The sequence below is a fragment of the Mesorhizobium sp. P2_D6 genome (assembly GCF_056404315.1).
The window spans coordinates 284,241-511,936 of record NZ_JBFUEG010000001.1 but is presented as its reverse complement, the minus strand read 5'-3'; the positions used below and the strand labels follow the sequence as shown (position 1 = coordinate 511,936).

Sequence of the window (227,696 nt, the reverse complement as noted above, 5' to 3'; positions counted from 1 at the left end):
GCCGAAAAAGAGCAGCTGAATAAGCTCGCATGGCGAATGGGGAGATACTCGGGTGGGTAAGTCATCGCTTTTGCATGCTCGGGCCGGTTGACGGGCCGCCGATCATGTCATTACCAAAATTCGTCATCGGAATGGTTTTCGCCCTCGCGATCGTGGTCGCGTGGTCGTACTTCGACGGCGCGTCGCTCTCCACAACGGTGCTTCGCGTCATTGGCTGTGCTGTCCTCATCCAGATCGGTTATTTCCTGCTGGTCTATGTGATGATCGCCAGGAGCGCGCCGACATCGGCTGACAGGGCTCGCGACGCCGAACGAAGCCTCGGCGCGGAAAAGGCGTCCGAAGGCGAGAAACTCTCGGCTAGGCGCAGCGTGCATTGAACACAGGCCGAGGTCGTACGCGACCTCGGCCACATTGCAATCGGACTCAGCCTGCTTCGGCCGGCTCGGGTTTTGATTGCTCGCCGGAAAGCATCCTCGACAGGCGGCTGCCGGCCTTCGCCTTCAACCTCTGATATTGCCCGACTTCGACGATCCGGCCGGTTTCGATCGCAACCACCCAGTCGGCGAAGGCGATCATCGAAGGCCTGTGCGCGATGGTCAGGATCGTCATCGATCCGCGCAGGCCGTCGATCGATTTGGCGATCAGAGACTGGTTCTGCCAGTCGAGCGCGCTGGTCGCCTCGTCGAGAATGAGCAGCAAGGGCTTGCGCAGCAACGCGCGCGCCAGTGCAATGCGCTGGCGTTCGCCGCCTGAGAGCCGCACGCCACGGTCGCCGACCACCGTGTCGAGCCGCAGTTCCAGCTTTTCGACAAAGTCAGCGCCGTGCGCCGCGCGAAGTGCAGTCCACAACTCCGCGTCACTGGCTTGTGGCGCGGCAAGACGCAGATTGGCGGCGATCGTGTCGTGGAGCAGGAACACATCCTGCGGTACATACGCCACCCGATCGCGCCAATGCCGGCGGTTCGTCGAATTGATCTCGACGCCATCGGCTAGGATCTTGCCTTCGCTCGGCTCCAGCAGGCCGAGCAGCATGTCGGCAAGCGTGCTCTTGCCCGAGCCTGACGGGCCGATCAGTGCCGTTACCTTGCCGGCGGGAAGACCGAAGGTGATGTCGCTCACCACCGGCTTGCCGCCGGCCTCATAGGCAAAGGAAACATTGCGGATGTTGAGCCCGATATCCAGCGACATCTTGGCATCGGATTCGAGGTTCGCAGGCTCGCGCTCGGCGTCGAAACGCGCCTGCATGTCACGCATCGAGGCATAGGCGGGCAGATTGATCAGCACTTGCTGCGCCTGCATCTGCATATCCATGAAGCGCGGCGCAATGCGCATGAACACCAGTAGCAGCACAACGATCTCGGCCAGCGAGAGGTTGAAGCGAACCAGGGCGACGTAGATGAACAGGCTAAGCCCGATGACACTGGCGACCTGGAACAAAGCGGTGCCGATGGTGCTGTTGCGCACATAGTTGATGTTGTCGGCCTTCATCTTCTCCAGTGTCGCGCGAAGCTGCGCGTAATAGGTCTCCTCGACATTCAGGCTCTTGGCCACCTTGATCCCGCCGAGGAATTCCGAGACCGTGCGGTACTGCTCCTGACGATTGGTGGTCAAAACCCGGCCGAAAGCGCTGGCTCGCGCACGAAACGGCTGCAGAGCCAGGAACGTGACGATGCCGACGACGATGGCGAAGGCCGTCATGACAGGCGAAATGAACAGCGAAACCACGAGATAACCTGCCAGAAGCACAGCGATCTGCACCAGCATCAGCAGCGAGAAGGCGGCTGACTGAACGCGGTCGATGTCGCCGGTCAGCGCATGGTCGAGGTCGGAACTGCGCATGCGCGCAAAAATGCCCCACCGCGCTTTGCCGATGCTCTCGAACAGGTTCATGCGCAGGCGGTTGATGAAGTCGAGCAGCAGCCGCGCCATGTAGACGGATTTGTAGCGATTGAACGCTGCTTGCAGCGCGACAAGCCCGACCAGCAGGCAAAGCACTGTCGTCAATTGCAGCGTCCCGTCCGGCGCCAGCCAGCGCACGAAGTCGTTGTTCGGCAGCTTGACCGCAAAATTCTGCTCGGGCCGCCCGACCAGATGCAGCAGCGGCACCAGAAGCAGGATCGAGATGCCTTCCGTCAGGCTCCCCAGGATCAGGAACAGCAGCGCCGTCAGCGTCCTGCGCCCGCCAATCCGGGCCATGGCGGCGCCGAACCCGGCGACATCTCGGTAAAACGACAGTTGCAAGATCTTGGATCCCGACATGTTGCTCACCGCGGCCCGTTGTCGGCGGCCAGATCGTTTTCGATCAGGGCGACGGCCTCGCCGATACGGTCGAGCCCGGTCGGCACTTCGAGGCGGCAGACGCCGATCTGGCTGGCGAGGGCTGCACATTGGCGGAGGTGCGTCGTGGCAAAATCGCCGACGAGGGCCGGGCGACCGAACCGCGTCACATAGGAGAATTTGATGATAGCCGGCAGGGCGCCCATGTTCGGCAGCGGCGTGATCGCTGCCTTTTCGCCGCGCTCCAGGATGTAGATCCGCGTTGCCGGCACCATCTCGCTTGAAAATCCGCCACGCAGGCGATGCTGCATCTTGTCGATCGCCGCATGCACCTGCGGGCGTATCTCTGCTTGCCGGATGGGAAACGCGGCGGCGGCATCGGCGGCGAGCTTCAACTGCGGAAAGCCCGGAACGATCATCGGCTGTTCGGTGAGATCGAGCGCTACGACATCGTCGGTCAGCAAGCGATGTCCGGCGCCGATCATAGCGCTTGCCGTCGTCGATTTGCCGGCGCCTTTGTCGCCCATGAAAACAGCGCTCTTGCCGCCGACAGCAATGGCGCTGGCATGCAGGATGAGCAGGCCGCGCTGGTGCAGGAGCAGCGCCATGACCGGGCCGAGCAGCGGAAACGCCAGCAGCGCATCGTCGACATCAGGCGCCGGCTCGACCTCGATGCGGCAGGCATCGGTGATCAGGAAGGCGCCGACCGTCTGCCAGGCCAGATATTGCCGGTCTGGCTCGAAACAGAAGTCGGTCGCTGCTTCAGCCGAGGGTTTTGGTATGTTGATCGGGCCGACGCTGATCAGCACATCGGCCACCGCCGCCGCTGCCGGTTCCAGTTCGGGCAGCATTACCTCGGAAGCAATGGTCAAACCATAGGCCCGGTAGAAGCGGCGTTCTCGCGCAGCCCCGCGATGCGCACGACGTGCATCAAGTGGTGCGTTAGAGGACATCACGCAGGGTTCCCACCGTGCTGGACCTGCCGCAGCCAGAGTGACAGCGAGGCCGAGCGCCAGACAAACTGGATGTCCAGCGCCGCCGCCCGATCGGGCTGGCGCTGCAGCCGCGCGTAGGCCGCACTCACCTCGGGCAGATTGACGTAGGGCGCGATGCGGCTCGCATCCGAAACCAGCAGCTGTTCCAAGAGGTCGCGGTGGTTGCGCAGCATGCCGTTGACGAGATTGGACGTGAAATTGATCTTGTCGCGCCGCCACTGGACCGCCGCGGGCAGGACCCCTTCCATGGCGCGACGCAGCACATAGCGGCCAAATCCGTGGTTCAGTTTCTCTTCGCCCGGCAGTGCCAGGCAGAATTCGACCAGCGGCTTGTCCCAGAAAGGATAGCGCGGCTCCACGCCGAAATTGGACGCGGCCTTGTCGAGAACCTCGAAAGCATGCGGCACATAGCCATTGGAAAGGATCCAGCGATGGCTCAACGCGTCGCTGGCCTGGACCCCTGGTGGCATGGTTCCGGCGCGGTGAAAGCGGTCGACAAGCTCGGTGCGCCTGACCAGGTCCGGATTGATCAAGTTGCGCCAGCTTCGGCCGCGGAACGCCTGCGCTGGCTTGCGTATCTTGTTCAGCAGACGGTTCGCCATGTGTCTCAGTTTGGCGATGCGCCAGGCCGGCCCGTAGACGGTCAGGAACCGGACATAGAGGCCAAGCCTGCTGTCGCCATAGGTGTTGGAGGCGCTGTGGATCTCTCGCCACAGATCCATCCACCTGCCGCCACTGGCCAGCTCATGCAGATGGCCATGGCCTTGTGAAACGACCTCATCGCCGCCATGGCCGTCGAGCAGCACCTTGATGCCCTTAGCGCCCGCCGTCCGGTAGATGCCACGGGTGAGCGTCAGGCCCGGCGCCAGGAAAGGTCCTTCCTGCTCTTCCAGCACACGTTCAAATTCAGCGAACGGCGCATAGTTGCCGACCGGGATCAGTGTCGCGTCAAACCTCTGCTGGTCAAGAACAGCGTCGATGAACGGACGCTCGTCCATCGACGATCCCTTGTCGAACACCAGCGAGAAGGTGGGCAGCTTGGGCTTGCGCTCAGCGGCATTCTGCAAAGCAGCGACACAAGCGATCGATGAGGAATCGAGGCCGCCGCTCAGCATCGCGCCGACCGATGAACTCCCCCGCATGCGGTTGTGCACCGATTGCGAGAACAGATGGGCGAATTCTTCCGCTGCATCTGACCGCAGGGGTCGTTGCGATGGTTCGATTTGCCAGTAGCGCCGCAGCACCACCTGTTGCGCGGTGACTGTCAGGCTGTGCCGCGCCGGCAGAGCGAAGATATCGCTGTACGGTGTGGATTGCGGGTCGTCGGGAAGCCCGGCGAGAAAGCCGGAGATTTGGTGCTCGCTGACGCCGGCGTCGACGCCGTCGACGCCCAGGACCGGGCCGATCTCGGAGGCAAACACAAAACGCCGGTCCGCCGCGTGGTAGTAGAACGGCTTGACCCCGAAATGATCGCGCGCGCAAAACAACAGCTGCCGCTCGGCATCCCAGATGGCGAAGGCGAAGTCGCCCTGCAGATGCACCGGGCAGGCTTCGCCCCAGCGCAGATAGGCCCGCATCACCACTGTCGCATCGGCGACCGACCTGTCGCGGATGCCGAGCCTGGCCAGCAGTTCGTCGCGGTTGTCCAGCCGGCAGTCCGCCGTGATGGCGAGCTTGCCGCCGGCCATCGTCAGCGGGCCGGGCCCGGCTTCGTCTGTCGTGTTGAGCCAGGCATGACCAAGAGCGATGCCGGCGTCCAGCCACCAGGAGCTTCCGTCAGGACCGCGATGGCGCATGCGCGCCAGCATCTGCTGGACGTCAACCGCCGCCACCGCCGAGGCATGTCCTTTTCGCAGCAGGATTCCGGCCACGCCGCTCATCCGTTGCCGTCGTCGACCAGATGGGTGAAGCCGTCAATCGATCCGCCAAGCACGATGTGGCTGTCGCTGACCAACCAGGCATGTGCCTTCAAGTGTTCGCCGGTGCCGCGCTCAATGCCAATGCGTATTGTCGAGGCATTGCCTTGGCGCGCGAGAATATACTGACCCGAAAGTGCCTGGGTAAGGCAGCTGGCGTGCGGCACAAGCCGGGCAGCCGCGGCAACCCCCCAAGCGACCCGTTGCAATTGGCCCATACTGGCGCACTGACGCGCGTCGATCCGCGTCACCAGGCTGCGAGCACGGTTGTAGGACAGCAGCGACAGTCCAAGCCGGACCGTAACGATCACCAGCAGACAGTGGCTGAGAAAAATGACATCCGAGCCGCTGAGGGAAAGAACCCTGGCCAGGCCGCGTCGCCCGGGCAAACGCTTAGCTTCACCTTTTTCTGCCGCACGTCTTTGCTGCAAAACCATGGCTCGCGGAACTTGCTTAGACAAATTCCTCGTCATGCAGCCTCGCAAGCCCATTCTCAGCCAAGCCCGTCAGCAAAGCATCGACATCCGCCTTGCAGCGCTCTGGGTCGACATTGTACCGCGCAAGCACGGCGCTGCGAATGTCCGCGATTGGCCTCGGTTCCTGAATGAGGTTCCAGATGAAAGCACCCACACCATTCAGGCTGTAATAGACATTGGATTTGAGATTGAGTAACGCCAAGCCATTACCGAACTCGCAAGCCACGGCGTCCTTGGTCGCAGTCACTAAATTGTCGTCAGTCAAATGGCGGGCGGATAGCTTCCAGTTCATCCCAAAACCTCGCTTACACTACGCTTCGCAGTTCCAGGCAATGAAGTGAAATCGGAGGCTTTTGGCCCCCGACTCTCTTATGTTTTGAGACCCAGAGCCCCAACGTCGTCACTCTGGAAAGACTGCGATAGAGTCAGGAAAAGGTAATATCGCCGAAAGGCGTTCCTGCCGGGAATGCAGCGTCCGTTACTGCACCTGATGAGCCGCCCTGCGTGATGGTCTCGATCGAGCCGTGGACCGTCAGGCTTGGGGTTTCGTACTCATGCTTTTCAACATTCTGTTCCATTTTACTCTCCAATTCTGGACTGGAAGCGGCCTGTCGATTGCCGGCAGCGATCTATTGCTGCACCGCAATAGCTGCATGGCAGCATTTATGAGTCAAGCCTGATTTACCCGCCGTTAATCAATTCTCGGTTGCGGCCGCCTTCAATGGTGATCAAAACGCTTGCATCTGCACTCTAGCCGCGCATCCCAAGTGAATTCAACAATCTATCCGTGGCGATTAATTAAGCATCTGATTTAATTACACTAAATTTTCTACTTGGAATGCCCGCCTTTTAGGCTCGAGCAAAGCCGCACGGAAATTGCTGCAGGCGTGCTGTCGGCCGATCCGATTCCGGCGACGCCCGTGCTGCGTTGCGCAACTGTGTCGCTAAACGCTATGGTTGTGGTGAGGTCGGCCCCGAAGGAAAAACTGGACGCGGCAGCTTAATTTGGCGATGCTTTGCTTCGCACTTGCAATATAACGCGCCTCACAAAATTTTTTGCGGAGATGCTGGAGCATATGGCCTTGCAGGAAGGGACCTTCGAGAGGTTGTGCGCCGCCGGCTGCGCCGACGAAGTGGCCTATGTGCAGGCGTGCCTGCGGCTATTCTTCAACCGGGAGGCGAGCGCCAGCACTGCGCCTGCACCGGCCATCTCCGTTGCCGATGTCTGCGACATCGCGCGGCTGAACAAGGTCGCGACCTTTGTGCTGAAGGCGCTGTCGCGCCCACCCGTGGGCGAGACCCCGCCTGGGCTGCTCGAGTGGCTCGACACCTACCGCCGGCGCGCGATCGCGATGAACTCGTCCGGCATCATGGACTCGATGGCCATCGACGAGGCGCTGCGCGCCAGCAAGATCGATTTTGTCTTCCTGAAGGGACCGTTCCAACAGCAACTGCTCTATGGCGACCATTTCATGAAGCCGTCCGGCGATGTCGACATATTGGTGTCGCCAGCCGGCTTCTTCAAAGCCCGCGATGCGCTGCGCTCGATCGGCTACGAGGTCGCCGGCAAGTCCCGCTCCGTCTGGTGGGTGCGGTTTTTGGGCGAACAGCATATGGTTCGCAGCCAGGGTCCGAAATTGTCCACCGTCGATCTCCACTACCGGCTGCAGCAGCCGGGATCGCCAAGCCCACGCGACACGGACGGCTTTCTGCGCCGCAAGCGCGCGCTTGCGATCGCCGGCTCCAGCGTACCTTTCATCTCGGCTTCCGACACCTTGCTCTTGTCCTGCATCAGTGTCGCCAAGGCGCTGTTCAACCGCGAGCCATGCGCGGGTTATGTCTGCGACATCAGGGCCGCGGCCAGCCGCCTGAGCGAGGCCGAGGAGCGGAATGTGCTCGACTACGCGGCCGAGCAGGGGCTGGCCGACACGCTGCTGCTGGGCTTGCGCGCCGCCGACGTGCTGCTTGGCGGCGCCGGCACGCTGCTCTCGGATCGGGCCGCCAGGATCCTGTCACGCATCGGCAATGAAGACCTGTTCCACATGGTTATCGCGCCGTGGCTGTCGTCGCTGAGATGGCCGCAACGGCGCACCGTTTTGTGGGAACTATGCGGCCGCGAACCTGTCCGCTACCTGACCGAAGCAGGCTGGGCCGCGTCCGCCGACCTCAGCCGGCGGATCTTTGAGCGACCGGAAGGCCGGTGATGACGAGGGGCGTCAGACAGCAGGCAGAGAAAGTTCCGTCCCGATTCGCTGGCGATGGATCACGGGAGGATGGATCGGGATCCGGCGCCGCGCGCCGGAAGGGCGAGGGGCCTCGCAACAATTTATGCAATCGAAAGGCCACCCTATGTCCATGACAGAATCCCAGGTCTGCGTGATCATCGCGGCCCGCAACGCGGCCCGCACTATTCCCGCGGCCATCGCCTCGGCGCTGCGCGAGCCGGAGGTGGCGGAAGTCGTCGTCGTCGACGATGCCTCCACCGACGACACCGCAAAAGTCGCCACTGCTGCCGACGATGGCAGCGGCCGGCTGTCGGTTATCCGCCTCGACGTCAATCGCGGCCCTTCTTTCGCCCGCAACGCCGCCATTGCCGGCTCCAAATCGCCCTTCATCAGCATTCTCGACGCCGACGATTTCTTTCTCGAGGGCCGGTTCCGCCAGCTGTTTGCCAGCACCGACTGGGATTTTGCCGCCGACAACATCATGCTGATCCGCGACGATACGGCGACCGATGTTTCCAAAATCGTCGCCCCGGCCTTTTCGGCGGATCCGGAGTTCCTCGACTTCGAGCGTTTCATCGAAGGCAACATTTCCAGGAGGCGCGTCCAGCGCGGCGAGCTCGGCTTTCTCAAGCCGGTCATTTCAAGGGCTTTCCTCGACAGGCATGAGCTGCGCTACGACGAAAACCTGCGTCTGGGCGAAGATTACGAACTCTATGCCCGTGCCTTTGCCCTCGGCGCGCGGTTCAAGGTCATCCGGTCCTGCGGCTACGGCGCGATCGTGCGCGCCGATTCGCTGAGTGGCCGACACAAGACGCAGGATCTGAAGCGCCTGGCCGATGCCGATCTGGCGCTTCTCAAGATCGACAGCCTGCCGGAAGGCTCCAAGGCCGTTCTGCGCAAGCACGAGCGGCACGTGCGCGACAAATACCGGCTGCGCAATTTCCTCGATGTGAAGGCCGAGCGCGGCATGGCTTCTGCCGCCGCCTATGCGCTGGCCAGCCAATCGAACCTCATTCCCATCGTTTGCGGTGTGGCCTCGGACAAGCTCGATGCGTTGTTTCGTCACGTAGGTTTGTCACCGAGACAGCAGCCAGTGCCGCCCTTGCGGTACTTGATGGCGGGGACCAGCACGTCCCCGAACAAGTAGGCCTCTCCAGTCCGCTGCAACGAGCACGGAAGCTGAAAAAATTGCCTTTCTGAAACTCGGAGGTTGCCTCCGCGTCCCGACGATGGCACTGTATGTTGCGGTGCAGCAATTTTGGAAGGCCAACCGGATGGCTTCAATTTTCGGCTTCAGGTCCAGGGACCCGGCCCGGGACAAGCAGACCGATCTGGCGCGTTTCGACCGTCTGGCAAGGTTGCTGGATCAGATCACGGCCGAGATCGCGGCTGAGAAAACCGGGCTGGAGAATCGCTATCGGTCGAAGTCCACCAACGCGGCCTTCCTGGTCGAGTCGATGGAGAATGGCTCGGCGTCGGCAAGCAGGATGTCTGAGATCGGTGAGTTGACGAAATCGATCCTGAACTGCGAACAGCGCATCGCCGAATTGGTGCGCCAGACCAGCCGGATGAAGGAACTGCGTCATTCACTCGACGCGATTGTCGACGAGAATGCCTTGGGTCCTGATTCTCAGGCCGAATACGTCAAATCCGCAGGCCGCTCTGGCTGAAGCCGGTCATACGAGGCACAAACGAGAAAGTTCGAGGGGACGGAGGATCGGGATCGGCCCGTTGGGATGTGGGCCAGTCGGTGACTTTGGGTTGGGGCGGAACAGCACAAAGGTGAATTGATAATATGAACGAAGATCCCAAGACGACCCCCATCATGGCAGTCGATGCCATGATTTCGGCGCAGCCAAACCGGCCGTTGCGTCTTCTGTCCATTGGTGCGCTTCTGCTGGCGGCAGCCGCAGCTCTGTTCGGCGCCGCGCAGCCCTCCCGTGCCCAGGACGCCTCGCCGGAGATGAAAAGCGCACCGTCCTTCGTCGACGATTTCAAGAGTTTCGATCGATCGCGCTGGTTTGTCTCCGACGGCTGGTCGAACGGCAACCACCAGAACTGCACCTGGTCGAAAAGCCTGGTCAAACTTTCCGACAACATGCTGACGCTCGGCTTCGAAAAGCGCAAATTGAAGGATCGCGAGTTCGCCTGCGCCGAGATCCAGACCAAGCAGCGTTTTGGCTACGGAACCTATGAAGCGCGGATGAAGACGGACACCGGTTCTGGCCTCAACGCCGCTTTCTTCACCTATATCGGCCCCGCCGACAAACAGCCCTGGTACGAGATCGACTTCGAGGTCCTGACCAAGGACACATCCAAGGTGCAGGTCAACAGCTACATCGCCGGCAAACCGAAGAACGAGAAGCTGGCCGAAGTCGAAGGTGGCACCGACAAGGGCTTCAACGACTATGCCTTCATCTGGGAAAAGGACCGGCTGCGCTGGTACGTCAACGGCAGGCTGGTCCAGGAAGTGACCAATCCCGAGCAATTGCCGACCCATTCGCAGAAGATATTCTTCAGCCTCTGGGGCAGCGACACGCTGACCAACTGGATGGGCGCTTTTTCGGATCCCGGCCGCCAGGTATCGATGCAGGTGCAACGCGTTGCCTTCACCGCGCTCGGCCAGCCGTGCCAGTTTCCGGAATCGCTGGCATGTAGTGTAAGCAGCATAAAGTAGATCTGAACCGGCTCGGCCATATCAGGCCACAGGGCGTGAACAGGAATTAACCCGAATGAATTTGACGGTCTTTGGAATTGGCTATGTCGGTCTCGTGCAGGCCGCGGTGTTGGCGGAAGTCGGGCACCAGGTGGTGTGCGTCGATGTCGACGAAAAGAAAGTCGAGCGGCTCAACCAGGGCTTCGTGCCGATTTTCGAGCCGGGCCTGGAGGCTCTGGTCAAGGAGAACCACGCTGCCGGCCGCATCAAATTCACCACCGATGCCGCCGCCGCCGTTAAGCATGGCGAAATCCAGATGATCGCGGTCGGCACGCCACCCGGGGAGGACGGCTCGGCCGACCTCAAATATGTACTGGCGGTGGCCGAGACCATCGGCCGTGAGATGGACAGCCCCAAGATCGTGGTCGGCAAGTCGACAGTGCCGGTCGGCACCTGTGAAAAGGTCAAGGCCAAAATCGCCGAGACGCTGAAGGCGCGCGGCCGCCAGGATCTGGCTTTCGACGTCGCCTCCAATCCGGAATTCCTCAAGGAAGGCTCCGCCGTCTCCGACTGCATGAAGCCCGACCGTATCATCGTCGGTACCAACAGCGAGGACACCGAGGCGGTGATGCGCGAGCTCTATGCGCCATTCAACCGCAACCACGAGAAGATGATCGTGATGGACGTGCGCAGCGCCGAATTCACGAAATACGCCGCCAATTGCATGCTGGCGACCAAGATCTCTTTCATGAACGAGATGGCCAATCTGGCCGAGCAGCTCGGCGCCGACATCGAGGAGGTGCGCAAGGGCATCGGTTCGGATCCGCGCATTGGCTACCACTTCATCTATCCCGGCCTCGGCTATGGCGGCTCGTGCTTCCCCAAGGATGTCCGCGCGCTGATCAAGACCGCCGAAGGCGTCAAGTTCGATGCCAAGCTGCTGCGCGCCGTCGAGGAGCGCAACAACGAGCAGAAATCCGTTCTGTTCGACAAGGTGCACCGCTATTTCAAGGGTAGCCTCAAAGGCAAGACCTTCGCGCTCTGGGGCCTCGCCTTCAAGCCCAACACCGACGACATGCGCGAGGCGCCGGCGCGCGTCCTGATGGAAGCGCTGTGGAAGGCCGGCGCCAAGGTGCAGGCCTATGATCCCGAGGCGATGCAGGAATGCCAGGCCATCTACGGCCTGCGCGACGATCTGCTTTTGTGCGGCACCAAGGAGGCAGCACTGCGCGGCGCCGACGCGTTGCTGATCGCCACCGAGTGGAAGAGTTTCCGCGCCCCGTCCTTCGACGCGGTCAAGGATGCGCTGACCACGCCGGTCATCTTCGACGGCCGCAACCTCTACGATCCCAAGGTCATCGCCCGCCACGGCATCGAGTATTTCTCGATCGGCAGGATGGCGGCATAGGGCAAGGCGGCACAACGAGGAGCCAGGTTCATGAAAGTTCTGTTTGCAGGCGGCACCGGCTACACGCCGCAATTCAGCGGCGGCGTTCAGTCGAGCACCCACCACCTGGTCCAACAATTGCGCGAGAACGGTCACGAGGCTTCCGTTCTGGCAGCATTGTTCGGCGACGGCATGTTCGGCTTCAAGGCGCGCGCCAAGATGAAACTCCTTCGTCAGCGCGCGGTCATCGACAATTTCCCGGGCTATCCGGTGGTTCGGGCGTGGTTTCCCTGGGAAGCAGCCGGCTTCGCCGTCGAAAAGTTGAGGCCGGATGTCGCGGTCGTGCAGTGCCACAATTCGGTGCCGATCGGCAGAGAGTTGCAGACGCTTGGCGTGCCGCTGGCAGTCTATCTGAGGAATGTCGAATTCGACGAATTGGCCGGCGATCTGCGTGAGCTCCATTCGGCAGTCTATATCGCCAATTCCGAGTTCACCGCGCGCGCTTACAAGGCAAAATTCGATATCGATTCAACGGTTATTCCGCCGACCATCAATCCCGCGTTCTACAGCACGCCGACGACCGGTGAGTTTGTCACGATGATCAATCCTTACGAGGAGAAGGGCTTCGATCTTGCGGTGCGCATTGCCGCCGCCTGTCCCGAGATCCCGTTCCTGTTCGTCGAAAGTTGGAAGCTCGACGACGATCATCGGGCCCGGATCGAGCAAACTATCGCACCATTCCCGAACGTCAAGCTGGAAGGCCGCACCAGTGATATGAAGACGGTCTATGGACGCACGAAGATCCTGCTTGCGCCCAGCAAATGGGAAGAGGCCTGGGGCCGGGTGGCGTCGGAAGCGCATTGCAGCGGAATTCCAGTGGTCGGCTCGCGGCGCGGCGGGCTGCCGGAAGCGGTTGGCTCCGGCGGCGTGGTGCTGGACTACGACGCCCCGCTCGCCGACTGGGTCGCAGCGGTCAGACGGCTGTGGAGCGATGAGGCCGAGTACAAGCGGCTGTCAGCGGCAGCACGTCAGTTTTCGGAGCGGCCGCAAATGAACCCGGACCTTCAGTTTGCCGCGTTCATGGGCGTGCTCGACAGCGCAAGGCGTCTCGGCCTGGAGCGCGCAGCCTAAGCGAATCGCGTTGGAATTCATCTGACACGCTGCGGCACCGGGCGATGGCAGTTGCGCAAGGCTCCATGACCCAGTTCCAGGCGTCGCGTGCCGATCCTTCCTGATCACTTTTGATTGCTGCAGTGCAATATTTTTGTGGCACCGCAACAATCAACGTGTATTCTGCCTGTCTACATTAGGGCTTGTGCGATATGGACCGCTTGGGGGTCCGGGCAGCCCCAACCTTATGGGGCGGGTCATGCGCGTGGGCTTTGTCGTCGGCGAATTCCCCCTCCTTTCGGAAACCTTCGTCGCAGACCAGATGGCTGGGCTGCTGGCGCGGGGCTGAACCTGCCAGGCATGTCGGCGTTGCCGAGGGCTGGGCGGATCCTTCGTCTGCCGGCTGACACCGCCCTTGAGCGATTGATCGGCAGAGACGCCAAATCGAGGGAATCTTGCTACGCTGCACCAAAAATGTTGCAGTGCAGCAAGACCTGTACTAACGTCTGCGCGGGTGGGCCAAACAGCGGTCGAATTTCATGCTGCATGTCTTGTGCCTCGCGCACGATGTTTTCCGCCCGGCTGTCGTCAGGGGCACACCAGCTCCCCGCACGGGCGGATCCTGCCGATGAAGATTTGCTTCGTAGTCGACAAGTTTCCCTCATTGTCCGAGACTTTCGTTCTCGACCAGATAGCCGGGTGCCTTGAGCGCGGCATGGAAGTCGGTGTGGTTTGTAACGAGACATCCTTCGGCAAGGACCGCAATATCGACGATCCGCGCTGGCAGGCGCTGCCAGGAAAGGTCGTATGCTGGTGGGGCGGTCTGGGTCGCTATCGCCCGCTGCTCAGGAAGTGGTCCGGCAGGTTCTGGGACAAGCTCTCGACGGCCATCGACATTGCTCACGCGCGAAAATTGCAGGGCGCCGACGTCATCGTCGCCCACTTTGGCAACAACGGCATGCGCGTGGCGCGCGCCATCAAGCGCGGCAGGATTTCCGCTCCCCTGGTGACGATATTTCACGGCCGCGATGTCGGCGAGCCGCTGCATGACAATACGCTCGCGCGCTACAAAATCGTGTTCGAAAAGGGCGTTCTTCAACTGCCGGTAAACGCATTTTTCCGCGACGCATTGATTGAGGTCGGTGCATCGCCCGAGCAGGTTGTGGTTCACCATATGGGGGTGCGGCCAAATGAGATCGACTACCAGTGGCGCTCGTGGGAGCAGGCCACGCTCTCTTTCATCTCGGTCTGCCGCCTGACCGAAAAGAAGGGCATCGAATATGCGCTTCGTGCGCTTGCCGGCCTGCCGCGCCGCGACTGGGTCTATTCGGTGATCGGCGGCGGCGAACTTCTTGAGGAGTTGAAGGCGATCGCTACAAATCTCGGCATCGCCGACAGGGTGAGTTTTCTTGGGTCCCGGCCGCACAGCGAAGTCAAGCAGCGTCTGCGCGATGCGCATGTGTTCCTGCTGCCCAGCGTCGGCGCGCGCGATGGCGATCTGGAAGGCATTCCGGTTTCGCTGATGGAAGCGATGGCCGCCGGGCTGACAGTGGTCAGCACATATCATTCCGGGATTCCCGAACTGATCGATGATCACAAGACAGGCTTTCTCGTGCCTGAGCGGGACGTTGCGGCGCTGACCGGGAAACTTGCCTGGATCGCTGAGAACCCGAAGCGGTGTGAAGAGATCGCCCTCGCTGCGCGCAAGAAGATCGAGGCGGAGTTCAACTCCGATCTGCTGAACCAACATTTCGTGGAAATCGCCATGCAGCTTGGCGAAACGAGGTCGCTTGCATGAACGCCAATCCGCCCCCCCAGTTCGGTCGTGTCGCCCTGCGCGGCGGGCTGGTTACCATCGGCGCCCAGGGCTTCAAGATGGCGATCCAGTTTCTCTCCGTCATCGTGCTCGCCCGTCTGCTCGTTCCCGAGGATTTCGGTCTGGTGGCTTCCGTCGGGCCGATCGTGGCCTTTGTCGGACTGCTTCAGAATCTGGGCCTGCAGCAGGCTGTGGTTCAGCGCAAGGACATCACCAACCAGCAGCTCAACCAGGTGTTCTGGATCAGCGCGCTGGTCGGGCTGGGCAGTGCCGTGGTGGTGGCCGGCCTGTCGCCTGCCGTCGCCGCGTTCTACGGCGATCAACGCATGTCCGGCATCACCCTTGGCTCCGCCCTGCCGCTACTTCTCGGCAGTCTGGCCGCGGTGCCGCTGGCATTGATGAATCGCCACCTGCAGTTCGGCCAGCTCGCACTGAACGACGTGATAAGCGCCGCTGCCGGACTTCTGACCGCCGCGATCGCGGCCTATGCGGGGCTCGGCTACTGGTCGCTGGTCATCGGCCCGGCGGTTTCGGCTGTTGTCGCCCTGGCTGCCGCCTGGCGGGTGGCGCGATGGACGCCGTTGCGGCCGGACCTGAAAGTCGACGCCGACATATTGTCGTTCGGCGCCAACCTGACCGGCTTCAACCTTGCCAACTTCTTCTCGCGCAATCTCGACAACATTCTCATCGGAAAATATTCCGGTGCGATCGAGCTCGGCTATTACGACCGCGCCTACAAGCTCCTGCTGTTCCCGCTGCAGAACATCAACCAGCCGCTGACGCGGGTTATGGTGCCGCTGCTCAGCCGCATCCACGACGACAAGGCCCGCTTTCGCGATATCTATGTACGCACCAACTGGATGCTGGCAGCCGTTACCATGCCGGGCATCGCCGCGCTGACGCTGACCTCCGATCAGATCGTCGGACTTCTCTTCGGCGCGGGCTGGGCGCCGGTCGCGCCGATATTTGCCTGGCTGGGCATCGCCAGCCTCGTCCAGTCCGTTTCAAGCACGACGGGGTGGATATTCATCTGTCAGGGCAAGACGAAGACGATGTTCCACTGGGGCATCTATTCGTCGCTGACGACCGTCGCTGCGTTCGTCGTCGGCCTGCACTGGGGCGCCGTCGGCGTTGCCGCGGCCTATGCCATCAGCGGTTACGTGCTGCGCGTTCCCGTGCTTGCGGTACTGGTTCATCGCGTCGGTCCGGTGACCGCCACCGACTTCCTGCTTATGCAGGGGCTTTTCATTGCCTCGTCCCTGCTTGCCTGGTTCTTGTACCTGTGGTTGCCGGCGTCGCTGACCGGCCAGTCAGACCTGCTCGCGGTCTTTCTGGCGCTTGCCCTCAACTACGGCATCGGTCTCGTTTTCATGCTTGCCGTCCCGCAATCGCGACGCGCTTTGTTCACCACCCTGTCCAACGCCGCGCGCAACATCCGCTGAGCGACTACCGATCAGCGACGCCAGCAGGTTTGTGGCCGACATTGCCGAAGCGTGTTCCTCAAGCACGGCCTGAAGGCTTGTCTTGCGATAGCGGTCGAGATTTCCCGCAAACCGGCCGAGCTTTTCGCGCGCCTCTGCGGGCGTCACGGTGTCGATGTCGAGCAGCACATCGTCGACACCTATGCGCTTGGCCACTTCCTTGGTCTTGAACTCATAGGCGATCGGCAGCACCGGCGTGCCGACGCAAAGCGACATGATCATCATGTGCATGCGCGTCGCGACGACGAAGTCGAAGCCCTTCACCAGCGCCATCAACTGGTCCGGCGTGTGGAACGCTGCGTCGACGGTCACATGCCTGGCGATCTCAGGATCGAGCTCCGCGACGATCGCCCGCGCGGTCTTGGAATCGTCATGGGCATATTCCGGCACACCCTGACACGTGGAGACAAAGGTCACCTCCTTGCCAAGGTCCCTGACAAGAATTGTGGCGATCTCGCGGATCGAATCGAGATAGCGGCGCATGCCGCCTTCACCGTCGCTGACGTAGTTCCAGTGGCGTACGGAAATGGCGACGCGGCCAGTGGGCGCCGGCGGCTGGCTGGAAGCGAGTGACTTGCCGATCCTATCGGTATCGGCCAGGGCGAATACGGCATCGGCCACCACGTGGCACTTGCCGAGATCCTTCACCAGATCCTGGATATGGGTCCGCGACCGTTCATCGCGCAGCAGGATGAGCGGGCTGCGGTCAAAGATCGGGCCAAGCTCCTGGCGGTTGTAACTTTTGTTGAACGGGCCAAGGGATTGCGTGAAGAAGACCGGATCCTTGCCAAATATGGCATCAAGCCGGAACTGATTGAGGCGTCGTTCGAGATTGTAGTTCTCGACGAGATAGGTTCCCCCTGTCGTGACCACCATGTCCGCGTCGGCGTAAATGTCGAGACCGCGCCGGTCGCCCTGGCTGAAAAAAGTGCCAAGCGCGCTGCTGTTGCCAAACCAGCGCAGGGCCTGGAGAACGAGCCGATTGTAGATCGGCTTGAACCGGTCCTTCAGCCCGCTGCCATTCTTGTATCGGAACAGGGATTCCGACAGCAGCTTGTGAAATTCGAGGTCCGGATAATCCTTCTTCGGATAGAGCCTTTCTGCAACCTCGGGCTGGCTGTCGAACACAGCGAACCGCAAATTGCCCGGCACGATCGTCTTGAGAATGTGGCGGATCGCCAGCAGAATCGCCGCATCCCCGGTATTCAGGCAGACTGTGTTTTCGACGACGATCTTCATGGAATTACCTCATTTCGTCAGCAAATCCCGCGGCCAGGCCAGCGGTGCTCAAGACGGGCGTAGTGACCGAAAATGCTGCACGCCAGGACAATCCCGATGCGGTCCGCGTCACGATTTAGGGCGTTGCACCGGGCTGATGGCCAACGCACGGCTCGAGCGGCACTCAAGCAAGCCCGAGATTAGCGGATCAATTTTGCACTGCAACAAAAAACGTGCACTCATTGCTACGCCGCACCGAAAATGTTGCAATGCAGCATCAAGTCGCACCGGCACGACCAACTGCTCGATATTCGACATAAGCAGCTTTCGCTGCCGGTTTCTTGCCCTCATGGGGCGATATCGCTTCGCCTGTAACCGTGAAGTGTCATGACCAATCTGTCCGAAGCAGCCATTGGCTCCCATTTGCCGGCCCAGCGTGTGTCCATGACAGCGCCTGCCGCAACCCAAAGGTCGAAATATGGCTTCATGGGATGGTTCGGAAAGGCGCCGCCGTTGGTGTCAGCCGGCGTAACCACAGCAGCTTCCTTCCCGTCGATGAAGAAGGCAACGCGTTTCCCGGCCTCATACTCTATGCCAAGGCGGTATCGCTTGCCCGACAGATCCCCAAGCAGGATCCATTTTACCCAAACGCTCTTGTGCTGGTTGTCGACGTCCGCCCAGACGGTGAGCTGCAACCCTTTCGTGCCGACGATCTCAAAATCGATTTCCTCATGGGCTTTGTCGTTGAATGTCCAAAGCGGCGCTGCGATCAACCCAGGCTTCATCGTCGGGAGCGTTACGTCCACTTCCCACCTTGCCGATGAAAAATCGGACTTGCCGCCGGATATCACCTCCGCGGACGCTTTCTCGCTGACGCTAAGCTGGAGTGCGCCGTCGACGATTTTGACGTTCGCGGCCTTCCAGTCATAGCCTCCGAGCTTGGGCTCGCTCCATTGCGACGGCACGAAGGGATTGGTGTATTTCCAGAGCTGGAGCTTGACCGCCGACCAGTCGGGAAGCTTGTCGAGGGCAGCGTCCCCGGCTCCTGCCACAATGCTCTCCGCCAGCGCCTGTCCAGCAACCGACTGCACTGCCGTGGAGGCAGCCAGAAGCACCAGGAGTTTTCTGCGTGTGCAATTCATGCATGGCCTCCGTTGGCGCCTTTAACCTTTAGGCGGCGACTTCAAGCCGGCCGTTTGATGCGGCTCTTCGACGTGAAGCAGCTTACGTGCCACCTTGATGATTGAGCCGTGCACCAAGGATATGGCAATTTTTCGCCGCACTGCACCAAAAATGTTGCAAAGCAGCAAATTCGCTCTCCTTTGCCGCGCCGTCCGGGAATAAACCGCCCCCTTCCGATCGGTGGGCCAATGCGCAACAGCAAAGCAACCGGGGTCGCTACTTTCGGAGCGGTGCCCGGGTGCTCAAGCCGCGGAGGCGGTCGGGATAGGGTGGGGTTGCTCCCGTGTATTTTCATTAGGCACAAACGGCGATGATACGGACGGCAAGGATTCAGCCGGCAAGGATTGCGGAGAGGAAACGTCAAGAGCCGGATCGAGTTGCGCCGGATCCGTCGCGCGCTCTAGCGCAACACGATCGTAAAGCGCATCGAGAAATGCGCCTGCGGGTTCGGCCGCAAACATGGTTTCCGCCGTCCTGCGGGCTTGGCGCCGTAGCGGCGCCATCAGTTCGGGGTGGCCGATATAGGTCTTCAACCGGTCAATGGCCAAGCAGGCAAGGCGCTCGACTTCATCGCGGAAATATTGGGCAAAATTCGCGTCGCCGCGGAAGTCGTATCCCGGGTTCCACCAATCACCGACCTCGTTCAGCTTCACTGGCAATGAAATCCCGTTGACGCCGTCCTCGAGGAATTCCGGCAGAGCGCAGACCCCCGTCCCAAGAACCGGAGTGTGCTCGGACATCGATTCCAGTGCAGAGTACCCAAACGTATCGCCGAACGTGGCGAGGATGCCGAAATGCGAATTGCGCAGCAATTTTCGCACCGCCTGGTTTGGCAGCACCCCGTGATGTTGGACATTCTTCAGTCCGAGCAGTTTGAGATAGGGGTCGAAGAACCCTGGAGCTGTCGGGTCTGTCCATATGGGACCGCCAACCTGGAGACTGGAAACGATGTTCACCCGGATTGGCAAATTCTGCTCCAACGCCTTTTCCGCGATTTTGACCGCAACACATCCGCCCTTGCGGCCGAAATGGGCACCGACGAATGTCAGCACCAGTTCCGCTGCAGTGTCTTGGGACATCGCATCCTCAACCGCGGGCACGATGATATTCGGGTGACGAACCATCAGCTTTGCGGTCAGGAGGTCTAGCTGCGGATTTCCGGCATGCTGGGCCAGAAAACATCTGCGGGCAAAATGCGATAAGGCGATAATGCGGCGGCAGCCGGGGTCCGTGATCCGCGAGACCAGGTATCGCGCCATAAGCCCGCGTTTGCGAAGCGCGAACTGTCGCGGCAAATGGGATTCGAATGACATGATGTACTTCGAGGAATTGACAGGTATCCGGTTGAACGCATGCACCATGTCAACGGACAGAGCAGGTTCGATCAGCGTCACACCTTCCAGCTTCGACGAGACCAGGTTGAACGGCAGAAATCGCTGTCGCAGGATCGTATGTCGGGACGCTCGCGGCGTAACGAAACTGGTCGGATACTTGTCGTCATAGACGGCAATACGAAGAGACTTGCCCATACAGCACCCACCCGTATTTAAACAGTTGGCATCAGGGGTCTTCGCAAGCTATTCCAAAAGTGCAGCTGAGCTGCGATGCACTCATCATCCCGCACTGCAGCGGAATGCAGCGCGGATCCCCTAGCCAATTCAAAACCCCAACTTCCCTAGGGTGAATTCAACATCATTTTTTGTTGCGGTGCAACACAATATTAGCAATTGGTTTACCACGATCACCGACATCGGAGTTTTGGTGGTGGGCGTGATCGGATCGCGATTTTGCCGCGCACGGGGCAAAATTGCCCGAAACTGCCGGCTCCGCAGGTCGTACCATTTTCTGCGGCTCACCTGGGTAGCCACTTTTTGCGCGCTACCGACTTCCGGCGATATATTTGTGCGGCGCGGTAGAGGTGGCTAATTTTGCTACGGTGCACCAAAAATGTTGCGATGCAGCAAAAGCTGCGTTAGCATTCCTATGGGTGGGCCAACAGCGGTCGAGTTTTCATGCTGCATGTCTTGTACCTTGTGCACGACGTTTCCGACCCGGCCGTGCGCCGGCGGATCATAATGCTCAGGGCAGGCGGCGCGCGGGTCACATTGGCCGGCTTCCGTCGGACCACAAATGCTGTTCCCGACGTTGAGGGGCTGCAGCCGATCGACCTTGGCGCGACGCGTGACGGCCGATTCGGCCAGCGCATGGCGGCGGTCGCCAAGGCGGCGCTGTCGATAGGCTCGAAGTTTGGGGCGATGCCGAAGCCCGATCTCATCATCGCGCGCAATCTGGAAATGCTGGCGCTGGCCAGACGTGCCAAGGCAGCCTTTCGCGGCGGCGTGCCGATTGTCTACGAATGCCTCGACATCCACCGCCTGGTGCTGCGCAACGACATGCTGGGCCGGGCGCTGCGCACCGCGGAGCGATATCTCGCCCGCGACGTGAAGCTTCTGGTGACCAGCTCGCCGGCCTTCATCGCCAACTATTTCAAGCCGTTCGGGCAAGTCGCGGCGCCGGTGGAGCTGGTCGAAAACAAATATTTCGAAATCGCGCCGATCTCCACGGACGATCGCCTGAAGGCCGAAAACCCTGTCGCGCCGCCATGGCGCATTGGCTGGTTCGGCGCGCTGCGCTGCCGCCGCTCGCTCGAGCTGCTGGCCGATTTCACCCGCCGCCAAGGCGGGCGCTTCGAGGTCGTCCTGCGGGGCCGTCCGGCACTGTCGGAATTCCCGGATTTCCACGCTTTTGTCGAAGCCGAGCCCTATCTCTCTTTCCGCGGCCCCTACCGCAACCCGGAGGACATGGCGGCGATCTACGGCGAAGTGCATTTCTCCTGGGCCATCGACTTCTTCGAGGAAGGGCAGAATTCGGAATGGCTGCTGCCCAACCGTCTCTATGAGGGCTGCCGCTTCGGCGCCGTGCCGATCTCGATGGGCAACACCGAGACCGGGCGCTTCCTCAACCAGCAGGACATTGGCGTCCTGCTGTCCGACGCCACGCCGCAGACGCTGGAAACCGCGCTCGGCCGCATGGACCAGGAGCGTTTCGGCAAGGCCAAGGCGCGAGTTCTGGCCCGCAATCCGAGGACATGGAGCTACGACCGCAGCGACTGCCGCGCTTTTGTCGACCGGCTGCGCGGCCTGGTGGTTTCACCCGGCTCCTTCGTCACCGAGGCACTGGCTTAGGGATGATTGGCGATGACAAAAATACAGGGCGCGGGAAGGCACCGATGACGCAAACGAAAGCGCTTCCGCCAAGCCTGATCGTTATCCCGTGCCTGAACGAGGCGACGCATATCGGTGCATTGCTCGAGCAGTTGCAGCCAGCCGCCGCAAGGCTCGGCGCCCGCATCGTCGTTGCCGATGGCGGCAGCACCGACGGCACTTTGGCCATCGTAGAGGCGGTTGCGGCCAAGGACGCTCAGGTCATCCTCCTGCACAACCCAGAGCGCATCCAGAGCGCCGCGATCAACCTCGCCGTCGCCAGCTACGGCGCCGGCGCCGAATATCTGATCCGCATCGACGCCCATGGCGGCTATCCCGCCGATTATTGCGACCGGCTGGTCGAGGAGGCGCTGGCCACATCAGCCGATTCGGTCGTCGTCTCGATGCTGACCAGCGGCAGCGGCGTGGTGCAGAAAGCGGTCGCGGCGGCGCAGAATTCCAAATTGGGCACCGGCGGCTCCAAGCACAGGCACCTCTCGGCCGGCGAATGGGTCGATCACGGCCATCACGCGCTGATCCGGATTTCAGCCTTCACCGCGGTCGGTGGCTATGACGAGACCTTCAGCCACAATGAGGATGCCGAGCTCGACTACCGGCTGCGCCAGGCCGGTTATCGCATCTGGATGAGCGGCAAGACGCAGATGGTCTACTATCCACGTTCCTCGCTGAAGAGCCTGTATTTCCAATATCTCGGCTATGGCCGCGGCCGCGCCAAGAATGTGCTCAAGCATCGCATGATCCCGAAGGTACGGCAGATGATCCCGCTGCTGGTGGCGCCGGTCGTTCTTCTCGCGGCATTTTCCTTCATCCACTGGCTGGCGGCGGTGCCGCTGCTGGTCTGGGCCTCGGTGTGTCTCGGCTATGGCGTGTGGACCGCGATTGCCCAGCGCAACCCCAACAATGTGCTGACCGGCATTTCGGCGATGGTCATGCATTTCGGCTGGTCGGTCGGGTTTTGGCTGCAACTGCTCGGGGCGGGATCGCAGCGCAAGGTGGCGTCATGAGCATGGCCTCGAGGGATCGCCGCATCGATATTTGCGTCTGCACGTTTCGCCGGCCGGAACTGGCCGACACGCTGCGCTCGCTTGCTGCCATGAACATGCCTGCCGGCTTCGGCATCGGCGTCATCGTTGCCGACAATGACGACGAGCCGACCGCCGAGTCGCTGGTGACCGAGCTGGCGCGGGAATTGAAGCTGCTAGTCCGCTACCGGCACGCCCCGGCACGCAACATCTCGGTCGCCCGCAACGCCTGTCTCGACACCAGCACGGCGGATTTTGTCGCCTTCATCGACGATGACGAAACCGCCTCCGCGCAATGGCTTGCCGAGCTGGTCGCCACCGCCGAGACGAGCGGCGCCGAGGCCGTGCTCGGTCCGGTGCGGGCGCTCTACCGCGCGGACGCGCCGGGCTGGATGCGCAAGGGCGATTTCCATTCGACCTTCCCGGTCTGGGTGCAGGGCGAAATCCGCACCGGCTACACCTGCAACGTGCTGCTCAGAATGGGCGCCGACAGCCTGCGCGACCGGCGTTTTAGCCTGGCGCGCGGCCAAAGCGGCGGCGAGGACACCGAATTCTTCGATCGAATGGTCAGGGACGGTGGCCGCATCGCCTTCGCGCCGGAAGCCTGGGTCGAGGAAGTAGTGCCTTCCGCCCGTGCGGCGTTCGACTGGCTGCGCCGCCGCCGCTTCCGCTTCGGCCAGACACATGGCCACCTCATCGGGCAAAATGCCGGTGCTGCCAGACGCGTGAAGGACGTCGGCCTTGCCTCGGCCAAGGCCGCCTACTGTTTCGGCATGGCGGCACTGACGGCGATCAGCCCGGTCCGACGCAACCGCAGCGTGCTGCGCGGCATCATGCATGTCGGCGTCGTCAGCGGCCTGGTCGGTATTAGCGAGATCCGCCAATACGGCCTGCCATCCCCGCAGCAGGGAGGCAAGCGTGCAGCCTGACGTCTCCTTTGTCATCGCCGCCTACAATGCCGCGGCCACGCTTGACCGGGCGATCGTCAGCGCCATGGCCCAGCGCGATGTGAGCGTCGAAATCATCGTCGTCGACGACCAGTCGCGCGACAACACGCTCGACGTCGCAAGAGCCTACCCGCAGGACACCGTCCGCGTCGTCGCATTGCCCGCAAACCGCGGTCCGGGCGGCGCCAGGAATGCCGGGCTCGAACTGGCTTCCGGCCGCTGGGTCGCGGTGCTCGATTCCGACGATGCCGTCCTTCCCGGGCGGCTTTCCGCCATGATCGCGCGGGCGGAAAAGGCAGGCGCTGTGATCGCCGTCGACAACCTCCAGGTGGTGCGCGAGGACGGCGTTGCCGAAGCGACGATGTTTCCCGCCGAATATCTGGAAGGCCTGCGTGAGATCACGCTCGCCGACTACATCGCCGGCAACATCGTTTTCGAATCCACGTTCAATCTTGGCTACCTCAAGCCTATCTTCCAGCGCCGCTTCCTGACCGAAAACGGGCTCCGCTATGATGAAAATCTGAGCATCGGCGAGGATTACATCCTGCTCGCCAACGCGCTGGCCAAGGGCGGCAAATGCGTGGTCGAGCCGACGACCGGCTATATCTACCACATCCGCACAGGCTCGATCTCGCGTGTGCTCGAACTTCACCATGTCGAGGCGATGCGCAAGGCCGATGCGGTCTTCGCGGAGACCAATTCCATGGACGCGGCTGCCGCGGCCGCCTTCGCCAGGCGCGCCTGCAGCCTGCGCAAGGCGGCATCATTCCTGTCGCTGGTCCAGCACATCAAGGCGCGCTCGCCGTTGAAGGCGATACGCACCGCGCTAAGTGATCCGGCAGCTGTCAGGCATATGTCGATGCCGATCGCTGTCCGGCTGCGGAGGGTTGCGGCACAGTTTGCCGTGGGGACGGGGAGATGAAGCATGCGGGCCAGAGCATGATCCCGAAAAGTGGGAACCGGTTTTCTCGGACAAAACGGTTCCCGTTTTGTCCGGAGATCATGCTCCAACTATGAATCGGCCGGCGATAGGTAGAAATCTTTTCTCTCAGAAGGAATACCAGATGCAGAAAGTCAGGAAGGCAGTCATCCCGGTGGCGGGGCTCGGAACACGGTTCCTGCCGGCGACCAAATCGATGCCCAAGGAAATGCTGCCCGTGGTCGACCGGCCCGTCGTCCAATATGCCGTGGACGAGGCTTTCGAAGCCGGCATCGAGCACATCGTGTTCGTCACCGGCCGCAACAAGGCTGTCATCGAGGACTATTTCGACCTGCATCCTGAACTGATCGGAACGCTTGAGCAGACCGGCAAGAAGACCCAGCTGGAGGCGCTCGAAAGCATGCTGCCGGTGGCCGGCGCGACCAGCTTCATCCGCCAGCAGTCGCCGCAGGGCCTCGGCCATGCGGTGTGGTGCGCGCGCGAAGTCATCGGCGACGAGCCGTTTGCGCTCCTGCTTCCCGACATGGTGTCGTTCGGCAGCCGCGGCTGCCTGGCCGAAACCGTCGATCTCTATCAGCAGACCGGCGGCAACGTCATCGCCGTTGAACGCTGCGACCCGTCTGAGACCAGCAAATACGGCATTGTCGGCCGGGGCGCTGAGGCCGGCGGCGGCTTCGAGGTGACGGCGATGGTGGAAAAGCCGGCGCCGGCCAACGCGCCGTCGAATTACTACATCAACGGCCGCTACATCCTGCAGCCCGAGATATTCTCACTGCTCGGCAACCAGCAGCGCGGCGCCGGCAACGAAATCCAGCTTACCGACGCCATGGTCCGCCTGTCGAAAAGCCAGTCTTTCTACGCCCAGCCCTTCAACGGCCGCATGTTCGACTGCGGCTCCAAGGAAGGCTTCATAGAGGCCACTATCGCCTTCGCGCTGGCGCGCGACGACATGAAGGGGCCGGTGCTGGAAATGCTGCAGGCGTTCGTGCGGTCGCATGAGCGTCAGGAAGTGGCCGCATAATGCCCATCTTTCGAGGGCATATGCGTTTGGATGATGGCGCAGCCCATGCTTGCGCGCCTGGCCCTTCAGGCCCGGCGCCAGATGGCACGAAGCTTGCGTTGCATATCTCGCCCCCGATCTCCGCAGCTTCGGGCGAGAAGCCCGTCTCGCTCCGGCGCCTGTAACCTAGAATTGGACCGAAGATGAATTATGCCAGCTTTCCTCTCGACAAGAGGATGCCATTGCCCAACACCGATCAGGAAAAGGGTGAAGATTTCATCGACGTCGAGCGCCTGCTTGGCATGGCGGCGCGGCAGGTCAAGGTGGTGGCGGTCTGCGCCATCATCGGCCTGTTCATGGGCGTGCTTTATCTGCAGACCACGCCCAAGCAATACATGTCGGTCGCCAGCGTGCTGATCGACGAAGGCCTGAACAAGGTGGTCGACGACATCTCGGCTACATCCGTCACCATGCAGACCGACGCCGCCCTTCTCAGCCAGATCGAAATCATCAACTCGGCGCGGCTGGCCTCAGTGGTGGTCGACAAGCTGAAGCTTGACCAGAACGCAGAATTCATGAACCCGCCGCAATCAGCCCTTGCCAAGGGCATCGGCTTCGTGCGCGGCGTGGTCGGCTATTTCCGCTCAAGTTCCGCCGACCAGATTCCCGGCATGGAAAATGTCGATGAAGCGACGCGCCAGGCGATGATGCAGACGGCGCGCCATGACTATGCCGTGCTGAAGCTGCAGAGCGAGGTGCTGGCACAGCGCACCGGCCGCAGCTATGTGATTGCCATCGGTTACCAATCGACAAATCCGGCGCTGGCCACCGCCATCACCAAGGCCTATGCCGACGCCTATCTCGCCGACCAGCTCAACGCCAGCTTCGACGCCACCGAGCGCGCGGCGGTTTGGCTGCAGGGCCGGCTGACCGAACTTCGGCAAAACTCGCAGGCAGCGTCGCTCGCGGTCGAGAAGTTCAGGTCCGAGCACGGCCTAGCCGCCAACAGTGACGGCCAGCTGATCAGCGACAAGCAGATCGCCGACCTCACCGCCCAACTGATCGTCGCGCAGGCCGATACGGCGCGCGCCGGCGCCCGCTACCAGCAATACAAGGCCATCGTCGAAAGCGGTTCCGACAACGCCTTCAACGATTCCGCCATATCGAGCGACCAGCCGGCGAGCTCGGTCATTGCAACGCTCAAGACCCGCTATCTCACGGTCGCCAAGCGGCTGCAGGACGTGACGGCCAATTTCGGCGCCGAGCATCCGCAAGCCGTGGCGCTGGCCAAGGAGAAGGCCGATCTGTCGACACAGATTTTCGGCGAATTGAAGCAGCTGACCGAAAGCTATCGCAACGAATATGAAGTGGCTCTGTCGCGCGAGACGGCGTTGAGGCAGAAGATCGCCGACGCCGCCGGCAAGAGCTCCGTCGACAACCAGAGCCAAGTCAAGCTGCGCGAACTCGACCAGCAGGCGCAGGCGCTGACCACGCTCTACCAGACTTTCCTCGGCCGCTATGAGGAAGCCTCGCAGCAGCAGTCCTTCCCGGTCGGCAAGGTCCGCATCATCTCGGATGCGTCAGCACCGCTTTCCGCCTCGAGCCCGCGCACCTCCAGGGTGTTGGCGCTTGCGCTGGTGCTTGGCGTGCTGCTCGGCGCCGGCTTTGGCGGCCTGAACGAGTTCAACGAGCGGTTCTTCAGGACCGGCGAGGACGTTCGCGATCGCGTCGGCCTCAAATTCCTGGGTTATCTGCCGACGATCGGCGGCAGGCTGAGCAAGGATGCCGATGAGGGTGCGGCGGATGCCAAAGGCACCAACACCTTGTCGGCGGCCGAGAAACGGGCGCGCATGCGGGTCAGCGTTGATGCGCCGGCCTCGATGTTTTCCGAAACGCTGCGCAACGCCAAGATCGCCTTCGACGTCGTCATGGAAGGGCAAGGCAGCCGGGTCATCGGCGTGATCTCGATCCTGCCTGGCGAGGGCAAGTCGACGGTCGCCGCCAATCTGGCCGGATTGCTTGCCGCCAACGGCTCGAAAACCCTTTTGATCGACGCCGATCTGCGCAATCCGGGGCTCAGCCGCAACCTCGGCATGGAGGCCGAACAAGGACTGATGGAAGCCGTGGTCAACGGCCAGACCTGGCAGTCGGTCGGAAAGGTCGACCGCCAGACCAAACTGGCGATCATCCCGGCCGTGCTGCGCGGCCAGTTCTCGCACACCAGCGAGCTGCTTTCGTCGGCCGGCATGCGGCGCTTCGTCGACAACGCCAAGGAAACGTTCGAGTACATCGTCGTCGACCTGCCGCCGCTCGGCCCCGTGGTCGACGCCAAGGCCTTCGCGCCGCTGGTCGACGGTTTCGTGCTGGTCGCCGAATGGGGCCGCACACCGCGCGCCATGGTGCGCTCGCTGCTGGAACAGGAGCCCTATGTTGCCAACAAGATTGTCGGCGCCGTGCTCAACAAGGTCGACCTGAAGAAGCTGGCGAAATACGGTTCGCTCGGTGGCTCGGAGAAATTCTTCGACCGCTATTCGACCTACTATCTGGAGAAATCGGACCTGCGGTCGAAGACGGCCGCCTAGAGCAATTCCAGGAAAGTGTGAGCGGTTTTCCCGGAGAAAGCGCGTAGCGCTTTCCCGAAGGGAATTGCGTGAAAACAAAGAGATAGAGCAATTCGCCGTTTCCGTGAAACGGTCAAATGCTCTGGCTGTGAGTTTCGCGCACCTGAGACGAGGATCGATGCGCGATAAGCGAGACAATAGTCTCACGGATCCAGCGTTGGCCGCTGTGCCCGTGACTGCGCTCATGCCACACCATTCCCACCGCAAAGCCTTCAACGGGAAATGGACAGTCTATCACTTCAAGCTGGTCGGCTGAGCCGCGTACCAGCCGTTCCGGGACCAGCGCCACGAAGTCGGAGTGAGACACGATCTCGGGGACAAGCAGGAACGAAGCCGCAGAGAGCACCACGTTACGCCTGTGTCCGAGAGCTGCCAAAGCACTGTCCACCGGCGTCACGAAGCCGCCGCCGTCCAAGGATACGATCACTTGCTCCAGCTTAGCAAATTCAGCGACTGTGATTCCATCCCGCAGCTGCGGATGCTTCCGACGGCCGATGAGCACATAGCGCTCATCGAACAGATGCCGAGTGCGAAGACCTGACGGGGCCGCTTGCGGCGTCATGAGTGCCAAATCCACATCACCGCGTGCCATCTGCGCTTCCATCTGCGGCACGTCCAGATTGCGTATCGCGACGCGAACACCGGGCGCTCGCGTACGGAGTTCCATAACGAGCGGCTTGACCACTGCCGCTTGCAGATAATCCGTACAAGCGATTGCGAAGGTCAGCTTGGCCTTCTTCGGATCGAAGTTCCTGTGCGAGGCGACCGTGGCGCGAACTTGATCAAGGGCTTGGCGCAACGGATCGAGCAACTCCATTGCTTTGACCGTCGGCGTCATCCCCCGCTGGGCAGGGATTAGCAGTAGGTCATCGAACTCATGCCTGAGACGGTTTAGCTGGGCGCTTACCGCTGGCTGGCTCAGGTGCAGTCGGGCAGCCGCCTTCGTGACGTTCCGCTCGACCAGCAGCGTCTCCAGGGTAACCAACAGATTGAGGTCCAAGCGCTTGGTATCCATGGAATGGATAGTAGCCTAACATTTATACGATTTCAAATATAGCTCGGAGCAGCCGAAACTTCGTGGTCTAGGACAGACCTCGTCGCGCTGACTGCTTTAGCGGGCTCTGATGGGGAACGATCGGAAACAGTCTACGCCCTCAAGACTAGGAGAAATAGCATGACCCAAGCCGATAAGCCCTTGATCACTATTGTCGGTGCCTCGAGTAAGCAAGGCCGCAGTGTCGCCGATGCCCTGCTCGATAGTGGGCGCTACCGGGTACGCGCCCTGACTCGGCGCCTCGATAGCCAGCCCGCGCAAGCCTTGGCGCGAAAGGGTGCCGAAGTCGTGGTGGCCCCCCTTGAAATCGGCAGGCAGGCCGAGCTAACCGAGGCTCTGAAAGGCTCGGCCGGTGCGTACTTGATGACGCCGAACATTGTCACGGTGGAGCCAGAGGAACCCGAGTTTGCCCTCGGCAAGGAGTTGGCCGATGCGGCGGTGGCCGCTGGCGTCGAACATGTGGTTTTCAGCTCGCTCGAAAACGTCAGAGCGCGCACTGGCGGCACCAAGTGGGCGCCGCACTTCACGGACAAGGCGAGGGTAGAGGACTATATTCGCTCCTTGCCCGTTCGCAGCTCGTTCGTGTACCTGGCGTTTTTCTACACCAACTTCCTGGAATACTACGTACCTCAACGCGGGAAGGACGGCACAACGTTCGCCATATACTTGCCGCCGGACGCCCCCATGCCGTTCTGTGATCCGCTCACCGCGGCCGGACCAGCGGTGCGCGAGATGTTCGATCACCCGGCGCAATACGCTGGCAAAGCCCTGCCGGTTATCGGCGAGCTTATCTCGCCGCAGGAAATGGTGAACACGTTTGTGCGCGTCACCGGACAGCCGGCGCGCTACGCCTCCGCGTACTCGCGCGAAGACTTGTTGCGCCACTTTCCGATGTTTGCTGCCAACGAGCCTTTCGTGCGCGAGTTGGTGGGCATGAACGAGTACGCCGTCGAATATGGCTATTTCGCTCCCGAGCGCGACTTGACTTGGAGCCGTAAAATCGATCCGCATGCATTGACATGGGAGAAGTTCCTAAAGCGCAGCAACTGGCAAGGCGACCTGCTGTCCTATGGCACCACCCCTGAGGCCGAGCTTGCGCCGACCTGAGAGCAGCGAAACCGTGCTCGCGCTATGACGGCGGTGCGGGGCAGGCTGTGCGAAAACCCTACCCGGATGTGTCGCCACAGCCACTACCCGCTAAGCCGACCTTCTGAAATTCGGTTTGGGGGGAACTTGCCGCAAGGCCGATCCGCCTCGCGCGCCTTCCTGCGGGAGGTGCTCGCAGCCGCTCTTGACGCGAACCGTCGGGCGGAGCCAACACCGGACGCTCGGGCGGGAGCCTTGCTTATCCTGGCAAAAGACCCGCCGAACGATAGCTCTCGATCAGCGAGTCAAAGAGCGAGATATTCGAGCGACTCCGCGCGACGATTTGAGCACCTGCGACAGCCGCGTAAATCGCACGAGCTCTTGCCTCACTCTCCTCGGGCTTGACCACCTTTGCAGCCGTCAGCTCCTTGCTCAGCCAAGCGACATTAACGTCAGCAAAAGCCTGAACCTCCTTCAGCACCGCTTCGGGAAGTTCGTCATATTCGGTCGCCATGAAACTGCTGAGGCAGATCCGGTTGTCGCGCTCAAGCGACGCTCGGAAAATGTCCGGATAACTCCGTAAGGCGGCAATCGGGCTTTGAGCCGCAACCGAAATCGCGTCCAGGTCGCGGGCGATATCTTCCCAATAACGCTTCGCAACCGCCTCGCCGAGCGCGGCCTTGTTGGCGAAATAGTAGTTTATGCTGGCGGCCTTGATGCCCACGGTCTGCGCCAGATCGCGGAAATTTATGCCGCCATAGCCGTAGGCCATCGCTGCTTCCCGCGCGGCCATCAGGATTGCTTCCTTTGCATTCTCTTTCATCGTTCTCGCCATATTCGAATGTTACCTACCATATGACAGATAGGGGTTGACGGGGCAAGTTTTGAGTCGTAAATGTCTACCTGTCATCTGGCAGGCAGGTGACTTGCCAGCACAAAGCGAGATGCGCCATGACCGACAAGCTCAAGCTCTTCACCTCTCCCTCGGCCTTTCCCAACCCGCAGCGTTTGCGCATTTTCATGCACGAGAAAGGCATCGCCGATCGGTTCAATGAAACGATCTACGACATGTCGCCGGTCGGCGAGCAGCGCGGCTGGAAACACCTCAAGATGAACCAATGGGGCGAGACCCCGACCTTGGCGCTCGCGGACGGTTCCTTCCTGAGCGAGACCTCCGCCATCGCGCGCTATCTCGATGACACCTTCGAGGGCCGCAAGATCATGGGCTCGACGCCCCATGAGCGCGGCCTCGACCAAATGTGGGACAACCGCGTTTGGGTGCATATCCTGTATCCCATCGTCACGGCCTTCCATGTGCTGCACCAGGGGCTCGGGCCAAAGCTGGAACTGACCAGCAATCCGGCGTGGGGCGAGCATTCCCGCAAGGTGGCGCTGGCTCACGCCGCGCTTGTCGATCGCCATCTGGCCGATGGCCGCGAGTGGTTGCTGGGCGGGGAACAACCGACCTTCTCGGATATTACGATGGCGACCGCGATCGCCTTCTCGAAATTTCCGGTGAACGCCACCCCGCTCGATGAGCGCTTCGAGCACATCGATGCCTTGTGGCAGCGCTGGCAGCGCCGGCCGGCCTTTCTGGCCGCCTATGCCGACCGGAACAGTGGCGTGCCCGAGATCGATAACCAGTCCTGAACACTTACTCCCTCGACCGAAGCTTAATCCGAAACCCAACCTGAAGGAGGCCACAATGCCGTTCGCACGCATCGATCTGATCCAAGGTAAAACCCCCGAGTACCGCGCCGCCGTGGCCGATATCGTCTACAGGGGCATCATCGATATCCTCAAGGCGCCCGACGGTGACCGCTTCGTCGTCGTCGGGGAGCACACATCTGACAATCTGATCTACGATCCCAAATTCCTCGGATTCAGTCGGTCCCCTGACTTCATGCTGATCCAGGTAACCAGCACCGTCGGAAACGAGAGAGACACTAAGTTCGCCTTCTACCGGTTCATCGCCGACGAGCTGAAAACCAAGCTGGCCGTCCGTGCAGACGACATCATGATCAACATGGTCTTCGTCGACAAAGAGGACTGGTCGTTTGGCGACGGCCAGCCCTGGTGAACGGCTGAATCTGAACTGTAACGGACAGGCGGAGGCAAAGCCTCCGTCACTCCAACAGGCGGCTCGCGTTCACACGCCTTGGTGCATCCGGGCCGCCGGGTGGGCAAAGCCTCCCCAGAGACTTCCTAGCAGCAGGTTCCGGGGAGGGTTCTCTTGGCCGATTAGGGTCCCGAACCGCGCTATCTCTTTGTTTTTACGCAATTCCCTTCGGGAAAACGCTACGAGCCTTCTCCGGGAAGACCGCTCACACTTTCCCGGAATTGCTCTGGCTAAGGCACTTGCCCTTGATTCCCTGACGACAGCAGCCGGCCGTACTTGCCGGCGATCCTGACGGCGGTCAGCCGGCCAGTGTGAAAGGCGCCGGTGTCGATGTCGAGCCGTCGTCCGTCGAGCCGGGGGATGTCGACCGGCGTGTGCCCGTGCACAACAAAGCGGTCGAGCAGATGGGCGGCGTCGAAGAACTCGTCGCGGATGTTGAGCAGATCCTGCTCGTCTTGCGCCACAAGGTCGATGCCCGGCCTGATGCCGGCATGGACGAACACGAATTTCTCCGAACAGAGCAACACCGGCAGGCTACGCAGGAAGTCGATATGATCGACGGGGATGACCTCCCTTATGCGCCTGTCGACCTCGTCGCTGGATGCATAGAGGCTGCTGAGTCGCTCCGGGTCGACGCCGTAGGAAAACATCGTCTCGCGGCCGCCGACCGCCAGCCAGCTGTCCCGCGACAGATAGCCGTCGAGATAGTTCAGCATCGCCACTTCATGGTTTCCCGCCAGGCAGACGCGCAAAAACCCTTTCGGCGACGGCGCCAGCAGATGATCTAGCACGCGCGCCGATTGCGGCCCGCGATCGATGTAGTCGCCAAGCATGACGATGATCTTGCGCCCGCGAAATTGCAGCCCGTCGAGCGCGATCTTCTCCTCCAGCGACAGCAATTCCTTGTAGCAGCCATGCACGTCGCCGATCGCGTAGACGACGGTATCCTCCATATCCATTTCCAGGCGCTCGCGCGGCGCCGGCCGAGGGGGTCTGGATCGCTGAAACAAGGCCACTGGGCTCGATGCCTGCCAAAAATCGGGTTTCGTTTCCACTGGCGCGCCTTTGTGACGCGCCGCAAACCCGTGGATACATGGCAGGCGTTGGAAATTCCATAACGGCGGCTGCTTTCGCCGCGGGCCTCAAGGCCTGGCGATCAGACCGCCTTGTGGTCGAGCAGCAGCCGGATCCGTGGCTCAGCCGATCGCCACCACGCCTCTGTGCCGGCTCGGCCCCCGCAGTGCGAGTGGTCAGATCCCGATGCCTCGGGCCTTGAGCGCCACGGTGATCTCGTCGAGGATGACGGGATCGTCGATGGTCGCCGGCATCGTCCATTCTTCCTTGTCGGCGATCTTCTGCATGGTGCCGCGCAGGATCTTGCCGGAGCGCGTCTTGGGCAGCCGCTTGATCGTCACCACCGTCTTGAAAGCGGCGACCGGACCGATCCGTTCGCGCACCAGCCCCACCACCTCGCTTTCGATGGCAGCGGCATCGCGGGCGACGCCGGCATTGAGCACGACGAAGCCGAGCGGCACTTGGCCTTTCATGGCGTCGGCGATGCCGATGACAGCGCATTCGGCGACATCGGGATGCGCTGAAAGCACCTCTTCCATGGCGCCGGTCGACAGCCGGTGGCCGGCGACATTGATGATGTCGTCGGTGCGCGCCATGACATAAAGATAGCCGTCCTCGTCGATCATGCCGGCGTCGGCGGTCTTGTAGTAGCCGGGGAACTCCTCAAGATAGGCCTGCCGGAAGCGGGCGTCGGCGTTCCACAGCGTCGGCAGGCAGCCGGCCGGCAGCGGCAGTTTCACCACCACATTCCCGAGCGTCCCGCGCGGCACTTCATGGCCGGCATCGTCGAGCACCCGGATGTCGTAGCCCGGCATCGGCACGCCGGGCGAGCCGTATTTCACCGGCAGCAGGCCGAGGCCCGCCGGATTGATGGTCATTGGCGATCCCGTCTCGGTCTGCCACCAATGGTCGACCACCGGCACATTGAGTTTCTGTTCCGCCCATTTGATGGTTTCGGGGTCGGCGCGCTCGCCGGCGAGGAACAGCGTGCGGAACTTCGACAAATCGTATTTCGCAACGAACTCGCCCTTGGGGTCCTGCCCCTTGATGGCGCGGAAGGCGGTCGGCGCGGTGAACAGCGCGACGACCCCATGCTCGGCAATTACTCGCCAATAAGTGCCGGCGTCGGGTGTGCCGATCGGCTTGCCCTCGAACAGCACGCTTGTCGCGCCATGCAGCAGCGGCCCGTAGACGATGTAGGAATGGCCGACCACCCAGCCGACATCGGAGGCCGCCCAGAACACTTCGCCCGGTTTGACGCCGAACTCGTTTTCCATCGTCCATTTCAGCGCGACCATGTGGCCGCCATTGTCGCGCACGATACCCTTTGGCTGGCCGGTCGTACCGGAAGTGTAAATGATGTAGAGCGGGTCGGTGGCGAGCACCGGAACGCAGTCGACATTGGCGCCTGCGGCGCGCTCGCGCGCAACCGCGTCGGCTAAATCCATGTCGTAATGGTCTTTTAGCTCGCAGCGCAGCTGGTCGCGCTGCAGGATCAGGCAGGCGTCCGGCTTGTGCCGCGACATCTCGATCGCCTTGTCGAGCAGCGGCTTGTAGGCGACGACGCGTCCGGGCTCCAGGCCGCACGACGCCGAAATGATCAGCTTCGGCTTGGCGTCGTCGATGCGGGTGGCAAGCTCGTGCGAGGCAAAGCCCCCGAACACCACCGAATGCACCGCTCCGATGCGGGCGCAGGCGAGCATGGCGATCGCCGCTTCGGCCACCATCGGCATGTAGATGATGACGCGGTCGCCCTTGACGATGCCGCGGTTCTTCAGCACCGACGTCAGCGCCACCACTTCGCGCTTCAACTCGGCATAGGTGAATTTCTTGACCGTGCCGGTGATGGCGCTGTCATGGATCAGCGCGATCTGGTCGGCGCGGCCGCCGGCAACATGGCGGTCGATGGCGTTGTAGCAGGTGTTGCAGGTGGCGCCGTTGAACCAGCGCCCGTAAACGCCCGCACTGGCATCGAACACGCTGGTCCACGGCGAATACCAGTCGATCGCCTCGGCGGCATCGGCCCAGAATTTTTCGGGGTCGCGTTTCCAGCCGTCATAGACCTCGTGGTAGCGTGACGCCATCCATTCCTCCCCAGGCAAGTTTGCCGTCTTGCAATAGCCTATGCCGGCTTTCCCGGCCATGCCCCCCAGTTTGCTGTATAACCGATCTCGCCATGGTCACAAATTGCAGGCACCATAAATCGAGTTGAAATCGGGGCAGGGCGCAATGACGTCGCGATACGGGCTTGGATCTGCCAGCCTGGCAGTGCTGTTGTTGATGACTGTTTCCGCCGCCCAGGCCGGCGATGCCGCGGCCCGGCGCATCATCGGCTTCTCGCCCGACGGCAATTATTTTGCCTTCGAACAATATGGCACGCTCGACGCCGGAGCGTCCGATTCAGGTTACTCGGAGATCGAGATCATCGACACTCGCACCGACGAATTCGTCGATGGCAAGCCGATTCTTATCGTCGATCTATCGGAACAGGCGACGATGACGTTGGACCAGGCACGGGCGCAGGCGGCAAAGCAGGCCGCGCCCATCCTGGCCCAACATGCCATCGCCGCGCGCGGTAAGCGCACGGCTTTTGACAGGTTCACCTTCCCGGACGACACGGTCGAGTACAACGACATCGTCCGCCTCGAGCAAGCCGGACAGAAATGGCTGTCGCCGTTCTACGATGAAACAGGGATTTCGACCATTCAGCTCGATGAGATACTGGCCGACAGCAAGACGGATTGCTCGGCAAGCTTCGACGATGCAAAGCCGGACGACCAGCACGGCGACAAGGCACTTCAAGGTGACAAGGCGCTTCAAGGTGACAAGACGGGCAAGGCGCTCGGCTTCCGCCTGTCGCTGCAGGGGCAGGACGGCAAGCCGTTCAAGGTGCTGCACGAGGACAAGACTGTGCCCGGCTCGCGCAACTGCCCGACCTCCTACAGCCTGTCGGAATCCTACAAATACACGCCGCCCGGCAAACCGGCCGTGCTGGCTGTGCTGGTGCAGCGTTTCAGCCAGGGTTTTGAGGGACGCGACCGCCGCTTCATCGCCGTGACGGGGTACGTACGATGAGCCGCGGCCTGCCTTGCGGCAGGCAGCAACGGCTTATGCGCCCCGTGAGGCTGGTGTCGGACATCAGCTCTTAAAGCGGCAAGGCCGCCAGCATGAGGCCGACGCCACCTGCAATCAATATAGCGGCTGCCAGTGCTTTCCGATGGCGTTCGAACGCCGTCGGAGCCCGCTCCCAATTGTAACGCATACTCGTAAGTCTCCCAAAACCCGGCGACTCCATAGCTTACTTAAGGTAAGAAAAGCAACACCTTGACCCTGTCCGACAGCCGGCTTGACGGTTTGCACTGGGGCGGAGTCCTGCTCTCAGCCCTGCGACGGCGTGGAACTTACCACAACCCAGGATTGGATGTCTCCACCGTGTTTTGGTAGCGTGTGTCGTAGAGGTGTTGCCGTTGCCGGATTGCCACAGATCGTTTCGACCGGCCTGTTCTCCGTCCCGTCCGCGTAATGGACATCGCCGCATCGCCGCGCTATCTCCTCTTCAGGAAAATGGTCTGGAGGGGCGCCATGGCCCAAATCGCTTCTGAAATGGTTCTGCGGCTGGCCGACGACGCCTCGGTCCAGCATGTCGGCGATGGCGCCGTCGTGCTGCTCGCACGCAGCGGCCAGCTTTACACCTGCAACGGAACCACCGAAGCCTTTCTCGACAAGGTCGACGGCGCCCGCAGCCTCGACCAGATCGTCGTGCTGCTTTCCGACGAGTTCGAGGTCGACAAGGATACGCTCGACCAGGACATGGCGGCGCTGGCCGCCGAACTGGTGGGCGAAGGCATTCTCGCCGACCCGGCTGTGTGATGGCGGACGGTGTTCTCCTGCGCACCCTGTTTCGCGTCCATCTGTGGACAAGCGCGCGGCTGATGCCGGTCCTGATCGGCCGCCGCAGCTTCGAATCGGTGTTGAAATGGGCGCCGCTCAGCGCGCCTACCCCCTATCGCGGCCTGTCGTCCGCCTACATCGTGGCTGCCGTCAACCGCACCGTCCGGCACCCCTGGCTGATGCGCGATCGAAGATGCCTCAGGGAAGGCCTGCTCGCCCACCGCTTCCTGCGCTTTGCCGGCTTCGATCCGGATCTGCGCTTCGGCGTCGACCCAAAGTCGATGCAGGCGCCGCGCATGTCCGCCCATTGCTGGGTTTGCCTCGACGGCCGGCCGGTGGTCAGCGACAGCCTCCCCGGCATGGTGCAGATCTATCGCCATCACGCCGATGCCGGAAAGGCGCACGCTGCTTGACCGGTTCGGCGGCCACTTTCTGCTATGACCTCAAGGGCCAGGTCATCAGCATATCGGCCTCGCGGGCCGATCTCTGGCCGAGTTTCGACCTCATGCTCGGCACTTTGCGTGTGGCCGAACCCGTCGAGCCCGCTTTCCGCGTCAACATCGTCGAGACGTCGGCGCTGCAGGAATCACCTGCCGGCAACCTCGCTTTCGACGGCGAGGTGCCGGAGGAAGGCCATTGCCGGATGATCGACGGCGACGGCATCGTTCACCTGATCTTTCCCGGCCTGCAGACCGCCTCGATCAACGCCGATAAGGGCTGGGCCGAAATCCGTGTTCATCCCGACGCCAAGGTCAAATGGACGTTGCTGATGATGGTGCTGGATGCCGCCCTCGATGCCGGCGGCCAGCATATGCTCCATACCGCCGGCCTGACATTGCCCGGCCGCGAGGCGCTCGTGCTGGTCCATGCGCCGAGCGGCACCGGCAAGTCGACGACCTCGCTGGCGCTGGCATCGCAAGGCTTCGGCCTGTGCTCGGACGACGTCATGATCCTCAAGCTTGCGTCCGACGGCGGTATCACGGCCTGGGGCTTGCCGCGCAAGGTGAAGGTCCACCGCAACACGGCGGCGATGCTGCCTTTCGTGGCTCCCTGCCTTGGCGACAAATGGGATACCAATGGCGAGCAGGCCGTCTCGCTGGAACGTCTCGCCGAGATCATCCGCATCGAGGAGACAGTCGACCGGCCGGTCGTAGCATTGCTTCATCTCGCCCGCTCGGCGGACGCGCAAACCCGGCTGGTGCCGATGGCCAGGACCGACGCCATGGTGGCGCTCGCCGCCGACAATGTCAGGACCGGCATGACCGGCCTTTTGCCGGCGCAGAGGCGCCGCATGGCAACGATCGCGATGCTGGTCAAAGCCCTCCCGACATTTACGCTGGAAGTCGGTGCGAACCCGGCCGAGGCGGCCCCGCTGATCCGCTCGGCGCTGGCGGCGCGGGACTAAGCACCATTCAGGCGAAATGCGGCTTTGGCCTGGCAAGCCGCTGGACCCAGCGGAAGGCGTCGCGGCGCAGACGCGAATGCATCTTGTCCCTGGAATTGACGCCGAGCAGCGTATCGCCGGTGATGAGCCATTTGGCCAGACGTATCGGGAGATCGGGTTCGATGCGGTCGGCCAGTTCGACCGCGCGCGGTGCATTAAACAGCCGCCCCGTCACATTGAGAACCGTCGCCAGTTCGAGCTCGATGCCGCTCATGCGCGCCGCCTCGAACAGCCGGTCCTCGTCCGCATGCGAGCGCAGCGCGCGCACACCCTGCAACACGTCCACGCAAAGCTGCAGCCGGTGGAACTTGTGCCCGCCCGCGGCATGCACGATGGCGATGGTCAGCAGCGCCGCCGGTGTGTCGGCCTCGCCACTGTCGATGATCTGCAATTCGCGAAAGCCTAGTGACAGCCGCCGCCGCATGCCGGAATCATGCACCAGATTGCCGTGCAGTTCGATCAGCAGGCTGGTATTCTCCTTCTCCAGCCATTTGAACTCCTGCAAATCCTGCGACTGCGCCTCGCCGCTCCAGAGCTCGAAGCCGCATCCGGCAATCACGGCATTGGCCTCGACGATGCTGGCCGGCTCGACCAGAATGTCGATGTCGGTGAAAGGCCGGTCGGCGGCGTGGCGGTAAAGTTTGCGCGCGAAGACCGGCCCTTTGACGATGCGGGCCGGAACGCCTTTCGCCGCCAATGCCTTCATGATGCGATCGCCATGATACTGCAACAGCATCGACTGGCCGGTCGCCAGCGTCGACTGGTCGCGCAGTTCCGACAATTTTTGCTGCAAGGCGGCGTCTGCCGGCAGTCGCGCGTCGCCGATTTCCCGAAGCTTGCGCAGCATGATCGGCAGCACGCCGTGGAACTCGGCATTGGCGAGCAGTGCCAGCAAGGTTTTGGCAGCAACGTCACTGCCAACAGCAGCCGACGCCTCCGGATCGGCGAAGGTCAGCAGCAGTTTTTCATCGGTAGGCGCGAGAGATGGCAGCATTAACCTGGATGACGTTAGCCCACTGGAGCGATTCCAGGAAAAGTGTGAAGCGGTTTTCCGTCCGGAATTGCGTCAAAACAAGAAGCCAGAGCAGTTCGTCGTTTCGGTGAACTGCTCTGGGAGGGCGTATGTTGCAGAAAAGCATGCATGAAGCCAGCGCATGGTGGCAGAACCGGCTCATGAATTGACTTTCCGAGGTTTCCGTCCATTCTTTTGCATTGGAATCTGGAGGATATTGGAATGACCAAGAAAAAGTATGAGGCGCCTGTGCTGCGCAAGGCGGGAAAATTATCCAGTCTGGTGGCCGGCGGGGCGTCAAAGGCGCTTTAAGACTTCTGAGACTTCGGCTTGGCTAAGGCCAGATGCCGGTGTCCTTGTCGGGGCCACCACTGGACTTGCCGACAAAGGGGGAAATGATATGACCAAGAAGCAATACGAGGCGCCGGTGCTGCGCAAGGCGGGCGAGCTGTCCAGCGTGACCGCGGGTAACGGTGCGTCCGGCCCGAACGGTCCGGCGGGCTAAGCGGCAAGTTCATAACGCCGCCTGATTGGAGTATCAGGCAAAGCCTCTCCGTCACATTCCCCAACGCAGCGCCGCCGTATGCACCGGCGCGTCCCACAAGCCCGTCGTTTCGCCGTCCAGCATGGAAAGCGTGATCGAGCAGCCAGCCATGTCGAGCGACGTCACATAGGACCCAACCAGCGAGCGGGTCACTGTCACGCCGCTGTTTTCGAAGATTTTGCGGGCGCTGTTGTACATCAGATAAAGCTCCATCAGCGGCGTACCGCCAAAGCCGTTGATGAACAGCAGGGCGGGGCCATTCGCCTTGTCGCCGAGATCGCCCAGGATCGCGGCGCAAATCTCCCCAGCGATCGCATCGGCGCTCTTCAACGTGTCGCGACGCCGGCCGGGCTCACCATGGATGCCGACGCCGAATTCCATCTCGCCATCGCCAATGTCGAAGGTCGGCTTGCCCGCCGCCGGCACGGTGCAGCTGGTCAGCGCCACGCCCATTGAACGCGTCGCACCGTTGACGCGGTCGCCGAGCGCCTTGAGATCCGCCAGCGCCATGCCTTGCTCGGCGGCGGCGCCGATGATCTTTTCGACCACCAGCGTGCCGGCAACGCCGCGCCGGCCGGTCGTATAGGACGAGTTTTCGACCGCGACGTCGTCATTCGTCACCACCTGCAGGACGCCGTCGGCCATCTCGGCGGCCATGTCGAAATTCATCACGTCGCCTTCATAGTTCTTGACGATGAACAGGCAGCCAGCACCGGTGTCGACGGCCGCGGCGGCCGCCAGCATCTGGTCCGGCGTCGGCGAGGTGAACACCTGGCCGGGGCAGGCGGCGTCCAGCATGCCGTGGCCGACAAAGCCGGCGTGCAGCGGCTCGTGGCCGGAGCCGCCGCCCGAGATCAGTGCTACTTTCCCCGGCTTCAGCACCTTGCGGTGGATGAATTTGTGCTCGTCACCCAGCACCAGGATGTCGGCATGGGCAGCAACCAAGCCGTCGAGGCTTTCGGTCAGCACCGTGTCGACTGAATTCAGAAATTTCTTCATGTGTCCTCCCGAACACCAGGAAACGCTCAGCCCCCGCTTTTACCGGTGATGCTAGTGATCTTCTGGATGAAATCATTGACCGCCCTGTCGAGCGCCGCATTCTGCCTGTCGTCGCCGAAATCCGGCACGATCAGCGAGACATGCCGCGTCTTGCGCATGCCTGCGGCGATCGACATCTTGCCGGGATGCGCCAGATGATAGGCGGCGAGAAAATGATCGCGCTCGGCCGGGCTGAAATGGCAGACAGAAAAAATAGCCGGCAAATGTTTCGATGGGATCGGGATCGAATAGGCTGGGCTGGAGATTTGCGTCACGAAGCTGCGGTGCTTGCCCAGCGCATCGGCAAGGCGCTGGCGCATGCCCGACGGGCGCTGGTCGATGACCTGCGACAGGATCGTCTTATAGGCGCGGATCGCCTCGTCGGAGCCGGGTTCTGGTGTCTTGTCGACCATCTCAGCCACGCCTAGATCGCAACATCTGCTATAGTCGCCTTGGCCATGGCAAGTTGTGCAGGAGCGACGGAAAGATCGCGCAGCCCGGCCTCAATCAGGGCCGGTATCGCTGCGGGGTCGCCGCCGGCATCGCCGCACAGGCTGACCGGGATCTTTGCGCGCAAGCCGAAAGCGGCGACTTCAGCAATCAGCCGCAATACGGCCGGATGGCGGACCGAATTGAGGTGTGCCACCGCAGCGTTGTCGCGGGCTGCCGCCATCACATACTGGGTCAGATCGTTGGAGCCGATCGAGAAGAAGGCGACATCGGCAAACGCCTCCGGCGCGATCGCCACCGACGGCACCTCGACCATGATGCCGAGCGGCGGCATTTTTTGCGCGACGCCGCGCGTGACGAGCCCAGCCTGCTCTTCCGCGAACAGAGCGGCGGCACGTTGGTATTCTTCTCTAACGGCAATCATTGGAAACATCACCTTCAGACTGCCGTGCACGGCGGCGCGCAGCAACGCCCGGATTTGCACACGAAACACGTCCGGCCTTGCCAGTGACAGCCTGATGCCGCGCAGGCCGAGGAACGGGTTGCCCTCCACGATGGTGAAGCCCGGCACCGGTTTGTCGCCGCCGGCGTCGACGGTGCGGATGGTCACCGGCTTGTCGCCGGCCCATTCCAGCACTTTGCGATAGCAGCTGTATTGCGTCTCCTCGTCCGGCGGCGCCTTGCCGAACAGGAATTCGGTGCGCATCAGCCCGATGCCGTCGCAGGTTGCGATGTCGATGCTGTCGACCTCTGAGGGATCGGCGATGTTGACCTGCACGCGCACTGTCGTGCCGGCTTTGGTCACCGCCGGCCTCGCCAGATAGGCTTCGGCCTTGCCGCGGCGTGCCGCAAACGAAGACGACGAACGGCGAAAGGTTTCGATCTCGGCCCTTGAGGGCGCCAATACAATGCCGCCATGTTCGGCATCGAGCAGGGCCAGGCCATCGGGATTAGCCGGCGAAGAGCCAAGCGCCACCACCATCGGCACACCGCGTGAGCGCGCGAGCATCGCAACATGACTGGCGGTGCTGCCAGCTCGCAGCGCGATGCCGCCACCGGCGCTCCAGTCGGTCTCGAGAAAGCGCGTCGGCGCAATGTCCTCGCCATAGAGAATGGCGCCCGCTGGCGCAGCGCTCTCCTGCTCCTCGGTCAGCGCGCGCAGCACGCGGTCGCGGATATCGCGCATGTCGGCAGCGCGCGCCCGGAAATAGTCCTGGTCTGACGTTTCATAGCCGGCGATCTCAGCGTCCAACGCCTGCCGCCAGGCTAGGTCAGCCGGCATGCCAGACGGGATCGCGGCGAAGGCCGGCCCGGTCAGCGCCTCGTCCTCCAGCATGGCAAGCTGAAACTCGAGAATGCCGGCGGCCTCTTCATCGGCGGTTTCGATCAGGGTCGCAAGCCGGTCCGTCGCGCTGGCGAGTGCTGCTTCCAGTGCAGCTTTCTCCTCGCCGGCTGTCGCCTTGCCCGTGTAGCGCGCAGGGCCCCGGTCGAGATTGAACAGCGGCCCTTCGGCATAGCCGGCCGAAGCCGAAATACCTTGCAGCCTAAGCGGTTCGGGCATGGCCCGCGCCCTCGTCGAAATCGCGCCGCACCAGTTCAGCCAACGCGCTGACCGCCTCAGCAGCGGCCTCGCCGCTGGCCCTGATGTGCAGCATGGTGCCTTTCGGCGCCCTGGTTGCCATCACCTTGACGATGCTCTTGGCGTCGAACCACGGACCGTTGGCGGCGAGTGCTATTTCCACCTCGGCGGCAAAGCTCTTGGCGAGCTTGGTGAACTTCACCGAAGGGCGCGCATGCAGACCCACCTCGTGGGTGATCAGGACGGTTGCCTCGGCAAATGCGGACATGCGCTCAAAATTCCCGTTCACTCACGACGGCGACAATTCATGCGCCGTCGCCACCACTTCCTTCAGCGAGGCGCCGCCGGACGCCTCGGTCGCCGCCATCACCGCACCTTCGACGATCGGCGCGTTGCAGACGACAATCTTCTGCGCCCGCGGCTCGCCGATCATTTCCACCGCCATCTCCGAGTTGGTCTCGGCGCCGCCGAGATCGACGAGGATGGCGACGCCGGCCTCCGACCACGCCTTTTCGATGGCGCCCATGATTGCCTCGACACTGGTGCCGAGCCCGCCATGACCGTTTCCGCCGCACCATGCAAGCGGCACTTCGTCGCCCACCATCTGGCGCACCATGTCAGCGGTGCCTTCGGCGACCAGCGGCGAATGCGAGACGATGACGATGCCGACATTGCTCATGGCTGACCTTCCAGCGCTTCGCCGATCGCCCGCACCAGCAACGCGACCGAGCGTCCGCCGGCATCCATGTGACCGATAGAACGGTCGCCAAGGAACGAGGCGCGGCCGCGCAGGGCCTTCATCGGAATGGTCGCGTCGGCCGCCCGATCAGCGATATCGGCGATCTCCGCCGCCGTCTTTCCACCCGCAAGCGCGTCATGCACCGGCTGCAGCACGTCGAGCATCGTCTTCTGGCCGACCTGCGACTTGCCTCTGGCGGCCACCGCTTCGATCGCCTTGCCGAAGGCAGCCGTCAGGTTGGCGCGATCCGGCTGTGCCGAAATCTCCTTGCCGAGCGCCAGGAACAGCGTGCCGAACAGCGGCCCGGACGCGCCGCCCACCGTCATCACCAGCTTGGTGCCGATCGCTTTCAGGGCCTCGGGCACCGGTTTGGCCGAAAACGCCTCTGCCTCGGCCCGCACGGCTTCAAAGCCGCGCTTCATGTTCAGCCCGTGGTCGCCGTCGCCGATCGCCTGGTCGAGCGCGGTCAACTCCTCGGCGTGGGCGGCAATCGTTTCCGCAGCGGCCGTGATCAGCCTGGCAAGATCAAAGACCGCCATATCCAAATTCCCGGTTTCGGTCCTGCCGGCAGTATCGAAAGAATTTTCATTCGACAACTGAAGCATGCCGTCAGGCCGCTGCATACAGGGCGGCGGCGGCCGCGAACACTTCGGCAACCGCATGCGCGCCGGGGTCGACCACGCCCTGCAATTTGGTGCCGACATAGGCGGAGCGCCCGGCTTTCGCCTTCTCCATGGCGGCAGTGGCGTCGGCGCCATGTCGGGCCGCTGTCGCCGCAGTGTCCAGGTCCCTGGCGTCGAGCGCTTTCAGCGCCGGTTCCAGCGCATCGACCATGGTGCGGTCGCCGATCTTGGCGCCGCCGTAGAAGGTCATCCGGTCAAGGCCGGCAAGCAGCGCCTTGGACAGGGTCGCACCCGTATTCGTAGCGTGCGCTGCCGCCGTGAAGAAGATCGAGAGCAGCACGCCCGAGGAACCGCCCATGGCGACACCCAGGAGATCGCCCACCGCCGCCAGCGTGGCGGCCGGATCGGCCAGCGGCAGCGCATCGAGCTTTTCCAGCACACTGCGCGCCCCGGTCGCTACGGTCGAACCGGTGTCACCGTCGCCTGCCTTGGCATCCAGCCCGTTCAATGTCTCTTCGAGCCCGATAAGCCGCTCGCAGACCGTGACGACAAGCCGCCTTGTCCGCGCATCCTCGCTCGTCTTGCGCGTCGTGCTTTGTCCGGCCGCTTTCGCCATAGGCACGATGGCCGGCGCGACTACAGATTTGGCCGGCATCCAGGCGTGGGGACCCACGGGCGCCAGCAAGGCCGCCTCGCGCGCGGCATCGAGCTTGATCAGCGACAGCGAGAAGCCGTTCATGTTGAGCGCCGTCATTAGCGGTCCGGGGCCGATGGCAAGCTTCACGGTCCTGGCCAGCGGCGAGGCCAGCACCGCATTGGCGACCAGCGACATTTCGAGCGGCGGCACAGAACCGAGATTGTTGATCAGCAGCGCGTGGTTGGCCTTCGGGTCGAGCCTTGCCGCGAGCCGCTCCGCCATGATTGCCACAAGCTTGTCGGCGCTTTGCACCGCGATGCGCTCGACGCCTGGCTCGCCATGGATGCCGAGGCCGAGTTCGCCATCATTTTCGCCAAACCGCTCTTCATGCGGCAGGCCGGGGATCGAGCAGGATGACAGCGACATGCCGAGCGAGATGATATCCTTCGCCACCGTGCGCGCCGCCGTTGCGATCGCTGTCAGATCGCTTCCCGTCTCCGACAGATGGCCGGCTATCTTGTGCACGAACAGGGTGCCGGCAACGCCGCGCGGCTGGTTGATATCTGGCAAGGCGATGTCGTCGGCGACGATCGCCATCTCGACGCGAAACCCTTCGGCGCGTGCCTTCTCGGCCGCCAGGCCGAAATTGAGCCGGTCGCCGGTGTAGTTCTTGACGATCAGCAGGCAGCCGGCCGGTCCTGTCACTGCGCGGATCGCCGCAAGCACTGCCTCGACGCTGGGCGAGGCAAAGATCTCGCCCGAGACCGCCGCCGTCAGCATGCCCTTGCCGACAAAGCCGGCATGCGAAGGCTCGTGCCCGGCGCCGCCACCGGAGACAACGGCGACCCTGGTCTTGTCCCAGTCGGCGCGCAACACGACCTTGATTTCGGGATAGCCGTCGAGACGCGCGAGATCGCCCGAACCGATGGTCCGCAACAGACCGTCCAGCGCCTCGGTGACGATCGTTTCCCTGCGGTTGAAAAAGTGCTTCATCGAATTCGTCCCGTATTCGCAATCGTCAATCAGAAGCCAGCGTGTAAACCGCCGAAAACCTCACATCAGTCTCTGCCCATCAGCGCCGAAATAGAGCGGCGAGCGGTAGCGGATCACCACTTTGTCGCCTTGCGCCAGATCCGTGTCGGGGTCGGTCAGCGTCACCAGCTTCTTGGCCCCCACCGTCACATGCAGATGGTTCTGGTCGCCGAGATGCTCGACCCAATCGACGACGCCGTCGGCGTGGCCGTTCGCGGCCTTCTCGATCGACAGATGTTCGGTGCGTGCGCCGATCGTCCTGGTGCCGGTCGGAGCGCCGCCATCGGGCAGCAGTCCGGCAGGCAGAAGATTGATCGCCGGCTGGCCGAGCCGTGCCGCGACATGAAGATTTGCCGGCTCGGAATAGATCGTGCGCGGCGTGCCGATCTGCACCAGCACGCCATCGGCGAGGATGCCGATGCGGTCGGCCATGGTCATCGCCTCGATCTGGTCATGCGTGACATAGAGCATGGTAGCGCCGAGCTCGGCCTGGATGCGTTTTAGCTCGAGCCTGAGATCGGCGCGGAGCTTGGCGTCCAGCGACGACAGCGGTTCGTCCATCAGATAGATCGAGGGCTTGCGCACCAGCGCGCGGCCGATGGCGACGCGCTGCATTTCACCGCCGGACAGCTTGGTCGAGCGGTTGTTCAGCTTGTGGTGGATACGCACCATCCTGGCCACCTCTTCGACGCGGCGGCGGATCTGGTCCTCCGGCATTTTCCGCGCCGGCGAGCGCAGCGGGAAGGCGAGGTTGTCGTAGACCGACAGATGCGGATAGAGCGAATACTGCTGGAACACGAAGGCCGTGTCGCGCTCGGCCGGCGACAGCGCCGTCGCATTGTGCCCGCCAATATGGATCGTGCCGGCGTCCGGCTGCTCCAGCCCGGCGATCAGGCGCAGCGTGGTCGTTTTGCCGGCGCCTGTGGGACCAAGCAGCACGACGAACTCGCCGTCCTTGATCTGGAGGTCGAGATTGCTGACGGCGGCGTGGTCGCCAAAAGTCTTGGTCACGCCTTTGATGTGCACGTCAGCCATGCTGCGCTCTCCCTTGAGAGGCCGTGTCGTGGATCGCGGTGCGCACCGCGCGGCCCGATCCCTTGTCGAACAGCGACAGCCGCGCGCTGTTCAAGGTCAGGCCGACATGATCACCGGCAGCGAGCCGGATTTCGGCCGGCACCCGCGCCTTGATGATGCCGTCGGCAGTTTCGACCGCCACGATCTGCGTGGTGCCGAGATATTCGGTGCCGTAGATCGCGCCGCGCAGTTTCGACGCATCGTCGAAGCGGATGTGTTCGGGGCGGATGCCAAGCGCCATGTCTGCGGGCGCGATGTCCTCGCGCACCTCTGGCACCGCGACCTTCGCGCCCTGAACGACAATTTCCTTCGCCCCCTTGGCCAGTCCGCCGCCAAACCCCAAAAAGTTCATCGGCGGCGAGCCGATGAAGTCGGCAACGAACATGGTTGCCGGGCGGTCGTAGATTTCGCGTGGGCTGCCGAACTGTTCGATGACGCCATGGTTCATGACAGCGATCTTGTCGGCCATCGACATCGCTTCCATCTGGTCGTGGGTGACATAGACGGTGGTGGCGTGGATGCGGTTGTGCAGCTCGCGAAGCTCATGGACCATCAGGTCACGGAACTCTGTGTCGAGCGTGCCGAGCGGCTCGTCCATCAAAAAGCATTTTGGCCGCCGCACGATGGCGCGGCCGAGCGCGACGCGCTGGCGGTCGCCGCCGGCAAGCCCTGAGACCGATTTGTTCAGCAGATGGTCGATGCGCAGCAGCTTTGCGGTCTCTTCGACGCGTTGACGGATTTCGGCCGACGGCATGCCTTGGGCCAAAAGCGGGAAGCCGATGTTCTTGCGCACATTCATGTGCGGGTAGAGCGCGAACAGCTGGAAGACGAAAGCGATGTCGCGCTCCCGCGCCCGGCGCATGGTGACATCCTCGCCGCCGAGCAGGATCTGGCCGCCGGTCGGCAATTCGAGGCCTGCGATCATGCGCAATGTCGTCGTCTTGCCGCAGCCCGACGGCCCGAGCATGACGAAGAACTCACCATCCTCGACGACGAAGCTGGAATCCTGCACGGCGACGAAATCGCCGAAGGCCTTTCTCAGGTGTTGGACGCGGATTTCGGCCATGACTATTCCGGAAATTTCGAGACGATGATGAACATCACCGTGCCGGCGAGCATGGTGATGAAGGAGTAGGTGTAGAGCGCCAGCGCGAAGGGCTGGAACAGCATCAGGAAGCCGATGGCGATGATCGCGGTCGCGATGTTTTCCAGCAAGCCGCGCCGAGCCCAGCGCGGCCACCGCGATTTGCGTTTGGTGGGTTGGGTCAGGCTCATTTGCGCACCGCGCCGAAGGTGATGCCGCGCAGCAATTGCTTGCGGAGCAGAATGGTGAAGACCAGGATCGGTACCAGGAAGATCGTCGTGCCCGCCGCCACCGCCGGCCAGTCCTGGCCGCCTTCGCCGATGATGGTCGGGATAAAGGGCGGCGCGGTCTGCGCCGTGCCCGAGGTCAAAAGAGCGGCGAAGGCATACTCGTTCCAGGCGAAGATCAGGCAGAAGATGGCGGTCGCGGCAATGCCGGTGGTGGCCTGCGGCAGCACGGTGCGCCAGAAGGCCTGCAACCTGGTGTAGCCGTCGATCATCGCCGCTTCCTCATACTCGCGCGGGATCTCGTCGATGAAGCCCTTGAGCAGCCACACCGCCAGCGAGACATTGACCGCCGTGTAGAGCAGGATCATGCCGAGCGCGGTGTCGGAGAGGCCGAGCTCTCGGTACATCAGGTAGATGGGAATGGCGACGGCGATCGGCGGCATGAAGCGCGTCGACAGGATGAAGAACAGAAGGTCATCCGCCAGCGGCACCTTGAAGCGCGAGAAGCCGTAGGCCGACAGCGTGCCGAGGAAGACGGCGCAGAAGGTCGAACCGAAGGCGATGATCAGCGAGTTGACGAAGCGCGGCAGGAAGTTGGACGGGCCGGCAATCACCATGTTGCGCTTGCGCACCGTCTCGTCGCAGAAGCCGGTCGCCGGCCCCAGCGAGTTGATGTATTCCGGCGTCTGCCGGGTGCGGGTCGTGAACAAGTTGCAATAGCCCTCGATGCTCGGCTGGAAAACGATCTTCGGCGGATAGGCGATCGAATCCGGCGGCGTCTTGAAGCTGGTGGCAAAAATCCACAACAGCGGCACGATCGAGATCAGCGCGTAGGCGACGATGATCGTGCCGGCGATGCCTTTTGCCGTTCCCGACGGGGCGACGACGGAGTGGGCGGTGGTCAGGCTCATCTCTGCTTCACCTTGTTGAGCGCCTTGACGTAGATGTTTGCGAGGCCAAACACCGCGACGAACAGGATGATGGCGAAGGCCGAGGAATAGCCGGTGCGCCAGCTCTCGAACGCCTGCCGCTTCAGCGTGATCGAGGCGACCTCGGTGGTCGAGCCGGGACCTCCGCCGGTCAACAGATTGACCATGTCGAACATCTTGAAGTTCTCGATGCCGCGGAAGAGCACCGCCAGCATGATGAAGGGCAGCGCCATCGGCAGTGTGATCGACCAGAACTGCCGCCAGTTGGAGGCGCGGTCGACCTCGGCCGCCTCATAGATGTATTCGGGGATGGAGCGCAGGCCCGCGAGGCAGATCAGCATCACGTAGGGCGTCCACATCCAGGTGTCGACGATGATGATCGACCAAGGCGCCAGCTCGACGTTGGACAACATCTGGATGTTCGTCGGCGGAATGCCTGACACAAACGAGATGGCGTAGGCGAACAGGCCGATCTGCGGCTCGTAGAGGAAGCGCCAGAAATTGCCGACAACCGCCGGCGACAGCATCATCGGCACCAGGATGATGGTCGTCCAGAAGGCGTGGCCGCGGAATTTGCGGTCGATCAGCCAGGCCAGCGTGAAGCCGATCAGCGTCTGCAAAAGAATGGTCCAGAACACGAAATGTGCCGTCGTCTGCATGGCGATCCAGATGTCCTGGTCGCCAAGGATGCGCTGGTAATTGGCAAAGCCGAGGTTCTTCACTACCTCGTTCGGCCGGTTGGCCCGGAAGTTGGTGAAGGACAGATAGATCGCCCAGAACAGCGGGAAGATATTGATGGCGAGCAGCAACAGGATCGTCGGCGAGATGAACAGCCAGGCGAGGCCCTTGTCGCTGATGCCCCGGACCTTGCGGGCCAACGGCTCCGGGGTCGCCCGGGCAACGTTCTCCGCAGTCCGATTGAGCATGGTGAGTCCTGCTTCGGTCACATCAAGTCTCGACAACTGGAATTTATCTGAACTGCGTCCCGTGCCAAGGGTGGCACGGGACGCGTCGGTCAGGCTCGGGAGGAGCCGTTGGTCCGGTTACATCTTGCCGTCGTCCTGGAAGACCTGTGTCCAGTCCTTGACCAGGCCGTCGAGCGCATCCTTGGCCGAACCCTGGCCAGCGACGACATAATCGTGGAAGCGCTTCTGCGACGCCTGCAGCAGCGGTGCGTAGCTCGGCTCGGCCCAGAAGTCCTTCACGATCGCCATCGAGTCGAGGAAGGTCTGCGCATAGGGCTGGCTGGACGGGAAGGCCGGGTCTTTCACCACCGCGTTCAGGCAGGAGTAGCCGCCGAGCGACCACCACTTGGCCTGCACGTCCTTGTTGGCGAACCACTTGATGTATTTCAGCGCCGATTCCTGCTTGTCGGAATAGGACACAACCGAAATGCCCTGGCCGCCGAGCTGGGCGAACTGGTCGCCGTCCGGACCCTTCGGGTTGACGAAGTAGCCGATCTTGTCGCCGCCGACATTCTCGTCCTTCTGCAGGCCGGGCCAGGTGAAGGCGAAGTTCATGTGCATCGCAACCTGGCCGGATTTGAAGGCGTCGACGCCTTCGCCCATGTAGCTGTTCGACGCGCCGGGCGGCGTGCAGCAATCATAGAGCGCCTTGTAGAATTCCAGCCCCTTCACCGATTTCTCGGAGTTGACGAAGCCTTCCATTTCGTAGGGCTTCTTCGGGTTTTCGTACTGGAAACCGAAGCTGTAAAGCACGTCCATGGCGCCCATGGTGATGCCTTCCGAGCCACGCTCGGTGTAGATCGAGGCGCCATAGACGGTCTTGCCGTCGATCTCGCGCTTCTGGAAGAATTCGGCGATCTGCTTCAACTGGTCGAAGGTGGTCGGCGGGCCGAGGTCCCAGCCGTACTTTTCCTTGAACTCCTTCTGCAGTTCCGGCTTGGAGAACCAATCCTTGCGATAGGTCCAGCCGACAACGTCGCCCATGGCCGGCAGCGCCCAGTAGTTCGGCGTGTTCTTCGGCCATTCGGAATAGCCGACAACGGTTGCCGGCACGAAATCGTCCATGCTGATCTTCTCCTTGTCGAAGAAGTCGTTCAGCTTGACGTAGTGGCCGTTCTCGGCCGAGCCACCGATCCACTGGCTGTCGCCGATGATCAGGTCGCAGAGCTTGCCGTGCGAGTTGAGCTCGTTGAGGAAACGGTCGGCATAGTTGGTCCACGGCACGAACTCGAATTTCATGCCGATGCCGGTTTCCTTGGTAAAGTCCTTGGACAGTTCGACAAGTGCGTTGGCCGGGTCCCAGGCGGCCCAGCACAGCGTCAGGTCTTCAGCGTGCGCAACGTTCGAGACGGCTGTCGACGCGGTAATCGCCGAGGCCAGTCCCAACGCCAGTTTCAAGCTCGATTTCATGCCTTCCTCCCATTTGCGAAACGCGCCCGGATGGCGGTTTCAAGAGCCCCTCAACCCTCGCTCCTCCGAGGGCCCAAACATGGCGGCGCGGTGCGTCGCAGATGTTTAGTAATTTGTTTAGTGATGCAATTTTTACTAAACAAGGCAAGCGAATTCGTTGCTGCGCCGCAGCATTTCGAAACGAGGATTGAAATCGTTGGGAAATGATTGCCGGAGGGTTCGCCTGGAGGTTGCTTAGCCGGCGTCGCGTACAATTTTCGTCTGTGGCGTGACCGGGCGGACAGGTGGCGCGGGGGGCAGCAGTGCGCGAATATCGGCAAAGGGAAATGTCGGCTCGAAGCGGAAGGCCTCGGCCAGTGAACCGGCGACGCCGTTGCACTGCCCGGCACGAAACTCATTCTGGACGCGCGCCCTCTCAACATATTGCTCCGGCCTTTGCGATCGGTGCGCGCGGATCGCCTGTGCTTTGACATCCCGGTAGGCGGAAATGTCGACATAGTGCGTCGGCGAAAATCCGGTGCCACCCATCGTATCGGCATGCAGCACCGGCACGGCGAACGAGGCCGCGATGCGCACCCCGTCCGACAGCACGCGGTGGTCGGCATGATAATCGTTGGGCGCATGCGTGATCACCAGATCCGCTGCTGTCTCACGTATCAGCGTTTTCAGCGTTCCGATCAGCGCCGCATCGGCCACCAGTCCGCCGTCGGGAAAGTCGAGGAAGCGCGGGGTCGCGCCGAGCAAAGCCGCAGCGGCAGCCGCTTCCTCGCGCCGGACACGAGCCAAAACGCTTGGGTCGCCCTTGCCGCCCTTGGCGCCATCGGTGGCTATGGCAAAAGTGAGTTCTGCGCCTTGCGCCGCATAGGCGGCCAGCGTACCGAACATGAATATCTCGATGTCGTCCGGATGCGCGCCGAGCGCCAATACCTTCACCGCACTCTCCCCGGAAATGGAAAAACGTGACGAACGGAATCCTGCTCGCCCTCATCGCCTATGCAAGCTATTCGTGCAGCGATGCCGTCATCAAGAGCCTTGGCGGACAGTTCACCGTCTTCGAGATCGCCTTCTTCGTGACGCTGTTTGCCGGCTGCTTCCTGTTTTTCAGCCGGCCGGCCGATGAGCGCTGGCGTGGTTTCTGGCGCACGAAGCGGCCATGGGCGGTGCACGCCCGCGCCTGGGCCGGCATGGCATCGGGCCTGCTCAGCGTCTATGCCTTCACAACCATTCCGCTGGCTGAGGTCTATGCACTGGTCTTCCTGGCGCCGCTCTGCGTCACCATTCTCTCGACGCTGGTGCTCAAGGAAAAGGTCGGCCCATGGCGTTGGCTGGCGGTGGTCGCGGGCTTTGCCGGCGTCATGCTGGTGGTGCGGCCGGGTTTTCGCGAATTGCATCTCGGCCACCTTGCCGCCTTCGCTGTCGCCTTCCTGGCCGCTTCCAACATCATCCTGACCCGCTCGCTGGCGCAGCAGGAAAAGCGCACCACCATGCTGGGCGTGCTGGTTGGCTATGGCCTGGTGTTCAACGGCATAGGCGTCGCCGTCACATCGTTTACCCTTCCCAACGCGATGCAGCTGCTGTGGCTGGTGATGGCGGGCGCGTTCGCCGCTTGCGGACAGTTGCTGCAGCTGCTGGCCGCCAGATACGCGCCCGCCAACCGCATCGCGCCGACACATTATTCGCAGATCGTCTGGGCAGTGATCCTCGGCGCGCTGTTCTTCCAGGAATATCCCGACTGGCTGTCCCTGGTAGGCCTCGCCGTCGTTGGCGCTTCCGGCCTGCTGACCATGGTGCGCGAGGAAGTGCGGTTGGGTACGGTGCGCTGGAACCCGCTTTCGCGGACAAGACTGTGAGCGAGCGCCGGTTGCACGGCTATAGTGACCGCTGATATGCGGACGCGATGACGACAAGACCCTTGCCGGAGCTTCCGGTGTCCGCCGTACTGCCGGCGCTGAGCGAGGCGCTCGGCGCTGGCAACAGCGCCGTGCTGGTGGCGCCGCCCGGCGCCGGCAAGACGACGCTGGTGCCGCTGGTGCTGCTCGATGCGCCTTGGCTCGGCGCCGGCAAGATCATCCTGTTAGAACCGCGCCGGCTCGCCGCCCGCGCAGCCGCCCGCCGCATGGCCGAGGTGCTGGGCGAGGAACCCGGCGCCACAGTCGGCTATGCCATGCGCATGGAAAACCGCACCTCGGCCCGGACAAAAATACTGGTCGTCACCGAAGGCGTGCTGGCGCGCATGATCCTCGACGATCCGGAGTTGCCCGGCGTCTCGGCGGTGATTTTCGACGAGTTCCATGAGCGTTCGCTCGACGGCGATTTCGGCCTGGCGCTGGCGCTCGATGTGCAGGGCGCGTTGCAGCCCGACCTGCGGTTGCTGGTTATGTCGGCGACGCTCGACGGCGCGCGCGTGGCAAAACTCCTATCCGGCGCGCCGGTGATCGAAAGCGCGGGTCGCGCCTTTCCCGTCGACATCCGTTACGACGAGCGGCCGGCGAGCGTTCCCGTCGAAGATGCCATGGCCAAGGCAATCCGTTCGGCGCTTGCCGAGGAGAGCGGCAGCGTCCTCGCCTTCCTGCCCGGGCAGCGCGAGATCGAGCGCACCGCCGAGCGACTGCAGGACCGCCTCGGCGCCGACACCGACATCGTGCCGCTCTACGGCCAGCTCGACAACAGGGCGCAGGACGCCGCCATCAAGCCGCCGCCGCCCGGCCGCCGCAAGGTGGTGCTGGCGACGTCGATCGCCGAGACCTCGATCACCATCGACGGCGTGCGCGTCGTCATCGATTCCGGCCTGTCGCGGCTGCCGCGCTACGAGCCGGCAAGCGGCCTGACCCGGCTGGAGACGGTGCGGGTTTCCAGGGCATCGGCCGACCAGCGCGCCGGCCGCGCCGGGCGCACGCAGCCCGGTATCGCCATCCGCCTGTGGCGGGCCGAACAGACGGCGGCACTTCCTGCCTTCACGCCGCCCGAGATCCTCGAAGCCGATCTGTCCGGCCTGCTGCTCGACTGCGCCGCCTTTGGCGTCGCCGATCCGGTGAGCCTGTCCTTCCTCGATCCGCCCCCTACGCCGGCGCTCAACGAGGCGCGGACACTGCTCGGCGCGCTGCACGCCATTGATGACGCCGGCCGGCTGACGGAGCAGGGTGGCGCGATGCGCAAGCTGGCGCTGCCGGTACGGTTGGCGCACATGGTCGCCGAAGCTGCTGGAACCGGCCATGCGACGGAGGCTGCGATGCTGGCCGTGCTGCTGACCGAGCGTGGTCTCGGCGGCGACGGCGCCGACCTCGAGCGTCGATTGATGCGCTTTCGCGCCGAGAAATCGCCGCGCGCCATTGCGGCAAGACAGCTTGCCGAGCGGCTGGCGAAGCAGGCCTCTTCACCCTCCCCTTTGTGGGGGTCCGAAGGACGGGCGAGACCCGCGGCTCGCCCAGGCACGTCGATCCGCAAAGCGGAGCGGGGTGGGGGTAGGTCGAGCGCGGCACCCCCACCCCGTCTCCCTCGCCTTGCTGCGCAAGGCGCGCTCGCCGACCCTCCCCACAAGGGGGAGGGTAGCAGCGCCGGCGCTTTGCTCATCCACGCCTGGCCGGACCGGGTCGCCAAGGCGCGCGGCGAGCGCGGACGCTTTGTGCTCGCCAATGGCTCCGGCGCCATGCTCGACGCCGCCGACCCGCTGGCGGGCGAAAGCTGGCTGGTCGTCGCCGATTTGCAAGGCAAGGCGCAGAATGCCCGAATCACCGCAGCGGCCGCCGTCGACGAGGCCGACATCCGCGCAGCACTCTCAGACCGGATCGAGACCCGCCGCGACGTGAGCTTCGACCGCGAGAGGCGCGCGGTGCGCGTGCGCGAGACCGCCCGGCTCGGCGCCATCACTTTGTCCGAGCGCATGCTGCCGGCGCCTTCGGGCACTGACGCCGACCGCGCCATCCTGGATGCCTTGCGCGAACACGGGCTCTCTCTGCTGGAGTGGGGCAAGGAGGGGGAGACGCTGCGCCAGCGCCTTGGCTGGCTGCACCGCGGCCTCGGTGCGCCCTGGCCCGATGTTTCGGACGCGGCCCTCATCGAACGCCTCGACGACTGGCTGCTGCCGTTCCTCACAGGCAAGGCGTCCTTCGCCGCGATCGATCCGGGCACGCTGTCTTCGGGCCTGATGGCCCTGGTGCCGCACGATTTGCAGCGCAAGATCAGCACACTGGCGCCGACCCATTTCGATGCGCCGTCCGGCAGCCATGTGCCGATCCGCTATGACGGCGAATGGCCGGTGCTGGCGATCCGCGTGCAGGAGCTGTTCGGCCTTGACCGCCATCCCGCTATCGCCAACGGCACCGTGCCGCTGACGCTCGAACTTCTGTCGCCGGCGCACCGGCCGATCCAGACGACGCGCGACCTGCCCGGCTTCTGGCGCGGCTCCTGGGCCGATGTGCGCACCGACATGCGCGGGCGCTACCCCCGCCATGTCTGGCCGGAAAATCCGCTGCTCGCCGCTGCCACAGCGCGGGCAAAACCGCGCGGCACCTAGCGTTTCTGCTTTCCCGGCTATAATCCTTGGCCATGATCAAAATCCTGCATGCGCCCGACTTCCAGCAAAGCCAGCGGCTGCGCCTCAACACGCTGATCCGGCTGCGCTGGCTGGCCATTGTCGGCCAGAGCCTGACCGTCCTGGTCGTCGCCTATGGGCTGAAATTCCCGCTGCCGGTCAGCCTCTGCTTCGCGCTGATCGCCTGTTCGGCCTGGCTGAACCTGGTTCTGACCTTCCGCTACCCGGCGGCGCACCGGCTGACTCCGTTCCCAGCCTTTTTCATCCTGACCTTCGACAGCCTGCAGCTTGCCGGCCTGCTCTATATGACCGGCGGCCTCACCAATCCGTTCTCGCTGCTGATGACTGTGCCTGTCGTCGTCTCGGCGACATCGTTGCCACTGCGGCTGACCGCCATTCTCGGCGGGCTGGTGATAGTGGGGGCAAGCTTGCTGGTGTTCTTCCATCTGCCGCTGCCCTGGTACGAGGGCGCGCCGCTGCCAATGCCATTCATCTATGTCGCCGGCATCTGGATGGCGGTGTTCTCGTCGATCGCCTTCACCGCCATCTATGCCTTCCGCGTCGCCGAGGAAGCTCGCCTGCTTGCCAATGCGCTTGCCGCCACCGAACTGGTGCTGCAGCGCGAGCAGCATCTGTCGGCGCTGGATGGCCTCGCCGCCGCGGCCGCGCACGAGCTCGGCACGCCGCTTGCCACCATCGCCCTTGTCTCCAAGGAGATGGAAAAGGCGCTTGGCGACGACCCGAAATACGGTGAGGACGTCAAACTTCTGCGGTCGCAGAGCGAGCGCTGCCGCGAGATCTTGAAACGGCTGACCAGCCTGTCCTCCGAAGGCGAGGCGCATCTGTCGCGTCTGCCGCTCACCTCGCTGGTCGAGGAGGTGACGGCGCCGCACCGCGATTTCGGCATCTCGATCAAGCTTCGGCCGGGCGAGCGCATCGGCCCCGAACCCGTGGGACGGCGCAATCCCGGCGTCATCTATGGCCTCGGCAATCTGGTCGAGAACGCCGTCGACTTCGCCCGCAACACCGTCACCGTACGCTGGAGCTGGGACGAGCTCGACGTCACCTTCTCGATCATTGACGACGGGCCGGGCTTTCCGCCCGAAATCATCGACCGCATCGGCGAGCCCTATATGTCGACGCGCCAGGGCAACGAAGCCGGCGGTGGCCTGGGTCTCGGGCTGTTCATCGCCAAGACCTTGCTCGAACGCTCCGGCGCCACGCTCGACTTCCGCAATTCGAGCGGACTGGGCGAGGGCGCCATCGTCCAGATATCGTGGCCGCGAACCGTCTTCCTCAACCCGGAATCGGTGGGAACCTCGATGTTCGACACCGCCTGAGGCATTTCGATTTGGCGCATGATCCTTTCCGAAAATCGATGACGATTTTCAGGGTCATGCACTGGCTGAGACCGGCAAAATTGGACAATGGCGTTCAGGAACTATATCTGCGTAAAATTAAGGCAGCAGGATTTTTTGAAGACGATGACTGGCGAAGAAACAATTGGCGCAATGGTTGAAGGCGAGGACACCTCGCTGCTGATCGTCGACGACGACAAGCCGTTCCTGACGCGGCTGGCGCGGGCCATGGAAACCAGGGGTTTCGTGGTCGAGACGGCCGAGAGCGTCGAGGAAGCGGTGGCCAAGGCGCGCGCCCATCCGCCGGCCTATGCGGTGGTCGACATGCGGCTTGGCGACGGCAATGGCCTCGACGTCGTCGCCGCCATCCGCGAGAAGCGCGACGACGCCCGCACGGTCATCCTCACCGGCTACGGCAACATCGCCACCGCGGTGACGGCGGTGAAGCTCGGCGCCATCGACTATCTGTCGAAGCCCGCCGATGCCGACGATGTGTTTGCAGCACTGACCCGCACCGCCGGCGAACGCGCCGCTCCGCCCGAAAACCCGATGTCGGCCGACCGCGTGCGCTGGGAACACATCCAGCGCGTCTACGAAATGTGCGACCGCAACGTCTCCGAAACCGCGCGGAGGCTGAACATGCACCGCCGCACGCTGCAGCGGATACTGGCCAAGCGCGCACCGCGCTGAGGTTCACGCGGCGCAGGCCGCCAATTGCCGAACCTCAGCGCTGCACCTCACCTGCCTGCCGGCATCCTCTCCCCGTATAGAGACGGGGAGAGGGGCGCCCTCATCGCTGGTTTCGCCAATCGCCGGCGTTGCAGGAAACGACGGCTAGGCTGAAGCTGCCCCTTTCTCCCCGTCGCTATACGGGGAGTTGAGGAATGGTCCGCGAAGCGGACGAAAAGCCAACTGCTTGGCTTTTCGAATGACGAACGTCCGGCAGGACAATGAGGGGCGGCGCCAACGCTGGAAAGAGTTGCGCTTGCCCTGCCATCGACCTTTGCGCATCATCGCTAACGCCACCGGGAAACCCGGCAACGGAGGAAACATGCGCGACGAGCGGCCGAAATCCATCCTTCGCGAATTCCTCGATGGCGAGGCAGCGGGCGGCATCATCCTGATGGTGGCGGCCGCCCTGGCCCTGATCGTCGCCAATTCGCCGCTGGCCGAAACCTATTTCGCCGCACTCCACGCCTATCTCGGTCCGCTCAGCCTCTCGCACTGGATCAATGACGGGCTGATGGCGGTGTTCTTCCTGCTGGTCGGGCTGGAGATCAAGCGCGAGATGCTGGATGGCCAGCTCTCGACCTGGCCGCGCCGCGTGCTGCCGGGCGTTGCCGCGGCCGGCGGTATGCTGGTGCCGGCGCTGGTCTATGTGGCGATCAACCGAAACAACGCCGCCGCGCTCTCCGGCTGGGCTATCCCGACGGCCACCGACATCGCCTTTGCGCTCGGCGTGCTGTCGCTGCTCGGCAATCGCGTGCCGGCGTCGCTGAAGATCTTCCTCACCGCGCTCGCCATCATCGACGATCTCGGCGCTGTCATCATCATCGCCATCTTTTACACAAGCGGGCTGTCGCTCGCCTATCTCGGCGCCGCCTTCGCCGTCATCGCCGTGCTCGTCGTGCTCAACCGCATGCGGGTGACGGCGCTGGCGCCCTATCTCGTGCTCGGCGCCATCTTGTGGGTGCTGGTGCTGAAATCGGGCGTGCACGCGACGCTGGCCGGCGTCGCGCTGGCGCTCACCATCCCGCTCAAGGTGTCTCCCGGCAGCGGCCACGATCTCGACCATTCGCCGCTGCACCGGCTCGAACACGGTCTGCACAAGATCGTGCCTTTCATCGTCATCCCGATCTTCGGTTTTGCCAATGCCGGCGTGTCGTTGGCCGGCCTCAGCGCCGCTGCCCTGGTCGAGCCGTTGACGCTCGGCGTTGCCGCCGGCCTCGTGCTGGGCAAACTGGTCGGCGTCTTTGGCTCGTCGGCGCTGGCGATCCGGCTCGGCTTCGCCGATTTGCCGGTCAACGCCGGCTGGCTGCACATGATCGGCATTTCGCTTTTGTGCGGCATCGGCTTCACCATGAGCCTGTTCATCGGCTTGCTCGCCTTCGCCAACGACGTGGCGCTGCAGGACGCGGTCAAGGTCGGCATCCTTGCGGGCTCGTTCATCGCCGCACTGCTCGGCGCCGCCGTGCTGCTGATGGCGCCGGCCGTGGGGGAGATTGACGAAGACTAGATTGGCGGCAGGCCGAAAGCCGCGAACAGTTCGGGTCCGAGCGGCGGCACATAGATCGTCAGCGAGGCGATTTTGCCGTCCGCAGCTTCGATGACATGCAGCGAATGCGGGCGCCATAATAGATCCTGATGGCTGCGTGCGTAGACGCCGACCGCCGGTTGGGCGTTGGCTCCGATGGCCACCGTGCGGTAGCTCGAAAAATTGCCCCAGATGGTCTCGAAGAAAGCATGGATCGCCTGGCGTCCCCGGTACCATTCCCGCCATGGTGGCATGTGATAGGTGGCGTCCTCCTTCAAGAGTTCGATGAGGCTATCGAGCTTGGCCGCCTGCCAGGCCTGCATGTAGCGCTCGAGCAGCAGCGCCTCTTGCCGGTTGGGCCGTGACCGCTGCTGCGGACGCCCCTGAGGATATCGCTCGCCCAGCGTTGCGCGGGCCCGCTGCAAGGCGCTGTTGATCGAAGCGGTCGAGCCGCCCAGCAATTGCGCCGTCTCGACAGCCGACCATCCCAGCACATCGCACAGAAGCAGAATGGCCCGCTGCCTGGGCGGCAGAAGCTGGATCGCCGCCACGAAGGCGAGCTGCACCGCTTCACGGGCTTCGTAGCGCGCTTCCGGACCGGGCTCGTCGTCAACGAGGTCCGGAAGCTCTGTGTCCGGATAGGGCTCCAGCCAGGTGAACTCGGCGGCGGGCCCGCCGGTGGCCCGCCCGTCGGTCTCAGGTCGTCCGGGCTGCTGGAGAATGCGATGCGCCGTCGACCTCGCCTTGATGGCGTTGAGGCAGCTGTGGGTCGCGATCGTATAGAGCCAGCCGCGCACCGAGCCCCGGCCGTCGAATTGCGACCTGCCGCGCCATGCCCTCAGGAAAGTGTCCTGGACAAGGTCGTCTGCCTCATGCAGCGAGCCCATCATCCGATAGCAATGGAGTTTGAGCTCGCGGCGGTGGGCCGCCGTCAAACGCTCGAAGGCCGGTCGATCGAGGATCGGCCGGCCCAGGGGCTCAACGGGGCCAGGAGCGTCTGTCATGGAGGAGCCTGCGGTGCTGAACCTTCCTGGCATCGTGCGCGCCTCACGCCGCTGCCGCAAGTCCGCTGCCGCTGACGGCGAAGGAGCTGCCTTCCGATTTGCCGGTGGCGAGCGCGACCACCGCGCGGCCGACATCGGCCGGCGTCTGCATGTCGGTCATGCTCGCGAGGACGTCTGCAGGCCGGATGCCCAAATAGGCCGCAAAGCCATCGAGCCCGGCATCGCCTATGCCGGTCCCTGGCATGATGCGAGCCGGTGCGAGCGCCATAAACCGCAGGTCCAGTCCAAGCCGATCCGATTCCTTTTGGCAATGACCGGACAGGAACATCTGCATCCGTTTTGCGCCTGCATACCCGCCGGCGAACGGCGGTCCGCCGGTCAAGGCTGCGCCACTGGAGATCAGCACAACCCGGCTGCCTGGCTTCAGCCGGCCCTGGAGCGCGGCCTTGCAGAACAGGAACGACGCCTTGACGTCCACTTCCCAGTTCACCGAGAAGTCCTCCCAGCTCTGATCCTGGACGGGCGCGGACGGAGCAAGGGCGCCGGCGCAGATCACCAGCACGTCCGGCGCGAGCGCGGCGAAAACCGCATCGGGTGCGGTCTCGTCGGTGGCGTCGACCGCAAGCGTCTTCACACCTGATGTCTCCCAGGAGAGTTCCTTCAGCGCCGCTGCGCCACGGGCAACGGCAAGCACTGTCGCGCCCTCGCCAAGCGCAGCCTCCACGATTGAGCGGCCGACACCTCGGCTGCCTCCGACGACGACGACATTCTGACCTTGTAACGATCGCATGGATCACCTCTCTTTCCGGCCGCCGGACCATCCAGCGCCTATTGATCAGGACAATCGAGGTGATCGGAAATCATCGGTGCAGGTCAAAAATTGTCTCGATGGATCGGCGGGCTCGCGCGAAGCCATGGTCGGACACAAGCGGGACGCGCCACCGTCGGCCCGGCGCACTGTTATTCGCTCTCCCCCTCCAGCGCCGGCACCGCCACGCCCGCAAGCTCCGCCGCCAGCAGGCGCGCTGCACCCGCCCGCGCAATGCGCAGCATCAGCGCCTTGCGCGTTGCCGCCGCCATGCGGTGCTCCGGCGCATCGCGCAGGACCTCGGCGCCGTAGCCGTCGGAAAGGATGAAGCCGCATTCCTCCGGGAAGATCTCCGCCGGCACGCCGGGATGGGTGGCGAAGAAGAAGCGGTCGGAATGCAGCCGGTAATCCGGCCATTTGCGGTCGACGCGAAAATCCTCGATCGAGGATTTGATCTCGATGATCCAGATGTCGCCTTGCCGGGTCAGCGCCACCAGATCGGCGCGCCGGCCTGTGGCCAGCGACAGTTCAGGCAGCACATGCATGCCCATCTGCATCAACAGCCGCTGCACGCCACGCCGCACCAGCATGGCGCGTTCCGACTGGCGGCCGTCGATCAGGGGATTGAGGGGAATCGGCGAAATGATCGGCATGGCAGCCACCATGCCAGATTTTGTTCACGGTTTGAACCTGTTTTTGGAAGGTGATTATCCGGTTGACAAACCCAAAGTGAATAGGAACGTCGTCCTCGACGGGCCGATAATCATTCGGAGCTTTCTCTATTAGTTAGCGAGGACTAATATGCTGACTTCTCCGGGTGGGGAGGGCCGCGTGCATGTCGGATCGAGATGCTTCAGCTCCCGCTACAATCGTGCCAACCACGATGCCGACCCCCATTTGCCTTGGCGTCATGCCTGAAGGGCTTTGGGTGGAAGCATTCCAAACCGATGAGGATGTCCGCCAGTATTGGCGAGGTTATGCCATTGGGGGCGCGGTGTGCGCCTTTCTGCTGATCATCGAGCTTCTGGCAATTCACCTGCTGCTCTGAGCTAGCCCGCCCTTCCATAAGGCGGGCCGCTCGCGTTAGGATTGCAGTTCCTGCTTGGGGAAGGGGGGACTATGTATTCGCGAGGTGTCACGGTTGATCTAATTTTCACCGCTGCAGCGGGCGTCGCTACTGTCGTATGCGTGCTCTTGACTCAAAGGTACAAGGTCAAGCGGTCACTTCTAATCCGCTTGTTTTTCCTGATTATGATTGGGACAATTTTGCTGGAAATGAAGGTGGCAGTCGCTTTCGGATTTTGATCCAGCAACAGCGCTTCGTTGGTTGGCAAACCTGGATTGACGGCTTGATCCGGGCGCCTTCCGCGATCGCACCATATTTGGTCTGGGTGCAGTCTGGTATTAACCTGGGGCGGCCCTATGTCGCGCCAATCAACTTCCGCTCTTAACTATAAGACGGCAGGACTAAAGTCTTGCGCCGTAAACGCAAAGGTCTGATGTAACCGCTTTGGTTCCGTTCTTGTCCATTGGACGTTCCGTATTTTAGTCAAACGAGATATCAGACCTACGGAAGTCAGCTTTCGTGCGCCACCCCAGCCATGGCGGCCCGAACCGGCCCGTTCCAGACCACAGTGGCACCCTAATCAACCCCTGGGAGCATGCCTTCAGGCCACCTCGACCGTCACCGGCACGCCCCGCCGCAGCGAGTTGCTGATCGCGGAAATCTCACCGGCTTTGTCGATGACCTTCCGGGGATCTGAGCCGTCCAGTGTTTCGCAGGAAACGGTCATCGTGGCTGAGGTCGCCAGCAACGGCTTGCCGTCGAGGTTCACGGTCACGCTGACGGCGATCTTTCCCAGACCAACGCCCATCTCCTCGGCGACATAGCGCAGGTCGTTGCAGAAGCAGCCGCCGATCGCCAGCGCCAGCATCTGGGCGCCGTTGAAGCCCAGCCCCATGCCGCCGGCCTTGCCTTCGGGCCGGTCGACGACCACCGTATGTCCGCCGGCCCAGCCCATCGCGGCCTGCGTGCCCTCGACAGTGCGCAGTTCAACGGTTGCCGACATCATCGCTGGATCGCCCTCCCTGCGAAGCGCCGAAAGCGTCCGGCGCCCGGTCCTTCAAGCCGTGGCCGAAGACGGCCTGTCTCCGGCCGGCGCCGATCCCGCAATGTCGTCCAGGATCGGGCAGTCCGGCCGGTCGTCGCCATGGCAGGCGTGGATCAGCTTCTGCAAGGTCGCGCGCATCGACTGCAGCTCGCGCACCTTCTCCTCGATCGCACTGACATGGGCGGCGGCGATCTCGCGCACATCGTGGCTGGCGCGGCTGCGATCGCGGTAGAGCGCCATCAACTGGCGGCAATCGTCGATTGAAAAGCCGAGGTTGCGGGCGCGGCGCAGGAAAGCCAGCCGGTGGACGTCGTCGCTGGAATAATCGCGATAGCCATTGCCGGCGCGCGCCGGCGCGATCAGGCCGATCTCTTCATAGTAGCGGATGGTCTTGGCCGGCAGGCCGGACCGCGCCGCGGCATCGCCAACATTCATAGTGGTTCCTCGATGTGGTTCCCTGAATCTGGGCCATCCGACAGGACCGCCCATTGTTTTTCCTTCACAATCCCGTGACCCCTGTTGCCGAAATGCCATAGTTGACGGCTTACCAGCGGGTAAGGTCTCGCATATAGGCATCGCGCGCTTGGCAAGCAAAGCAAATGCCAGCATGAATGATTTCAGGAAAAGCGGCCGCAACGTGCCGCTCGATTCTGGGCGGGGCATCGGACCATTTCATGCGCATGAAGTCATTTGCAATCGTCGCTGCACTTGCGTTGTCGACCGCGATCTCGGGTTGCAGCACGATCGGCTCGCAGCTCTTCTCCAACAACTACGGTGCGGTGAACGATGCAGGCTATCAGCTGCCGCGCATCCCGATCGAGAAGGTGCCGTTGAAGTACCACCGGCAGGAGGTGAATTACGACACCTCGGAAAAGCCGGGCACCATTGTCGTCGATACGCAGAACAAGTTTCTCTACTTCGTCGAAGGCGACGGCCGGGCGATCCGCTACGGCATCGGCGTCGGCCGCGAAGGTTTTGAATGGCACGGCACCGCCCACATCGCGCTGAAGCGCGAATGGCCAACCTGGACCCCGCCGCGGCAGATGATCCAGCGCCAGCCGGAACTGGCCAAGTTTGCCGGCGGCATGGAGCCGGGCTTGAAGAACCCGCTCGGCGCGCGCGCCATGTACCTGTTCAACAAGGGCGGCGACATGGGCTACCGCCTGCATGGCAGCCCGGAGTGGAATTCGATCGGCAAGGCGATGTCGTCGGGCTGCATCCGGCTGATGAACCAGGACATTATTGACCTCTACGACCGCACGTCGGTCGGCGCCAAGGTCATTGTGATGTGATTACAGTTCGTGCGCGGACCGTCTAGGCAACAACGGACGTCCCAAACAGAAAACCGGGCAATTTGGCCCGGTTTTTTGTTTTTGGAAGTATCGGTGTGAAGTGGTTAGGAAACCTGTTCGACCTGCTGCACTTCCGGAACAAAGTGGCGGAGCAGGTTCTGGATGCCGTGCTTCAGCGTCGCCGTCGAAGACGGGCAGCCGGCGCAGGCACCCTTCATGTGCAGGAACACGGTGCCGTTCTCGAAGCCGCGGAAGGTGATGTCGCCGCCATCCTGGGCAACCGCCGGGCGCACCCTTGTGTCGAGCAGTTCCTTGATGGTGATGACCAGTTCCTCGTCGGCCTTGTCGTAGAATTCGCCGGTCTGGCTGGTCTCGGCGGCGGGGCCGGCGTTGACCATGACGGGCGCGCCCGACATGAAATGCTCCATGATGGCGCCGAGGATGGCCGGCTTCAGATGCTGCCAGTCGGGACCGTCCTTGGTCACGGTGATGAAGTCATAGCCGAAGAAGACGCCGGTAACGCCGGGAATCTCGAACAGGCGGCCGGCCAGCGGCGAGGCGCTCGCTGCACTGTCGGCATCGCGGAAATCGGCGGTGCCTTCAACAAGCACTTCCTTGCCGGGCAGGAATTTCAGCGTTGCCGGGTTCGGCGTCGATTCGGTCTGGATGAACATGGCCGTCTCCGTGCCCCATTCGGGCAGCTAGTTTGGAATAATTCTAAATAGGCTCAATTGGCTGGACATTCAAGCGAAACGCATCGCTCAAACGGCTGGCTGGCGGAATGTTTTTGCTGGCCCTTACCGCAAACCGAGGTGCGTTGAGATTCAGGTCAGGCCGCGCTGAAAATGGTGGCTTTCGAGAACCGGAGCGGAGCGTACTTGAAGTACGTGAGCACCGGAAGCGCAGAAAGCTGCTATTTGCAGGCCGGCCTCACCTGAATATCAGCTCACCTCAGGCGAGGCTGTCGATCTCCTCATCGGACAAATTCTGCGGCACCACTGTGACCGGAATAGGGAAGGCAGCGCCCTTGCCGGCGACAGCACCGACCAGCGGTCCAGGCCCTTCCTTGCCGGCGCCTGCCGCCAGCACAAGGATGGCGATGTCCTGGTCTTCCTCGATCAGTTTGTGGATCTCCTCGGTCGGCTTGCCTTCGCGCACCACCATTTCGGGCTCTATGCCAAGCTTCTGGCGCACCTTGTTGGCATAGCCGTCGAGCGCCGCGCGCGCTGTGGCGTTGGCTTCCTCGCGCATGATCTTCTCAACACCCAGCCAGTGCTGAAAGTCGTCCGGCGTGATGATGTAGAGCAGCACCAGCGTGCCACTGGTGCTCTGCGCCCGCTTCGAGGCGTAGGCGACGGCGCGCTCGCACTCGGGCGTGTCATCGATGATCGTCAGGAATTTCCTGCGATGGCCGGCTTCGCGACTGAGGCGTTTGGAGACCATGTCTATCTACCTAGTGTCGTGATTTCGAAGTTCGCCTGATTTCGACATCGCGCTGTGAGCGAACTTCGAAATCACGACACCAGAAATCAATAGGTTACGAGTGTGTTTCCGGCCGCAATCTGCCACCGCGGCAGACCGGCGGCAAGCCGCCGGCCTTGTGCCAGTGTGGTGCAGTGCACTGTGACGGCCGGGCTCAGCCCTGCAGCAGGCCGATAATGTCGCGCACCGTCTTCATGGTGGTCTCGGCCAGCACGCCGGCGCGTTCGCCGCCGTCCTTCAGCACCGCATCGACATAGGCGCGGTCCCCCTCGATGCGGCGCATCTCGCCTGCGATCGGCGCCAGTTTTTCCACGGCAAGGTCGGCCAGCGCCGGCTTGAACACCGAAAACTGCTGGCCGCCGAATTCCTTCAGCACGTCGGCCTTCGACATTTCGGCCAGCCCGGCATAGATGCCGACCAGGTTTTCCGCCTCGGGTCGGCTTTCCAGTCCGTCGACCTCACTCGGCAAGGCCTCCGGGTCGGTCTTGGCCTTGCGGATCTTCTTCGAGATGGTGTCGGCATCGTCGGTCAAATTGATGCGCGACAGGTCGGACGGATCCGATTTCGACATTTTCTTGGAGCCGTCGCGCAGGCTCATGATGCGCGCTGCTGGGCCGCCGATGACCGGTTCGGTGATCGGGAAAAAGCCGTTCACGGTCTCTTCGCCGACCTGCATCTCGACGCCGACGCCAAGGCTGGCGATGCGGCTCGAAAAGTCGTTGTTGAACTTTTGCGCGATGTCGCGGGTCAGCTCCAGATGCTGCTTCTGGTCCTCGCCCACCGGCACATGGGTGGCGCGATAGAGCAGGATGTCGGCCGCCATCAGCGAGGGATAGGCGAGCAGGCCCAGCGAGGCATTCTCGCGGTCCTTGCCGGCCTTGTCCTTGAACTGCGTCATCTTGTTCATCCAGCCGATGCGCGCCACGCAGTTGAAGATCCAGGCCAGCTCGGCATGTTGCATCACCCGCGATTGGTTGAAGACGATGTGCTTCTTCGGGTCGATGCCGGAGGCAAGGAAGGCAGCGGTGATCGAGCGGGTCTGGTCGGCAAGGTCGTTATAAACGAGCTGTGCGGTCAGCGAGTGCAGGTCGACGACGCAATAGATGCAGTCGGACGTGTCCTGCAGGGCGACGAATTTCTTGATGGCGCCGAGATAGTTGCCGAGATGCAGATTGCCGGTCGGCTGGACGCCGGAAAAGACGAGCTGTTTGAAGGCGGTCATGATGTCCTCATGGCTTGTGGAGGGCCGTTTCGCACGCGGCGAAAGTCTTGCGACGGCGCGCTTATGGACGAAGACGCAACCGCGATCAAGACGGCGCCATTGCTGGAACGAAGCTCTATTCGTCCAGATCGGCCTTTGGCGCTGGCGCCGCTGCCTTGCCCGATCCGCGCTTCACATTGCGACGGATCATGCCGAAATCGGCGCCGCCGGTGGCAAAGGCGGTGACGAAATAGAGCAGCGCGCCGCCGGCCACCAGCGCCAGCAATGTCGTTGCCTTGATCACCAAGGGCGAGCCGGGGCCGAGCCTGACAGCCAGCCAGTGTTCGGCGAAATAGAGCGCCACCGCCATCACCGCCGCCGACAGCACCAGGCGCGGGATGCGCTTGAGCAGTGGCACGTCGCGCCCCCAATGGCCGCGCCGGATCAACACCGCAAGCAGCATCATAGCGTTGACCCAGCCGGCGACGGCCGATGCCACGGCAATGCCGGGCGCGCCCATCCTGGGAAACAGCGTCAGCGCTGTCGCGACGTTCACGCCCACCGAAATGGCGGCGAACATCATCGGCGTGCGCGTATCCTCGCGCGCGAAATAGCCGGGGGTGAAGGCCTTGATCAGCACGAAGGCCGGCAGTCCGAGGCCGAAGATCGCCAGGATCGCGGCAACCGTCGGCGTCGAGCCGTTGGCGGCGAAGGCGCCGCGCTCATAGACCAGCCGCACGATCGGCTCGGACATGACCCAGAGGGCTGCCGCCGCTGGCAAGGTCATGAACAAAGTGAACTCCACCGAGCGGTTCTGCAGATTGGCCGCCTCGACCAGATTGCCCGATTTCAGCGCCCGCGACAGTTCCGGCAACAGCACGATTGCCACCGCGACGCCGACGACACCGAGCGGCAGCTGGTAGATGCGGTCGGCGTAGGCCAGCGAGGACACGGCGCTGTCCTGCGCCGAGGCGATCGCCGTGCCGATCAACTGGTTGATCTGGGTGATGCCGCCGGTGATCGCCGCCGGCAGCGCCAGGATCAGCAGCCGCTTGACGTTGGGCGTCATCTTCGGCCGGCGAAAACCGATGGCGATACCGGCATTGCGCACCGCCACCCAGACGATGGCGAGCTGCACCAGGCCGGCCGCCAGCACGCCCCAGGACAGGCTGAAGCCGACATCATGCGCATCCATGCCGTGGTACCAGGCATAACCGAGAACGCTGATCAGGATGATGTTGAGGAAGGCGGGCGCAACGGCCGCCGCGAAGTAGCGGCGCAGCGAATTCAGCATGCCGGCCATCATGGCGGCCAGCGACATGCAGATGAGATAGGGGAACATGATCGTCGCAAGCAGGACGGTCGTCTCGAACTTGCCCGGCGTGTCGGCAAAGCCCGGCGCCACCAGATAGCGCACGATCAGCGGCATCGCCAGTTCCATGACGATGGTCAGCGCCAGCAGCGCCGAGAACAGCACGCCGAACACTTCCTCCGAAAAGCGCTTGGCGCCGTCGGTGCCGTGGGTCTCGATCTCCTTGGCAAACAGCGGCACGAAGGCGGCGTTGAACGCGCCCTCGGCAAACAGCCGGCGGAACGTGTTGGGAAACTGGAACGCGGCGTTGAAGGCGTCCGCCACCGGCCCGGTGCCGAGTGCGGCCGCCATCAGCATTTCGCGACCAAAGCCGAGCGCGCGGCTCATCAGCGTGCCGGATGCAACTGTGGCGAATTTCTTGACGAGGCTCATGCGCGCGGAGATTGCCTGGATGATTGGGAAAAAGGGGGTGATTGGGACAAAGTGATGGTCACTCGGCCGCCGCCTTGGCCTTGCCGCCGCGTTCGGGGGCCACGCCCTCGAGCGCTGTGATAAGCCTGGTGTGGATGGCGGCGGTGCGCGCCGGGCTGTCGATCTTCTGTCCCGTCAGGTCGGTGACATAGAAAGTGTCGATGACCTTCTCGCCGAAGGTGGTGATGTGGGCCGAGGCGATGTCGAGCGACAGGTCCGACAGCGCGCTGGTGATCTCCGACAACAGGCCCGGCCGGTCCAGCCCCTCGACCTCGATCACCGAAAACCGGTTCGACAGCGTGTTGCGGATCTCGGCGCGCGGCGGAATCTTGAACACCTTGGCGCCGCGCCGCGGCTTGGTGCGCTTCTCGATCATCTCCGGCAGCCAGCTCTTGCCCGACAGCACGTCCTCGATCAGCCTGCCGACGCGTTCGGCGCGGCGGCGCTCGTCCTCGTCGCGGTCGAACTCCCTGGAGATCAGGATGATGTCCAGCGCGCGGCCGTCGGATGTGGTGAAGATCTGCGCGTCGACGATGTTGCCGCCGGCCCCCGCACAGGCGCCGGCAATGACCGAAAGCAGGCGCGGATGGTCCTGCGCCAGGACGGTGATCTCGGTCACCGCTTCGAACTGGTGTGTCCTGACCACGGTGGCCAGCTTCTTGCCCGCCGCGTCCGCCTCGCGGATGAATTCGGCATGGCGCAGCTGATCGGCAAGATCGACGGTCAAGAGGTAATTCTCATAGTGCAGGCCGACATAGCGCTTGCGCGCCCTGTCCGGCCAGTCGGCAAGCGCCTCGGCCAGCCGTTCGCGTGATGCCGCCGTGCGCTTGGCGCGCGACACTTCCGAAAAACCGCCGGTCAACAAGAGTTCGGTCTCGTAGTAGAGCGTGCGCAGGAGCTGGCCTTTCCAGCCGTTCCAGACACCCGGTCCGACGCCTCTGATGTCGCAGACGGTGAGGATCAGCAGCATTTTCAGCCGTTCGACCGACTGCACGATTGCGGCAAAATCCTCGATCGTCTTGCGGTCGTTGAGGTCGCGCGTCTGCGCCGTCATCGACATGACGAGATGGTTCTCGACCAGCCAGGCGACGGTCTCGGTGTCGGCGGCCGACAGCCCCATATGCGGGCAGATGCGCCGCGCGATCCTTGCGCCGGCCTCGGAGTGATCCTCCGGCCGCCCCTTGGCGATATCATGCAAGAGCACGGCGACATAAAGCGCCTCGCGGCTCTTCTTCAGCCCCGGCATCAGCGTGTGCGACAGCGGATGCACCTTTTCGCCGTCGCCACGCTCGATCTCGGCCAGCACGCCGATGCAACGGATCAGGTGCTCGTCCACCGTATAGTGGTGGTACATCGAGAACTGCATCATGGCGACGATCTTGCCGAAGTCGGGGATCAGCTTGCCGAGCAGGCCGGCCTCGTTCATGCGCCGCAGATTGAGCTCGGCATTGCGGTCCGAGGTCAGGATGTCGAGAAACAGCCGGTTGGCCTCCTCGTCGCGCCGTAGCGACTTGTTGACGAGACCGAGCGAACGCGTGAGCAGCTTCAGCGCATCGGGATGGAATTCCAGCCCGTGCTTGTCGGCGAACCAGAACAGCCTGAGCAGATTGACCGGGTCGCGCTCGAACACCGTGTCGTCGGCGACGTTGATGCGATGGTTGTCGACGATGAAATCGGACGTGCCGGCCAGCTTGCGCTTGCGGCGCTGGAAGGTGAGGAAGATGCGGTTGAAGCCCGGCACGTGCTTGGCCTGCTCTTCCTCGAGCGCGGCGCAGAAGATGCGGGTCAGGTCGCCGACATCCTTGGCGACGAGAAAATAGTGCTTCATGAAGCGCTCGACCGCCGACAGGCCGGGATGGGTGGTGTAACCGAGACGCTCGGCGATTTCGCGCTGGATGTCGAAATGCAGCCGTTCCTCGGGCTTGCCGGTGAGGAAATGCATGTGGCAGCGCACCGCCCACAGAAAGTCCTCGGCCTTGAGGAACTCCCTGTATTCGGCCTCGGTGAAAACGGCCTTGTCGACCAACTCCTCGCCGGTGCGCACGCGATAGAAGTATTTCGCTATCCAGAACAGCGTCTGCAGATCGCGCAGGCCGCCCTTGCCGTCCTTGACGTTGGGCTCGACCAGATAGCGGCTTTCGCCGGCCTTGGCATGGCGCTCGTCGCGTTCGGCGAGCTTGGCCTGCACATATTCGGGTCCGGTGGTGCGTACCACTTCATGGTCGAAGCGGGTCAGCAATTCGTCAAAGAGCTTCTGCTCTCCCCATAGGAACCGGGCCTCCAGGATCGAGGTGCGGATGGTGATGTCGCTGCGCGACAGCCTCAGGCACTCATCGATGTTGCGGGTGGCGTGGCCGACCTTCAGCCCGAGGTCCCACAGCATATAGAGCATGTATTCGACGATCTGTTCGCCCCACGGCGTCTGCTTGTAGGGCAGCAGGAACAAGAGGTCGATGTCGGAACCCGGCGCCAGCGTGCCGCGGCCATAGCCGCCGACGGCAACGACGGCCATGCGTTCGGCGGTCGAGGGGTTTTTCACCCGATAGACATGGGTCGCGGCGAACTCGTAGAGGGCGCGGATGATCTCGTCCATGAGATGCGACAGCCGGGCAGCACAGGCCGCGCCGCTGCCATCGTCCATCAGCATGCGCTCGGCGACCTTGCGACCCTCGGTCAGGCGTCCCTTCAACAGCTTGAGCGCACCGACGCGCGCGCCGGACTCGGCGCCGTTGCCGGCCGAGGTCAGCGCCGTCATCTCGCGGCGTAGGGCGTCGCCGTCGATCAGCTCGTCGAGTTTGAGGGAGATTTTTGCCATAAGTTACCGGTTGGCCTCGCCTTTCGGCGGCGTCTATAGCGCGTTTTCACGGCGCTGTGTATGGGGCCGCCGGACGCGCCGGCCGCGATACTCGAACGGAATGACCTTCTCCTGCCGGAGCCGGAAGAGATCGGCGATTTGCCTCGCCAGTCGCCTTATCTCGATGCCTACCTTGGCTGCAATCGGCTTGTGGCGCCTTTTGCCCATCCCGCTTGCCACCCGTTCCTCCGCGCGCTCCTGCTTGAGCAGGCTCGGCAATTGCACTGGTCCTTCGCCAAGGTACTGAGCCTGCAGGCACAAAGCCGGCACAAGCTGATAAATGATCTTGTCGGACGAGGTCGCAAAACGCGGATTGAAGACGAGATGATCAACGGGAATGGCGATCTCATTCGCCGCGTCGATGAGGTCTCGGGCAGCCTGTCTCGACAGGATGTACCCGGCCGCGCCGATATGGACGGCGTGCAGCCTGCTCGCGGAAAAACCGTGGCCACAGGCAACCCCCTTGCGTGAAATCACTGTTCGATTGAAGAACGTTTCCAGCTTGACGATGTCCGCATCGGCGGGAATCCAGTCCGCACCGGCAAGCAGTGGGCCAGCCTTGTCGGCGAAGACGACATCGTCCTCGAAGATGGCGCCATAGGCGTCATCGCCCGCCGCGATCATCGACCAGCACTGTTTGTGACTGAGCAGGCAAGCGATCTCGGTGTCGGCCATACGCAAACGCTTTTTTCTTTGCGGCATTTCGGCCAGATCCGGCCGATCGCGCGCGTCGACGGCGACGACCCGTTCAAAGGCGACGCCGACGCGGGCGAACTCGGCCGACACATGGGCGAGGCGGTCGCGGGACCGATCGAGATTGATAACCAGGCATTTCATGTGGGTGGGTTCGATGCAGCGGATGCAGGTGGTCGCGTCCATAACATAGGAAAGAAATTGCGTAAGCGATTTTTCCCTCGATGCCGTCCGATGGCGGCCATGATCGAAAAGTGGAAATCGCCTCTTGACCTTCCAGTTACTGGAAGCACTACCTCCGCACCCAGACAGACATGAAGGCATTTATTCGATGGCGCATTCCGAGCATCACCACCACGCGCACACGGCCGATGGCGGCTGCTGTGCGGCAAAGGCGGCTGCGCCGACCGCCGAGGCCGTGGTGCGCGATCCCGTCTGCGGCATGAGCGTCGATCCGGCAGCGGGCAAGCCGTCGGTCGAGCATGGCGGTCGCCTCTTTCACTTCTGCAGCGAGAACTGCCGCACGAAATTCGTCGCTGAGCCTGAAAAATACCTGACCGCCACGGACCCGGTCTGCGGCATGAGCGTGGATCGTGCCACAGCCAGGCATTTCTTCCGCCACGAAGGCCAGGGTTTCTATTTCTGCTCGGCCGGATGCCAGGCGAAGTTTGAGGCCGAGCCGCAAAAATATCTCGGCGACAGGCTGGCACTGCTGCCAATGCCGAAAGGCACGCAATACACCTGCCCGATGCATCCCGAGATCATTCGCGACAAGCCCGGCTCGTGCCCGATCTGCGGCATGGCGCTGGAGCCGATGGGCGTTCCCACCGGCGATGAGGGCCCGAACCCTGAACTGGTCGACTTCACCAGGCGGTTCTGGGTCAGTACGGTGCTGTCCGTGCCGCTGCTGATCGTCGCCATGGCGCCGATGCTCGGCCTGACTTTCCAGGCCTTTGTCGACGAGCGCACGATGGTTTGGCTCGAACTGGCGCTGGCGAGCCCCGTCGTGCTGTGGGCGGCCTTCCCGTTCTTCCATCGCGGCTGGGATTCACTGGTCAATCGCAGCCCCAACATGTGGACGCTGATTTCGCTCGGTGTGGGTGCCGCCTATCTCTACAGCGTCGTGGCCACGCTGTTTCCGGACATCTTTCCGCATCAGTTCCGCGGGCATGGCGGCACCGTGCCGGTCTATTTCGAGGCCGCCGCCGTCATCGTCGCGCTGGTGTTCCTCGGCCAGGTCCTCGAACTGCGGGCCCGCGAAAAGACCGGCTCGGCCATTCGCGCGCTGCTCGACCTGGCGCCGAAGACGGCGCGGCTGCTGGGCGTGGATGGTTCCGAGACCGACGTGCCGCTCGACGCCGTCAAGGTCGGCGACAGGCTGCGCATCCGTCCAGGCGATGCCGTGCCGGTCGACGGCATCGTGCTTGAGGGTCGCTCCTCGGTCGACGAATCGATGATCTCGGGCGAGCCGCTGCCGGTCGAAAAGACCGAAGGCGATGCCCTGACCGGCGGCACGCTCAACAAAAACGGTTCGCTGATCATGCGCGCCGAAAAGGTCGGCGCCGAGACCACGCTTTCGCGCATCGTCGAGCTGGTGGCCAAGGCGCAGCGTTCGCGCGCGCCGATTCAAGGGTTGGCCGACCGCGTCTCCTTCTACTTCGTCCCCGCCGTCGTGCTGGTCGCGCTTGCTGCCTTTGCCGCATGGGCGGTCTTCGGCCCCGAGCCCAGCCTGATCTTCGCCATCGTCTCGGCGGTCTCGGTGCTGATCATCGCCTGTCCCTGTGCACTCGGCCTGGCGACGCCGATGTCGATCATGACCGCCACCGGCCGCGGGGCACATGCCGGCGTGCTGATCAAGGAAGCGGCCGCGCTCGAACGCTTTGCCTCGGTCGACACGCTGATTGTCGACAAGACCGGCACCTTGACCGAAGGCAAGCCTCGGCTGACCGATGTCGTCGCTGCCGAAGGCTCTTCGGAGAACGAATTGCTGGCGCTCGCCGCTGGCCTCGAAAAAGGCTCGGAGCATCCTTTGGCCGAAGCAATCGTCGGCGGCGCCGGTGAGCGTGGCCTGACAATCGAAGAGGCCAGTGGCTTCGAAGCCGTCACCGGCAAGGGCGTCTCCGGCACTGTGTCAACCCGCGAGGTCGCGCTCGGCAATGCCGCCATGATGGCCGATCTTGGTATCGATACCGCGTCCCTGTCGGCCAGGGCCGAGGCGCTGCAGGCCGAAGGCAACACCGTCATGTTCGTTGCCGTCGACAAAAAACTGGCCGGCATCGTCGCCGTCGCCGACCCGATCAAGGCAACGACGGCCGAGGCGATCCGGGCACTGCACGACAGGGGACTGAAGATCATCATGGCGACCGGCGACAATGAGCGCACGGCGCGCGCCATCGCCAAAAGCCTCGGCATCGACGAGGTGCGCGCCGGGCTGCTGCCGGAACAGAAGGCGGCATTGGTCGAGGAACTGCGCGCCAAGGGCGCTGGCATCGCCATGGCCGGCGACGGCGTCAACGATGCGCCGGCCTTGGCCGCCGCCGACGTCGGCATCGCCATGGGCACCGGCGCCGATGTCGCGGTCGAAAGCGCCGGCATTACGCTGGTCAAGGGCGATCTCAACGGCATCGTCAGGGCGCGAACGCTGGCCCAGGCGACGATCCGCAATATCCGCCAGAACCTGTTCTTCGCCTTCCTCTACAATGTGCTCGGCGTGCCGGTCGCCGCCGGCGTGCTCTATCCGCTCACCGGGACGTTGTTGTCGCCGATGCTGGCGGCGGCGGCGATGAGCCTGTCTTCGGTTTCGGTCATCGCCAACGCATTGCGGCTGAGGACATTGAAACTCTGAACTCAACCCCCAAATACGAAATCCAATCAACAGGAGATCATGGATGACCTTGGCTAAAAAGATCGTGCTTTTGCTGATGGCGGCGGGAATGCTGCTGGCCGTTTTCCTCGAAAGCGTTCCGGCGCAATCCGAGGAAATGAAACACGATATGGGCGCGATGGCGACAGACGCGACCGGTCCGTCGACCGAAGGCTACAAGGCGGCGATGGACAAGATGCATGCCGACATGATGGCCTCGCAATATACCGGCAATGCCGATGTCGATTTCGTGCGCGGCATGATCCCGCATCATCAGGGCGCGATCGACATGGCCAAGGTGGAACTCGCCAACGGCAAGGATCCTGAAATCCGCAAGCTGGCCGAAGGCGTCATCGCCGCGCAGGAAGCCGAGATCAAGCAAATGCAGGCCTGGCTCGCCGCCCATCCGGTCAAGTAGGGTATCGGCGGCCGCAGCGGAATATCCTTTCTGGATGTCTCCCGCTCGCTATAGTGCCGGCGTTAGGACTCAGGCATGTCGTCAAGACGGTCGAGGCGTCGAAGAAATGTGGCAAGAGGGCCAGAATCATGGATAGCGCCAGGCAGTTGCCATCTTGCCCGTGATCCTGGCCTTTAAGCTTGCCACTGCGCCGGTTCTTATCCTTTGCCTTACGCTGCTGAGTCGCAAATACGGCCCCGCTGTAGGCGGAATGCTTATGGGCGTTCCGCTGATAACCGGACCGATCTCGGTCTTTACGGCGCTGGAGCATGGCGCTTCGTTTGCGCAGCACGCAGCGGTGGCAAATTTCGTCGGCCAGGTTTCGACGTGCATCTTCTGTTTTACCTATGCGCTGCTGGCAAAGCGGCTCAATGTGGCCATGACCGTTCTGTGCAGCGCAGGCGCGTTTTTTGCAGCGACATTGATCTGGAATGAATTCGAATGGACTGTCGCATCCGGATTGGGGTTGCTTCTGGCAGCGATCCTGCTTTTCATGGCCATATTGAAGCCTGTGAACATTGACGCCGCTGCAAAGGTCACGATCCGTTTTGATCTCACTCTGCGGATGCTGGTATCAGCTGCCTTCGTGCTTCTGATCACTTTCTTGACAGGGCATGTCGGCGCAAAGCTAAGCGGCCTGCTTGCGCCATTTCCGGTTTTCGTTCTGATCCTGAGCGTTTTTACCCACCATCAGATGGGAGCGGGTGCCGCATCAAATCTTGTTCGAGGGGTGATCACTGGCTCGTTTTCGTTTGCCGCGTTCTTCGCCGTGGTGGCAGTCTGGCTGGACAACCTTGGCATTGCTGTCACCTATTCAGCGGCGGCACTCGCGAGTGCGATGGTAAGTGGATTGGTCCATCTGATCCTCCACCGTTCAACCGCATCTGCCGCATAGGAGGCTTTGTCGAACAATCGCCTGGACGAAGATGAGGAGCTTCAGTCTGGATTTCCCACGGCGGCTATGCCGCGATCTGACTTCACACGGAGGTGGCCATGTCATCTAAAATCAGAACCACCACGCTGCCTTCGGGCGAGGCTGTCCAGGTGCTGGGACAAGGTACGTGGAAGACGGGCGAGGATTCCCGCCGCCGTGCCGGCGAGGTCAACGCCCTGAAGCTCGGGCTGGACCTCGGCATGACGCTGATCGACACCGCCGAAATGTATGCCAGCGGCGGTGCCGAGGAAGTGGTGGCCGAGGCCATTGCCGGACGGCGCGACGAGCTGTTTCTCGTCTCCAAGGTGCTGCCGTCCAATGCTTCGCGCGCAGGCGTGACGCGGGCCTGCGAAGACAGCCTGAAGCGCCTGGGCACCGACCGCATCGATCTCTATCTCCTGCATTGGCCGGGCAGCGTGCCTCTGTCTGAAACGGTCGGCGCTTTCGAGGCGTTGAAAAAAGCCGGCAAGATCCGCCATTGGGGCGTCAGCAATTTCGACACCGACGACATGGAGGAGCTGACCGAGCTGTCGTCCGGAGATCATGTCCAGACCAATCAGGTGCTCTACAATCTGTCGCGGCGCGGCCCCGAATTCGACCTTGCGCCATGGAGCCGGCGGCGTGGCATTCCGCTGATGGCCTATTCGCCGGTCGAGCAGGGCGCGCTGGCGCGCAATGCCAGGCTGGAAACCATTGCCGCACGCCACAACGCCACCGCAGCGCAGATCGCGCTGGCCTGGGTGATTGCACAACCAGGCGTCATCGCCATTCCGAAAGCCAGCAGCCAGGACCATGTTCGCCTCAATGTCGCCGCGCTCGACATCAAGCTGACAGCTGAGGATTTCACCGAGCTCGACCGCGCCTTTCCGCCGCCGACGCGCAAGCGCGGGCTGGAGATGATCTAGATTGGAACGGATTTCGGCCGGCCATCTTCATACGGCGTATAGAGTCGGAGCAATGACGGTCACGTCACTGCGCGACGGCTATGTCGACATGCCGGTAAGGCGACTGCGCCAGCCGGGAGACATTGCATTCGGCAATGACCTGCCGTCGCAGGTATCACTCGTCGACGGTGCGCTCAGGCTATCGGTCAACGCGTTTGCCATCGATGACGGCAACGACATCACGCTCATCGACACGGGCTCCTCGAACGCCTGGCACTCGACAATGGGGCATCTGCCCGAGGCGCTGCGCGAGGCGAAGATCGCCACTGGGCGGATACGGACCGTTGCTTTCACCCATACCCATCTCGACCATATCCACGGGCTGATCCTTGCCGATGGTGGCGACGGCTTCCCGCAACTCTCTCGTCTGCTTGTCCCGCGAGCTGAACTCGACATGTTCCGGGAAGTGGCGAGGCTGGAACGCTTCCACGACCGAGCACAGCCCTTCGACGCCGGACAGCGTCTGGGCGCGAACATCGAGACCATCGCCGCCGCCGGCCATGAAGCGGGGCACACGTGCTTTCGCGTGACGAGCGCCGGCGAAACACTGTTGATTTGGGGCGACACCGTGCATGTGCCGTCGCTTCAGTTCGATCGCCCGGAGATCGCCTGGGAATTCGACGCCGACCGGGAGCAGGCGCGCGCAAGCCGATTGCGACTGTTGGCCCTTGCCGCCGACAACGCCTGCTTCGTTGCGGGAGCGCATCTCGATTCACCGGGAGTCGGCCGGGTTTTTCGAACCGAGACAGGCTTCCGCTTCGAACCTGTCTAGATATCGTCGCCTGCTGTCAGCCCCAACCGCATGCGCGTCCTACGCAGCGCGCGCGAAAACATGCCGGCATCGTCGACGGCGCGGGCAAGCGTGAGCGCGCCCTGGATGGCGGCGACGGCTTCTTCGGCAAGCTCGGCCGCCTCGGTCGTTCCGTGCCCATCTCGCGCCAGCGCATCGGCGAGGTGCCCGACCCAGCGGCCGAAATAGTTCCTGATCTGGCTGGCGAAGAGATCGCGCGATTCCTCCAGCGCGAAGGCGCCGATAAGGCACACCCGGCGCCCCGAGCGGAAATAGCTGTCGGTCGCCTCGAACATATGCTCGATCCCGGCTCGTGGATCGGTGCCGTCGCGCAAGGGTGCGAAGACATTGTCCTCGAACCAGCCGTCGATATGGGCGATGACGGCCCCTGCCATCTCTTCCTTGCCGCTGGGGAAGAAGTGGTAAAGGCTTCCCTTGCCCAGCCCCGTCGCCGCGCCGATCAGCGCGATGCTCGCGCCCTTATAGCCGTGTTCGCGAAAGACCTCAGCCACCATCGCCAGCAGCTGGTCGCGGTTGGGTGCGATGCGCCGCATTAGCGACTTTACAGCCCGAGTTCGGTCAGGCCCGGATGGTCGTCGGGCCGGCGGCCGAGCGGCCAGTGATATTTGCGATCGGCCTCAGTGATCGGCAGGTCATTGATGCTGGCGACGCGGCGGCGCATCAGCCCGGCTTCGTCGAATTCCCAGTTCTCATTGCCGTAGGAGCGGAACCAGTGGCCGCTGTCGTCGCGCCATTCACAGGCAAAGCGCACCGCGATGCGGTTGTCGTTCCAGGTCCACACTTCCTTGATCAGACGGTAGTCGAGCTCACGCGCCCATTTGCGCTTGAGGAAGCCGACGATCTCGCTTCTGCCGGAAACAAACTCGGCGCGGTTGCGCCAGGTGCTGTCCTCGGTATAGGCGAGCGAAACCCGCTCGGGGTCGCGGCTGTTCCAGGCGTCCTCCGCAAGGCGCGCCTTCTGCGCTGCCGTTTCGGCCGTGAATGGCGGCAAGGGCGGACGGCTCATGGAAATCTCCTGTCGGTTTCGATCCTCGATAGCCGACATTGTACCGATCGGTACAATCAGTCAACACAGCTGTGCCCTTTGCGACGGCCTCAGGTGGCTGGACTTATCGAACCTCGGCTTTCAGCGTTTCAAAGGCATCCCGGACATATCCGGTCAGCGGCTGCCTGGCGTTTTGCTGCTGAAATGTTTCGATGGCCAGGCGAAACGCGGCGACTGCCACCAGGGAGACCAGTCGCAGACTGTTGCGTGCCTGGTCCGGCCGCAACTCGCATAACCCATCGAAAATGGCTTGCTCGAACTGCAGGTAGCCCGTGTGCCTGCGCGAGCGCAGCGTCTTGCTTTCCCGCATGACCTTGGCCGTCGCCATCATTTCTGCACCCTGGAAGCTGCCGACAAGATTGAGCAATGCGTCACGGGCGATGTCGATTGCCATTCCGGTTGGTGGCTCGGCAAGGACCGACGCTTTGACCACGCTTGCGTAGTGGCTCAAAGACGCAAACAGAACCTCATCCTTGCTCTTGAAATAGTGGAAGAACGTCCGGCGCGAGATGCCGGCGGCTGCAGCTATCTCGTCAAGCGTGGTCGCGTCGTAGCCATTGGCCAGGAAAGCGTCAAGGCCGGCTTCGGCGATGCGGTGGGACGTTTCTCGCCGCTTCCGCTCGCGCAGGCCTTCTGATTTTGGCGCGTCGTTCATGGAGCGCTCCTGCCATGATCGTTCCTCAAATGCGACAAGAAATTTGGTGCACATTCAAGCCCCGTCATCACACCTCGCCATAATGGCGCCATCAATTTATTGCACTGAGTGCAATTATTGCCGCTCCCCACACACGCCCCGCCGGGCGCACCCATGCAGAGGCATCCATGGCAGCTTGCTTGCGTTCCTGTCGCGAGGCTCACATCAGTCGTGGTTCGGGCGATCCGCGCGCATGCCGCGCGGACCACCGCATAATATGGCCGTTTGTGCTGACCTTGAGCCTGCTCGCAGTAGGCTGCGCGTCTGCGCCCCTGGATCAGGTAGGCTCACTGCAATCCTATGACGAGTTGAAACCGTCGGATGGCTTGTTAGTCCGCTCACTAATGCGGGTTAGCAAGGACGACGTGCTTGCGGGAAAAACCGTTCGGATCATTCCGACGGGCTTTTCGCAACCCGCCGCCGGGAAATCGACATTGTCCCAAGCGCAGCGCAGCCTTGTCGCCAACGCTGTGGACAGGACGCTCTGCTTGGGCTTGAGCCAGCGCTTCCGGGTGGTCGATCTGACCGAGCCCGCTGACCTGACGGTCCACGCCACGGTGACGCACGTGACGCCGACGAACGCTTTGGCGGTCGGCGTTTCGAAAGTTGCCTCGACGGCGGTTTCCGTCGCACTGCCTGATATGCGGGTTCCGCTTCCTCGTCTGCCGATCGGATTGGGCAGCCTGTCACTCGAAGCCGAAGCGATTGGTGACAACGGCAAACAGGCGGCGGCCATGATCTGGGGGCGCGGCGCGAACGCCTTGTTGGATTCCGGCCGGGTCGCCCGCGAGGGCGACGCCTACAACCTGGCGGCGAAGTTCGGCGACGATTTCAGCAAGCTCCTGGTCACCGGCAAGACGCCGCTGAACAAGCTGCCCTCGCTGCCGACCAGGGCGGAGTTGCGCGCCATGTTCGGCGGCGGGCCGAAATATCCGGCCTGCAAGGCATTCGGCAAATCGCCCGGACTGGTCGGCTTCCTCGGCGATCGGATGGGATTGCCGCCAGCCTGGACCGACAAGGGAGCCGCGGTGCGTGACGACTGAGGCGGTGACGCAAATGCAGAGGAAGTCCCCGATGCCGGTTCCCCCAACGGCTTTTCAACAAGGCAGAAGGATGCGCTTCCTTTGGCTGGTTGCTCCCGTTGTCCTGGCGCCGGCCCTGCTTGCGGAGAGTGGGTGGCCGCAAGGCAGCACCTCTCGCGAAATGCTGGAATTTGTAGGTACCGTGCTGGTCCTCATCTGTATCGGCGGCCGCTGTTGGGCATCGCTGTATGTTGGCGGACGCAAGAACCGTGAACTCGTCACAACCGGCCCCTATGCCTATACGCGCAACCCCCTCTATTTCTTCTCGGCCCTTGGACTGGCTGGCGTTGGGCTGACATTCGGATCGCTGATCCTTTCGGCGTTTCTCTTTGCCTTCACCTGGCTGGTCTTTTCCTATGTCGCGGCGCGCGAAGTGGTCGCGCTGGATGCGATCTTTGGCGAGGCCTATCGGCGCTATCGTCGAAGCGTGCCGGCCTTCTTTCCCCGGCTGCGGCGCGATTACGACGGCGTCTTGGATCCGTCTCCCATCACGTTCGACTCGGTGGTGCTGAAGCGGACCGCTATCGACAGCTCTTACTTCCTTGTGGCGATACTGGCGGTCGAATTGCTCGGCTGGCTCCATTCGGCAAGGCTGGTGACGCCGATCTTCCGATTGCTTTGATTACCGGCCCGCCAGCCCCTTCAGCCGGTAGAGCGCCTCCAGAGCCTCGCGCGGCGTCATCTCGTCGGGGTTGATCTCGCCGATTGCAGCGCCCAGAGCATCGCTCTTCGCCGGCTTGGGCGCTTCCCGCCTCGCCGCCACCGAAAACAGCGGCAGATCGTCTACAAGCCGGTTGGCCTTGCCCGAAACCTCGCCTTCTTCCAACTGGTGCAGCACCTCTTTGGCGCGACCGACGACTGCCTCGGGCAGTCCGGCCAAGCGGGCCACTTGCACGCCGTAGGAACGGTCGGCGGCACCCTTGCCGACCTCGTGCAGGAAGACCACGTCGCCTTCCCATTCCTTGACCCGCATGGTGACATTGGAGAGGCGCGGCAGTTTGCCGGATAGCGCCGTCATCTCATGGAAATGGGTGGCAAAGATCGCCCGGCAGCGGTTCTTTTCGTGCAGGTACTCGACCGCCGCCCAGGCAATCGACAGGCCATCGAACGTCGCGGTGCCGCGGCCGATTTCATCCAGGATCACCAGCGCTCGTTCGCCGGCCTGGTTGAGGATCGCCGCCGTCTCGACCATCTCGACCATGAAGGTCGAGCGACCGCGCGCCAGATCGTCCGAGGCACCGACGCGCGAGAACAGCCGGTCGACAACGCCGATATGGGCTGACGTTGCCGGCACGAAGGAGCCGGTCTGAGCGAGGATTGCGATCAGCGCATTTTGCCGCAGGAAGGTCGACTTGCCGCCCATGTTCGGGCCGGTCAAGAGCCAGATGGCGCCGGCTTTGGCGCCGCCTTGCGGCGACAGATCGCAATCATTGGCGACGAACGGCCCTTCGCCTGAACGCCGCAGCGCCTGTTCCACCACTGGATGGCGTCCGCCCGAGATGTCGAAGGCAAGGCTGGAGTCGACCAGCGGCCGGCACCAGGCTTCGCTCTCCGACAACAGCGCAAGGGCTGCCGACACGTCGAGCACGGCGAGCGCATCGGCGCCGGCGCGGATCTTTTGCGCCTCGCCGACCGCCTCGGTCGTCAGTGTGTCGAAGGCGGCAAGCTCGATGCTCAGGGCCCGGTCGGCGGCATTGGCGATCTTGGTCTCGAGCTCTGCAAGCTCGGTCGTCGTGAAGCGCATGGCGTTGGCCATGGTCTGGCGATGGATGAAGCGCGCCTTGGCGCCGTCGCTGCCGGTCATGATCGAGTGGTGGTTGGCGGTCACCTCGATGTAATAGCCCAGCACATTGTTGTGCCGGATTTTAAGTGAGCGGATGCCGGTCTCCTCGATCAGCGAGCGCTCCAGCCCTGCTATGACCTTGCGTGATTCGTCGCGCAGGGCCCGCATTTCGTCGAGTTCGGCATGGTAGCCGCCGCGCACGAAGCCGCCGTCGCGTCGGAGCAGCGGCAGTTCCTCGCCGAGCGCCTGGGTCAAATGCTGGGCCAGCGATCCAGGCAACGCTTGAATAGCAGCAAGGGCTTCCGCCAATTCATGTGGCAAAGTGGTGGTCGCGAAGATTTCGGCGATCGCGCCCGCCGCCTCGAAACCGGCGCGCAGCGCGTCGAGGTCGCGCGGCCCGCCGCGGTTGAGCGCCAGCCGCGACAGCGCGCGCGGCATATCGGCGACGCCCTTGAGGCTTGACCGTACCGCCTGGCAAACCTGAGTCTCCGCACGGAAGAACGACACCGAATCGAGCCTGGCCGCAATCGCCGCCGGATCGGTCAGCGGCGCCATCAGCCGGTCGGCCAGCAGTCTGGCGCCGCCGCCGGTCACCGTGCGGTCGATCGCCTTGAACAGCGAGCCGTCGCGGCTGCCGGACAGCGTGCGCAACAGTTCCAGATTGCCGCGCGTCGCCGGATCTATGAACAGCGTCGAGCCCTGCTCCTCGCGTTCGGGGCGTGAAAGCGGCGGCCGCTCGGCCTTCTGCGTCTTTTCGACATAGGCGATCGCTCCGGAGATCGCCGACAGTTCGGCGCGCGAGAAGGCGCCGAAACTGTCCGGCGTCGCCACCTCGAAGAAACGCGCGATGCGCCCCGCGGCGGAAGCCGAATCGAACAGCGAAGGCGGCTGCGGACTGGCAACACGGCCGATGACGTCGAACACCGCCTTCAGCTCGGGATCGTAAAACACTGGCTCGGCGACAATCAGCTCGCGCGGATCGACGCGGAAAATATCGGCCAGCAGGCGGTCGGCCGTGGTCTCGGCAACGCGAAAAACGCCGGTCGAGATATCGATCCAGGCCAGCGCAAAGGCGTGTTCGCTGCTGCCGCCCTTCACCCGTCCCAGCGCCATCAGGAAGCTTGATTCCGATGGCGCCAGCAGTTTGTCCTCGGTGATGGTGCCGGGCGTGACCAGCCGCACCACGTCGCGGCGCACCACCGACTTGCCGCCGCGCTTTCTCGCTTCCGCCGGGTCCTCGATCTGCTCGCAGACGGCAACGCGAAAACCTTGGCCGATCAGCTTCTGCAGATAGTCGTCGGCCGCATGCACCGGCACACCGCACATAGGAATGTCATGGCCCTGGTGCTTGCCGCGCTTGGTCAAAACGATGCCCAGCGCCCGGCTCGCCTTCTCGGCATCGTCGAAGAACAGCTCGTAGAAATCGCCCATGCGGTAGAACAGCAGCGAATCCGGGTTCGCCGCCTTGATCTCGATATACTGCTCCATCATCGGCGTGACGCTGCCGGAGGCGGGCGCCGACGGTGTCACCTCGGGGGCGTCGGTTTCTGCTGAAGTGTGCATGTTCATGCCGGCACGCTAGCAGATGTGGCCGAGCGGTTTAATGCCGGCGGCACGAAAAGCAGGGGACGACCGGGCCTCTCTCGCCATTGACAGGCAGCGCCGCCGGCATTGCAAGACGCTGGTGGTCGGCATAATCATCCATCGGGGTTGGTGAGGCGGATTATGGACGGGGTTGGCCGGAAATCGTTTGAGGAAACGTTCGGGGCGACCGGCTCGCCGACCGATCGCATGAGGCAGCATGCCGGCCGGGCGCTTGACCGCCTCAAGCGTTCGGCACGCAAGCGCTTGCCTTTTCTGCTTCCGCGAAGCGGCCCTCTGTCCGATCTCGATGGTGACATGCAGGTGGCCATTCATCTGGTCAGCCACGATCCACTGATCATCTACACACCGATCGGCGGACAGCGGCCGCTCGCAACCATCGCCGCCATCGGCCGGCGGCTGGCCTCGCGGCGGGCCGCATTCCTCATGATGCCGAGTTGGACACTCGAACGACCGCATATCGTTGAACAAATAGGCGGAGATCTCGCTTGGTATCGCCAGCGCTTCCCGCTGCATGAGCTGATTTTTCTGTGCAACACCGAGGAGGAACGCCGACGTGTCATCGCGGTCGGAGGCACGGCGATCTTTTCCAATCACAATCTGATGGTCTCGGAGGACATTTTCCGACCTTTGCCTGAGGTTCCGGTCGAATTCGACGCCGTCTACAATGCCCGCATCTCGTACACCAAGCGTCATTATCTCGCCTTCGACGTCGAAAGATTGCTCCATATCACTGTATCGATCGGCGAATTGCCCGCCTCCGGCGATCGCGCCTTCATTCGACGCCTGCAGGCTCAGTCGCCTCTGCATCATATTGCCAACCCGATCGTCGATGGCCTCACCGACCGGCTGACGCCGCAGCAGGTCAATCGCGCCTACAACCAGGCCGCGGTTGGGCTGTGCCTGTCGGCGGCGGAAGGGGCGATGTGTTCCAGCATGGAGTATATGATGGCCGGACTGCCGGTGGTGAGCACGCCAAGCCTTGGCGGCCGCGATGTCTATTTCGACCCAGACTATTGCATCATCGCCGAGCCTGAGCCGGCGGCGATCCGGCGCGCGGTCGAAGAATTGCGTGACCGCGCCATTCCGCGCGAAGAGATCCGTGCACGCACAATGGCGAAGGTGTGGCCTCAGCGGGGGGAACTCATGGCTTTCCTGTCGGCGTTGCGCGAACGCATGGGAAGCACGGAGCCGCCGCTTTCCGAATGGCCCTTCCCCGGGACCAGAACGCTGCGTCGGTGGGCGACGGTGCGCCAGCATGCCCGGGAGATCGCAGCGCTGTAGAAACGCGGCATCGGCATCGAGCGATCTGGTGCGCGTTGAAGCAGCTTCGCCGCGCTTGGCGGTTTACAGCGGTGGCGTGTAGCCTTAATCCGGAAGTTCAAAAACACGCACCCGTCTCAAGGGTCCGGCACCGGCGAGGAAATCAAAAGCATCATGGCCAAGAAAACCGAAAACAGCGGCCCGTCCGTCAGCGCCCAGGAGGCGCTGGAATTCCACGCCATGGGCCGCCCCGGCAAGCTGGAGGTCGTCGCCACCAAGCCGATGGCCACGCAGCGCGATTTGAGCCTCGCCTATTCGCCTGGCGTCGCGGTTCCGGTCCTGGCCATCGCCGAGGACCCCAGCCGCGCCTTCGATTACACGACGCGCGGCAACATGGTCGCCGTCATCTCCAACGGCACCGCCATTCTCGGCCTCGGCAATCTCGGCGCATTGGCCTCCAAGCCGGTCATGGAGGGCAAGGCGGTGCTGTTCAAGCGCTTCGCCGATGTCGATTCCATCGATCTCGAGGTCGACACCGAGGATGCCGACGAATTCATCAATTGCGTGCGTTTCCTCGGACCGTCCTTCGGCGGCATCAACCTCGAGGACATCAAGGCGCCGGAATGCTTCATCATCGAGCAGCGGCTGCGCGAACTGATGGACATCCCGGTCTTCCACGACGACCAGCACGGCACCGCCATCATCTCCGCCGCCGGACTGATCAACGCGCTGGAGATCACCGGCCGCGACATGAAGACCACGAAAATGGTCTGCAACGGCGCCGGTGCCGCCGGCATCGCCTGCATCGAGCTGATGAAGGCGATGGGCTTTGCGCCGGAAAACATCATTCTGTGCGACACCAAAGGCGTGGTCTTCCAGGGCCGCACCGAGGGCATGAACCAGTGGAAGTCGGCGCATGCGGTGAAGACCGAGGCGCGCAGCCTGGCCGAAGCACTTGATGGCGCCGATGTCTTCCTCGGCCTGTCGGCCAAGGGCGCGTTGACCACCAAGATGGTGCAGTCGATGGCCAAGAACCCGATCATCTTCGCCATGGCCAATCCCGATCCGGAGATCACGCCGGAGGAAGTAGCCGAGATCCGCACCGACGCCATCATGGCCACCGGGCGTTCCGACTATCCGAACCAGGTCAACAATGTGCTGGGCTTCCCCTACATCTTCCGCGGCGCGCTGGATGTCAGGGCCACCACCATCAATGACGACATGAAGATCGCCGCAGCCCGGGCGCTAGCCGAGCTGGCGCGCAAGGACGTGCCGGACGACGTCGCCGCCGCCTATCAGGGCAATCGGCCGAAATTCGGCCCCAACTACATCATTCCGGTGCCATTCGATCCGCGCCTGATCTCGGCCATTCCGCTGGCGGTGGCCAAAGCGGCGATGGAGTCCGGCGTCGCCCGCAAGCCGATCCTCGATCTCGACCGCTATGCGCAGGAACTGTCCGCCCGCCGCGACCCGATCGCCTCGACCTTGCAGCGCATCTACGACCGCGTCCGCCGCCAGCCCAAGCGCATCGTCTTTGCCGAGGGCGAGGAAGAGCAGGTAATGCGCGCCGCCGTGTCCTATGTGAACCAGAAGCTTGGCACCGCCATCCTGCTCGGCCGCGACGACATCATCAAGGAAAACGCCAGGCACGCCGGCATCGACCTCAACAAGCAGGGCATCGAGATCATCAATGCCCGCCTGTCGCGCCGCAACGGCATCTACACCGACTTTCTCTATGAGCGCATGCAGCGCAAAGGCTTCCTGTTTCGCGACTGCCAGCGGCTGATCAACAATGATCGCAACCATTTTGCCGCCTGCATGGTAGCGCTGGGCGATGCCGACGGCATCGTCACCGGTGTCACCCGCAATTACTCGACCGCGCTCGACGACATCCGCCGCATCATCGACGCCAAGCCCGGTCACCGCGTCATCGGCGTGTCGATCGTGCTGGCGCGCGGCAAGACCGTGCTGGTCGCCGACACCGCCGTGCACGACATGCCCAATGCCGAGCAGATCGCCGACATCGCCGAAGAGGCGGCAGGCTTCGCACGCCGCATGGGTTACGAACCGCGGCTCGCCATGCTGGCCTATTCGACCTTCGGCCACCCGCAGGGCGAACGCTCCGAGCGGGTGCAGGAAGCGGTGCGCATCCTCGACAAGCGCCGCGTCGATTTCGAATATGATGGCGAGATGGCCGCCGACGTCGCGCTCAACGCCCGCGCCATGGCGCAATATCCGTTCATCCGGCTGACCGGCCCGGCCAACGTGCTGATCATGCCGGCGTTCCACTCGGCCTCGATCTCGACCAAGATGCTGCAGGAGCTCGGCGGCTCCACCGTCATCGGCCCGCTACTGGTCGGCTTGAACAAACCGGTGCAGATCGTCTCGCTGAACGCCAAGGATTCGGACATCGTCAACATGGCGGCGATTGCCGCGTATACGGCGGGGACTTGACGAGCGGTCCGCACCGCGGACTGTCTTTTTCTTGCTTGGGCAGAGTCGCTGGCGTTGGCAGCGGCTCGTGTCGCCGAACGCTTGCACCGATGGCTTATTCGCGCCGCACCATAAGAGATTGATAATATTCAGCTGATATAAAACCCCTCTCGCCGACTTGCCGCCACGGCATCTACGGCGCGCTCAGACCGCTAACGGGGGTGCGGCCATGAAGCATGACGGGGTTTCTGCATCCGCGGTTGGCCAGGGGGTCTACCACGACGAGCGGCTGGACGCGCTGCTCAGCATCACCGGCCGCATGGACGGCTATCTCTACCGTTGCCGCAACGATGCGTCCTACACCATGCTCTATATCAGCGACGGCATCTTCACCGTCAGCGGTTATCGGCCGAGCGATTTCATCCACAACGCGGTGCGCGACTACGTCTCGGCCATCCATCCGGATGATCTTGCCGCCGTCTATGCCACCGTCGACACCGCGCTCGAGGCGCGCTGCAACTGGAACGTCGACTACCGCATCGTGCCGCAGGTCGGCGAGCCGCTCTGGGTCCGCGAGATCGGCGGCGGCGTCTGGGACGAGGCCGGCGAACTCGAATTCCTGGAAGGCTTCGTCGTCGACATTAGCGACCGCAAGGTCGTCGAGGATCTCAACGCCGAGCTGCTTTTGGAGCTGAAGGCCGCCAATGAGGAGCTCTCCGCGCAAAAGCGCGAGATCGAGCTCGCGAAGCAGCAGAGCGACCATTCGGCCAACCACGACGCGTTGACCGACCTGCCCAACCGGCGCGCCTTCCACAACGAGCTGAAATCGGTGATCGACCGTTGCGCCGGCTCCGGCGACGCGGCGGGCCTTCTGTTCATCGACCTCGACCGGTTCAAGGAGGTCAACGACACGCTCGGCCACGAGGCCGGTGATGCGTTGCTGCAGCGCGTGTCGGACAAGCTTCGCGCCACCCTGCGCAGCGCCGATTTCGTGGCGCGCCTCGGTGGCGACGAGTTCGCGTTCCTGTTCTCGGGCGAGACGGAGCTGGCCCGGCAAAAGGCGGTGCGGGTCGCCGAGCGCATCCTGGAACGGCTGCGTATCAAGGTGCCGACGCCGGACGGCGCAATCCAGGTCGGCTGCACCGTTGGCGTTGCCATCTATCCGACCGAGGCCGCCGATGCGGACGCGCTGGTCGCGCTCGCCGACCGGCTCATGTACATCGGCAAGAAAAGCGGTCGTGACCGGCTGGTCACCACCGACGCTTTGGGGTCCGAAGCCGGCGAGCTTCGCCAGTCCGCCTGAGCGAAGCGCTCATAGCGACGACACAGCAACGCCCGGTGCTTGGATGAAAAAGGCCCGCAGCGTGCGCTGCGGGCCCTTTTTTGTCGAGATAGATCGATCAGAACGAGCGCTGGAAGCGGACGATACCGCCGACGCTGTTCTTCTTGTCGGCCTTCGTCCAGTTGAAGTCGTCGGCGTCGCCGAACTTGCCATCATGGACATAGTCAACTTCGGTCGTGACCGTGAAGCCGGGAACGACCGTATAGGCGATGTTTGCCGCAATGGCGAAGTTCTTGTCGTCGTCAGCCGAAACCTGAGTGTTGAACGAGGCCTTGTCGGTGAACTTATAGGTGCCGCCGCCCCAGACAGCCCAGTTGCCGCCCCAAGGCTTGTAAAAGCCCCGACCGCGACCCGGGATGGCGTAGGACGGATCCGACAGGTTGTCGTCGGTGCCATAGCCGCCCATGATGAACAGCGACAGCTCCTTGCTGACATTGACGTCCAGGCGAACCTTGCCGGCCACTTCCTCGTAGTTGCTGTCATAGGCGACGACACCGGTGATCGCACCCCATTCACCCTTGTATTTCAAGCCGCCGACGACATGCGGGACATAGCTGTCGATTGTGCCGTGAATGGCCGTAGAGCCAGTCGAATCGGAACCCTCTTCGAGCGAGATAACGCCGGTGAAGCCGCTGCCAGCGTCGAAATAGTAGCTGACAACATTGGTGTCCTTCTGGCCGTAATGGATCAGCGTGTCCTGGATGACATTGCCGGCATAGCCGATGAACGCGTCATAAGGCGTTTCATCCTTACCGACACGCAGTCCGCCGAGCTGGATCCAGGCGAAGCTCATCGACACGCTCGTAGGGCCGCCATTCGGATAGTTGAACTTGGTCTCGGTATAGGTTTTCAACGTTCCGAGTTCGGTTTCCTGGCCGGTCCACGTCTTCAGGTTGAAGCGGGCGTTCTTCTTCCATGTGTCTTGCGAGTCGCCGTCCTCGACGTCGGTGGCCGTGCGGCCGTCGAAGGAGCCGACATCACCAACGCCGGCGTCATAGCGGATGTAGCCGCCGATGCGCAGGCAGGTTTCGGTGCCGGGGATGTAGAAATAGCCAGCGCCGTAGACATCGCAGATCTTGACGTATTCGGCCGGTTCCGGCTCGGCGACGACGACCGCGTCAGCGGCGCGCGCGCCCGAGACCGCGACCAGGGCCGCGGCGGAGCCGAGAAGAAGGCTCTTGATGTTCATTTTCTTGAATCTCCAGTCAAAGGTTCAAATTCAGGTCGGACACGGCGCTTGGGCCTGCCGCTTCACCCCATATTGAGAGCCGCGCATCGCGCCGTGCTCTCGCCTTCGACATGGCCCATGCAGCGGCGGCGATCAACAGAGATTGTGTCCCAAAAGCGGCTTTCTGACTCTTCAAAAAGTATTGTTGCGCAATTATCACGTCATATATTTGACAAAATGGCACAAATGGCACAAACGGTACATAAGAGACGGAGATGTATGGAGATATATGGCAAAGAATGCCGTACAAACCAGATTATGACTGTTTTGTGAAATCTATTTACCTGGCTTAGCAGTGCCAAAGGCGCGAACAGCCGACCGTTCTCGATCGAGATGGAAACTCAGGTCGTCGGAAATCCGCGCGCGGCCTGCACGACGTCCTGCACCATGTCCTGCTTGAGCATCTCGATCGGGATGCGGCCGCCAAGTTCCGGCGAGACGTGGGTCAGCCAGAACCAGGCAAGCCTCGGATTGACCATCTCCGACAGCACTTCTCTGATACCTGCCGCCGGCCTGCCATCGACGAACTGGGCCAGCGGGAAGACATGCTTGCGACCGCCCTTGCGCAGCGCAATGACCTCGCTGCGCCGCTGCCAGCGATGCAATGTCGAGCGCGGGATGCGAAATTTCTCCTCCAGATAGGTCGACCCGGCGACTTCGCCCGCCCAGTCCTCGATCAGCATCGACTGAAGCATGCGCTCGCCCGGCGGGTAGGGTGCTGCCTTGCCGGGTTCGGCCGCCGTCGTCGGCTCGTCAATCGCGACGATTGCCGTGTCGCGGCGGCGCGTCGCCTTTTCCGCCATCGACCGGACGAATTCGGTGGCGAGCGCAGTCCATTCGCCTCTGAAGGTCTCGACGGCGAGCCGCTGTGTCTGCGAAAGGAAAGTCAGGGCAGCCGCAACGCTGCCCGCAATAGCGCCGGCTGAAGCCAGCGCCTGGGTGTCCGGGGCGATGCCGTGCTGGACCAGCGCCTGCTGAACCGCCTCGGCGACCAGGCTTGCCAGCGCTTCTTGCGAGATCCCGTCCGTCGGGTTGTGAAATCTGGTCATGCATCTGTCTTGCTGGCCACGCGCTCTCCTCCCAGGCTGCGGCCGGTTGTTGAATGGCTACAACGGAAAGCGGAAAGCGCGGTAACGACAGGCGCAGCGACGTGACCGGTTGCTGTCTTGCATTTGGACACCCCAACTGTCTGCGGGCGTCCCGAATGTCAGTCGCGAGACGCCTCACTGTGCATGTAGGAGGCCTCTGTGACGGGCGCACGACAGAGACGTCGTTTAACGCCTCGCCAGAGGTGACGCAGCGGGATTACAGCAGCCCGGCCAGTTGGGCCGCGCTGCGCAGATTCTGCCGCGGCCGCGGCCCGAGCTGCTGGATCACCAGCCCGGCGGCGAGCGAGCCGAGATCGCCGCAATCCTTCAGGCTGCGCCCGGCCGTGTAGCCGTAGAGGAAGCCGGCGGCGTAGAGGTCGCCGGCGCCGGTGGTGTCGACCAGTTCGCGGATCGTCGTCGCCTGGATGGTGACGGTCTCCTCGCCGCGCACGATCACCGAGCCTTTTTCAGAGCGGGTGACGGCGGCAATCTTGCAGTCCTTGCGGATGGCCGCCAGCGCCTCGTCGAAGGATTTGGTCTGGTAGAGCGACTTGATCTCGTGGCTGTTGGCAAAGACGATGTCGACGGTGCCCGAGCGCATCAGCTCGAGGAACTCGTCCCGGTAGCGGTCGACGCAGAACGAATCCGACAGTGTCATCGACACTTCGCGTCCGGCCTCGTGTGCGAGCCTCGCCGTCTGCCGGATCGCCTCCTTGGCGCGCGGCGGATCCCACAGATAGCCCTCGAAATAGGTCACCTTGGCGCCGGATGCCTTGTCGGCCTCGACGTCTTCCGGCCCGAGTTCGACGCAGGCGCCGAGATAGGTGTTCATCGAACGCTCGCCGTCGGGGGTGACAAAGATCATCGAGCGCGCCGTCGGCGGCTGACCTTCGAGCGGCTTGGTGTCGAAGGCAACGCCCTGGGCATGGATGTCATGGGCATAGATCTCGCCGAGCGGATCGTTCGACACCTTGCCGAAGAAGGCGGCGCGGCCGCCGAAACTGGCGACGCCCGCCGCCGTGTTGCCGGCGCTGCCGCCGGAGGCCTCGATCGCCGGGCCCATGCGGCTGTAGAGCAGCTCGGCGCGCCTGGTGTCGATGAGGTTCATCGCACCCTTGATGATGCCGTTGGTTTCGAGAAAAGCGTCGTCGCACTGGGCGATGATGTCGACAATGGCATTGCCGATGCAAAGCACGTCATAATCCGGCATCAATGTCTCCGCCTTGGAATCTGCCGGCTTTCTGCCACGCCGGCCGGGCGCGGGTCTAGACCATGATCCGGAAAAGTGAAACCCGGTTTTCGGACAAGATCATGGTCAAACAAAAATAGAGCCCCGTCCCGATGTAATCGGGACGGATCAGGCTCTCGATTTGGAAGGGTTTTGCCTAGCCGTCAAATCGAACTGGACCATGCGCACTGCCGTGATGTGCGGCTACAGTTGTGTCGTCATCGAAGCATTTCCTCCCCTCAGCGGACTAGAGGGACTTCGATCACAGCAGCTGAAGGCGCTCACAGACATGCAAGCAAAGACCGACATGACCACCGAACTGGCGCTGCTTGGCGCGCTGGCCGCTCTGTGGGGCGCGTCCTATACGTTCATCAAGATCGGTGTCGAGACGATCCCGCCGATCACCTTCATAGCGGCCAGAACCTTGATCGCCGGCGGCATCCTGCTCGCGCTGATCCGCTGGCGCGGCCTCGCCATGCCGAAGGACGGTGCGACCTGGTGGCGTTTCATGGTCCAGGCCTGCCTCAACAGCGTCGTGCCGTTCACGCTGATCGCCGCCGCCGAGCGCTCCATTGATGCCGGCCTTGCCACCATTCTCAACGCGACGTCGCCGATCTTCACCTTCCTGCTGACCGCGCTCATCACCCGCCACGAGCAGGTCACCGCACGCAAGCTGTTCGGCGTCGGCGCCGGCATTGCCGGCATTTGCCTGATCGTCGGCACCCAGGCGCTTGGCGGGCTCGGCCATCAGTTGTGGGCTCAGCTTGCGGTTGTCGCGGCGACCGTCTGCTATGCCGGTGCCGCCATTTTCGGCCGCGGCTTTAGGGGACTCGACCCGATGCTGCCGGCCGCCGGTTCGATGCTGTGCGGCGCGGTCATCCTGGTACCCTTGAGCCTGGTGGTTGACCGCCCGTGGACGCTGTCGCCGTCGACGGCGTCGATCCTGGCCTTGTTGGCCTTGTCGGTTTTTTCGACGGCGCTGGCCTTCTGCATCTTCTTCCGCCTCATCCACACGCTGGGTTCGGTCGGCACCACGTCACAGGCCTATCTGCGCGTGCCAATCGGCGTCGGCATCGGCGTCGTGTTCCTCGGCGAAAGCCTTGGGCCGACGGCGTTCTGGGGCATGGGCTGCGTCGTCGCCGGCGTTGCGGCGATGACCATCCCCGCCCGTTCGCCGGCGCTGGCGCGCTAGTTTCTGGTCGGAATTGCGTCCGCTCCAGCAGACTTGCGGCTGACCGGGTCTCCGCCTATGTCGGAGATATCAGTTTGTTCCCGGGGGGTGGAAACGCCGTGATCTCCAACGCTGCCCGCGCCGCCTTCAGCCGCCTGTTCTTTCCCGAATTCCGCGCGGTTTTCCTGAAGACGCTGGGCTTGACCGTGCTGGCGCTCGTGGCCGTGTGGTTTGCTCTCACCGGGCTTGTCGATTGGCTGGCCCTGCCGTGGGTTCACTCCCTATTGCCCGGCCTGCCGTCCTGGGCCGGATGGCTGAGCGGCATCATCGCGGCCATCGCGCTTGCCTTCGGGATGGCGCTGCTGATCGCGCCGGTGACGGCAATCGTAGCCGGCCTGTTTCTCGACGACATCGCCGAAGTGGTCGAGCGCACCGACTTTCCTGGCGACCCGGCCGGCAGGGCCATGCCGGCGCTGCGCTCGCTGGTGCTGTCGGTGAAGTTCCTCGGCGTCGTCATCCTGGGCAACATCGTCGCCCTGCTGCTTCTGCTGGTGCCGGGCATCAACATCGCCGCCTTCTTCATCGTCAACGGCTACCTGCTAGGCCGCGAATTCTTCGAATTCGCCGCCATGCGCTTTCGCCCGGAAGACGAGGCGAGGGTGTTGCGCAGGAAATATGCCGGCACGGTGTTTCTGGCCGGCCTCCTCATCGCCGCCTTCCTCGCCGTGCCGCTGCTCAATCTGCTGACGCCGCTCTTCGCCGCCGCTATGATGGTGCACCTGCACAAGGCGATCGGCGCGAAGGAAGCGGCCCGCATCGTGCGGAGCTAAGCGCCTTCAGCGCAATAAGAAGCCGCGCCCGAGGTCATCATCCGGCTCGACGGTGAATTCTGCCCAGCCCGAATAATAGGCGCGGCCGCCGACACGGGCGATGATGGCCTCATGCGGCCCGGCCTTGGTTGTGCGCGCCACGGCGCCGGAGAAGCGCGAGCCGGCGATGCTTTCGAAGGTCCGCTCCCGGCCAATCTCGATATCGCCCCTGGCGCACATCGCCGCCAGCCGCGCGGTGACGCCGGAGCCGGTCGGCGAACGGTCGACCTCGGCATCGGCAAAGACGCAGACATTTTTCGTCGCCTCGCCGGAAAACGCATCGCCCCCGTCGGTCAGGATGGTGCCGTAAAGGAAAGCGAGATCGGGATGATCGGGATGCGATAGAGGGAACTCCGTCTTCAGCCGCTCCGTCAGCGCGGTCGCCGCATCGACGAAATCGCGCACCCGGCTGCGGCCGAATTCCAGCCCGAATTGATGGCAATCGGCCAGCGCATAGAAGGCGCCGCCATAGGCGATGTCGAAGATAATCTTGCCGTATCCTGCCAAGTCGATTTGTTGGTCGCGGGCAAACAGGAAGGCCGGCACGCTCTCAAACGACACGGCGCCGGCCTTGCCGTCCCTGACTTCCACCGAAGCCACGACCAGGCCGCATGGCGCCTCGATGTTGACGGTCGTGATTGGCTCCTGTTTCGCCACCAGGCCTTGGTCGACAGCATAGCGGCCGAGCGCGATGATGGCGTGGCCGCACATTGTCGAATAGCCCTCATTGTGCATGAACAGCACGGCGAGGTCGGCGCCGGGCAGGTCGGGCTCCACCAGCAGCGCGCCATACATGTCGTAGTGGCCGCGCGGCTCGAAGATCAGCAGCTTGCGCAAATGGTCGAGATGGTCGCGCACATAGGCGCGCTTCTCCAGGATCGTGCCCTTGGGGATATCGGGATAGCCGCTGGTGATGATCCTGAGCGGCTCGCCGCCGGTGTGCATGTCGACGACGGTGAGCGTCATGCCCTTCTTAGCCTGAGGACTCGGCAAACAGCGCCTGCAGCTTGCTGAACGGCATGGCGGCGCGGGTGAAGCCGAACGTGCCGTCCTGCTGAATCTCGCGCGCCGCTGTTTCCAGCATGCCGAAGGCAAAATTGGTCAGCCACGGCCCAAGCGAGATGCGCTTGACCCCGGCCATGGCGAGGTCGGCGATGGTGAAACCAGGCAGTGCCATGACGTTGACCGGCCGGCTCACCGCCGAGCAGACTTTCCGGATCGTTTCGACATCACTGAGGCCAGGCGCATAGAGCACATCGGCGCCGGCCTTCTCGAAGGCCTGCAACCGCTTGATCGTGTCGTCGAGGTCCGGCTTGTCCCACAGGAAATTCTCGGCCCGGGCGGTGAAGACGAAATCGTGCTTGAGCGCGCGCGCCGCCTCCGCTGCCGCTGAGACGCGCTCGACGGCGTGCGAAAACTCATAGATCGGCTTGTCCGGATCGCCCGTATGGTCCTCGATCGAGCAGCCGGCGAGGCCGGCGGCCTCAGCGGCGAAAATGGTCTCGGCGGCACTGGTTGCGCTGTCGCCCTTGCCTTTCTCGAGATCGGCCGAGACAGGCAGGCTGGTTGCCGCCGTCAGCTCGCGGCAATGGTGGATCATCGCCTCGAATGTCACCGCGCCGTCGGGCAGGCCACGCGAAAAGGCAAAGCCGGCGCTGGTCGTCGCCAGCGCCTTGAAGCCGAAGGACGCCAGAAGCTTGGTCGTGCCGACGTCCCAGGGATTGGGCATCACGAAGGTCGAGGCGTGCAGGTCGCGAAAGATCTTGCCCTTGTCCATGGTGCTTCCCTTCAGATGCGGAGATGTCGGCTAGATTCTATCGTGCCGATTTGCGCCGGGCAAACGAATGCGGTTGGCTCAGAAGCGTTTGGCGTTGTCTCCTGCCAATTTGTCCAGCGCGTCGGAATCCTTAACGTAGTGCGACGTCTTCTTGTCCCAGTGATAGGTGACGGAAATCGCGTGAGATTCAGGCTCGGGCGACTGGTCGTCGCAGCTTTCACCGTTCGGCACGGTGGCGTCGGTGACCATCACCTTGATCGCGGCATACGGCTGCCCGTCAGCGATCGTCTGGAAAGCAACGTCCTGCTTGCGGCTGTAGGCGCATAGGTTCTCATCAAATGTGTAGATCATGTCGATCAGTTCGAACTTGTCGTCCTGCACCATGATCAGCGGCGTGATCACATAGCCCTGGCTCGAATTGAAATGCGTGCTCATGGTGGTGAGGACGTCGTCGTTTGCATCGACGGAAAGCTTGCCCGGATCGCGAAAGTAGGTGCTGCGGTCGACGGCGACATTGACCGCGTCGAGCAGTTTCGGCTTTCCGGTGACGTCGTAGAGCGCCAGCACGGCATAGCCTTCGGTGCTGTCGGGAGAGTCGCCGAGGTCATAGAGCATCACCAGCCGGTCCTTGCCGCCGGCTTTGACCGCAAGCACGCCGGCGTTGGAGAGGCCTGACGTCTCGGGTGGCGAGCCGCCGCTATCCGGGCCCTCGATGTGGCGCATGTCGATCGGCAATCCGCCCCGGTGAAAGCCGTTGCTGTCCGCCGCGAGGTCGGGGATGACCATCCTGGCGAGATCAAGATAGGTCACATCCGTATGGCCGGGGACGGCGCTGCGGAACTCCGGGAAGCTTACGGCCTGCGCGCCCGCTGCCGTCCACAGCCATGGCAGCAACACTAGGGCGAGGATGAAGCGAAGCAGGTTGGTTGGCATGGGCGCCTCAGGGTGTCGGGCGCGCGGACCGTAGCACAGCCTCCCAAAGCGTCCAGCCTGGCAAACTGCCCGCATCAGTGGATCGGCACCAGCCCCGCCAGTGCGCGCATGTCATCGAACAGGACGCCGCCGGCGTCGGCCAGGCCATCGCGGTCGGAATAGGGATCGCCATGATAGGAATAGACGCGCATGCCGGCGGCAATGCCTGCCTGGGTCCCGGCGACGCTGTCCTCGATGACGATGCAGTCGGCCGGCGCAAAACCCATTGTCTTTGCCGCATGCAGGAACAGGTCCGGGAACGGCTTGCCGCGGCTGACCATGGTCGAAGAAAACATCGCATGCTCGAACAGCGGCAGCAGTCCGGTCTGGCCGAGCGTGATGTGCATCTTCGAGATGCGTGCCGACGTGGCGACGCAGTAGGCGATGCCGGCCGTGCGCACCACTTCGATGAAGTCGCTGATATAAGGGATCGCCTCGACGCCGTGGGAGAACAGATCCGGCAGACCGGCGTTCCAGCGATCGACGAAATCGGCGCCAAGCCTGACTTCGGTCGTCTCTTCGATTTCCTTCTGGACCGAAGCCATGCTGCGGCCGGAAAAATATTTGCGGCAATATTCGAATGTGGTGGTGAAGCCGGCCTCGCTCAGCCACTCGGCAAGCCGCCGGTTCGCAAGGTTCTCGGTGTCGACGAGTATCCCGTCGCAGTCGAAGATGACCAGTTTTGGTATGCTCATTCAGGCGGTGCCGGTCGATCCGAATCCGCCCGCGCCGCGCGCTGTGCCGCCGGCCAGGCTGCGCTCCTCGACCGTCGCCTGCGTTACCGTGGCAAACACGATCTGGGCAATGCGCATGCCGCGCGTGACCGCGAAATCCTCGTCGCCAAGGTTGACCAGCAGCACCTTGACCTCGCCGCGATAATCGCTGTCGACCGTGCCCGGTGAATTGAGGACGGTCAGCCCGTGCTTGAAGGCAAGGCCGGAACGCGGCCGCACCTGGCCTTCCATCCCCTCGGGTATCTCCAGGATCAGCCCGGTTGGCACCAAGGCGCGCTTGCCCGGCAGGATCAGCAGCGGCCGGTCATCCGGCACTGCGGCGCGCAAATCCATGCCGGCGGCACCGGTGCTTTCATAGGCGGGGAGGGGAAGTCCTTCACCATGCGGCAACCGAACGAAGCCGACAGTGGGACCAATGACGGAGGAGGTGTGGAGGGCTGCGCGCATAAAATCGATCCTATCGGCGCGAACCGCGATTCGGTCAACTCGCCCGCCACGCTATCAACGGCTTTCTTTGCGGCGTCACGATGACCTAGCGCAGTTCCACGGCCACGACCGTCGTTTCCTTGATCTCTTCCATCACGAAGGAGGCGGAGACGTCTGAAAGCGCCACCTTGGCGATCAGCCGCTGGTAGAGCCGGTCATAGGCCTTCACATCGGCGACGCGGGCGCGCAGCACATAGTCGAGATCGCCGGACATACGGTAGACCCCGGTGATTTCGGGAAAGCCGGTCACCGCCGCCCGGAATTTCTGCAGCCAGTCCGGATCGTGGTTGGAGGTGCGGATCAGGATGAACACCGAAAGCCCGAGCCCGAGCTTGTCGGCATCGACCAACGCCACCCGGCCGGTGATGACGCCGTCCTCTTCCATCCGCTTGACCCGCCGCCAGCAGGCGTTGCGCGACAGCGATACTTTTTCCGAGAGCTGGTCGACCGACAGCGTGCCGTCGCGTTGCAGCTCAGCCAGCAATCTTCGGTCTATTTCATCGAATTCAAGCGCCATGTTGGGATGAATGTCCCGAACTACAGCGTTAGGCAAGGACAAATTGAGACCGATGAACCTTTCCCCTGTGGCAAGATACCCAGCATCGGGGCTTATCCCGGCTGGAGGGATCACCATGACGACGCTGTTTTCGAAGCTTTTCACCTCGCACCCGGCCAAGGTCGGCGAAACCTATTTCAGCCACATGGCTTTTGCCGCCTGGTTCTCCTCGCGCCTCCTGATGGCTGCCGGAGCCGCGCTTGTTCACGCTTTCTTGCCATTTCTCTTCGAGACTACGGCAAGCCGAATCGTTCGCGAACTCTATGAGCGGACGCACAACAGAGGCTCACACGCGGTCAAAGAGCCCCAGGCTCTCTTGGATCGCGCCTAAGGAACGGTCAAAGCGATGTGCCGTTGGGCGGCCTATCTTGGTGAAGCAGTCTTTCTCGAAGACATCGTCACCGCGCCCTGTCATTCGCTGATTGCCCAGAGCCATTGCGCCCAAGAAGCCAAGTCGCCGACCAATGGCGACGGCTTCGGTCTTGCCTGGTATGGCGAGCGGCCCGAGCCCGGCCTTTACCGCGACATCCTGCCGGCCTGGTCGGACCCCAATCTGAAAAGCCTGTGCCGGCAGATCAAATCCGGCCTGTTCCTCGCCCATGTCAGGGCATCGACCGGCAGCGCCACCAGCCGCATGAACTGCCATCCCTTCATCTCCGGCAACTGGTCGTTCATGCACAACGGCCAGATCGGCGGCTTCGAGAAAATCCGCCGCGCGCTGGAAAATTCGCTTTCCGATGCCGTCTTCGACCAGCGCGAAGGCACCACCGATTCCGAACTGTTTTTCCTGCTGATGATCGACGAGGATCTCACCAGTGACCCGCAAGGTGCCGTGTCGCGCGCAACCGCCCGCGTCATTGAGGCTTCACGCCGCGCGGGTCTGGAGCTGGCCTTGAAGCTCACCGCCGCCTTTGCGGATGGGCATACGCTTTATGCCGTGCGCTACGCCAGCGACGCCCACGCACCGACGCTCTACACTTCGGTTCGCAATGGCGGCCGTTGCATCGTGTCCGAACCCTTCGACCGCGAAGGCGGCGACTGGCAGGCCATTCCGCCGGCGAGTTTCGTCACCATTACAGGTGATGGCATGGCGATTCGGCCGTTTGTTCCGACGTCGGCAAGGTTAGCGCTGGTCGTCTAAGCCAATCTAGGCCGCATTCCTTCGCGCCCCCCTCGGCCGAACCGGCAAGCGCAATTTCGATCAAGCGCCACCTGTCCTCGAATGCTGAACTCCACTTGAAGCTGCGCCGCCGTCCGCCATCTCAGTGACCGGAGCAGCCAAGCCGGAGCATTCGTCATGGACCTCGTCTTCTCCTCGACCATCGACCTTGCCGCCGCAATCGCTGCGCGAAAAATATCCGCCGTCGAAGCGTTTGACGCGCATTTGGCGCAGATCGACCGGCACAACGAAGCTGTCAACGCCGTCATAAATCTCGACCGTGAAGGGGCTCGTGAGCGCGCAAAAGAGGCCGACGCGGCATTGGCACGCGACGACGCGCTCGGCCCGCTGCATGGCGTGCCTTTCACTTTGAAGGACATGCACGAGACGGCAGGAATGACGACAACAGTCGGCTTCCCAGCCTTTGCCGACTATGTGGCAAAAGCGGACAGCCCGGTCGTTGCCCGATTGAAGGCTGCCGGCGGCATTCTCACGGCCAAGACCAATGTCGCAACCATGCTGGGCGACTGGCAGTCGGGCAATCCGCTGTTCGGCCGCACCAACAATCCGTGGAATCTCGCGCGCACATCTGGCGGCTCCAGTGGCGGCGCCGCGGCAGCGGTGGCCACGGGCATGACACCGTTCGACGTCGGCACGGACATGCAGGCTTCGATTCGCCTGCCTGCTGCCTTCTGCGGCGTCTATGGGCTGAAGCCGACCGAGCACCGTGTGTCGCTGGCCGGCGCCTTCCCCGACCCTGGCGGCACACCACGCAGCGTGCGGCTGATGTCCTGCCTCGGCCCGCTGGCCCGCTCGGTGGACGATCTGGCGCTGATCTACAAGATCATCGCCGGCCCCGATGGAGCCGACACCGACCTCGCGCCGGTGCCGGTCGAGGCCATGCTGGAGGTCAATCTCAAGTCGCTCCGCATCGCCGTCGCGCCATCCTTTGCCGGCTTTCCGGTGGCCGGCGAGATCAGTGTTTCCGTCGACATTCTGGCTAAGCAGCTTGAGGCGGCAGGTTCGACTGTCGAGCAGGCAAAACTGCCGAAGCTCGACCTGCATGACGATCTCGAGCAAGGCGGAAACCTGATCGGCAAGATGCTGGAGGCTGCGCAGCCAGAACCGCCTGAACAGCCGACGCCGGTCTCCAGCTGGTTCGAGGCGCTCGCCCGCCGTGACAGGTCCATCCTCGCCTGGGACAGGTTCTTCGAAAATTGCGATGCCTTGCTGTGCCCGGTCGCCATGACCACGGCCTTTCCGCATTGCGAACCCGGCAAATCGATCACGGTCGATGGCAAGGAGCAAAGCTACTGGATGCTGCCGGCCTATGGCGCGGTCTTCAATTACTCAGGCCATCCGGCCCTTTCGCTGCCTTGCGGGCAGGACCGCGACGGCCTGCCCATTGGCCTGCAGCTGGTCGGCGCGCGCTGGTCGGAAGCGCGGCTGCTCGGTATCGCCAGAGCAATCGAACCGCTCACCGGTGGCTTTCGCCGGCCGCCGGGCTATTGAGCGAAACGCTCCAGCCCGTAGGGGGCCAGCAGCGGGTCGCGCTCGCCATCGAGGATTTCGCGTGTGGCGAAAAGTCCAACCGCCGGCGCCAGCGTGATGCCCGAATGCATGACCGCGACGTAAAGGCCATCCATGCCCTCGGCGCGGCTGATGATCGGAAAGCCATCGGTCGGCGTCGGCCGGTAACCGACCGTGTGGAAATCAAGCTCCAGCCCGTCGGCGCCGCGCAACGCCGCCTTCGCCGCCGCAAACAGGTCGCGCGCCGTGGCGTCAGGGTTGTCGCCAGGATCGCCGCCCGCGAAATCCGAGCCGGCGATGATGCGACCCTCGGCGGTCTGGCGCATATGCAGCTTTTCGGCATGCACCAGCCCGTTGAGCAGCTTTTTGTATGGCCGCGAGTGGACAATCAGGCCAGGCGGCGTTTCGATCGGCAGGTTGACGCCGGCGGTAGCGGCAATAGCCGGGGCGCCGGTGCCGGCGGCGATCACCACCTCGTCGGCGGCAATCCGCCGGCCGGAAATCTCCACGCCGGAGACCTTGCCATTGGAATGCACCAAGGCCGTGACAGCTCCGGTGATGATTTTCGCTCCCTGCCGTTCCGCATCGGCCAGCAGCGCCTTGGCCGCCGCAACCGGTTCGGCCACACCTTCCTCAGCGACATAGACAGCGAATTCCGGAGGCTCGACGAGGTTGGGCTCGATTTGCGTCGCCCGCTTAGCGTCAACGCGCTCGATGCCGTAGCCCCATGAAGAGTGCTCGGCCGCGTAGGCTTCGAGCCTGTCGGCCGGCAGATCCCAGCACAGCCCGCCGCACCAGGCGAGCGGCAGGCCGGGCAACTCGTTTGCCAGCCGTTTCCACTCGGCCATGGCGCGGGTTCGCAGCCGGAAATATACCTCGGGGTTGCCCCAGCTGGCGTTGATCCAGGCAAAGGAATTGGGCGTCGCGACGCCACCGGCGCCGCTCTCGGAAACGATGGTTACTCGTGCGCCGGCCTTTGTCAGATGCCAGGCGATCGAGGCGCCGATAATGCCCGCGCCGATGACGACGACTTGCTTCGCCACGCTATTCTCCATCCTGTTGCCGATGAGTGCCATTTTGTGGTGGCTTCTGCCAATGCAAACTTGCGTGCTTGACATAAATACGTACGTACGTATTATTTCGCCATGGCTAGACAATCACTCCGCGAAAAACTCCTCCATGCTGGTTTCCAGACCATCTGGAATTCCGGTTACGCCGCCGCCGGCGTGCGTGACATCGTTGCAGCCGCCGATGCCCGCCCGGGCTCCTTCACCAACCATTTTGGTTCCAAGGAGGAGTTCGCCGGCGAGGTGCTCGACCGTTACTTCGCCTATGTCGGCGGGTTGGTGGAAGCAGCCCTGGCACAGGACGGCACGCCACCCATCGGCAGGCTACGCCGCTACCTCGACCTCATCACCTCGAAGCTCGAAGCGCATGATTGGGCCCGTGGCTGCATGATCGGCAATCTCAGCCTGGAGACTGCGGTGCACAGCGAGCCGCTGCGCCTCCAGCTCGTCTCTATCTTCGAGCGCTGGCGCCAGCCCTTCGCTGCCTGCATCGCCGAGGGTCAGGCAACCGGCGACATCACCAACGCATTCGATCCTGAGGACCTCGCCGATTTCCTGCTGTCGTCCTGGCAGGGCGCCATGCTGCGCATGAAGGTCGAGCGCAGCCCCGCACCGCTCGACCGGTTCAAGAAAATCATCTTCAACACAGTGTTCGCAAAGGAGACGACCCCATGAGTTCGAAAACCGACCTGCCTCAAGCTGGCGTCGCCGCAGCGCGACGTTCGCAGATCGCGGTGCTCGATTCGACCATGTCCTATGTCGAGGCCGGCGCACCCGGTCCTACCGTTCTGTTCCTGCACGGCAACCCGACCTCATCCCATATCTGGCGCAACATTATCCCGCATATCGCGCCGTTTGGCCGTTGCATCGCGCCCGACCTGATCGGCTACGGTCAGTCCGGCAAGCCCGATATCGACTATCGCTTCTTCGATCACGTCCGCTATCTCGACGCCTTCCTTGAGGCGCTCGACATCAGGGATGTGGTGGTTGTCGCGCAGGACTGGGGCACGGCACTGGCCTTCCATCTCGCGGCACGGCGGCCGCAGCGCATTCTGGGCCTCGCTTTCATGGAGTTCATCCGGCCTTTCGAGCGCTGGGAGGATTTTCACCAGCGCCCGCAGGCCCGCGAGCTGTTCAAGGCGCTGCGCACGCCCGGTGTCGGCGAAAAACTGGTCCTGGACGACAATGTCTTCGTCGAAAAAGTGCTGCCGGCCTCGGTGTTGCGCACAATGAGCGACGAGGAGATGGCCGGCTACCGAGCGCCGTTCCCGACGCCGCAGTCGCGCAAACCCGTGCTGCGTTTACCCAGGGAATTGCCGATCGAGGGCCAGCCCGCCGACGTTGCCGCCATCAACGAGCACGACCATCGCGCGTTGCGGCTGTCCACTTACCCGAAACTCCTGTTTGCTGGCGATCCCGGCGCGCTGATTGCGCCGCAGGCTGCACGCGAATTCGCGGCCAGTTTGAAGAACTGCCGGTTCATCAATCTCGGGCCTGGCGCGCACTATTTGCAGGAAGACCATGCCGACGCGATAGGCGCCGCCATTGCCGGCTGGCTTCCCGAGGTCGTTCGGGCGAGCCGCATGAGCGAGCTGGCCTGAAGCAATGCGGCGGCGTCCGCGCCGCCGCACCGGTCGACAGCCCGACACTGCGCTGCTAGAAGCCCGGCCTGTCACACGGAAATCCCAGAGAATGCCTGAAGCAATACACGAGGAAGTGGCGCGCCGCCGCACTTTCGCGATCATCGCCCACCCCGACGCCGGCAAGACGACGCTCACCGAAAAGCTTCTGCTGTTCGGCGGCGCCATTCAGCTTGCCGGCGAAGTCAAGGCCAAGAAGGATCGCATCCAGACCCGGTCCGACTGGATGAAGATCGAGCGCGAGCGCGGCATTTCGGTCGTCACCTCGGTGATGACCTTCGAGTATGAAGACAATGTCTTCAACCTGCTCGACACGCCCGGCCACGAGGATTTCGCCGACGATACCTATCGCACGCTCTCGGCGGTGGACTCGGCGGTCATGGTCATCGACGCCGCCAAGGGCATCGAGCCGCGCACGCTGAAACTGTTCGAGGTCTGCCGGCTGCGTGACATCCCGATTATCACCTTCATCAACAAGATGGACCGCGAAAGCCGCGACCCGTTCGAGATTCTAGACGAGATCGAGCAGAAGCTGGCGCTGGACACGGCCCCCATTACCTGGCCGATCGGCCGCGGCAAGACGTTTGCCGGCACCTATCACCTGGCGCTGAACGCTGTGCGCAAGGGCGATGCGGAGAAAGAGCGCACGCCGGTCAACGGTCCCGATTCCAACCGCGTCGCCGGCCTTTTGCCGGAAAACGAGCGCGAAGCCTTCATCGAGGAACTGGAGCTGGCGCGGGAGGCTTGCCGACCTCTTGATATTGACGCGTTCCGCGAAGGCCATCTGACGCCGGTCTATTTCGGCTCGGCGCTGCGCAATTATGGCGTGCGCGACCTCATCGAGGCGCTCGGCGCCTTCGGGCCGCCGCCGCGCGCGCAGGAGGCCGACACCCGCAAGGTCGAGGCGACCGAGGAGAAGATGACCTCGTTCGTCTTCAAGATCCAGGCCAACATGGACCCCAACCACCGCGACCGCATCGCTTTCGTGCGTGTCTGCTCCGGCAAGCTCGAGCGCGGCATGAAGGCCAAGCTGGTGCGCACCGGCAAGCCGATGAGCCTGTCGGCGCCGCAATTCTTCTTCGCCCGCACCCGTGTCACCGCCGACGAGGCTTTTGCCGGCGACGTCGTCGGCATCCCCAACCACGGCACGCTGCGCATCGGTGATACGCTGACCGAAGGCGAGGAAATCCTTTTTCGCGGCGTGCCGAACTTCGCCCCGGAAATCCTGCGCCGCGTCCGCCTGGGCGACGCGATGAAGGCCAAGAAGCTCAAGGAAGCGCTGCACCAGATGGCCGAGGAGGGCGTCGTGCAGCTGTTTTCGCCCGAGGACGGTTCACCGGCCATCGTCGGCGTCGTCGGCGCTCTGCAGCTCGATGTTTTGAAGGAGCGGCTGAACTTCGAATACACGCTGCCGGTCGAGTTCGAGATGTCGCGCTTTTCCGTCTGCCGCTGGATCTCGGCCGACGACAAGGCCGAGACGCTTCGCTTCATCGAGGCCCATCGCGGCGATATCGCCCGCGACCTCGACAATGATCCGGTGTTTCTGGCCCAGCACGCCTTCTCGCTGAACTACGAAGCCGAACGCTGGAAAGCGATCCGCTTCGCCACGATCAAGGACTATCAGGTCCGCGACAAGGCGGCGTGAGCTCTTCCTTCTCCCCGTTCACGGGGAGAAGGTGCCCGAAGGGCGGATGAGGGGCGGCGCCGACCTCAATGGCCGCCCGGCCCTTCGCACGGCTCAGGGCGTTCGAAGCTCGAAAAGCCAAGCACTTTTCGTCCGCTACGCGGACCGCTTCTCACCCCTTGGCCGCCGCTTCGATCTTCGCAATGTCGATCTTGCCCATCTGCATCATCGCCGACATCACCCGCCCGGCCTTGGCCCGGTCCGGATCCAGAAGCAGGCGCGGCAGTTGCTCCGGCACGACCTGCCAGGAGACGCCGAACTTGTCTTTCAGCCAGCTGCAGACGCCGGGTTCGCCGCCCTCGGTGAGCTTCTCCCAGAAATAATCGACCTCTTCCTGGGTCTTGCAGTCGATCGACTGCGACATCGCCTCGTTGAACTTGAATTGCGGTCCGCCATTGAGCGCCTGGAACGGAACGCCGTCGAGCTCGAACGTGGTCAACAGCACTTTGCCCGCATCGGCGTGACCCTCGGGCCAACGCAGAACGCTCAGCACCTTCGAATTCTTGAAGATGGAGACGTAGAAATTCATCGCCTCTTCGGCCTGGCCGTCGAACCACAGGCAGGTGGTGATCTTTTGCATGTCGAGCTCCTCGGGATGTTTTGGTTGCGGTTACGGATGAAACGGCTGACTCTAGAAATGGTGCCATTCCCCTGCCGTTGACCAAAGGACGCGCGCCCAGCAGGCGATCCGACACTGGCCGCAATTTTTTTCGCAAACTCCGATTTTTACGAGAATCTGGCGCATTGCAAAAATGTGGCCAGACCATACTTGGCGGTCTATAAACCCTGCGATCCAAATTCAGCGCTGCCACGCTCCGCACTGGGCGCAGCCAGCCAGCTAAGGAAAGTTCATGCCCGCCTATCGTTCCCGCACCACCACTCATGGCCGCAACATGGCCGGCGCCCGCGGCCTGTGGCGCGCTACAGGCATGAAGGATTCGGATTTCGGCAAACCGATCATTGCGGTGGTCAACTCCTTCACCCAGTTCGTGCCCGGCCATGTCCATCTGAAGGATCTCGGCCAGCTGGTGGCGCGCGAGATCGAGAAGGCCGGAGGCGTCGCCAAGGAATTCAACACCATCGCGGTCGATGACGGCATCGCCATGGGCCATGACGGCATGCTCTACTCGCTGCCGTCACGCGAGCTGATCGCCGATTCCGTCGAATACATGGTCAATGCGCACTGCGCCGACGCCATGGTCTGCATCTCCAATTGCGACAAGATCACGCCTGGCATGCTAATGGCCTCGCTGCGCCTCAACATCCCGACCGTCTTTGTTTCCGGCGGCCCGATGGAGGCCGGCAAGGTGGTGCTGGCCGGCAAGACGCAGGCGCTCGACCTGGTCGACGCCATGGTTGCCGCCGCCGACGACAAGATCTCCGACGAGGACGTCAAGGTCATCGAACGCTCGGCCTGCCCGACCTGCGGCTCATGCTCCGGCATGTTCACAGCCAATTCGATGAATTGTTTGACCGAGGCGCTCGGCCTGTCGCTGCCGGGCAACGGCTCGACGCTGGCGACCCACGCCGACCGCAAGCGCCTGTTCGTCGAGGCGGGCCATCTCATCGTCGATCTCGCCCAGCGCTATTATGAGCAGGATGACGAGACGGCATTGCCGCGCAGCATCGCCTCCAAGGGCGCCTTCGAAAACGCCATGACGCTCGACATCGCCATGGGCGGCTCGACCAACACCGTGCTGCACATCCTGGCGGCCGCGCATGAGGGCGAGGTCGACTTCACCATGGAAGACATCGAACGGCTGTCGCGGCGGGTTCCGGTGCTGTGCAAGGTGGCGCCGGCCAAATCCGACGTGCATATGGAAGACGTCCACCGCGCCGGCGGCATCATGGCCATCCTCGGCCAGCTCGACAATGCCGGGCTGCTCAACCGCGACCTGCCGACCGTGCATACGGCGAGCCTTGGCGAAGCGCTCGACCATTGGGATATTTCCCGCACGACAAGCCAGAACGTTCGCGACTTCTTCCTCGCCGCACCCGGTGGCGTGCCGACGCAGATCGCCTTCAGCCAGGATCGCCGCTGGGACGAGCTCGATCTCGACCGCGAGAAGGGTGTCATCCGCTCGGCGAAGACGCCGTTCTCGAAAGACGGCGGCCTTGCCGTGCTGAAAGGCAATCTGGCGCTCGACGGCTGCATCGTGAAGACCGCCGGCGTCGACGAATCGATCCTGAAATTCACCGGTCCCGCGCGGGTGTTCGAAAGCCAGGACGCTTCGGTCAAGGCGATCCTGTCCAACGAAATCAAGGCCGGCGACGTTGTCGTCATCCGCTATGAGGGACCGCGTGGCGGCCCCGGCATGCAGGAAATGCTCTATCCCACGAGCTATCTGAAGTCGAAGGGCCTCGGCAAAGCCTGCGCGCTGGTCACCGACGGCCGCTTCTCCGGCGGCACGTCAGGCCTGTCGATCGGCCATGCCTCGCCGGAAGCTGCGGAAGGCGGCACGATCGGGCTGGTTCAGGAAGGCGATACGATCGAGATCGACATTCCCAACCGCACCATCCGCCTGGCGGTGAGTGACGCTGAACTCGATGCTCGGCGTACCGCGATGGAGGCCAAGGGCGCCTTGGCCTGGAAGCCCGAGGAAAAGCGCAAGCGCAAGGTGACGACCGCACTGCGCGCCTACGCCGCCTTCGCCACCAGCGCCGACAAGGGCGCGGTGCGGCACGTGCCGGAGTGAGGTCTGCGCAAGCCCCCTCATCCGGCCGCTTCGCGGCCACCTTCTCCCCGCTGGGGAGAAGAGGCTGGCGCAAGCGTCGACGATCTCTTCTCCCCTCGGGGAGAAGGTGGCCCGAAGGGCCGGATGAGGGGGCATGGCACCGACATCCGGAAATCCTCACGGCATCAACTGATACTCATAAAGCTTCTGATAGAGCCCGCCCTGGTTGAGCAGCGTGCGATGCGCGCCGCTTTCAACCACCTTGCCGGCTTCCAGCACTACGATCGTGTCGGCCTGGTGCACGGTCGACAGGCGGTGGGCGATGACGATGGTGGTGCGCCCGACCGTCAGCTGCTGCAGCGCGTCGCGGAACAGCGCTTCCGACTCGGCGTCGAGCGCGCTGGTCGCCTCGTCCAGCAGCAGGATCTCCGCATTGCGCAGCATGGCGCGCGCGATCGAGATGCGCTGGCGCTGGCCGCCTGACAGCAGCGCGCCATTCTCGCCGACCTCCGTCTCATAACCCTTGGCCATGGCGCTGATGAAGTCATGCGCATTGGCGGCCTTGGCGGCGGCGATCACCTCTTCGTCGGTCGCGTCCTGGCGGCCGAGGCGGATGTTGTGCATCACCGTGCCGGCAAACAGGAACGTGTCCTGGCTGACATAGGCGATCTTCTCCCGGACCGAGGCGAGCGTGGCGTCGGAGATGTCCTGGCCATCGAACATCACCCTGCCGATCTGCGGGTCGTACATGCGCATGATCAGGTTGAGGATGGTTGACTTGCCGCTGCCCGAGGGCCCTACAAGAGCCGTCATCTGGCCGGCAGCAAGCGTCAGGTCCAGTCCCTCGAACACCGGCGGGCTTTCGGGGTAGGCGAAGCTCACATTGTCGAAACGGATCTCGCCCGGCCCCGTCTGCAGCGGCCTTGCATCGGGCTTCTCGGCCAGCGTCAGCGGCCTGTCGGCAAGCTGGAACATCATGCGCACGCCGACAATACCGGTTTCCAGCGAGATGCGCACGCGCGCCAGGCGCTTGGCCGGTTCGTATGCCAAGAGCAGCGCTGCGATGAAGGCCATGATGTTGCCCGGCATCTGGCCTCCACCCAGAACCAGAAACCCGCTGACCAGGACCGAGCCGGAAATTGCCAGCCCGGCGAGCGTCTCCATCACCGGGCTGGTGGCGGCCTCCAGGGTCGCGATGTTGTTGGCGCGATTCTCCACGTCCGACACGGCCTTGTACATGCGCTTGCGCATCGCGCCTTCGAGGCCGAAGGACTTTACCACGCGCACGCCCACTGCCGTTTCCTGCATCACTTGCACGATCTGGCCGAGCGAGCGGAATTCCTGCGCGGCGATCTTGCGTACGCGCTTCAGGATGTGATTGACGCCGTAAATGGCTATGGGACCGATAACGAAACAGATCAGGGACAGCGCCGGCTGCTGCCAGACCATCACCCCCACCAGCACAACCATCGTCACCAGATCGCGCACATAGGACGTGACGACGAGATCGAGCACGCTGCGCGCCGCCTGCGCATTGTTGGTCATGCGCGTGATCAGCTCCGACGACGAGGTCGAATGATAGAACTCGATGCCTTGCGCCAGGATGCGGTCGTAGATCTTGCGTTGCCGGTCGGCAATGATGCTGTTGCCGACGCGGCTCATAAAGTAGGCCTGCACGAAGTTGGCGATGCCCTTGAAGACGAAGATCGCGGCAACCCCTCCGGCAATCAGGTTGACGCGGTCCAGCCTCTTGTAGATCACGAATTCATTGGTGATTTCGCGCAGGATCCAGGCGCTGGCGCCCGTCATGGCGGCCACCACCAGCATCGACGCGATCGCGGCGGCATAGCCAAACTTGTGCTCTTGGAAGGATTCCCTGACCAGCCTCGCGATGAGGCGCTGGTTTTCCGTCGAACGGAAGAAGCGAAACAATGGTTGATCCCATGCCTGACTGAGACGAATTTCGGATTCGCCACGGGGGCGACTGGCGGCTTATAGAGCGAGTTGCCGCCGGATGGAACCTTTGGAAAAGAGGGGTGCCCATCACGACGATAGGGCGCTCAATCTGCAGGGAGATGACGACAGATGGATTTCGACCTTGTTGTGCGCGGCGGAACGCTGCCTGATGGCACTATCGCCGATCTCGGCATTGTCGGCGAGACGATCGTCGCCATCGAGCCAAAGTTGAACGTCAGCGCCGGCACGGCGATCGACGCTCACGGCAATCTGATCTCGCCACCCTTCGTCGACCCGCATTTCCATATGGATGCGACGCTGTCCTACGGCATTCCGCGCATCAACGCCTCGGGCACGCTGCTCGAAGGCATTTCGCTGTGGGGCGAGCTGAAGCCGCTGCTGACGCATGATGCCGTGCGTGAGCGGGCGCTCGCCTATTGCGACTGGGCGGTCTCGATGGGGCTGCTCGCCATCCGCACTCATGTCGATGTCTGCGACGACCGGCTGCTGGCGGTCGAGGCGCTGCTCGACGTCAAGAAGATTGTCGCGCCCTATATCGACCTGCAACTGGTCGCCTTTCCGCAGGACGGGTTTTATCGCTCGCCGACGGCGCGGCAGAACACGCTGCGCGCGCTCGACATGGGTGTCGACATCGTCGGCGGCATCCCGCATTTCGAACGCACCATGGCCGACGGCACGCGCTCGGTGACCGAACTTTGCGAAATCGCGGCAAAGCGCGGGCTGATGGTCGACCTGCATTGCGACGAGACCGACGATCCGCTGTCACGCCATATCGAGCAGCTTGCCTATGAGACGCAGCGCCTCGGCCTGCACGGCAGAGTGGCCGGCTCGCACCTCACCTCCATGCATTCGATGGACAATTATTACGTCTCAAAGCTCCTGCCGCTCATCGCCGAGGCCGGTGTGTCGGCGATCCCCAATCCGCTGATCAACATCATGCTGCAGGGCCGCCACGATACGTTTCCCAAGCGCCGTGGCCTGACCCGGGTCAAGGAGATGCTGGCGCTCGGCATCCGTGTCGGCTGGGGCCAGGATTGCGTGCTCGACCCTTGGTATTCGCTGGGCACCGCCGACATGCTCGACGTAGCCTTCATGGGCCTGCACGTCGCGCAAATGTCGAGCCCGGCCGACATGGCACGCTGCTTCGACATGGTCACCAATGTCAACGCGGCCATCATGGGCCTCGATCATCTCGGCCTTGCCGCGGGCAAGCGCGCCAGCTTCGTCATTCTCGACGCCGGCAACCCGATAGAGGCCTTGCGCCTGCGCGCCGAACGGCTCTGCGTCGTTGCCAGGGGCAAGGTGGTGGCCGAGCGCACGAAGCAGGAGACGCGGCTGTCGATCGCCGGGCGGCCGGGCCAGGTGAACCGCCGGCATAATGCCGCAAGTGCGTCGGCGTCGTAGGCAATCAGGCCGGCCCAACAGCCCATTGCATCTGCTTCACCAAGAAGAACGACGCCTTTGCCGAGTGCCTGCAGCGCATCGACCTCGATCGGCGCGCCGAATTCAGAAGGGTTTCGGCTTTCGATCCCTGGGACAGGCCGACCATCTATCGCCCGATCATCATCCGCCCGCGGCCTCAATAGCCCGGCTTTCGCAGCAAGGTTACGGATAGCCAGGAAAGGCATAGCGACAGCCGATTTCCGCCGCTGGTCTTACCGATTTGCCTCGTCAAAGCGGCGACTTGGAGCTAGGGAGCCGCATGGCCCAGTCACTCGCTCGCAACTTTACGATCAGGAACGTGCTTCTGGCCGGCATTCTCTTGATGCTGGCCGGCGACTTCATGTTTGCGCTGAACGACGCGATGGGCAAATGGCTGGTCGCCTCTTTCTCGGTTGGCCAGGTGGTGTTTATCCGCTCGATCGGCGCGTTTATCGTGCTTGGCCCGATGATCGCCAACCAGGGCACTGCGAAGCTGTTCCAGATGGAGCGGCCTGTCCTCCAGTCTCTGCGCGTGGTTGCGACAACGGTCGATACCGCTCTGTTCTATGCCGCCGTTGTCTATCTGCCGCTTGCCGACGTGATGAGTTTCTACATGGCCGGGCCGATCTATGTGGCGGCGCTGTCGCATTTCCTGCTCGGCGAAAAGGTCGGATGGCGCCGCTGGGCTGCCATCCTGGTCGGCTTCTGCGGCGTGCTGATCATACTGAAGCCGTCCTCGGCAGCGTTTTCGCTCTCCTCGATGTTCGCGCTGGTCGGCAGCATTGCCTTCGCTTTCGCCATCATTCTCAGCCGCCGCCTGCGCGGCACCAGCGACACCACGCTGGTCACCTGGCAGACGATCGGCACTCTGCTGGTCGGCGCCGTGATGACCATCGGTGCCTGGCGCACGCCCTCGGCGCTCGATTTCGGCGCCATGCTCTTGCTCGGCATCGTCTCCTGCAGCGCCCATCTGATGATCACCAGGGCGCTGAAGCTGGCGCCTGCCTCGACGCTGGCGCCGCTGCACTACAGCCTGCTTTTGTGGGCGGTGATCTTCGGCCTGGCTTTCTTCGGCGATGTGCCGGGCCCGCGCATCCTGATCGGCTCGGCCATCGTCGTCCTCGCCGGCTTGTTCATCTTCCACCGCCAGAAGGTGGTGGAGACCGTGGTGCCGCCTGAGAACGTGCCGAAGGGCGTGAACTGAAGCGGCAAGCGTAAAGCGCTTCGAACGGTACCGTTTTGAAGCGACACGCTTTAGCATTTGATAATAGTACGATTATCGCCAGAATCACTGAAGTGTTCTGTCAAAAATTTTCGGTATTTACATCGATATCTTGCGGAGTAGATTTCCTGCCGGGCGCAATCCCGGATTGATTCTTGGCGGGAATAGGCCAAGACCAATATCTCCGGGGAACTGTGATTGGGGGGATAATGGGTAGCTTTTCAATATGGCATTGGCTGATCGTTTTGGTCCTTATCGGCCTGCCATTGATATTTGTTTTAAGAGCCCCGCCAGCTGGTAGCAATCGTTTCGGAGACATACCGCCTCCTATGAGTTTTACGGAAGCTATTTCAAGCTTTTCCAGAACTATGCGAATTTTTCGGGCAGAGCCAGCCGCTCGGAGTTCTGGTATTCCTACCTCTTCATTTTCATAGTCGGCATCGTTGTGGTCATAGTCGATGCCGTGTTGAACAATGAAATTATCTCATCGATTTGGAATCTTGCCATCCTTCTGCCGACACTCGCCATGACCACACGCCGGCTGCATGACATCAATAGAAGCGGTTGGCATCAGCTCCTTGCACCATTATTCCCCATCGGCACCATCGCGCTGATCGTCTGGTACTGCAAAAAGTCCGACGATACAGTGACGATGAGTGAAATAGAGCGGGTCTTCAAATAGAGGTCGACGTCTAGCCCGCGCGCACAGCTGCAAGATGGCGTGAAAACTCAGGCGTCTCCATCAGCGCCTTGCAGCGGGCGAAACGGCCGTCGGCATAGGCACGGAAATCCTCGACCGGATTGTTGTTGGCAAGCTGGATCAACCCCCACAGCGTCCACAACAGGTCGCACATCGCCTTGTAGATGACGACGCGGCCGCGTTCGGCCGGCTTTGCCTCGCCGCCGAAATAGGCGCGCATCATCTCTTCTTCTTGCGCAGTGTCGAATTTGCCTTCAACGCTGAGGTCGCCGAGATCCCAGAGCGGATCGTTCATCCCCGAATATTCCCAGTCGACGATCCACATCCGCTCGCCCGTATCGAGAAAATTCTCGCACAGCGGGTCGCAATGACAGGCGGCAAGCGGCAGCTTGTGAGCGGCAAGGGCAGCACGCACGGTTTCGGATTCGCGCACGACGTCGTGGTAGCCGGGAGGCAAGGCCACGTCCTTGGTCGACAAGACCTTGAGGTAGTCGTCGATCATCGCAAACAGCTCGAAGCGGAACGGAAACACCGCGCCGGACGTGTGCAGCTTGCGAAAGGCTTCGCCGGCGCGGGCCGGGCTACCGGCGCGCAGCTTGAACTTCTCCGGCGACATCGTCTCGGCGCCGGCAACGAAGCGGCTCGCCATCACGCCCGTCTTGGGGTCGACATGCAGCACCTCGGGACTGACGCCGGCTTTGGCCGCCTCACGCGCCGCCACCGCTTCATTGGCGCGGTTGATGTACTCGTCGGTGCCTTTGCCGGGGATACGCAGGCAGATATCGCCGGCCCGGAAGACGAGATTGGTCATCCCGCCCAGCCGCTCCAGCGGTCCGTCATAGCCTGCCAGTGCCGGAATCGCCGCAAGTGTTACGCGTACCTCGTCCATCCCCATGCCTGTTGCCCCTGGCGTGTTATTTCTTTCGATAACGGTTCCACAGTTTTCGCCGTTTGGCTATCATCGGTTCGAGGGTGAGCATCGAGCTGGCGGAGAAACAGCGATGGCGGGAAACAAGGATCATGGCGGGCTCGGCGCCGCCTATGCGGCGCAACGGCCCGAGGACGTGGCCGCGATCTATGACAACTGGTCGGAAACCTACGATGCCGACATGTCGGCCGCCGGCTACCGCCATCCAACGATCTGCCTGGCCCTGCTCGCCCGCCATCTGCCGCGTGGCGCCGCCCCGCTGCTCGATGCCGGCGCCGGCACCGGGCTGATCGGCGAATGGCTGGCCATTACCGGCTACCCCCAGGTCGAGGCGCTCGACATTTCGCAGGGCATGCTCACCAAGGCGGCGGCAAAGGGCGTCTATTCGGCGCTGCATTGCCTGGCGCTCGGCGGCCCGCTGCCCTTTGCCGACAATGCTTATGCCGGCATCGTCTCGGCCGGCGTCTTCACCTCCGGCCATGTCGGCGCCGACGGGCTGGACGAACTGATCCGCGTCTGCCGGCCGGGCGGCGTCATCGTGCTGACGGTCAAGAACACGCTGTGGAACGCCGGCTTTGCCGAACGCATCGCTGCGCTCGAGGCTGAGGGCAGGGTCGTTCGCGCCGAGGAGACTGCGCCCTATGTCTCGATGCCCGGCGAGGCGGATACGGTGCCCAGCCGCGGCCTCGTGCTGCGCATGAGCTGATCCAGGATCTATGCCTTGATCTTGCTCATCGCCGGATCGTACATCGGCTCGAGATGGATCTTGGCCCGCGTCCGCTCCATCGCCACCACCAGCTCATAGTCGCCTGAGCTGAGGAAATCGTCGCTGACGCCGTCGGCATTGCGCACATAGCCATAGCCGATGTTCTTAGCCAGCGTGTAGCCATAACCGCCGCTGGTGAGGTAACCGACCGGTTCGCCATTGCGCAAAATCGTCTCGCGCCCGACCAGCACGATATCGGGATCGTCGACGGTGAAGCCGGCAAAGCGCTTCTTCAACGCCGTGCCATTGACTTTTTCGAGTGCCCGGCGGCCGACGAAATCGGTGTTCTTCCTCAGCTTCACCGCCCAGCCGAGGCCGGCTTCCTGCGGCGTGTCGTTGGGCGTGATGTCGGAACCCCAGGCGCGATAGCCCTTCTCCAGCCGGAGCGACTCCAGCGCCCGGTAGCCGATCGGGCGGATGCCATGCGGCTCGCCCGCCGCCATCAGCGCATCGAAGATTTCGCCGGTGGCCGCGATCGGCACATGCAGCTCCCAGCCAAGCTCGCCGACATAGGTGACGCGCAGCGCCCGGATTGTGTGATCAGCGATCCCGATCTCGCGCACATGGCCGAATGGGAAGGCGGCATTCGAGACATCCGTCTCGGTGACCGCCGCAAGCACGTCGCGGGCGCGCGGCCCCATCAGCGACAGCGTGCCGAAATCCTCGGTGACATCTTTCAACGTCACGTCGAGCTCCTTGCCGACATGGTCGCCGATCCAGGAAAGGTCGTGCGTGCGGAAGCCGGTGCCGGTGACGATGTAGAATTTGTCCTCGGCGAGCCTTGCCACCGTCAGGTCGGCCTCGATGCCGCCGCGCGTGTTGAGCAGCTGCGTGTAGGTCAGCCGTCCCATCGGCTTGGCGACATCGTTGGCGCAGATCCAGCCCAGCGCCTTTTGTGCGTCCGCACCCGTCATCTCGTATTTGGCGAAGGAAGACTGGTCGAAAATACCGACCTTTTCGCGCACATGCCGGTGCTCATCACCGACGGGGGCGAACCAGTTTTGACGGCCCATCGAATAGATGTCTTCAGGCTCGGTGCCCTCGGGCGCGAACCAGTTCGGACGCTCCCAGCCGAGTTTGGAGCCGAACACGGCGCGATGCTGCTTCAACCGCTCATAGAGCGGCGAGACGATGCGCGGCCGGCCCGATAGGTACTCCTCATGCGGAAAGCCGATCGTGTAGTGCTTGCCATAGGCTTCCAGCGTGCGGTCGCTGACCCATTGCCGGTCGCGGTGCAGGCCGGAAAAGCGCCTGATGTCGACCACCCAGAGGTCGAGCGGCGCCTCGCCGTCGACCACCCATTGCGCCAGCACCCAGCCGGCACCGCCACCCGACGCAATACCGAAGGCGTTGAAGCCGGCGCCGACGAACATGTTGGCGCATTCGGGCGCGACGCCGAGGATGAAATTGCCATCCGGCGTAAAACTTTCCGGTCCGTTGATCATCTGCTTGACGCCGGCCCGCTCCAGCGCCGGCACGCGCGCGATCGCCTGGCTCATATGCTGTTCGAAATGATCGTAATCGTCGTCGAACAGCCGGAACTCCCAGTCATCGGGGACGTCGCCGCCAGGCAAGCCGGTTGCCCAGGCCTGCGGGTTCGGCTCATAGCCGCCCATCACCAGGCCGCCAACCTCTTCCTTGAAATAGGTGCGTCGGTCGGGGTCGCGGATGGTCGGCGCGTCGGTCGCCAAGCCGTCGATCTTCTCGGTGATGATGTACTGGTGCTTGACCGGCTGCAGCGGCACGGAAATGCCGGCCATCGCGCCAACCTGGCGCGCCCATTGCCCGGCGCAGTTCACCACCTTGTCGCAGGCGATGTCGCCCTTGTTGGTCTTCACAGTGGTGATGCGCCCTTCCTTCATGTCGAAGCCGGTGACGCGAACATCCTCGAACAGCTTGGCGCCATGCATGCGCGCGCCCTTGGCCAGCGACTGCGTGATGTCGGAGGGGCTGGCCTGGCCGTCGGTCGGCAGCCAACTCGCGCCGACGAGGTCGCTGGTCTCCAGCAGCGGCCACATCTTTTTCACCTCAGTCGGTGACAGCAACTGCATGTCCATGCCGAAGCTTTTTGCTGTCGTCGCCAGCCTTTTGTATTCGGTCCAGCGGTCGGCGTTGGTGGCAAGCCTGAGGCACCCGGTCATCTTCCAGCCGGTGGCGAGCCCGGTCTCGGCCTCCAGCCCCTTGTAGAGCTCGACCGAATATTTGAGCACCCGGGTGATCGAGGCCGACGAGCGCAGCTGTCCGACCAGCCCGGCCGCATGCCAGGTCGAGCCGGAGGTCAGCTTGCCCTGCTCCAGCAGCACGACATCGGCCTTGTGGTCGCGCGCCAGATGATAGGCCGTCGAACAGCCGATAATGCCACCGCCGATGACGACCATGCCGGCTTGCGTTGGCAAGGTCATGGCCGTGTTCCGTATTTCGTGCGGTAATTGTCCAGCGCTGCGTCGAGCCGCGTCAGGTTCTCTTCGGTATAGGCGACGTAGTCGATGCCGGGCGCATCGAGATAAAGCTCGGAAACCATGCTCCACATCGCCTCGCGCAACAGTGATGCGCATTGCATGGCCGCATGAGAACGACGGATAGCCTCATCCGGCTCGCGCATGAAATAGGCGGTGAGGAAGGCGAAGGACTCGGCGTCGCTCATCTCGGCATTGGAGGCAACACCGGCAAGATCGAACATCGCGGTGTTGAAGCCGGCATATTCGAAGTCGATCAGCCATAGCCTGTCACCGTCGTCAAGAATATTCGCCGGCAAAAGATCGTTATGGCCGAACACGATCGGCAGCAGTTTCTGCGCCCGCTCCAACTCGTCGGCCAGCGCCAAAAGCCGTGGCAGCTCGTCGCGCTTGCGGCTGCCGCCTTCGCTCAGTGTGCGCGCATAGTCGCGGATGACATGGAAGACCCAGAACATGAAGCCGGCGCCGGAGATGTGATTGGGCATCTCGCGATGGAACCCGCGCATGAGCGCGGCCACCCGGCCGATATTGGCGCGCACGTCTTCTGCGACATAGGTTTTTGCGCCGAGGAATTCCGTGACCATGATGCCAGGTTCAGAATATCGAACCGCCGGCGCGAAGCCCGCTTCATGCGCAGCCCGCGATGTCATCACCTCGCGGTCGCGAAAGACGTGGTGGAACGGATAGTCCTGGCCGAGACGCACGACGTGCCGCCCGGCCGCGTCCTTGACTAGGTAGTTTGCGTTGCTGAGGCCGCCCGGCAGCGGTGCAATGTCGACGCTGCCGTTCCAGCAGGGCAGGGCCCGGATGCGATCTTCAGCAGTCACGGGCCACCCCTGATTTGTAATTTGGCGGAGCTTCGACAACGCGGCGCGCCGCGCAAAGAGGGTTGGGGGAACGCAAAAATCTCGTCGGTGCGGGACGCCGGGACTCTCCCGTCCCGCGCCGCACCGACGAGCCCCTTTGGCCAGGTTTTGATACCCGGTCTCCGCCCCCGCGGATTTGAAAAGCCTTTGTGCCAGATCAATCCCAGACGGTCTGGCCAGACGGTCCGGTCCGTGAATTGCGGCTCTGCCATCACCCTCCCGTGGCAGTTCCGAAGCCTGTCACGCGATCAATGTCACGCCAGTGCCGCTCGGGTGTCAATCAAATGTTGTGACTTTTTTTGGGTGTTTTGCCCGAAACCGCCTGCAATTCTTTCAAAAACGTCTGTATTGCCCTAAAACCGGGCAGATCGCAGAATTCGAGAGGCCACATGATCCATTCGAAACGGCATGGCGAAATCCTCCGTCTCCTGAAGGAAGAGGGTACCGTCACCATCGCCAGCCTGGCGGACCGGCTGGGGGTCTCGCTTGAAACCGTGCGCCGTGATGTCAAGCCGCTCACCGGCAATGGCTCGGTGCTGAAGATGCATGGCGCCATCGGCCTCCCGTCGATGACCGGCGAGGCGCCGTTCGAACGGCGCATGCGCGACAATGCCGAGGCCAAGCGGCTGATTGCCTGCATGGTCGCCGCCACTATCCGGGACGGCGAGTCGGTGATGCTGGACACCGGCACCACGACCTCGTTCCTGGCCCGCGAACTGCTTGGCCACCGACGACTGACGGTGGTCACCAACTCGTCCGACATCGCCCGCACGCTGGCCACGGTCAACGGCAACAAGGTCTATATGGCAGGCGGCGAGCTGCGCAGCGATTCCGGTGCAGCCTTCGGCGCCTCGGCCATCGACTTCGTCAGCCGCTTCTCGGTCAGCCACGCGGTGATTTCGATCGGCGCGGTGGACGCCGCCGCAGGGCTGGCGGACTATGATCTGGAAGAGGCGGAATTCGCCCGCATGGTGCTGTCGCGCGGCCAGCGCTCGCTGGTCATCACCGACCACACCAAATTCGGCCGCCAGGGTCTGGTTCAGGTCTGCGGCTTCGACGGTTTTTCCGAACTCGCCACAGACCAGCCGCCGCCGCGCGACATTGCCGCTGCCCTGGCGGAGGCTGGTGCACGCCTTAGCATCGCAGCCGCTTAGGGAATTCTGATCCCCCGAGCACCGGAGAGCGGAGCGCGTTTCCCGACAAATCTTTCGCTCAAGCCTGCGCCTCGCAATGTTCATGCAATCCGGTCGCGGCAAACAGCGCCTCATCGAAAGGCGGGTCAGGCGAATCGCCCGCATCAGCAGTGAGGTCACCATGTCTGCAAACGACGCTTTGTCTTTCCTGATGGCGTGGACGCTGGCGCCGCTCCGCAGCGGTTCGGTCACACCTTCCAGTTCCAGTCTCGCTGCGCTGATCACACGTGAGATCGGCCCTGAGACCGGTCACGTGCTGGAGCTTGGACCGGGCACCGGCCCGTTCACCCGGGCGTTGCTGGAGCGCGGTGTCAGGGAGCAGGATCTAATGCTGGTCGAAGCCGACCCAGACTTTGCCTCGCTTCTGACGCGGCGCTTTCCCGCCGCGCGCATCTTCGAGATGGATGCGGTTGGTATGCGCCATCCGCCTCTGTTCGACGGCTCGGTGGCCGGCGCCGCCATCAGCAGTCTGCCGTTTCGGCTGATGTCACCGCGCAAGGCTTTCGCTATACTGGAAGGCGTGTTCGATGCTCTGCGGCCGGGCGCGGCCCTTTACCAATACACATTGGGCAGCCGCTGCCCTTTCGATCAGACATTGCTCGACAGGCTCGATCTGGAAGCGACCCGGCTTGGCCGCACCTTCCGCAACTTCCCGCCAGCGACGGTGTACAAGGTGTCCAGGATCAAGAACCTCAAAACCTATGACTGGCGTTTCTCATGACCGATCCGCTGTCGGCGATCCTGGGCCTCGGCCTGCTCGGCGTCGCCTGCCTCGCCTTTACCGAAAAGATCCTGCCGCTGCCGCCCTCGCATGTGCTGCTGCTGTTCCTCGGCATGACGGCAGCCCCTGAACTATCGAGGCTGGCGGTCCTGCTCCTTGTGACCACGCTGTCCGCCATCACGGGCTGCCTTGTCTGGTATGCGGTGGGACGGCGGATTGGATTGGATCGCGCTGACAGGCTGGTAGAGCGTTTCGGCAAATATGTCTGCCTGCGCTATGCGACCTACTCCAGGCTCGGCGAGGCCTATCGCCGCCATCATGTCAGGGTCTCCTTGCTGGCGCAGTTCATTCCGACGGTTCGCAACTACCTGCCGATCGCTGCCGGCGCGCTTCGCCTGCCGCTCTTGCCCTTCGCGGCGACGACGCTCCTCGGCGCCACTTTGTGGAACACCGGCTTTCTCATCACCGGCTACCTCATGCGCGGCAGCGGCAGGGATTCCTATGCCATCGGCTTTCGCATCATCGTCATCGTGGTGGCGCTGGAAGCGACCTTCATGCTCGCCTTGCGTTATGGCCCGGCGTGGCGGCGGCGCATCAGGCTGTTGTTCGGCTGAGCGCACCGCGCCGGATATCCTGCCAGGGATAAGCCCGGCGCCGGCTTTCCTTCCCTGCCGCGCCGGTGTTTAGTCCGGCCATGGCCTTCACCATCCGCCAGTTGCAGTTCTTCATTGCCGTCGCCGAGCAGGGCACGGTGTCAGGCGCAGCACAAAACCTCTCCATCTCGCAATCCTCGGTCACCGAAGCGATCAAGGAGCTGGAAAGCGATCTCGGCGTCGAACTGTTCGAGCGGCATCCGCGCGGCCTCAACATCACCCACAAAGGCCACCAGTTCCTGCGCCATGCCACCAAGATCCTTGCCGACGTGTCCGACGCGCGCCGCGCTTTCTCCGACGAGCAGGTGGTGGCCGGCGGGCGTCTGCAGCTCGGCGTCACCTCGCTGGTCGCCGGCTATGTGCTGTCCGATCTTCTGGCGCGCTACCGCCGCGCCTATCCCGGCGTCGATGTCTCGGCCATTGAGGACAATGGCGACTATCTCGAGCACCTGCTGATCGGCGGCAAGCTCGATATCGCCGTCATGGTCACCTCTAATTTGCGCGACCGCACGGCGCTGCAGTCGGAAATCCTCGAAGTCTCGGCCTACCGGCTGTGGGTGCCGCTCAGCCACAAGCTGGCCAGCGCCGACATTATCGGCATTGGCGACATTGCCGGCGAACCGCTGATCATGCTCACCGTCGACGAGATCGAGGAAAGCACCGGCAAGCTTCTGGCGGCGATCGGCGCCAAGCCGCATGTCGCCTTCCGCACCCGCTCGGTCGAAGCGGTGCGCAGCCTCGTCGCCACAGGCGCCGGCGTGGCACTGCTGCCCGACCTCGTCTATCGGCCCTGGTCGCTGGAAGGCGACCGCATAGAATCGCGTGATATTTCAGGCACTTTGCCGGTCGTCCAGGTCGGCATGGTCTGGCGCCGCGGCTCCGGCCTGCCGCAGGCGGCACGCGACTTCATCGGCCTTGCCCAATCGCAGCGTACAGTACGTCAGCAGCGTTGATCGGATGTGCAGCTATCTATCGGAAAAACCGATATCGTGTTTCTGATAAATCAATTTGCGAAACCGGAATTTTCCAAGCACTTTTCATTTCAGGGACCGAACCGCCGCTAGAGCGGTAAGTGTCCATCGGACGAACTGACACTTTTCAGCCTGCGGCTGACCGCAGCGGAGACCGGCTTCGCAGTCAGGCGCCAAATGGGAGATTGACGATGAATTCATTTCTGAAGACGTGCACGGCTTTGACGGTCGCGCTGACCTTTTCCGGTCAAGCCGTCGCCCAGGTCAAGGAGCTTGGCAAGGGCGAAGGCGAGGTCAGCATCGTTGCCTGGCCCGGCTATATCGAGCGCGGCGAAACCGACAAGGGCTATGACTGGGTGACCTCCTTCGAGAAGGAGAGCGGCTGCAAGGTCAACGTCAAGACCGCCAACACGTCCGACGAGATGGTCTCGCTGATGAATGAGGGCGGCTTCGATCTGGTCACCGCTTCGGGTGACGCCTCGCTGCGCCTCGTCGCCGGCAAGCGCGTGCAGCCGATCAACACCGATCTCATCCCGAGCTGGAAGGCTGTCGACGACCGGCTGAAGGACGCGCCCTGGTTCACCGTCGACAAGGTGCATTACGGCGTCCCCTATCAGTGGGGCCCGAACGTCCTGATGTACAACACCGATGTCTTCAAGGAAGCGCCCAAGAGCTGGAACATCGTCTTCGAGGAAATGAACCTGCCGGACGGCAAGTCCAACAAGGGCCGCGTCCAGGCCTATGACGGCCCGATCCACATTGCCGATGCCGCCAACTATCTGATGTTCCACAAGCCGGAACTCGGCATCAAGGATCCCTACGAGCTGAACGAAGACCAGTACAAGGCGGCGCTCGAGCTGCTGCGCGTCCAGCGCACGCTGGTCGGCCGCTATTGGCATGACGCCGCTATCCAGGTCGACGACTTCCAGAACGAAGGCGTCGTCGCCTCGGGTTCCTGGCCATACCAGGTCAACACGCTGGTCGCCGCCAAGAAGCCGGTCGCCTCGACCGTGCCGGAAGAAGGCGTCACCGGCTGGGCCGACACCACCATGATGGAGGCCGACGCCGCGCACCCGAACTGCGCCTATATGTGGCTCGAACATTCGCTGTCGCCCAAGGTGCAGGGCGATGTCTCGGCCTGGTTTGGTTCGTTGCCGGTCGTTCCCGCCGCCTGCAAGGGCAACGAGCTTCTGACCGACGAAGGCTGCAAGACCAACGGCTACGACAATTTCGACAAGATCAAGTTCTGGAAGACCCCGGTCTCGAAGTGCGCCACGCAGAACGACCAGTGCGTGCCCTATTACCGCTGGGTGTCGGACTATATCGGCGTCATCGGCGGACGGTAATTTCGCCTTTACCCTCCCCCTTGTGGGGAGGGACGACGCGCAGCGTCGGGGTGGGGGGCGCGGCGGTTCGTGCCAGGCATCCCCCCGCCGCTTCGCCGCGACCTCCCCACAAGGGGGAGGTAGGGCGGCGCGCGACATCAACACATCAAACTTGCAACAGACTGGCAACCCATGACCTCGGCCGTTTCCTTCCAGAAAGTGTCTCGCCATTTCGGCAGCGTGCGTGCCGTCGATGCGGTCGATCTCGACATCGTGCCGGGCGAGTTCTTCGCCATGCTCGGCCCCTCAGGGTCCGGCAAGACCACATGCCTGCGCCTCATCGCCGGTTTCGAGCAGCCGACCTCGGGTTCGATCTCCATCTTCGGCGAGCGCGCCGAGGGCGTGCCGCCCTATCGCCGCAACGTCAACACGGTGTTTCAGGATTACGCGCTGTTCCCGCATCTGAACGTGCTCGACAACGTTGCCTACGGGCTGATGGTCAAGGGCGTAGGCAAGGCCGAACGGCAGAAGGCGGCGGAAGAGGCGCTGTCGCTGGTACGGCTTCCCGGCTATGGCGCCCGCCGCCCCGGCCAGCTCTCTGGCGGGCAGCGCCAGCGCGTCGCGCTTGCCCGTGCGCTGGTCAACCAGCCCAAGGTGCTGTTGCTCGACGAGCCGCTTGGCGCGCTCGACCTCAAGCTGCGCGAGAACATGCAGGAAGAGCTGAAGTCGCTGCAAAAGGCGCTCGGCATCACCTTCGTCTTCGTCACCCACGACCAGGGCGAGGCGCTGTCGATGGCGGATCGCGTCGCCGTTTTCAATGACGGCAAGATCATGCAGATCGGCACGCCGGAAGACATCTACCAGCGTCCGAAGACACGTTTCGTCGCCGATTTCGTCGGCTCGTCCAACGTGCTGCCGCCGGATTTTGTCCAGCGTTACTCCGGCCAGCACCGCTGGGGCAGCTTGCGCCCTGAATCCATCCGCATAGGCCGCGCTGCGAAAGGCGATGGCGTTGCCGCGCGCCTGGTCGGAACCAACTATCTCGGCGCCACCACAAAGCTGGCGCTCGACGCAGACGGGCTGCGGCTGCACGCCATCGTGCCGGCCGGCACAAAATTGCCGGCGGAAGGCGAAGCGGTGGTGCTCACCTTCAACCGCGAGCATCTGCATTTGATGGACGAGCCGGCATGAGCCTCGACGCCGCCATGCCACGCGCCACTGCTCCCGCCATCCTGCCCGGCAGCGGTGGCATGCGTGGTGCGCTCTCCGACCTGTTCTGGCGCCGGCCGCAGCTCCTGCTCTTCCTCATGCTGCTGCCGCCGGTTCTGTGGCTGGGCGTCGTCTATATCGGCTCTCTGTTCGCGCTGCTGGCACAGAGCTTTTTCTCGATCGACGAATTCTCCGGCCTCATCAACCATGAGTTCACCCTGAAGACCTATGGCGACCTGTTCCAGGCCGCCAATCTCGACATCATCCTGCGCACGGTGACGATGGCGGCGCTGGTCACGCTGGCCTCGGCCATCATCGCCTTCCCAATCGCCTACTACGCGGCGCGCTATGCCCGTGGCCGCTGGAAGGCGCTGTTCTATCTCGGCGTCATGCTGCCGCTGTGGTCGAGCTACCTGGTCAAGATCTATGCCTGGAAACTGATCCTCGCCAAGGAAGGCATTCTGACCTGGCTGCTCGCCAAATTGCATCTGCTCTGGGTGCTCGATGGCTGGCTGTCGCTGCCGGTCGTGGGCGGCAATTCGCTGTCGGTCTCCGCCACCGGCACCTTCATCGTTTTCGTTTATGTCTGGCTGCCCTTCATGATCCTGCCGGTGCAGGCGGCATTGGAGCGCGTGCCCGGCAATCTGGTCGAGGCCTCTTCCGATCTTGGGGCGTCGCCGGGCCAGACCTTCCGCAACGTGCTCTTCCCGCTGGCACTGCCCGGCATCGTCGCCGGCTCGATCTTCACCTTCTCGCTGACGCTGGGCGACTACATCATCCCGCAGATCATCGGCACGTCGCGGCTGTTCATCGGCCAGGCCGTCTATTCGCAGCAGGGCACCGCCGGCAACATCCCGCTCGCCGCAGCCTTCACGGTGGTGCCCATCATCATCATGGGTTTCTACCTCTGGGGCGCCAAGCGCATGGGGGCCTTCGATGCGCTCTGACCGTTCGCAATCCGCCCCGCTCGGCCTCAAGATCGCAGCCGCCTGCGGCCTGCTCTTCCTGCATCTGCCGATCCTCTTGATCTTCGTCTACGCCTTCACCACGGAAGAGAAGAGCTTCGTCTGGCCGCCGCCGGGGCTGACCACGCAATGGTTCGCCGTCACCTGGAACCGGCCGGATGTCTGGCAGGCGCTGTCGCTTTCGGTCCGCGTCGCCGCCATCTCGACGGCGATTGCCTTGATACTGGGCACGCTGTGCGCCGCCGCCGTGTCGCGGACAAAATTCTTCGGCCGCGAGACCATCTCGCTGCTGGTCATCCTGCCGATAGCGCTGCCCGGCATCATCACCGGCATCGCGCTGCGCTCGGCCTTCTCGCTGGCCGATATCCCGTTCTCGTTCTGGACGATCGTGCTCGGCCACGCCACCTTCTGCGTCGTCGTCGTCTACAACAATGCGGTTGCCCGCTTCCGCCGCACCTCGAGCTCGATGATCGAGGCCTCGATGGATCTCGGTGCTGACGGTTTCCAGACCTTCCGGCATGTCGTGCTGCCCAACATCGCCACCGCACTGCTTGCCGGCGGCATGCTGGCCTTCGCGCTGTCCTTCGACGAGGTCATCGTCACCACCTTCACCGCCGGCCAGCAGCAGACCGTGCCGATCTGGATGCTGGAGGAACTGATCCGTCCGCGCCAGCGCCCGGTCACCAATGTCGTGGCCATGGTCGTGGTGCTGGTGACGCTGCTGCCCATCCTGTTTGCCTATTACCTCACCCGCGACGGCGACCAGATCGCCGGTTCGGGCAAATAACGTCAGTTCGTAAGGGAGAGACGTCCATGGACACACAGATGCTGATCGGCTCGAAATTCGAGAACGGCGCCGAGACCGAGGAGCCGATCCTCAATCCAAAGACCGGGGCGACCATTCTCAACCTGCCGGAAGCAAGCCCGGCGCAGATCGAGGCTGCTGTCGCGGCGGCGGAAAAGGCGTTCATCACCTGGTCGCGCGCCACGCCGGCGCAGCGCTCGGCCTATCTTCTCAAGATCGCCAACCGCATCGAGGCCGAGGCCAAGGAGTTCGCCGCTCTCGAGGCGCTGAACTGCGGCAAGCCGATCAATGCCGTGCTCAATGACGAAATCCCGGCGATCGTCGACTGCTACCGCTTCTTTGCCGGTGCGGTGCGTTCGATGCCCGGCGTAGTCGCCGGCGAATATCTGCCCGGCCACACCTCCATGGTGCGGCGCGACCCGATCGGCATCGTCGCCTCCATCGCGCCCTGGAACTATCCGCTGATGATGATGGCTTGGAAGCTGGCGCCGGCGATTGCCGGCGGCAACACCGTCGTCTTCAAGCCGTCGGAACAGACGCCGCTGACGGCGCTGAAACTGGCCAGGATCCTGGCCGAGGTGCTGCCCGAAGGCGTCGTGAACGTCGTGCTCGGCCGTGGCGACAGCGTCGGCAACGCGCTGATCAATCACGCTAAGGTCAACATGATCTCGATCACCGGCGATGTCGCCACCGGCAAGAAGGTGCTGCAGGCGGCCGCCAAATCGGTCAAGCGCACCCATCTGGAGCTCGGCGGCAAGGCGCCGGTCATCGTCTTCGACGATGCCGACCTTGGCGCGGTGGTCAACGGCCTGCGCGCCTTCGGCTATTACAATGCCGGCCAGGACTGCACCGCCGCCTGTCGCATCTATGCCGGCAAGAAGATCTACGACAAGCTCGTTGCCGATCTGTCCTCCGCGGTCTCGACCATCAAGTACAACCAGCCGGACGACACCGACAACGAGATCGGTCCGCTGATCTCGCGCCGCCAGCGCGACCGCGTCTCAAGCTTCGTCGAGCGCGCTTCGGAATTGAAGCACATCGAGATCACCACAGGCGGCAAGCCGGGCGAGGGCTCCGGCTTTTACTACCAGCCGACCGTCGTTGCCGGCGCGCTGCAGGAGGACGAAATCGTGCGCCGCGAAGTCTTCGGCCCGGTCGTCTCGATCACCCGCTTCTCCGAGGTCGATGAAGCGGTGACCTGGGCGAACGACAGCGACTACGGCCTCGCCTCGTCGGTGTGGACGAAGGACGTCTCGCGCGCCATGGCGACCGCCGCCCGCCTGCAATATGGCTGCACCTGGATCAACACCCACTTCATGCTGACCAACGAGATGCCGCATGGCGGATTGAAGCAGTCCGGCTACGGCAAGGACATGTCGCTCTACGCGCTGGAGGATTATACCGCCGTTCGCCACGTGATGGTGGCTCACGGGTGAGGAGTGGTCCGCGCAGCGAACGAAAAGCCAACGACTTGGCTTTTCGAACGACGAACGCCCGGAGCCATAGCGGAGGGCCGGAAGCCGGTCGAGACTAGCCCGCTTCGCTCTTGCAGATTGTTCAAACCAGGGAGGAAAGAACCATGCATCGCCGCCAGTTTCTGACAACCGCAGCCATCGCCGCGACGCTCTTCGTCGCGGCGCCATCCTTTGCCGCCGATACTGCGCAATCGGTGGTCGAAGCCTACCTCGCCGCCTGGAATGCGCATGACTCGGCCAAGGCCGCCGGCTACTTCGCCGACGACGTGACCTATTACGACGCCTCGGTCGGCAAGCCGGTCAAGGGCAAGGAGGCCGCCAAGACCGGCGTCATCGACAATTTCCTCAAGGCCGTCCCAGATGCCGTCTGGACGATGAAGGGTGCGCCCGTCGTGGAGGGCGACCGTGTCTCGTTCGAATGGGAGTTTTCCGGCACCAATACCGGCGCCTGGGCCGACGGCACCGCCGCCACCGGCAAGAAGTTCTCCTTCACCGGCGCCTCGATGTTCTCGGTCAAGTACGGCAAGATCGCGACCCAGAGCGACTACTACGACGCGCTCGGTTTCTACAAACAGCTTGGCCTGATGTAGCAGAGCCGCTTCCCTTCTCCCCGTTGCCGGCGGGGCGATCGCATATGGATTCTTACGAAGATAGACCCCCACCCTAACCCTCCCCACAAGGGGGAGGGAATGCTGCCGTGCTCTTACTCGGCGTCAAAACGTCAGCAATCTTCCGATGTCAGCGCCAACGGAAGTCTCCCTCCCCCTTCTGGGGAGGGGTTAGGGGTGGGGGTAAATCGCAGAGCGAAAGCCCCGGCCCCCTATGTGCGATCACCCTTCCGTTGCCCGGGAGAAGGACGTCAGCCATTATTCCACGATGCGGTAGATGTTCCAGAGGCTGGTGCCTGACACGACATAGGGCTCCATCTCCTTGCCCCATTTGGCGTGCGCATCGATCTTGCCGATCTTGGCGAAGAACGCCTCCAACTGGGCCAGGCTCTCGACCTGGTGATGCGACTCGACCGTCGCCTCCCGCGCGCCGATCGAGCCGGTCATGATCTGGAACTTGAGGTCGGCGATGCCGACCTGAGAGCCGATTTCGCGCTCCCATTTCTTGAGCAGTTCAAGCACGGTCTGCTTGTGCCCGAATTTGGCGTCGATCTGCCATCTGGCGCTGAACATGTCGGCCTCCTTACTCGTCCCAGGCTTGCACGACGGTCTGTCGTGCAATGCGGCCGTTCTTCAACTCCAGCATCGCTGCGCAGAACACTTTCGTCCCGTCCGGATAGGCGCAGGCCTGGGTGAAGGCGAGGTTGTCGCCATCGGCGATGGTGGTGTCGACCTTGTGGGTCATTGCCCGGCTGCAGATATCGTCCCAGAACGTGCTGATCGCCGCCCGGCCGCGGATCTCGCGCGGCTTGCTCGGCGGGTTGTTGCGATCGATCACCCGCACCAGCGCATCGTCGGCATAGAAGCTCGCCAGCATCCTGCCGTCCCGTCCTTCGATCGCTTTCTTGATCGCCGCGCCGTCCACGCTTTGCGTCTTGGTCAGCATTTTTTCCTCCATGGCCCGTCGACGGGCGGTTGATGATCAGAAGCACCGCCCGGCGCCCATCGCCGGGCAGGGTCTTTCACTGCGACTTCGCTTTAACGGCCGCGAACACGCCGTCGGTCTGCTGTTTGAAGGTCGCGAAATCGACCTGGCTGCCGTTGAGCATCGTCGACCAGTGGCGCACGATGGCCGCCATCGCGATCGCCTCCTTGATCTCCTCATCGGTCGCGCCATTGAGCTTGGCCGCCTCGGTGTGGAAATAGATGCAGTACTGGCACGGGATCTGCGAGGCGACGGCCAGCCCCATCAGCTCCTTGGTCTTGCCGTCGAGCGCGGTCTTGGGGTTGAGTTGAACGCCCTTGATCTCGGCCCAGGCGCCGGCAACCGCGACATCCGGCAGCGTCTTGAACATGTCCGGCACCGAGCCGAGCGTCGCCTCGATGTCCTTGTAAGCAGCGGTCGCCGCGGCATCCTCGGCCTTGGCAGGGGCGATGGTGAACAGCGCGCCAACGCTTGCCGCTATCATCAGCGATTTGATCGACCTGTTTGACTTCAGCATTGCATCCTCCGTTCGCAGCGCCTTCCCGGCGACATCCGCCTGGGCTGCATGGAGAGAATTGGTAGCGCCTGCGCGCCCTTGGCCGCTTCGCCCGAAAGCGCCATGGCTCCTATGGCCCGTCCGGGCCAGTATGCCTGGCGGAAAATGCCGCTGCCGCCGCCCGTGACGGTAGGTCGAGCTTCAGCAATATGTTGGCGACATGACGCTTCACCGTATGCTCGCTCAGCCTCAGCTCGGCAGCGATTGCGGCATTGCTCTTGCCGTCGGCAATCAGGCTCACCACCTCGCTTTCGCGCGCCGTCAATTGAGCCGGCTCGGCAGGCCTGGCCTTGGGACGGCAAGCAGGCTCGAGATGCTGTTCCGACGTCGCCTGGACCAGCGCCAGCGGCTCGTCCAGCTCATCCACCGTGACACGCCCGGCATCGATGAAATGCAGGCCGGAACCGGCCGCCAGATCAGCGACCAGCCGCGACGCCAGAATATCGCCGCGGCCGGCATGGGCGGCGATCTGCATCGTCACCCGTGCCATCAGCCCCATCGGCGGCCCGCGCATTTCGACCTCGCCGACATGCGCGCCCTGGGCGCTTGCAATGCCCATCTGTTGCGCCGCATCGCGAAGTGCCGCCGCGCAGCGTATGGCACGCGCCGGCCCGTCGAAGCGCGAGATCATCAATTCGCCATGGATGCCGGCGACGCGTCCGCCATGACGGCCGACCAACTGCCGCCAGCTCTCCTGGAAGCGCTCGCTGCGTTCGCTCCACATGCGGTCGCCCACTCGCGCCGTGTCGTAGACGCGTGTCACCAGAAGGGCGGCAAGCACGCGCTCCGCTTCGGTCACGGCGCGCTCGCCGGTCAGGAATTCCTCGACCAGGTCTGCCACCCGGTCGACATCGCCGGTCCAGATCGGGTGATCGCGGCCGGGGATTTCGACCAGTCGCGCATTGGCGATCTTCTTGGCCAGGAAGCGGCTGGCGTCGGGGTCGACCCGCACATCGTTACGGCGATGGATGAGCAGTGTCGGCGCGCCGATCGCCGAAAGCACGCCGCGCACGTCGATATCGGCATTCATCCGTGCCAGGGCCGCCGCCGCCGTCGGGCTGGCCGACAGCCGTTCGAAGCGCGCCCACCACTGGGTGAAATGCGCGTCATCGACGCGGCCCGGCGCAAAGTTGGGCAGAGTGGCGCCGGTGCCCCAGGCCGTGCCGGCGGTCGCAATGAAGGCCTCGAGGCGTTCGGGCGGCATCACCCATTTGTGGAAATGCGCGTAGCCGCCATAAAGCGCCAGCGCCCGTGTCCGCTCCGGATAGGTGGCGGCGAACAGCATTGCCATCGGCGCGCCTTCCGAGGCCCCAAGCAGGGCGGCGCGGCCGCTGCCAGTGGCATCCATCACCGCGCGCACATCGTCCATGCGGGTCTCTAAGCTGGGCAGATGGCGTGGGTCGACGCGGTCGGACAGGCCGGTGCCGCGCTTGTCGAACAGGATCAGTCGCGAGAACGCCGAGAGCCGTTTCAACAGCCTGGTATAACCCTCGTCTTCCCAATGCAGGTCGAGATTGGAGATGAAGCCGGGCACGAAAACCAGGTCGAACGATCCCTGGCCGACCACCTGATAGGCGATCCGCACGTCGCCGCTGAGGGCATATCGCGTCTCGATCGGCCTCACGACTGCATCCCGCCCGGCCAGACGATTTCTGATCGCCGACCATAGCAGACGCCTGCCGGATGCGGCAGTCAAACTTTAGAAAACAGGAATATAGCCTTGCGGTCCGAACCGCTCGCCCGGCCCCTTCTGGGGAGAGCCTATTTCTGGGGAGCAGCGCTCTCTGCACCACTGGGTTGGACGTAGCCGATGCTCATATCGGCCTGCTCCTCGGTCTTTGGCCGCTTGATCCGGGCAGAGGCCTCGACGACTAGCTCGTCGAAATTTTCGCCGCCGCTGTCCAGCATCTCGAAGAACTGGCGCCGCATCCTCGGCTCCCAGAACTTGTTGATGTGCTCGGCCACACCCACCACGCCCTCCTCGCGCGGCCTGGAATGGAAGAAGGCGGCGATCTGATTGGCCATCCGCACCAGCTTTTCCCTGGTGTTCGTGATGTGGTCTTCGTCATGCGACATGCTGGGCAACTCCCAAGACCACCCGTTCCGGGTGGGTGAAAACATCGAAATCGTCGCCGCGCACCAGCGCCACCAGCGTCATGCCTGCCTCTTCCGCTGTGCGGATGGCAAGCGCGGTCGGCGCCGAGACAGCCATGATGAAAGCCGAGCCGATGGCCGCCGTCTTCTGCACCATCTCGACCGAGACGCGTGACGTCACGACCACGGCGCCCGAGGCACCCTTAATGCCGGCCTTCGCCAGCGCGCCGGCCAGCTTGTCCAGCGCATTGTGGCGGCCGACATCCTCGCGCGCCATGACAATGCCCTTGCCCGGTACATAGAAGCCCGCGGCGTGCACGGCGCCGGTTTCGGAATGCAGCGGCTGTACCTTCGACAACAGCCTCACCGAGCGAACAATGTCGTCGGCTTCAAGGGTAAGCTTGGACGCACCGACCTTGTCGACCGAGCGCATCGCTTCCTCGATGGATTCGATGCCGCACAGTCCGCAGCCAACCGGGCCGGCCAAGCGCCTGCGTCGCGCCTCGAAGCGCGTATTGGCCTGGTCTTTCAACCGGATCTGGATGTCGATCCCGGCGCCATGGTCCTCGACCTCGATCGCCTCGATCTCCTGGGGATCTGCGATGATGCCTTCGGTCAGCGAGAAGCCGAGCGCGAAATCCTCGAAATCAGACGGGCTCGCCATCATCACCGCATGGGTGGTGCCAGCAAAGGAGAACGCCACCGGCGTCTCCTCCGGCACCATTCGGTTGGCCGAGGTCGTGCCGCTGGCGCGGTGCGCCAGCCGCGAGGTCTGCGTCGTCGCTTTGCGGCGCGCGGCCAAGACTACTCGGCCGCCTGCAGCCGAGCGATGCGGCGGCTCTGCTCGGCCTGCTCGTTGTAGTCGCGCTGCCAGTCCGAAGGCCCGTTCGACGCGCCGACCTGCACCGCGGTCACCTTGTACTCCGGACAATTGGTCGCCCAGTCGGAGAAGTCGGTGGTGATGACGTTGGCCTGCGTGTCCGGATGGTGGAAGGTGGTGTAGACCACACCCGGCGACACACGGTCGGTGATCAGCGCACGCAGCGTCGTCTCACCCGAGCGGCTGGTCAACCGCACCCAGTCGCCATCGCGCAGGCCGCGGTTCTCGGCGTCGTGCGGATGGATTTCCAGCCGGTCTTCCGAGTGCCACATGACGTTTTCGGTACGCCTTGTCTGTGCGCCGACATTGTACTGGCTGAGGATGCGGCCGGTGGTCAGCAGCAACGGGAAACGCGGCCCGGTCCGCTCGTCGGTCGCCACATATTCGGTGCGGATGAACTTGCCCTTGCCGCGCACGAAGCCGTCGATATGCATGATCGGCGTACCGAGTGGGGCCTTCTCGTTGCAGGGCCATTGCACCGATCCGACACGGTCGAGCAGATCGAAGGAGACGCCGGCGAAGCTTGGCGTCGTCTTGGCGATCTCGTCCATGATCTCGGAGGGATGCTGGTAGTTCCAGTCAAGCCCGATCGCACGGGCAAGCTCCTGCGTCGCTTCCCAGTCGGCGTAGCGCGCCTTCGGCTCCAGCACCTTGCGCACCATGTTGATGCGGCGCTCGGCATTGGTGAAGGTGCCGTCCTTCTCCAGGAAGGTCGAGCCCGGCAGGAAGACATGCGCGTAGTTCGCTGTCTCGTTGAGGAACAGGTCGTGCACGACCACGCATTCCATCGCCGCCAGGCCGGCCGCGACGTGCTTGGTATCAGGATCGGACTGCAGGATGTCCTCGCCCTGGATGTAGATGCCTTTGAAGGAGCCGTCGACAGCGGCATCCAGCATGTTGGGGATGCGCAGGCCCGGTTCGTCGTCGAGCTTCACGCCCCACAAAGTCTCATAGATGTCGCGCACCGCCTCGCCGGAGATGTGGCGGTAGCCCGGCAGTTCATGCGGGAACGAGCCCATGTCGCATGAGCCCTGCACATTGTTCTGGCCGCGCAGCGGATTCACGCCGACACCCGGGCGGCCGATATTGCCGGTCGCCATGGCAAGGTTGGCGATAGCCATAACCGTAGTCGACCCCTGGCTGTGTTCGGTGACGCCGAGGCCGTAATAAATCGCGCCGTTGCCGCCCTTGGCATAGAGCCGCGCAGCACCCCGGATCAGCTCCGGGTCGACGCCGGAAAGCTTGCCGACGGTCTCGGGGCTGTTCTCCGGCAAGGCGACGAAGGAGGCCCAGTCCTGGAACTCCGTCCAGTCGCAGCGTTCGCGGATGAAGGCTTCGTCGAAAAGTCCTTCGGTGACGATGACATGCGCGAGCGACGTCAGCACCGCCACGTTGGTGCCGGGCTTCAGCGGCAGGTGGTAGTCGGCCTCGACATGCGCCGACTTGACCATTTCGGTGCGGCGCGGATCGAGCACGATCAGCTTGGCGCCCTGGCGCAGCCGCTTCTTCAGTCGTGAAGCAAACACGGGATGCGCGGAAACCGGATTGGCGCCGATGATAACGGCGACATCGGTGAACTCGACGGAATCGAAATCCTGGGTGCCGGCCGAGGTGCCATAGGTCTGGCCGAGGCCGTAGCCGGTCGGCGAGTGGCAGACGCGGGCGCAGGTGTCGACATTGTTGTTGCGGAAGCCCTGGCGCACCAGCTTCTGCACCAGATAGGTCTCCTCATTCGTGCAGCGCGAGGACGTGATACCGCCGATCGAGGTGCGTCCGTATTGATATTGGATACGGCGGAATTCCTTGGCCGTATGGGCGATCGCCTCTTCCCAGCTCACCTCGCGCCAGGGATCGCTGACCTTTTCCCGGATCATCGGCGACAGGATGCGGTCCTTGTGGGTCGCGTAGCCATAGGCGAAACGGCCCTTCACGCAGGAGTGGCCGTGGTTCGCCTTGCCGTCCTTGTAAGGCATCATGCGAATGACTTCGTCGCCCTTCACTTCGGCCTTGAAAGAGCAGCCGACGCCGCAATAGGCACAGGTGGTGACGGCCGAGCGCTCGGGCATGCCTTTCTCAAGCACGGTCTTTTCACGCAGCGCATCGGTCGGACAGGCCTGCACGCAGGCGCCGCAGGACACGCATTCGGAGGCAATAAAATCCTCATGCATGCCGGCGACCATGCGCGATTCGAAACCGCGGCCCTCGATCGTCAGCGCGAAGGTGCCCTGCACCTCCTCGCAGGCCCGCACGCAGCGCGAGCAGACGATACATTGCGCCGGATCATAGGTGAAATAGGGGTTGGACTCATCGCGGGCGATGTAGTCGACCGTCAGCGAGCCATGGCCCGGCGCGACGCCGTTTTCCTGCTTGACGTGGTTGCGGCCCTCGACGCCGAAGCGGTTCTCGGTCAGGCCAACCGACTTCGCCACAACGTCGAACTCGCTGGCGCCGGTACCGGCCTTCTCGTTCCAGCCGGTCGGATGGTCGGAGACGTAAAGCTCCATGACACCGCGGCGGATGGCGTCGAGCCGCTCGGATTGCGTGCGCACCACCATGCCTTCGCCGACCGGCGTCGTGCAGGATGCCGGCGTGCCGCCGCGCCCTTCGATCTCAACGAGGCAGACGCGGCAGGAGCCGAACGAGTCCAACATGTCCGTGGCGCAGAGTTTTGGGATCTCGACCCCGCCTTCCATCGCCGCGCGCATGATCGACGTACCCTCAGGCACACTGATACTGCGGCCGTCGACGATCAGCGTGACCTGCTTCTGCGCCTTCGATTCCGGGGTTCCGTAGTCGAGTTCTTCGATGAGTGTCGGGAAGTCGGCCTTGATATTCATCTGCCAGCTCCTATTCAGCAGCCACGCGCGCCGGCGCGGGCTTGAAATCTTCGGGGAAATGGGTGATCGAGCTCATCACCGGGTAGGGCGTGAAGCCGCCCAGCGCGCAGAGCGATCCGAACTTCATCGTGTTGCAGAGATCGGTGACCAGAGCCAGGTTCTTTTCCGGCTCGATGCCGGCGGCAAGCCTGTCGATGGTCTCCACCCCGCGTGTCGAGCCGATGCGGCAGGGCGTGCACTTGCCGCAGCTCTCGATGGCACAGAATTCCATGGCGAAGCGCGCCTGCTTCAGCATGTCAGCGGTGTCGTCGAACACGGTGATGCCGGCATGACCGATCAGCCCGTCACGCTTCGCGAACTCTTCGTAGTCGAACGGCGTGTCGAACAGCGCGCGCGGGAAATAGGCGCCGAGCGGCCCGCCGACCTGCACTGCCTTCACCGGCCGGCCAGTCGCTGTGCCGCCGCCGATGTCGTCGACGATTTCGCCGAGCGTCAGGCCGAACGCCGTCTCGAACAGGCCGCCATGCTTGACGTTGCCGGCGATCTGGATCGGGATGGTGCCGCGCGAGCGGCCCATGCCGAAATCCTTGTAGAAGGCGGCACCCTTGTCCATGATGATCGGTACCGAAGCCAGCGAGATGACGTTGTTGATCACCGTCGGCTTGCCGAACAAGCCCTGGATCGCCGGCAGCGGCGGCTTGGGGCGAACCACGCCGCGCTTGCCTTCAAGGCTGTTCAGCAGCGAGGTTTCCTCACCGCAGACATAGGCGCCGGCGCCGACGCGAATTTCCATGTCGAAGGCGTTGGGCGAACCCAGCACATTGACGCCGAGCACGCCGGCTTTGCGGGCGACCTCGACAGCCTTGTTCATGACAGCCACCGCATGCGGATATTCCGAGCGGATATAGACAAAACCCTTGGTCGCGCCGGTGGCGATGCCGGCGATCGCCATGCCTTCAATCAGCACGAAGGGATCGCCTTCCATGATCATGCGGTCGGCGAAAGTGGCGCTGTCGCCTTCGTCGGCGTTGCAGACGATGTACTTGCGCTCACCGGCCGTATCAAGCACCGTCTTCCACTTGATGCCGGTCGGGAAGCCAGCGCCGCCGCGACCGCGCAAGCCCGATTCGGTGACCTGCTTGACGATGTCGAGCGGCGCCATAGCCACGGCGTTCTGCAGGCCCTTCAGTCCGCCGAGCGACTTGTAGGCGTCGAGCGACAGCGGGTCGTTGATGCCGCAACGCGCGAAGGTCAGGCGCGTCTGCTTGGCCAGGAACGGGATTTTGTCAGGCGCGCCCAGCCAGCGCTTGTGATGGCCACCCTTGAGGAAGCCGCTGTCGAACAGGCTCTTGACATCGGAAGGCTTCACCGGCCCGTAAGCGACGCGGCCCTCGGCGGTCGCGACCTCGACCATCGGTTCGAGGAAATAGGCACCGCGCGAGCCGTTGCGCACGATCTTGGCCTCGATGCCTCGTTCGGCCAGTTCTGCACGAATCGCCTTGGCGACCTTTTCGGCGCCGAGCGCCAGCGCGCCGGAGTCACCTGGAATGTAGATGCGCGGGATCATGAGCGTACCTCCGCGACGATCTCTTCGATCTTCTCGTCATCGAGCCGCCCGATCACCTCACCATCCAGCATCGCCGACGGTGAACAGGCGCAAAGCCCGAGGCAATAGACAGGCTCAAGTGTAACCGATCCGTCGCGGGTGGTCTCATGGAAATCGATGCCGAGCAGCTGCTTGACCTTTGCCGCGATCGCATCCGAACCCATCGACTGGCAGGCTTCCGCCTGGCAGAGCTTGAGCACGTGCCGGCCGGCCGGGCGGGCGCGAAAATCATGATAGAAGGTCACGACACCGTGCACCTCGGCCCTCGACAGGTTCAGCCCATCGGCGATGACGGGCACGGCGTCCTGCGGTACGTGGCCAAATTCTTCCTGGATGCCGTGGAGGATCGGCAGCAGTGGACCCTCGAGGTCCTTCAGCTCCTGGATGATCGCGGCCGTGCGCGACTGGATCTCGGTACTTGCAGGCTGCATCGTCATGCAGCGCCCTCCCTGGTCGATAGCGGTCTCGCGCTAAGTGCTTACGAAATCAGAGGAAACCCCCGAAATCAATAAAGCTGATCCGTTGCTTGATAGAAATTTTCTATCGAAACCCGTCAGCCTGCATTGTCTAGCCTAGCGGTGGTTGCGGAAATCGTCTGCCAGCGCCATCGCCTCGTCCAGCAGCGCCTGTACCAGCGGCGTGTGCGGCTCGCGCGGTGCGGCCACCAGCCCGACGGTGTGGCTGGCATCCGGCTCGACGATCGGGATGGCTCGGATCGGCTCGGAAAAGCCGAATGTTTCCGCGAGGTTGAGCGGCATGATCGACGACCATTTGCCGGTCCTTATATGCGAGAACAGCACGATCATCGAATTGGATTCCAGCGTTGGCCGCATCTCGACGCCGGCCTCGGCCAGATGCTGGTCGATGATGCGGCGGTTCTGCATGTCCGGCGTCAACAGGCAGAGCGGCAGCTGGCTGAGTTCGGCCCACGTCACTTTGTCGCGGTCGGAGTACGGATTTCCGACAGCGGTGATCAGCTGGTAGCGCTCGTCATAGAGCGGCACGCTGGTGACGCGGCCGAGCGGCTCGTTGTCGAGATAGGTGATGCCGGCATCGACGTCGAAATTGCCAAGCAGCGACAGCACCTCGATCGAGGTGCGCGACAGGATCGAGAAGGTGACGCCGGGGTGCTTTGCCCGGAATGGCGTCGTCAGCCGCGCCACCATCGCTAAAGCGGTGGGGATCGCCGCGATGCGGATGCGCCCCGAAAGGCCGTGGCGTGCCGCCCGCATCTCTTCCTTCATGGCACGGCTGTCGCCGACGATGCGGCGCGCCCACGCCAGCACCTGCTTGCCTTCCGGCGTCAGCCCCTGAAAGCGCGAGCCGCGATTGACCAGCATAACACCGAGCTGGCCCTCCAGCTGCTTGATCCCGGCCGATAGCGTCGGCTGGGTGACCCCGCACACCTCCGCCGCCCGGCCGAAATGCTCCTCCTTGGCCAGCGCAATGAAGAATTCCAGCTTGTCGATCATTGGCGCAAGCTAACCGGCGCCGGGCGGCGGCGCCAGACGCAGTTGGGCACCTCAGCTATTCAGCCGATTTCCGGGCAGAGCACGCCGGCTGTTGCGCCACGACTTGGTTCTGCCGGGAAACTGCATTATCTCAGGCGCAAGCTTGCATAAGGAAGACCTGATGTCCGTCACCAAGGAAATCGTCACCGAGCGCCTGAAGACGGTCAACGGGCCGGACTTCACCGGCAACATCGTTGATCTCGGCATGGTTTCGGAGATTTTCATCGCCGATTCGAAAGTATTCTTCTCGATCACCGTTCCCGCTGCCCGCGCGCAGGAGATGGAACCGTTGCGCGCCGCCGCCGAGCGCGTCGTCAAGGCGATTCCCGGCGTCGCCGGCGCCGTCGTCGCGCTGACGGCGGAAAAGAAGGGCGGCGGAATGGAGGCGCCGGTTCCGGCGCGCCCCGCACCCAGACCGGCACCGCCAGCTCCGCCAACGGCGCCACGCGCGGCTCCGCACGCCCCGGCCTCGCATAGCTCGGGCAAGCGTGGCGTGCCCGGCATCGAGGCGATTATCGCGGTTGCGTCCGGCAAGGGCGGCGTCGGCAAGTCGACCACCGCCGTCAACATCGCCCTCGGGCTCGCCGCCAATGGCCTACGGGTCGGCGTGCTCGATGCCGACATTTACGGGCCGTCCATGCCAAGGCTGCTCAACATCCATGGCCGGCCGCAGACGGTCGACGGCAAGATCCTGAAACCGATGGAGAATTACGGCCTCAAGGTGATGTCGATGGGTTTTCTCGTCGATGAGGAGACGCCGATGATCTGGCGTGGCCCGATGGTGATGTCGGCGTTGACGCAGATGCTGCGCGAAGTCGAATGGGGCCGGCTCGACGTGCTCGTCGTCGACATGCCGCCTGGCACCGGCGACGCCCAGTTGACCATGGCCCAGCAGGTGCCGCTGGCCGGCGCAGTCATCGTCTCGACGCCGCAGGACCTGGCCCTGATCGACGCCCGCAAGGGGTTGAACATGTTCAAGAAGGTCGACGTGCCGCTGCTCGGCATTGTCGAGAATATGAGCTATTTCGTCGCCCCGGACACCGGCAAGCGCTACGACATTTTCGGCCATGGTGGCGCCCGGCGCGAAGCCGAACGTCTCGGCGTGACCTTCCTTGGCGAAGTGCCGCTGGAAATGGGCATTCGCGAAAGCTCGGACGAAGGCTCGCCGGTGGTGGCGTCGAAGCCCGATAGCGCCGAGGCGAAGATCTACCGCGATATTGCTTCGAAGGTCTGGGACCGGGTCAACGAAGAACGTGGCGCGGCCGCAGCGGCGGTGCCGAGCATCGTGTTCGAGTAATTTTCGTTAGGTCGACGCTGCCCCTCATCCGCCTGCCGGTGTCCAGCCGATAGATGGGTAACAGTTTGAACCGGATACATAGGTAACAGTTTTCGCCTTATGTTGAGTTCGCCGCAGCGCCAAGCGGTTTGGTTGGCGCGGCGCTTCGGCGAACCAGTTTCCCGTGCTTCTGGTCGATAAACCCGAGCGGATGGGCATAGAAGCGTATCGCCCATTCGCCGCTCTCAGTTTCTTCGATGGCAACCGGTTCGCCTGCCAGCGTGGCCGAGACGTAGATTTCGGCGCCCTGCCATTTGACGGCTCCGTTCTGGCGCACACTGCGCACCGCTGCCTCGGCCGGATAGTCCGGCTCAGGGGTAGTCTTGGGCATGGACCGGGTCGAGGGCCGGTAATGCTGTGCTGGGGTTCCCATGCCAAGTGCCTCGTGCGGGCGCTCCTCATTGTAGCTGCGCCGGAAGGCCTCGAAAGCCTGGGCTTGGGCCGTTCTGTCGGCTTCCGGTGCCTTGGCCATCGGCAGCATGGTCAGATGGAAACGTTCATGGCGTCCGTTCTGCTGCGGCTTTCCCGGCTGGATGCGCTCAAGGACGATGCCGAGTTTGACGAAGCGCGCCGCGAGTGGCGTCAGCCCCGTGACGCCGGCCGATGCAAATGGTGAACCATTGTCGCTTCTGAACCGATCCGGCAGGCCATTCTCCTCAAACAACCGCTCAAACACCGGCCAGGCCTCTTCATCCGCCGTCGAGTTCGTTGCCTCCAGCCCCAACAGATAGCGGCTCGCCACATCCATCACCGTCAGCGGTTCGCAACGCCACCCGTCTCGGGTCCGGAACCAGCCCTTGTGGTCCCCGGTCCACACCGTGTTCGGCTCCGAAGCCTCCGGCCATGGGCCATTGCCTGCCGCCTTCCAGCGCCTGCGCTTGCGCCCCACAAGTCCATGTCGCTTCAGAAGTTCACCAGCCGTCGAGACCGCGGGCCAGCCGCAGCAAGGCTCCGCATGCTTGAGCCTGGCCATGATCTTCTTGGGACCCCACAGCGGGTGCGCCTCTTTCATGGCAACGATCCGCTCCACCACATCCAAAGGCGTAGCCCGGCCGTGATTGAGTGGCGCACGCGGAAAATCATGCAGACCTGCCGGCCCAAACTTCCGGTAGCGTTCAAGCCATTTGTAGCCAGTCTTGCGAGAGATACCGAACGTCGCACACAGCTGCGTCATCGTCTCCTCGCCGGTCAGGCACCCCACCACAAACCGAAGCCGCTCATCCATGATGCCAGTCTCTCGCCAAACCATCGCCGGTCCTCCCGGCGAGGGAGAAAACTGTCACCCATCTAATCGGTCCATTCTGTTACCTATCTATCCGGTTCGGACACCGGCCCCTTCTCCCCGTATAGTGCCGGGGAGAAGGGGGGCTGTCGCGACCTCGCCGCTTGTCCTGCACCGTTGACGATTATTGGCGAAACCGTCGGCACGGCGTCTTTCTCCCCGTCACTATACGGGGAGAAATGTCCGGCAGGACAATGAGGGGCGGCGCCAGCGCCGGATAACTAGGCGTAGTTCTAGCGGCGCAACTTAAGCTGCGCCCACCTTCTCGCCAAATGTCGAAAAGAACTGCCCGGCCAATTTCTTCGACGTCGATTCGATCAGCCGGCTGCCGAGTTGGGCGATCTTGCCGCCGACATCGGCCTTGGCGGCGTATTTGAGCACCGTCGCATCCGGCCCGTCCGCTGTCAGCGTGACATCGGCGCCGCCCTTGGCGAAGCCGGCAATGCCGCCCTTGCCTTCGCCCTGGATGGTGTAGGCGTGCGGCGGCTTCAAATTCTTCAACGTCACCTCGCCGTTGAAGGTCGCCTTGATCGGCCCGATCTTCACCACCACCGTCGCCGCCATTTCGGTCGGCGATTTCATCTCCAGGTTCTGGCAGCCGGGAATGCTTTCCCGCAGCACGTCAGGATCGTTCAGCGCTTCCCATACTTTCTGCAGGGGGGCGGCAATGCGTTCCTCGCCTTCGATCACCAAAGCCATCGATACCCTCCCGCGTTGCTCCGAAAAGGCCTAACGCAGGGTCCGACGCCTGTCTATCGCACCAAAGTCTGGGTGCGCTTGTGTGACCTCTTGCCTGCCAAGGCGCGTTGCCATATCGATTTGTCTTACAAATACGGAGACCACGATGGCAGGCGCCCCCACCAAGAAGAAGAAATTTCGCTCGCAGGAGTGGTTCGACAATCCCGACAATCCGGGCATGACCGCGCTCTATCTCGAACGCTACCTGAACTACGGCCTGACGCGAGCCGAACTGATGTCGGGCAAGCCGCTGATCGGCATCGCCCAGACCGGCTCGGATCTGTCGCCCTGCAACCGCCACCATATCGAGCTGGCCAAGCGCGTGCGCGAAGGCATCGTCTCGATGGGCGGCATTCCCTTCGAATTCCCTTGCCATCCGATCCAGGAAACCGGCAAGCGCCCGACGGCGGCGCTCGACCGCAACCTCGCCTATCTCGGCCTCGTCGAGGTGCTCTACGGCTACCCGCTCGACGGCGTCGTGCTGACCATCGGTTGCGACAAGACCACGCCGGCGCTTTTGATGGCGGCGGCCACCGTCAACATTCCGGCCATCGCGCTCTCGGTCGGCCCGATGCTCAATGGCTGGCATAAGGGCAAGCGCACGGGCTCCGGCACCATCGTCTGGGAATCGCGCCAGCGGCTGTCGGCCGGCGAGATCGACTATGACGAGTTTATGGACATCGTTGCCTCCTCGGCGCCGTCCACCGGCTATTGCAACACCATGGGCACCGCCACCACGATGAACTCGCTGGCCGAGGCGCTCGGCATGCAACTGCCGGGCTCGGCCGCCATCCCCGCACCCTACCGCGAGCGTGGCCAGATTTCCTACGAGACGGGCAAGCGCATCGTCGAGATGGTGCATGAGGATCTGAAGCCCTCTGACATCATGACGCGTCAGGCGTTCGAGAATGCCATCGTCGTCAATTCGGCGATAGGCGGCTCGACCAATGCGCCGATCCACCTCAATGCGATCGCCCGCCATCTCGGCGTGCCGCTCAACAATGACGACTGGCAGAAAATCGGCCTCAACGTGCCGCTGCTCGTCAATCTGCAGCCGACCGGCGAGTATCTCGGCGAGGACTACCACCATGCTGGTGGCGTGCCGGCGGTGGTGGCCGAGCTTTTGAAGGCCGGGCTTTTGCCGCATCCCGACGCCGTCACCGTCAACGGCAAGGCGATCGGCGACAATTGCCGCGGCGTGGCCAACGAGAACCAGGATGTCATCCGCAGCGTCGACAAGCCGCTCAAGGTCAATGCCGGTTTCATCAACCTCAGCGGCAATCTGTTCGATTCGGCGATCATGAAGACCAGCGGCATCTCGCCGGAATTCCGCGAACGCTATCTGTCCAACCCGAAGGACCCGGAAGCCTTTGAAGGCAATGCCATGGTCTTCGACGGCCCGGAAGACTATCACGCCCGCATCGACGATCCGGCGCAAGGCATCGACGAGCATACCATCCTGTTTATGCGTGGCGCCGGCCCGGTCGGCTATCCCGGCGGCGCCGAAGTCGTCAACATGCAGCCTCCCGCCTATCTCATCAAGAAGGGTATCCACGCTCTGGCCTGCATCGGCGACGGCCGCCAGTCGGGCACATCGGGCTCGCCGTCCATCCTCAACGCCTCGCCGGAAGCGGCAATAGGCGGCGGTCTGGCGCTGCTCAAGACCGGCGACCGCGTGCGCATCGACTTACGCAAAGGCACCGCCAACATCCTCGTCACCGACGAGGAAATCACGCGCCGCCGCGCTGAACTGCAGAACGATGGCGGCTATCACTACCCCAAGCACCAGACGCCATGGCAGGAAATCCAGCGCTCCATGGTCGACCAGTTCTCGGAAGGCATGGTACTGAAGCCGGCAGTGAAATACCAGGATGTCGCGCACACCAGAGGCGTGCCGAGGGACAATCACTGAGCGTCGAAGCGCTTACGCAAAACGACAGCGGCGGCTTGATTTCGATCAGGCCGCTGTTGATGTGTTCGCCCTACAGATAGGCGGTGATCTCCGGACGCTGGTCCTGTCGGTTGCGTTTGCCGTCCTCGTAGACGACCGGCGCCGCGGCAAGCTCCTCTTCACTGGCGTCGTCCAGGCAGGCGACATTCACTGCCCAGAAATTGCCGCCCATGATGTCGAGATAGCCACGAGAGAAGACGTTGGCGCCGCAGTTCGGGCACATATAGTGGTTGATATTGCCGTCCGGCCAGTTCGACGGCGACGCCTTGTATTCCCGCATCTTGTCCCTGCCATCCGTCACCCGCAACGCTTCGAAGGGCGCGAAGGACTTTCGGTAACCGAGTTTCCAGCAGAAGCTGCAGTTGCATTTGCGGATGCCCTCGGCGAGGTCCAGATCAGCCTCGAAATGCACTGCGCCGCAATGGCAGCTGCCGTGATAGGTCCTTTTCATGGCTCTCCTCCGTAGCATCGCTTAGTCGTCTACAGCCGCCAAATAGTCTGCCGATCGTTCCAGGCAACCCGGCTCTTATGTGCAACAGCGAGCGCGTGACACCATATGGATTGAAATCGAACAGGAACCATCATGGCGAAACGGCGCTCTTCCCTCGGTTTCCTCGGCATCTTCGGCCGCTCGGGTGATTTGCGGGAACTCGACAACGCGCTGCGCGGGGCCGACCTTCATCCGGCGCTTGTTCCCGAGGGCGTCAAGCTCACCATCGTCAACCTGACGAAAGACCATTGGCCGGACGAACCGCCGGAGGCCTATCGGTCCGTGGCGCAGCTGTTCGGCTATTGTATCGCTGGGCCGCAAACGTTCGAGCAGGCCAACGGCCCGGAGCGACGGCTGGACGCGGAGCGTCGCATCGAAGCAGCGCTTGAAACCGGCGACAGTCTGGATGCGCAGATCGTGCTGATGGCGCTGCATGCCAAGCTGATCAGCGCCGAGGTCGTCGAGCGATTTGGGCTAAGCGCGGACTGACTTCGTAAGGTTGGGCTTACCCACCCATGCCGCTGCGTGGCAGCTTGATCATCTCGCCGAAGCGAGCGCGCAATTTGTCGTCGAGCAGCTTCGGCACATGGCGGGGGAAACGCTCGGCAAGCACACGCTTCTTCTCGATGATCGCCCGCTGCAAGATGTCGGGCCGACCCTTCTCGTTCCATTCCTTCGGCGAAAAGCGGTCGCCGACGGCCGGATAGAAATATTCGGTCTGCATCAACCGCAGCGTCTGCTCGTTGCCGAGATAATGGCCCGGGCCATTCATGCAGACTTCAGTGATGGTGTCGATCGACAGCGCTTCGTCTGTCACCTCGATGCCGCGCACGCAGCGCAGGCAATGGCCCAGCATGTCGTTGTCGATGATCAGGCTTTCCAGGCAGAAGCCGAGCAGCGAGGCATGCATGCCGGCCGATTCATAGACGAGGTTGAGGCCGGCCAGGCCAGCCATCACATCGGTGATGCCCTTTTCATAGCCGGACTGGATGTCGGGCAGTTTCGAATCCGTCATCCCGGCAGCCGAACCGCCCGGCAGATCGTAGAATTGCGCCATCTGCGCGCAGGCCGAAGTCAGCACCGCCTGCTCGGCCGAGCCGCCCGACATGGCACCGGTCCTGAGGTCGGATACGAACGGCCAGGTGCCGAAGATCGCCGGATGCCCCGGCTTGATGGCGTTGACATAGATGAGACCGACGAGCACTTCGGCCACAGCCTGGACCACTGCGCCGGCAATCGCCGCCGGCGCGGTGGCGCCGGCCTGGCCGGCCGACAAAAGCAGGATCGGAATGCCGCCTTCGACACATGCCTCGAGCACGCCGCAAGCGTCCTCGGCGAATTTCATCGGCGGCACGACGAAGCAGTTGGAGTTGGAGACGAAGGGCCGGGCGCGGAAATTCTCCTCGCCGCCGGCGATCGCATACAGCATTTCCAGCGCCGGCTGCACGTTCTCGCGCACCGTGAACGAGGTGCCGACATGCTTGGACGTTCCCATCACGCAGGCGTAGAGCGTGTTGAAGTCCATTTCGAGCGGATCGGGAATGTCGCGCGGCACCATCGGCCGCTGGAAGAAATGGATGTTGTCGAGCCCTTCGACGAGGCGGGCGGCGTCGTAAATGTCCTGCACCAGCGACTCGCGGTATTCGCGCTTTTCGACATCGACCAGATGCACCGCGGCACCCGCGGTCCCGTAATGCACGCGCTTACCCTGGATCAGCATGTCGTGCTTCGGGTCCTGGCCGTGCAGGGTGAAATTCCGCGCCGCTTTCTTGATCGTGTCCAGCACCAGGCCGCGCGGAAAGCGGATGCGGCCGTCATCGCCATAGACGGCGCCGACCCCGGTCAGCGCTTCGATACAGGAGGGAATGGCATTGGCGAAGCCGACGGTTTCCAGCAGCGTCAGCACCGCTTCATGGATGCGCTCCTGGTCGTTCCTGTTGAGCGGGCCGTAGCTGCCGCCTTCGAGGCCGGCGCGCACCGGCCTGATATCGTCGGCCAGCGGTGCGGCCCGCATGGCGCGGCGCGCTTCGCGCCCGCCGGATCGCCGCGAACGCTGATCACCCAAAGCTTCTTGCTTAAGAGCTGCATCCTTAAGAGCCGCATCCTGCTTCTCAAGAGCCACTGACATGGGAGGCACTCCACCTTTAGCTTGCGAAACCGGACGCGGTGATTGGTCCACCGTCGGCCTGCTTCGTCCCCTTTGTCCGCCGACTATGCCGCCGGCATTGGCACAGCCTATGGGCCAGTGGGCCCCGTCGCATATGCCAGGGAACTAAAGAACAGTGCTGGGAAGGATGTCGGGAACCGGGACCGTTCAAGGCCCCGGCGCGAGGAAATCAGGCGGCTGCCGGCCTGCGGCCGGCCGCGGTCGCCAGCTCGCGGATGCCCGGCTCGATGTGCTGAAGCGCGATCGAGGAAATGCCCAAGCGCATGAAACGCGACGGCTTTTCGGTGCGGTCGAAGAAGCGGTCGCCGGGCTCGATGATGACGCTGCGCGAGGCGGCGGCCTCGGCCAGTCCGCGTGAATCGGTGCCACGCGGCCCTTCCAGCCAGAGCGATGTGCCGCCGGCCGAATCGGTCGAGCGCCATTCCGGCAGGAATGCGGAAATCGCATGGACCAGACGCTTGCGCCGCTCATCGAAGGCCGACGACAGCCGCCGCACCAGGGCCTCGTGATGGCCGAGCGACAGGAACAGCGCGACGGCGCGCTGGTTGTTGGCCGGCGGGTGCCGCAGCATGAAGCGGCGCAGCGCCCTGAGTTCCGCGATTAGTCCAGCCGAAGCCACGATGTAGCCAAGCCGCAAGCCTGGAGCCAGCGTCTTCGACATCGAGCCGACATAGATGACGCGGCCTGAACGATCGAGGCTCTTCAGCGCCTGCTGCGGTGCCTCGTCGAGAAGCTGGCTGTCATAGCCGTCCTCGATGATGATCTGGTTGTGCCGGTTGGCGCGCGCCAGAAGATCCTGCCGCCGCTCCGCCGACAGCGGCACCATGGTCGGGCAATGGTGGCTGGGGGTGACGAAGACGAACCCGGAATCGTTGGGGATGGAAGAGGTTACGATGCCGGACTGGTCGACCGGAACCGGCTGGATGTCGGCGCCGGCCAGCCGGAAGATCGAGCGCGCGTCGGGATAGCCGGGGTCTTCCATCGCCACCTTCGAGCCCTTGGTCATCAGCAGCGTCGCCAGCATATAGAGCGCGTTCTGCGCGCCGAGCGTCACGATGATCTCGTCCGGATTGGCGAAGATACCGCGCCGCGGCAGCAGTCGCGCCTGGATCTGCTCGATCAAGAGCGGATCGTCGCGATCGACCATGTCGGAGGCCCAGTTGCGGATCTCCAGCACCGCCAGCGCCATGCGGTTGCACTCGCGCCATTCGGCGGTCGGGAACAGCGCCGGGTCGAACTGGCCGTAGACGAAGGGGTAGGACGACTTGATCCAGTTGTCGTGCTTGGCCGGCGGCGGCATGTCGCTGGCGGCGATCTGCCGGCGTGCCTTCCAGTCGATCTCGTTCTGCTGGTCCGGCGCCTTCTGGTGCGGCTTGGCGGGGGTGGCCAGCACATCCGGGTTGACGAAATGGCCACGCCGTTCGCGCGCCACCAGGAAACCCTGGTCGACCAGCTGCTGGAACGCCAGCACCACGGTGCCGCGCGCGACGCCGAGTTTTTCGGCCAGGATGCGGCAGGACGGAAGCGGCATCGAAGCGGCGATCTGCCGGTCGAGGATAGCGGCGACGATCGCCTGGCGAATCTGCGCCTGCAGGGTCTGGCCCGATTCCGCCGAAATCCGGAACAGGCCGGACCATATGGCCGTGTCGTTACGCTGTGGCATGGGAGATGTTCCTCGATGGCCAAACTTTTTTGCTTGGCTGGACCAGCGGAAGGTAACCGTGGCACAAGGGGTTGCGCCAATCAATTTTTCTGATCGCTGGGATTTATGCCAGTGATCCTTCGCGACGCGCAGTGTCGTCGCGACGCGTTTTTTCCGGGTGACGCTTGCGTTCATCCCGCCCGCGCGACGCGCAGCGTCGTCGCGTTATGCTGCACCACCGCAATACTGCGCCACACGGCCGCTATGTTGCACTGCGTCATCCCCACGCATTGAAAGAAATGGAATTCGGCTCAATAACTTCACCGCGACACGCGCCGGAAACATCCGGTCTGATAAGATGTCATGAAAAAGTATCAGGAGCCGGCAGTGGATCATTCCTCCTTCGACAAACAGCTTGTCGCCTTGCGTGCTGCGCGCGGGGCGGCATCGGGCACGATGCGCGAGGCTTTTGCCGCCGACCCCAAGCGCTTCGAGACATTCTCGGCCAGCGACGGCGACCTTCTGCTCGACTGGTCGAAATGCGCGGTTGGTCAGCGCACCATGGAGCTGCTCGAAAAGCTCGCCGGCGCCGCCGACCTCGAAGGGCGCCGCGCAGCAATGTTTTTCGGCAAGAAGATCAACATCACCGAGGACCGCGCCGTGCTGCACACGGCGCTGCGCAACCTCTCGGGGAAGGGCGTCACCGTCGACGGCCAGGACGTCAAGGCGGATGTGCTTGCCGTTCTCGACGCCATGGGCGCCTTTGCCGACGCCATTCGCTCGGGTAAGGCCGCCGGCGCCACCGGCAAAAAGATCACCGACATCGTCAACATCGGCATTGGCGGCTCAGATCTCGGCCCGGCCATGGCGACGCTGGCACTGGCGCCCTATCACGACGGCCCGCGCGCGCACTACGTCTCCAACATCGACGGCGCCCATATCCACGACACGCTGAAGGGCCTGTCCGCCGAAACCACCTTGTTCATAATCGCCTCAAAAACCTTCACCACGGTCGAGACGATGACCAATGCCGAGACGGCACGCAAATGGGTGCAGAAGGCGCTCGGCAAGGAAGCGGTCGGCAAGCATTTCGCCGCCGTCTCGACCGCGCTCGATCTGGTGGCGAAGTTCGGCATTGAGGCCGATCGCGTGTTCGGCTTCTGGGACTGGGTCGGCGGCCGCTATTCGTTGTGGGGCGCGATCGGCCTGCCGGTGATGATCGCCATCGGCCCGCGCAATTTCCGCGCTTTCCTCGACGGCGCGCATGAGATGGACGAGCACTTCCGCACCGCCCCCCTGCAGAAGAATCTGCCGACGCTGCTGGGGCTGGTCGGCTGGTGGCATCGCGTGATCTGCGGTTATCCCGCCCGTGCGGTCATTCCTTATGACCAGCGTCTGTCGAGGCTTCCGGCCTATCTGCAGCAGCTCGACATGGAATCGAACGGCAAGGGCGTCACCCTCGACGGCACGGCGGTGACGACGCCGACCGGGCCGCTGGTCTGGGGCGAGCCCGGTACCAATGGCCAGCACGCCTTCTTCCAGTTGCTGCACCAGGGCACCGATTTCATCCCGGTCGAATTCCTTGCCGCCGCCGTCGGCCATGAGCCTGATCTCAAGCATCAGCACGATCTGCTGCTCGCCAATTGCCTGGCGCAGTCGGAAGCATTGATGAAGGGCCGCACGCTCGAAGAGGCGCGCACCCAGATGCTGGCCAAGGGCATGAAGCCAGCCGATGTCGACAAGATCGCTCCGCACCGCGTCTTCTCCGGCAATCGTCCATCGGTGACCATCCTTTATCGCAAGCTCGACCCACGCACCTTCGGCCGGCTGATCGCGCTCTATGAGCATCGCGTCTTCGTCGAAGGCACTCTGTTCAACATCAATTCCTTCGACCAATGGGGCGTCGAGCTCGGCAAGGAACTGGCGACCGGCCTCTTGCCTGTCGTCGAAGGCAAGGAGAGCGCCGCCAAGCGCGACGCATCGACGGCCGGGCTGGTGGCGCGCATCCAGGAATTGCGGGGTGCGGCATGAAAACCCCGGCCGACATCAAGGGCATATTGTTCGACAAGGACGGCACGCTTGTCGATTTCAACGCGACCTGGCTTGGCATTGCCGATTTCATGGCCATGGACGCCGCCGAGGGCGATCGCTGGAAGGCCGACAGGCTGCTTTCGGCGGCAGGCTTCGATTTTGTCGCCAAGCGCTTCAAGCCGGATTCCATCTTCGCTTCCGGCACCAACATGGATGTCGTCGAATTGTGGTTCCCGCGCCTGTCCGACGAGGACCAGATGCTGGCCGTCGCCCGCTTCAACGAAATCACCTCCGTGCAGGGCTCGTCATTGGCCGTGGGTCTGCCGGGCATCGTCGAAGCGCTGACGGCGCTGCACAAACGATCCTACCGGCTCGGCGTCGCCACCAACGATTCCACTGCCGGCGCGGAGAAGACCATGGTCACGCTCGGCGTCGCCCAGCTCTTCGACGCCGCCTATGGCTATGACGCGGTTGCCAATCCGAAGCCGGCGCCGGACACCATCCTCGCTTTTTGCGACCTGACCGGGCTGAGGCCGGCCGAGATCGCCATGGTCGGCGACAACCGTCACGATTTGGAGATGGCACGCGCCGGCGGCTGCGGGCTGGCGATCGGCGTGCTCTCCGGCACCGGCACGCGTGAATCGCTGTCAACGATCGCCGATGTCGTTTTGGATTCCGTTGCCGACTTGCCGGACTTTCTGTCGGCGCGGGTCAAGGAGACGGTCTGACGGGAAGTTTGGGGGGCAAAACGGCACTTTGCGCTAACGGGGCCGGAAGCGGAATGGCGGCTTTTGGCGTCGGAAGAACGATAGCGGACGCAACTGTCAGAAGGACTGAAGCCTTGGCCGACCCAAAGCGGTCATTCCGGCAAGCCCGCTTTGCGCATGCCTTCAGCTAGATGCTGGCGGTCTTCGATGCGAAACAGCGGCTCCTTGGCCACGTATCTGGCAGTGGAGAATTCTGGGATCCGGCGCAGCAAACCAGCAACGCAATCTCTCGCAAGATCGGGCTTGCCAGCCATTGCGTAGCTTGCGGCGAACCAAACCWGTTTCGAGAACGACAAAGAACTTGATCGGCGCATGTTGGCAATGGCGTCGTCATAGCGGCGCGCGTTGAAGTAGACGGCGSCRAGYTCGCCCCARTACCAAGAAGGGTTGAAGAATGGGTCGAGGCGCTTCGCCTCCAGCATCCCCTCAATGGCTCTCTCGGTTTCGCCGCGATAGTTATAGAACATCGCCAAGTCGGTGTGATTGACCGGATGGTTTGGATTTAGCGAAATGGCCTTGGCGAAATGCTGTTCGCCCACTTCGTAGGCGCCGCGATCGACCTGTGCCCAAGCCATTACTAGTTGGCAAAGGTGGTCGTTTTCGTCGAGCGCGACAGCTTTCCGCGCCATCTCGAACGCCTCGTCGCGCAAGCGGTTCGAATCACTCATATCGAGAAACCACTCTCGCTCGATAGCTGACGACAATAGTGCGTAGGCACGAGCGTAGCTGGGGTCGAGTTCGATGGCCCTTTCGAAGTAATGCCGTGCCTCTGCCTCAATCTCTGGCGTACCCATTGGCAACGCATCGCCGCGCAGGACACATTCAAAGGCCGCCAGGCTGGCTGGCGGCTTGCGCAGGACTAAGTCGGTGCGCGCGGCCGTCATTCGTCCTACAAGTGTTCCGACGATAGTGCGAACGATGCGATCCTGGACATCGAATATCTCGTCTTGCGCACTGTCATAACGCTCTGCCCAGACGTGATTGCCCGTCGTGGCATCGATCAATTGGGCCGTTATCCGGATGCGCGTTCCCATACGGCGGACACTGCCCTCGACGAGGTACTGCACGCTGAGTTCGCGTCCTGCTCGTATCATGTCAACGTCAGCTCCGCGGAAGCGGGAGGACGAATTGCGCGACGCAACCTGCATCTGCCGGAAGCGTGAAAGCTCCGTGATCAGGTCCTCTGTAAGCCCGTCGCAGAGGTATTGCTGCTCGACATCGCCACTCATGTTCTGGAAGGGGAGTACGGCGATCGAAGGCTTGTCTTGCTGGACTAGTCTCCCTCGTGCGACTTCCGGTTCCGTCGATGCGGCACCGGACAGCATGTGATAGGCGCGCACTGGCCTGGCGATGTTTTTCAAGGTTTGCTCGCCCAGATCGACAAACTGTTCCTTGAGCTTTTCACGCACCTGCTCGTAGGCCGAACCCGACAAGCAGATTCCGTTCGGCTTCGCCAAGCCTTCCAGGCGGGCGGCGATGTTTATTCCGTCACCCATCAGGTCTCCGTCACTCTCCTCGACGACATCGCCGACGTGGATGCCGATGCGGAATTCAATGCGCTCATCGTGAGGCAGTCCTGTGTTCCATTCGACCATGCCTTCCTGCATCTCAGCAGCGCAACGCACGGCCTCGACAACGCTGCGGAATTCCACGAGAGCGCCGTCTCCAGTACGCTTGACCACTCGTCCATCGTGTGCGGCGATCGTCGGATCGAGCAAGTCGTTCCGCAGAACCCGCAGCCTCGCAAGTGTCCGATCCTCATCCGCTTCTGCGAGGCGGCTATAGCCAACCACATCCGCGACCAGAATCGCTGCGATCTTCCGCATTTGGTTCATCACCTCACTTCGAACAAGAAAGATAGCATGTAACTCGATTTTTGGGCGTAGCTCACGTCTCAGGAATTGTGCTGCAATGGAGCGGCGGAGCCAATGTCAGCTTGTGGCGCCAAGCTGCCTGTGGCCTCTGCAATAGCGATGACCGCTTTGGGTGTATGGACGGGATCGCAGGAATGACTGCCATGAGGCGCAAAGCAGTTCACGTCAGGCCGGCGCAAATCAGCGTTGAGTCGAACCTGGCCATTCAGCGATCGGGCTTGCCGCGTCAGCGCTCTCCCGCCTCAAACGAAAACACCCCGCTCGGCTTGGTCGCAACACTCTTTGCGTCGCCGAAATCCGGCACCTGATATTCGGCCAGCAGCCGCAGCCGCGACAGTGGCAGGTCGGCGCGGCGGGGATCGCCGACCAGAACTTCGATGCCGGCTGCCAGGCAGCGGTCGAGGAATGGGATAACCCGCAGGGCAACCTCGCGATCGTAGAACACGTCGCCTGCGAGCACGACGTCGACCGCCGGCGGCGGCCCCGTGGTGATGTCCTTGCCGACAATGGTCATCTCGACACCGTTGGCCGCCGCGTTGAGGCCGATTGCGGCGACGCCGTTGCGATCGATCTCGGCCGCCATCACCGCGCTGGCGCCGGCCTTCGCGGCGGCGATGCCGACGAGGCCGGAGCCGGCGCCGAGGTCGAGGACGCGGCGGCCGGCCACGCTTTGCGGATGGTCGAGTACATAGCGCGCCAGCACCGCGCCGCCGGCCCAGGCATAGGCCCAGTATGGCGGCTGTGGTTCAGCGTCTTCCGGCTCGCCCGCATCATCGCCCGCGTCGGCGCCTTGGTGTGGATCGACAAGCCGCCTCAGGCCGCTGCCGGGATGTGCCGTATAAAGCCGAATCTCAGGAAGCGCGGGAACGGGCGCTAGCCGCAGGTTCGCCTTGATGAACGCTGCCGGGTCGGGACGTCGAACCACGTCCGCGATCCCGCCATCGCCCAGGCCGTCGTGCAGATCACCCACTATTCCCGCAACGCCCGGCGCAAAATCTTGCCCACCGGCGTCTTCGGCAGTTCGGTCCTGAACTCTATGTATCTCGGCCGCTTGTAGCCGGTCAGGTTCTCGCGGCAATAGGCGGTCAGTGCCTCGACGGTCAGCGCCGGGTCCTTCTTGACTACGAACAATTTTGGTACTTCGCCCGAATGCTCGTCCGGCACGCCGATTGCCGCCACTTCCAGCACGCCCGGATGCTGGGCGACGACTTCCTCGAGTTCGTTCGGATAGACGTTGAAGCCGGAGACCAGGATCATGTCTTTCTTGCGGTCGACGATCTTGGTGTAGCCGCGCTCGTCCATGAAGCCCATGTCGCCGGATTTGAAGAAACCGTCCTTGGTCATCACCTTGGCGGTCTCATCCGGCCGGTTCCAGTAACCGGCCATCACTTGCGGCCCGCGGATGCAGATCTCACCGACCTCGCCCAGCGGCAGATTGTTGCCGTCATCGTCGCGGATGGCGATCTCGGTCGAAGGCAGCGGCAGGCCGATCGTGCCGGTGAAATTGCTGTCGCTGAACCTGTTGGCGGTGGCCACGGGCGAGGTCTCCGACAGCCCGTAGCCCTCGGTGATCGAGTTGCCGGTCAACGCCTTCCAGCGCTCGGCAACCCCCTTCTGCACCGCCATGCCGCCGCCAAGCGTCATGATCAGCGGTTTGAAGTCGAGCTTGCGGAAATCCTCATTGTTGAGCAGTGCGTTGAACAGCGTGTTGAGGCCGGGGAAAATGTGCATCGGGTATTTCTGCAGTTCCTTGACGAAGCCGGGTATGTCGCGCGGGTTGGGAACCAGCACGTTCTGGGCGCCCTGCTGCATACCCATCAGCGCGTTCACCGTCAGCGCGAAGATATGGTAGAGCGGCAGCGCGCAAATGAAGTTGAGATGCGCCGGCTTCGGCTTGATTGCGTAGGCGTCCTGCAGCCACAGCGTGTTCTGCGCGACATTGGACAGCACATTGGAGTGCAGCAGCACAGCACCTTTGGAAATCCCCGTGGTGCCGCCGGTATATTGCAGGAAGGCGACGTCGCTTGCTTCCATCTTGGCTGGCTTGAAGGCGATACCGGCGCCGGCCTTCACGGCTGCATTGAACTTGACATGGCCGGGCAGCGACCAGGCCGGCACCATCTTCTTCACCCGCCGCACGACGAGGTTGACGATCGTGCCCTTGAGGCCGCCGAGCATGTCGCCCATCGCCGCGACCACCACATGCTTGACATCAGTCCTGGCGATCACCGCGTCCAGGGTGCTGGCGAAATTCTCGAGAATGACGATCGCCTGCGCGCCGGAATCCTTGAGCTGGTGTTCGAGCTCGCGTGGCGTGTAGAGCGGATTGATGTTCACCACGACATAGCCGGCGCGAAGCACCGCCATCATCGCCACCGGATATTGCAGCACATTCGGCATCATCAGCGCCACGCGGTCGCCCTTCTGCAGGCCCTTCGATTGCAGATAGGCGCCAAAGGCGGCCGAGTGCCGCTCGAGCTCGGCATAGGAGATCGACTTGCCCATGCACACGAATGCCGGCTGGCCGGAAAACTGCTTGCAGGCGCCGACCAGGAAGTCGCCGATCGAACTGTAGGGCAGGGTGCCGATCTCGGCCGGAACGACTTTCGAATAGCTTTTGAGCCACGGCTTGTCCGGCAGGCCTGCGGCAAGCGCCGTCAGTGTCTTCGGCAGTTTTTTGGCCGGGCTCGGCGCCGGCTTTGCCGCCGCCGTTTTCGATGCAGGGTTGGCGGCGGGCTTTGCAACAGGTGCTGTCTTCGCGGCCGTGGGCTTCGCCGCAGGTTTTGCTGCCGGCTTGGCGCTTGCCTTCGCCGGCGCACTGGCTGCCTTAGGCTTGGCGGTGGCTTTGGCCGAAGGCGCTTTCGGCTTGACGGCAGCGGCGGTGGGTTTTGAAGCGGTTGCCCCTTTTGCTTTCGCCGGGGCCGTTGTCTTTGTTGCTTTTGCCACCTCTAGCCTCCCTCAGTCGTTCGTTGCCTGCTCCACGCTGCACCGCCTCTATATGGTGAGGCGTCCTCCGCTGCAGCGATGTCGCGTATTCCCGGGAAATCCGGTGTATCGTCTATCTATTGCGACTATCGGCGGCCGTGCAAGTCTTGCCCCAGCGGCAGGACGGCAAAGATTTGCCGTCAAAATCTGTCCCGCGCTGCTGCCTTAGGCACCAGCTTGTCGCGATGGGCTTGAGGAACCCCAGCCCCGTGGATCATTGTTCCAGCGATATCGGTCATCAATGAAAAAATGCGGTCGTTAACAATCCCGTGATTAGCAGATTTTGCTATTTCTTTCTGAAATCGAGCAAAAGCCGAGAAATATTTTCTGCTTACGGTGGGGTAGGCAAACAGGGTGTTCCAAAGCCGGAAAAACGGTGCTTATATGCGCGCTTCGCGAGCCTGATAGAGGGGCTTGGAAGAACATCAGGGAGTGCTCAATGAAAAAGAAACTGGCTTTTGCAGCCGCGTTGCTGGCTGCAAGCGTCCTCGGCGGCGTGGCCAATGCCAAGACGCTGGTCTACTGCTCGGAGGCCTCGCCGGCCAACTTCGACCCGGGTACCACGACGGGCGGCAACGACTTCGACGCCTCGTCGCGCACCGTTTATTCGCGGCTGGTCGAATTCAAGCATGGCGGCACCGAGATCGAGCCCGGCCTCGCCGACAAATGGGAAATCTCCGACGACGGCCTGGTCTATACTTTCCATCTGCATCCGGGCGTGAAGTTCCAAACCACCGACTATTTCAAGCCGACCCGTGACTTCAATGCGGACGACGTCGTCTTCTCCTTCGATCGCCAGTTCAACAAGGAAAACCCCTGGAACGGCGAAAAGTACCTGCCGAACCTGACCTGGGATTACTACACCGGCATGGACATGCCGAAATACGTCGCCAAGTGGGAAAAGGTCGACGACCTGACCGTGAAGCTGACGCTGACCGAGCCGAACGCGCCGATGCTGGCCAATCTCGGCATGGACTTCGCCTCGATCGTGTCGAAGGAATATGCCGACCAGCTCGAGAAGGAAGGCAAGATGGCCGACTTCTCGACCAAGCCGATCGGCACCGGTCCGTTCCAGTTCGTCGACTATCAGCTGGATTCGGTCATCCGCTATGCGGCCAACCCCGACTACTTCAAGGGCAAGGAAAAGATCGACGATCTCGTCTTCGCCATCACGCCTGACGCGACCGCCCGCATCCAGAAGGTGCTCGCCGGCGAATGCGACATCGCGCCCTATCCGAATCCTGCCGACATCGGCACGATCAAGGCCAACGCCGACGTGACCCTGATGGATCAGGCCGGCCTCAACATCGGCTATATGAGCTACAACACCACCGTCCCGCCGCTCGACAAGCCTGAGGTGCGCCACGCACTCAACCAGGCGATCGACCGGGCATCGCTCATCAAGTCGCTGTTCCAGGACGCCGGCGCCACGCCGGCCGAAAACCTGATCCCGCCGACCATGTGGTCGTGGGACAAGGACGTGAAGTCCGACGCCTATGATCCGGAAGCGGCCAAGAAGGTGCTGGCCGATGCCGGTCTGAAGGAGATCCAGCTCTGGGCCTCCGATCGCGTCCGTCCCTACAACCCGAACTTCCAGCGCGCCGCCGAACTGATCCAGGCCGACTGGGCCAAGGTCGGCGTCAAGGCGGAGATCGTCAGCTACGAGTGGACGAAGTACCGCGAGGAAGGCAAGAAGAAGGAACGCCCCGGCGCCTTCCAGATCGGCTGGACCGGTGACAATGGCGATCCGGACAACTTCTTCGCCACGCTATTCGCCTGCTCGGCCATCGGCGTGTCGAACTACTCCAGCTGGTGCGACAAGGACTTCGAGGACCTGATCCAGAAGGCCAAGAAGACCAGCGACCAGGCCGAACGCACCAAGCTCTATGAGCAGGCGCAGGTGGTCTTTGCCAAGCAGGCTCCGGCCTTCCTCATGGCACACAGCCAGGTTTACGCAGTCGTACGCAAGAATGTCAGCGGTTACATGATGGATCCGCTCGGCATTCATCGCTTCGACGGCGTCGACAAGGCCGAATAGAACTGTTAGGCGGGCGGCGCGCAATCAAGCGCCGCCCCCTTTTCAAGATGCTCCGATATCTCCTCAACAAAATCGTCTTGGTGCTCCCGACGCTGATCGGCATCACCATCTGTGCCTTCGCTTTCGTCAGGCTGCTGCCCGGCGATCCCATTCTTGCCATGGCCGGCGAGCATGGCGTGTCGCCCGAGCGCTACGCGGAACTGAAGGAACAGTTCGGCTACAATCTGCCGATCTGGCAGCAATACGCGCATTATGTTCGCGATGCCGCGACCGGTAATTTCGGCGTGTCGATTTCGTCCAAGCGCCCGGTCATCGAAGATTTCATGACGCTCTTCCCGGCGACCATCGAGCTCTCTGTCTTCGCCATGATCTTCGCCATGCTGCTGGGCATTCCCGCGGGCATCTTCGCCGCGGTCAAGCGCGGCTCCTGGTTCGACCAGGGGCTGATGGGCACCGCCCTTGTCGGCTATTCCATGCCGATCTTCTGGTGGGGCCTGCTGCTGATCATCTTTTTCTCCGGCTATCTCGGCTGGACCCCGGTTTCCGGCCGCATCGGCCTGCAGTTCTTCATCAAGCCGATCACCGGCTTCCTGACCCTCGACAGCCTGCTCTACGGCAAATGGGATGCTTTCCGTTCGGCATTGAGCCATCTGGTGCTGCCTACAATTGTGCTCGGCACCATCCCGCTGGCGGTGATCGCCCGCCAGACGCGCTCGGCCATGCTCGAAGTGCTGGGCGAAGACTATGTCCGGACCGCCCGCGCCAAGGGGCTGTCGTCGTCCCGCGTCATCGGCGTGCACGCGCTGCGCAATGCGCTGATCCCGGTGGTCACCACCATCGGCCTGCAGGTCAGTACGCTGCTCGCCGGGGCCATTCTCACCGAAACCATCTTCGCCTGGCCGGGCATCGGCAAGTGGATGGTCGATTCGATATCCAAGCGCGACTATGTCGTCGTACAGTCGGGCTTGCTGTTGATCGCCCTTATCGTCATGGCCGTGAACCTGATCGTCGACGTGCTTTATGCCGTCATCAACCCGCGCATCAGGGCAGCGTGATGAGCCAGTCGACCGAAATCGCCCCGATGGCCGCCGGCAATCCTGATCGCCTGACCGGCTTCAGGACCTTCTGGCACTATTTCTCGGTGAACCGCGGCGCCGTCATCGGCCTGTTCGTCTTCATCCTGCTGGTGCTGGCTGCGCTGTTTGCGCCGCTGCTGGCGCCCTACGCGCCCGACATCCAGGACAAGACCGCGTTCCTACGGCCACCCTCCTGGCAGGCGGGCGGCAGCGCGCAATATCTGCTTGGCACCGACGCGGTCGGCCGCGACATGCTCTCGCGCCTGCTCTATGGCGCGCGTTTCTCGCTGCTGATCGGCGCCGTCGTCGTCACGCTGGCACTTACCGGCGGCATCACGCTCGGCCTGCTGGCCGGCTATTTCCGCGGCTGGGTCGACGTGGCGATCATGCGCGTCATGGATTTGATCCTGTCCTTCCCGTCGCTGCTGCTGGCGCTGGTTCTGGTCACTATCCTCGGCCCCGGCCTGTTCAACGCCATGCTGGCCATTGCGCTTGTCCTGCAGCCGCATTTCGCGCGCCTGGTGCGCGCCGCTGTCATGGCCGAAAAGAGCCGTGAATATGTGGTCGCTGCCAAGGTTGCCGGCGCGGGACATATCCGGCTGATGCTGCGCACCATCCTGCCCAACTGCCTGGCGCCGCTGATCGTCCAGGGCACGCTGTCCTTCTCCAACGCCATCCTCGAGGCGGCCGCCCTCGGCTTCCTCGGCCTCGGCGCCCAGCCGCCGACGCCGGAATGGGGCACCATGCTCGCCTCGGCGCGTGAATTCATCCTGCGCGCCTGGTGGGTGGTGACCTTCCCTGGCCTCGCCATCCTCATCACGGTTCTGGCCATCAACCTGATCGGCGACGGCCTGCGCGATGCGCTCGATCCGAAGCTGAGGAGGTCGTGATGCCGCTGCTCAACATCCGCAATCTCGTCGTCGAGTTCCAGACCGCATCCGGTCCGTTCCGCGCGGTCGACGGCGTCTCGCTCCATGTCAACGAACGTGAAGTGCTGGCCATCGTCGGCGAATCCGGCTCCGGCAAGTCGGTGTCCATGCTGGCGGTGATGGGCCTTTTGCCGTGGACCGCGACGGTCACTGCCGACGAGATGAGCTTCAATGGCCGCGACCTCCTGAAGATGAGCCCGGCCGAGCGCCGCAAGATCGTCGGCAAGGACATGTCGATGATCTTCCAGGAACCGATGGCCAGCCTCAATCCTTGCTTCACCGTCGGCTTCCAGATCGAGGAAGTGCTGCGCTTTCATATGGGCATGGACAAGGCCCAGCGCCGCGAGCGCGCCATCGAACTGCTGACGCAGGTCGGCATTGCCGAGCCTGCGGAACGGCTGAACTCGTTCCCGCACCAGATGTCGGGCGGCCAGTGCCAGCGCGTCATGATCGCCATCGCCATTGCCTGCAATCCGAAGCTATTGATCGCCGACGAGCCGACCACCGCGCTCGACGTCACCATCCAGAAGCAGATCCTCGATTTGCTGGTCTCGCTGCAGGTCAAATACGGCATGGGTCTGATCATGATCACCCACAATATGGGCGTCGTGGCCGAGACCGCCGACCGCGTCATCGTCCAGTACAAGGGCCGCAAGATGGAAGAGGCCGACGTGCTGTCGCTGTTTGAATCGCCGAAGAGCAACTACACCCGAGCGCTGTTGTCGGCGCTGCCGGACAACGCCGTCGGCGACAGGCTGCCGACCGTCTCAGACATGCTGTTCGAACCGGCCGCCGGAGTCGCCTGATGAGCATCAAGGTCGTCGAAGGCAAGAACATCAAGCGCGACTATCACGTCGGCGGCGGCCTGTTTCGCGGCGCGCGCACCGTGCATGCGGTCAAGGGCGTCTCGTTCAGCGTCGACAAGGGCAAGACGCTGGCCATCGTCGGTGAAAGCGGCTGCGGCAAGTCCACGCTGGCGCGCATCATCACGCTGATCGATCCGGCAACGTCGGGAGAGCTGTTCATCGACGGCAACAAGGTCGACATCGCCAGGAGCGGGTTGACCAAGGAGATGCGCCGCAAGGTGCAGATCGTCTTCCAGAACCCTTATGGCTCGCTCAATCCGCGCCAGAAGATCGGTGATGTTCTGGGCGAACCGCTGCTGATCAACACCGACAAGCCGGCCGAAGAGCGGCGCGACCTCGCCATGAAGATGCTGAAGAAGGTCGGCCTCGGAACCGAGCACTACAATCGCTACCCGCATATGTTCTCCGGCGGCCAGCGCCAGCGCATCGCCATCGCCCGCGCGCTGATGCTGAACCCGAGCCTTCTGGTGCTCGACGAGCCGGTTTCCGCGCTCGATCTGTCGGTGCAGGCGCAGGTGCTCAATCTGCTCGCCGACCTGCAGGACGAGTTCCAGCTGACCTATGTCTTCATCAGCCACGATCTGTCTGTCGTGCGCTACATCGCCGACGACGTGATGGTGATGTATTTCGGCGAGGCGGTCGAATACGGCTCGCGCGAAGAGGTCTTTGCCGACCCCAAGCACAACTACACCAGGACGCTATTCGCCGCGACGCCGCGTGCCGACGTCGCCTCGATCAAGGCCAGGTTGGCGAAGAAAAAGGCCGCCTGACCTCCCTGGCAATTGCTTTTGCACAATCGGGAATGCGTCACGGCGGTGGTTTGCCGGCACGATTGATCGCAATCCGCGAGCTGCCGGGCGCAAGCTGCGTCGCAGATTCGGGTGCGTCCCATCACTCACCCGCTCCGTGTTGGTAAAGCTCGTCCATGCTGAGCTTTGCCAGCGTTGCGAAGGGGGCCTGTTTCTTCACCCGACCGCGGCTCAAGATCACCACGTCGTCGCAGAACGAGATGGTGCTGTGGTGATGGCTGATGACAATGGTGGTGCGGCGGCCGGCCCGCGACTTTAGCGTCTCGACAATAGCGGCTTCCGACAACCCATCCACCGCACTGGTGGCTTCGTCGAGGATGAGAATATCGGGATCGCGCACCAGCGCCCGCGCCAAGGCGATCCTTTGCCTTTGTCCGGCTGACAGGTTGATGCCCCGGTATCCGACAAGTGTCGCGTAACCCTGCGGCAGGTGCTCGATGAATTCATGTGCCTCGGCCAGCCTTGCGGCGTGCATGGCGTCGCTGGCCGACGCCGTGTCGTGGCCGTAGACAATGTTTTCAAAAATGGTGCCGTCGACCAGCTCCAGCTCCTGACTGGCCAGGGCAATGTTCCGCAGCCACTGCCTTGGGTCGATTTCACCAAGCGGTGCCCCATCGACGAGGATCCTGCCGCTGTCGGGTTCGACGAAGCGGCACAGGAGATTGACGATCGTCGTCTTGCCCGCGCCTGAGCGGCCGATCAGCGCCGTCGAGCGGCCGCTGCGGATGTCGAACACCGCCTGATGCAGCACCGCCTCGCGCGCGTCGGGGCCGGACAGGGCACCGGAATAGGCGAAGCTCACATCATCGAAGCTGATCCCTTGGCGCAAGCCCTCGAACGGCAGGCTGCCCTGCGGCGCCTCGGGCTTGTCGGAAGGATCGAGCAGCCATTGCACCTCCTCCAGCGAGCCGCTCATGCCTTGCAGCTGACTCCACGACATCTGCAAGGCGCGCATATGCGGCTGCAGCCGGTAGAGCAGGATGAGGAAGGCAACGGTCAGCGGGAAGCTCACATTCGCCAGCCAGGCTCCGATCACCACCGCCAGGAACAGCATCGCGTGCAACACCTCGGTCAGCGGCGGCAAGACGCCCTGGCGGATTGAAAGCACGAAAGCCGCCCGCCGCACCCCGTCGGACGCTTTGGCGAAAATCGCCTTTTCGCGGCTCTCCTGCCCGAAGATGCGGATCAGGCGCCCAGCATGCACCAGATGCAGCATCTGCGACGCGAGTGCGCTGTTGCGCGAGACGACGCTGCGGCTCGGCGCCTTCAGATTGGACGACAAAATCCCGTGCGCCAGCTGGACAAGTGCCAGCCCCAGCGTCACCAGCAGCGTCATCTGCCAGGACAGGAGCAGGAGGAAGGTGAGCAGGATGACGGCGGCCGAGGCACTGACGATCGCGCCGAGCAGGGCCTGGATAGCGTCGGACGCTCGCCAGGATTCGTTGGAGATGATGTTGAGCAGCCGCCCGGGGCTTTGCTGCAGGAAAAAAGGGTAGCCGACCCTGAGCAACTGCTCCGACAGTGCGCTGCGGATCGAATAACCTGCCTTGCCGTAGATGAAGCTGGTCAGCAGCGTGTTGGCGAAGGCAAAGATATTCTTCAGCACGATCGAACCGAGGATCGCGGCCGAAATGGCGATCAGCCGCTCGCGCTCGCCGAGGTCCGCTCCAACCTGCTGGAGGAGGGCGGAGAAACCGGCCATGCCTGATGTTTCGCCACGCCCCATAATGATGCCGAGCAGCGGAATGATGAGGCCGATGCCGAGGCCTTCCAGCGCGGCGCCCGCAAGCCCGAGCCCCACCACGATGGGAACGAGCCGCAACAGCCTGCCACCAAGCGCGCGGCGCAGCATTGGCAGGGCTGACGGAATCCGTGACATTATCGCGCTCTGGCCTCCGCATTGGCTTCGCTGGCTTGCCGGTCCTGGCGCAACGGCAACCGTTTTGGCCATCCCATCATCACGAGCAGCGCAAATCTGGCGGCACCTGCCAGATTCATGACGACAATAGGCCAGTGCGACAGATCGAGGTCGCGGTCGAAGCGAGGACGGCCCGCCAGTTCCTTGAACGCGGCCCGCGCGGACCAATAGACATGGCGAAGCAGCCAAGGGGCGTGGCGGACATGTTTCAGGCACAGCGCACCATTACCGAAGCTATAGTCGCGGTGCAGCCTGTCGATCGATTTGCGGTCTCGCCTGCCGTGATGATGCAAGACCGTCATGTCGGGCACATACTCGACCGGCATGCCGAGCAGCATCGCCCGCACGAGATAATCCGTATCCTCAGCCGAGCGTAGCGGGCCGCCAGCGCCGAAGCGTTCGTCGAACGGCCCGATGCGGGCCGCGACGTCGCGGTGCATGGTCATGTTGCAGCCGAGCACGAAGCCGCCCGGGTGGACCGCCGGGGTCAGCCGCTCGCGCGCCTCCCAACGCTTGATGGTGAAAGGCAGGTCCCGGGCATCACCGAGCTCGACGCGGCCGCCGCGGATCAGCCACTTCTCGCCGCTCCGGTAGTGCCGTTCAAGGTCGCGGAGATAGTCGCGATCGAGCTTGCAGTCATCGTCGATGAAGACCAGTACGCGGCCTCGCGCTCGCGCCAGTCCGGCATTGCGGGCAGCGGCTAGTCCGGGACGGGGCTCCGAGACGGCTGTGACTGGGATGTCTGACGTTTCGGCGATACCGGCCAGCCGCTTTGACGTGCTGTCCCGTGAACCATTGTCGACCACCACCAACTCAGCCGCGAAGGCGGCGTGCGCCCGGCATGCAGTCTGGATCGACGCTATGCAGGCCTCCAGCACAGCGGCGCGGTCGCGCGTGCAGACGATGAAGCTGACCTCGAACGACGGCCGCTCCGATCGGGGAGTTGTCGGGACAGGCGCTTTCGCAAACGGGTGATCGCGCAGGAGCGGGTGGGGCCTGTCGGTCATACTATTCCCCGCTGATAACGCGCCAGCACCGCTTCGGCCGGCGTAGTTTTGAAGAAGTACTCCAGCGCGTCCGCCCGCTTTCCGGCCGCTATCGAGGCCAGGCTGAGCCAGGGCGCCCAGACGCCGGGACGCAGCGCATATTGTTCGCGGCGCCGGATGAAGTTCCATCTCGCTGTCCGCGTCAGCAATTCATGCGTCAGCGGCGGCTTTCTTTCGTCGCTGACGAGCTGGTAGAGGAAATAGAACAGGTTCAGCGCGCCGGCCTCGAAGCTTGGCCGTGTGCTGGCCGGCAGCGCGGAAATCCGCTCTTCCAGCGCACGGATGAAATCGGCTGCGCGCGCAACCGTGTCGAAAGAGACGGCCCCGCCGATGTCGCGCAGATCCGCAGTGGCTTCCGCGAGCCCCTCACGTTCGAGATTTTCGGCCACGATCCGCAAATGCGTCCTGCGCATTTCCTTGGCATGCCGCATGGTCACGCTTCCCGCATGGATGCGATAGACGAGCAGGTTCTCGGGTGAGATGGTCGCTGGGAAACGGCGAGCAAGCCGCCTGAAGAGATCGAAATCCTCGGCGTGCCTGTATTTCGGATCGTAATAGAGATCGTCGTTCCCTATGACCTTCCTGTTGTAGACCACCGTCGGATGCATGAATATCGTAAAGAACATCGACAATATGTCGAGCCGGCCGGATCGGAACGCCGGGTCGAGCCTGCCCTTGGCGATACGGCCGTGAAGCAAGGTATCGACGCAGGCGCCGCAGAAGCCGAGCTCGGGCCGCCGCTCGAACAGTGCCACCTGGCGCGAGAGGCGCCAGGGATAGGCGACATCGTCCGCATCCATTCGCGCAACCAGCTCGCCCTGGGCCAGTCGGAGCCCTTCATTGAGGGTGGCGACGAGGCCGCGGTTTTCACGTGAGATGACAGAAACGCGATTGTCGGCCCGGCGGTATCGTTCGAGGATCTCGAGCGAACTGTCAGTCGACCCGTCATCGATAGCGATGACCTCCAGGCGATCGTAGTCTTGCCGCAGGATGCTCCCCAGCGCAGCGGCGAGATAAGGCCCGGCATTGTAGACCGGCAGCAGGACGGAGACGAGCGGCGCGGCGGTCATCTCTGCGCATCCCTTCGCGGGAGGTCGAGCGGGGCGCGGCCATCGGGGGATCCGCTGGCATAGGCGTCCGCCGCCCTGCCGAGCCAGCCGGCATCGCCGGCGCGTGCCTGGGAGCGGCGGCGCGCGACATAGGGGAAGCGGCGCTTGAGCCCGTTGAGCGGCTTTTCGAAAACCGTCCACGAGATCGAAGCGACGGCGATCGTGGCGGCGCTCGCGACCAGCAACCGCCCTGGCCCCTGCTCCGAGACATTGAGCGGAATCCAGGGCTGTGACTTGACGGCGAGCGACAGAAGGATCGGATGGTAGAGATAGACGCCGTAGCTGATGCGGCCCAGTGACAGCAGCGGCGGCAGTTCGAAAACCCGGCCGAGGGCGCCGCCAAGGCCGGCTGAACAGGCGGCGACGACGGCCACCAGCGGCACCAAGGGCAGGATCTGCAGCAGCGCCCAGCGGGCCCATTCCAGCATGGGATCGGCCGGTGCCGGGACAAGCCACTCAATCGCCAGGAAGATGGCCGCAAGGGCTGGCCAGCATAGCCGCATCCATTGCGGCAGGCCAGCGCCTCTGGTCCGCCAGCAGGCAAGCAGAGCACCCAAGGCCAGCGCATCCATCGATGCCGGTGGCAGCAGGTCGCGCGCCAGCGCCGGGGTGGCGGTGATCGGCCAGTAGAAGCGATAGGCCAGCGACAACAGGATGACGCCGATAGTGATCGCTTCCACGCGCCGGCGCGGTGCAAGAAGCACGACCAGCGGCCAGGCGATGTAGAACTGCTCCTCGATGCTCAGGCTCCAGAAATGGCAGAGTAGCCAGGGTGTCCATTCGTTGCGCAGCGCGTACCAGAAATTCGACAGGTAAAGCGCATGCCAGGCGAGCGATCCACTGGACTGCTCCAGATCGGTCAGCCAGACGAACCCGAGCACGGCGAAATAGGGCGGGAATATGCGCAGCGCGCGCCTGATGTAGAAGGATCTCAAGGCAGGACCGGCTTCGAATTCGGCCGCGGCGCGGGCTTCGAGCAGCAGTCGGGTGATCAGGAAGCCGCTCAGCACGAAGAACAGCCGCACGCCGATATGGCCCCAAAAGGAGGACCCGTTGGGTGCCAGGAAATGAGAATAGAGGACCATCGTGACAGCGATGGCGCGCAGCGCGTCCAGCTGATTGTCGCGCGCGACCATCAGCCATTTCCGCCGGTCTGATATCTCCGAAGAAGCCGGCGGCCCGCCATTCCGGGTCTCAGGTCTGCCAGCGGTGACAGTACGCCGACAACGTCAAACCCGCGCCTTGTGCGCGAGGCAGTCTCGAAATCGGTAGTGGCCAGCGAAAAACTCAAGCTGGTCACCTTGGCGGAATCCTCCACGGCGCACGTCCTGGTACTGAATCCCCCAGGAAATGGTGTAGCCGGGCAATGGTGCAGTGCAACACAAAATATCTTCCGAACTGTAATATTTATGTGAGTGAATGCTTAAAAATGGATATGATTGGCAAATGCGCGGTGTCGTTGACGGATTTTCTCGCGCGCCATGCCCGTCGGGCGAGTTGTGTCTTATCACGAAGACCTGGTTTAATTGCATGTCTCGAATCTGCATGGCTTGATGTCTTCAGTAGGCTACCAAAATATCTCAAGAAGATAGGTGTTGTATTTTATGAATGAAGTTTATATTGCCGAATAATCGGCAAAATCGAAACTATTGATTTTGCGCGACGCAGCATAATCGATGGCCAAGCGTCTGACGACGCAGTCCTTCCCGCTAGCGCGACAATCCCGGTGCTGGAACAGAGAACCGGAGACATCCGCACCAGTGGCGGCAGCCACATAGGCGGATTTTACGGTGGTTTGTGATAGGTGAAATTTGGGAATTTTGGAGAGGTGGATGCCATGCGCGCCCTCAAGCGGATTGAAGGGTCCACCACGCGCCGAAGCCTGCATTGGATGATGCGCTCTTCGTCGTGACTTCCACGCCGCTTCAGAAAGGACCGGTATTGCACTGGTGGGCTGTTAGCATTGTCTTGGGCCGACAAATGGCCGGACAGTGCCGCCTCACCCCTCACGGTGCGTCTACACTGGCAACGCTTGCAACCACGCGACAGCCCTTTCCAGGTGCATCAAGCTGAGTGGCAGGTGCCATCACGACACGTCATACTGCTGCGCCAGCGAGGCGAAAAGCTGGTCGGCGAAACGGGCAACGGCCACCGGTAGGGTGCGGCCCTTGAGTTGGCCGACATAGAGCATGCCAGCGGGCACGTCGCGCGGGTCGAGCGGCCGGGAGGTCATGTCACCGGTCATCGCCTGGTGGGACAAGCCAATTGGGAAATGGAAGGTGATGATATCCTCCGAGATAGCGTGGTTGCGCAGGAATTCGAAGCTGTCCGACTGAATCACCGGCTCCAGCTGCAGCGATGACGATTGCGCCCCGATGTCGAGCAGGTAGCGCACGCCGTAACTTGATGTGGGAAGCGCGATTGGATAGTCGAGGCAAGCGCGCAACCGCACCGTCTCGTGAGAAGCCAGCGGATGATCGGGCCGCATAACCGCATGCACCGGCTGGTGCACCCGCATCAGCGTCATGAAAGCAGCCAGCCGGGTTGGCTCGTAGACGATGGCGATGTCGGCCGTGTGATCGACCAAGGCGCGCTCGGCCTCCTCCCGGTCGCGCAGGTGCACTCCGAAGGTCACATTCGGATGTTCCTTGCGGTAGAGTGAGATCTGCATCGGCAGATGGTAGGGCAATAGCGCCTGGCTGCAGGCGATCGCCACATGGCCGCGCCGGGCGCCAGCAAGGTCTGCAATCTGCGATTTCACGTGCTCCATATCGGATAACTGGTTGCGCATGTGCTGCACTAGAAGTTCGCCGGCGCTGGACAATCGCACGCCGTGAGGCAGTCGCTCGAAAATCGCAACGCCCAGTTCGGCCTCCATCGCCAATATACGCCGGTTGAGCGCCGTCGACGTTATGGCGAGCAATTCCGCGGCGGCGCGGATCGAACCGGTCTTGGCCACCACATCGATATAGTGAGCGGAGTTCAGGTAACGCATCGGCAGCCCCCGGCATCACTGCTGCAATTCTTGCAGCAGGCTGAACAAAACATAGCACAAGACAGCAGCACCGTCATCGATATAATTAAACCTGTCGACATATAAGTGGAGAAGTATCTTCAAGCGACATTGATCATTCAAAATCAATGAAAGCTGGTGCAATGGATTTGTTTCAGATCCTCCAGTAAATCATTAATCAAAAAGGAGAAATCATGCGCTACATATCGTTTGTAAGCTTAGTTTCTCTCGGTTTTGTTGCCATTATAAATGTATCGGCGATTGCCGCCGAGCAATGCAGCGACGCGAATGAGTCATCGAGCCTACCAGGTTATATTCATCAATGTAGTGTGACTTCCAAGCCCAATATCAACGAAAGCGTCTTAGCAGACGCCGGAGAGCGTAAAAGCTGCGGTTCGGATTGTGCGCAAGTCTACAGTATGTGCACGCCCAGCAGGGGTAGAGACTGTCACCAAGAATACAAAACCTGTTCTTGGAAATGCGTCTTTGGTGCGGAAACAACGATTAGCCAGTAGAGAAAATCTGACATTTGAAATCTTTGTGCGGAATTCTTGTTGGGCGTTTAGTGCGCGAGTCGGGCGGATGCGCGCCGAAATTACCATAACTGTTTCGCCCGCCGACCGCTGCGTGTGCACAAGGAGGCTTCTTCCTTGTCAAAAGAAAGGGCCGCGCCGTTGCTCTGGCCTTGTTCCTCTATGCATTGTTCATCGCGGGAATCACTTTTGCTGCCAGTTGGGAGGGGGCCGGTCCTGATTTGCGGTATGGGAGATAGCGCTTGAGACCAAGGGCAAACAATTGGACAATCTTGATACGGCCTGCAAGCGGGATTGGTTCAATCCGATGACTGATGCCGTCGCCTAGACCGCCATTGTACAGGTGAGACGCGACTCTCATAGGGCTGCCAACGAAGCCTTCTAAGGTGGGTTTTCGGGTGGATGGAAATCCATCCAGTTTTTGTATCCTACTGGGAATAAGCCATTTCCAGTAGAAAATTGGTGCCGCTTAGGTGACTCGAACACCTGACCCCATCATTACGAATGATGTGCTCTACCAACTGAGCTAAAGCGGCCCGGGAAGCGCAGCGCTTCCAAGATCGGCTGGGTGATAGACTCAACCGGCCGCTAATTCAAGATGGGCAACCGCGATTTCAAGGCGGTATCCGGCAATTCATCCCGGCATTTCCAGTTGGCACGGGAATGAGCCACGTCTCGTTTCGTTTTTCGATCGCGTGGGATTATCTCGGCGGTCTGCGCGTAAATTGCCCGGGAAGGTGACGAAACAGGCTGATTTTATTGTTAAAAACCCTGGAAATTGGCCTCCAACGCCCCGCTAAGGCAGAATGCGGGCGCTCGCCCGTTGATTGATTGGTCGCCTGCGGCTAACGATCATGGCAATGTGAGCGAACGGACAGGGGAAATTCGCTTGGACGCGATCGAAAAAGCGATCCGCAACGCCTTCGAGAAAGGCAATGCCGAGGACCGGGCGTTTCGCGAGAGGGTCTATCGATCGGCCTTCGCGGCGCTGGACCGCGTCCTTCAGGCCAATCCCGGCGTGACGGTGGAAGCCGCCATCAAGCGCCGCAAGGCGGTGCAGGAAAAGATCACCGAGATCGAATCGGAATTCCTGCCGGCGGTCCCCGATGTCGCCGCGCAGACGCAAGACGCTGCTCAGACGCAAGGCGCCGCTCAGGCCCAAGATACTGCGGAGACGCAAGGCGCCGCCGAAGCGCCTGCTGTCGATGCCCCGACAGGCGTCGCGGCCGGCCCGTCGCCGGCGATCGTCGTTGATGGGCCGGTTCAGCCCGATGCATCCGACGCGCCGCGCTCGCGCGTGCTGCCGGTCGTCCCCGACATCATGCCCGACGCCGCGCTTCCTGGCGCCCCGGCGATCGACATGGCCGATTCCGCGCCGGCCGAGACCGCGACGGAAGTGGCGCCTGACCGCGACGAAAGGCGGATAAGAGGCCGCCGCCTGCCGCTGACGGCGATCTTCTTTGGCGTCACTTTGCTCGCTGCCGCCGGCATCGGCCTCTATTTCGCCGTCCAGACCGGCGTCTTCAAAACACCGGCGCAACTCGACACGGCCCCGCCCGAGGCGCCGCCGACAGTCGACGATGACGATTTCACGCCGCCCGCCGATACAAACGCGCCGCAGCAGCCTGGCGCGCCGCAACTGCCAGGTGCGGCCGAACAGACGCGTGACTGGATCAACGTGTTTACACCCACCGATCCGACTCATGTGGCGACGCCCTCCGACGCCAAGGCCGATGTCGTGCAGGACGATACCGGCTCCTTCCTGCGCATCCGCTCCGGCGCGTCCGGCTCGGCTATCAGCTTCGATGTCGGGCAAGGCGTGCTCGAGAAGCTTGCCGGCAAGCATGCCGTGTTCGACATCGTCGCCCGTGCCGAGGACGGCAAGGACACGCAAATCTCCATCGACTGCAATTTCGGCGATCTCGGCGATTGCGGACGCAAGCGCTATGCCGTCGGCCAGCAGCGCAACGAATATCTGTTCGACGTGAAGTTCCCCGACAAGCCCCCGGGCGCGGCCGGCAGCATCGCCATCAACTCCGACTTCGACAAGCAGGGCAAGGCGGTCGATATCTACGAGATCCGCGTCTCGATCGAGCCGTAAACTACGCCTATCAATCCAACAGTGCCTGCAGCGTCTCGATGCGGTCGGCTTCGGTCGTCGGCTTGTCCCAGCGCAGCCGCGAAATGCGGGGAAAGCGCATCGCGACGCCGGATTTGTGCCGGCTCGAGCGGTTGAGGCCTTCGAACGCCACCTCCAGCACCAGGCCTTGGTTGCGGTCGGCGCGCACCGAGCGCACTGGGCCGAAACGCTCGACCGTGTTGTCCCGGACAAATTTGTCGATCTGCTTCAGCTCCTCGTCGGTGAAGCCGAAATAGGCTTTGCCGACCGGCACCAGTTCTTCCGCGCCTTCCGGCCCCGACCAGACGCCGAACGTATAGTCGGAATAGAAGCTGGAGCGCTTGCCATGGCCGCGCTGCGCATACATCAGCACCGCATCAACGGTGTGCGGATCGCGCTTCCACTTGAACCACGGGCCTTTCGGCCGTCCCGCGAGATAAGGCGAATCCCAGCGCTTCAGCATCACGCCTTCGATGATCGGGTGCGGCGGCGCCTGGCGCAGTTCCTCCAGCGACGGCCAATCGGCGAAGTCGACCAGCGGCGAGAGATCGAAGCGGCTGGGGTCGAGCGCCTTGATGAAGGCTTCGAGGCGAACTCGTCGCTCGCGGAAGGGCAGCCCGCGCAAATCCTCGCCGCCGATCTGCAGCGCATCGTAGCAGCGCATGAAGGCCGGATACTGTTGCTGTATCTTCGGCGTCACGCTCTTGCGGTTCAGCCGCTGCTGCAGGTCCGAAAACGTGCCCGTCGCGGCGGGTTCGCCGACCAGCAATTCGCCGTCGAGCGCGGCGGAAAAATTCATTGCTTCGGCGAGATCCGGAAAGGCGCCGGACACATCGTCGCCGGTGCGCGAATAGAGCCGGCGCACACCGCCTTCGCACACCGCCTGGACACGGATGCCGTCCCATTTCCATTCCGCCGCATAGTCGGCCGGATCGAGCTTTTCGAGATCGCCGTCGCCGACCGGGTTCGACAGCATCACCGGGCTGAACAGGGCAAGCGCCGTCCGCTCGGGCTTCGCGGCCTTGCCCTCCAGCCAGGCGAACAGTGAGGTGTATGGCGGCGTCAGCCCGTGCCACAACTCTTCGATCTCGGCGACATCGACTTTGCCGAGATCGGCCAGCGCCTGTTTGGCCAGCCGTGCCGAAACGCCGATGCGCAGGCCGCCGGTGACCAGCTTGATGATGGCAAAGCGCGCCGAGATGCCGGCGCTGTCGAGCAGGCCGGCCAGCACCTTGGGCCCGTCGGAGCGGCTTGCCGCTTGCAATTTTGCCACCACATCGCCAAGCGTCGGCTCCCGGTTGGGGATATGCCCCGGCGTTTGCGGCCAGACCAGCGACACGGTTTCGGCGAGGTCGCCGACATAGTCGTAGGAATAGCCGAACAGCACCGGGTCCATGCGCTCGGTGACCAGCGTGCGCAGCATGGCTGGCTTGACCGCTGCGATGTTGAGGTCGCCAGTGATGGCCGCCAGCGCCAGACCACGGTCGGGATCCTCGACGCTGCGGAAATAGTCGACCAGCAGCGTCAGCTTGCCGTTGCGCGACGGCGTCAGCACCAGGCGGTCGAGGAGTTCGGCGAAGCGGTTCAACTCAATCGCCCTCGTCCTCATAGCCGACTAGATGCAGCGGCCGCGCGGCGATGCCTTCCAGCTCACACCAGCGCACCAGCGCTTCCTCGCGGCCATGCGTTACCCAGATTTCGCCGGCGCCCGTTTCCTTGATGGTGGCGGTCAGCTCGTCCCAGTCGGCATGGTCGGAGATGATCAGTGGCAGTTCGACGCCGCCTTGCTTGGCGCGCTGGCGGATGCGCATCCAGCCCGACGCAAAGCACGAGATCGGGTCGGGAAAGCGCCGCGCCCAGCGGTCGGCGAAGGCCGATGGCGGGCCGACGACGATGGCGCCGGCGAAATCTTGCTTGCCGCCGCTGTCCACCGTTGCCGGCTCCAGCGTGCCCAAGTCGATGCCCTGGCTCTGATAATATTCGCTGAGTTTCGCCAGCGCGCCGTGGATGTAGATCGGCCTGTCGTAGCCGGCATCAAGCAGCAGCCGCATCACCCGCTGCGCCTTGCCCAGCGCATAGGCGCCAACCAGATGCGATCGCTCGGGAAATTGCGCCGCCGATTTGAGGAGGCGGGCGATCTCTTCCGTGTCGGGCGGATGGCGAAACACCGGCAGGCCGAAGGTCGCCTCGGTGATGAACACGTCGCATTTCACCGGCTCGAAGGGTGCGCAGGTCGCATCCTTCTGGCGCTTGTAGTCGCCGGAGGCGACGATGCGCCTGCCCTTGTGCTCCACCGCGATCTGCGCCGAGCCCAGCACATGGCCGGCCGGATGAAAGGTAACGGTGACGTCGTTCAGCGCCATTGACTCGCCGAGGGCTGCGGCCTGCGTCGTCCCGGCAAAGTCCTCGCCATAACGCAGTCCCATAATGTCGAGCGTCTGTTGTGTGGCCAGCACCGAGCGGTGGCCGGAGCGGGCATGGTCGGAATGGCCGTGCGTGATCAGGGCCCGATTGACCGGCCGCACCGGGTCGATGAAGAAATCGCCGGGCGGGCAATAGAGGCCTTCAGGCCGGGGATGAAGCAGGTCACTCGCGCGCATCCCGTCAAGATAGTGGCTAATTCCGGTGCGGGAAGCCTGTTGCAAGAGACTGCTGACTCGTCCTAGAGCCAGCCACCGGCCGCATCAGCCGGCGGACCCGTCGCCATGCAAACGCTGAAAACCTCGTCCGGCGACCTGACCGCCGACCGCCGTGCCGACTATGCCGAGATGCTTTTCGGCTCGGGCGACCCTGCGGCAGCAGCGGAATTGCTGCTCGGCGCGCTGGAACTGGCGCCGCAATGGGCGGCGGGCTGGTTCCGCCTCGGCGAGATGCAGGAGACAAACGAGCAGTTCGACCTGGCGGCGCAGGCCTGGGCGATGGCGCTGAAACTCGACCCGGCGGATCGCCTCGGGGCGACACTGAAGCTGCAACTGATCGGCAAGGCGCCTGCTGCCGCGGCGCCACCCAGCGCCTTCGTCGAAACGCTGTTCGACCATTATGCCGAAAGCTTCGAGGGCGAGTTGGTCAACAAGCTCGGCTACCGGCTGCCTGAGTTTCTCGATCGTGCCATTCGAGCGGCAAGGCCGGGCGGCTTCTCGCTTGCTCTCGACCTCGGCTGCGGCACCGGCCTGATGGGAGAAAGATTGCGGCCGATCGCCGATCGACTGGTGGGCTACGATATCTCCGCTGCCATGCTGAAGAAGGCGCGCGCCAAGGGTGTCTACGACCTGCTCGCCAAGGCCGACCTGCAGCACTTTGCCTATGCCGGCCCGAAAGCCGATCTGGTGGTGGCGGCCGACGTGTTCATCTATGTCGGTGCGCTCGACGGCGTGGTGAAGGCCGTCGCCGGCATTCTGGCCGCCAATGGCCTGTTTGCCTTTTCCGTCGAGACGCCAGGCGAAGGCGAGGCGGCCGGTGAAGCCGGTTTTGCGCTGCGGCCATCGCGCCGCTACGCCCATTCTCAAGCCTATGTCGAGGGGGTGCTTACCACCAGCGGCCTGTCGGTGCTGTCCGTGCAGCCCACGGTCATCCGCTTGGATCGCCGCCAGCCGGTCGATGGGCTGGCCGTGCTGGCGACGCTATCGTCCGGCTGATGTCTCGTCCTGTTCGAAAATGTGAATAGGATTTTTTCGGCTGGCGCGGCATCAGATAGGATATCTGCCGAGAGAAGGTCCGCTCGGTTCGGTATTGAGGAGAAACCGATGCGCTGGAATATGATGGTCTTGGCGTCTTGCCTGGCGATGACCGGCTGCATGGGCAATTCGATGTCCGAACGACAGGACCAGGACGTGCAATCGTCGCTGCAGTATGACAGCGTGCCTTGCGATCAATTGCTGGCGCAGCGCAACCGGCTGGCGCAGCAATATCATCTTTCGACGGATGCAAAGCCAAGCTTCTCCAATCCGGCGATGGGCTTTGGCCCGTTCACGCCGGATATGCGCTCCAAAGGCAAGCGCGACACCGATCTGGCAAGCGGCAAGATCGACGCCATGAACCGCTCACTAGAACGCCGCGACTGCGGCAAGTCCAACAAGCAGAAGAAGTTCGCCCTGCCTAGCTGAACCTGGACTTTCTCAGTAACCGGCCTTGCGATCCACCAGATTGTCGAGCTTTTCGCCGCGCTCGAAGGCATCCATCTGGCGAAGCATGATCGGCGCCAGATGAACGGGGTCCGAGGTTGCCGCCGCATGCGGCGTCACGAACACTTTCGGATGGCCCCACAGCGGGCTGGTTTTCGGCAGCGGCTCGACCTCGAACACGTCGAGGCTTGCCTCCTTCAACGTGCCGTCATCCAGCGCGCGCAAAATGTCTGCGTCCTTTTGCAGCCGGCCGCGCCCGGCATTGATCAGCACCGAGCCGCCGAGGCCATTGCGCTTGCGCAGTTCCTTCAGCACGCCGTGGTTGATGATGCCTTGCGTGTCCGGCGTCAGTGGCAACAGCACCACCAATATGTCGGTGGCGTTGAGGAAGGGGATCAGTCCGGCCTCGCCGGCATAGGTCGAGACGCCTTTCATGGTCTTGTCGTTGCGCGACCAGCCATTGACGGCAAAACCGAGCGACAACAGCACCGACGCGGCGGCGCGGCCGAGATTGCCGAGCCCCATAATGCCGACCGAGATATCGCCGGCCGGCCGTTGCGGCGGCTCGTGCCAGATCTTCTTCGGCTGCTGCGAGCGGTAGAGCATGCCCTGGCGATGATGGTCGAGCACCCGCCACACGACATATTCGGTCATATACTGGGTAAGATTGTCGGCGACCACTTTGACGATCGGCACGTCGGGCAGGCCGGGATCGGCGAAGATGTGATCGACGCCGGCGCCGATCGAGAAGATGGCGCGCAGATTGGGCAGCGACTTCAAGAGGTTCGGCTTCTGCTTCCACACCACCGCATAGATGATCGACGGGTCCGAAGCACCGTCCGGCTCCAGCACCACCTCGCGTTCCGCCGACAGCAACTCGCGCCAGCGCTGCGGATGAAAGCCGGTGACGGCAAGCAGGATTTTGCCTTTTTCCATTTGCGGATTTTTCTTCCCTGTTAGTCCAGCCTGAACCCGTTATTCGCTGACGATGCCGACCGGCGCCGTCTCGATCCTGAACGCGGCCGAGATCAGCGCCTTGGTATAGTCGGTCTGCGGCCGCTCGAAAATCTGTTCGGCCGGGCCGGCTTCGACGATCTTGCCATTGCGCATGACGATGACGTCGTTGGCAAGGGCGCGAATGACTTTCAGATCGTGGCTGATGAACAGATAGGCAAGGTCGTGCTTGGCCTGCAGATTGCGCAACAGGTCGACCACTTGCGCCTGCACGCTCATGTCGAGCGCCGAGGTCGGCTCGTCCAGCATGACGAAGCGCGGATTGAGCACCATGGCGCGCGCTATGGCGACGCGCTGGCGCTGGCCGCCTGAGAATTCATGCGGATAGCGGTTCCTGGTTGCGGGATCGAGCCCGACCTCCTTCAGCACGTCGACTATCTTGTCGTCGCGCTGGTCGGGCGAGAGTTTCGGCTCGTGGATCTTCAACCCTTCCTCGATGATTTCCGACACCGACATGCGCGGGCTGAGCGAGCCGAACGGATCCTGGAAGACGATCTGCAATTCGCGCCGCAGCGGCCGCATGGCGTTGAACGACAACTGGTTGATATCGCTGCCGTTGAACTGGATGGTTCCCGTCGACGAGATCATCCGGGCCAGCGCCAGGCCAAGCGTCGTCTTGCCGGAGCCGGATTCGCCGACGACGCCAAGCGTCTGGCCGGCGCGCACGGTGACATCGATGCCGTCGACCGCCTTCACATTGTCGACGGTGGTGCGGAAGAAACCCTTCTTGATGGGAAACCAGACCTTGATGTCCTTGCCTGTCATGACAGGCTTCGCGGCATCGTTGGCGGCCGGCGGCTTGCCTTTCGGCTCGGCCGCCAGGAGGTGCTTCGTATAGGTGTGCTGCGGGTTGGCGAAGATCTCCTTGGTCGGCCCGTTCTCGACGATCTTGCCCTTGGTCATCACGCAGACCCGGTCGGCGATCTTGCGGACGATGCCGAGATCATGGGTGATGAACAGCATCGACATGCCCTTGCGGGCCTTCAGCCCCGCCAGCAATTCGAGGATCTGCGCCTGCACAGTGACGTCGAGCGCCGTCGTCGGCTCGTCGGCGATCAAAAGTTCCGGCTCGTTGGCCAGCGCCATGGCGATCATGACGCGCTGGCGCTGGCCGCCGGACAATTGGTGCGGGTAGGCGTCGAGACGTTTTTCCGGCTCGCGAATGCCGACCTCGTTGAGCAGCGCCAGCGTCCGCGCCTTGGCTTGGCGGTCGCCCATGCCCTGATGCAGCGCCAGGATCTCGGCGATCTGCTGCTCGATCGTGTGCAGCGGATTGAGCGAGGTCATCGGCTCCTGGAAGATCATGGTGATCTTGTTGCCGCGCACGCTGCGCAACTGCTTTTCGTTCATCGCCAGCAGGTCGGCACCCTGGAACAGGATCTTGCCGGAGGGATGGCTGGCCGTTGGATAGGGCAAGAGCTTCAGCACCGACAGCGCCGAGACCGATTTGCCGGATCCGGATTCGCCGACCAGCGCCACCGTCTCGCCCTTGGCGAGGTCGAAGGAAATGTGATCGACGGCGATCGACTCGTTGCCGCCTTGCGTGAAGGCAACGCTTAGATCGCGGACGGAGAGCAGGGGCTCGCTCATCGGAACGCCTTGCGCGGATCGAACGCGTCGCGCGTCGCCTCGCCGATGAACACGAGCAGCGACAGCATCAGCGAGATGACGACGAAGCCGGATATGCCGAGCCAGGGGGCGTTGAGGTTGCTCTGCGCCTGTTTTAGCAGTTCGCCGAGCGAAGCGGTGCCGGGCGGCAGGCCGAAGCCGAGATAATCGAGCGAGGTCAGCGTCGAGATCGAGGCGCTGACCAGGAAAGGCATGAAGGTCAACGTCGCGACCATGGCATTGGGCAGAAGATGGCGCAGCATGATGGTGCGGTTGGACACGCCAAGCGCGCGGGCAGCATTGACATATTCGAAGTTGCGAGCGCGCAGGAATTCGGCGCGCACCACGCTGACCAGCGACGTCCAGGAGAACAGCAGCATCAGCCCGAGCAGGATGAAGAAGCCTGGCGGCAGGATGGCGGCAACGATCAGCAAGAGATAGAGCAGCGGTATCGCCGACCAGATTTCGATGAAGCGCTGAAACAGAAGGTCGGTCCAGCCGCCGAAATAGCCTTGCAGCGCGCCGGCCGCGACGCCGATCACCGACGAGCCTGCGGTCAGAATCAGTCCGAACAGAACGGAAATCCTGAACCCGTAGATGATGCGCGCTAGCACGTCGCGCGCCTGGTCGTCGGTACCCAGCCAGTTCCAGTTGCCGACAATGCAGTCAGGATCGGCAGCGCCCTGCGGATACTGGCTGCATCGCTTCTGCGCGTCGTATTCCCACGACGGTTTTGCAGGAGCGGCGTCGGGGATCGCATTGTTGACGGTACGATAGGAATAGCGGATCGGTGGCCAGATCATCCAGCCATTGGCGTTGATCTCGTCGCGGATGACCGGGTCGCGATAGTCGGTGACGGCGTAGAAACCGCCGAATTTTTCTTCGGGGTAGGCGACCGCCACCGGGAACAGGATCTCGCCCTTGTAGTAGGCGACGATCGGCCTGTCGTTGGCGATCAGTTCGGCAAACAGCGACAGCACGAACAGAGCGAGGAATATCCACAACGACCAGTAGCCGCGCCTGTTGGCCTTGAAGTTCTGCCAGCGCCGCAGGTTGAGCGGTGACAGCCAGGGTCGCGCGATCCTTGTCGGTGTCGTCTCGGCTGCGGCCTGCGTCATTAGACGTCTCTCCGCTCGAAATCGATGCGCGGATCGACCCATGTGTAGATCAGGTCGGACAGCAGCGTCACGAACAGGCCAAGCAGCGAAAATATATAGAGGTTGGCGAACACCACCGGATAATCGCGCGCCAACACGGACCTGAAGCCGAGCAGCCCGAGACCGTCGAGGGAAAAGATGTTCTCGATCAAAAGCGATCCGGTGAAGAAGGCCGAGATGAAGGCAGCGGGAAAGCCGGCAATGACGATCAGCATGGCGTTGCGGAACACATGCCCGTAGAGCACCCGCCGCTCCGACAGGCCCTTGGCGCGGGCGGTCACCACATACTGTTTACGGATCTCTTCCAGGAAGGAGTTCTTGGTCAGCAGCGTCGTCGTGGCGAAGGCCGACAGCACCAGCGCCGTCAGCGGCAAGGTCATGTGCCAGAAATAATCGACGATCTTGTCCGGCCACGACAATTGGTCCCAATTGTCGGAGACGATGCCGCGCAGCGGGAACCAGTCCCAGAACGAGCCGCCCGCGAAAAGCACCATCAGCAATATGCCGAACAGGAAGGCCGGTATGGCATAGCCGATGATGATCACGCCGCTGGTCCAGACGTCGAAGGCGGAGCCGTCCTTGACCGCCTTGCGGATGCCGAGCGGTATCGAGATCAGATAGGACAAAAGTGTGATCCACAATCCGAGCGAGATCGATACCGGCATTTTTTCCAGGATCAGGTTGAGCACCGAGATGTCACGGAAATAGCTGTCGCCGAAATCGAAGCGCGCATAGTTCCACAGCATCATGCCGAAGCGTTCGAGAGGCGGTTTGTCGAAGCCGAACTGCTTTTCCAGCTTCTTGATGAATTCCGGGTCGAGCCCTTGCGCGCCGCGGTATTTCGAGCCGACATCGCCGGCCACATCGAAATTGCCGCCACCTCCCGCATCGCCGCCGCCGCTGCCGAGGCGGTCGCTGCCGCCCTGGTTGGTCAGACTGGCGATGACCTGCTCGACCGGTCCGCCCGGTGCGAATTGAGTGACGACGAATGCGACCGCCATGATGCCGAACAGGGTCGGGATCATCAGCAGGATGCGTCGCAGTATGTAGGCGCCCATCAGGCCGCCAGTCCTGCGCGAACGGTCATGTCAGGCTTTGCCAATTTTTGCCGCCTTGCCCTTGTCGACCCACCACAGCGCTTCGACCGGAAAGCCGAAATCGGGTTTCCGCTCGGGAAAGCCGAACATATCCCAATAGGCGCTTCGGTGATTCGCCAGGAACCAACTTGGAATCCAATCGCGTCGTGCACGCAAGACCCGGTCGAGCGCGCGCATGGCAATTGTCAGGCTTTCGCGATCCTCGGCGGCGCCTGCGGCGTCGACCAGGGCGTCGATGGCCGGGCTCGATGTTCCCGGCAGATTGCGTGTTCCCGACAGGGTGGCGGCTCGCGAATGAAAAAACAGTTCCAGATCGTCACGGGTTGGCGTGGCGCCGAAAATGAAGGCAGCCGAAATGAGGTCGTAATCGAACGAATTCTGTCGCAGCTGATACTGCGCCGCATCGACCAGCCGGATCGAGGCATCGATGCCGACCGCCTTCATGTTTTCGATCCAGGGAGAGTAGACCTGTTCGAAAATCTGGTCGTCGACCAGGAACTCTGCCGATAGCCGCCCGCCCTTGTCGTTCACGACGAAATCGCCGGAGCGTTTCCAGCCGGCCTCGGTTAAAAGCTTGGCCGCCTTGCCAAGCAATCGGCGGTCACGGCCGGAGCCGTTCGATACGTCTTGGATCACGGCTTCGCCAAAAGCCTCAGCGGGGATCTGATCTCGCAGCGGTTCGAGAAGAGCCAGCTCTTGCGGCGACGGCAAGCCTTCGGCACGAAAATCGGATTGCTCGAAGCAGGATTGCGAGCGCTCATAGGAGCCGTAAAAGAAATTGCGCCGTGTCCATTCGAAGTCGAAGCAGAGGCCGATCGCCTGGCGCACGCGCGAATCGCGGAACTGCTCGCGCCGCTGGTTGACGGCAGTGGCCTGCATCGAGGGCATGGTTTCAGCCGGGAATTCGTGCTTCACCACCTTGCCGGCAATGAAAGCGGGGAAGTCGTAGCCAGTCGCCCAAATGCGGGAGACGGCTTCCTCCTTGTAGAGGATTTCTCCCTTCTTGAACGCCTCGAAGGAAGCGTTGCGATCCTGATAGAACTCGACGCGGATGCGACCGAAATTGTTCTGGCCGCGATTGACCGGTAGGTCGTTGCCCCAATAACCAGCCACGCGCTCATATTCGATCCACGCCCCCGCCGACCAGCGGCCGACCTTGTAGGCGCCTGACCCCAGCGGCGGGTTCATCTGCGAGGAATCGAACGGGTTGGCAGTATAGAAAGCCTTTGACAGGATCGGGAACGCGACGACGTTGAGGATGGTGCGGCTTGTCTGCTTGCCGGAGAATTTGAGCTGCAGCGTGTGGGTATCCACGGCGATCGCGTCATCCAGATGCGTCAGTGTCAGCGAAAAGTCCGGATGGCCCTTGTCCTTGAGTAGCTTGAAGGTGAAGGCGGCGTCTTCAGCGGTAAGCGGCGTGCCGTCATGGAAACGGGCTTGCGGGCGCAGCGAGAAGGTGAAACCGTTCCGGTCGTCGGAGATCGTCACCCCGTCGGCGATCAGCCCGTAGACGGCGTCAGGCTCGTCATATGCCCTCACCATCAGCGCGTCGAAGCACATCTCCATGCGCTGCGGCGAATCGCCCTTGGGCACGAAACAATTCAGCGTGTTGAAGGTCAGCGGCGTCTGGTTCCAGCCCCAGGTGCGTGGCAGGAAATTGAAGGTGCCACCTTGCGGCGCATCGACATTGACATAGTCGAAGTGGGTGAAGTCCGGTTTGTACTTGAGGTCACCGAAAGCCGATAGTCCGTGCAGCTTCACGCCGGTCGGGCTGGCGGCGAAAGCCTTGCCCGGAAGCAGCGCAGCAGCGGCCGCGGCGCCACCGAGGGCCAGAAAGTCGCGGCGAGGAAGCACCGCCATCAATTGCTGCCCTTGTACTTGGCGGCCAGCGCCTTTTCCTTGTCCGCATCGATCCACCAGGAATCGATGTCGGCGCCACGGTAGCCGGGCTGCTTTTCCGGGATGCCGAACTTGTTCCAGTACGCGAGCCATACCACGGCGCGGTAGTATTGCGGCACGACATAGTAATTCCACAGCAACACGCGATCGAGCGCATGCGTGGTGGCGACGAGGTCATCGCGGTCCGTGGCAAAAATGATGCGGTCGACAAGGTCATCGACGACCTGGTTCTTGATGCCGGAATAGTTGCGCGATCCCGCTGTGTCGGCTGCTTTCGAACTCCAGAAATCGCGCTGCTCGTTGCCGGGCGATTCCGACTGCTGAAGCTGCCCTGTGATGACGTCGTAATCGAAATTTCTGACGCGGTTCGTGTACTGGCTCGGGTCGACGATGCGCAGTGTCGCATCGACGCCGATCTTGCGCAGATTGGCGATCCAGGGGCTGGAGATGACCTGGTCGGTTTCACCCGAGCCGAGGATTTCAAACTTGAATGGCTCGCCGGTCTTGGCGTTGACCATCTTGCCGCCCTTGATCACCCAGCCGGCCTGGGCGAACAGGTCGACCGCCTGCTTCAGATACTTGCGCTCGGCCTGCGGCGAATCGTAGACCGGCAGCTTGAATTCCTGGGTGAACAGTTCGGGCGGCAGCTTGTCGCGGTACTTCTCCAGGATTTCCAGTTCCTTGCCTTGCGGCAGGCCGCTCGAGGCCAGTTCCGTGCCTTGGAAATAGCTGTGGGTCCGGCTGTTGAAACCGAAGAACAGCGTGCGGTTCATCGATTCGAAATCGAAGGGGTAGGTGAGCGCGGCCCTGACCAGACGATCGGCAAACAGCTTATGTCTCTGGTTGAGCATGAAAGCCTGCATCGGCTCGGGCGAGGTGGTCTTGAATTCTTGCTTGATCACGTCGCCGGCCTTGATCGCCGCGAAATCGTAAAACGTCGCCCAGCGCTTCGAGCTGTTTTCCGGCTTGATGTCGTCGAGGCCACCCTTCTTGAACGCCTCCCAGGACGCGTTGTCGTCAAGAATGTAGGTGAAATGCTGGGTGTCGAAATTCTCGCGGCCGATTTTCACCGCCAGCTTGGCGCCCCAATAGTCGGGCACGCGCTGCCAGACGATTTCCGACCCCGCTTTGAAGCTGGCGATCTTGTAGGCCGCCGAGCCTAGCGGCGGTTCCAGCGTCCCCTTGGTGATGTCTCGCTTCTTGCCGTTGGCGTCGGTGCCTTCCCACCAATGCTTGGGCAGCACGACGAGGTCGCCAAGGATCTTGGGCAATTCGCGATTGCCCTTCTGGTCGAAATGAAACTCGACCTCACGGTCCGAGACCGCGACGGCGTCGGTGACGTTTTCGAAATAGCGGCTGTACATCGGGCTGTTGGCCTTCAGCACCTGGAACGACCAGATCACGTCCTCGGTGGTTATCGGCTGCCCGTCATGCCATTTCGCGCGCGGGTCGAGTCGGTAGGTGGCCGAGGAATAGTCGGTCGGGTATTTGTAGGCATCGGCGATGAGCGGGTGGCTGACGCTGCCTTCGTCAGTCGCCTGATCCATCAGCGTGTCGTAGAGCAGGCCGCCGCCAAATGGCTGCAGGCCGGCCGCCGGCGAGCCCTGCACGATGTAGGGATTGAAGCTGTCAAATGTGCCGGAAACGACCGAATTGTAGGTTCCGCCCTTCGGCGCGTCCGGGTTCACATAGTCGTAGCGTTGGAAATTCTCGCCATATTTGGAGGGACCGATCAGCGAGGAGGTGGTGCGCCACTCGTCCGCCAAGGTCGCCTGCAGGCCGCCTGCGAGGGTGGCCACAACCAGAAAGGACCTCAGAAGCGTACGGCCAACCGTCATGCGTTCTCCTCTTCGCGATGCTGGCAATCCTAGATGATTTGAAGCCGGTGAAAACCGCCATGCGCCGGCTTTGTCGCCGCATATGCGATTTTCCTAACAGAAAAGCCGGGCTGAACCCGGCTTTTCTGAGGTCATCGAGATGACAATTCGGTTATTTGGCAGGCGCCGGAGCCGGTGCTGCGGGAGCGGCACCTTCAGCCGGCTTCGCCGGAGCGGCGCCCTCGGCGGGCTTGGCCGGCGCCGTTGCGTCAGCGGCTGCACCGGGGGTTGGCAGGGGCTTCGGGCTGTCCGACAGCGTGCGCAGATAGGCGATGACGTTGGCGCGGTCTTCGTCCTTGGGCAGGCCGGCAAAGCCCATCGCCGTGCCCTTCACGAACTTCTTCGGCGAGGTGATGAAGTGGTTGATGTTGTCATAGGTCCACTTCTCCGCGCCGCCCTTGGAGAATTCCTTCATGCCGGCCGAGTAGGCAAAGCCCTCATGCTCGGCGACCGGGCGGTCGACGATGTCCCAGAGGTCCGGACCGACCTTATTGGGGCCGCCCTTTTCGCCGGAATGACAGGCCTGGCATTTCTTGAACACAGCCGCACCTTGCTCGACATTGGCGGTGGCCAGAAGGTCGGCGATCGGTTTGGCCTCTACGGCAGGTCCGGCGCCACCGCCTTCGGCCGGCTCGGTCGCCTCGATGGCGTAGCCGGGCTTTTCCGGCGCCGGCGAGGCAAACAGCGCGTCAGACACCAGGCCGACCGAGAAAACGACGAAACAAGTTCCGAGCAATCCGGCGAGCAGCTTGTTGACTTCGTTGGAATCCATGCGCCCCTTGCTCCCTTTTCCGGCGGACCGATCGTCCACTCCGTCCGTCGGTATCGTGACCCGCCCCGTCGAGCCGGCCAAATCGGGCGGAAACTAGGTCTTTTGCTCCAGCGTTGCAACACCTATAAGGGCGCTTCCAGTGAGACCTTTTGCCACTTTTCCCATTGTCTTTTCAAACGCCAGCAGCCCCAATGTCCACGCTCATCCTGATCCCGGCCCGCATGGCCTCGACGCGCCTGCCGGGCAAGCCGCTGGCCGATATAGAAGGCGCGCCGATGATCGTGCATGTCGCCCGCCGCGCCGCCGAGGCCGGGCTTGGCCGGGTGGTGGTGGCAACCGACACGCAAAGCGTGGCCGAGGCGGTGCGCGCGCACGGTTTCGAGGCGGTGATGACGCGGGTCGACCATGAATCCGGCTCCGACCGCATTTTCGAGGCGCTGACCGCGCTCGATCCCGGCCGCAAGGTCGAAACCATCGTCAATGTGCAGGGCGACCTGCCGACCATCGATCCCGAAATCATTGGGGCGGCGCTGCGGCCTTTCGAGGACCCTGCGGTCGACATCGCCACGCTCGGCGTCGAGATTGTCCGCGACGAGGAAAAGACCAATCCCAACGTCGTCAAGATTGTCGGTTCACCGCTGTCGGCGACACGGCTCAAGGCGCTCTATTTTACCCGCGCCACCGCGCCCTGGGGCGAGGGGCCGCTCTATCACCATGTCGGTCTCTACGCCTATCGCCGCGCAGCGCTCGAACGCTTCGTCGCGCTGAAACCGTCGCCGCTGGAGCGGCGCGAGCGGCTTGAGCAGTTGCGAGCGTTGGAAGCGGGGATGCGCATCGATGCCGAGATCGTGCAGTCGCTGCCGCTCGGCGTCGACACGCCGGAAGACCTCGAACGCGCCAGACAAATCCTTTCTTGAGACCACAGATCCTTTCAACCTGAGACATCGGCATGCCTGAAAAGACCAACAGAATATCCTTCCAGGGCGAGCCCGGTGCCAATTCCGACACCGCCAGCCGCAACATGTTCCCGTCGATGGAGCCGTTGCCGTGCCCGACCTTCGAGGATGCCTTCAACGCGGTCGAGACCAACAAGGCCGACCTCGCCATGATCCCGATCGAAAACACTATCGCCGGCCGCGTCGCCGACATCCACCATCTGTTGCCGGAATCGAAACTGCACATCGTCGGCGAGTATTTCCTGCCGATCCATTTCCAGCTGATGGTGCTGCCGGGCGTCAAACGCGAAGAGATCAAGACCGTCCACAGCCACATCCATGCGCTGGGGCAGTGCCGCAAATACATCCGCAAGAACGGCTGGAAGCCGGTGGTCGCGGGCGACACGGCGGGTTCGGCCAAGCTGGTTTCCGAGCTCAAGGACCGCACCATGGCCTCGCTCGCGCCCGCACTTGCCGCGGAGCTCTATGGCCTCGACATCATCGAGAAGAATGTCGAGGACACCGACTCGAACGTCACCCGTTTTGTCGTGCTGACCAAGAACAAGCAGTGGGCCGAGCGGCCCTCGGCCGACACCAAAATGATGACGACCTTCATCTTCCGCGTCCGCAACGTGCCGGCCGCGCTCTACAAGGCGATGGGCGGCTTCGCCACCAACGGCATCAACATGACCAAGCTGGAGAGCTACCAGCTGGGCGCTTTCACGGCGACGCTGTTTTATGCCGACATCGAGGGCCATCCCGACGATCCGCTGGTCAAGCTGGCGCTCGACGAACTGCGCTTCTTCTCGCGTGAAGTGCGCATCCTGGGTGTCTATCCCGCGAGCGAGTCGCGCGAGCAGTGGAAGGTCGCGGACTAGACCAAAAGCGCCAGCGGCACGTAGTCGATTTCCATGAAGGTCGCGACTTCCGGCACCCAGCGGTCGCGCACGAAGGCGACGTGGTCGGGATGCTCATTGTATCTGGTGTAGGCCGCCTGATCCGCGAACTCCATCGAGAAGCCGAAGTGATAGTCGTTCTTGGGACTGACCTGCCGCAGCGGCTCGAAATGGGTAACGCCCTTGATCGCGCTGAGAATGCGCTTGGCGTCGGAGAGGAACCGTTTTTCCTCCAGCGAGTACTGCGGGTGCTTCAGGGTGAAAACCACGGTGTGACGGATCATTTCTTGCTCCCGTTATCCCTACTATTCGCTGTCGACCCAGGCGCGGATCAAATGATGCGCGATGGCGCCTTTCGGCGGCGTCACCAGATTGTCCTTATGCGTCCTCTCCAGCATAGAACGGACCTCGTCGCGGAAAAACCAGCGGCAGTCCTCCAACTCGTTCAGGTCGGCCTGGATGTCCTCGTTGAGCGGTTCGCCGAAACAGCCGATCATCAGTGAATAGGGGAACGGCCAGGGCTGGCTGGCGTGGTAGACGACGCGGCCGAGCCTGATGCCGGCTTCCTCCAGCGTCTCGCGGCGCACCGCCGCCTCGATCGTCTCGCCCGGCTCGATGAAGCCTGCAAGCGCCGAATACATTCCCGGCCCGAAATGCCGGCCACGGCCGAGCAGGCATTTCTCCCTTGTCGCCGTCAGCATGATCGCCACCGGATCGGTGCGCGGAAAATGCTCGGTGCCGCAGTTGGGGCAGTGTCGCTTGTAGCCGCCGGCACGCATTTCGGATTCATGGCCGCATTTGCTGCAGAAGCGATGGCTGGCATGCCAGGCAAGCAGCGCCGCCCCTTGCGCCAGCGCGCCCGCCGCCGCTTCATCGATCAACCCCTGCATGTAGACCGAGCGGTAGTCGATGGCCTTGATGGTCTCCGGCAGCTGTTCAGGATCGAGGCCGACCGGCACGGCAAGCACCGGATTGCTCTCCGCAAAGCCGAGCAGCACGCCTTGCGCGAAGGACGGCTGCAGCAACTCGCTGCCGGCGACATCGAACCAAGGGTCGAAGTTGCCGTCGCTGAGTTTCAGATAAAGCCGGCCACCATGCATCGGCAAAAGCCGTGCCGTCGGGTCGGCCAGCGCCTTTTCGACGGAATCATCGGCACGGGTCTCGGATTGCCGGTCGATCGTGTTGCCGGCAAAACCGACAAACTGGCTCGGCTCGCGCAAGGGCGCGTCAAACAGGCGAAAGGTCATGGAGGCTCGAAGGTTCAGGGATGGACACGAGCGCAGTTTATAGCGCCGCCTTTATCTGTTGCGCAAACCGGCGGATTTCGGAGCGTTGATAGGGTTCGCGCATGCCGTGCCCCCATACCGGACCCGGCCAGCCCGGATCGCCTTCCGACCGGGCGATGACATGGACATGCAGTTGCCGCACGATGTTGCCGAGCGCGCCGGTGTTGATCTTGGTGCAGCCAGTGGTTCTTTTCAGCGCCTGCGCCACCATATTGGTCTCGAAGGTCAGCATCGCCTGGTCGAGCGGCGTCATGTCGTGGATTTCCTCGATGCCGGGCCGCTGCGGCACCAGGACCAGCCATGGCCAGCGGCGGTCGTTCATCACTCTGAGTTCGCACAGGCCGAGCCACATCAACTGCTCGCTGTCCGCCTCCAGCCTGGAGTCGAGCGTGAATCCGGCCTTGAGGCCCGGCAGCATTGGCGTTTCCCTTGCGTTTCTCGCATTATTTCCCAAACTCATGAACGCTAGAGCGGCTGCACGGGGGCTGCAAGCGATTCATTGAGGGGCGGAGCTCAAGGGCGTCCGATTCTCATGCACCCTTGCATTTCATCGCGCAATTGCCGATATGGAACGCGGGAGGTTGGTGGTGGACGATCCACTCGCCAACCGGGTCAGGTCCGGAAGGAAGCAGCCCTAACGAGCCCGGAACGGGTCATTGTTCCAGCCTCCCACCTCATCGGCCCCTCTCGCGACATTGACGACGCATTGCAGCGCGGGCGAGACTATTAGCAGGAATCGGCCACCTCGGACGCGGCCTTTTTGGAGCTTTACGGGCGAATGAGCGAAGCCGGAAATTCGGGCCCAGAAAACCTGGATAAGCAAAAGGCCGCCGCCTATCGTGTGCTGGCGCGCAAATACCGTCCGTCGAATTTCTCCGAACTGATCGGCCAGGAGCCGATGGTCCGCACCCTGACCAACGCTTTCTCCACCGGCCGCATCGCCCAAGCCTGGATGCTGACCGGCGTGCGCGGCGTCGGCAAGACGACCACGGCGCGTATCCTGGCGCGGGCGCTCAACTACAAGACGCCGACAGTCGACCAGCCATCGGTCGACCTTGCCGTCTTGGGCGAGCATTGCCAGGCGATCATGGAAGGCCGCCATGTCGACGTCATCGAGATGGACGCCGCCTCCCACACCGGCATCGACGACATCAGGGACATTATCGAGCGCGTGCGCTACGCCCCGGTGTCGGCGCGCTACAAGGTCTACATCATCGACGAAGTGCATATGCTCTCCACCCAGGCCTTCAACGGCCTGTTGAAGACGCTGGAAGAGCCGCCGCCGCACGTCAAATTCATCTTCGCCACCACCGAAATCCGCAAGGTGCCGATCACCGTCCTGTCGCGCTGCCAGCGCTTCGATTTGAGGCGCATCGACGCCGGCGCGCTGGTCGCGCATCTGTCGTCCATTGCCGGCAAGGAAGGCATATCCGTCGACGACGACGCGCTGGCGATGATCGCGCGCGCCGCCGAAGGCTCGGCCCGCGATTCGCTGTCCATCCTCGACCAGGCGATCGCCCATGGCGGCGGCGCCGTCAGCGCCGAGGCGGTGCGCGCCATGTTGGGGCTCGCCGACCGCGCCCGCATCGTCGACCTGTTCGAACATGTGATGAAGGGCGATGTCGCCGCTGCGCTCGCCGAATTCCGCAACCAGTACGACACCGGCGCCGACCCGGCCGCGGTGCTCATCGATCTGGCCGAATTCAACCATCTCGTCACCCGGCTGCGCTTCGTGCCGACGGCCGCTGACGATGCCTCCCTGTCCGAGGACGAGCGCCGGCGCGGCGCCGACTTCGCCAGCACGCTGTCGGTCAAGGTGTTGTCGCGGACCTGGCAGATGCTGTTGAAAGGCATCCCAGAGGTGCAGTCTTCCAACCGCCCAGTCAGCGCAGGCGAAATGGTGCTGATCCGGCTGGCGCATGCCGCCGACCTGCCAACCCTGGACGAGGCGCTGAAATCGCTGGAGAGCGGCGCTTCCGTCTCGAGTGGCACACCGCGTCCGAACGGTGCGCCGACGAGCCCAGGCAATGGCGGCGGCGCAAGTGCCGTGGCGCAGACGCGGATGCCGTCGCCCGGCAGCGGCGCGCAGACGATGCGCCTGGTCGAGCCCGAACCGCTGCCGGCCAGCTTCGTTGCGCCCCCGGAGCCGGTCGTTGAGACGCCCCCAGTGCCGGTGAAATCGCTGGCCGACATCGTCGCCCTTGCCGACCAGCAGCGCGACATGGCCTTCAAGGTGCAGGTCAAGCGCTGCGTGCGACTGGTGCGCATCGAACCCGGCCGGATCGACGTCAGCCTGACCGACGATGCGCCGAAAATGCTGCTCAACGAGCTGACCGCCAAGCTGCGCGCCTGGACCGGCCGCAACTGGCTGGTGTCGCTGTCGAAGGAAGAAGGCGGCCAGACGCTGGCCGAGATGGAATCGACCAAGCGCGAGACCGCTTTCTCCGATGCGAAAAGCGACCCGACAGTCGCCGCCATCCTGGCGCGCTTTCCCGGCGCCAAGATCATCGACGTGCGCATTCCAGACGCGCCGGACGTCGATACGGACAAGGCCGAAATGCCGGTCGAGCCACCGGGCGACGACGACGAAACCTGACCACAGCACGAATCCGCAAAGGACCCGACCATGAAAGATCTTCTCGGCCTGATGGGCAAGGCGAAGGAAATGCAGGCCAAGTTCCAGGCCATGCAGGACGAGATCGCCACGCTTGAAGCAAGCGGGCAGGCCGGCGGCGGCCTGGTCAGCGTCACGCTGACCGGCAAGTTCGAGATGAAGTCCCTGAAGATCGACCCGTCCCTGTTCAAGGAGGATGATGTCGAGATCCTAGAAGACCTGCTTCTGGCCGCCCACAATGACGCCAAAAATAAGGTCGAGCAGATCATGCAGGAGAAGACCAAGGCGCTGACGGCAGGCTTGCCGATCCCGCCCGGAATGAAATTGCCGTTCTGAGCCGGCTTCACCAGTTAATTGATTATGAACGGAAATCGGCTGCGGGGGCTATTGTTAAGACTTTCTCCGGCTTTGCTCACGCGGACATATCCGGGCATTTATAAAGTTTTACCTGTGCTGCACGAATGCTAATCCTTTAGCCATCTTTTTGCCTTTAAGAGTCTCATTCTTGCCACATCCTGGGACGGGCGGCATCTGGAAAATGAGGCACTTTTGTTGATCGCGACGCGATGGAAGACGCCGCTGTTGCTCGGCATCATCTTCTCCCCTTTGTTCCTGGCGGGTTGCAGCCAGACCACGTCTTCTCACGGCATGTCGGTCGCCAGCCTGACCGACGCCATAACCCCCAGCTTCCTCTCAACGCGCGCCTACCGCAACACGCCGAAGGAGAAGGAATGCCTTGAGCGGGCAATGTTCTTCGAGTCCAACCGGTCGAGTCGCGACGGCATGATCGCCGTCGGCACGGTGGTGATGAACCGGCTGCGCTCCGGCAATCATGGCAGCACCATTTGCCAGGTGGTCGGCGAACCGGGCCAGTTCGCGCCCGGCGTGATGACGCGGCCGATGAATTCCAAGGCGATGCCCGATGTCGAGGAAGCCGCCGAGGCGGTGCTCAAGGGAGAGCGCAAGGCCAAGCTGAAGAACACGATGTACTTCCACACAGCCGGCCTGAAGTTCCCCTACAAGAACATGCACTACACCATGGTTGCCGGCGGCAATGCTTTCTACGAGAAGCGCGGCCGCAACTGGCAGCCGCTGCCGGATGAACCGACGACCATGGTTGCTTCAGTGACGCCGCGCGCGCCCGTGGCTGAAGCGCCCGTGCAGGTGGCTTACGCCGAGCCGGTGGTGAAAACGATCGTCCGTCCGGACCCCGCCAAGCAGGCTGCGGCAGTTCGCGCGGCCAAGGCTAGCCAGGCCCCGGTCGAGCAGACCTATGTGACGGCTGCAGTGGCGCCCGCCAAGGGCGCCCGCGTCGCCACCAAGCAGACGGAAGTGGCGATGCAGGAGCCGATGGCCGAGCCCGATGCCTCGCGGTTCGGTGGCACGCTGAACGCCCGCTACATCACCTCGGTACCTTCGGCGACGCAGGAAGCGTCGATGGGCTTCCAGTCGACGCCCGAGAACACCGACGCCATCGGCGCGATGATCGTCGACCAGACCCGGCCAGCGTCAGCTTACTAAGGTCCGCAGCATTTTCAGAGCCCGCCATGGCAGCGTGGTGGGCTCTGTGCGTTTGGTGCATGTTTCAAAGCGCGCCGAAAAATCCTAGATCAGTGCGATGTCCAAGCGAATCGCCGGTCCCGAGATCGAACGCCTGATCCAGCTCCTGGCCAAGGTGCCGGGGCTCGGGCCGCGTTCGGCGCGGCGCGCGGCACTGCACCTCATCAAGAAGAAGGAGCAGCTTTTGTCGCCGCTCGCCGCAGCCATGGCCGAGGCCGCCGACAAGGTGCGCATCTGCACGACCTGCGGCAATGTCGACACAGCAGATCCCTGCATGATCTGCACCGATCCGCGCCGCGATGCCTCAACGCTGATCGTCGTCGAGGACGTGTCGGATCTATGGGCGCTGGAGCGGGCAGCGGCGATGAACGTGCGCTACCACGTGCTCGGCGGCACGCTGTCGCCGCTCGACGGCATCGGCCCCGAACAACTCAACATCCGCTCGCTGGTCGACCGTGTTGCCGGCGGCGAGGTGAAGGAGGTGATCCTCGCCGTCAACGCCACGGTCGAGGGCCAGACGACGGCGCACTATCTGACCGACCAGCTCTCGGGTTTCGAGGTCAAGGTGACCAGGCTCGCGCATGGCGTGCCGGTTGGCGGCGAGCTGGATTATCTCGATGAGGGCACACTGGCCGCCGCGTTGCGATCGCGGACGGCGTTTTGACGCAATTGGCGGGGAGGGTGCTGCTGAGATGACTGCATCCCTTCGCGCCCTCCTCTGTCCTGCCGGACATCTCCCCCGCAAGGGGGGAGATCAGATGTCATCGCAGCTTTCGCCAATCACCCACGTTGCAAGAAGACCGTCGCCAATGAAGCTGCCAATCTCCCCCCTTGCGGGGGAGATGTCCGGCAGGACAGAGGGGGGTGTGAAGGAACGCAAACCTCTCAGATTGGCCCTACTTTTATTTTTCACAGCCCTCGCCGCTCTCCTCCTCATCTCCCCCGCCCCGGCCGCCAAAATCGACGACCAGTTCCGCGCCTGGCTGCAGACCGACCTTTGGCCCGAAGCAAAAGCCAAAGGCATCTCCAAAGCCACCTTCGATGCCGCCTTCGACGGCGTGAAGCCCAACCTCAAATTGCCCGACCTCGTCCTACCCGGAGAAAAGCCCAAAACCCCGCAAAAGCAGCATCAGGCCGAGTTTGGCTCGCCTGGCGCCTATTTCGCCGAAAAAACGGTGCGCGCCGTCACCGCTGGCGGCCGTACGCGCGAGGCGACCAACGCCAGGACGCTGGCCGCCATCGAGAAACGCTACGGCGTGCCGGGTGAAGTGCTGTTGGCGATCTGGGGCCGAGAGACCGGATTCGGCGCCGCGAAAATGCCTTACGACGCGTTCGAGGTGCTCGGCACCAAGGCGTTCATGTCGACCAAAAAAGACTTCTTCCGTACTGAAGTGCTGGCCGCACTCGAAATCGTCGAGCGCGGTCTGGCGCCGGTCGGCGCCATGAAATCGTCATGGGCCGGCGCGCTCGGCCAGCCGCAATTCATGCCGACCTCGTTCCTGAAGCATGCCGTCGATTTCGACGGTGACGGGCGCCCCGACATCTGGAATTCGACGCCTGATGTGCTGGCCTCGATCGCCAACTATCTCGTCCACTACGGCTGGGTGAAAGGCCGGGGCTGGGGTTTCGAGGTGACGGTGCCGGAGAGCGTCTCCTGCTCGCTCGAAGGTCCCGACCAGGGCAAGAAAATCTCAGCCTGGGCGGCGATGGGCATCAGCCGTGTCGGCGGCAAAGCCTTTCCAGCCCGCGAATTGAAGGCCGAAGGCTTTCTCCTGATGCCCGCCGGGCGCAGCGGCCCGGCCTTCATCGCCACGCCCAATTTCTACGTCCTGAAAGAGTACAACACCAGCGACCTCTACGCCCTGTTTATCGGCCATGGCGCCGACCGCATCGCCGATGGTGACTCAAATTTCGTCGGCAGCTGGGGTCCGGTCGGCGGTCTGCATCGTTCCGACATCGCCGCCTTGCAGCGGGCGCTGGAGGCCAAGGGCTATGATGTCGGCAGTGCCGACGGCCTGCCCGGCTTCAAGACCCGCCGCTCGATCGGCAGCTGGCAGGAAAAGAACGGCCGCGCCGCCACCTGCTTTCCCGACACCGATCTGGTCGCCGCGATCAAGTAGCACAGAGAAGACCAGATTCTGCCCCGTCGGAGGCTGCAATCGGCCGGCCATGCTTCGACAACCGTCGCGCATTCCGCTTCAATATGCCGGCTCATAAAATGCCCGTTGCCGGTTGGAGGGCTGCCGGATAGGGTGTTGACCAACTGGACAAAAACCAACACGGTAAGGGGTGAACGGTCGTCCTACGACCGCGAAAAAGAACGCTGCAGCCCTGAGCCGGGAACTCGGGGTCAACAATCAACAAAACAGGGAACAAATCACCATGATGATGGAAAAGTTTGCTCTACGCTCTCGCGCATTGCTCGCAGGAGCCGCGCTGTCCGCGCTGCTTGTGGCGCCTGCCTTTGCCGTGACGCCTGCCGACACGCTGGTCGAAGGTTTCGCCATCGACGACATCATCTCCATGGATCCGGGCGAGGCGTTCGAGCTGTCGACCGCCGAGGTCACCGGCAACACCTATGACCTGCTGGTCCGCCTCGATCTCAGCGACACCTCCAAGGTCAAGGGCGATCTCGCCGAAAGCTGGACCGTCTCCGACGATGGCCTGGTCTATACGTTCAAGCTGAAGCCCGGCCTGAAATTCGCCTCCGGCAACCCGATCACCGCGGCCGACGTCGCCTATTCGTTCGAGCGCGCCGTCAAGCTGGACAAAAGCCCGGCCTTCATCATCGGCCAGTTCGGCATCAGTGGCGACAACGTCACCGACAAGGCCAAGGCTGTCGACGAAACCACCTTTCAGTTCACCGTCGACAAGGCCTACGCGCCGAGCTTCGTGCTGAACTGCCTGTCGGCAACCGTCGCCTCGGTGGTCGACGCCAAGCTGGTCAAGGAACATGTCGCTGCGGCCACACCGAGCGCCGACTACAAATGGGACAATGACTTCGGCAATGCCTGGTTGAAGACCGGCTATGCCGGCTCCGGCGTCTTCAAGCTGCGCGAATGGCGCGCCAACGAGGCAGTTGTTCTGGAGCGCAACGACAATTATTATGGCGAAAAGGCCAAGCTTGCCCGCGTCATCTATCGCAACATGAAGGAAAGCTCGGCCCAGCGTCTGGCGCTCGAAGCGGGCGACATCGACGTCGCCCGCAACCTCGAGCCGAATGATCTCGACGCCATCGGCAAGAACGCCGACATCACCACGACCAGCGCGCCAAAGGGCACGGTCTACTACATCAGCCTCAACCAGAAGAACCCGAACCTCGCTAAGCCCGAGGTACGTCAGGCGTTCAAATATCTGGTCGACTACGATGCGCTGAGCACGACCATCCTCAAGGGCATCGGCGAAATCCACCAGTCCTTCCTGCCCAAGGGTGACCTCGGCGCCGTCGACGACAATCCCTTCAAGCTCGACGTCGCCAAGGCCAAGGAACTGCTGGCCAAGGCCGGCCTGCCGGACGGTTTCAGCGTCACTATGGACGTACGCACGGGACAGCCGACCACAGGTATGGCGGAATCGATCCAGCAGACGCTGGGCCAGGCCGGCATCAAGCTGGAGATCATCCCCGGCGACGGCAAGCAGACGCTGACCAAGTACCGCGCCCGCAACCATGACATCTATATCGGCAATTGGGGCCAGGATTACTTCGATCCGAACTCCAATGCCCAGACCTTTGCGTCGAACCCCGACAATTCGGATGCCGGCAAGTCGCACACGCTCGCCTGGCGCAACTCCTGGGATATTCCGGAACTCACCAAGGAAACGGAAGCGGCTCTGCTCGAGAAGGATGCCGGCAAGCGCGCCGACATGTACAAGGATCTGCAGCAGAAGATCCTCGACACCAGCCCGTTCGTGATCATTCACCAGCAGCTCGAAGTGGCTGGCCTGCGCAAGAACCTCAAGGGCTTCGCGCTCGGCCCGAGCTTCGATAGCAACTTCGTCGGTCCGGTCTCGAAAGAGTAGTGCCCGCGGGCGCGCCGTATGAGCGCGATCGAAAACCAGGGCGGGCGCGGCGGCGCCCGCGCCGTGGCTATTGCATCGGCGATCGGCCGCTTCCTGGTCATCGCGATCACGACCTATCTTGGCCTGCTCGCGGTGACCTTCTTCATCGGCCGTGTCATCCCGATCGACCCGGTGCTGGCGGTGCTGGGGGACAGGGCGCCTCTCAATGTCGTCGAGCGCACGCGCCGCGAGATGGGGCTCGACCTGCCGTTGATCGAGCAGTTCTACCTCTATGTGAAGGCTGCGCTGAACGGCGATTTCGGCACGTCGGTGCTGACCACCAATCCGGTCATGACCGACATCCGTCGTGCCTTTCCAGCAACTATCGAACTGGCGACTTTGGGAACTCTGATCGGCTCGGTCATCGGTGTGCCGCTTGGTGTGCTGGCAGCGGTTAAACGCGGCAGCCTCATCGACCAGATCGTGCGCGTCATCGGCCTGATCGGCTATTCCGTGCCAATCTTCTGGATCGGTCTTCTGGGGCTTGTCCTGTTCTACGCCAAGCTGCAATGGGTGGCTTTCCCGGCGCGGCTCGATGTCGTCTACGAATACACCTTCACGCCGATCACCGGCTTCTATCTTCTCGATGCCGCGATGCAGGGGCAGTGGGATGTATTCTATGACGCCTACCGCCACATCATCCTGCCGGCAGGGCTGCTCGGTTATTTCTCGCTTGCCTATATCAGCCGCATGACGCGCTCCTTCATGCTGAACGAGCTGTCGCAGGAATACATCGTCGCCGCACGCGCCAAGGGCCTGTCGGAAACGCGCATCATCTGGGGCCATGCGCTGCGCAACGCCGCGGTGCCGATGGTCACTGTTATCGCGCTCTCGTACGCTGGGCTGCTCGAAGGTTCGGTGCTGACCGAGACCGTGTTTTCCTGGCCCGGCATTGGCCTCTACATCACCAATTCGCTGCAGAACGCCGACATGAACGCGGTGCTTGGCGGCACCATCGTCATCGGTTCGGTGTTCATCGGCATCAATCTCCTGTCCGACCTTCTCTACAAGCTGCTCGACCCGAGGACCAAGACAGGATGAGTATCGCGACCGTCCAGACCCGTCGTGACTGGCTGCTCAGCGATCGGCCGGCCTCGCGCATGCAGGCAAGGCTCGGCCGCGCCTATGTCGCCTGGCGGCGCTTTTCCGCCAACCGGCTGGCGTTTCTTGGCCTGCTGATCATCATCGCCTTGCTGGTGGTCGCTGCCTTCGCCGATGTGCTGGCGCCCTATTCGCCGACCGTCGGCGATTTGAAGAACGCGCGGCTTTTAGCGCCGAGCAGCGCGCATTGGTTCGGCACCGACGATCTCGGCCGCGATATCTATTCTCGCATTCTCTTTGGCTCGCGATGGACGCTCTATGTCGTCATCCTCGTCGCCATCATCGCCGCTCCCATCGGCCTTTTGGTCGGCACCGTCGCCGGCTATGCCGGCGGCTGGACCGATGCCATCCTGATGCGCATCACCGATATCTTCCTCGCCTTCCCCAAGCTGATCCTGGCGCTGGCCTTTGTCGCAGCACTTGGACCAGGCATCGAAAACGCCGTGCTCGCCATCGCCATCACCTCCTGGCCGCCTTACGCCCGAATTGCCCGTGCCGAAACGATGACGGTTCGCAACTCGGATTACATCAAGGCGGTGCAGTTGATGGGTGCCTCGCCCTTCCGCATCGTGCTGCGCCACATCATGCCGCTCTGCATCTCCTCGCTGATCATCCGGGTGACGCTCGACATGGCCGGCATCATCCTCACCGCCGCCGGCCTGGGCTTCCTCGGCCTCGGCGCACAGCCGCCGCTGCCGGAATGGGGCACGATGATCGCGTCCGGCCGCCGCTTCGTCCTCGACCAATGGTGGGTGGCCGGCGCGCCGGGCTTCGCCATCCTGATCGTCAGCCTCGGCTTCAACCTGCTCGGCGACGGCCTGCGCGACGCGCTCGATCCAAGGAGCGGAGACCAATGAGCGCTGTGAACGGCACGCTTCTCGATGTCGACGACCTGCGTGTCGATTTTCCAACTCGCACCGGCCTCATCCAGGCGGTGCGCGGCGTCTCCTTCTCGCTCGGCCGCGAGCGGTTGGGCATTGTCGGCGAGAGCGGCTCCGGCAAGTCGCAGACCGGCCGCGCCATCATGGGGCTGACGCCACCACAGGCCCTTGTGTCGGCGAAGAAGCTCGCCCTAGATGGCGCCGACCTTCTGGCTATGCCGGCCCGGCAGCGCCGCGCGCTGCGCGGAAAACGCATTGCCATGATCCTGCAGGATCCGAAATATTCGCTCGATCCGGTGATGAGCATCGGCCGCCAGATCGTAGAGACGCTGCGCACGCATGAGAAGGTCTCCAAGGCCGAGGCGCGCGAGCGGGCGCTGGCCATGCTCGAAGCGGTGCAGATACGCGACCCCGCCCGCGTCTTCGACCTGCATCCGCACGAGGTCTCCGGCGGCATGGGCCAGCGCGCCATGATCGCCATGATGCTGATCGCCGGACCGGAATTGATGATCGCCGATGAGCCGACCTCGGCGCTCGACGTCACCGTGCAGCTCGACGTGCTCGGCATCCTCGACCGGCTGGTCAGCGAGCGCGGCATGGGGCTGATCTTCATCTCGCACGATCTGCGGCTGGTTGCCTCCTTCTGCGACCGCGTCATCGTCATGTATGCCGGCAAGGTGGTCGAGCAGCTCAAGGCGTCGGAACTGCGCGACGCCCAGCATCCCTACACGCGCGGCCTGCTCAACTGCATGCCCAGGATCGGCTACGAACGCCATCCGCTGCCGGTGCTCGACCGCAAGCCGGAGTGGGCGGCATGACTCCAGCCATTTCCATCGAAGGGCTGGAGGTGGTGTTCGATCGGTTTCGCGCGCTGAAAGGTGTCAGCCTGGAGGTGCAATCGGGTGATTCCTTCGGCCTGGTCGGCGAGAGCGGTTCCGGCAAATCGACGCTGCTGAAAGCCATCGCTGGCCTGGTGCCGGCCAAATCTGGCACCATCACCGTCAACGGCAAGACATTGGGAGCGCGCCGCGACAAGGCCTTCTACCGCGAGGTGCAGATGGTCTTCCAGGACCCATATGGCTCGCTGCATCCGCGCCAGACCGTCGATCGCTTGCTGCAGGAGCCGCTCGCCATTCATGGTTTTGCCGATGGCGAGCAGCGCATCCAGCGCGCGTTGGATGAGGTCGGCCTCGGCAACGGCTTCCGCTTCCGCTACGCGCACCAATTATCAGGCGGCCAGCGCCAGCGCGTCGCCATTGCCCGCGCGCTCATCCTCGAGCCCTCGATCCTGCTGCTCGACGAGCCGACCTCGGCGCTCGATGCCTCGGTGCAGGCCGAAGTGCTCAACCTTTTGGAAGAGGTTCGCCGACGGCGCAAGCTGACCTTCCTGATGGTCAGCCACGACCTCGCCATCATCACCCATATGTGCGAACGGCTGATGGTGATGCAGAACGGCGAAGCGGTGGAAAATCTCACCGCGAGCCAGCTGATCGGGCACCGGGTGGAGAAGGATTACACGCGCAATCTGCTCAGGGCGAGTGAGGGGTTTGTGCGCGGGTAGTGCGAAAGGTCGCGATCCGTCGCACCCCCCTCTGTCCTGCTGGACATCTCCCCCGCAAGGGGGGAGATCGGATCCCGCGAATGGTTTCGCCAATCTCCAACGTTGCAAGATATGCGATACGGCGGAAGCTGCTGATCTCCCTCCTTGCGGGGGAGATGGCCGGCAGGCCAGAGGGGGGTGGGCGGGAACTCGGCGATCGAACTTTGCTCAGGCCGCTCCGCCTTCTGTTACCGTCTCACCCGTGTCCAAGCTCGCCCCTCTCCGCTTCCTTCGGCTCCTTGATCCGGAACCACGTCACATAGAGCGCCGGCAGGAACAGCAGCGTGATCGCCGTGCCGGCGATGATGCCGCCCATCATCGCGTAGGCCATCGGCCCCCAGAACACTTCGCGCGCGATCGGGATCAGCGCCAGGCTGGCGGCGGCTGCCGTCAGCGCGATCGGCCGCATCCGGTGCTCGGTGGCCTCGATCACCGCCGCCCAGCGATCCTTGCCTTCGGCGACCAGATCCTCGATCTGCACGATCAGGATCACCGAGTTGCGGATCAGGATGCCGATCAGCGCCAGCACGCCGAGAATGGCGACGAAGCCGAGCGGCGCGCCGCTCGGCACCAGGGCCGCGACCACGCCGATCAGGCCGAGCGGCGCCACCGCTACCACCAGGAACAGGCGCTGGAAGCTTTGCAGCTGGATCATCAGGATGGTCGCCATGACGAACAGCATCAGCGGCACCACCGCTGCGATCGGTCCCTGGCTTTTGGCGCTTTCCTCGACCGAGCCCGCGGTGGCGACCGAATAGCCCGGCGGCAGCTTGGCGATGAAGGCGTCGACCGACGGCTTCAATTCGTTGACGACGGTTGCCGGCAGCACATCGCCGACCAGGCCGGCGCGCACGGTGATCGTCGGAATGCGGTTGCGCCGCCACACCGTCGGCTGTTCGAGGTCGTAGCGGAAGTTGGCCACCGCCGCGAGCGGGATCGCCTCGCCGTTTCCGGTCGGCAACTGCATGTTCTGCAGCGTATCGATCGAGCCGCGTTCGGCCTCGCGAGAGCGGGCGATGACGTTGATCAGGTAGGTGGCGTCGCGCACCTGGGTGATGGTGGCGCCGTCAACCGTGCTGTTCAGTGCGCTGGCAATGTCGGAGGAGGTGATGCCGAGCTGACGTGCCTTGTCCTGCAGCACATCGACCCTCAGCACGCGCTGCGGCTCATTCCAGTCGAAGGTCGGCGCGGCCAGCTTCGTGTTGACCGAGATCAGGCCGGCAAATTGCTGCGCCAGGTCGCGCACCTTTTGGATGTCGGGTCCGCCGACACGGTACTGCACCGGGCGGCCGACCGGCGGCCCGAGTTCCAGCGGCTTGACAAAGGCATCGGTGCCGACGAATTCCTCGCGCAGCAGCTTCTCCAGCACCGGCTTCAGCCGGTTGCGCGCCTCGATGCTCTTGGTGACGATGACGGTCTGGCCGAAATAGGGATTGGCCGGCTGCACGTCGAAGGCAAGCAGGAAGCGCACCGCACCCTGGCCGATATAGGACGAGAAATGGTCTACGTCGGGATTGCCGGCCAGCGCCCGGCCTTCGAAGCGCTCGATCTGGTCGCGCGTCTCGGTGACCGACGAGTTCTGCGGCAGGTTCCAGTCGACAATCAGCTCTGGCCGGTCCGAGGGCGGGAAGAACTGCTGCTGGACGAGGCCGAAGCCGGCTATTGAGCCGGCAAACAACAACACCGTGACGAAGATCGTCAGCCAGTGGTGGCGCACCGAGCCCACCAGCACGCGCCGGAACAGGCTGGTGAAACGTCCGGGCTGTTCATGCTTCTGCTTCATCGTCGCAGGCAGGATGGTGACGCCCAACAGCGGCGCAAACAGCACTGCCACGATCCATGACACCAAAAGCGAGACCGCGATGACGACGAACAGTGTAAACGTGTATTCGCCGGCGGCGCTGTTGTTGAGACCGATCGGGATAAAGCCGGCGACCGTCACCAGCGTGCCGGTCAGCATCGGGAAGGCGGTCGAAGTGTAGACATAGGTCGCCGCCTTGCGCAGATTGTCGCCGACCTCCAGCCGCGCCACCATCATCTCGACCGCGATCATGGCATCGTCGACCAGAAGGCCGAGCGCGATGATCAGCGCCCCCAGCGAAATGCGCTGCAGCGAGATGCCGAGATAGGCCATGACCGTGAAGGTGATGGCCAGAACCAGCGGGATCGACAGCGCCACGACGAAGCCGGCGCGCATGCCGAGGCTGATGAACGACACGGCGAGCACGATGGCGACCGCCTCGGCCAGCGCCCGGGTGAAGCCCGAAACCGCTTCCTCCACGATCACCGGCTGGTCGGCGACCAGATGCACGCCGACGCCGACCGGCAGGTCGGCCAGCACCTCGTCCATCTTCTTCTCAAGCGCCGCGCCGAATTCGAGCAGATTGGCATTGGGCTTCATGCCGATGGCGAGCCCGATAGCATCCTGGCCGTTGAAGCGGAACAGCGCCGTCGGCGGGTCTTCATAGCCGCGCCGGATCGTTGCCACATCGCTCAGCCGGAAGAAGCGGTCATTGACGCGCAGATTGATGCCGCGCAGGCTCTCCTCGGAGGTGAACTGGCCGCCGACCCGCACGCTGACACGCTCGGGTCCGGATTCGACGACGCCCGACGGCGTGATGGCGTTCTGCGCTTGCAGGCTGGCCACGATCGCCTGCTGGTTGAGACCGAGGGCTGCGATCTGGCGGGTCGAGAATTCGAGATAGATGGCTTCGTCCTGGGCGCCGACCAGATCGACCTTGCCGGCATTGGGCACAGTCAGGATCTGGGTCCTGACATCCTCGACATAGTCGCGCAACTGGCGCGGCGTCAGCCCGTCCGAGGTGAAGGCGTAGATATTGCCGAAGACGTCGCCGAAGCGGTCGTTGAAGAACGGCCCCTGCACGCCTTGCGGAAATTGGGGCGCGATGTCGTTGACCATGTTGCGCACCTGGGTCCAGTTCGACACGACATCGCGCGCCTTGGTGGTGTCCTTCAGGTTGACGAAGATGACGGTCTTGCCGGCGGTGGTGACCGAGCGGGTGAAGTCGAGGCTGTCCAGTTCCTCAAGCTTCTTTTCGATGCGGTCGGTGACCTGCCGCACCGTCTCGTTGACCGAGGCGCCCGGCCAATTGGCCTGGACGATCATGGTCTTGATGGTGAAGTTCGGATCTTCCTCGCGGCCGAGATTGAGGTAAGCGAAGATGCCGGCGACGACGAAGACCAGCATGAAGTACCAGACCAGCGAGCGGTGGTTGAGCGCCCAGTCGGAGAGGTTGAACCCCTTCATGACGCGCCTCCTCTAGGAATCTTGACCTTCTGGCCGTCCACCAGGCTGTGGACGCCGGCGGTGACGACGCGCATCCCGGCCTCAAGTCCTTCGGCGACGATGAAGCTGGCGGCGCCCTTCGAGGCGATCTTGATGTCGCGCGTCGAGACGCTCGACGTCTTTTCATCGACGATCCAGACCTTGTCGCCACCATTCTTTTGCAGCAACGCCGACAGCGGCAGCTCGATCGTCGGCGCCACCTTGGCCACCCGTGTCGCCGTCACCGTCGAGCCGAGCCGGAAGGCCTGCGGCGGATCGGTGAGCGTCAGCTTGACGCGGCGGCTGCGGGTCGAACTATCGGCTTGCGGCGCGATCTCGCGCAGCGTGGCCTCGGTCTGGATCGACGGCAGCGACTGCAGGATGACCTCGAACGACGTGCCGACAGCCAGATCGCCGATCAATTGGTCGGGAATGTCGACCACCGCTTCGCGCAAATCCGAGCGCGCCACGGTGACGATGGTCTGGCCGGCCGAAACCGTCTGGCCGACCTCGGCGCCGGTGGCGGTGACGACGCCGTCGAAGTCCGAGAACAGCCTGGCATAGCCAAGCTGCTCCTGCGATTTGGCAAGCGCTGCCTTGGCCCGCTCGACGCCGGCTTCGGCCGCTTGCCTGGCCTGCTGCGCGGCATCGAAGACGGCCTGCGAGGTGTTGGCCGCGGCGAGCAACTGGCGCTGGCGGTCCTCGCTGGCGGCGGCGTTGGCGAATTGCGCCTCGGCATTGGAGAGTTCGGCCTTTGCCGCCTGTACGGCAAGCTCGAGCGCCGTCGGATCGAGCGTGGCGATCGTCGTGCCCTTGCTGACGATATCGCCGACCTTGACGTCGCGCGAGACGACGCGGCCGAGCAGGCGGAAGGCGAGGTCGGCGCTGACCTGCGGCTCGATGGAGCCGGCGAAGCCGAAGGTCCGCGTCGTCTGCGGCTCGATCACCATCGACAGCACCGGCCGGATGATCTCTGGCGGCTTTTCCTCCGACTTCGAACAGGCAGTGAGTGTCGCCAGTGCAACCAGGGCAAGTACAAAAGGCAGGATACGCAGCCGCCTCATTGTGCTGCTCCCGATATCTCGACCGCCTGTCCGGGGCTGAGCAACTGGCCACCGGCGGTGACGACGCTTTGGCCGGCCTCCAGCCCCTTGTCGACGACGACCACGCCGGAATCGAAGGCCAGCACATTGACCAGGGCTGTCGCCACCGCCTTGGTCGAGGGATCGACAATCCAGACAGCCGGCTTGCCCTCGATCGAGGTCAGCGCCTGCCAGGGCAGGATGACGGCTTTCGCCGGTCTGGCGTTGACCGAGCCGATGACGGTGGCGCCGAGCGGCATGTCTTCCGGCGTGTCGGCAATGCCGACCTTGACCCGGACCGACCCCGAAGCCGGATCGACCGCCGGGGAGACTTCGCGCACCTTGCCTATCGCCTTCACCTGCGGGTCGGCCAGCAGCGTGATCGTTACCGAGGGCGATGGCGCCGTTTTGGCGACCAGCGTTTCCTGGACATTGAACACCGCATCGCGGTCACCGTCCTCGGCGACGGTGAAGACCGTCTGTGCCGCCTGCACCACTTGCCCGGCTTCGACCTGCCGAGCGGTGATGACGCCGGCAGCGCCCGCCTTGAGCTCGGTGAAGGACAGGTTCTCCCTGGCGTTGGAAAGCGCGCTCTGCGCCTGATCGACACTGCCTTGCGCCACCTTCTGCGCCTGGTCGGCCGCATCATAGTCCCGCCTGGTGGTAAAACCCTGGGCAAGCAGGGTTTTCTGCCGTTCGAAGGTGGCGGCCGCCTGGGTCAGTTGCGCCTGAGCGGCATCGAGATCGGCCTGCGCCGAGCGCAAATCGGATTCCTGTTCTTGCGGATCGATGCGGGCAAGCACGGCGTCCTTGTCGACATGCTGGCCGACATCGACAAGCCGTTCGGCGACGCGGCCGCCGACACGGAACGACAGATTGTTCAGCGTGCGCGCCGCGATCACTCCGGTCAGCGAGGTCCGCGGCGCATAATCGGCCATGGCCACCGTCTTGGTGCGCACCATGATCGGCAGTTTCTTGGCCGCCGCCTCCTGCTTCTGGCAGCCGGCTAGAATGAACGGCGCGATCGCACAGGCGAAGAGGATGGGAGAAAACGAAAAAAGGCCTGAGGCCGGGGGCTGCGGGGCGGACGATGTCGCGTTTCTGCTCATAGGGTCCCTCACCGATCCGGAACGCTCATGACGGGTGAGCTGTCACAGACATCGGGAGGATAATCGATCCCAAGGAAAAGGAAACCGATCTCGTACGCGTATCGGTCAGCGGGTTAGGACCTGTCGACGTGCCGCGCACCGAGGGCAGGCCCAATCGCCGGGCGACGGTGCCGACTTGAGGAAAACGTGAAATAAGGCCAGAACAGGCTTGAGACCTGTCAAGCAAGAGCGGGCGCCAGCCCGGCGAGGGATGACCATGAAGAACGCAGCCATTTCCGAACGCAAGAACCAGTCGATTTCGCGCGGCGTCGGCATGACGACGCAGATCTATGCCGACCGCGCCGAGAATTCGGAGATCTGGGACGTCGAAGGCCGCCGCTACATCGATTTCTCCTCCGGCATCGCCGTCGTCAACACCGGCCATCGCCACCCCAAGGTGATCGAAGCGGTCAAGGCGCAGCTCGACCGCTTCACCCACACCTGCCACCAGGTGGTGCCCTATGAGAGCTATGTCAGGCTGGCCGAACGGCTGAACGCCATGCTGCCCGGCAAGTTCGAGAAGAAAACCATCTTCGTCACCACCGGCGCCGAGGCGGTCGAGAACGCCATCAAGATCGCCCGCAACGCCACCGGCCGCCAGGCCGTCATCGCCTTTGCCGGCGGCTTCCACGGCCGCACCTTCATGGGCATGGCGCTGACCGGCAAGGTCGTGCCTTACAAGGTCGGTTTCGGCGCCATGCCGGGTGACGTCTACCATGCGCCGTTCCCGGTGCCGCTGCACGGCGTCTCCGTCGCGGATTCGCTGGCGGCGCTCGACAGACTGTTCAAGGCCGATGTCGATCCGGCCCGCGTCGCCGCCATCATCATCGAGCCGGTCCAGGGCGAGGGCGGCTTTTACGACGCGCCACGCGAGTTCCTGACCGCGCTGCGCAAGCTCTGCGACCAGCACGGCATGCTGTTGATCGCCGACGAGGTGCAGACCGGCTTTGCCCGCACCGGCAAGATGTTCGCCATGGACCATCACGAGGTTGCGGCCGACATCACCACCATGGCCAAGAGCCTGGCCGGCGGCTTCCCGCTGGCGGCGGTCACCGGCCGCGCCGAAATCATGGATGCGCCCGGCCCCGGCGGCCTCGGCGGCACCTATGGCGGCAGCCCGATCGGTGTCGCTGCAGCACACGCCGTGCTCGACGTGATCGAGGACGAAAAGCTCTGCGACCGCGCCAACACGCTAGGCGCCAGGCTGAAGCAACGGCTGCAGGCGATCCGTGACGACGTGCCCGAGATTGTCGATATAAGGGGCCTCGGCTTCATGAACGCGGTCGAATTCAACGACGTCAAGAAAGGCCTGCCGTCGGCTGAGATCGCCAACGCCATTCGGCTGAAGGCGCTCGACAAGGGCCTGATCCTGCTGACCTGCGGCGTCTACGGCAACGTCATCCGCTTCCTGGCCCCGATCACCATCCAGGACAATGTCATGAACGAGGCGCTCGACATTCTGGAAAGCTCGATCCGCGAAGTCTGCGCTGCTTAGCGCTTACCCTCCCCCTTGTGGGGAGGGTCGCTGCGAAGCAGCGGGGCGGGGGGCGGCGCCAAGCCCCCCACCCGGACCTGCGGTCCGACCTCCCCACAAGGGGGAGGTAAAGAGGCGTTTAGCCCGCAGCCCTTGCCGGCTCATCCTGCTGAAACGCCGCCAGCGCCGCCTTCAGCCCATCAGGGCCTTCCGCTACCGTCTGCGGCGTCGGCGAGAAGCCGGCGCCGAGCATCTTGCGGCCGAGCATATGGTCGCCGGGGCGATTGACCGATTCGATGCCGAGCAACCGGCTTCCGGCATAGTGGTAGATCGAGAATTTGTTGTCGGCGAGATCGCCCAGCACGACATGGCTGTCGCCGCCTGACGTCAGCCCGACCATCTGCAACTTCATGTCGCCGATGTCCGACCAGAACCAAGGCACGGCCGAATAGCTGTCGGCGTGGCCGGTTATGGTGCGCGCGGCAAGCCGGGCCTGGTCGGTGGCGTTCTGCACCGATTCCAGCCGCACGTCGCCGCCGGTCGACCAGTGGCGGTAGGAAGCGGCGTCGCCGATGGCGAGGATGTCAGGCACCGAGCTGCGCATCTGCTGGTCGACGCGGATGCCATTGGCGACAGTCAGCTCGGCGGCCTGCGCCAGTTCGACATTCGGCACCGCGCCGATGCCGACAATGACCATGCGTGCCGGCAACCTTTCGCCGGTGGAAGTGAGGGCGGCTGAGACATGGCCGTTTTCGCCCTCCAGCCTGGCGATGGTGGTGCCGGTGAGGATGCGCACGCCCAGCGCCTCCAGCCGCTGGCGGACATGGCTCGCCACCACCGGCGCCACGGCGCGGCCGAGCAGCCGGTCGACGGCTTCGACCACGGTGACGTTGCGGCCGGCCACTCGCAGCGTCGCCGCAATTTCCAGCCCGATGAAGCCGCCGCCGAGAATGACTACATCGTCGCTCTGCGCACTGAGTTCGCGGATCAGCCGCGCATCGGCGATCGAGCGCAGCGACAGCACGCCCGAGAGGTCCCCGCCCGGCAGCGGCAGAAGCCGCGGCCGCGAACCGGTGGCCAGGATAAGGCGGTCGAAGGCAAGCGCGCCGCCGCCCACTATGTCCAGCCTGCGGTCTGCCGTATCGATGCGGTCGATTCGGATGCCCGGCCTGAAGTCGATGGTGCTGCCGGTGTAAAACGCCTCGCCGCGCAATGGCTGCGCCTTGGCCTCGGCATCCTTGATGAAGGTCTTCGACAAAGGCGGCTTGTGGTAGGGCAGCTCGTTTTCGTCGCCGATCAGGATGACTGGTCCGTCATAGCCTTCCTCGCGCAGGCTGGCGGCCGCTTGCACGCCCGCATGACCCGCACCGACAATGACGACACCGTTCTTCATCGCAACCCGAATTCCTGTTTCAAATCTGGAGCATGATGCCGAAAAGTGTGAAGCGGTTTGCGGACGACATCATGCTCTCTGATTGTGAGCTGTTCCGCCAGATGGCGATTGTCTGCCGCCGTCGCAAGAGCCCGGGTCCGGGTCGCACCCGGAATGGTCGTCTGTCAATCTCGGTGTCTCTCACCAGGGCTGCTGGGGATACGATTTAAAGTTGATAGTCCTAGTTTAGAATAATTCTAAACTGTTGTTTCAATTGAATTTTCTGGGGTTCGCCAGTTGACTTCCAGCGCCGCCATCGCTTTATGGAGGCTCGCGCGTCAGCGCATCCCTTTGATGTTTGGGCCTTGAACCCGTTCGATTGGAGGCATTTGGTGTCTTTCTACCGTGAGCCGCGCAACGGCGCGGCATCCGTTGTGACGTATGGCATGCCTGTGTCCTGGCACCGTTTGGCACGCGCGCCTTTTAGCGAATTCCCTTTGAACTGGAGAATGATGATGACAGCACGATATGGCGGCAGGCTGGCTGCGATCGGTGCCACGGCAATGTTGACGGCGGCGGTTTTCATCCTGCCGGCCAAGGCGGCGGAGACCGACGCCAAGGCGGTCATCAAAACCTATTCCGACATCGCGCTGGCCAAGTACGAGGATTCGCTGACCACCGCGCAGGCGCTCGACAAGGCAGTCGACGCGCTGCTCGCCAATCCATCGGCCGACACGCTCAACGCCGCCCGCGATGCCTGGAAGGCGTCGCGCGTGCCTTACCAGCAGACCGAGGTATATCGCTTCGGCAACAAGATCGTCGACGACTGGGAAGGCAAGGTGAACTCCTGGCCGCTGGACGAAGGCCTGATCGATTATGTCGCCAAGAGCTATGGCACCGAGTCCGATGCCAACGCGCTCTACACCGCCAATGTGATCGCCAACAAGGAAATCGAGATCAACGGCAAGAAGGTCGACGCCTCGAAGCTGACGCCGGAGTTCCTCTCCGGCACGCTGCAGGAAGCCGGCGGCATCGAAGCCAATGTTGCGACCGGCTATCATGCCATCGAATTCCTGCTCTGGGGCCAGGATCTGCACGGCACCGGCCTGGGCGCCGGCGAGCGGCCCTATACCGACTATGACCTCAAGAATTGCACCGGCGGCAATTGCGACCGCCGCGCGCAGTATCTGAAGTCGGCCAGCGACCTGCTGGTCTCCGACCTGCAGGAGATGGTCGGCAACTGGAAGGAAGACGGCGCCGCCCGCAAGAACCTCCTCGACGGCCAGCCGAACACCGCCATTTCGGTGATCTTCACCGGCATGGGCTCGCTGTCCTACGGCGAACTTGCCGGCGAGCGCATGAAACTCGGCCTGCTGCTGCACGATCCGGAAGAGGAGCACGACTGCTTCTCCGACAACACCTACAACTCGCATCTCTATGACGCGATCGGCATCCGCGCCGCCTATCTCGCCAGCTACGCGCGCCTCGACGGCACCGTCGTTTCGGGCCCGTCGGTGCACGATATGGTCAAGGCGGCCGATCCGGCGATCGACAAGGAACTGTCCGACAAGCTCGACGTCTCGGTCGCCAAGATGGAGGCGATCAAGGCGCGGGCCGTGGCCGGTGAGGCCTATGACCAGCAGATCGCCGAGGGCAACACCGAAGGCAACGCCACGGTGCAGGCGGCAATCGACGCTCTGGTCGACCAGACCAAGTCGATCGAACGCGCCGTTGGTGCCTTGAAGCTCAACGACATTGCTTTTGAGGGTTCCGACAGCCTTGATGCACCGGAGAAGGTGTTCAAGTAACACCCCAACCAACCACCAGCCAAACGGCGCGGAGGAGGCGCCGTCAGCCAGAGCCAATCCATGCTGATCTGCCATTGCAATATCATCACCGAAAAGGAGATTGAGCAGACGATCGTCGATCTGCTGGATCAGGATCCCTGGCAGCTCATCGTGCCGGCGAAAGTCTATCACACGATGCAAAAGCGCGGTCGCTGTTGCGGCTGCTTCCCAAATGTGGTCGAAACGATCATTCGGGTCACCGAAAATTACCACGCCCGCTCGGAGGCGAGCGGCGACATCGTTTCACATCTGGATCGCGTTAGAGGCCTGCGCGTCCAATACGGGAGCAGAACCCATGAAAGGCGAAAAGCAGATCATAGAGCGGCTTAACGAAGCTCTTTTCCTGGAGCTCGGCGCCGTCAATCAGTACTGGGTGCACTTCCGTCTGCTGGAGGACTGGGGATACGCCAAGCTGGCAAAGAAGGAACGCGCCGAATCGATCGAGGAAATGCACCATGCCGATCGGCTGGTGGCCCGTATCATCTTCCTCGAAGGCCACCCCAATCTGCAGTCCGTGGCGCCTTTGCGCATCGGCCAGAATGTCAAGGAAGTGCTCGAATCCGATCTTGCCGGCGAATATGACGCGCGCACCGCCTACAAGCGTTCGCGCGAGATCTGTGAAGAAGCAGGCGACTACGTGACGATGAAGCTGTTCGAGGAATTGCTGGCCGACGAGGAAGGTCATATCGACTTCCTCGAGACGCAGCTCGACCTGCTGGCCTCGATCGGCGAGGAAAAGTACGGCCAGCTCAACGCCGCATCGGCGGATGAGGCGGAATAGGACCATGCGGGAATGCGGCGCCTCCTAGATTTTCCGCGCCGCTTGCGGCGGGCTAACGGCCTGCCGCTCCTCAAAAACCCGCGATACCAGCCGTTTCGCGGGCTTTCGATTGCCATCCTTGCGATTGTTTCGGCCCCGGCGCTGGCTGGTGCTGTGGACCCGGCCGGCCTCGCCACCAGCCGCACCGACCTGACGCCGAAGGATCAGGCCCGCGTCATTGCAGTCACCAGGCCGACCGCCGATTTCTCCAAACCGGAAGCCTTCGAAACGATGCAAGGCGGCGCCGGCACCTCGCGCAAGCAGGTCGACCGCGACGCCTTCTCGCAACCCTCTGAAAACATCACCTTCGAGGAAGAGAGCAATTTCAAGCTCGGCAATGCGCTTTTTCGCAAGAACTGGGTGTCGTCGCCGTCCTCGACCCAGGCCTCGGATGGTCTCGGGCCACTGTTCAACGAGCGTGCCTGCCAGAATTGCCATTTGAAGGACGGCCGCGGCCGTCCGCCGTCAGCCGACAGCCGCACCACCTCGATGTTGCTACGGCTGGCGCGCGATGCCAGCACAGCGGAGGAAAAGGCCGAGATCGCCGGGCACAAAGTGTTGAACTTCCCCGACCCTGTCTACGGCACGCAATTGCAGGAACTGGCGGTTCCCGGCCTCAAGGGCGAAGGCCGCATGCGTGTCGACTATGGCGATGAAAAGGTTGCGCTTGGCGACGGCACCGTCGTTTCGCTGCGCAAACCGAGTTATGCCATCGATGGTCTTGGCTACGGCCCGCTCGATCCGCACACTACAGTGTCGCCGCGGCTGACGCCGCCGATGATCGGCCTTGGCCTGATCGAACAGATCGCACCGGCCGATATTCTTGCCCACGCTGATCCGGACGACCGCGATGGCGACGGCATTTCCGGCAAACCCAACATCGTACGCGACGTCAGCAGCGACGAACTGACACTCGGCCGCTTCGGCTGGAAGGCGCAAACCGCCTCGATCCGCCGGCAGGCGGCAGACGCCTTTGACGGCGATATCGGCATTTCGACGCCGGAAGAGCCCAACCATTGGGGCGATTGTACTACGGCCGAAAAGGCCTGCCTCGCCATGCCGAACGGCGTCCAGAAGCGGCTCGGTACTGTCGAGGCGCCGTCGCCGGTGATGGACCTTGTCACTTTCTATTCGCAGAACCTTGCCGTGCCGGCGCGGCGCGATGTCGGCGATCCCGCCGTGCTCGCCGGCAAGAAACTGTTCTACGACATGGGCTGCATCTCCTGCCACACGCCGAAATTCGTCACCATGCGCGGCACGCCCAACAAAGCGCAAGCCTTCCAGCTGGTCTGGCCTTATTCCGACTTCCTGCTACACGACATGGGTCCCGGTCTCGCCGATGGCCAGGTCGTTGGCGAGGCGACGGGCCGCGAATGGCGCACCCCGCCGCTCTGGGGCGTCGGGCTCACCCAAACGGTCAACGGCAACAGCTTCTTCCTGCATGACGGGCGTGCGCGTACGCTTACCGAAGCTATCCTCTGGCACGGCGGCGAGGGGCAGAAGGCGCGCGACCGCTTTGCCGCTACCGATGCGGCCGACCGCAATGCTCTCATCAAATTCCTGGAGTCACTCTGATGCTGAAGCGCTTTTTGCCTGCCCTCGCGCTAGCGCTGGCCATGTCCTGCCCGGCATCGGCCTCGGTGAAAGCCTCCGACGTCATCCAGCGCGCGATCGACGGCTTTGTCCGTCCCGCCTATGCCAGTCTGCATGATCATGCGGACGGCCTAGCCAAGGCCATGGACGCGCTTTGCCAGGCACCTTCGCAGGGTAATCTCGATGTCGCGCATGCCGAATTCTCGGCCACGGTCGCAGCCTGGTCGTCGGCCGAAATCATCGGCTTCGGGCCGATCAAGGAGAACAACCGGCTGGAGCGCATGCTCTACTGGCCGGACCGCAAGAGCATCGGCCTGAAGCAGGTGCAGGCCGCTCTGGCCGCCAAGGACCCGACCGCCACCGACCCGGCGCAGCTGGCGGGCAAGAGCGTCGCCATGCAGGGGTTAGGGGCGCTGGAGTTCGTGCTCTATGGCGATGGCTCCGAGGCGCTCGCCGGCAAGGACGATCCGTACCGCTGCGCCTACGGCGCGGCGATTGCCAAGAATATCGAGACGATGGCCGCCGACGTCGACGCAGCCTGGAAAAAGCCGGACGGCTTTGCGGCCCTGTGGGCCAATCCGGGACCCGACAACGCGCTCTATCGCGATGGCACCGAAGCGGTGACCGAACTGGTCGGCATCTTCATCAACGAGTTGGAGATGGTCCGAGACGTGCGCCTCAAGGGTTTTCTCGGCGCCAAGCCGGATGCCGACAAGCCAAGGCAGGCGATCTTCTGGCGCTCGCAGAACACCGGCCTGTCATTAGCCGGCAATCTCTCAGGCATCGACACGCTGTTTGAGGCCTCAAAGCTCGGCGACGCGTTGTCGGAGGATGCACGCTGGATGGCGGAATCGATCCATATCCAGCTGGTCAACGGCATCGCCACCGCCAGGTCAGTCCTGGGCCCGATCGACAAGGCGCTGGCCGATCCGGCGCGGCGCGAGAAGCTCGAGCATTTCGCGCTGATCACCTCCAGCCTGTCAGGCTTGATCGGCACCAGGTTGACGGCCGAATTCGGCCTGACCGCCGGCTTCTCCTCGCTCGACGGAGACTGATCATGAGGACGCCACTGATCGATCGCCGTGATTTTCTCAAGGCCGCCGGCGCAGGCTTCATAGCGGCTATGGCGCCTCGGGCCTGGGCGGAAACGCTCAGCAGGGATGCGGTCTTTGCCACCGCCTTCGTCAAGCGCGACGGCAGTTTTGGCGCGGCTATGCTGTCGGAAGCCGGCAAACTACTGCATGCGATCGACCTGCCCGACCGTGGCCACGACGTCACCTTCGATCCGGTATCGAAGCGCTCCGTGGTCTTCGCCAGGCAGCCCGGCACTTTCGCCGTGGTCTTCGACCACACCGGCCGCGAAGCGCCGCAGACCATTGCCAGCATCACCGGTCGGCACTTCTTCGGCCATGGCGTGTTCTCGGCCGATGGGGCGCTGCTCTACGCCACCGAGAATGATTTCGACAATGCCGCCGGCGTTGTCGGAATCTACGACGCACGCACCAAATTCAGCCGCATCGGCGAGTTCCCGACCTATGGCATGGGGCCGCACGAGCTTCTGCTGCTTGGTGACGGCAGGACGATCGCCATCGCCAATGGCGGCATCGAGACCCATCCGGACTATGGCCGCGCCGAACTCAACATCACGACGATGAAGCCGTCTTATGTGCTGGTCGACCGCATCACCGGCGACCTCATCGAAAAACACGAGCTGCCGGCTTCCCTGCACCAGCTGTCGATCCGCCACATGGATGCCGATGCGTCCGGCACCATCTGGTTCGGCTGCCAGTATCGTGGTCCAGACACCGACCGTCCGTTGCTGGTCGGCCGCGCTGCCCGTGGCAAGGACCTGCAGCTGATCGACATGCCGCAGGACGTGCTGTCCGGCTTCAAGAACTATATCGGCTCGGTCGCGGCCAATCCGGCCGCCGGAACGGTCGCGGTGTCGTCGCCGGAAGGCAATTCGCTGGCCGTGATCGATGCCGCCAGCGGCAAGATCGTCACCACCAAGGCGCTGGTCGAGGTCTGCGGCCTGGCGCCCGACGGACCGGGCTTCATGGCGACGACGGGTGCGGGCGAAATCATCGAGGGCAGCGGCACGACGCGCTCCGAACCCGACTATGTCTGGGACAACCACATGCTGCGCATCGCGCCGGCGGCGTAAGCCGTCCGGGCTACGCCGAAGCGAAGCCGCTTAACAATTTACACGCTGGCTCTTGCGGCGGCGAGCCATGGCGGGCAGAGGGAGACTGTTTTTCGAACCGGTCGCCCATGAAACTGCTTGCCATCGACTGTGCCGCCAATCTCTGCGCCGCCTGCGTCTATGACGCGGCGGCCGGGAAGGAGCTCGGCCGTTCCGTGCGCGATCTCGGCAAGGGCCATGCCGAACACTTGATGGCCGTCATCGACGAAGCGCTGAAGGCCGGCGGTACAGACTACGCCGGCCTTGGCGCCGTTGCGGTCTCGATAGGCCCGGGCTCCTTTACCGGCTTGCGCGTCGGTGTGTCGGCGGCCCGCGGCCTGGCGCTGGCGTTGAAGATCCCGGCGATCGGCGTGACGACGCTGGAAGCACTGGCGGCAGAAGCAAGCGCGGCATTTCCCGGCCGCCCGGTCCTGTCGGCGCTCGACGCCGGCCGCGAGGAGATCCATGCCGCGTTTTACGATGCGGAAGCGATTTTGCGCTATGGTCCGGCGGTGACCACACTTGCGCAAGCCGCGGGAATGGCGGCTGACAATCTTCCGGTGCTTGCCGGCACGGCGGCTGAGCAGATCGCCGCGGCGGTCGGACGCATCTTCGATATCGGCCCGCCATCGGCCACTGCCGACATTGCCGTCTACGCCCGGCTGGCAGCGGCAAAAGGCGAGGGCGAAAAACCGAGACCGCTCTATCTGCGCGGCGCCGATGCCAAGCCGCAGGCGGGGTTTATTTTATCGCGGCGGGACAAATAATGCGCATTCCCTTCCTCCAGCCGCGCCGCAGGGACTATGCGCTCGAACCGCTGACCATCGCCGACAGCCCGGCGGTCTCGGTGCTGCATCGCGAGGATTTCGTCAGGCCGTGGACCGACGGCGAATTCGCCGCGCTGCTCGAGCAGGACACCGTGTTCGGCTATGCCGCGCGTGAGATCGGCCAGGGCGCCAAGCCGCCGGTCGGCTTCGTGCTGGCCAGGCTTGCTGCCGGCGAAGGCGAGATCCTGACCGTGGCGGTGGCGCGCTCGCATCGCCGCCAGGGCCTCGGCTGGCAGTTGATGGACGCGGTGCTGCGCGAACTGCACGCGCAGCGCGCCGAGGCGCTGTTCCTCGAAGTCGACGAGACCAATGTCGCCGCGATCGCCCTGTACCGACGGCTCGGCTTCCGCCAGGTCGGCCACCGCGCCAATTATTACCGCTCGACCGAACATGGCCCGACCGGCGCGCTTGTCATGCGCCGCGATCTCCGCTAGCGCAGAACGCGGGATAAGGTCAGGCGCATGATCGGAAAAATCAGGATTTTCCTGGCGCTGAGCCTCGTTGTCGTCGGCTCGCTGGTCCTTGTGCCGCTGCAGCTGCTGTCGATGAAGACCGGCATCTGGCGCGAAACCGTCATTCTGAAGGTCTGGCACAGGCTCATTGTCCGCACACTCGGCTTGCGCATCCACGTCAAAGGCAAATTGTCCAGCCAGCGCCCGCTGCTGGTCGCCTCGAACCACATCTCCTGGACCGACATCATGGTGCTCGGCTCGTTTGCCGATGTGACGTTCATCGCCAGGGCGGACATGGAGGGGTGGCCGCTGATAGGCTGGCTGTCGAAGCTGCAACGCACAGTCTTCATCGAGCGTGAGCGCAAACGCACGGCGGGCGACCAGGCCAGCGAGATCGCCAGCCGCATGGCCAAGGGCGACGCGATGGTTCTGTTTGCCGAGGGCTCGACTGGCGACGGCAACACCATCCTACCGTTCAAGAGCACCCTGTTCGGTGCCGCCTCGATGGCGATTTCGGAAGGTACCACCGAACGGGTCTTCATCCAGCCGGTGGCGATCGCTTATACGCGGGTGCACGGCGTGCCGCTCGGCCGCCGTCACAGGTCGATCGCCGCCTGGATCGGCGATCAGGACCTGATGCCGCATCTCAAGGTGCTGATGGCCGAAGGCGCGCTCGACGTGGAAGTGCATTTCGGCGAGCCAATCGTCTTTTCCAAGGGCTCGAACCGCAAGGAGACATCGAGGCTGATGGAAAGCCAGGTGCGCGCGATGATGCAGGCCGCACTCGCCGACCCCCTCCCGAGCCGCTAGCGCAGGCAGTGCGCCTATCGGCGCATCTCGAGAATCGTCTGTTTTTTGTCACGGAAAGGCGTTAGAAGCCGCCGGATGGATTTGAACACGATAGAGCGGAACGACGCCGACATTGCCGCCGAAAGCAAGGTCATGGCGTCCGCCCCGGCCAAAAAGGTCTTCGTCAAGACCTATGGCTGCCAAATGAATGTCTATGACTCCCAGCGCATGACCGATGCGTTGGCCGCCGACGGCTATACCGCGACCGACACGATTGCCGAGGCCGACCTGGTGCTGCTCAACACCTGCCATATCAGGGAAAAGGCGGCGGAAAAGGTCTATTCCGAACTCGGCCGCATTCGCGACATGAAGGCCGAACGCGCCGCAGCAGGGCGCGAAATGCTGATCGGCGTCGCCGGCTGCGTCGCGCAGGCCGAGGGCGCGGAAATCATCCGCCGTTCGCCCGCCGTCGACCTTGTCATCGGTCCGCAGACCTATCACCGGTTGCCCGACGTGCTGGCGCGGGTGCGCGGCGGCGAGAAGATCGTCGAGACCGAATACGCCATCGAGGACAAGTTCGAGCACCTGCCGCAGCCGAAGCATGCCGAAGTCATCAAGCGCGGCGTCACCGCCTTCCTCACCGTTCAGGAAGGCTGCGACAAATTCTGCACCTTCTGCGTCGTGCCCTATACCAGGGGCTCGGAAGTGTCGCGGCCGGTGGCGCAGATCGTCGCCGAAGCCGAGCGGCTGGCCGAAGCCGGCGTGCGCGAGGTGACGCTGCTTGGCCAGAACGTCAACGCCTGGCACGGCAAGGGCGAAGACGGTGCGGAATGGGGCCTGGGCCGCCTGCTGTTCCGGCTGGCTGAGATTCCCGGCTTGGCGCGGCTGCGCTACACCACCAGCCATCCGCGCGACATGGACGACGAACTGATGGCCGCCCATCGCGACCTGCCGGCGCTGATGCCCTATCTGCATCTGCCGGTGCAGTCGGGGTCCGACCGCATCCTCAAGGCGATGAACCGCAGGCATACGGCAAGCGACTATCTGGCGCTGCTCGAGCGCATTCGCGCCGCCCGCGGCGACATCGCGCTGTCCGGCGACTTCATCGTCGGCTTCCCCGGCGAGACCGACGCCGATTTCGAGGCGACAATGGAACTGGTGCGCCAGGTCAACTACGCCTCGGCCTTCTCGTTCAAATACTCACCGCGCCCCGGCACGCCCGGCGCTGAGATGCCCGATCACGTGCCGGAAGCGGTCAAGGATGAGCGCTTGCAACGGCTGCAGGCCCTGCTGCTCAAGCAGCAGCAGGATTTCGGCCTGAGCCTGGTCGGAACCACCATCGATACGCTGATCGAGAAGCCCGGCCGTCAGGCCGGCCAGAAGGTCGGCCGCTCGCCCTGGCTGCAGCCGGTTATTGTTGATGAAAAGGCCGGCGAAATCGGTGACATTATCCGGGTGCGAATCACGAAGACGGGCTACAATAGCCTGTTCGCCGAATTGGCCTGATGGCCTCGGCAGATGAGGAGAGACGGTTGAGCGCTGCTGAAGTGAAGACTCTGCCCCAGAATCAAGCATCCGGGGCCTCTGACATGGCGCACATCGTTCTGACTTTCGACAACAACAAGCTTGCCAGCGCCCTCTACGGCCAGTTTGACGAGAACCTGGCCCGGATTGAGCAGAAGCTCGGTGTCGACATCCGCTCGCGTGGCAACCAGTTGACCATCAAGGGTTCGGCCTCGGCGGCCGAGCAGGCGCGCCGCGCGCTCGACAATCTCTATGGCATTCTCCAGAAAGGCACCGATATCGGCCAGTCCGACGTGGACGGCGCCGTGCGCATGGCGGTTGCCGCCGACGACCAGCTGACGTTGCCGACGCTGGAGCGCAAGGGCAAGGTCTCGGCCGCCCAGATATCCACCCGCAAGAAGACCATCTATGCCCGTTCGCTCAACCAGGACGCCTATATGCGGGCGCTGGAGCGCTCGGAACTGGTGTTCGGCATCGGTCCCGCCGGCACCGGCAAGACCTATCTGGCGGTGGCGCATGCGGCGATGCTGCTCGAACGCGGCATGGTCGAGCGCATCATCCTGTCGCGACCGGCGGTCGAGGCCGGCGAGCGGCTGGGCTTCCTGCCCGGCGACATGAAGGAAAAGGTCGATCCATATCTGCGGCCGCTTTATGATGCGCTCTACGACATGATGCCGGCCGACAAGGTTGAGCGTGCTATTGCCGCCGAAGTCATCGAAATCGCGCCGCTGGCCTTCATGCGCGGACGAACACTGGCACACGCCGCCGTCATCCTCGACGAGGCGCAGAACACCACGCCGATGCAGATGAAGATGTTTTTGACCCGCCTCGGCGAGAATTCGCGCATGATCGTCACCGGCGATCCGACGCAGATCGACTTGCCCCCAAGCACCAAATCTGGCCTGGTCGAAGCCCTGCGTGTCCTTGACGGTGTGGCCGGCGCGGTAACCGTGCGCTTCAACGATGTCGACGTCGTGCGCCATCCGTTGGTGGCGGAAATCGTCAGGGCCTATGACCGCGACGCCAAGCTGTCGCGCGGCCTCGGCGCCGAGAATTGATGTGACGATGCGGGCTCATGCCTGAAGACATAAAGACTGGTGGCGGGGGTAGTTCGATCCCCGTCGAGATCGACCTATCGGTCGAGGCCGGCGATTGGCCCGACGAGGCGGCGCTGACCCTCCTGGTCGACCGCGCCGTAGCGGCCGCCTTTGCCGAGACCGCTGCTGCCGGCCATTCCGAGCTCAGCATCGTCTTTTCCGACGATGCCCATATCCGCACCCTCAACGCTGGCTGGCGCGGCAGGGACAAGGCCACCAACGTCTTGTCTTTCCCGGCTTTTTCGTTCCCCAAGGGCGGCAAGTTGCCGCCGATGCTGGGCGATATCGTGCTCGCTGCCGAGACGGTCGCGCGCGAAGCGGCCCTGGAAGAGAAGCCCTTCGAGAACCATATCACCCATCTCGTCATCCATGGCCTTCTGCATTTGCTGGGCTACGATCACGATACCGATGCAGAGGCCGAGGAGATGGAAGCCATCGAGCGCGCGGCGCTTGCAAGGCTTGCCATTCCCGATCCCTACACGTAATGACAAAGGACCAATTGACCGGACGACGATGAACGACAAACCAGAAACTGCCGCCCGCCCCGAGGCTGGCAGTGCGACCAAGCCTTCCGATACGACGGAAGAGGGATCGAGTCCGAGTACCATCACCGGCAGCCCCGCTTCTGGTAGCATTGCCAGCGAGCCATCGCCTGCCGGTCCCTCCCTGTTCGACCGCGTTTTGGGCCTGTTCCGGCAGCGCAACGGCACCAGCCTGCGTGAGGAAATCGCCGGCGCGCTTGCCGAAACGACAAGCGGTGCCGAATCGTTTTCGCCCGGCGAACGCGCCATGCTCAATAACATACTGCGCCTGCGCGAAGTGCGCGTCGAGGACGTCATGGTGCCGCGCGCCGACATCGAGGCGGTCGAGATCACCACGACTTTGGGCGATCTGCTCGGCCTGTTCGAGCAATCCGGCCATTCGCGCATGCCGGTCTATTCCGAGACGCTCGACGACCCGCGCGGCATGGTTCACATCCGTGACGTGCTGGCGCACATCACCAAGGTCGCCCGCGTCAAGAAGGGCAGGACATCGAGGAAGACGCCGGCAACGACGCTTCTCGACCTCGCCCAGGTCGATCTCCGACGCACCATCGGCGACCTCAATCTGATCCGCCCGGTACTGTTCGTGCCGCCCTCCATGCTTGCCTCCGACTTGATGGGTCGCATGCAGACAACGCGCACCCAGATGGCGCTGGTCATCGACGAATATGGCGGCACGGATGGCCTGGCCTCGCTGGAAGACATCGTCGAAATGGTCGTCGGCGACATCGAGGACGAGCATGACGAAGATGAGCCGCTGATCACCCAGACCGGCGAGGGCGTCTTCGTCGTCGACGGCAAGGCTGAGATCGACGAGGTCGCCAAGATGATCGGCGAGGACTTTACCGCCGGCGAACATGGCGAATATGTCGACACCATTGGCGGCATGATCTTCAACACGCTGGGCCGCGTGCCCGCGCGTGGCGAAGTGGTCCAGGCGATACCCGGCTTCGAGTTCCACGTGCTCGACGCCGATCCGCGCCGCGTCAAGCGCGTGCGCATCGTCCAGAACCAGAAAGGCGAGCGCCGCCGCCGCGCCACCGCTCGCACCGAGCAGGCCTGATTCGCGCCGCATGACGGTCGAAGACCCGTTCAAGCACACCACGTTCGGTTCCGGGGTTTTCTATAGGGATCCAAGGGCTGCACTGATTTGGCTTGAAGCCGCTTTCGGTTTCGAACCGAGCATGGTGGTTAGCGACGCCGACGGAAAGCTTGCCCATGCCGAGATGCGTTTCGGCGACGGCTACGTCATCGTCGATTCCGAATGGGCCGATCACGTCGCCAGCCCGGCTTCGGTCGGCGGCAAGAACACCCAGTCGGTTTGTGTGCGCCTGAAAGACGGCCTGGACGCGCATTGCGAACGGGCGAGGGCGGCCGGAGCCGAGATAGTCGAGGCGCCTGCCGACCAGTTCTACGGCGAGCGGCAATACCGGGCGCGCGATCCCGAAGGCCATGTCTGGACCTTCACCCAGACCTTGCGCGCCGTTCCGCGCGAGGAGGCGGAGCAGCTGAGCGGCTTCAGCATCGACGGCTGGCACCGGTAACGCAGTGATTGGCCGGTTCGCAGCGAGTCGTATTTCAATAAATCTGATAAATCTTGGCTCCTGATTCGCACGACTTGGGAAGTGTGCATGGAGCGCCTGGCCGGCCGGATAATTCTGCTTTGGGGCTGGCGGCGCGCGCTGGTGGCGTTTCTTGCCGGCGCGCTCGCGGTTCTCGCCCAGGCTCCTTACGATTTCTTCGCCGTCTGTTTCGTCTCGTTTCCGCTGCTGGTCTGGCTGCTCGACGGCGCCACCGGCGAGGCTTCCGACAGCTGGCTCAGGCGCCTGCGGCCAGCCTTTGCCATCGGCTGGTGGTTCGGCTTCGGTTATTTCCTCGCCGGCCTGTGGTGGATCGGCGAGGCGCTTCTGGTCGAAGCCGACAGTTTCGCCTGGGCCTTGCCCTTCGCGGTCGTCGGCATTCCTTTGGCGCTGGCGTTTTTCTACGGATTCGCCGCGGTCGTCGCCCGGCTGTTATGGACCAACGACATCGGCCGCATCGCCGCTCTTGCCTTTGCTTTTGGCCTGACCGAATGGCTGCGAGGCTTCCTGTTCACCGGCTTTCCCTGGAATGCCGTCGGCTATGCGGCGATGCCCGTGCCGCTGTTGATGCAAAGCGTGTCGGTGACCGGCATGATCGGCATGAACGCCCTGGCCGTGTTTGTTTTTGCCATGCCGGCTCTGCTCGCCGCGCGCCGGCATCTGCGCCTCGGACTGGTGTTGCTTGCCGCTCTCGTCGCCGCCCATGTCGGCTTCGGCTATTTCAGGCTGGCGACCCCCGACAAGCCGGCAACGCAGAATCTCGATGTTCGCATCGTGCAGCCGGATGTCGACCTCAGCGAGAAGTGGGACGCCTCGGTGCGCGACCGTATCTTTGCCACCATGATGGGCCTGTCGGCCGCAGCGCCGGATCCCGGTCATGCCAAGCCGCAGCTGATCCTGTGGCCGGAGACCTCGGTGCCGTTTCTGTTCACCGAGCGCCCTGATGCGCTGACCGCGCTCGGCGACATGCTGCAACCGGGGCAGATGCTGATTGCCGGCGTCGTGCGCGAGGAGGGCGGATCGGGGGCCGACGCCGGCAGCCGCTATTACAATTCCGTGGTGGCGATCGACGACAAGGGCGAGATTGCCGACGCCGTCGACAAGGTCCATTTGGTACCCTTCGGCGAGTATCTGCCGTTTTCCGGTCTGCTCAGCCGCTTCGGCATCGAACAGCTTGTCGCCGGACCGATGAACTTTGCGGCCGGCAATGAACGCCACCCGATCGTCTTGCCCGGCGGCATAAGCGCCTTGCCGTTTATTTGCTACGAGGTGATCTTTCCCGATCTGGTGGCAGTTGACGCAACGTCATCCCAGCTTATTGTGAATGTCACCAACGACGCCTGGTTCGGCGACACGCCCGGGCCGTATCAGCATTTCAGGCAGGCACAGATTCGTGCGGTGGAAAATGGATTGCCTCTGTTGCGCGCAGCCAACAACGGCATTTCGGCCGTTGTCGATACGCGCGGACGCATCGTCGACGCCCTGGCGGTCGATGCGCGCGGCGCCATCGACGTGCGGGTGCCCATCTCCGGGCAGGCCTTCATCTCCGCCGGTCAACGGCGCATTAACGGAATGCTGATCATGTTCCTGTTTGCCGTGATCGCCCTCAGCTTGAACGTAAGGCAACGGCTACGGGTGAATTGACAGTCGACACATTAGAAACTCATACTGTTATCGCCTAATTTTCTCGAAGTCGGTTGGTGTTTCTGTTGGGGCAGGTGGCTCCGGCTTCGTTTGGGCAAGAAAAATAGAAAAGGCCGGAAAAATTCGGCGAGGAAAAAATGACAGAAGAAAACAAGAAGAAACCGAATCCGATCGACATCCATGTCGGAAGTCGCGTCCGGCTTCGGCGCAATATGCTTGGAATGAGCCAGGAAAAGCTAGGTGAAAATCTCGGTATTACGTTTCAGCAGATCCAAAAATATGAAAAGGGAACGAATCGCGTCGGCGCCAGCCGTCTGCAGGCAATAGCCTCGATACTCAGCGTGCCTGTCGCCTTCTTTTTCGAGGATGCGCCAGGGCAGGAGCCGGTGGGTAACAGAGGATTTGCCGAGGACGCTTCGATGGCTTTCGCCGTCGAATTCTGCGGCAGTCCGGAAGGACTTCAGCTCAACCGCGCCTTCGTCAAGATAGCGGATGTGAAAGTGCGCCGCCGGATCATTGATCTGGTGAAATCCCTTTCTGCCGAAGATGCCGAGTGATCCGGTGCGTCGATTGACCCATTGGCCGGAGTAGCTCAAGGGCTCGACTGCCGGCGGCGCCAAGCCGCCGGTGGTACAAGATATATTGCTGCGACATTCATGCCAGAACCGCGGCACCGCTTGACGAGCGGCGCCCGGCACCGTTAACACGTGGCGCGCCAAAATCGGCAGCCCTGCCGATCGTTTTTTCAAGAGGGGACACCCGTGACGCGGCAGAACTACTTCTTCACCTCGGAATCCGTTGCCGAGGGTCATCCCGACAAGGTTTGCGACCGCATCTCCGACGAGATCGTCGATCTGGTCTATCGCGAGGCCAAGAAGACCGGCATGGACCCGTGGAAAGTCCGCGTCGCCTGCGAGACTCTGGCCACCACCAACCGTGTTGTCATCGCCGGCGAGGTCCGGGTTCCCGAGACGCTGCTGAAGAAGGACAAGCAAGGCAACATCCTGATGGATTCCGCCGGCCACCCGGTCGTCAATCCGGCCAAGTTCAAGTCGGTCGCCCGCAAGGCGATCCGCGAAATCGGCTACGAGCAGGCCGGCTTCCACTGGAAAACGGCAAAGATCGAGGTTCTGCTGCACGGCCAGTCGCCTGACATCGGCCAGGGCGTCGACAACGCCGCCGACCGCCAGGGCGAAGAAGGTGCCGGCGACCAGGGCATCATGTTCGGCTATGCCTGCCGCGAAACGCCGGACCTGATGCCGGCGCCGATCTACTACAGCCACAAGATCCTCGAATTGCTCGCGGCCGCCCGTCACGAAAACAACGGCGAGGCCGGCAAGCTCGGTCCCGACGCCAAGAGCCAGGTCACCGTGCGCTACATCGACGGCAAGGCGGCGGAAGCGACGCAGATCGTGCTGTCGACCCAGCATCTCGATGCGAGCTGGGATTCCAAGAAGGTCCGCAAGGTCGTCGAACCTTATATCCGCGAGGCGCTCGGCGACCTCAAGATCGCCGACG

General features: G+C 63.1%; 203 protein-coding genes, 1 tRNA gene, 1 other RNA gene and 2 pseudogenes (1 of these 207 only partly in view). 108 read left to right on the top strand and 99 right to left on the bottom strand.

Features of this window, described 5'->3' with window-relative positions; all coding sequences use genetic code 11:
• Positions 1-29: 29 nt before the first annotated feature.
• Positions 30-377, top strand: a complete 348-nt coding sequence (locus AC1D1L_RS02295) for an exopolysaccharide production repressor exox (protein WP_477338455.1) — start codon at positions 30-32, stop codon at positions 375-377.
• Positions 378-423: 46 nt separating this feature from the next.
• Here AC1D1L_RS02295 and AC1D1L_RS02290 read toward each other — a convergent pair whose 3' ends face one another.
• From AC1D1L_RS02290 to AC1D1L_RS02265, 6 genes are all read right to left on the bottom strand, one after another.
• Entirely contained in the window at positions 424-2,259 is a 1,836-nt protein-coding gene (locus AC1D1L_RS02290) for an ABC transporter ATP-binding protein (protein ID WP_477338453.1), read from the bottom strand.
• 5 nt (positions 2,260-2,264) lie between these two features.
• The gene (locus tag AC1D1L_RS02285) at positions 2,265-3,149 is read right to left on the bottom strand and encodes a phosphoenolpyruvate carboxykinase (ATP) (RefSeq protein ID WP_477338451.1); all 885 of its coding nucleotides are present in this window, start codon (positions 3,147-3,149) and stop codon (positions 2,265-2,267) included.
• Positions 3,150-3,229: 80 nt separating this feature from the next.
• Entirely contained in the window at positions 3,230-5,152 is a 1,923-nt protein-coding gene (locus AC1D1L_RS02280) for a lasso peptide isopeptide bond-forming cyclase (RefSeq protein WP_477338449.1), read from the bottom strand.
• Complete coding sequence (locus AC1D1L_RS02275; RefSeq protein ID WP_477338447.1) at positions 5,149-5,625, bottom strand: lasso peptide biosynthesis B2 protein; 477 nt, start codon at positions 5,623-5,625, stop codon at positions 5,149-5,151. The genes AC1D1L_RS02280 and AC1D1L_RS02275 overlap by 4 nt, the downstream gene beginning before the upstream one ends.
• A gap of 16 nt (positions 5,626-5,641) precedes the next feature.
• A complete protein-coding gene (locus tag AC1D1L_RS02270; protein WP_477338445.1) occupies positions 5,642-5,956 on the bottom strand; it encodes a PqqD family protein in 315 nt (104 codons plus the stop codon).
• 133 nt (positions 5,957-6,089) lie between these two features.
• Complete coding sequence (locus AC1D1L_RS02265; protein ID WP_183445775.1) at positions 6,090-6,242, bottom strand: lasso peptide; 153 nt, start codon at positions 6,240-6,242, stop codon at positions 6,090-6,092.
• A gap of 498 nt (positions 6,243-6,740) precedes the next feature.
• On the opposite strand from AC1D1L_RS02265, the gene AC1D1L_RS02260 reads away from it, so the two are divergent.
• The 8 genes from AC1D1L_RS02260 (at position 6,741) to AC1D1L_RS02225 (ending at position 16,300) form a co-directional block, all read left to right on the top strand.
• Positions 6,741-7,868 (top strand): nucleotidyltransferase family protein, encoded by a 1,128-nt coding sequence (locus AC1D1L_RS02260; RefSeq protein WP_477338443.1) that lies wholly within the window; start codon positions 6,741-6,743, stop codon positions 7,866-7,868.
• Positions 7,869-8,013: 145 nt separating this feature from the next.
• On the top strand, positions 8,014-9,036 hold the full coding sequence (locus tag AC1D1L_RS02255; protein ID WP_192249497.1) for a glycosyltransferase family 2 protein: 1,023 nt from the start codon (positions 8,014-8,016) through the stop codon (positions 9,034-9,036).
• A gap of 127 nt (positions 9,037-9,163) precedes the next feature.
• Entirely contained in the window at positions 9,164-9,559 is a 396-nt protein-coding gene (locus tag AC1D1L_RS02250; protein WP_477338745.1) for a hypothetical protein, read from the top strand.
• A gap of 125 nt (positions 9,560-9,684) precedes the next feature.
• The gene (gene exoK / locus AC1D1L_RS02245) at positions 9,685-10,566 is read left to right on the top strand and encodes an endo-1,3-1,4-beta-glycanase ExoK (protein WP_477338441.1); all 882 of its coding nucleotides are present in this window, start codon (positions 9,685-9,687) and stop codon (positions 10,564-10,566) included.
• Between the two features lie 55 nt (positions 10,567-10,621).
• On the top strand, positions 10,622-11,953 hold the full coding sequence (locus tag AC1D1L_RS02240; protein ID WP_112560562.1) for a UDP-glucose dehydrogenase family protein: 1,332 nt from the start codon (positions 10,622-10,624) through the stop codon (positions 11,951-11,953).
• Between the two features lie 30 nt (positions 11,954-11,983).
• A complete protein-coding gene (locus AC1D1L_RS02235) occupies positions 11,984-13,063 on the top strand; it encodes a glycosyltransferase (protein WP_477338439.1) in 1,080 nt (359 codons plus the stop codon).
• 493 nt (positions 13,064-13,556) lie between these two features.
• Positions 13,557-14,840: a glycosyltransferase gene (locus AC1D1L_RS02230; protein WP_477338437.1), complete on the top strand. Its 1,284-nt coding sequence runs from the start codon at positions 13,557-13,559 to the stop codon at positions 14,838-14,840.
• Positions 14,837-16,300 (top strand): lipopolysaccharide biosynthesis protein, encoded by a 1,464-nt coding sequence (locus AC1D1L_RS02225; RefSeq protein WP_477338435.1) that lies wholly within the window; start codon positions 14,837-14,839, stop codon positions 16,298-16,300. Before AC1D1L_RS02230 ends, AC1D1L_RS02225 begins: the two co-directional genes overlap by 4 nt.
• A gap of 225 nt (positions 16,301-16,525) precedes the next feature.
• Here the strand turns inward: AC1D1L_RS02225 and AC1D1L_RS02220 are convergent.
• From AC1D1L_RS02220 to AC1D1L_RS02210, 3 genes and pseudogenes are all read right to left on the bottom strand, one after another.
• Positions 16,526-17,578 (bottom strand): annotated as a pseudogene (locus tag AC1D1L_RS02220) (polysaccharide pyruvyl transferase family protein); the annotation flags it as partial.
• Positions 17,579-17,904: 326 nt separating this feature from the next.
• On the bottom strand, positions 17,905-18,672 hold the full coding sequence (locus tag AC1D1L_RS02215) for a family 16 glycosylhydrolase (RefSeq protein ID WP_477338433.1): 768 nt from the start codon (positions 18,670-18,672) through the stop codon (positions 17,905-17,907).
• 309 nt (positions 18,673-18,981) lie between these two features.
• Positions 18,982-20,268 (bottom strand): glycosyltransferase family 4 protein, encoded by a 1,287-nt coding sequence (locus AC1D1L_RS02210; RefSeq protein WP_477338431.1) that lies wholly within the window; start codon positions 20,266-20,268, stop codon positions 18,982-18,984.
• 483 nt (positions 20,269-20,751) lie between these two features.
• Between AC1D1L_RS02210 and AC1D1L_RS02205 the strand changes: the two genes are divergently transcribed.
• The 6 genes from AC1D1L_RS02205 (at position 20,752) to AC1D1L_RS02180 (ending at position 28,454) form a co-directional block, all read left to right on the top strand.
• Entirely contained in the window at positions 20,752-21,924 is a 1,173-nt protein-coding gene (locus tag AC1D1L_RS02205) for a glycosyltransferase (RefSeq protein ID WP_352582257.1), read from the top strand.
• A 44-nt stretch (positions 21,925-21,968) separates the two neighbouring features.
• Positions 21,969-22,967 carry a glycosyltransferase family 2 protein gene (locus tag AC1D1L_RS02200; RefSeq protein ID WP_477338429.1) on the top strand — a complete coding sequence of 333 codons (999 nt, stop codon included), beginning with the start codon at positions 21,969-21,971 and terminating at the stop codon, positions 22,965-22,967.
• Positions 22,964-23,914, top strand: coding sequence for a glycosyltransferase family 2 protein (locus AC1D1L_RS02195; RefSeq protein WP_477338427.1), 951 nt, complete (start codon positions 22,964-22,966; stop codon positions 23,912-23,914). The genes AC1D1L_RS02200 and AC1D1L_RS02195 overlap by 4 nt, the downstream gene beginning before the upstream one ends.
• Positions 23,904-24,854, top strand: coding sequence for a glycosyltransferase family 2 protein (locus AC1D1L_RS02190; RefSeq protein WP_477338425.1), 951 nt, complete (start codon positions 23,904-23,906; stop codon positions 24,852-24,854). The genes AC1D1L_RS02195 and AC1D1L_RS02190 overlap by 11 nt, the downstream gene beginning before the upstream one ends.
• Positions 24,855-24,996: 142 nt before the next feature.
• Positions 24,997-25,893 carry a UTP--glucose-1-phosphate uridylyltransferase GalU gene (gene galU, locus AC1D1L_RS02185; protein WP_192249535.1) on the top strand — a complete coding sequence of 299 codons (897 nt, stop codon included), beginning with the start codon at positions 24,997-24,999 and terminating at the stop codon, positions 25,891-25,893.
• A gap of 182 nt (positions 25,894-26,075) precedes the next feature.
• Positions 26,076-28,454: a polysaccharide biosynthesis tyrosine autokinase gene (locus AC1D1L_RS02180; protein ID WP_477338422.1), complete on the top strand. Its 2,379-nt coding sequence runs from the start codon at positions 26,076-26,078 to the stop codon at positions 28,452-28,454.
• 112 nt (positions 28,455-28,566) lie between these two features.
• Here the strand turns inward: AC1D1L_RS02180 and AC1D1L_RS02175 are convergent, their stop codons facing one another.
• On the bottom strand, positions 28,567-29,508 hold the full coding sequence (locus AC1D1L_RS02175) for a LysR family transcriptional regulator (protein WP_477338420.1): 942 nt from the start codon (positions 29,506-29,508) through the stop codon (positions 28,567-28,569).
• Positions 29,509-29,667: 159 nt separating this feature from the next.
• On the opposite strand from AC1D1L_RS02175, the gene AC1D1L_RS02170 reads away from it, so the two are divergent.
• Entirely contained in the window at positions 29,668-30,654 is a 987-nt protein-coding gene (locus AC1D1L_RS02170; RefSeq protein WP_477338418.1) for an NmrA/HSCARG family protein, read from the top strand.
• Between the two features lie 238 nt (positions 30,655-30,892).
• On the opposite strand, the gene AC1D1L_RS02165 is transcribed toward AC1D1L_RS02170, so the two are convergent.
• The gene (locus AC1D1L_RS02165; RefSeq protein WP_477338416.1) at positions 30,893-31,456 is read right to left on the bottom strand and encodes a TetR/AcrR family transcriptional regulator; all 564 of its coding nucleotides are present in this window, start codon (positions 31,454-31,456) and stop codon (positions 30,893-30,895) included.
• 128 nt (positions 31,457-31,584) lie between these two features.
• Between AC1D1L_RS02165 and AC1D1L_RS02160 the strand changes: the two genes are divergently transcribed.
• Both AC1D1L_RS02160 and AC1D1L_RS02155 read left to right on the top strand, forming a co-directional pair.
• A complete protein-coding gene (locus tag AC1D1L_RS02160; RefSeq protein WP_477338414.1) occupies positions 31,585-32,283 on the top strand; it encodes a glutathione S-transferase family protein in 699 nt (232 codons plus the stop codon).
• Positions 32,284-32,338: 55 nt separating this feature from the next.
• On the top strand, positions 32,339-32,713 hold the full coding sequence (locus AC1D1L_RS02155) for a tautomerase family protein (protein WP_477338412.1): 375 nt from the start codon (positions 32,339-32,341) through the stop codon (positions 32,711-32,713).
• A gap of 269 nt (positions 32,714-32,982) precedes the next feature.
• On the opposite strand, the gene AC1D1L_RS02150 is transcribed toward AC1D1L_RS02155, so the two are convergent.
• Complete coding sequence (locus tag AC1D1L_RS02150; RefSeq protein WP_477338410.1) at positions 32,983-33,711, bottom strand: metallophosphoesterase family protein; 729 nt, start codon at positions 33,709-33,711, stop codon at positions 32,983-32,985.
• A gap of 291 nt (positions 33,712-34,002) precedes the next feature.
• On the bottom strand, positions 34,003-35,910 hold the full coding sequence (locus AC1D1L_RS02145) for a propionyl-CoA synthetase (RefSeq protein ID WP_477338408.1): 1,908 nt from the start codon (positions 35,908-35,910) through the stop codon (positions 34,003-34,005).
• A gap of 145 nt (positions 35,911-36,055) precedes the next feature.
• On the opposite strand from AC1D1L_RS02145, the gene AC1D1L_RS02140 reads away from it, so the two are divergent.
• The 4 genes from AC1D1L_RS02140 to AC1D1L_RS02125 all read left to right on the top strand — a co-directional run bounded on the left by AC1D1L_RS02140 (position 36,056) and on the right by AC1D1L_RS02125 (position 39,122).
• Positions 36,056-36,901, top strand: a complete 846-nt coding sequence (locus AC1D1L_RS02140) for a DUF2259 domain-containing protein (protein ID WP_477338406.1) — start codon at positions 36,056-36,058, stop codon at positions 36,899-36,901.
• A gap of 507 nt (positions 36,902-37,408) precedes the next feature.
• Complete coding sequence (locus AC1D1L_RS02135) at positions 37,409-37,696, top strand: PqqD family protein (RefSeq protein WP_436257827.1); 288 nt, start codon at positions 37,409-37,411, stop codon at positions 37,694-37,696.
• Entirely contained in the window at positions 37,696-38,130 is a 435-nt protein-coding gene (locus AC1D1L_RS02130) for a lasso peptide biosynthesis B2 protein (protein WP_112560577.1), read from the top strand. The genes AC1D1L_RS02135 and AC1D1L_RS02130 overlap by 1 nt, the downstream gene beginning before the upstream one ends.
• A complete protein-coding gene (locus tag AC1D1L_RS02125) occupies positions 38,127-39,122 on the top strand; it encodes a serine kinase (protein ID WP_477338404.1) in 996 nt (331 codons plus the stop codon). Before AC1D1L_RS02130 ends, AC1D1L_RS02125 begins: the two co-directional genes overlap by 4 nt.
• Before the next feature lie 7 nt (positions 39,123-39,129).
• Here the strand turns inward: AC1D1L_RS02125 and AC1D1L_RS02120 are convergent, their stop codons facing one another.
• Positions 39,130-40,155: a nucleotidyltransferase family protein gene (locus AC1D1L_RS02120; protein WP_477338402.1), complete on the bottom strand. Its 1,026-nt coding sequence runs from the start codon at positions 40,153-40,155 to the stop codon at positions 39,130-39,132.
• A 418-nt stretch (positions 40,156-40,573) separates the two neighbouring features.
• Here AC1D1L_RS02120 and AC1D1L_RS02115 point away from each other — a divergent pair, with 418 nt between their 5' ends.
• On the top strand, positions 40,574-40,678 hold the full coding sequence (locus AC1D1L_RS02115) for a lasso RiPP family leader peptide-containing protein (RefSeq protein ID WP_477338400.1): 105 nt from the start codon (positions 40,574-40,576) through the stop codon (positions 40,676-40,678).
• Between the two features lie 51 nt (positions 40,679-40,729).
• On the opposite strand, the gene dhaK is transcribed toward AC1D1L_RS02115, so the two are convergent.
• From dhaK to AC1D1L_RS02045, 14 genes are all read right to left on the bottom strand, one after another.
• Positions 40,730-41,716 (bottom strand): dihydroxyacetone kinase subunit DhaK, encoded by a 987-nt coding sequence (dhaK, locus tag AC1D1L_RS02110; RefSeq protein WP_477338398.1) that lies wholly within the window; start codon positions 41,714-41,716, stop codon positions 40,730-40,732.
• Positions 41,717-41,742: 26 nt separating this feature from the next.
• Positions 41,743-42,168, bottom strand: a complete 426-nt coding sequence (locus AC1D1L_RS02105; RefSeq protein ID WP_112560582.1) for a hypothetical protein — start codon at positions 42,166-42,168, stop codon at positions 41,743-41,745.
• Positions 42,169-42,179: 11 nt separating this feature from the next.
• Positions 42,180-43,766 (bottom strand): phosphoenolpyruvate--protein phosphotransferase, encoded by a 1,587-nt coding sequence (gene ptsP, locus AC1D1L_RS02100; protein ID WP_477338396.1) that lies wholly within the window; start codon positions 43,764-43,766, stop codon positions 42,180-42,182.
• Positions 43,750-44,052: an HPr family phosphocarrier protein gene (locus tag AC1D1L_RS02095; RefSeq protein WP_477338394.1), complete on the bottom strand. Its 303-nt coding sequence runs from the start codon at positions 44,050-44,052 to the stop codon at positions 43,750-43,752. The genes ptsP and AC1D1L_RS02095 overlap by 17 nt, the downstream gene beginning before the upstream one ends.
• 21 nt (positions 44,053-44,073) lie before the next feature.
• The gene (gene dhaM / locus AC1D1L_RS02090) at positions 44,074-44,463 is read right to left on the bottom strand and encodes a dihydroxyacetone kinase phosphoryl donor subunit DhaM (protein ID WP_142867578.1); all 390 of its coding nucleotides are present in this window, start codon (positions 44,461-44,463) and stop codon (positions 44,074-44,076) included.
• A complete protein-coding gene (gene dhaL, locus AC1D1L_RS02085) occupies positions 44,460-45,062 on the bottom strand; it encodes a dihydroxyacetone kinase subunit DhaL (RefSeq protein ID WP_477338392.1) in 603 nt (200 codons plus the stop codon). The genes dhaM and dhaL overlap by 4 nt, the downstream gene beginning before the upstream one ends.
• Positions 45,063-45,132: 70 nt before the next feature.
• Positions 45,133-46,776, bottom strand: a complete 1,644-nt coding sequence (locus tag AC1D1L_RS02080) for a dihydroxyacetone kinase subunit DhaK (protein WP_477338390.1) — start codon at positions 46,774-46,776, stop codon at positions 45,133-45,135.
• 60 nt (positions 46,777-46,836) lie between these two features.
• A complete protein-coding gene (locus AC1D1L_RS02075; protein ID WP_477338388.1) occupies positions 46,837-47,850 on the bottom strand; it encodes an ABC transporter ATP-binding protein in 1,014 nt (337 codons plus the stop codon).
• Complete coding sequence (locus AC1D1L_RS02070; protein ID WP_436257836.1) at positions 47,843-48,955, bottom strand: ABC transporter ATP-binding protein; 1,113 nt, start codon at positions 48,953-48,955, stop codon at positions 47,843-47,845. Before AC1D1L_RS02070 ends, AC1D1L_RS02075 begins: the two co-directional genes overlap by 8 nt.
• A gap of 2 nt (positions 48,956-48,957) precedes the next feature.
• Positions 48,958-49,164 carry a hypothetical protein gene (locus AC1D1L_RS02065; protein WP_112560587.1) on the bottom strand — a complete coding sequence of 69 codons (207 nt, stop codon included), beginning with the start codon at positions 49,162-49,164 and terminating at the stop codon, positions 48,958-48,960.
• On the bottom strand, positions 49,161-50,111 hold the full coding sequence (locus AC1D1L_RS02060) for a carbohydrate ABC transporter permease (protein WP_112560588.1): 951 nt from the start codon (positions 50,109-50,111) through the stop codon (positions 49,161-49,163). The genes AC1D1L_RS02065 and AC1D1L_RS02060 overlap by 4 nt, the downstream gene beginning before the upstream one ends.
• Positions 50,108-51,055: a carbohydrate ABC transporter permease gene (locus tag AC1D1L_RS02055; RefSeq protein WP_477338386.1), complete on the bottom strand. Its 948-nt coding sequence runs from the start codon at positions 51,053-51,055 to the stop codon at positions 50,108-50,110. The genes AC1D1L_RS02060 and AC1D1L_RS02055 overlap by 4 nt, the downstream gene beginning before the upstream one ends.
• Before the next feature lie 117 nt (positions 51,056-51,172).
• Positions 51,173-52,504, bottom strand: coding sequence for an ABC transporter substrate-binding protein (locus tag AC1D1L_RS02050; RefSeq protein ID WP_477338384.1), 1,332 nt, complete (start codon positions 52,502-52,504; stop codon positions 51,173-51,175).
• A 234-nt stretch (positions 52,505-52,738) separates the two neighbouring features.
• Entirely contained in the window at positions 52,739-53,437 is a 699-nt protein-coding gene (locus AC1D1L_RS02045; protein ID WP_477338382.1) for a PIG-L deacetylase family protein, read from the bottom strand.
• Positions 53,438-53,463: 26 nt separating this feature from the next.
• Here AC1D1L_RS02045 and AC1D1L_RS02040 point away from each other — a divergent pair, with 26 nt between their 5' ends.
• From AC1D1L_RS02040 to nhaA, 5 genes are all read left to right on the top strand, one after another.
• Complete coding sequence (locus tag AC1D1L_RS02040) at positions 53,464-54,354, top strand: DMT family transporter (RefSeq protein ID WP_477338380.1); 891 nt, start codon at positions 53,464-53,466, stop codon at positions 54,352-54,354.
• Between the two features lie 47 nt (positions 54,355-54,401).
• On the top strand, positions 54,402-57,017 hold the full coding sequence (gene hrpB / locus AC1D1L_RS02035; protein WP_477338378.1) for an ATP-dependent helicase HrpB: 2,616 nt from the start codon (positions 54,402-54,404) through the stop codon (positions 57,015-57,017).
• Positions 57,018-57,049: 32 nt separating this feature from the next.
• A complete protein-coding gene (locus AC1D1L_RS02030) occupies positions 57,050-58,375 on the top strand; it encodes an ActS/PrrB/RegB family redox-sensitive histidine kinase (RefSeq protein ID WP_162712055.1) in 1,326 nt (441 codons plus the stop codon).
• Positions 58,376-58,519: 144 nt separating this feature from the next.
• Entirely contained in the window at positions 58,520-59,083 is a 564-nt protein-coding gene (locus AC1D1L_RS02025; RefSeq protein ID WP_112560594.1) for an ActR/PrrA/RegA family redox response regulator transcription factor, read from the top strand.
• A gap of 361 nt (positions 59,084-59,444) precedes the next feature.
• Positions 59,445-60,629 carry a Na+/H+ antiporter NhaA gene (gene nhaA, locus AC1D1L_RS02020; RefSeq protein WP_477338376.1) on the top strand — a complete coding sequence of 395 codons (1,185 nt, stop codon included), beginning with the start codon at positions 59,445-59,447 and terminating at the stop codon, positions 60,627-60,629.
• On the opposite strand, the gene AC1D1L_RS02015 is transcribed toward nhaA, so the two are convergent.
• The 3 genes from AC1D1L_RS02015 to AC1D1L_RS02005 form a co-directional block, all read right to left on the bottom strand.
• A complete protein-coding gene (locus AC1D1L_RS02015; protein ID WP_477338374.1) occupies positions 60,626-61,651 on the bottom strand; it encodes an RNA polymerase subunit sigma-70 in 1,026 nt (341 codons plus the stop codon). The genes nhaA and AC1D1L_RS02015 overlap by 4 nt on opposite strands.
• 43 nt (positions 61,652-61,694) lie before the next feature.
• Positions 61,695-62,441 (bottom strand): SDR family NAD(P)-dependent oxidoreductase, encoded by a 747-nt coding sequence (locus AC1D1L_RS02010; protein WP_477338372.1) that lies wholly within the window; start codon positions 62,439-62,441, stop codon positions 61,695-61,697.
• Positions 62,442-62,611: 170 nt separating this feature from the next.
• On the bottom strand, positions 62,612-63,112 hold the full coding sequence (locus AC1D1L_RS02005; protein WP_162712051.1) for an MmcB family DNA repair protein: 501 nt from the start codon (positions 63,110-63,112) through the stop codon (positions 62,612-62,614).
• A gap of 182 nt (positions 63,113-63,294) precedes the next feature.
• On the opposite strand from AC1D1L_RS02005, the gene AC1D1L_RS02000 reads away from it, so the two are divergent.
• Together AC1D1L_RS02000 and AC1D1L_RS01995 are read left to right on the top strand one after the other, a co-directional pair.
• On the top strand, positions 63,295-63,507 hold the full coding sequence (locus tag AC1D1L_RS02000; protein ID WP_477338371.1) for a hypothetical protein: 213 nt from the start codon (positions 63,295-63,297) through the stop codon (positions 63,505-63,507).
• A 136-nt stretch (positions 63,508-63,643) separates the two neighbouring features.
• Complete coding sequence (locus AC1D1L_RS01995) at positions 63,644-63,910, top strand: hypothetical protein (RefSeq protein WP_477338369.1); 267 nt, start codon at positions 63,644-63,646, stop codon at positions 63,908-63,910.
• Between the two features lie 216 nt (positions 63,911-64,126).
• Here AC1D1L_RS01995 and AC1D1L_RS01990 read toward each other — a convergent pair whose 3' ends face one another.
• Together AC1D1L_RS01990 and cueR are read right to left on the bottom strand one after the other, a co-directional pair.
• Positions 64,127-64,531, bottom strand: a complete 405-nt coding sequence (locus AC1D1L_RS01990) for an OsmC family protein (protein ID WP_477338367.1) — start codon at positions 64,529-64,531, stop codon at positions 64,127-64,129.
• Between the two features lie 51 nt (positions 64,532-64,582).
• Positions 64,583-65,005 carry a Cu(I)-responsive transcriptional regulator gene (gene cueR, locus AC1D1L_RS01985; RefSeq protein ID WP_477338365.1) on the bottom strand — a complete coding sequence of 141 codons (423 nt, stop codon included), beginning with the start codon at positions 65,003-65,005 and terminating at the stop codon, positions 64,583-64,585.
• Between the two features lie 239 nt (positions 65,006-65,244).
• Here cueR and AC1D1L_RS01980 point away from each other — a divergent pair, with 239 nt between their 5' ends.
• Positions 65,245-65,862: a L,D-transpeptidase gene (locus AC1D1L_RS01980; RefSeq protein WP_477233522.1), complete on the top strand. Its 618-nt coding sequence runs from the start codon at positions 65,245-65,247 to the stop codon at positions 65,860-65,862.
• A gap of 104 nt (positions 65,863-65,966) precedes the next feature.
• Here AC1D1L_RS01980 and AC1D1L_RS01975 read toward each other — a convergent pair whose 3' ends face one another.
• The 6 genes from AC1D1L_RS01975 to AC1D1L_RS01950 all read right to left on the bottom strand — a co-directional run bounded on the left by AC1D1L_RS01975 (position 65,967) and on the right by AC1D1L_RS01950 (position 74,019).
• Complete coding sequence (locus AC1D1L_RS01975; RefSeq protein ID WP_112560600.1) at positions 65,967-66,536, bottom strand: NifU family protein; 570 nt, start codon at positions 66,534-66,536, stop codon at positions 65,967-65,969.
• A 277-nt stretch (positions 66,537-66,813) separates the two neighbouring features.
• Complete coding sequence (locus AC1D1L_RS01970) at positions 66,814-67,305, bottom strand: universal stress protein (protein ID WP_023672856.1); 492 nt, start codon at positions 67,303-67,305, stop codon at positions 66,814-66,816.
• A 193-nt stretch (positions 67,306-67,498) separates the two neighbouring features.
• Positions 67,499-68,566: a tryptophan--tRNA ligase gene (trpS, locus tag AC1D1L_RS01965; RefSeq protein WP_477338363.1), complete on the bottom strand. Its 1,068-nt coding sequence runs from the start codon at positions 68,564-68,566 to the stop codon at positions 67,499-67,501.
• Between the two features lie 115 nt (positions 68,567-68,681).
• Positions 68,682-70,289: a murein biosynthesis integral membrane protein MurJ gene (murJ, locus tag AC1D1L_RS01960; RefSeq protein WP_477338361.1), complete on the bottom strand. Its 1,608-nt coding sequence runs from the start codon at positions 70,287-70,289 to the stop codon at positions 68,682-68,684.
• A 58-nt stretch (positions 70,290-70,347) separates the two neighbouring features.
• Positions 70,348-73,143, bottom strand: coding sequence for a [protein-PII] uridylyltransferase (locus AC1D1L_RS01955; RefSeq protein WP_477338359.1), 2,796 nt, complete (start codon positions 73,141-73,143; stop codon positions 70,348-70,350).
• A 33-nt stretch (positions 73,144-73,176) separates the two neighbouring features.
• Complete coding sequence (locus tag AC1D1L_RS01950; protein ID WP_477338357.1) at positions 73,177-74,019, bottom strand: glycosyltransferase family 25 protein; 843 nt, start codon at positions 74,017-74,019, stop codon at positions 73,177-73,179.
• A 187-nt stretch (positions 74,020-74,206) separates the two neighbouring features.
• Here AC1D1L_RS01950 and AC1D1L_RS01945 point away from each other — a divergent pair, with 187 nt between their 5' ends.
• The 5 genes from AC1D1L_RS01945 (at position 74,207) to AC1D1L_RS01925 (ending at position 79,845) form a co-directional block, all read left to right on the top strand.
• Positions 74,207-76,720 (top strand): heavy metal translocating P-type ATPase, encoded by a 2,514-nt coding sequence (locus AC1D1L_RS01945; protein WP_477338355.1) that lies wholly within the window; start codon positions 74,207-74,209, stop codon positions 76,718-76,720.
• 43 nt (positions 76,721-76,763) lie between these two features.
• Positions 76,764-77,156, top strand: a complete 393-nt coding sequence (copM, locus tag AC1D1L_RS01940) for a CopM family metallochaperone (protein WP_477338353.1) — start codon at positions 76,764-76,766, stop codon at positions 77,154-77,156.
• A 154-nt stretch (positions 77,157-77,310) separates the two neighbouring features.
• The gene (locus AC1D1L_RS01935) at positions 77,311-78,090 is read left to right on the top strand and encodes a hypothetical protein (protein WP_477338351.1); all 780 of its coding nucleotides are present in this window, start codon (positions 77,311-77,313) and stop codon (positions 78,088-78,090) included.
• Positions 78,091-78,188: 98 nt separating this feature from the next.
• Entirely contained in the window at positions 78,189-79,034 is an 846-nt protein-coding gene (locus AC1D1L_RS01930) for an aldo/keto reductase (protein WP_477338349.1), read from the top strand.
• Positions 79,035-79,086: 52 nt separating this feature from the next.
• On the top strand, positions 79,087-79,845 hold the full coding sequence (locus tag AC1D1L_RS01925) for an MBL fold metallo-hydrolase (protein ID WP_477338347.1): 759 nt from the start codon (positions 79,087-79,089) through the stop codon (positions 79,843-79,845).
• On the opposite strand, the gene AC1D1L_RS01920 is transcribed toward AC1D1L_RS01925, so the two are convergent.
• The 3 genes from AC1D1L_RS01920 to AC1D1L_RS01910 form a co-directional block, all read right to left on the bottom strand.
• A complete protein-coding gene (locus AC1D1L_RS01920) occupies positions 79,842-80,417 on the bottom strand; it encodes a TetR/AcrR family transcriptional regulator (protein ID WP_477338345.1) in 576 nt (191 codons plus the stop codon). The two genes, AC1D1L_RS01925 and AC1D1L_RS01920, sit on opposite strands and share 4 nt — an antisense overlap.
• A gap of 8 nt (positions 80,418-80,425) precedes the next feature.
• A complete protein-coding gene (locus tag AC1D1L_RS01915) occupies positions 80,426-80,890 on the bottom strand; it encodes a nuclear transport factor 2 family protein (protein ID WP_477338343.1) in 465 nt (154 codons plus the stop codon).
• A gap of 103 nt (positions 80,891-80,993) precedes the next feature.
• Positions 80,994-81,584, bottom strand: coding sequence for a TetR/AcrR family transcriptional regulator (locus AC1D1L_RS01910; protein WP_477338341.1), 591 nt, complete (start codon positions 81,582-81,584; stop codon positions 80,994-80,996).
• A 266-nt stretch (positions 81,585-81,850) separates the two neighbouring features.
• Between AC1D1L_RS01910 and AC1D1L_RS01905 the strand changes: the two genes are divergently transcribed.
• Together AC1D1L_RS01905 and AC1D1L_RS01900 are read left to right on the top strand one after the other, a co-directional pair.
• On the top strand, positions 81,851-82,666 hold the full coding sequence (locus tag AC1D1L_RS01905; protein ID WP_477338743.1) for a DUF3313 domain-containing protein: 816 nt from the start codon (positions 81,851-81,853) through the stop codon (positions 82,664-82,666).
• A gap of 160 nt (positions 82,667-82,826) precedes the next feature.
• A complete protein-coding gene (locus AC1D1L_RS01900) occupies positions 82,827-83,327 on the top strand; it encodes a methyltransferase family protein (RefSeq protein ID WP_477338339.1) in 501 nt (166 codons plus the stop codon).
• Here AC1D1L_RS01900 and mutS read toward each other — a convergent pair whose 3' ends face one another.
• Entirely contained in the window at positions 83,328-86,057 is a 2,730-nt protein-coding gene (gene mutS / locus AC1D1L_RS01895; protein ID WP_477338338.1) for a DNA mismatch repair protein MutS, read from the bottom strand. It abuts the gene before it with no gap.
• A 330-nt stretch (positions 86,058-86,387) separates the two neighbouring features.
• Between mutS and AC1D1L_RS01890 the strand changes: the two genes are divergently transcribed.
• The 3 genes from AC1D1L_RS01890 to AC1D1L_RS01880 all read left to right on the top strand — a co-directional run bounded on the left by AC1D1L_RS01890 (position 86,388) and on the right by AC1D1L_RS01880 (position 91,089).
• On the top strand, positions 86,388-87,374 hold the full coding sequence (locus tag AC1D1L_RS01890; RefSeq protein WP_477338336.1) for a glycosyltransferase: 987 nt from the start codon (positions 86,388-86,390) through the stop codon (positions 87,372-87,374).
• Positions 87,375-87,527: 153 nt separating this feature from the next.
• A complete protein-coding gene (locus AC1D1L_RS01885) occupies positions 87,528-89,807 on the top strand; it encodes an NADP-dependent malic enzyme (protein ID WP_477338334.1) in 2,280 nt (759 codons plus the stop codon).
• A 208-nt stretch (positions 89,808-90,015) separates the two neighbouring features.
• On the top strand, positions 90,016-91,089 hold the full coding sequence (locus tag AC1D1L_RS01880; protein ID WP_477338332.1) for a GGDEF domain-containing protein: 1,074 nt from the start codon (positions 90,016-90,018) through the stop codon (positions 91,087-91,089).
• Positions 91,090-91,186: 97 nt separating this feature from the next.
• Here AC1D1L_RS01880 and AC1D1L_RS01875 read toward each other — a convergent pair whose 3' ends face one another.
• The 3 genes from AC1D1L_RS01875 to AC1D1L_RS01865 form a co-directional block, all read right to left on the bottom strand.
• The gene (locus tag AC1D1L_RS01875) at positions 91,187-92,317 is read right to left on the bottom strand and encodes a porin (protein ID WP_477338330.1); all 1,131 of its coding nucleotides are present in this window, start codon (positions 92,315-92,317) and stop codon (positions 91,187-91,189) included.
• A 380-nt stretch (positions 92,318-92,697) separates the two neighbouring features.
• A complete protein-coding gene (locus AC1D1L_RS01870; RefSeq protein WP_477338328.1) occupies positions 92,698-93,405 on the bottom strand; it encodes an antitoxin Xre/MbcA/ParS-like domain-containing protein in 708 nt (235 codons plus the stop codon).
• A gap of 256 nt (positions 93,406-93,661) precedes the next feature.
• A complete protein-coding gene (locus AC1D1L_RS01865; protein ID WP_112560614.1) occupies positions 93,662-94,654 on the bottom strand; it encodes an adenosine kinase in 993 nt (330 codons plus the stop codon).
• 307 nt (positions 94,655-94,961) lie between these two features.
• Here AC1D1L_RS01865 and AC1D1L_RS01860 point away from each other — a divergent pair, with 307 nt between their 5' ends.
• A complete protein-coding gene (locus tag AC1D1L_RS01860; RefSeq protein ID WP_477338326.1) occupies positions 94,962-95,864 on the top strand; it encodes a DMT family transporter in 903 nt (300 codons plus the stop codon).
• 98 nt (positions 95,865-95,962) lie between these two features.
• Complete coding sequence (locus AC1D1L_RS01855) at positions 95,963-96,673, top strand: sulfate transporter family protein (protein ID WP_477338324.1); 711 nt, start codon at positions 95,963-95,965, stop codon at positions 96,671-96,673.
• 6 nt (positions 96,674-96,679) lie between these two features.
• Here the strand turns inward: AC1D1L_RS01855 and AC1D1L_RS01850 are convergent, their stop codons facing one another.
• The 6 genes from AC1D1L_RS01850 to AC1D1L_RS01825 all read right to left on the bottom strand — a co-directional run bounded on the left by AC1D1L_RS01850 (position 96,680) and on the right by AC1D1L_RS01825 (position 101,198).
• Positions 96,680-97,678, bottom strand: coding sequence for a proline racemase family protein (locus tag AC1D1L_RS01850; protein WP_477338322.1), 999 nt, complete (start codon positions 97,676-97,678; stop codon positions 96,680-96,682).
• A 7-nt stretch (positions 97,679-97,685) separates the two neighbouring features.
• Positions 97,686-98,489 (bottom strand): isocitrate lyase/PEP mutase family protein, encoded by an 804-nt coding sequence (locus tag AC1D1L_RS01845; protein ID WP_477338320.1) that lies wholly within the window; start codon positions 98,487-98,489, stop codon positions 97,686-97,688.
• 78 nt (positions 98,490-98,567) lie between these two features.
• Positions 98,568-99,422, bottom strand: coding sequence for a hypothetical protein (locus AC1D1L_RS01840; RefSeq protein WP_477338318.1), 855 nt, complete (start codon positions 99,420-99,422; stop codon positions 98,568-98,570).
• A gap of 74 nt (positions 99,423-99,496) precedes the next feature.
• The gene (locus AC1D1L_RS01835) at positions 99,497-100,156 is read right to left on the bottom strand and encodes an HAD family hydrolase (RefSeq protein WP_477338316.1); all 660 of its coding nucleotides are present in this window, start codon (positions 100,154-100,156) and stop codon (positions 99,497-99,499) included.
• Positions 100,157-100,642, bottom strand: a complete 486-nt coding sequence (gene dut / locus AC1D1L_RS01830) for a dUTP diphosphatase (RefSeq protein WP_112560621.1) — start codon at positions 100,640-100,642, stop codon at positions 100,157-100,159.
• 85 nt (positions 100,643-100,727) lie between these two features.
• Entirely contained in the window at positions 100,728-101,198 is a 471-nt protein-coding gene (locus AC1D1L_RS01825; protein ID WP_477338314.1) for an Lrp/AsnC family transcriptional regulator, read from the bottom strand.
• 115 nt (positions 101,199-101,313) lie between these two features.
• Between AC1D1L_RS01825 and AC1D1L_RS01820 the strand changes: the two genes are divergently transcribed.
• The 3 genes from AC1D1L_RS01820 to AC1D1L_RS01810 all read left to right on the top strand — a co-directional run bounded on the left by AC1D1L_RS01820 (position 101,314) and on the right by AC1D1L_RS01810 (position 103,908).
• Positions 101,314-101,568 carry a DUF6356 family protein gene (locus tag AC1D1L_RS01820; RefSeq protein WP_112560713.1) on the top strand — a complete coding sequence of 85 codons (255 nt, stop codon included), beginning with the start codon at positions 101,314-101,316 and terminating at the stop codon, positions 101,566-101,568.
• Between the two features lie 15 nt (positions 101,569-101,583).
• On the top strand, positions 101,584-102,378 hold the full coding sequence (locus tag AC1D1L_RS01815; protein ID WP_477338312.1) for a class II glutamine amidotransferase: 795 nt from the start codon (positions 101,584-101,586) through the stop codon (positions 102,376-102,378).
• A gap of 156 nt (positions 102,379-102,534) precedes the next feature.
• Positions 102,535-103,908 (top strand): amidase, encoded by a 1,374-nt coding sequence (locus AC1D1L_RS01810; RefSeq protein ID WP_477338310.1) that lies wholly within the window; start codon positions 102,535-102,537, stop codon positions 103,906-103,908.
• Here the strand turns inward: AC1D1L_RS01810 and AC1D1L_RS01805 are convergent.
• Entirely contained in the window at positions 103,902-104,981 is a 1,080-nt protein-coding gene (locus AC1D1L_RS01805; protein WP_477338741.1) for an NAD(P)/FAD-dependent oxidoreductase, read from the bottom strand. The two genes, AC1D1L_RS01810 and AC1D1L_RS01805, sit on opposite strands and share 7 nt — an antisense overlap.
• Before the next feature lie 90 nt (positions 104,982-105,071).
• Here AC1D1L_RS01805 and AC1D1L_RS01800 point away from each other — a divergent pair, with 90 nt between their 5' ends.
• The 3 genes from AC1D1L_RS01800 to AC1D1L_RS01790 all read left to right on the top strand — a co-directional run bounded on the left by AC1D1L_RS01800 (position 105,072) and on the right by AC1D1L_RS01790 (position 108,278).
• The gene (locus AC1D1L_RS01800; RefSeq protein ID WP_477338308.1) at positions 105,072-105,668 is read left to right on the top strand and encodes a TetR/AcrR family transcriptional regulator; all 597 of its coding nucleotides are present in this window, start codon (positions 105,072-105,074) and stop codon (positions 105,666-105,668) included.
• Complete coding sequence (locus tag AC1D1L_RS01795) at positions 105,665-106,594, top strand: haloalkane dehalogenase (RefSeq protein WP_477338306.1); 930 nt, start codon at positions 105,665-105,667, stop codon at positions 106,592-106,594. Before AC1D1L_RS01800 ends, AC1D1L_RS01795 begins: the two co-directional genes overlap by 4 nt.
• A 91-nt stretch (positions 106,595-106,685) precedes the next feature.
• Positions 106,686-108,278: a peptide chain release factor 3 gene (locus AC1D1L_RS01790; protein WP_477338304.1), complete on the top strand. Its 1,593-nt coding sequence runs from the start codon at positions 106,686-106,688 to the stop codon at positions 108,276-108,278.
• Between the two features lie 151 nt (positions 108,279-108,429).
• Here AC1D1L_RS01790 and AC1D1L_RS01785 read toward each other — a convergent pair whose 3' ends face one another.
• The gene (locus AC1D1L_RS01785; RefSeq protein WP_192249707.1) at positions 108,430-108,897 is read right to left on the bottom strand and encodes a VOC family protein; all 468 of its coding nucleotides are present in this window, start codon (positions 108,895-108,897) and stop codon (positions 108,430-108,432) included.
• 271 nt (positions 108,898-109,168) lie between these two features.
• Between AC1D1L_RS01785 and ilvD the strand changes: the two genes are divergently transcribed.
• Positions 109,169-111,013: a dihydroxy-acid dehydratase gene (ilvD, locus tag AC1D1L_RS01780; RefSeq protein WP_477338302.1), complete on the top strand. Its 1,845-nt coding sequence runs from the start codon at positions 109,169-109,171 to the stop codon at positions 111,011-111,013.
• Between the two features lie 156 nt (positions 111,014-111,169).
• Here ilvD and AC1D1L_RS01775 read toward each other — a convergent pair whose 3' ends face one another.
• Positions 111,170-112,924, bottom strand: coding sequence for an ABC transporter ATP-binding protein (locus AC1D1L_RS01775; protein ID WP_477338300.1), 1,755 nt, complete (start codon positions 112,922-112,924; stop codon positions 111,170-111,172).
• A 153-nt stretch (positions 112,925-113,077) separates the two neighbouring features.
• On the opposite strand from AC1D1L_RS01775, the gene AC1D1L_RS01770 reads away from it, so the two are divergent.
• From AC1D1L_RS01770 to AC1D1L_RS01760, 3 genes and pseudogenes are all read left to right on the top strand, one after another.
• On the top strand, positions 113,078-114,373 hold the full coding sequence (locus AC1D1L_RS01770) for an amidohydrolase family protein (RefSeq protein WP_477338298.1): 1,296 nt from the start codon (positions 113,078-113,080) through the stop codon (positions 114,371-114,373).
• A gap of 298 nt (positions 114,374-114,671) precedes the next feature.
• Complete coding sequence (locus AC1D1L_RS01765; RefSeq protein WP_142868445.1) at positions 114,672-115,595, top strand: DMT family transporter; 924 nt, start codon at positions 114,672-114,674, stop codon at positions 115,593-115,595.
• 227 nt (positions 115,596-115,822) lie between these two features.
• Positions 115,823-116,295 (top strand): annotated as a pseudogene (locus AC1D1L_RS01760) (DUF805 domain-containing protein).
• Between the two features lie 10 nt (positions 116,296-116,305).
• Here the strand turns inward: AC1D1L_RS01760 and AC1D1L_RS01755 are convergent.
• Entirely contained in the window at positions 116,306-117,208 is a 903-nt protein-coding gene (locus AC1D1L_RS01755) for a phosphotransferase (RefSeq protein WP_477338295.1), read from the bottom strand.
• A 106-nt stretch (positions 117,209-117,314) separates the two neighbouring features.
• Between AC1D1L_RS01755 and AC1D1L_RS01750 the strand changes: the two genes are divergently transcribed.
• Positions 117,315-117,947, top strand: coding sequence for a class I SAM-dependent DNA methyltransferase (locus AC1D1L_RS01750; protein ID WP_477338293.1), 633 nt, complete (start codon positions 117,315-117,317; stop codon positions 117,945-117,947).
• 8 nt (positions 117,948-117,955) lie between these two features.
• Here the strand turns inward: AC1D1L_RS01750 and AC1D1L_RS01745 are convergent, their stop codons facing one another.
• Positions 117,956-120,409, bottom strand: coding sequence for a GcvT family protein (locus tag AC1D1L_RS01745; protein ID WP_477338291.1), 2,454 nt, complete (start codon positions 120,407-120,409; stop codon positions 117,956-117,958).
• Positions 120,406-121,290 carry a phosphotransferase family protein gene (locus AC1D1L_RS01740; protein ID WP_192249745.1) on the bottom strand — a complete coding sequence of 295 codons (885 nt, stop codon included), beginning with the start codon at positions 121,288-121,290 and terminating at the stop codon, positions 120,406-120,408. Before AC1D1L_RS01740 ends, AC1D1L_RS01745 begins: the two co-directional genes overlap by 4 nt.
• 428 nt (positions 121,291-121,718) lie before the next feature.
• Between AC1D1L_RS01740 and AC1D1L_RS01735 the strand changes: the two genes are divergently transcribed.
• The 10 genes from AC1D1L_RS01735 (at position 121,719) to AC1D1L_RS01690 (ending at position 131,236) form a co-directional block, all read left to right on the top strand.
• Positions 121,719-122,483 (top strand): DeoR/GlpR family DNA-binding transcription regulator, encoded by a 765-nt coding sequence (locus AC1D1L_RS01735; RefSeq protein ID WP_477338289.1) that lies wholly within the window; start codon positions 121,719-121,721, stop codon positions 122,481-122,483.
• A gap of 160 nt (positions 122,484-122,643) precedes the next feature.
• The gene (locus AC1D1L_RS01730) at positions 122,644-123,243 is read left to right on the top strand and encodes a class I SAM-dependent methyltransferase (protein WP_477338287.1); all 600 of its coding nucleotides are present in this window, start codon (positions 122,644-122,646) and stop codon (positions 123,241-123,243) included.
• Positions 123,240-123,857, top strand: a complete 618-nt coding sequence (locus AC1D1L_RS01725) for a DedA family protein (RefSeq protein WP_477338285.1) — start codon at positions 123,240-123,242, stop codon at positions 123,855-123,857. The genes AC1D1L_RS01730 and AC1D1L_RS01725 overlap by 4 nt, the downstream gene beginning before the upstream one ends.
• Before the next feature lie 80 nt (positions 123,858-123,937).
• Positions 123,938-124,849, top strand: coding sequence for a LysR family transcriptional regulator (locus AC1D1L_RS01720; RefSeq protein WP_112560641.1), 912 nt, complete (start codon positions 123,938-123,940; stop codon positions 124,847-124,849).
• A gap of 209 nt (positions 124,850-125,058) precedes the next feature.
• The gene (locus tag AC1D1L_RS01715; RefSeq protein ID WP_477338282.1) at positions 125,059-126,213 is read left to right on the top strand and encodes an ABC transporter substrate-binding protein; all 1,155 of its coding nucleotides are present in this window, start codon (positions 125,059-125,061) and stop codon (positions 126,211-126,213) included.
• Positions 126,214-126,384: 171 nt separating this feature from the next.
• Positions 126,385-127,383, top strand: coding sequence for an ABC transporter ATP-binding protein (locus AC1D1L_RS01710; protein WP_352582115.1), 999 nt, complete (start codon positions 126,385-126,387; stop codon positions 127,381-127,383).
• Entirely contained in the window at positions 127,380-128,348 is a 969-nt protein-coding gene (locus tag AC1D1L_RS01705; RefSeq protein WP_352582114.1) for an ABC transporter permease, read from the top strand. Before AC1D1L_RS01710 ends, AC1D1L_RS01705 begins: the two co-directional genes overlap by 4 nt.
• Complete coding sequence (locus AC1D1L_RS01700; RefSeq protein ID WP_477338280.1) at positions 128,338-129,153, top strand: ABC transporter permease; 816 nt, start codon at positions 128,338-128,340, stop codon at positions 129,151-129,153. Before AC1D1L_RS01705 ends, AC1D1L_RS01700 begins: the two co-directional genes overlap by 11 nt.
• 26 nt (positions 129,154-129,179) lie before the next feature.
• Positions 129,180-130,607, top strand: coding sequence for a gamma-aminobutyraldehyde dehydrogenase (locus AC1D1L_RS01695; protein WP_477338278.1), 1,428 nt, complete (start codon positions 129,180-129,182; stop codon positions 130,605-130,607).
• 143 nt (positions 130,608-130,750) lie between these two features.
• Entirely contained in the window at positions 130,751-131,236 is a 486-nt protein-coding gene (locus AC1D1L_RS01690; RefSeq protein ID WP_477338276.1) for an ester cyclase, read from the top strand.
• A gap of 276 nt (positions 131,237-131,512) precedes the next feature.
• Here the strand turns inward: AC1D1L_RS01690 and AC1D1L_RS01685 are convergent, their stop codons facing one another.
• The 10 genes from AC1D1L_RS01685 to AC1D1L_RS01640 form a co-directional block, all read right to left on the bottom strand.
• Positions 131,513-131,827 carry a hypothetical protein gene (locus AC1D1L_RS01685; protein WP_192249776.1) on the bottom strand — a complete coding sequence of 105 codons (315 nt, stop codon included), beginning with the start codon at positions 131,825-131,827 and terminating at the stop codon, positions 131,513-131,515.
• 10 nt (positions 131,828-131,837) lie between these two features.
• A complete protein-coding gene (locus AC1D1L_RS01680) occupies positions 131,838-132,200 on the bottom strand; it encodes a nuclear transport factor 2 family protein (protein WP_023688799.1) in 363 nt (120 codons plus the stop codon).
• 76 nt (positions 132,201-132,276) lie between these two features.
• Complete coding sequence (locus AC1D1L_RS01675; RefSeq protein WP_192249779.1) at positions 132,277-132,756, bottom strand: carboxymuconolactone decarboxylase family protein; 480 nt, start codon at positions 132,754-132,756, stop codon at positions 132,277-132,279.
• 109 nt (positions 132,757-132,865) lie between these two features.
• A complete protein-coding gene (locus AC1D1L_RS01670) occupies positions 132,866-134,419 on the bottom strand; it encodes an alpha/beta fold hydrolase (RefSeq protein WP_477338274.1) in 1,554 nt (517 codons plus the stop codon).
• A 137-nt stretch (positions 134,420-134,556) separates the two neighbouring features.
• A complete protein-coding gene (locus tag AC1D1L_RS01665) occupies positions 134,557-134,871 on the bottom strand; it encodes a formate dehydrogenase subunit delta (RefSeq protein WP_477338272.1) in 315 nt (104 codons plus the stop codon).
• Positions 134,861-135,691 carry a formate dehydrogenase accessory sulfurtransferase FdhD gene (fdhD, locus tag AC1D1L_RS01660; RefSeq protein WP_477338270.1) on the bottom strand — a complete coding sequence of 277 codons (831 nt, stop codon included), beginning with the start codon at positions 135,689-135,691 and terminating at the stop codon, positions 134,861-134,863. The genes AC1D1L_RS01665 and fdhD overlap by 11 nt, the downstream gene beginning before the upstream one ends.
• Positions 135,692-135,693: 2 nt before the next feature.
• The gene (gene fdhF, locus AC1D1L_RS01655) at positions 135,694-138,606 is read right to left on the bottom strand and encodes a formate dehydrogenase subunit alpha (RefSeq protein WP_477338268.1); all 2,913 of its coding nucleotides are present in this window, start codon (positions 138,604-138,606) and stop codon (positions 135,694-135,696) included.
• A gap of 10 nt (positions 138,607-138,616) precedes the next feature.
• The gene (locus tag AC1D1L_RS01650) at positions 138,617-140,173 is read right to left on the bottom strand and encodes a formate dehydrogenase beta subunit (protein WP_477338266.1); all 1,557 of its coding nucleotides are present in this window, start codon (positions 140,171-140,173) and stop codon (positions 138,617-138,619) included.
• Positions 140,170-140,649: a formate dehydrogenase subunit gamma gene (locus tag AC1D1L_RS01645; RefSeq protein ID WP_112560655.1), complete on the bottom strand. Its 480-nt coding sequence runs from the start codon at positions 140,647-140,649 to the stop codon at positions 140,170-140,172. Before AC1D1L_RS01645 ends, AC1D1L_RS01650 begins: the two co-directional genes overlap by 4 nt.
• 135 nt (positions 140,650-140,784) lie before the next feature.
• Positions 140,785-141,684, bottom strand: coding sequence for a LysR family transcriptional regulator (locus tag AC1D1L_RS01640; protein ID WP_477338264.1), 900 nt, complete (start codon positions 141,682-141,684; stop codon positions 140,785-140,787).
• Positions 141,685-141,841: 157 nt separating this feature from the next.
• On the opposite strand from AC1D1L_RS01640, the gene AC1D1L_RS01635 reads away from it, so the two are divergent.
• A complete protein-coding gene (locus AC1D1L_RS01635; RefSeq protein ID WP_477338739.1) occupies positions 141,842-143,020 on the top strand; it encodes an Mrp/NBP35 family ATP-binding protein in 1,179 nt (392 codons plus the stop codon).
• A 97-nt stretch (positions 143,021-143,117) separates the two neighbouring features.
• On the opposite strand, the gene AC1D1L_RS01630 is transcribed toward AC1D1L_RS01635, so the two are convergent.
• Together AC1D1L_RS01630 and AC1D1L_RS01625 are read right to left on the bottom strand one after the other, a co-directional pair.
• On the bottom strand, positions 143,118-144,308 hold the full coding sequence (locus AC1D1L_RS01630) for an integrase core domain-containing protein (protein WP_477338262.1): 1,191 nt from the start codon (positions 144,306-144,308) through the stop codon (positions 143,118-143,120).
• A 279-nt stretch (positions 144,309-144,587) separates the two neighbouring features.
• A complete protein-coding gene (locus AC1D1L_RS01625; protein WP_112560659.1) occupies positions 144,588-145,040 on the bottom strand; it encodes an SRPBCC family protein in 453 nt (150 codons plus the stop codon).
• 145 nt (positions 145,041-145,185) lie between these two features.
• Between AC1D1L_RS01625 and AC1D1L_RS01620 the strand changes: the two genes are divergently transcribed.
• A complete protein-coding gene (locus AC1D1L_RS01620; protein ID WP_477338260.1) occupies positions 145,186-146,991 on the top strand; it encodes an IlvD/Edd family dehydratase in 1,806 nt (601 codons plus the stop codon).
• A gap of 70 nt (positions 146,992-147,061) precedes the next feature.
• On the opposite strand, the gene AC1D1L_RS01615 is transcribed toward AC1D1L_RS01620, so the two are convergent.
• A complete protein-coding gene (locus AC1D1L_RS01615; protein WP_112560661.1) occupies positions 147,062-147,481 on the bottom strand; it encodes a GFA family protein in 420 nt (139 codons plus the stop codon).
• A gap of 132 nt (positions 147,482-147,613) precedes the next feature.
• Here AC1D1L_RS01615 and AC1D1L_RS01610 point away from each other — a divergent pair, with 132 nt between their 5' ends.
• A complete protein-coding gene (locus AC1D1L_RS01610; protein WP_477338258.1) occupies positions 147,614-148,009 on the top strand; it encodes a hypothetical protein in 396 nt (131 codons plus the stop codon).
• A gap of 16 nt (positions 148,010-148,025) precedes the next feature.
• On the opposite strand, the gene AC1D1L_RS01605 is transcribed toward AC1D1L_RS01610, so the two are convergent.
• Complete coding sequence (locus tag AC1D1L_RS01605; protein ID WP_477338256.1) at positions 148,026-149,648, bottom strand: trimethylamine methyltransferase family protein; 1,623 nt, start codon at positions 149,646-149,648, stop codon at positions 148,026-148,028.
• A 208-nt stretch (positions 149,649-149,856) separates the two neighbouring features.
• The gene (pdxR, locus tag AC1D1L_RS01600; RefSeq protein ID WP_112560664.1) at positions 149,857-151,350 is read right to left on the bottom strand and encodes a MocR-like pyridoxine biosynthesis transcription factor PdxR; all 1,494 of its coding nucleotides are present in this window, start codon (positions 151,348-151,350) and stop codon (positions 149,857-149,859) included.
• Positions 151,351-151,716: 366 nt separating this feature from the next.
• Between pdxR and pgi the strand changes: the two genes are divergently transcribed.
• Both pgi and AC1D1L_RS01590 read left to right on the top strand, forming a co-directional pair.
• Entirely contained in the window at positions 151,717-153,360 is a 1,644-nt protein-coding gene (gene pgi, locus AC1D1L_RS01595) for a glucose-6-phosphate isomerase (RefSeq protein ID WP_477338737.1), read from the top strand.
• Complete coding sequence (locus tag AC1D1L_RS01590; RefSeq protein ID WP_477338254.1) at positions 153,357-154,088, top strand: HAD family hydrolase; 732 nt, start codon at positions 153,357-153,359, stop codon at positions 154,086-154,088. Before pgi ends, AC1D1L_RS01590 begins: the two co-directional genes overlap by 4 nt.
• Before the next feature lie 131 nt (positions 154,089-154,219).
• Here the strand turns inward: AC1D1L_RS01590 and AC1D1L_RS01585 are convergent, their stop codons facing one another.
• The 3 genes from AC1D1L_RS01585 to AC1D1L_RS01575 all read right to left on the bottom strand — a co-directional run bounded on the left by AC1D1L_RS01585 (position 154,220) and on the right by AC1D1L_RS01575 (position 158,947).
• Positions 154,220-155,953 (bottom strand): adenylate/guanylate cyclase domain-containing protein, encoded by a 1,734-nt coding sequence (locus AC1D1L_RS01585; RefSeq protein ID WP_477338252.1) that lies wholly within the window; start codon positions 155,951-155,953, stop codon positions 154,220-154,222.
• A 274-nt stretch (positions 155,954-156,227) separates the two neighbouring features.
• Positions 156,228-156,962, bottom strand: coding sequence for a class I SAM-dependent methyltransferase (locus AC1D1L_RS01580; protein WP_477338735.1), 735 nt, complete (start codon positions 156,960-156,962; stop codon positions 156,228-156,230).
• 8 nt (positions 156,963-156,970) lie between these two features.
• Positions 156,971-158,947 carry a long-chain-fatty-acid--CoA ligase gene (locus tag AC1D1L_RS01575; RefSeq protein ID WP_477338250.1) on the bottom strand — a complete coding sequence of 659 codons (1,977 nt, stop codon included), beginning with the start codon at positions 158,945-158,947 and terminating at the stop codon, positions 156,971-156,973.
• Positions 158,948-159,425: 478 nt separating this feature from the next.
• On the opposite strand from AC1D1L_RS01575, the gene AC1D1L_RS01570 reads away from it, so the two are divergent.
• The 5 genes from AC1D1L_RS01570 to AC1D1L_RS01550 are packed head-to-tail and all read left to right on the top strand — an operon-like array spanning position 159,426 to position 164,665.
• Positions 159,426-161,024, top strand: a complete 1,599-nt coding sequence (locus tag AC1D1L_RS01570; protein ID WP_477338248.1) for an ABC transporter substrate-binding protein — start codon at positions 159,426-159,428, stop codon at positions 161,022-161,024.
• Positions 161,025-161,071: 47 nt separating this feature from the next.
• A complete protein-coding gene (locus tag AC1D1L_RS01565) occupies positions 161,072-162,079 on the top strand; it encodes an ABC transporter permease subunit (RefSeq protein ID WP_025583791.1) in 1,008 nt (335 codons plus the stop codon).
• A gap of 26 nt (positions 162,080-162,105) precedes the next feature.
• On the top strand, positions 162,106-162,990 hold the full coding sequence (locus AC1D1L_RS01560) for an ABC transporter permease subunit (RefSeq protein WP_477338733.1): 885 nt from the start codon (positions 162,106-162,108) through the stop codon (positions 162,988-162,990).
• Positions 162,990-163,835 carry an ABC transporter ATP-binding protein gene (locus AC1D1L_RS01555; RefSeq protein ID WP_477338246.1) on the top strand — a complete coding sequence of 282 codons (846 nt, stop codon included), beginning with the start codon at positions 162,990-162,992 and terminating at the stop codon, positions 163,833-163,835. The genes AC1D1L_RS01560 and AC1D1L_RS01555 overlap by 1 nt, the downstream gene beginning before the upstream one ends.
• Positions 163,835-164,665, top strand: coding sequence for a dipeptide ABC transporter ATP-binding protein (locus AC1D1L_RS01550; protein ID WP_112560674.1), 831 nt, complete (start codon positions 163,835-163,837; stop codon positions 164,663-164,665). Before AC1D1L_RS01555 ends, AC1D1L_RS01550 begins: the two co-directional genes overlap by 1 nt.
• Positions 164,666-164,786: 121 nt before the next feature.
• Here the strand turns inward: AC1D1L_RS01550 and AC1D1L_RS01545 are convergent, their stop codons facing one another.
• From AC1D1L_RS01545 to AC1D1L_RS01515, 7 genes are all read right to left on the bottom strand, one after another.
• Positions 164,787-166,583: an ABC transporter ATP-binding protein gene (locus AC1D1L_RS01545; protein ID WP_477338244.1), complete on the bottom strand. Its 1,797-nt coding sequence runs from the start codon at positions 166,581-166,583 to the stop codon at positions 164,787-164,789.
• Positions 166,583-167,629: a glycosyltransferase family 2 protein gene (locus AC1D1L_RS01540; protein ID WP_477338242.1), complete on the bottom strand. Its 1,047-nt coding sequence runs from the start codon at positions 167,627-167,629 to the stop codon at positions 166,583-166,585. The genes AC1D1L_RS01545 and AC1D1L_RS01540 overlap by 1 nt, the downstream gene beginning before the upstream one ends.
• Complete coding sequence (locus AC1D1L_RS01535) at positions 167,626-168,738, bottom strand: glycosyltransferase family 2 protein (protein ID WP_477338240.1); 1,113 nt, start codon at positions 168,736-168,738, stop codon at positions 167,626-167,628. The genes AC1D1L_RS01540 and AC1D1L_RS01535 overlap by 4 nt, the downstream gene beginning before the upstream one ends.
• Positions 168,735-169,913: an acyltransferase family protein gene (locus AC1D1L_RS01530; RefSeq protein ID WP_477338238.1), complete on the bottom strand. Its 1,179-nt coding sequence runs from the start codon at positions 169,911-169,913 to the stop codon at positions 168,735-168,737. Before AC1D1L_RS01530 ends, AC1D1L_RS01535 begins: the two co-directional genes overlap by 4 nt.
• Positions 169,914-170,392: 479 nt before the next feature.
• Complete coding sequence (locus AC1D1L_RS01525; protein WP_477338236.1) at positions 170,393-170,665, bottom strand: hypothetical protein; 273 nt, start codon at positions 170,663-170,665, stop codon at positions 170,393-170,395.
• 198 nt (positions 170,666-170,863) lie between these two features.
• Positions 170,864-171,772, bottom strand: coding sequence for a LysR family transcriptional regulator (locus AC1D1L_RS01520; protein WP_477338234.1), 909 nt, complete (start codon positions 171,770-171,772; stop codon positions 170,864-170,866).
• Positions 171,773-172,783: 1,011 nt separating this feature from the next.
• Positions 172,784-172,859, bottom strand: a tRNA-Thr gene (locus AC1D1L_RS01515).
• Between the two features lie 353 nt (positions 172,860-173,212).
• Between AC1D1L_RS01515 and AC1D1L_RS01510 the strand changes: the two genes are divergently transcribed.
• Positions 173,213-174,424 carry a hypothetical protein gene (locus tag AC1D1L_RS01510; protein WP_477338232.1) on the top strand — a complete coding sequence of 404 codons (1,212 nt, stop codon included), beginning with the start codon at positions 173,213-173,215 and terminating at the stop codon, positions 174,422-174,424.
• A 10-nt stretch (positions 174,425-174,434) separates the two neighbouring features.
• Here the strand turns inward: AC1D1L_RS01510 and AC1D1L_RS01505 are convergent, their stop codons facing one another.
• Together AC1D1L_RS01505 and AC1D1L_RS01500 are read right to left on the bottom strand one after the other, a co-directional pair.
• Complete coding sequence (locus AC1D1L_RS01505) at positions 174,435-176,030, bottom strand: cisplatin damage response ATP-dependent DNA ligase (RefSeq protein ID WP_477338230.1); 1,596 nt, start codon at positions 176,028-176,030, stop codon at positions 174,435-174,437.
• 1 nt (position 176,031) lies between these two features.
• Positions 176,032-177,042: a ligase-associated DNA damage response exonuclease gene (locus AC1D1L_RS01500; protein ID WP_477338731.1), complete on the bottom strand. Its 1,011-nt coding sequence runs from the start codon at positions 177,040-177,042 to the stop codon at positions 176,032-176,034.
• 105 nt (positions 177,043-177,147) lie between these two features.
• On the opposite strand from AC1D1L_RS01500, the gene AC1D1L_RS01495 reads away from it, so the two are divergent.
• The gene (locus AC1D1L_RS01495; RefSeq protein WP_477338228.1) at positions 177,148-178,077 is read left to right on the top strand and encodes a methyltransferase domain-containing protein; all 930 of its coding nucleotides are present in this window, start codon (positions 177,148-177,150) and stop codon (positions 178,075-178,077) included.
• 108 nt (positions 178,078-178,185) lie between these two features.
• Positions 178,186-178,545 carry a hypothetical protein gene (locus AC1D1L_RS01490; RefSeq protein WP_477338226.1) on the top strand — a complete coding sequence of 120 codons (360 nt, stop codon included), beginning with the start codon at positions 178,186-178,188 and terminating at the stop codon, positions 178,543-178,545.
• Positions 178,546-178,557: 12 nt separating this feature from the next.
• Here the strand turns inward: AC1D1L_RS01490 and AC1D1L_RS01485 are convergent, their stop codons facing one another.
• From AC1D1L_RS01485 to AC1D1L_RS01455, 7 genes are all read right to left on the bottom strand, one after another.
• A complete protein-coding gene (locus AC1D1L_RS01485) occupies positions 178,558-179,499 on the bottom strand; it encodes a 2-hydroxyacid dehydrogenase (RefSeq protein WP_477338224.1) in 942 nt (313 codons plus the stop codon).
• A gap of 39 nt (positions 179,500-179,538) precedes the next feature.
• Positions 179,539-181,167, bottom strand: a complete 1,629-nt coding sequence (locus AC1D1L_RS01480; RefSeq protein ID WP_477338222.1) for an ABC transporter ATP-binding protein — start codon at positions 181,165-181,167, stop codon at positions 179,539-179,541.
• Complete coding sequence (locus AC1D1L_RS01475; RefSeq protein WP_112560684.1) at positions 181,164-182,303, bottom strand: ABC transporter permease; 1,140 nt, start codon at positions 182,301-182,303, stop codon at positions 181,164-181,166. Before AC1D1L_RS01475 ends, AC1D1L_RS01480 begins: the two co-directional genes overlap by 4 nt.
• On the bottom strand, positions 182,303-183,400 hold the full coding sequence (locus tag AC1D1L_RS01470; protein ID WP_352587065.1) for a microcin C ABC transporter permease YejB: 1,098 nt from the start codon (positions 183,398-183,400) through the stop codon (positions 182,303-182,305). The genes AC1D1L_RS01475 and AC1D1L_RS01470 overlap by 1 nt, the downstream gene beginning before the upstream one ends.
• A 30-nt stretch (positions 183,401-183,430) precedes the next feature.
• Positions 183,431-185,299 carry an extracellular solute-binding protein gene (locus AC1D1L_RS01465; protein ID WP_477338220.1) on the bottom strand — a complete coding sequence of 623 codons (1,869 nt, stop codon included), beginning with the start codon at positions 185,297-185,299 and terminating at the stop codon, positions 183,431-183,433.
• On the bottom strand, positions 185,299-187,176 hold the full coding sequence (locus AC1D1L_RS01460) for an extracellular solute-binding protein (RefSeq protein WP_477338218.1): 1,878 nt from the start codon (positions 187,174-187,176) through the stop codon (positions 185,299-185,301). The genes AC1D1L_RS01465 and AC1D1L_RS01460 overlap by 1 nt, the downstream gene beginning before the upstream one ends.
• A gap of 151 nt (positions 187,177-187,327) precedes the next feature.
• A complete protein-coding gene (locus AC1D1L_RS01455; protein ID WP_477338216.1) occupies positions 187,328-187,987 on the bottom strand; it encodes a c-type cytochrome in 660 nt (219 codons plus the stop codon).
• Between the two features lie 191 nt (positions 187,988-188,178).
• Between AC1D1L_RS01455 and AC1D1L_RS01450 the strand changes: the two genes are divergently transcribed.
• Both AC1D1L_RS01450 and AC1D1L_RS01445 read left to right on the top strand, forming a co-directional pair.
• Positions 188,179-188,904, top strand: a complete 726-nt coding sequence (locus tag AC1D1L_RS01450) for a 3-deoxy-manno-octulosonate cytidylyltransferase (protein ID WP_477338214.1) — start codon at positions 188,179-188,181, stop codon at positions 188,902-188,904.
• A gap of 32 nt (positions 188,905-188,936) precedes the next feature.
• Positions 188,937-189,800: a prephenate dehydratase gene (locus AC1D1L_RS01445; protein ID WP_112560690.1), complete on the top strand. Its 864-nt coding sequence runs from the start codon at positions 188,937-188,939 to the stop codon at positions 189,798-189,800.
• Here the strand turns inward: AC1D1L_RS01445 and AC1D1L_RS01440 are convergent.
• From AC1D1L_RS01440 to AC1D1L_RS01430, 3 genes are read right to left on the bottom strand one after another with little or no spacing between them, the layout of a single operon-like run.
• A complete protein-coding gene (locus AC1D1L_RS01440; protein WP_192249856.1) occupies positions 189,797-190,102 on the bottom strand; it encodes a Dabb family protein in 306 nt (101 codons plus the stop codon). The genes AC1D1L_RS01445 and AC1D1L_RS01440 overlap by 4 nt on opposite strands.
• Before the next feature lie 21 nt (positions 190,103-190,123).
• Positions 190,124-191,065, bottom strand: coding sequence for an NAD(+) diphosphatase (gene nudC / locus AC1D1L_RS01435; RefSeq protein WP_192249859.1), 942 nt, complete (start codon positions 191,063-191,065; stop codon positions 190,124-190,126).
• Positions 191,066-191,102: 37 nt separating this feature from the next.
• On the bottom strand, positions 191,103-191,522 hold the full coding sequence (locus tag AC1D1L_RS01430; protein ID WP_112560693.1) for an HIT domain-containing protein: 420 nt from the start codon (positions 191,520-191,522) through the stop codon (positions 191,103-191,105).
• A 158-nt stretch (positions 191,523-191,680) separates the two neighbouring features.
• Here AC1D1L_RS01430 and ffs point away from each other — a divergent pair.
• The 11 genes from ffs to AC1D1L_RS01375 all read left to right on the top strand — a co-directional run bounded on the left by ffs (position 191,681) and on the right by AC1D1L_RS01375 (position 202,880).
• Positions 191,681-191,777, top strand: an RNA gene (gene ffs, locus AC1D1L_RS01425) — signal recognition particle sRNA small type.
• A 105-nt stretch (positions 191,778-191,882) separates the two neighbouring features.
• Positions 191,883-193,700, top strand: a complete 1,818-nt coding sequence (locus AC1D1L_RS01420; RefSeq protein ID WP_477338211.1) for a DNA polymerase III subunit gamma/tau — start codon at positions 191,883-191,885, stop codon at positions 193,698-193,700.
• Positions 193,701-193,730: 30 nt separating this feature from the next.
• The gene (locus tag AC1D1L_RS01415; RefSeq protein ID WP_112560695.1) at positions 193,731-194,054 is read left to right on the top strand and encodes a YbaB/EbfC family nucleoid-associated protein; all 324 of its coding nucleotides are present in this window, start codon (positions 193,731-193,733) and stop codon (positions 194,052-194,054) included.
• Between the two features lie 216 nt (positions 194,055-194,270).
• Positions 194,271-195,239 carry a cell wall hydrolase gene (locus AC1D1L_RS01410; RefSeq protein ID WP_112560718.1) on the top strand — a complete coding sequence of 323 codons (969 nt, stop codon included), beginning with the start codon at positions 194,271-194,273 and terminating at the stop codon, positions 195,237-195,239.
• A 97-nt stretch (positions 195,240-195,336) separates the two neighbouring features.
• Positions 195,337-195,942 (top strand): recombination mediator RecR, encoded by a 606-nt coding sequence (recR, locus tag AC1D1L_RS01405; RefSeq protein WP_192249870.1) that lies wholly within the window; start codon positions 195,337-195,339, stop codon positions 195,940-195,942.
• A 178-nt stretch (positions 195,943-196,120) separates the two neighbouring features.
• Positions 196,121-197,398 (top strand): lytic murein transglycosylase, encoded by a 1,278-nt coding sequence (locus tag AC1D1L_RS01400; protein ID WP_477338729.1) that lies wholly within the window; start codon positions 196,121-196,123, stop codon positions 197,396-197,398.
• Positions 197,399-197,660: 262 nt separating this feature from the next.
• Positions 197,661-199,298, top strand: coding sequence for an ABC transporter substrate-binding protein (locus AC1D1L_RS01395; RefSeq protein ID WP_477338208.1), 1,638 nt, complete (start codon positions 197,661-197,663; stop codon positions 199,296-199,298).
• Between the two features lie 18 nt (positions 199,299-199,316).
• Entirely contained in the window at positions 199,317-200,378 is a 1,062-nt protein-coding gene (locus AC1D1L_RS01390) for an ABC transporter permease (protein ID WP_477338206.1), read from the top strand.
• Positions 200,375-201,295, top strand: a complete 921-nt coding sequence (gene nikC, locus AC1D1L_RS01385) for a nickel transporter permease (RefSeq protein WP_477338205.1) — start codon at positions 200,375-200,377, stop codon at positions 201,293-201,295. The genes AC1D1L_RS01390 and nikC overlap by 4 nt, the downstream gene beginning before the upstream one ends.
• Complete coding sequence (locus AC1D1L_RS01380) at positions 201,292-202,137, top strand: ABC transporter ATP-binding protein (RefSeq protein WP_477338203.1); 846 nt, start codon at positions 201,292-201,294, stop codon at positions 202,135-202,137. The genes nikC and AC1D1L_RS01380 overlap by 4 nt, the downstream gene beginning before the upstream one ends.
• A complete protein-coding gene (locus AC1D1L_RS01375; RefSeq protein ID WP_477338201.1) occupies positions 202,134-202,880 on the top strand; it encodes an ABC transporter ATP-binding protein in 747 nt (248 codons plus the stop codon). The genes AC1D1L_RS01380 and AC1D1L_RS01375 overlap by 4 nt, the downstream gene beginning before the upstream one ends.
• Before the next feature lie 235 nt (positions 202,881-203,115).
• Here AC1D1L_RS01375 and AC1D1L_RS01370 read toward each other — a convergent pair whose 3' ends face one another.
• The 3 genes from AC1D1L_RS01370 to AC1D1L_RS01360 are packed head-to-tail and all read right to left on the bottom strand — an operon-like array spanning position 203,116 to position 208,396.
• Positions 203,116-206,187: an efflux RND transporter permease subunit gene (locus AC1D1L_RS01370; protein ID WP_477338199.1), complete on the bottom strand. Its 3,072-nt coding sequence runs from the start codon at positions 206,185-206,187 to the stop codon at positions 203,116-203,118.
• A complete protein-coding gene (locus tag AC1D1L_RS01365; RefSeq protein WP_477338197.1) occupies positions 206,184-207,269 on the bottom strand; it encodes an efflux RND transporter periplasmic adaptor subunit in 1,086 nt (361 codons plus the stop codon). Before AC1D1L_RS01365 ends, AC1D1L_RS01370 begins: the two co-directional genes overlap by 4 nt.
• Positions 207,266-208,396, bottom strand: coding sequence for an efflux RND transporter periplasmic adaptor subunit (locus AC1D1L_RS01360; RefSeq protein WP_477338195.1), 1,131 nt, complete (start codon positions 208,394-208,396; stop codon positions 207,266-207,268). The genes AC1D1L_RS01365 and AC1D1L_RS01360 overlap by 4 nt, the downstream gene beginning before the upstream one ends.
• Before the next feature lie 256 nt (positions 208,397-208,652).
• Here AC1D1L_RS01360 and AC1D1L_RS01355 point away from each other — a divergent pair, with 256 nt between their 5' ends.
• Positions 208,653-209,930, top strand: a complete 1,278-nt coding sequence (locus AC1D1L_RS01355; protein WP_142868528.1) for a 4-aminobutyrate--2-oxoglutarate transaminase — start codon at positions 208,653-208,655, stop codon at positions 209,928-209,930.
• A 118-nt stretch (positions 209,931-210,048) separates the two neighbouring features.
• Here AC1D1L_RS01355 and AC1D1L_RS01350 read toward each other — a convergent pair whose 3' ends face one another.
• Positions 210,049-211,302 carry an NAD(P)/FAD-dependent oxidoreductase gene (locus AC1D1L_RS01350; protein WP_477338193.1) on the bottom strand — a complete coding sequence of 418 codons (1,254 nt, stop codon included), beginning with the start codon at positions 211,300-211,302 and terminating at the stop codon, positions 210,049-210,051.
• Between the two features lie 494 nt (positions 211,303-211,796).
• Here AC1D1L_RS01350 and AC1D1L_RS01345 point away from each other — a divergent pair, with 494 nt between their 5' ends.
• The 17 genes from AC1D1L_RS01345 to metK all read left to right on the top strand — a co-directional run.
• Positions 211,797-213,089 carry an imelysin family protein gene (locus tag AC1D1L_RS01345; RefSeq protein ID WP_477338191.1) on the top strand — a complete coding sequence of 431 codons (1,293 nt, stop codon included), beginning with the start codon at positions 211,797-211,799 and terminating at the stop codon, positions 213,087-213,089.
• A gap of 60 nt (positions 213,090-213,149) precedes the next feature.
• Positions 213,150-213,458 (top strand): (2Fe-2S)-binding protein, encoded by a 309-nt coding sequence (locus tag AC1D1L_RS01340; RefSeq protein WP_112566456.1) that lies wholly within the window; start codon positions 213,150-213,152, stop codon positions 213,456-213,458.
• Positions 213,424-213,909 carry a bacterioferritin gene (gene bfr / locus AC1D1L_RS01335; RefSeq protein ID WP_142868533.1) on the top strand — a complete coding sequence of 162 codons (486 nt, stop codon included), beginning with the start codon at positions 213,424-213,426 and terminating at the stop codon, positions 213,907-213,909. Before AC1D1L_RS01340 ends, bfr begins: the two co-directional genes overlap by 35 nt.
• 12 nt (positions 213,910-213,921) lie before the next feature.
• Positions 213,922-215,523: a di-heme oxidoreductase family protein gene (locus tag AC1D1L_RS01330; protein ID WP_477338189.1), complete on the top strand. Its 1,602-nt coding sequence runs from the start codon at positions 213,922-213,924 to the stop codon at positions 215,521-215,523.
• The gene (locus tag AC1D1L_RS01325) at positions 215,523-216,596 is read left to right on the top strand and encodes an imelysin family protein (RefSeq protein ID WP_477338187.1); all 1,074 of its coding nucleotides are present in this window, start codon (positions 215,523-215,525) and stop codon (positions 216,594-216,596) included. The genes AC1D1L_RS01330 and AC1D1L_RS01325 overlap by 1 nt, the downstream gene beginning before the upstream one ends.
• Positions 216,597-216,598: 2 nt before the next feature.
• Positions 216,599-217,705, top strand: a complete 1,107-nt coding sequence (locus AC1D1L_RS01320) for a DUF1513 domain-containing protein (protein ID WP_477338185.1) — start codon at positions 216,599-216,601, stop codon at positions 217,703-217,705.
• 107 nt (positions 217,706-217,812) lie between these two features.
• A complete protein-coding gene (gene tsaB, locus AC1D1L_RS01315; protein WP_477338183.1) occupies positions 217,813-218,490 on the top strand; it encodes a tRNA (adenosine(37)-N6)-threonylcarbamoyltransferase complex dimerization subunit type 1 TsaB in 678 nt (225 codons plus the stop codon).
• Positions 218,490-218,984, top strand: coding sequence for a ribosomal protein S18-alanine N-acetyltransferase (gene rimI, locus AC1D1L_RS01310; RefSeq protein ID WP_192249924.1), 495 nt, complete (start codon positions 218,490-218,492; stop codon positions 218,982-218,984). The genes tsaB and rimI overlap by 1 nt, the downstream gene beginning before the upstream one ends.
• A 27-nt stretch (positions 218,985-219,011) precedes the next feature.
• The gene (gene olsA, locus AC1D1L_RS01305; protein WP_477338180.1) at positions 219,012-219,812 is read left to right on the top strand and encodes a lyso-ornithine lipid O-acyltransferase; all 801 of its coding nucleotides are present in this window, start codon (positions 219,012-219,014) and stop codon (positions 219,810-219,812) included.
• A 132-nt stretch (positions 219,813-219,944) separates the two neighbouring features.
• Entirely contained in the window at positions 219,945-221,297 is a 1,353-nt protein-coding gene (gene miaB / locus AC1D1L_RS01300; RefSeq protein ID WP_477338727.1) for a tRNA (N6-isopentenyl adenosine(37)-C2)-methylthiotransferase MiaB, read from the top strand.
• Positions 221,298-221,380: 83 nt separating this feature from the next.
• A complete protein-coding gene (locus AC1D1L_RS01295) occupies positions 221,381-222,373 on the top strand; it encodes a PhoH family protein (RefSeq protein WP_477338178.1) in 993 nt (330 codons plus the stop codon).
• Between the two features lie 17 nt (positions 222,374-222,390).
• A complete protein-coding gene (gene ybeY, locus AC1D1L_RS01290; protein WP_477338174.1) occupies positions 222,391-222,897 on the top strand; it encodes an rRNA maturation RNase YbeY in 507 nt (168 codons plus the stop codon).
• A gap of 28 nt (positions 222,898-222,925) precedes the next feature.
• Positions 222,926-224,017, top strand: coding sequence for a hemolysin family protein (locus AC1D1L_RS01285; RefSeq protein ID WP_477338172.1), 1,092 nt, complete (start codon positions 222,926-222,928; stop codon positions 224,015-224,017).
• Between the two features lie 10 nt (positions 224,018-224,027).
• Complete coding sequence (locus AC1D1L_RS01280) at positions 224,028-224,498, top strand: VOC family protein (protein WP_477338170.1); 471 nt, start codon at positions 224,028-224,030, stop codon at positions 224,496-224,498.
• A gap of 87 nt (positions 224,499-224,585) precedes the next feature.
• A complete protein-coding gene (gene lnt, locus AC1D1L_RS01275) occupies positions 224,586-226,178 on the top strand; it encodes an apolipoprotein N-acyltransferase (RefSeq protein ID WP_477338168.1) in 1,593 nt (530 codons plus the stop codon).
• Between the two features lie 137 nt (positions 226,179-226,315).
• Positions 226,316-226,735 carry a helix-turn-helix domain-containing protein gene (locus tag AC1D1L_RS01270; RefSeq protein ID WP_112566421.1) on the top strand — a complete coding sequence of 140 codons (420 nt, stop codon included), beginning with the start codon at positions 226,316-226,318 and terminating at the stop codon, positions 226,733-226,735.
• Positions 226,736-226,939: 204 nt separating this feature from the next.
• Positions 226,940-227,696: the 5' portion of a methionine adenosyltransferase gene (gene metK, locus AC1D1L_RS01265; RefSeq protein ID WP_112566418.1), read on the top strand. It continues 509 nt past the right edge of the window; 757 of the gene's 1,266 nt are visible here — the first part of the coding sequence; its start codon is at positions 226,940-226,942; its stop codon lies beyond the right edge, outside the window.

Excerpts from the sequence above, each read along its gene's own strand:
- AC1D1L_RS02295 (WP_477338455.1), top strand. The coding sequence starts at position 30 with ATGGCGAATGGGGAGATACTCGGGTGGGTAAGTCATCGCTTTTGCATG.
- AC1D1L_RS02290 (WP_477338453.1), bottom strand. The coding sequence starts at position 2,259 with ATGTCGGGATCCAAGATCTTGCAACTGTCGTTTTACCGAGATGTCGCC.
- AC1D1L_RS02280 (WP_477338449.1), bottom strand. The coding sequence starts at position 5,152 with ATGAGCGGCGTGGCCGGAATCCTGCTGCGAAAAGGACATGCCTCGGCG.
- AC1D1L_RS02275 (WP_477338447.1), bottom strand. The coding sequence starts at position 5,625 with ATGGTTTTGCAGCAAAGACGTGCGGCAGAAAAAGGTGAAGCTAAGCGT.
- AC1D1L_RS02270 (WP_477338445.1), bottom strand. The coding sequence starts at position 5,956 with ATGAACTGGAAGCTATCCGCCCGCCATTTGACTGACGACAATTTAGTG.
- AC1D1L_RS02265 (WP_183445775.1), bottom strand. The coding sequence starts at position 6,242 with ATGGAACAGAATGTTGAAAAGCATGAGTACGAAACCCCAAGCCTGACG.
- AC1D1L_RS02260 (WP_477338443.1), top strand. The coding sequence starts at position 6,741 with ATGGCCTTGCAGGAAGGGACCTTCGAGAGGTTGTGCGCCGCCGGCTGC.
- AC1D1L_RS02255 (WP_192249497.1), top strand. The coding sequence starts at position 8,014 with ATGTCCATGACAGAATCCCAGGTCTGCGTGATCATCGCGGCCCGCAAC.
- AC1D1L_RS02250 (WP_477338745.1), top strand. The coding sequence starts at position 9,164 with ATGGCTTCAATTTTCGGCTTCAGGTCCAGGGACCCGGCCCGGGACAAG.
- exoK (WP_477338441.1), top strand. The coding sequence starts at position 9,685 with ATGAACGAAGATCCCAAGACGACCCCCATCATGGCAGTCGATGCCATG.
- AC1D1L_RS02240 (WP_112560562.1), top strand. The coding sequence starts at position 10,622 with ATGAATTTGACGGTCTTTGGAATTGGCTATGTCGGTCTCGTGCAGGCC.
- AC1D1L_RS02235 (WP_477338439.1), top strand. The coding sequence starts at position 11,984 with ATGAAAGTTCTGTTTGCAGGCGGCACCGGCTACACGCCGCAATTCAGC.
- AC1D1L_RS02225 (WP_477338435.1), top strand. The coding sequence starts at position 14,837 with ATGAACGCCAATCCGCCCCCCCAGTTCGGTCGTGTCGCCCTGCGCGGC.
- AC1D1L_RS02210 (WP_477338431.1), bottom strand. The coding sequence starts at position 20,268 with ATGGGCAAGTCTCTTCGTATTGCCGTCTATGACGACAAGTATCCGACC.
- AC1D1L_RS02205 (WP_352582257.1), top strand. The coding sequence starts at position 20,752 with ATGCTGCATGTCTTGTACCTTGTGCACGACGTTTCCGACCCGGCCGTG.
- AC1D1L_RS02200 (WP_477338429.1), top strand. The coding sequence starts at position 21,969 with ATGACGCAAACGAAAGCGCTTCCGCCAAGCCTGATCGTTATCCCGTGC.
- AC1D1L_RS02195 (WP_477338427.1), top strand. The coding sequence starts at position 22,964 with ATGAGCATGGCCTCGAGGGATCGCCGCATCGATATTTGCGTCTGCACG.
- galU (WP_192249535.1), top strand. The coding sequence starts at position 24,997 with ATGCAGAAAGTCAGGAAGGCAGTCATCCCGGTGGCGGGGCTCGGAACA.
- AC1D1L_RS02180 (WP_477338422.1), top strand. The coding sequence starts at position 26,076 with ATGAATTATGCCAGCTTTCCTCTCGACAAGAGGATGCCATTGCCCAAC.
- AC1D1L_RS02175 (WP_477338420.1), bottom strand. The coding sequence starts at position 29,508 with ATGGATACCAAGCGCTTGGACCTCAATCTGTTGGTTACCCTGGAGACG.
- AC1D1L_RS02170 (WP_477338418.1), top strand. The coding sequence starts at position 29,668 with ATGACCCAAGCCGATAAGCCCTTGATCACTATTGTCGGTGCCTCGAGT.
- AC1D1L_RS02165 (WP_477338416.1), bottom strand. The coding sequence starts at position 31,456 with ATGAAAGAGAATGCAAAGGAAGCAATCCTGATGGCCGCGCGGGAAGCA.
- AC1D1L_RS02160 (WP_477338414.1), top strand. The coding sequence starts at position 31,585 with ATGACCGACAAGCTCAAGCTCTTCACCTCTCCCTCGGCCTTTCCCAAC.
- AC1D1L_RS02155 (WP_477338412.1), top strand. The coding sequence starts at position 32,339 with ATGCCGTTCGCACGCATCGATCTGATCCAAGGTAAAACCCCCGAGTAC.
- AC1D1L_RS02150 (WP_477338410.1), bottom strand. The coding sequence starts at position 33,711 with ATGGATATGGAGGATACCGTCGTCTACGCGATCGGCGACGTGCATGGC.
- AC1D1L_RS02145 (WP_477338408.1), bottom strand. The coding sequence starts at position 35,910 with ATGGCGTCACGCTACCACGAGGTCTATGACGGCTGGAAACGCGACCCC.
- AC1D1L_RS02140 (WP_477338406.1), top strand. The coding sequence starts at position 36,056 with ATGACGTCGCGATACGGGCTTGGATCTGCCAGCCTGGCAGTGCTGTTG.
- AC1D1L_RS02135 (WP_436257827.1), top strand. The coding sequence starts at position 37,409 with ATGGCCCAAATCGCTTCTGAAATGGTTCTGCGGCTGGCCGACGACGCC.
- AC1D1L_RS02130 (WP_112560577.1), top strand. The coding sequence starts at position 37,696 with ATGGCGGACGGTGTTCTCCTGCGCACCCTGTTTCGCGTCCATCTGTGG.
- AC1D1L_RS02120 (WP_477338402.1), bottom strand. The coding sequence starts at position 40,155 with ATGCTGCCATCTCTCGCGCCTACCGATGAAAAACTGCTGCTGACCTTC.
- AC1D1L_RS02115 (WP_477338400.1), top strand. The coding sequence starts at position 40,574 with ATGACCAAGAAGCAATACGAGGCGCCGGTGCTGCGCAAGGCGGGCGAG.
- dhaK (WP_477338398.1), bottom strand. The coding sequence starts at position 41,716 with ATGAAGAAATTTCTGAATTCAGTCGACACGGTGCTGACCGAAAGCCTC.
- AC1D1L_RS02105 (WP_112560582.1), bottom strand. The coding sequence starts at position 42,168 with ATGGTCGACAAGACACCAGAACCCGGCTCCGACGAGGCGATCCGCGCC.
- ptsP (WP_477338396.1), bottom strand. The coding sequence starts at position 43,766 with ATGCCCGAACCGCTTAGGCTGCAAGGTATTTCGGCTTCGGCCGGCTAT.
- AC1D1L_RS02095 (WP_477338394.1), bottom strand. The coding sequence starts at position 44,052 with ATGTCCGCATTTGCCGAGGCAACCGTCCTGATCACCCACGAGGTGGGT.
- dhaM (WP_142867578.1), bottom strand. The coding sequence starts at position 44,463 with ATGAGCAATGTCGGCATCGTCATCGTCTCGCATTCGCCGCTGGTCGCC.
- dhaL (WP_477338392.1), bottom strand. The coding sequence starts at position 45,062 with ATGGCGGTCTTTGATCTTGCCAGGCTGATCACGGCCGCTGCGGAAACG.
- AC1D1L_RS02080 (WP_477338390.1), bottom strand. The coding sequence starts at position 46,776 with ATGAAGCACTTTTTCAACCGCAGGGAAACGATCGTCACCGAGGCGCTG.
- AC1D1L_RS02075 (WP_477338388.1), bottom strand. The coding sequence starts at position 47,850 with ATGGCTGACGTGCACATCAAAGGCGTGACCAAGACTTTTGGCGACCAC.
- AC1D1L_RS02070 (WP_436257836.1), bottom strand. The coding sequence starts at position 48,955 with ATGGCCGAAATCCGCGTCCAACACCTGAGAAAGGCCTTCGGCGATTTC.
- AC1D1L_RS02065 (WP_112560587.1), bottom strand. The coding sequence starts at position 49,164 with ATGAGCCTGACCCAACCCACCAAACGCAAATCGCGGTGGCCGCGCTGG.
- AC1D1L_RS02060 (WP_112560588.1), bottom strand. The coding sequence starts at position 50,111 with ATGAGCCTGACCACCGCCCACTCCGTCGTCGCCCCGTCGGGAACGGCA.
- AC1D1L_RS02055 (WP_477338386.1), bottom strand. The coding sequence starts at position 51,055 with ATGCTCAATCGGACTGCGGAGAACGTTGCCCGGGCGACCCCGGAGCCG.
- AC1D1L_RS02050 (WP_477338384.1), bottom strand. The coding sequence starts at position 52,504 with ATGAAATCGAGCTTGAAACTGGCGTTGGGACTGGCCTCGGCGATTACC.
- hrpB (WP_477338378.1), top strand. The coding sequence starts at position 54,402 with ATGACGACAAGACCCTTGCCGGAGCTTCCGGTGTCCGCCGTACTGCCG.
- AC1D1L_RS02030 (WP_162712055.1), top strand. The coding sequence starts at position 57,050 with ATGATCAAAATCCTGCATGCGCCCGACTTCCAGCAAAGCCAGCGGCTG.
- AC1D1L_RS02025 (WP_112560594.1), top strand. The coding sequence starts at position 58,520 with ATGACTGGCGAAGAAACAATTGGCGCAATGGTTGAAGGCGAGGACACC.
- nhaA (WP_477338376.1), top strand. The coding sequence starts at position 59,445 with ATGCGCGACGAGCGGCCGAAATCCATCCTTCGCGAATTCCTCGATGGC.
- AC1D1L_RS02015 (WP_477338374.1), bottom strand. The coding sequence starts at position 61,651 with ATGACAGACGCTCCTGGCCCCGTTGAGCCCCTGGGCCGGCCGATCCTC.
- AC1D1L_RS02010 (WP_477338372.1), bottom strand. The coding sequence starts at position 62,441 with ATGCGATCGTTACAAGGTCAGAATGTCGTCGTCGTCGGAGGCAGCCGA.
- AC1D1L_RS02005 (WP_162712051.1), bottom strand. The coding sequence starts at position 63,112 with ATGCCGATCATTTCGCCGATTCCCCTCAATCCCCTGATCGACGGCCGC.
- AC1D1L_RS02000 (WP_477338371.1), top strand. The coding sequence starts at position 63,295 with ATGTCGGATCGAGATGCTTCAGCTCCCGCTACAATCGTGCCAACCACG.
- AC1D1L_RS01995 (WP_477338369.1), top strand. The coding sequence starts at position 63,644 with ATGCGTGCTCTTGACTCAAAGGTACAAGGTCAAGCGGTCACTTCTAAT.
- AC1D1L_RS01990 (WP_477338367.1), bottom strand. The coding sequence starts at position 64,531 with ATGATGTCGGCAACCGTTGAACTGCGCACTGTCGAGGGCACGCAGGCC.
- cueR (WP_477338365.1), bottom strand. The coding sequence starts at position 65,005 with ATGAATGTTGGCGATGCCGCGGCGCGGTCCGGCCTGCCGGCCAAGACC.
- AC1D1L_RS01980 (WP_477233522.1), top strand. The coding sequence starts at position 65,245 with ATGCGCATGAAGTCATTTGCAATCGTCGCTGCACTTGCGTTGTCGACC.
- AC1D1L_RS01975 (WP_112560600.1), bottom strand. The coding sequence starts at position 66,536 with ATGTTCATCCAGACCGAATCGACGCCGAACCCGGCAACGCTGAAATTC.
- AC1D1L_RS01970 (WP_023672856.1), bottom strand. The coding sequence starts at position 67,305 with ATGGTCTCCAAACGCCTCAGTCGCGAAGCCGGCCATCGCAGGAAATTC.
- trpS (WP_477338363.1), bottom strand. The coding sequence starts at position 68,566 with ATGACCGCCTTCAAACAGCTCGTCTTTTCCGGCGTCCAGCCGACCGGC.
- murJ (WP_477338361.1), bottom strand. The coding sequence starts at position 70,289 with ATGAGCCTCGTCAAGAAATTCGCCACAGTTGCATCCGGCACGCTGATG.
- AC1D1L_RS01955 (WP_477338359.1), bottom strand. The coding sequence starts at position 73,143 with ATGGCAAAAATCTCCCTCAAACTCGACGAGCTGATCGACGGCGACGCC.
- AC1D1L_RS01950 (WP_477338357.1), bottom strand. The coding sequence starts at position 74,019 with ATGAAATGCCTGGTTATCAATCTCGATCGGTCCCGCGACCGCCTCGCC.
- AC1D1L_RS01945 (WP_477338355.1), top strand. The coding sequence starts at position 74,207 with ATGGCGCATTCCGAGCATCACCACCACGCGCACACGGCCGATGGCGGC.
- copM (WP_477338353.1), top strand. The coding sequence starts at position 76,764 with ATGACCTTGGCTAAAAAGATCGTGCTTTTGCTGATGGCGGCGGGAATG.
- AC1D1L_RS01930 (WP_477338349.1), top strand. The coding sequence starts at position 78,189 with ATGTCATCTAAAATCAGAACCACCACGCTGCCTTCGGGCGAGGCTGTC.
- AC1D1L_RS01925 (WP_477338347.1), top strand. The coding sequence starts at position 79,087 with ATGACGGTCACGTCACTGCGCGACGGCTATGTCGACATGCCGGTAAGG.
- AC1D1L_RS01920 (WP_477338345.1), bottom strand. The coding sequence starts at position 80,417 with ATGCGGCGCATCGCACCCAACCGCGACCAGCTGCTGGCGATGGTGGCT.
- AC1D1L_RS01915 (WP_477338343.1), bottom strand. The coding sequence starts at position 80,890 with ATGAGCCGTCCGCCCTTGCCGCCATTCACGGCCGAAACGGCAGCGCAG.
- AC1D1L_RS01910 (WP_477338341.1), bottom strand. The coding sequence starts at position 81,584 with ATGAACGACGCGCCAAAATCAGAAGGCCTGCGCGAGCGGAAGCGGCGA.
- AC1D1L_RS01900 (WP_477338339.1), top strand. The coding sequence starts at position 82,827 with ATGCTGGAATTTGTAGGTACCGTGCTGGTCCTCATCTGTATCGGCGGC.
- mutS (WP_477338338.1), bottom strand. The coding sequence starts at position 86,057 with ATGAACATGCACACTTCAGCAGAAACCGACGCCCCCGAGGTGACACCG.
- AC1D1L_RS01890 (WP_477338336.1), top strand. The coding sequence starts at position 86,388 with ATGCAGGTGGCCATTCATCTGGTCAGCCACGATCCACTGATCATCTAC.
- AC1D1L_RS01885 (WP_477338334.1), top strand. The coding sequence starts at position 87,528 with ATGGCCAAGAAAACCGAAAACAGCGGCCCGTCCGTCAGCGCCCAGGAG.
- AC1D1L_RS01880 (WP_477338332.1), top strand. The coding sequence starts at position 90,016 with ATGAAGCATGACGGGGTTTCTGCATCCGCGGTTGGCCAGGGGGTCTAC.
- AC1D1L_RS01875 (WP_477338330.1), bottom strand. The coding sequence starts at position 92,317 with ATGAACATCAAGAGCCTTCTTCTCGGCTCCGCCGCGGCCCTGGTCGCG.
- AC1D1L_RS01870 (WP_477338328.1), bottom strand. The coding sequence starts at position 93,405 with ATGACCAGATTTCACAACCCGACGGACGGGATCTCGCAAGAAGCGCTG.
- AC1D1L_RS01865 (WP_112560614.1), bottom strand. The coding sequence starts at position 94,654 with ATGCCGGATTATGACGTGCTTTGCATCGGCAATGCCATTGTCGACATC.
- AC1D1L_RS01860 (WP_477338326.1), top strand. The coding sequence starts at position 94,962 with ATGCAAGCAAAGACCGACATGACCACCGAACTGGCGCTGCTTGGCGCG.
- AC1D1L_RS01850 (WP_477338322.1), bottom strand. The coding sequence starts at position 97,678 with ATGACGCTCACCGTCGTCGACATGCACACCGGCGGCGAGCCGCTCAGG.
- AC1D1L_RS01845 (WP_477338320.1), bottom strand. The coding sequence starts at position 98,489 with ATGGACAAGGGCAAGATCTTTCGCGACCTGCACGCCTCGACCTTCGTG.
- AC1D1L_RS01840 (WP_477338318.1), bottom strand. The coding sequence starts at position 99,422 with ATGCCAACCAACCTGCTTCGCTTCATCCTCGCCCTAGTGTTGCTGCCA.
- AC1D1L_RS01835 (WP_477338316.1), bottom strand. The coding sequence starts at position 100,156 with ATGAGCATACCAAAACTGGTCATCTTCGACTGCGACGGGATACTCGTC.
- dut (WP_112560621.1), bottom strand. The coding sequence starts at position 100,642 with ATGCGCGCAGCCCTCCACACCTCCTCCGTCATTGGTCCCACTGTCGGC.
- AC1D1L_RS01825 (WP_477338314.1), bottom strand. The coding sequence starts at position 101,198 with ATGGCGCTTGAATTCGATGAAATAGACCGAAGATTGCTGGCTGAGCTG.
- AC1D1L_RS01820 (WP_112560713.1), top strand. The coding sequence starts at position 101,314 with ATGACGACGCTGTTTTCGAAGCTTTTCACCTCGCACCCGGCCAAGGTC.
- AC1D1L_RS01815 (WP_477338312.1), top strand. The coding sequence starts at position 101,584 with ATGTGCCGTTGGGCGGCCTATCTTGGTGAAGCAGTCTTTCTCGAAGAC.
- AC1D1L_RS01810 (WP_477338310.1), top strand. The coding sequence starts at position 102,535 with ATGGACCTCGTCTTCTCCTCGACCATCGACCTTGCCGCCGCAATCGCT.
- AC1D1L_RS01805 (WP_477338741.1), bottom strand. The coding sequence starts at position 104,981 with ATGGAGAATAGCGTGGCGAAGCAAGTCGTCGTCATCGGCGCGGGCATT.
- AC1D1L_RS01800 (WP_477338308.1), top strand. The coding sequence starts at position 105,072 with ATGGCTAGACAATCACTCCGCGAAAAACTCCTCCATGCTGGTTTCCAG.
- AC1D1L_RS01795 (WP_477338306.1), top strand. The coding sequence starts at position 105,665 with ATGAGTTCGAAAACCGACCTGCCTCAAGCTGGCGTCGCCGCAGCGCGA.
- AC1D1L_RS01790 (WP_477338304.1), top strand. The coding sequence starts at position 106,686 with ATGCCTGAAGCAATACACGAGGAAGTGGCGCGCCGCCGCACTTTCGCG.
- AC1D1L_RS01785 (WP_192249707.1), bottom strand. The coding sequence starts at position 108,897 with ATGCAAAAGATCACCACCTGCCTGTGGTTCGACGGCCAGGCCGAAGAG.
- ilvD (WP_477338302.1), top strand. The coding sequence starts at position 109,169 with ATGCCCGCCTATCGTTCCCGCACCACCACTCATGGCCGCAACATGGCC.
- AC1D1L_RS01770 (WP_477338298.1), top strand. The coding sequence starts at position 113,078 with ATGGATTTCGACCTTGTTGTGCGCGGCGGAACGCTGCCTGATGGCACT.
- AC1D1L_RS01765 (WP_142868445.1), top strand. The coding sequence starts at position 114,672 with ATGGCCCAGTCACTCGCTCGCAACTTTACGATCAGGAACGTGCTTCTG.
- AC1D1L_RS01755 (WP_477338295.1), bottom strand. The coding sequence starts at position 117,208 with ATGGGGATGGACGAGGTACGCGTAACACTTGCGGCGATTCCGGCACTG.
- AC1D1L_RS01750 (WP_477338293.1), top strand. The coding sequence starts at position 117,315 with ATGGCGGGAAACAAGGATCATGGCGGGCTCGGCGCCGCCTATGCGGCG.
- AC1D1L_RS01745 (WP_477338291.1), bottom strand. The coding sequence starts at position 120,409 with ATGACCTTGCCAACGCAAGCCGGCATGGTCGTCATCGGCGGTGGCATT.
- AC1D1L_RS01735 (WP_477338289.1), top strand. The coding sequence starts at position 121,719 with ATGATCCATTCGAAACGGCATGGCGAAATCCTCCGTCTCCTGAAGGAA.
- AC1D1L_RS01730 (WP_477338287.1), top strand. The coding sequence starts at position 122,644 with ATGTCTGCAAACGACGCTTTGTCTTTCCTGATGGCGTGGACGCTGGCG.
- AC1D1L_RS01725 (WP_477338285.1), top strand. The coding sequence starts at position 123,240 with ATGACCGATCCGCTGTCGGCGATCCTGGGCCTCGGCCTGCTCGGCGTC.
- AC1D1L_RS01720 (WP_112560641.1), top strand. The coding sequence starts at position 123,938 with ATGGCCTTCACCATCCGCCAGTTGCAGTTCTTCATTGCCGTCGCCGAG.
- AC1D1L_RS01715 (WP_477338282.1), top strand. The coding sequence starts at position 125,059 with ATGAATTCATTTCTGAAGACGTGCACGGCTTTGACGGTCGCGCTGACC.
- AC1D1L_RS01710 (WP_352582115.1), top strand. The coding sequence starts at position 126,385 with ATGACCTCGGCCGTTTCCTTCCAGAAAGTGTCTCGCCATTTCGGCAGC.
- AC1D1L_RS01705 (WP_352582114.1), top strand. The coding sequence starts at position 127,380 with ATGAGCCTCGACGCCGCCATGCCACGCGCCACTGCTCCCGCCATCCTG.
- AC1D1L_RS01700 (WP_477338280.1), top strand. The coding sequence starts at position 128,338 with ATGCGCTCTGACCGTTCGCAATCCGCCCCGCTCGGCCTCAAGATCGCA.
- AC1D1L_RS01695 (WP_477338278.1), top strand. The coding sequence starts at position 129,180 with ATGGACACACAGATGCTGATCGGCTCGAAATTCGAGAACGGCGCCGAG.
- AC1D1L_RS01690 (WP_477338276.1), top strand. The coding sequence starts at position 130,751 with ATGCATCGCCGCCAGTTTCTGACAACCGCAGCCATCGCCGCGACGCTC.
- AC1D1L_RS01685 (WP_192249776.1), bottom strand. The coding sequence starts at position 131,827 with ATGTTCAGCGCCAGATGGCAGATCGACGCCAAATTCGGGCACAAGCAG.
- AC1D1L_RS01680 (WP_023688799.1), bottom strand. The coding sequence starts at position 132,200 with ATGCTGACCAAGACGCAAAGCGTGGACGGCGCGGCGATCAAGAAAGCG.
- AC1D1L_RS01675 (WP_192249779.1), bottom strand. The coding sequence starts at position 132,756 with ATGCTGAAGTCAAACAGGTCGATCAAATCGCTGATGATAGCGGCAAGC.
- AC1D1L_RS01665 (WP_477338272.1), bottom strand. The coding sequence starts at position 134,871 with ATGTCGCATGACGAAGACCACATCACGAACACCAGGGAAAAGCTGGTG.
- fdhF (WP_477338268.1), bottom strand. The coding sequence starts at position 138,606 with ATGAATATCAAGGCCGACTTCCCGACACTCATCGAAGAACTCGACTAC.
- AC1D1L_RS01650 (WP_477338266.1), bottom strand. The coding sequence starts at position 140,173 with ATGATCCCGCGCATCTACATTCCAGGTGACTCCGGCGCGCTGGCGCTC.
- AC1D1L_RS01645 (WP_112560655.1), bottom strand. The coding sequence starts at position 140,649 with ATGACGATGCAGCCTGCAAGTACCGAGATCCAGTCGCGCACGGCCGCG.
- AC1D1L_RS01640 (WP_477338264.1), bottom strand. The coding sequence starts at position 141,684 with ATGATCGACAAGCTGGAATTCTTCATTGCGCTGGCCAAGGAGGAGCAT.
- AC1D1L_RS01630 (WP_477338262.1), bottom strand. The coding sequence starts at position 144,308 with ATGGTTTGGCGAGAGACTGGCATCATGGATGAGCGGCTTCGGTTTGTG.
- AC1D1L_RS01625 (WP_112560659.1), bottom strand. The coding sequence starts at position 145,040 with ATGGCTTTGGTGATCGAAGGCGAGGAACGCATTGCCGCCCCCCTGCAG.
- AC1D1L_RS01620 (WP_477338260.1), top strand. The coding sequence starts at position 145,186 with ATGGCAGGCGCCCCCACCAAGAAGAAGAAATTTCGCTCGCAGGAGTGG.
- AC1D1L_RS01615 (WP_112560661.1), bottom strand. The coding sequence starts at position 147,481 with ATGAAAAGGACCTATCACGGCAGCTGCCATTGCGGCGCAGTGCATTTC.
- AC1D1L_RS01610 (WP_477338258.1), top strand. The coding sequence starts at position 147,614 with ATGGCGAAACGGCGCTCTTCCCTCGGTTTCCTCGGCATCTTCGGCCGC.
- AC1D1L_RS01605 (WP_477338256.1), bottom strand. The coding sequence starts at position 149,648 with ATGTCAGTGGCTCTTGAGAAGCAGGATGCGGCTCTTAAGGATGCAGCT.
- pdxR (WP_112560664.1), bottom strand. The coding sequence starts at position 151,350 with ATGCCACAGCGTAACGACACGGCCATATGGTCCGGCCTGTTCCGGATT.
- AC1D1L_RS01590 (WP_477338254.1), top strand. The coding sequence starts at position 153,357 with ATGAAAACCCCGGCCGACATCAAGGGCATATTGTTCGACAAGGACGGC.
- AC1D1L_RS01570 (WP_477338248.1), top strand. The coding sequence starts at position 159,426 with ATGAAAAAGAAACTGGCTTTTGCAGCCGCGTTGCTGGCTGCAAGCGTC.
- AC1D1L_RS01565 (WP_025583791.1), top strand. The coding sequence starts at position 161,072 with ATGCTCCGATATCTCCTCAACAAAATCGTCTTGGTGCTCCCGACGCTG.
- AC1D1L_RS01560 (WP_477338733.1), top strand. The coding sequence starts at position 162,106 with ATGGCCGCCGGCAATCCTGATCGCCTGACCGGCTTCAGGACCTTCTGG.
- AC1D1L_RS01555 (WP_477338246.1), top strand. The coding sequence starts at position 162,990 with ATGCCGCTGCTCAACATCCGCAATCTCGTCGTCGAGTTCCAGACCGCA.
- AC1D1L_RS01550 (WP_112560674.1), top strand. The coding sequence starts at position 163,835 with ATGAGCATCAAGGTCGTCGAAGGCAAGAACATCAAGCGCGACTATCAC.
- AC1D1L_RS01545 (WP_477338244.1), bottom strand. The coding sequence starts at position 166,583 with ATGTCACGGATTCCGTCAGCCCTGCCAATGCTGCGCCGCGCGCTTGGT.
- AC1D1L_RS01540 (WP_477338242.1), bottom strand. The coding sequence starts at position 167,629 with ATGACCGACAGGCCCCACCCGCTCCTGCGCGATCACCCGTTTGCGAAA.
- AC1D1L_RS01535 (WP_477338240.1), bottom strand. The coding sequence starts at position 168,738 with ATGACCGCCGCGCCGCTCGTCTCCGTCCTGCTGCCGGTCTACAATGCC.
- AC1D1L_RS01530 (WP_477338238.1), bottom strand. The coding sequence starts at position 169,913 with ATGGTCGCGCGCGACAATCAGCTGGACGCGCTGCGCGCCATCGCTGTC.
- AC1D1L_RS01525 (WP_477338236.1), bottom strand. The coding sequence starts at position 170,665 with ATGCAGGCTTCGGCGCGTGGTGGACCCTTCAATCCGCTTGAGGGCGCG.
- AC1D1L_RS01520 (WP_477338234.1), bottom strand. The coding sequence starts at position 171,772 with ATGCGTTACCTGAACTCCGCTCACTATATCGATGTGGTGGCCAAGACC.
- AC1D1L_RS01500 (WP_477338731.1), bottom strand. The coding sequence starts at position 177,042 with ATGCGCGCGAGTGACCTGCTTCATCCCCGGCCTGAAGGCCTCTATTGC.
- AC1D1L_RS01495 (WP_477338228.1), top strand. The coding sequence starts at position 177,148 with ATGCAAACGCTGAAAACCTCGTCCGGCGACCTGACCGCCGACCGCCGT.
- AC1D1L_RS01490 (WP_477338226.1), top strand. The coding sequence starts at position 178,186 with ATGCGCTGGAATATGATGGTCTTGGCGTCTTGCCTGGCGATGACCGGC.
- AC1D1L_RS01485 (WP_477338224.1), bottom strand. The coding sequence starts at position 179,499 with ATGGAAAAAGGCAAAATCCTGCTTGCCGTCACCGGCTTTCATCCGCAG.
- AC1D1L_RS01480 (WP_477338222.1), bottom strand. The coding sequence starts at position 181,167 with ATGAGCGAGCCCCTGCTCTCCGTCCGCGATCTAAGCGTTGCCTTCACG.
- AC1D1L_RS01475 (WP_112560684.1), bottom strand. The coding sequence starts at position 182,303 with ATGACGCAGGCCGCAGCCGAGACGACACCGACAAGGATCGCGCGACCC.
- AC1D1L_RS01470 (WP_352587065.1), bottom strand. The coding sequence starts at position 183,400 with ATGGGCGCCTACATACTGCGACGCATCCTGCTGATGATCCCGACCCTG.
- AC1D1L_RS01465 (WP_477338220.1), bottom strand. The coding sequence starts at position 185,299 with ATGGCGGTGCTTCCTCGCCGCGACTTTCTGGCCCTCGGTGGCGCCGCG.
- AC1D1L_RS01460 (WP_477338218.1), bottom strand. The coding sequence starts at position 187,176 with ATGACGGTTGGCCGTACGCTTCTGAGGTCCTTTCTGGTTGTGGCCACC.
- AC1D1L_RS01455 (WP_477338216.1), bottom strand. The coding sequence starts at position 187,987 with ATGGATTCCAACGAAGTCAACAAGCTGCTCGCCGGATTGCTCGGAACT.
- AC1D1L_RS01450 (WP_477338214.1), top strand. The coding sequence starts at position 188,179 with ATGTCCACGCTCATCCTGATCCCGGCCCGCATGGCCTCGACGCGCCTG.
- AC1D1L_RS01445 (WP_112560690.1), top strand. The coding sequence starts at position 188,937 with ATGCCTGAAAAGACCAACAGAATATCCTTCCAGGGCGAGCCCGGTGCC.
- AC1D1L_RS01440 (WP_192249856.1), bottom strand. The coding sequence starts at position 190,102 with ATGATCCGTCACACCGTGGTTTTCACCCTGAAGCACCCGCAGTACTCG.
- nudC (WP_192249859.1), bottom strand. The coding sequence starts at position 191,065 with ATGACCTTTCGCCTGTTTGACGCGCCCTTGCGCGAGCCGAGCCAGTTT.
- AC1D1L_RS01430 (WP_112560693.1), bottom strand. The coding sequence starts at position 191,522 with ATGCTGCCGGGCCTCAAGGCCGGATTCACGCTCGACTCCAGGCTGGAG.
- AC1D1L_RS01420 (WP_477338211.1), top strand. The coding sequence starts at position 191,883 with ATGAGCGAAGCCGGAAATTCGGGCCCAGAAAACCTGGATAAGCAAAAG.
- AC1D1L_RS01415 (WP_112560695.1), top strand. The coding sequence starts at position 193,731 with ATGAAAGATCTTCTCGGCCTGATGGGCAAGGCGAAGGAAATGCAGGCC.
- recR (WP_192249870.1), top strand. The coding sequence starts at position 195,337 with ATGTCCAAGCGAATCGCCGGTCCCGAGATCGAACGCCTGATCCAGCTC.
- AC1D1L_RS01400 (WP_477338729.1), top strand. The coding sequence starts at position 196,121 with ATGTCCGGCAGGACAGAGGGGGGTGTGAAGGAACGCAAACCTCTCAGA.
- AC1D1L_RS01395 (WP_477338208.1), top strand. The coding sequence starts at position 197,661 with ATGATGATGGAAAAGTTTGCTCTACGCTCTCGCGCATTGCTCGCAGGA.
- AC1D1L_RS01390 (WP_477338206.1), top strand. The coding sequence starts at position 199,317 with ATGAGCGCGATCGAAAACCAGGGCGGGCGCGGCGGCGCCCGCGCCGTG.
- nikC (WP_477338205.1), top strand. The coding sequence starts at position 200,375 with ATGAGTATCGCGACCGTCCAGACCCGTCGTGACTGGCTGCTCAGCGAT.
- AC1D1L_RS01380 (WP_477338203.1), top strand. The coding sequence starts at position 201,292 with ATGAGCGCTGTGAACGGCACGCTTCTCGATGTCGACGACCTGCGTGTC.
- AC1D1L_RS01375 (WP_477338201.1), top strand. The coding sequence starts at position 202,134 with ATGACTCCAGCCATTTCCATCGAAGGGCTGGAGGTGGTGTTCGATCGG.
- AC1D1L_RS01370 (WP_477338199.1), bottom strand. The coding sequence starts at position 206,187 with ATGAAGGGGTTCAACCTCTCCGACTGGGCGCTCAACCACCGCTCGCTG.
- AC1D1L_RS01365 (WP_477338197.1), bottom strand. The coding sequence starts at position 207,269 with ATGAGGCGGCTGCGTATCCTGCCTTTTGTACTTGCCCTGGTTGCACTG.
- AC1D1L_RS01360 (WP_477338195.1), bottom strand. The coding sequence starts at position 208,396 with ATGAGCAGAAACGCGACATCGTCCGCCCCGCAGCCCCCGGCCTCAGGC.
- AC1D1L_RS01355 (WP_142868528.1), top strand. The coding sequence starts at position 208,653 with ATGAAGAACGCAGCCATTTCCGAACGCAAGAACCAGTCGATTTCGCGC.
- AC1D1L_RS01350 (WP_477338193.1), bottom strand. The coding sequence starts at position 211,302 with ATGAAGAACGGTGTCGTCATTGTCGGTGCGGGTCATGCGGGCGTGCAA.
- AC1D1L_RS01345 (WP_477338191.1), top strand. The coding sequence starts at position 211,797 with ATGACAGCACGATATGGCGGCAGGCTGGCTGCGATCGGTGCCACGGCA.
- AC1D1L_RS01340 (WP_112566456.1), top strand. The coding sequence starts at position 213,150 with ATGCTGATCTGCCATTGCAATATCATCACCGAAAAGGAGATTGAGCAG.
- bfr (WP_142868533.1), top strand. The coding sequence starts at position 213,424 with ATGAAAGGCGAAAAGCAGATCATAGAGCGGCTTAACGAAGCTCTTTTC.
- AC1D1L_RS01330 (WP_477338189.1), top strand. The coding sequence starts at position 213,922 with ATGCGGCGCCTCCTAGATTTTCCGCGCCGCTTGCGGCGGGCTAACGGC.
- AC1D1L_RS01325 (WP_477338187.1), top strand. The coding sequence starts at position 215,523 with ATGCTGAAGCGCTTTTTGCCTGCCCTCGCGCTAGCGCTGGCCATGTCC.
- AC1D1L_RS01320 (WP_477338185.1), top strand. The coding sequence starts at position 216,599 with ATGAGGACGCCACTGATCGATCGCCGTGATTTTCTCAAGGCCGCCGGC.
- tsaB (WP_477338183.1), top strand. The coding sequence starts at position 217,813 with ATGAAACTGCTTGCCATCGACTGTGCCGCCAATCTCTGCGCCGCCTGC.
- rimI (WP_192249924.1), top strand. The coding sequence starts at position 218,490 with ATGCGCATTCCCTTCCTCCAGCCGCGCCGCAGGGACTATGCGCTCGAA.
- olsA (WP_477338180.1), top strand. The coding sequence starts at position 219,012 with ATGATCGGAAAAATCAGGATTTTCCTGGCGCTGAGCCTCGTTGTCGTC.
- miaB (WP_477338727.1), top strand. The coding sequence starts at position 219,945 with ATGGCGTCCGCCCCGGCCAAAAAGGTCTTCGTCAAGACCTATGGCTGC.
- AC1D1L_RS01295 (WP_477338178.1), top strand. The coding sequence starts at position 221,381 with ATGGCGCACATCGTTCTGACTTTCGACAACAACAAGCTTGCCAGCGCC.
- ybeY (WP_477338174.1), top strand. The coding sequence starts at position 222,391 with ATGCCTGAAGACATAAAGACTGGTGGCGGGGGTAGTTCGATCCCCGTC.
- AC1D1L_RS01285 (WP_477338172.1), top strand. The coding sequence starts at position 222,926 with ATGAACGACAAACCAGAAACTGCCGCCCGCCCCGAGGCTGGCAGTGCG.
- AC1D1L_RS01280 (WP_477338170.1), top strand. The coding sequence starts at position 224,028 with ATGACGGTCGAAGACCCGTTCAAGCACACCACGTTCGGTTCCGGGGTT.
- lnt (WP_477338168.1), top strand. The coding sequence starts at position 224,586 with ATGGAGCGCCTGGCCGGCCGGATAATTCTGCTTTGGGGCTGGCGGCGC.
- AC1D1L_RS01270 (WP_112566421.1), top strand. The coding sequence starts at position 226,316 with ATGACAGAAGAAAACAAGAAGAAACCGAATCCGATCGACATCCATGTC.